General features: G+C 70.4%; 193 protein-coding genes, 1 tRNA gene, 8 pseudogenes, 1 CRISPR repeat array and 2 riboswitches (1 of these 205 cut by a window edge). Of the genes and pseudogenes, 92 read left to right on the plus strand and 110 right to left on the minus strand.

Features of this window, described 5'->3' with window-relative positions; all coding sequences use genetic code 11:
- Window positions 1-61: 61 nt before the first annotated feature.
- A CRISPR array of direct repeats spans window positions 62-1,113; the repeat unit is 36 nt; unit sequence GCCGCAGCTCCTCCGGGAGCTGCCCTTCATTGAGGC.
- Between the two features lie 90 nt (window positions 1,114-1,203).
- The 4 genes from AB0M79_RS09520 to AB0M79_RS09535 form a co-directional block, all read right to left on the minus strand.
- Window positions 1,204-2,664 carry a site-specific integrase gene (locus tag AB0M79_RS09520; protein ID WP_364210161.1) on the minus strand — a complete coding sequence of 487 codons (1,461 nt, stop codon included), beginning with the start codon at window positions 2,662-2,664 and terminating at the stop codon, window positions 1,204-1,206.
- 314 nt (window positions 2,665-2,978) lie between these two features.
- A complete protein-coding gene (locus AB0M79_RS09525) occupies window positions 2,979-3,269 on the minus strand; it encodes a DNA-binding protein (protein WP_364210164.1) in 291 nt (96 codons plus the stop codon).
- A 95-nt stretch (window positions 3,270-3,364) separates the two neighbouring features.
- Window positions 3,365-4,270 carry a replication-relaxation family protein gene (locus AB0M79_RS09530; RefSeq protein ID WP_364210167.1) on the minus strand — a complete coding sequence of 302 codons (906 nt, stop codon included), beginning with the start codon at window positions 4,268-4,270 and terminating at the stop codon, window positions 3,365-3,367.
- A gap of 1,789 nt (window positions 4,271-6,059) precedes the next feature.
- Window positions 6,060-7,082 (minus strand): hypothetical protein, encoded by a 1,023-nt coding sequence (locus AB0M79_RS09535; RefSeq protein WP_364210170.1) that lies wholly within the window; start codon window positions 7,080-7,082, stop codon window positions 6,060-6,062.
- 271 nt (window positions 7,083-7,353) lie between these two features.
- On the opposite strand from AB0M79_RS09535, the gene AB0M79_RS09540 reads away from it, so the two are divergent.
- On the plus strand, window positions 7,354-7,824 hold the full coding sequence (locus AB0M79_RS09540) for a hypothetical protein (RefSeq protein WP_364210173.1): 471 nt from the start codon (window positions 7,354-7,356) through the stop codon (window positions 7,822-7,824).
- 146 nt (window positions 7,825-7,970) lie between these two features.
- Here the strand turns inward: AB0M79_RS09540 and AB0M79_RS09545 are convergent, their stop codons facing one another.
- The gene (locus AB0M79_RS09545) at window positions 7,971-8,516 is read right to left on the minus strand and encodes a hypothetical protein (RefSeq protein WP_364210176.1); all 546 of its coding nucleotides are present in this window, start codon (window positions 8,514-8,516) and stop codon (window positions 7,971-7,973) included.
- Between the two features lie 35 nt (window positions 8,517-8,551).
- Window positions 8,552-8,983: a hypothetical protein gene (locus AB0M79_RS09550; RefSeq protein ID WP_364210179.1), complete on the minus strand. Its 432-nt coding sequence runs from the start codon at window positions 8,981-8,983 to the stop codon at window positions 8,552-8,554.
- Window positions 8,984-9,173: 190 nt separating this feature from the next.
- On the opposite strand from AB0M79_RS09550, the gene AB0M79_RS09555 reads away from it, so the two are divergent.
- The 4 genes from AB0M79_RS09555 to AB0M79_RS09570 all read left to right on the plus strand — a co-directional run bounded on the left by AB0M79_RS09555 (window position 9,174) and on the right by AB0M79_RS09570 (window position 12,165).
- The gene (locus AB0M79_RS09555; RefSeq protein WP_364210954.1) at window positions 9,174-9,482 is read left to right on the plus strand and encodes a transposase; all 309 of its coding nucleotides are present in this window, start codon (window positions 9,174-9,176) and stop codon (window positions 9,480-9,482) included.
- Between the two features lie 202 nt (window positions 9,483-9,684).
- Complete coding sequence (locus AB0M79_RS09560) at window positions 9,685-10,581, plus strand: hypothetical protein (protein ID WP_364210182.1); 897 nt, start codon at window positions 9,685-9,687, stop codon at window positions 10,579-10,581.
- 518 nt (window positions 10,582-11,099) lie between these two features.
- A complete protein-coding gene (locus AB0M79_RS09565; protein ID WP_364210185.1) occupies window positions 11,100-11,327 on the plus strand; it encodes a hypothetical protein in 228 nt (75 codons plus the stop codon).
- 364 nt (window positions 11,328-11,691) lie between these two features.
- The gene (locus AB0M79_RS09570) at window positions 11,692-12,165 is read left to right on the plus strand and encodes a GNAT family N-acetyltransferase (protein ID WP_364210188.1); all 474 of its coding nucleotides are present in this window, start codon (window positions 11,692-11,694) and stop codon (window positions 12,163-12,165) included.
- 35 nt (window positions 12,166-12,200) lie between these two features.
- On the opposite strand, the gene AB0M79_RS09575 is transcribed toward AB0M79_RS09570, so the two are convergent.
- A complete protein-coding gene (locus AB0M79_RS09575; protein ID WP_364210191.1) occupies window positions 12,201-12,761 on the minus strand; it encodes an NUDIX hydrolase in 561 nt (186 codons plus the stop codon).
- A gap of 161 nt (window positions 12,762-12,922) precedes the next feature.
- On the opposite strand from AB0M79_RS09575, the gene AB0M79_RS09580 reads away from it, so the two are divergent.
- On the plus strand, window positions 12,923-14,179 hold the full coding sequence (locus AB0M79_RS09580) for a helix-turn-helix transcriptional regulator (protein ID WP_364210194.1): 1,257 nt from the start codon (window positions 12,923-12,925) through the stop codon (window positions 14,177-14,179).
- Here the strand turns inward: AB0M79_RS09580 and AB0M79_RS09585 are convergent.
- Entirely contained in the window at window positions 14,169-14,816 is a 648-nt protein-coding gene (locus tag AB0M79_RS09585) for an HAD family hydrolase (RefSeq protein ID WP_364210197.1), read from the minus strand. The two genes, AB0M79_RS09580 and AB0M79_RS09585, sit on opposite strands and share 11 nt — an antisense overlap.
- Before the next feature lie 122 nt (window positions 14,817-14,938).
- On the opposite strand from AB0M79_RS09585, the gene AB0M79_RS09590 reads away from it, so the two are divergent.
- A complete protein-coding gene (locus tag AB0M79_RS09590) occupies window positions 14,939-16,327 on the plus strand; it encodes a helix-turn-helix transcriptional regulator (protein WP_364210200.1) in 1,389 nt (462 codons plus the stop codon).
- Here AB0M79_RS09590 and AB0M79_RS09595 read toward each other — a convergent pair.
- Window positions 16,296-18,071, minus strand: a complete 1,776-nt coding sequence (locus tag AB0M79_RS09595; RefSeq protein ID WP_364210203.1) for a prolyl oligopeptidase family serine peptidase — start codon at window positions 18,069-18,071, stop codon at window positions 16,296-16,298. The two genes, AB0M79_RS09590 and AB0M79_RS09595, sit on opposite strands and share 32 nt — an antisense overlap.
- 173 nt (window positions 18,072-18,244) lie before the next feature.
- Here AB0M79_RS09595 and AB0M79_RS09600 point away from each other — a divergent pair, with 173 nt between their 5' ends.
- Window positions 18,245-19,588 (plus strand): Scr1 family TA system antitoxin-like transcriptional regulator, encoded by a 1,344-nt coding sequence (locus tag AB0M79_RS09600; RefSeq protein WP_364210206.1) that lies wholly within the window; start codon window positions 18,245-18,247, stop codon window positions 19,586-19,588.
- A 202-nt stretch (window positions 19,589-19,790) separates the two neighbouring features.
- On the opposite strand, the gene AB0M79_RS09605 is transcribed toward AB0M79_RS09600, so the two are convergent.
- A complete protein-coding gene (locus AB0M79_RS09605) occupies window positions 19,791-20,177 on the minus strand; it encodes a hypothetical protein (RefSeq protein ID WP_364210209.1) in 387 nt (128 codons plus the stop codon).
- A 122-nt stretch (window positions 20,178-20,299) separates the two neighbouring features.
- Here AB0M79_RS09605 and AB0M79_RS09610 point away from each other — a divergent pair, with 122 nt between their 5' ends.
- The 5 genes and pseudogenes from AB0M79_RS09610 to AB0M79_RS09630 all read left to right on the plus strand — a co-directional run bounded on the left by AB0M79_RS09610 (window position 20,300) and on the right by AB0M79_RS09630 (window position 26,049).
- On the plus strand, window positions 20,300-20,479 hold the full coding sequence (locus AB0M79_RS09610; protein ID WP_364210212.1) for a hypothetical protein: 180 nt from the start codon (window positions 20,300-20,302) through the stop codon (window positions 20,477-20,479).
- Between the two features lie 530 nt (window positions 20,480-21,009).
- Window positions 21,010-21,336: pseudogene (locus AB0M79_RS09615) on the plus strand (HEAT repeat domain-containing protein); the annotation flags it as partial.
- Between the two features lie 191 nt (window positions 21,337-21,527).
- The gene (locus AB0M79_RS09620; RefSeq protein ID WP_364210215.1) at window positions 21,528-22,199 is read left to right on the plus strand and encodes a DUF6308 family protein; all 672 of its coding nucleotides are present in this window, start codon (window positions 21,528-21,530) and stop codon (window positions 22,197-22,199) included.
- 301 nt (window positions 22,200-22,500) lie between these two features.
- Window positions 22,501-25,299 carry a zinc-ribbon domain-containing protein gene (locus tag AB0M79_RS09625; protein ID WP_364210217.1) on the plus strand — a complete coding sequence of 933 codons (2,799 nt, stop codon included), beginning with the start codon at window positions 22,501-22,503 and terminating at the stop codon, window positions 25,297-25,299.
- Between the two features lie 674 nt (window positions 25,300-25,973).
- Window positions 25,974-26,049 (plus strand) — tRNA-Arg (locus AB0M79_RS09630).
- Between the two features lie 21 nt (window positions 26,050-26,070).
- Here the strand turns inward: AB0M79_RS09630 and AB0M79_RS09635 are convergent.
- The 15 genes from AB0M79_RS09635 to AB0M79_RS09705 all read right to left on the minus strand — a co-directional run bounded on the left by AB0M79_RS09635 (window position 26,071) and on the right by AB0M79_RS09705 (window position 36,037).
- Window positions 26,071-27,069 carry a tyrosine-type recombinase/integrase gene (locus AB0M79_RS09635; RefSeq protein WP_364210220.1) on the minus strand — a complete coding sequence of 333 codons (999 nt, stop codon included), beginning with the start codon at window positions 27,067-27,069 and terminating at the stop codon, window positions 26,071-26,073.
- A gap of 146 nt (window positions 27,070-27,215) precedes the next feature.
- The gene (locus AB0M79_RS09640; protein WP_364210223.1) at window positions 27,216-27,458 is read right to left on the minus strand and encodes an excisionase family DNA-binding protein; all 243 of its coding nucleotides are present in this window, start codon (window positions 27,456-27,458) and stop codon (window positions 27,216-27,218) included.
- Window positions 27,458-27,646 (minus strand): hypothetical protein, encoded by a 189-nt coding sequence (locus AB0M79_RS09645; protein WP_364210226.1) that lies wholly within the window; start codon window positions 27,644-27,646, stop codon window positions 27,458-27,460. Before AB0M79_RS09645 ends, AB0M79_RS09640 begins: the two co-directional genes overlap by 1 nt.
- 100 nt (window positions 27,647-27,746) lie before the next feature.
- Window positions 27,747-29,321, minus strand: a complete 1,575-nt coding sequence (locus AB0M79_RS09650) for a replication initiator (protein ID WP_364210229.1) — start codon at window positions 29,319-29,321, stop codon at window positions 27,747-27,749.
- The gene (locus AB0M79_RS09655) at window positions 29,318-30,211 is read right to left on the minus strand and encodes a hypothetical protein (protein ID WP_364210232.1); all 894 of its coding nucleotides are present in this window, start codon (window positions 30,209-30,211) and stop codon (window positions 29,318-29,320) included. The genes AB0M79_RS09650 and AB0M79_RS09655 overlap by 4 nt, the downstream gene beginning before the upstream one ends.
- Window positions 30,208-30,420: a hypothetical protein gene (locus AB0M79_RS09660; RefSeq protein WP_364210235.1), complete on the minus strand. Its 213-nt coding sequence runs from the start codon at window positions 30,418-30,420 to the stop codon at window positions 30,208-30,210. Before AB0M79_RS09660 ends, AB0M79_RS09655 begins: the two co-directional genes overlap by 4 nt.
- A gap of 11 nt (window positions 30,421-30,431) precedes the next feature.
- Window positions 30,432-30,860, minus strand: a complete 429-nt coding sequence (locus AB0M79_RS09665) for a DUF3307 domain-containing protein (RefSeq protein WP_364210238.1) — start codon at window positions 30,858-30,860, stop codon at window positions 30,432-30,434.
- Complete coding sequence (locus AB0M79_RS09670) at window positions 30,857-31,297, minus strand: hypothetical protein (protein WP_364210241.1); 441 nt, start codon at window positions 31,295-31,297, stop codon at window positions 30,857-30,859. The genes AB0M79_RS09665 and AB0M79_RS09670 overlap by 4 nt, the downstream gene beginning before the upstream one ends.
- A complete protein-coding gene (locus AB0M79_RS09675; protein ID WP_364210957.1) occupies window positions 31,294-31,641 on the minus strand; it encodes an RRQRL motif-containing zinc-binding protein in 348 nt (115 codons plus the stop codon). The genes AB0M79_RS09670 and AB0M79_RS09675 overlap by 4 nt, the downstream gene beginning before the upstream one ends.
- A 776-nt stretch (window positions 31,642-32,417) precedes the next feature.
- A complete protein-coding gene (locus tag AB0M79_RS09680; protein WP_364210244.1) occupies window positions 32,418-33,149 on the minus strand; it encodes a GGDEF domain-containing protein in 732 nt (243 codons plus the stop codon).
- Between the two features lie 84 nt (window positions 33,150-33,233).
- Complete coding sequence (locus tag AB0M79_RS09685) at window positions 33,234-33,419, minus strand: hypothetical protein (protein ID WP_364210247.1); 186 nt, start codon at window positions 33,417-33,419, stop codon at window positions 33,234-33,236.
- The gene (locus tag AB0M79_RS09690) at window positions 33,416-34,297 is read right to left on the minus strand and encodes an FtsK/SpoIIIE domain-containing protein (protein WP_364210250.1); all 882 of its coding nucleotides are present in this window, start codon (window positions 34,295-34,297) and stop codon (window positions 33,416-33,418) included. Before AB0M79_RS09690 ends, AB0M79_RS09685 begins: the two co-directional genes overlap by 4 nt.
- 123 nt (window positions 34,298-34,420) lie before the next feature.
- Window positions 34,421-35,236, minus strand: a complete 816-nt coding sequence (locus AB0M79_RS09695) for a hypothetical protein (RefSeq protein ID WP_364210253.1) — start codon at window positions 35,234-35,236, stop codon at window positions 34,421-34,423.
- A 116-nt stretch (window positions 35,237-35,352) separates the two neighbouring features.
- Window positions 35,353-35,583 (minus strand): hypothetical protein, encoded by a 231-nt coding sequence (locus AB0M79_RS09700; RefSeq protein WP_364210256.1) that lies wholly within the window; start codon window positions 35,581-35,583, stop codon window positions 35,353-35,355.
- Between the two features lie 124 nt (window positions 35,584-35,707).
- Window positions 35,708-36,037 (minus strand): hypothetical protein, encoded by a 330-nt coding sequence (locus AB0M79_RS09705; RefSeq protein WP_364210259.1) that lies wholly within the window; start codon window positions 36,035-36,037, stop codon window positions 35,708-35,710.
- A 196-nt stretch (window positions 36,038-36,233) separates the two neighbouring features.
- On the opposite strand from AB0M79_RS09705, the gene AB0M79_RS09710 reads away from it, so the two are divergent.
- A complete protein-coding gene (locus AB0M79_RS09710; protein WP_364210262.1) occupies window positions 36,234-36,983 on the plus strand; it encodes a helix-turn-helix transcriptional regulator in 750 nt (249 codons plus the stop codon).
- A 14-nt stretch (window positions 36,984-36,997) separates the two neighbouring features.
- Entirely contained in the window at window positions 36,998-37,468 is a 471-nt protein-coding gene (locus AB0M79_RS09715) for an NUDIX domain-containing protein (RefSeq protein ID WP_364210263.1), read from the plus strand.
- Here the strand turns inward: AB0M79_RS09715 and AB0M79_RS09720 are convergent.
- The 3 genes from AB0M79_RS09720 to AB0M79_RS09730 all read right to left on the minus strand — a co-directional run bounded on the left by AB0M79_RS09720 (window position 37,456) and on the right by AB0M79_RS09730 (window position 39,767).
- Window positions 37,456-38,010, minus strand: coding sequence for an HD domain-containing protein (locus AB0M79_RS09720; protein WP_364210265.1), 555 nt, complete (start codon window positions 38,008-38,010; stop codon window positions 37,456-37,458). The genes AB0M79_RS09715 and AB0M79_RS09720 overlap by 13 nt on opposite strands.
- 160 nt (window positions 38,011-38,170) lie before the next feature.
- The gene (locus AB0M79_RS09725; protein WP_364210268.1) at window positions 38,171-38,812 is read right to left on the minus strand and encodes a hypothetical protein; all 642 of its coding nucleotides are present in this window, start codon (window positions 38,810-38,812) and stop codon (window positions 38,171-38,173) included.
- A gap of 529 nt (window positions 38,813-39,341) precedes the next feature.
- Window positions 39,342-39,767 carry a hypothetical protein gene (locus AB0M79_RS09730; protein ID WP_364210271.1) on the minus strand — a complete coding sequence of 142 codons (426 nt, stop codon included), beginning with the start codon at window positions 39,765-39,767 and terminating at the stop codon, window positions 39,342-39,344.
- 1,090 nt (window positions 39,768-40,857) lie between these two features.
- Between AB0M79_RS09730 and AB0M79_RS09735 the strand changes: the two genes are divergently transcribed.
- Window positions 40,858-41,418, plus strand: coding sequence for a hypothetical protein (locus tag AB0M79_RS09735; RefSeq protein WP_364210274.1), 561 nt, complete (start codon window positions 40,858-40,860; stop codon window positions 41,416-41,418).
- Window positions 41,419-41,497: 79 nt separating this feature from the next.
- On the opposite strand, the gene AB0M79_RS09740 is transcribed toward AB0M79_RS09735, so the two are convergent.
- Together AB0M79_RS09740 and AB0M79_RS09745 are read right to left on the minus strand one after the other, a co-directional pair.
- Window positions 41,498-41,980 (minus strand): hypothetical protein, encoded by a 483-nt coding sequence (locus tag AB0M79_RS09740; protein ID WP_364210277.1) that lies wholly within the window; start codon window positions 41,978-41,980, stop codon window positions 41,498-41,500.
- Window positions 41,977-42,309, minus strand: coding sequence for a helix-turn-helix transcriptional regulator (locus AB0M79_RS09745; protein ID WP_364210280.1), 333 nt, complete (start codon window positions 42,307-42,309; stop codon window positions 41,977-41,979). The genes AB0M79_RS09740 and AB0M79_RS09745 overlap by 4 nt, the downstream gene beginning before the upstream one ends.
- 473 nt (window positions 42,310-42,782) lie before the next feature.
- Here AB0M79_RS09745 and AB0M79_RS09750 point away from each other — a divergent pair.
- Window positions 42,783-43,132, plus strand: a pseudogene (locus AB0M79_RS09750) (Lsr2 family protein).
- Between the two features lie 1,230 nt (window positions 43,133-44,362).
- On the opposite strand, the gene AB0M79_RS09755 reads toward AB0M79_RS09750, so the two are convergent.
- The 4 genes from AB0M79_RS09755 to AB0M79_RS09770 all read right to left on the minus strand — a co-directional run bounded on the left by AB0M79_RS09755 (window position 44,363) and on the right by AB0M79_RS09770 (window position 51,224).
- On the minus strand, window positions 44,363-45,274 hold the full coding sequence (locus AB0M79_RS09755; RefSeq protein ID WP_364210283.1) for a hypothetical protein: 912 nt from the start codon (window positions 45,272-45,274) through the stop codon (window positions 44,363-44,365).
- 508 nt (window positions 45,275-45,782) lie between these two features.
- Window positions 45,783-46,607, minus strand: coding sequence for a DUF4238 domain-containing protein (locus AB0M79_RS09760; RefSeq protein WP_364210285.1), 825 nt, complete (start codon window positions 46,605-46,607; stop codon window positions 45,783-45,785).
- Window positions 46,608-46,771: 164 nt separating this feature from the next.
- Entirely contained in the window at window positions 46,772-47,806 is a 1,035-nt protein-coding gene (locus AB0M79_RS09765) for a CHAT domain-containing protein (RefSeq protein ID WP_364210288.1), read from the minus strand.
- A 643-nt stretch (window positions 47,807-48,449) separates the two neighbouring features.
- A complete protein-coding gene (locus AB0M79_RS09770; protein WP_364210291.1) occupies window positions 48,450-51,224 on the minus strand; it encodes a hypothetical protein in 2,775 nt (924 codons plus the stop codon).
- 552 nt (window positions 51,225-51,776) lie between these two features.
- Between AB0M79_RS09770 and AB0M79_RS09775 the strand changes: the two genes are divergently transcribed.
- From AB0M79_RS09775 to AB0M79_RS09790, 4 genes and pseudogenes are all read left to right on the plus strand, one after another.
- Window positions 51,777-51,899, plus strand: a complete 123-nt coding sequence (locus AB0M79_RS09775; RefSeq protein ID WP_364210294.1) for a hypothetical protein — start codon at window positions 51,777-51,779, stop codon at window positions 51,897-51,899.
- Window positions 51,900-53,438: 1,539 nt separating this feature from the next.
- Window positions 53,439-54,383, plus strand: coding sequence for a hypothetical protein (locus AB0M79_RS09780; protein ID WP_364210297.1), 945 nt, complete (start codon window positions 53,439-53,441; stop codon window positions 54,381-54,383).
- 136 nt (window positions 54,384-54,519) lie between these two features.
- On the plus strand, window positions 54,520-55,524 hold the full coding sequence (locus AB0M79_RS09785; RefSeq protein WP_364210300.1) for a hypothetical protein: 1,005 nt from the start codon (window positions 54,520-54,522) through the stop codon (window positions 55,522-55,524).
- A gap of 899 nt (window positions 55,525-56,423) precedes the next feature.
- Window positions 56,424-56,707 (plus strand): annotated as a pseudogene (locus AB0M79_RS09790) (metalloregulator ArsR/SmtB family transcription factor).
- A gap of 111 nt (window positions 56,708-56,818) precedes the next feature.
- Here the strand turns inward: AB0M79_RS09790 and AB0M79_RS09795 are convergent.
- The 5 genes from AB0M79_RS09795 to AB0M79_RS09815 all read right to left on the minus strand — a co-directional run bounded on the left by AB0M79_RS09795 (window position 56,819) and on the right by AB0M79_RS09815 (window position 60,690).
- Window positions 56,819-57,220 (minus strand): hypothetical protein, encoded by a 402-nt coding sequence (locus tag AB0M79_RS09795; RefSeq protein WP_364210303.1) that lies wholly within the window; start codon window positions 57,218-57,220, stop codon window positions 56,819-56,821.
- 8 nt (window positions 57,221-57,228) lie between these two features.
- The gene (locus AB0M79_RS09800) at window positions 57,229-58,206 is read right to left on the minus strand and encodes a hypothetical protein (RefSeq protein WP_364210306.1); all 978 of its coding nucleotides are present in this window, start codon (window positions 58,204-58,206) and stop codon (window positions 57,229-57,231) included.
- Window positions 58,170-58,640: a hypothetical protein gene (locus AB0M79_RS09805; RefSeq protein ID WP_364210309.1), complete on the minus strand. Its 471-nt coding sequence runs from the start codon at window positions 58,638-58,640 to the stop codon at window positions 58,170-58,172. The genes AB0M79_RS09800 and AB0M79_RS09805 overlap by 37 nt, the downstream gene beginning before the upstream one ends.
- Window positions 58,641-60,142: 1,502 nt before the next feature.
- Window positions 60,143-60,460, minus strand: coding sequence for a helix-turn-helix domain-containing protein (locus AB0M79_RS09810; protein ID WP_364210312.1), 318 nt, complete (start codon window positions 60,458-60,460; stop codon window positions 60,143-60,145).
- A complete protein-coding gene (locus AB0M79_RS09815) occupies window positions 60,457-60,690 on the minus strand; it encodes a hypothetical protein (RefSeq protein WP_364210315.1) in 234 nt (77 codons plus the stop codon). The genes AB0M79_RS09810 and AB0M79_RS09815 overlap by 4 nt, the downstream gene beginning before the upstream one ends.
- A gap of 555 nt (window positions 60,691-61,245) precedes the next feature.
- Here AB0M79_RS09815 and AB0M79_RS09820 point away from each other — a divergent pair.
- Complete coding sequence (locus AB0M79_RS09820; RefSeq protein WP_364210318.1) at window positions 61,246-62,058, plus strand: hypothetical protein; 813 nt, start codon at window positions 61,246-61,248, stop codon at window positions 62,056-62,058.
- A gap of 254 nt (window positions 62,059-62,312) precedes the next feature.
- Here AB0M79_RS09820 and AB0M79_RS09825 read toward each other — a convergent pair whose 3' ends face one another.
- Genes AB0M79_RS09825 through AB0M79_RS09845 form a run of 5 tightly spaced genes read right to left on the minus strand, consistent with a single transcriptional unit; the run spans window position 62,313 to window position 66,252 of the window.
- On the minus strand, window positions 62,313-62,852 hold the full coding sequence (locus AB0M79_RS09825) for a DUF5680 domain-containing protein (protein ID WP_364210321.1): 540 nt from the start codon (window positions 62,850-62,852) through the stop codon (window positions 62,313-62,315).
- Window positions 62,849-63,766: a hypothetical protein gene (locus AB0M79_RS09830; RefSeq protein ID WP_364210324.1), complete on the minus strand. Its 918-nt coding sequence runs from the start codon at window positions 63,764-63,766 to the stop codon at window positions 62,849-62,851. The genes AB0M79_RS09825 and AB0M79_RS09830 overlap by 4 nt, the downstream gene beginning before the upstream one ends.
- A complete protein-coding gene (locus AB0M79_RS09835; RefSeq protein ID WP_364210327.1) occupies window positions 63,759-64,931 on the minus strand; it encodes a hypothetical protein in 1,173 nt (390 codons plus the stop codon). Before AB0M79_RS09835 ends, AB0M79_RS09830 begins: the two co-directional genes overlap by 8 nt.
- Window positions 64,924-65,595 (minus strand): MazG nucleotide pyrophosphohydrolase domain-containing protein, encoded by a 672-nt coding sequence (locus AB0M79_RS09840; RefSeq protein WP_364210330.1) that lies wholly within the window; start codon window positions 65,593-65,595, stop codon window positions 64,924-64,926. Before AB0M79_RS09840 ends, AB0M79_RS09835 begins: the two co-directional genes overlap by 8 nt.
- 45 nt (window positions 65,596-65,640) lie before the next feature.
- On the minus strand, window positions 65,641-66,252 hold the full coding sequence (locus AB0M79_RS09845; protein WP_364210333.1) for an AAA family ATPase: 612 nt from the start codon (window positions 66,250-66,252) through the stop codon (window positions 65,641-65,643).
- Window positions 66,253-66,289: 37 nt separating this feature from the next.
- On the opposite strand from AB0M79_RS09845, the gene AB0M79_RS09850 reads away from it, so the two are divergent.
- Window positions 66,290-67,435, plus strand: coding sequence for a hypothetical protein (locus AB0M79_RS09850; protein WP_364210336.1), 1,146 nt, complete (start codon window positions 66,290-66,292; stop codon window positions 67,433-67,435).
- A gap of 5 nt (window positions 67,436-67,440) precedes the next feature.
- On the opposite strand, the gene AB0M79_RS09855 is transcribed toward AB0M79_RS09850, so the two are convergent.
- The 5 genes from AB0M79_RS09855 to AB0M79_RS09875 all read right to left on the minus strand — a co-directional run bounded on the left by AB0M79_RS09855 (window position 67,441) and on the right by AB0M79_RS09875 (window position 75,989).
- Entirely contained in the window at window positions 67,441-68,376 is a 936-nt protein-coding gene (locus tag AB0M79_RS09855; RefSeq protein ID WP_364210339.1) for a radical SAM protein, read from the minus strand.
- A 1-nt stretch (window position 68,377) separates the two neighbouring features.
- Window positions 68,378-69,490 carry a hypothetical protein gene (locus AB0M79_RS09860; RefSeq protein ID WP_364210342.1) on the minus strand — a complete coding sequence of 371 codons (1,113 nt, stop codon included), beginning with the start codon at window positions 69,488-69,490 and terminating at the stop codon, window positions 68,378-68,380.
- Window positions 69,487-70,662 carry an SPASM domain-containing protein gene (locus tag AB0M79_RS09865; protein ID WP_364210344.1) on the minus strand — a complete coding sequence of 392 codons (1,176 nt, stop codon included), beginning with the start codon at window positions 70,660-70,662 and terminating at the stop codon, window positions 69,487-69,489. Before AB0M79_RS09865 ends, AB0M79_RS09860 begins: the two co-directional genes overlap by 4 nt.
- A gap of 1,144 nt (window positions 70,663-71,806) precedes the next feature.
- Window positions 71,807-75,160, minus strand: coding sequence for a hypothetical protein (locus AB0M79_RS09870; protein WP_364210347.1), 3,354 nt, complete (start codon window positions 75,158-75,160; stop codon window positions 71,807-71,809).
- Between the two features lie 148 nt (window positions 75,161-75,308).
- Complete coding sequence (locus tag AB0M79_RS09875; protein ID WP_364210350.1) at window positions 75,309-75,989, minus strand: DUF4238 domain-containing protein; 681 nt, start codon at window positions 75,987-75,989, stop codon at window positions 75,309-75,311.
- 144 nt (window positions 75,990-76,133) lie between these two features.
- On the opposite strand from AB0M79_RS09875, the gene AB0M79_RS09880 reads away from it, so the two are divergent.
- Window positions 76,134-76,907, plus strand: a complete 774-nt coding sequence (locus tag AB0M79_RS09880) for an MFS transporter (protein WP_364210960.1) — start codon at window positions 76,134-76,136, stop codon at window positions 76,905-76,907.
- Between the two features lie 31 nt (window positions 76,908-76,938).
- Window positions 76,939-77,514, plus strand: a complete 576-nt coding sequence (locus tag AB0M79_RS09885; RefSeq protein ID WP_364210353.1) for a TetR family transcriptional regulator — start codon at window positions 76,939-76,941, stop codon at window positions 77,512-77,514.
- A gap of 13 nt (window positions 77,515-77,527) precedes the next feature.
- On the opposite strand, the gene AB0M79_RS09890 is transcribed toward AB0M79_RS09885, so the two are convergent.
- Entirely contained in the window at window positions 77,528-78,355 is an 828-nt protein-coding gene (locus AB0M79_RS09890) for a DUF72 domain-containing protein (protein ID WP_364210963.1), read from the minus strand.
- A 453-nt stretch (window positions 78,356-78,808) separates the two neighbouring features.
- Here AB0M79_RS09890 and AB0M79_RS09895 point away from each other — a divergent pair, with 453 nt between their 5' ends.
- On the plus strand, window positions 78,809-80,395 hold the full coding sequence (locus tag AB0M79_RS09895; protein WP_364210356.1) for a TROVE domain-containing protein: 1,587 nt from the start codon (window positions 78,809-78,811) through the stop codon (window positions 80,393-80,395).
- A gap of 42 nt (window positions 80,396-80,437) precedes the next feature.
- Here the strand turns inward: AB0M79_RS09895 and AB0M79_RS09900 are convergent, their stop codons facing one another.
- The 6 genes and pseudogenes from AB0M79_RS09900 to AB0M79_RS09925 all read right to left on the minus strand — a co-directional run bounded on the left by AB0M79_RS09900 (window position 80,438) and on the right by AB0M79_RS09925 (window position 87,257).
- Window positions 80,438-81,061, minus strand: coding sequence for a hypothetical protein (locus tag AB0M79_RS09900; protein ID WP_364210359.1), 624 nt, complete (start codon window positions 81,059-81,061; stop codon window positions 80,438-80,440).
- A 1,116-nt stretch (window positions 81,062-82,177) separates the two neighbouring features.
- On the minus strand, window positions 82,178-82,387 hold the full coding sequence (locus tag AB0M79_RS09905; protein WP_364210966.1) for a hypothetical protein: 210 nt from the start codon (window positions 82,385-82,387) through the stop codon (window positions 82,178-82,180).
- A gap of 237 nt (window positions 82,388-82,624) precedes the next feature.
- A pseudogene (locus AB0M79_RS09910) lies at window positions 82,625-82,849 on the minus strand (tyrosine-protein phosphatase); the annotation flags it as partial.
- Window positions 82,850-83,565: 716 nt separating this feature from the next.
- Window positions 83,566-84,006: a hypothetical protein gene (locus AB0M79_RS09915; RefSeq protein WP_364210362.1), complete on the minus strand. Its 441-nt coding sequence runs from the start codon at window positions 84,004-84,006 to the stop codon at window positions 83,566-83,568.
- A 1,250-nt stretch (window positions 84,007-85,256) separates the two neighbouring features.
- Window positions 85,257-85,759, minus strand: a pseudogene (locus tag AB0M79_RS09920) (transposase); the annotation flags it as partial.
- A 277-nt stretch (window positions 85,760-86,036) separates the two neighbouring features.
- Entirely contained in the window at window positions 86,037-87,257 is a 1,221-nt protein-coding gene (locus tag AB0M79_RS09925; protein WP_364210364.1) for a DNA sulfur modification protein DndB, read from the minus strand.
- Window positions 87,258-88,718: 1,461 nt separating this feature from the next.
- On the opposite strand from AB0M79_RS09925, the gene AB0M79_RS09930 reads away from it, so the two are divergent.
- Window positions 88,719-88,874 carry a hypothetical protein gene (locus AB0M79_RS09930; RefSeq protein ID WP_364210367.1) on the plus strand — a complete coding sequence of 52 codons (156 nt, stop codon included), beginning with the start codon at window positions 88,719-88,721 and terminating at the stop codon, window positions 88,872-88,874.
- 194 nt (window positions 88,875-89,068) lie between these two features.
- Here AB0M79_RS09930 and AB0M79_RS09935 read toward each other — a convergent pair whose 3' ends face one another.
- The 3 genes and pseudogenes from AB0M79_RS09935 to AB0M79_RS09945 all read right to left on the minus strand — a co-directional run bounded on the left by AB0M79_RS09935 (window position 89,069) and on the right by AB0M79_RS09945 (window position 92,007).
- A complete protein-coding gene (locus tag AB0M79_RS09935) occupies window positions 89,069-90,328 on the minus strand; it encodes a hypothetical protein (protein ID WP_364210370.1) in 1,260 nt (419 codons plus the stop codon).
- 234 nt (window positions 90,329-90,562) lie between these two features.
- Window positions 90,563-91,180 (minus strand): annotated as a pseudogene (locus tag AB0M79_RS09940) (MFS transporter); the annotation flags it as partial.
- An 83-nt stretch (window positions 91,181-91,263) separates the two neighbouring features.
- Entirely contained in the window at window positions 91,264-92,007 is a 744-nt protein-coding gene (locus AB0M79_RS09945) for an isocitrate lyase/phosphoenolpyruvate mutase family protein (protein WP_364210373.1), read from the minus strand.
- 114 nt (window positions 92,008-92,121) lie between these two features.
- On the opposite strand from AB0M79_RS09945, the gene AB0M79_RS09950 reads away from it, so the two are divergent.
- Window positions 92,122-92,802 carry a helix-turn-helix domain-containing protein gene (locus AB0M79_RS09950; protein WP_364210376.1) on the plus strand — a complete coding sequence of 227 codons (681 nt, stop codon included), beginning with the start codon at window positions 92,122-92,124 and terminating at the stop codon, window positions 92,800-92,802.
- 8 nt (window positions 92,803-92,810) lie between these two features.
- Here AB0M79_RS09950 and AB0M79_RS09955 read toward each other — a convergent pair whose 3' ends face one another.
- The 9 genes from AB0M79_RS09955 to AB0M79_RS09995 form a co-directional block, all read right to left on the minus strand.
- Window positions 92,811-93,428, minus strand: a complete 618-nt coding sequence (locus tag AB0M79_RS09955) for a hypothetical protein (RefSeq protein WP_364210379.1) — start codon at window positions 93,426-93,428, stop codon at window positions 92,811-92,813.
- A complete protein-coding gene (locus AB0M79_RS09960) occupies window positions 93,425-94,687 on the minus strand; it encodes a hypothetical protein (RefSeq protein ID WP_364210382.1) in 1,263 nt (420 codons plus the stop codon). The genes AB0M79_RS09955 and AB0M79_RS09960 overlap by 4 nt, the downstream gene beginning before the upstream one ends.
- The gene (locus AB0M79_RS09965; protein WP_364210385.1) at window positions 94,684-95,436 is read right to left on the minus strand and encodes an ABC transporter ATP-binding protein; all 753 of its coding nucleotides are present in this window, start codon (window positions 95,434-95,436) and stop codon (window positions 94,684-94,686) included. The genes AB0M79_RS09960 and AB0M79_RS09965 overlap by 4 nt, the downstream gene beginning before the upstream one ends.
- On the minus strand, window positions 95,433-96,194 hold the full coding sequence (locus AB0M79_RS09970) for an anti-sigma factor (protein WP_364210388.1): 762 nt from the start codon (window positions 96,192-96,194) through the stop codon (window positions 95,433-95,435). The genes AB0M79_RS09965 and AB0M79_RS09970 overlap by 4 nt, the downstream gene beginning before the upstream one ends.
- A complete protein-coding gene (locus AB0M79_RS09975; RefSeq protein ID WP_364210391.1) occupies window positions 96,191-96,727 on the minus strand; it encodes an RNA polymerase sigma factor in 537 nt (178 codons plus the stop codon). Before AB0M79_RS09975 ends, AB0M79_RS09970 begins: the two co-directional genes overlap by 4 nt.
- A 70-nt stretch (window positions 96,728-96,797) precedes the next feature.
- Window positions 96,798-99,536, minus strand: coding sequence for an AAA family ATPase (locus AB0M79_RS09980; protein ID WP_364210394.1), 2,739 nt, complete (start codon window positions 99,534-99,536; stop codon window positions 96,798-96,800).
- Window positions 99,537-99,576: 40 nt separating this feature from the next.
- Complete coding sequence (locus AB0M79_RS09985; protein WP_364210397.1) at window positions 99,577-101,037, minus strand: hypothetical protein; 1,461 nt, start codon at window positions 101,035-101,037, stop codon at window positions 99,577-99,579.
- Complete coding sequence (locus AB0M79_RS09990) at window positions 101,034-101,561, minus strand: hypothetical protein (protein WP_364210400.1); 528 nt, start codon at window positions 101,559-101,561, stop codon at window positions 101,034-101,036. Before AB0M79_RS09990 ends, AB0M79_RS09985 begins: the two co-directional genes overlap by 4 nt.
- A gap of 20 nt (window positions 101,562-101,581) precedes the next feature.
- Window positions 101,582-101,833, minus strand: coding sequence for a hypothetical protein (locus tag AB0M79_RS09995; RefSeq protein WP_364210403.1), 252 nt, complete (start codon window positions 101,831-101,833; stop codon window positions 101,582-101,584).
- Between the two features lie 115 nt (window positions 101,834-101,948).
- Between AB0M79_RS09995 and AB0M79_RS10000 the strand changes: the two genes are divergently transcribed.
- Window positions 101,949-102,323 carry a VOC family protein gene (locus AB0M79_RS10000; protein WP_364210406.1) on the plus strand — a complete coding sequence of 125 codons (375 nt, stop codon included), beginning with the start codon at window positions 101,949-101,951 and terminating at the stop codon, window positions 102,321-102,323.
- Between the two features lie 4 nt (window positions 102,324-102,327).
- Here AB0M79_RS10000 and AB0M79_RS10005 read toward each other — a convergent pair whose 3' ends face one another.
- Window positions 102,328-102,963 carry a TetR/AcrR family transcriptional regulator gene (locus tag AB0M79_RS10005; protein ID WP_364210409.1) on the minus strand — a complete coding sequence of 212 codons (636 nt, stop codon included), beginning with the start codon at window positions 102,961-102,963 and terminating at the stop codon, window positions 102,328-102,330.
- Between the two features lie 172 nt (window positions 102,964-103,135).
- On the opposite strand from AB0M79_RS10005, the gene AB0M79_RS10010 reads away from it, so the two are divergent.
- Genes AB0M79_RS10010 through AB0M79_RS10025 form a run of 4 tightly spaced genes read left to right on the plus strand, consistent with a single transcriptional unit; the run spans window position 103,136 to window position 105,800 of the window.
- The gene (locus AB0M79_RS10010) at window positions 103,136-103,843 is read left to right on the plus strand and encodes an NAD(P)H-binding protein (protein WP_364210412.1); all 708 of its coding nucleotides are present in this window, start codon (window positions 103,136-103,138) and stop codon (window positions 103,841-103,843) included.
- Window positions 103,844-103,875: 32 nt separating this feature from the next.
- A complete protein-coding gene (locus AB0M79_RS10015; protein ID WP_364210415.1) occupies window positions 103,876-104,313 on the plus strand; it encodes a GNAT family N-acetyltransferase in 438 nt (145 codons plus the stop codon).
- Between the two features lie 40 nt (window positions 104,314-104,353).
- A complete protein-coding gene (locus tag AB0M79_RS10020; protein ID WP_364210418.1) occupies window positions 104,354-104,953 on the plus strand; it encodes a DUF4291 domain-containing protein in 600 nt (199 codons plus the stop codon).
- Window positions 104,954-104,963: 10 nt separating this feature from the next.
- Window positions 104,964-105,800, plus strand: a complete 837-nt coding sequence (locus AB0M79_RS10025) for an SMI1/KNR4 family protein (protein ID WP_364210421.1) — start codon at window positions 104,964-104,966, stop codon at window positions 105,798-105,800.
- Window positions 105,801-105,812: 12 nt separating this feature from the next.
- Here AB0M79_RS10025 and AB0M79_RS10030 read toward each other — a convergent pair whose 3' ends face one another.
- The 4 genes from AB0M79_RS10030 to AB0M79_RS10045 all read right to left on the minus strand — a co-directional run bounded on the left by AB0M79_RS10030 (window position 105,813) and on the right by AB0M79_RS10045 (window position 109,755).
- Complete coding sequence (locus AB0M79_RS10030) at window positions 105,813-106,043, minus strand: hypothetical protein (protein ID WP_364210424.1); 231 nt, start codon at window positions 106,041-106,043, stop codon at window positions 105,813-105,815.
- A 240-nt stretch (window positions 106,044-106,283) separates the two neighbouring features.
- Complete coding sequence (locus AB0M79_RS10035; RefSeq protein ID WP_364210427.1) at window positions 106,284-108,551, minus strand: FtsX-like permease family protein; 2,268 nt, start codon at window positions 108,549-108,551, stop codon at window positions 106,284-106,286.
- A complete protein-coding gene (locus tag AB0M79_RS10040) occupies window positions 108,548-109,204 on the minus strand; it encodes an ABC transporter ATP-binding protein (RefSeq protein WP_364210430.1) in 657 nt (218 codons plus the stop codon). Before AB0M79_RS10040 ends, AB0M79_RS10035 begins: the two co-directional genes overlap by 4 nt.
- Window positions 109,201-109,755, minus strand: a complete 555-nt coding sequence (locus AB0M79_RS10045; protein ID WP_357536701.1) for a PadR family transcriptional regulator — start codon at window positions 109,753-109,755, stop codon at window positions 109,201-109,203. Before AB0M79_RS10045 ends, AB0M79_RS10040 begins: the two co-directional genes overlap by 4 nt.
- Window positions 109,756-109,901: 146 nt before the next feature.
- Here AB0M79_RS10045 and AB0M79_RS10050 point away from each other — a divergent pair, with 146 nt between their 5' ends.
- A complete protein-coding gene (locus tag AB0M79_RS10050; RefSeq protein ID WP_364210433.1) occupies window positions 109,902-110,870 on the plus strand; it encodes a peptidoglycan DD-metalloendopeptidase family protein in 969 nt (322 codons plus the stop codon).
- Here the strand turns inward: AB0M79_RS10050 and AB0M79_RS10055 are convergent.
- Together AB0M79_RS10055 and AB0M79_RS10060 are read right to left on the minus strand one after the other, a co-directional pair.
- On the minus strand, window positions 110,848-111,777 hold the full coding sequence (locus tag AB0M79_RS10055) for a GNAT family N-acetyltransferase (protein ID WP_364210436.1): 930 nt from the start codon (window positions 111,775-111,777) through the stop codon (window positions 110,848-110,850). The genes AB0M79_RS10050 and AB0M79_RS10055 overlap by 23 nt on opposite strands.
- A gap of 33 nt (window positions 111,778-111,810) precedes the next feature.
- Window positions 111,811-113,301 carry an MFS transporter gene (locus tag AB0M79_RS10060; protein WP_364210439.1) on the minus strand — a complete coding sequence of 497 codons (1,491 nt, stop codon included), beginning with the start codon at window positions 113,299-113,301 and terminating at the stop codon, window positions 111,811-111,813.
- Between the two features lie 134 nt (window positions 113,302-113,435).
- Between AB0M79_RS10060 and AB0M79_RS10065 the strand changes: the two genes are divergently transcribed.
- Complete coding sequence (locus AB0M79_RS10065; RefSeq protein ID WP_357536694.1) at window positions 113,436-114,008, plus strand: TetR/AcrR family transcriptional regulator; 573 nt, start codon at window positions 113,436-113,438, stop codon at window positions 114,006-114,008.
- Between the two features lie 123 nt (window positions 114,009-114,131).
- Here AB0M79_RS10065 and AB0M79_RS10070 read toward each other — a convergent pair whose 3' ends face one another.
- Complete coding sequence (locus AB0M79_RS10070) at window positions 114,132-117,107, minus strand: glycine--tRNA ligase (protein ID WP_364210969.1); 2,976 nt, start codon at window positions 117,105-117,107, stop codon at window positions 114,132-114,134.
- Window positions 117,108-117,327: 220 nt separating this feature from the next.
- Here AB0M79_RS10070 and AB0M79_RS10075 point away from each other — a divergent pair.
- From AB0M79_RS10075 to AB0M79_RS10090, 4 genes and pseudogenes are all read left to right on the plus strand, one after another.
- Window positions 117,328-117,849 (plus strand): annotated as a pseudogene (locus tag AB0M79_RS10075) (DUF6244 family protein); the annotation flags it as partial.
- A 212-nt stretch (window positions 117,850-118,061) separates the two neighbouring features.
- Window positions 118,062-118,439, plus strand: coding sequence for a hypothetical protein (locus tag AB0M79_RS10080; protein ID WP_364210442.1), 378 nt, complete (start codon window positions 118,062-118,064; stop codon window positions 118,437-118,439).
- Between the two features lie 12 nt (window positions 118,440-118,451).
- The gene (locus AB0M79_RS10085; RefSeq protein WP_364210445.1) at window positions 118,452-118,898 is read left to right on the plus strand and encodes a SitI3 family protein; all 447 of its coding nucleotides are present in this window, start codon (window positions 118,452-118,454) and stop codon (window positions 118,896-118,898) included.
- 469 nt (window positions 118,899-119,367) lie between these two features.
- Window positions 119,368-119,655: a type II toxin-antitoxin system Y4mF family antitoxin gene (locus AB0M79_RS10090; protein WP_364210448.1), complete on the plus strand. Its 288-nt coding sequence runs from the start codon at window positions 119,368-119,370 to the stop codon at window positions 119,653-119,655.
- Between the two features lie 49 nt (window positions 119,656-119,704).
- Here AB0M79_RS10090 and AB0M79_RS10095 read toward each other — a convergent pair whose 3' ends face one another.
- From AB0M79_RS10095 to AB0M79_RS10115, 5 genes are all read right to left on the minus strand, one after another.
- Window positions 119,705-121,144 carry a DUF234 domain-containing protein gene (locus AB0M79_RS10095; RefSeq protein ID WP_364210451.1) on the minus strand — a complete coding sequence of 480 codons (1,440 nt, stop codon included), beginning with the start codon at window positions 121,142-121,144 and terminating at the stop codon, window positions 119,705-119,707.
- A gap of 89 nt (window positions 121,145-121,233) precedes the next feature.
- Complete coding sequence (locus AB0M79_RS10100; RefSeq protein WP_364210454.1) at window positions 121,234-122,619, minus strand: FAD-dependent oxidoreductase; 1,386 nt, start codon at window positions 122,617-122,619, stop codon at window positions 121,234-121,236.
- A 3-nt stretch (window positions 122,620-122,622) separates the two neighbouring features.
- A complete protein-coding gene (locus tag AB0M79_RS10105) occupies window positions 122,623-123,540 on the minus strand; it encodes a carbohydrate ABC transporter permease (RefSeq protein ID WP_364210457.1) in 918 nt (305 codons plus the stop codon).
- Window positions 123,537-124,448, minus strand: coding sequence for a sugar ABC transporter permease (locus AB0M79_RS10110; RefSeq protein ID WP_364210459.1), 912 nt, complete (start codon window positions 124,446-124,448; stop codon window positions 123,537-123,539). The genes AB0M79_RS10105 and AB0M79_RS10110 overlap by 4 nt, the downstream gene beginning before the upstream one ends.
- A gap of 18 nt (window positions 124,449-124,466) precedes the next feature.
- Window positions 124,467-125,837 (minus strand): sugar ABC transporter substrate-binding protein, encoded by a 1,371-nt coding sequence (locus AB0M79_RS10115; RefSeq protein ID WP_364210462.1) that lies wholly within the window; start codon window positions 125,835-125,837, stop codon window positions 124,467-124,469.
- Between the two features lie 202 nt (window positions 125,838-126,039).
- On the opposite strand from AB0M79_RS10115, the gene AB0M79_RS10120 reads away from it, so the two are divergent.
- The 5 genes from AB0M79_RS10120 to AB0M79_RS10140 all read left to right on the plus strand — a co-directional run bounded on the left by AB0M79_RS10120 (window position 126,040) and on the right by AB0M79_RS10140 (window position 131,188).
- Window positions 126,040-126,939 carry a dihydrodipicolinate synthase family protein gene (locus AB0M79_RS10120; protein ID WP_364210465.1) on the plus strand — a complete coding sequence of 300 codons (900 nt, stop codon included), beginning with the start codon at window positions 126,040-126,042 and terminating at the stop codon, window positions 126,937-126,939.
- A gap of 68 nt (window positions 126,940-127,007) precedes the next feature.
- Window positions 127,008-128,012 carry a LacI family DNA-binding transcriptional regulator gene (locus tag AB0M79_RS10125; RefSeq protein ID WP_364210468.1) on the plus strand — a complete coding sequence of 335 codons (1,005 nt, stop codon included), beginning with the start codon at window positions 127,008-127,010 and terminating at the stop codon, window positions 128,010-128,012.
- Window positions 128,013-128,033: 21 nt separating this feature from the next.
- Complete coding sequence (locus AB0M79_RS10130; protein ID WP_357536680.1) at window positions 128,034-129,026, plus strand: dihydroxyacetone kinase subunit DhaK; 993 nt, start codon at window positions 128,034-128,036, stop codon at window positions 129,024-129,026.
- 8 nt (window positions 129,027-129,034) lie between these two features.
- On the plus strand, window positions 129,035-129,658 hold the full coding sequence (locus AB0M79_RS10135; RefSeq protein WP_364210471.1) for a DAK2 domain-containing protein: 624 nt from the start codon (window positions 129,035-129,037) through the stop codon (window positions 129,656-129,658).
- A gap of 12 nt (window positions 129,659-129,670) precedes the next feature.
- A complete protein-coding gene (locus tag AB0M79_RS10140; RefSeq protein ID WP_364210474.1) occupies window positions 129,671-131,188 on the plus strand; it encodes an aldehyde dehydrogenase (NADP(+)) in 1,518 nt (505 codons plus the stop codon).
- Between the two features lie 39 nt (window positions 131,189-131,227).
- On the opposite strand, the gene AB0M79_RS10145 is transcribed toward AB0M79_RS10140, so the two are convergent.
- On the minus strand, window positions 131,228-131,818 hold the full coding sequence (locus tag AB0M79_RS10145) for a vitamin K epoxide reductase family protein (RefSeq protein WP_364210972.1): 591 nt from the start codon (window positions 131,816-131,818) through the stop codon (window positions 131,228-131,230).
- 107 nt (window positions 131,819-131,925) lie between these two features.
- Window positions 131,926-132,735, minus strand: a complete 810-nt coding sequence (locus AB0M79_RS10150; protein WP_364210477.1) for a thioredoxin domain-containing protein — start codon at window positions 132,733-132,735, stop codon at window positions 131,926-131,928.
- Window positions 132,736-132,922: 187 nt separating this feature from the next.
- Here AB0M79_RS10150 and AB0M79_RS10155 point away from each other — a divergent pair, with 187 nt between their 5' ends.
- Window positions 132,923-133,954, plus strand: coding sequence for a questin oxidase family protein (locus AB0M79_RS10155; RefSeq protein WP_364210480.1), 1,032 nt, complete (start codon window positions 132,923-132,925; stop codon window positions 133,952-133,954).
- Window positions 133,955-133,976: 22 nt separating this feature from the next.
- On the opposite strand, the gene AB0M79_RS10160 is transcribed toward AB0M79_RS10155, so the two are convergent.
- Window positions 133,977-134,210 (minus strand): hypothetical protein, encoded by a 234-nt coding sequence (locus tag AB0M79_RS10160; protein WP_357536671.1) that lies wholly within the window; start codon window positions 134,208-134,210, stop codon window positions 133,977-133,979.
- Between the two features lie 68 nt (window positions 134,211-134,278).
- Here AB0M79_RS10160 and AB0M79_RS10165 point away from each other — a divergent pair, with 68 nt between their 5' ends.
- A complete protein-coding gene (locus tag AB0M79_RS10165; RefSeq protein ID WP_364210483.1) occupies window positions 134,279-134,755 on the plus strand; it encodes a MarR family winged helix-turn-helix transcriptional regulator in 477 nt (158 codons plus the stop codon).
- Window positions 134,756-134,859: 104 nt separating this feature from the next.
- Here the strand turns inward: AB0M79_RS10165 and AB0M79_RS10170 are convergent, their stop codons facing one another.
- The 5 genes from AB0M79_RS10170 to AB0M79_RS10190 form a co-directional block, all read right to left on the minus strand.
- Window positions 134,860-136,629 (minus strand): ABC transporter ATP-binding protein, encoded by a 1,770-nt coding sequence (locus AB0M79_RS10170; protein WP_364210486.1) that lies wholly within the window; start codon window positions 136,627-136,629, stop codon window positions 134,860-134,862.
- 62 nt (window positions 136,630-136,691) lie between these two features.
- Window positions 136,692-138,398: an ABC transporter ATP-binding protein gene (locus AB0M79_RS10175; protein WP_364210489.1), complete on the minus strand. Its 1,707-nt coding sequence runs from the start codon at window positions 138,396-138,398 to the stop codon at window positions 136,692-136,694.
- Window positions 138,395-139,201, minus strand: coding sequence for an ABC transporter ATP-binding protein (locus AB0M79_RS10180; RefSeq protein WP_364210975.1), 807 nt, complete (start codon window positions 139,199-139,201; stop codon window positions 138,395-138,397). The genes AB0M79_RS10175 and AB0M79_RS10180 overlap by 4 nt, the downstream gene beginning before the upstream one ends.
- 56 nt (window positions 139,202-139,257) lie before the next feature.
- Window positions 139,258-140,325 (minus strand): iron chelate uptake ABC transporter family permease subunit, encoded by a 1,068-nt coding sequence (locus AB0M79_RS10185; RefSeq protein ID WP_364210492.1) that lies wholly within the window; start codon window positions 140,323-140,325, stop codon window positions 139,258-139,260.
- A gap of 3 nt (window positions 140,326-140,328) precedes the next feature.
- The gene (locus AB0M79_RS10190) at window positions 140,329-141,366 is read right to left on the minus strand and encodes an iron chelate uptake ABC transporter family permease subunit (protein WP_364210495.1); all 1,038 of its coding nucleotides are present in this window, start codon (window positions 141,364-141,366) and stop codon (window positions 140,329-140,331) included.
- A 190-nt stretch (window positions 141,367-141,556) separates the two neighbouring features.
- On the opposite strand from AB0M79_RS10190, the gene AB0M79_RS10195 reads away from it, so the two are divergent.
- Together AB0M79_RS10195 and AB0M79_RS10200 are read left to right on the plus strand one after the other, a co-directional pair.
- Window positions 141,557-142,591 (plus strand): iron-siderophore ABC transporter substrate-binding protein, encoded by a 1,035-nt coding sequence (locus tag AB0M79_RS10195; protein ID WP_364210498.1) that lies wholly within the window; start codon window positions 141,557-141,559, stop codon window positions 142,589-142,591.
- Between the two features lie 38 nt (window positions 142,592-142,629).
- Window positions 142,630-143,490: a siderophore-interacting protein gene (locus tag AB0M79_RS10200; RefSeq protein ID WP_364210501.1), complete on the plus strand. Its 861-nt coding sequence runs from the start codon at window positions 142,630-142,632 to the stop codon at window positions 143,488-143,490.
- Between the two features lie 61 nt (window positions 143,491-143,551).
- On the opposite strand, the gene AB0M79_RS10205 is transcribed toward AB0M79_RS10200, so the two are convergent.
- Window positions 143,552-144,031, minus strand: coding sequence for a MarR family transcriptional regulator (locus AB0M79_RS10205; protein WP_364210504.1), 480 nt, complete (start codon window positions 144,029-144,031; stop codon window positions 143,552-143,554).
- Between the two features lie 65 nt (window positions 144,032-144,096).
- On the opposite strand from AB0M79_RS10205, the gene AB0M79_RS10210 reads away from it, so the two are divergent.
- Complete coding sequence (locus tag AB0M79_RS10210) at window positions 144,097-145,296, plus strand: FAD-dependent monooxygenase (protein WP_364210507.1); 1,200 nt, start codon at window positions 144,097-144,099, stop codon at window positions 145,294-145,296.
- Window positions 145,297-145,321: 25 nt separating this feature from the next.
- Here AB0M79_RS10210 and AB0M79_RS10215 read toward each other — a convergent pair whose 3' ends face one another.
- The gene (locus AB0M79_RS10215; RefSeq protein WP_364210510.1) at window positions 145,322-146,266 is read right to left on the minus strand and encodes a methionyl-tRNA formyltransferase; all 945 of its coding nucleotides are present in this window, start codon (window positions 146,264-146,266) and stop codon (window positions 145,322-145,324) included.
- 142 nt (window positions 146,267-146,408) lie between these two features.
- Between AB0M79_RS10215 and AB0M79_RS10220 the strand changes: the two genes are divergently transcribed.
- The 3 genes from AB0M79_RS10220 (at window position 146,409) to AB0M79_RS10230 (ending at window position 167,042) form a co-directional block, all read left to right on the plus strand.
- Complete coding sequence (locus tag AB0M79_RS10220; protein WP_364210513.1) at window positions 146,409-147,722, plus strand: lysine N(6)-hydroxylase/L-ornithine N(5)-oxygenase family protein; 1,314 nt, start codon at window positions 146,409-146,411, stop codon at window positions 147,720-147,722.
- Between the two features lie 70 nt (window positions 147,723-147,792).
- Complete coding sequence (locus AB0M79_RS10225) at window positions 147,793-166,830, plus strand: amino acid adenylation domain-containing protein (protein WP_364210516.1); 19,038 nt, start codon at window positions 147,793-147,795, stop codon at window positions 166,828-166,830.
- Window positions 166,827-167,042 carry an MbtH family protein gene (locus AB0M79_RS10230; protein WP_357536646.1) on the plus strand — a complete coding sequence of 72 codons (216 nt, stop codon included), beginning with the start codon at window positions 166,827-166,829 and terminating at the stop codon, window positions 167,040-167,042. The genes AB0M79_RS10225 and AB0M79_RS10230 overlap by 4 nt, the downstream gene beginning before the upstream one ends.
- Window positions 167,043-167,089: 47 nt before the next feature.
- Here the strand turns inward: AB0M79_RS10230 and AB0M79_RS10235 are convergent, their stop codons facing one another.
- Complete coding sequence (locus AB0M79_RS10235) at window positions 167,090-167,986, minus strand: bile acid:sodium symporter family protein (RefSeq protein WP_364210978.1); 897 nt, start codon at window positions 167,984-167,986, stop codon at window positions 167,090-167,092.
- Window positions 167,987-168,244: 258 nt separating this feature from the next.
- Between AB0M79_RS10235 and AB0M79_RS10240 the strand changes: the two genes are divergently transcribed.
- Window positions 168,245-169,666 carry a condensation domain-containing protein gene (locus AB0M79_RS10240; protein ID WP_364210520.1) on the plus strand — a complete coding sequence of 474 codons (1,422 nt, stop codon included), beginning with the start codon at window positions 168,245-168,247 and terminating at the stop codon, window positions 169,664-169,666.
- A 224-nt stretch (window positions 169,667-169,890) separates the two neighbouring features.
- Entirely contained in the window at window positions 169,891-170,181 is a 291-nt protein-coding gene (locus tag AB0M79_RS10245; protein WP_364210523.1) for a DUF1540 domain-containing protein, read from the plus strand.
- A gap of 60 nt (window positions 170,182-170,241) precedes the next feature.
- Here AB0M79_RS10245 and AB0M79_RS10250 read toward each other — a convergent pair whose 3' ends face one another.
- The 3 genes from AB0M79_RS10250 to AB0M79_RS10260 all read right to left on the minus strand — a co-directional run bounded on the left by AB0M79_RS10250 (window position 170,242) and on the right by AB0M79_RS10260 (window position 173,251).
- Complete coding sequence (locus tag AB0M79_RS10250; protein WP_364210526.1) at window positions 170,242-171,345, minus strand: DNA alkylation repair protein; 1,104 nt, start codon at window positions 171,343-171,345, stop codon at window positions 170,242-170,244.
- A 110-nt stretch (window positions 171,346-171,455) separates the two neighbouring features.
- Window positions 171,456-172,838 (minus strand): hypothetical protein, encoded by a 1,383-nt coding sequence (locus tag AB0M79_RS10255; protein WP_364210529.1) that lies wholly within the window; start codon window positions 172,836-172,838, stop codon window positions 171,456-171,458.
- Window positions 172,835-173,251 (minus strand): hypothetical protein, encoded by a 417-nt coding sequence (locus AB0M79_RS10260; protein WP_364210532.1) that lies wholly within the window; start codon window positions 173,249-173,251, stop codon window positions 172,835-172,837. The genes AB0M79_RS10255 and AB0M79_RS10260 overlap by 4 nt, the downstream gene beginning before the upstream one ends.
- A 221-nt stretch (window positions 173,252-173,472) precedes the next feature.
- Window positions 173,473-173,596: riboswitch (cobalamin riboswitch) on the plus strand.
- Between the two features lie 89 nt (window positions 173,597-173,685).
- Between AB0M79_RS10260 and AB0M79_RS10265 the strand changes: the two genes are divergently transcribed.
- The 5 genes from AB0M79_RS10265 (at window position 173,686) to AB0M79_RS10285 (ending at window position 179,787) form a co-directional block, all read left to right on the plus strand.
- On the plus strand, window positions 173,686-175,119 hold the full coding sequence (locus tag AB0M79_RS10265) for an LPXTG cell wall anchor domain-containing protein (protein WP_364210535.1): 1,434 nt from the start codon (window positions 173,686-173,688) through the stop codon (window positions 175,117-175,119).
- 92 nt (window positions 175,120-175,211) lie between these two features.
- Complete coding sequence (locus AB0M79_RS10270; RefSeq protein ID WP_364210981.1) at window positions 175,212-176,096, plus strand: hypothetical protein; 885 nt, start codon at window positions 175,212-175,214, stop codon at window positions 176,094-176,096.
- 1 nt (window position 176,097) lies between these two features.
- Window positions 176,098-177,240, plus strand: a complete 1,143-nt coding sequence (locus AB0M79_RS10275; RefSeq protein ID WP_364210538.1) for a CbiQ family ECF transporter T component — start codon at window positions 176,098-176,100, stop codon at window positions 177,238-177,240.
- A complete protein-coding gene (locus AB0M79_RS10280) occupies window positions 177,237-178,859 on the plus strand; it encodes an ATP-binding cassette domain-containing protein (RefSeq protein WP_364210541.1) in 1,623 nt (540 codons plus the stop codon). The genes AB0M79_RS10275 and AB0M79_RS10280 overlap by 4 nt, the downstream gene beginning before the upstream one ends.
- Before the next feature lie 70 nt (window positions 178,860-178,929).
- Window positions 178,930-179,787, plus strand: coding sequence for an ECF transporter S component (locus tag AB0M79_RS10285; RefSeq protein ID WP_364210544.1), 858 nt, complete (start codon window positions 178,930-178,932; stop codon window positions 179,785-179,787).
- A gap of 10 nt (window positions 179,788-179,797) precedes the next feature.
- Here the strand turns inward: AB0M79_RS10285 and AB0M79_RS10290 are convergent, their stop codons facing one another.
- Entirely contained in the window at window positions 179,798-181,210 is a 1,413-nt protein-coding gene (locus AB0M79_RS10290) for a family 43 glycosylhydrolase (protein WP_364210984.1), read from the minus strand.
- A 357-nt stretch (window positions 181,211-181,567) separates the two neighbouring features.
- Between AB0M79_RS10290 and AB0M79_RS10295 the strand changes: the two genes are divergently transcribed.
- Window positions 181,568-183,028, plus strand: coding sequence for a family 43 glycosylhydrolase (locus tag AB0M79_RS10295; protein WP_364210547.1), 1,461 nt, complete (start codon window positions 181,568-181,570; stop codon window positions 183,026-183,028).
- A 16-nt stretch (window positions 183,029-183,044) separates the two neighbouring features.
- Here the strand turns inward: AB0M79_RS10295 and AB0M79_RS10300 are convergent, their stop codons facing one another.
- The 3 genes from AB0M79_RS10300 to AB0M79_RS10310 all read right to left on the minus strand — a co-directional run bounded on the left by AB0M79_RS10300 (window position 183,045) and on the right by AB0M79_RS10310 (window position 185,175).
- The gene (locus AB0M79_RS10300) at window positions 183,045-183,536 is read right to left on the minus strand and encodes a YfbM family protein (RefSeq protein ID WP_364210550.1); all 492 of its coding nucleotides are present in this window, start codon (window positions 183,534-183,536) and stop codon (window positions 183,045-183,047) included.
- A 110-nt stretch (window positions 183,537-183,646) separates the two neighbouring features.
- Complete coding sequence (locus AB0M79_RS10305) at window positions 183,647-184,078, minus strand: hypothetical protein (protein WP_364210987.1); 432 nt, start codon at window positions 184,076-184,078, stop codon at window positions 183,647-183,649.
- A gap of 50 nt (window positions 184,079-184,128) precedes the next feature.
- Window positions 184,129-185,175: a peptidase gene (locus tag AB0M79_RS10310; RefSeq protein WP_364210553.1), complete on the minus strand. Its 1,047-nt coding sequence runs from the start codon at window positions 185,173-185,175 to the stop codon at window positions 184,129-184,131.
- 108 nt (window positions 185,176-185,283) lie between these two features.
- A riboswitch (cobalamin riboswitch) is annotated at window positions 185,284-185,423 on the minus strand.
- Between the two features lie 383 nt (window positions 185,424-185,806).
- Here AB0M79_RS10310 and AB0M79_RS10315 point away from each other — a divergent pair.
- From AB0M79_RS10315 to AB0M79_RS10340, 6 genes are read left to right on the plus strand one after another with little or no spacing between them, the layout of a single operon-like run.
- A complete protein-coding gene (locus AB0M79_RS10315; RefSeq protein WP_364210556.1) occupies window positions 185,807-186,472 on the plus strand; it encodes a class I SAM-dependent methyltransferase in 666 nt (221 codons plus the stop codon).
- Window positions 186,469-187,944, plus strand: a complete 1,476-nt coding sequence (locus AB0M79_RS10320; protein WP_364210559.1) for an AMP-binding protein — start codon at window positions 186,469-186,471, stop codon at window positions 187,942-187,944. Before AB0M79_RS10315 ends, AB0M79_RS10320 begins: the two co-directional genes overlap by 4 nt.
- On the plus strand, window positions 187,941-188,762 hold the full coding sequence (locus tag AB0M79_RS10325; protein ID WP_364210562.1) for an alpha/beta hydrolase: 822 nt from the start codon (window positions 187,941-187,943) through the stop codon (window positions 188,760-188,762). Before AB0M79_RS10320 ends, AB0M79_RS10325 begins: the two co-directional genes overlap by 4 nt.
- Window positions 188,755-189,762, plus strand: a complete 1,008-nt coding sequence (locus tag AB0M79_RS10330; RefSeq protein WP_364210565.1) for a hypothetical protein — start codon at window positions 188,755-188,757, stop codon at window positions 189,760-189,762. The genes AB0M79_RS10325 and AB0M79_RS10330 overlap by 8 nt, the downstream gene beginning before the upstream one ends.
- Window positions 189,759-190,925 carry a hypothetical protein gene (locus AB0M79_RS10335; protein WP_364210568.1) on the plus strand — a complete coding sequence of 389 codons (1,167 nt, stop codon included), beginning with the start codon at window positions 189,759-189,761 and terminating at the stop codon, window positions 190,923-190,925. The genes AB0M79_RS10330 and AB0M79_RS10335 overlap by 4 nt, the downstream gene beginning before the upstream one ends.
- 34 nt (window positions 190,926-190,959) lie before the next feature.
- Window positions 190,960-192,405, plus strand: a complete 1,446-nt coding sequence (locus tag AB0M79_RS10340; protein ID WP_364210571.1) for a DHA2 family efflux MFS transporter permease subunit — start codon at window positions 190,960-190,962, stop codon at window positions 192,403-192,405.
- 2 nt (window positions 192,406-192,407) lie between these two features.
- Here AB0M79_RS10340 and AB0M79_RS10345 read toward each other — a convergent pair whose 3' ends face one another.
- Together AB0M79_RS10345 and AB0M79_RS10350 are read right to left on the minus strand one after the other, a co-directional pair.
- Window positions 192,408-194,729 carry a lantibiotic dehydratase gene (locus AB0M79_RS10345; protein ID WP_364210574.1) on the minus strand — a complete coding sequence of 774 codons (2,322 nt, stop codon included), beginning with the start codon at window positions 194,727-194,729 and terminating at the stop codon, window positions 192,408-192,410.
- A 155-nt stretch (window positions 194,730-194,884) separates the two neighbouring features.
- Window positions 194,885-195,778 carry a phosphotransferase gene (locus AB0M79_RS10350; RefSeq protein WP_364210577.1) on the minus strand — a complete coding sequence of 298 codons (894 nt, stop codon included), beginning with the start codon at window positions 195,776-195,778 and terminating at the stop codon, window positions 194,885-194,887.
- A gap of 264 nt (window positions 195,779-196,042) precedes the next feature.
- Between AB0M79_RS10350 and AB0M79_RS10355 the strand changes: the two genes are divergently transcribed.
- The 3 genes from AB0M79_RS10355 (at window position 196,043) to AB0M79_RS10365 (ending at window position 198,902) form a co-directional block, all read left to right on the plus strand.
- On the plus strand, window positions 196,043-196,870 hold the full coding sequence (locus tag AB0M79_RS10355) for an SAM-dependent methyltransferase (protein WP_364210580.1): 828 nt from the start codon (window positions 196,043-196,045) through the stop codon (window positions 196,868-196,870).
- An 87-nt stretch (window positions 196,871-196,957) separates the two neighbouring features.
- Entirely contained in the window at window positions 196,958-197,971 is a 1,014-nt protein-coding gene (locus tag AB0M79_RS10360; protein ID WP_364210583.1) for an ABC transporter substrate-binding protein, read from the plus strand.
- A 133-nt stretch (window positions 197,972-198,104) separates the two neighbouring features.
- A complete protein-coding gene (locus AB0M79_RS10365; protein WP_357536606.1) occupies window positions 198,105-198,902 on the plus strand; it encodes a methyltransferase in 798 nt (265 codons plus the stop codon).
- A gap of 18 nt (window positions 198,903-198,920) precedes the next feature.
- Here AB0M79_RS10365 and AB0M79_RS10370 read toward each other — a convergent pair whose 3' ends face one another.
- Window positions 198,921-199,058: a hypothetical protein gene (locus tag AB0M79_RS10370; protein WP_364210587.1), complete on the minus strand. Its 138-nt coding sequence runs from the start codon at window positions 199,056-199,058 to the stop codon at window positions 198,921-198,923.
- Window positions 199,059-199,134: 76 nt separating this feature from the next.
- On the opposite strand from AB0M79_RS10370, the gene AB0M79_RS10375 reads away from it, so the two are divergent.
- The 6 genes from AB0M79_RS10375 to AB0M79_RS10400 all read left to right on the plus strand — a co-directional run bounded on the left by AB0M79_RS10375 (window position 199,135) and on the right by AB0M79_RS10400 (window position 203,081).
- Window positions 199,135-199,527, plus strand: coding sequence for a TOBE domain-containing protein (locus AB0M79_RS10375; RefSeq protein WP_364210590.1), 393 nt, complete (start codon window positions 199,135-199,137; stop codon window positions 199,525-199,527).
- A gap of 36 nt (window positions 199,528-199,563) precedes the next feature.
- The gene (gene modA, locus AB0M79_RS10380; protein WP_364210593.1) at window positions 199,564-200,358 is read left to right on the plus strand and encodes a molybdate ABC transporter substrate-binding protein; all 795 of its coding nucleotides are present in this window, start codon (window positions 199,564-199,566) and stop codon (window positions 200,356-200,358) included.
- Between the two features lie 86 nt (window positions 200,359-200,444).
- Window positions 200,445-201,215, plus strand: a complete 771-nt coding sequence (locus AB0M79_RS10385) for an ABC transporter permease (RefSeq protein WP_364210990.1) — start codon at window positions 200,445-200,447, stop codon at window positions 201,213-201,215.
- On the plus strand, window positions 201,212-202,270 hold the full coding sequence (locus tag AB0M79_RS10390) for an ABC transporter ATP-binding protein (RefSeq protein WP_364210596.1): 1,059 nt from the start codon (window positions 201,212-201,214) through the stop codon (window positions 202,268-202,270). The genes AB0M79_RS10385 and AB0M79_RS10390 overlap by 4 nt, the downstream gene beginning before the upstream one ends.
- 130 nt (window positions 202,271-202,400) lie before the next feature.
- Window positions 202,401-202,619: a hypothetical protein gene (locus tag AB0M79_RS10395; RefSeq protein ID WP_357536600.1), complete on the plus strand. Its 219-nt coding sequence runs from the start codon at window positions 202,401-202,403 to the stop codon at window positions 202,617-202,619.
- A gap of 90 nt (window positions 202,620-202,709) precedes the next feature.
- Window positions 202,710-203,081 (plus strand): hypothetical protein, encoded by a 372-nt coding sequence (locus tag AB0M79_RS10400; protein WP_357536598.1) that lies wholly within the window; start codon window positions 202,710-202,712, stop codon window positions 203,079-203,081.
- A 2-nt stretch (window positions 203,082-203,083) separates the two neighbouring features.
- Here AB0M79_RS10400 and AB0M79_RS10405 read toward each other — a convergent pair whose 3' ends face one another.
- Genes AB0M79_RS10405 through AB0M79_RS10415 form a run of 3 tightly spaced genes read right to left on the minus strand, consistent with a single transcriptional unit; the run spans window position 203,084 to window position 205,551 of the window.
- The gene (locus AB0M79_RS10405) at window positions 203,084-203,554 is read right to left on the minus strand and encodes an OsmC family protein (RefSeq protein WP_364210600.1); all 471 of its coding nucleotides are present in this window, start codon (window positions 203,552-203,554) and stop codon (window positions 203,084-203,086) included.
- Window positions 203,555-203,567: 13 nt separating this feature from the next.
- Window positions 203,568-203,876, minus strand: a complete 309-nt coding sequence (locus AB0M79_RS10410; RefSeq protein WP_357536594.1) for a hypothetical protein — start codon at window positions 203,874-203,876, stop codon at window positions 203,568-203,570.
- A gap of 37 nt (window positions 203,877-203,913) precedes the next feature.
- Complete coding sequence (locus AB0M79_RS10415; protein ID WP_364210604.1) at window positions 203,914-205,551, minus strand: ABC-F family ATP-binding cassette domain-containing protein; 1,638 nt, start codon at window positions 205,549-205,551, stop codon at window positions 203,914-203,916.
- Between the two features lie 51 nt (window positions 205,552-205,602).
- Between AB0M79_RS10415 and AB0M79_RS10420 the strand changes: the two genes are divergently transcribed.
- The 3 genes from AB0M79_RS10420 (at window position 205,603) to AB0M79_RS10430 (ending at window position 207,343) form a co-directional block, all read left to right on the plus strand.
- Window positions 205,603-206,379: an ROK family protein gene (locus AB0M79_RS10420; RefSeq protein WP_364210607.1), complete on the plus strand. Its 777-nt coding sequence runs from the start codon at window positions 205,603-205,605 to the stop codon at window positions 206,377-206,379.
- Window positions 206,380-206,573: 194 nt separating this feature from the next.
- Window positions 206,574-206,939, plus strand: a complete 366-nt coding sequence (locus AB0M79_RS10425) for a tetratricopeptide repeat protein (RefSeq protein ID WP_357536588.1) — start codon at window positions 206,574-206,576, stop codon at window positions 206,937-206,939.
- Between the two features lie 137 nt (window positions 206,940-207,076).
- Complete coding sequence (locus AB0M79_RS10430) at window positions 207,077-207,343, plus strand: Smr/MutS family protein (protein ID WP_357513074.1); 267 nt, start codon at window positions 207,077-207,079, stop codon at window positions 207,341-207,343.
- 374 nt (window positions 207,344-207,717) lie between these two features.
- Here the strand turns inward: AB0M79_RS10430 and AB0M79_RS10435 are convergent, their stop codons facing one another.
- Window positions 207,718-210,108 (minus strand): M28 family peptidase, encoded by a 2,391-nt coding sequence (locus AB0M79_RS10435; protein WP_364210612.1) that lies wholly within the window; start codon window positions 210,106-210,108, stop codon window positions 207,718-207,720.
- A 193-nt stretch (window positions 210,109-210,301) separates the two neighbouring features.
- Between AB0M79_RS10435 and AB0M79_RS10440 the strand changes: the two genes are divergently transcribed.
- The 4 genes from AB0M79_RS10440 to AB0M79_RS10455 are packed head-to-tail and all read left to right on the plus strand — an operon-like array spanning window position 210,302 to window position 214,402.
- Window positions 210,302-211,516: a SpoIIE family protein phosphatase gene (locus AB0M79_RS10440; RefSeq protein WP_364210615.1), complete on the plus strand. Its 1,215-nt coding sequence runs from the start codon at window positions 210,302-210,304 to the stop codon at window positions 211,514-211,516.
- A complete protein-coding gene (locus AB0M79_RS10445; protein ID WP_364210618.1) occupies window positions 211,513-213,150 on the plus strand; it encodes an ATP-binding protein in 1,638 nt (545 codons plus the stop codon). The genes AB0M79_RS10440 and AB0M79_RS10445 overlap by 4 nt, the downstream gene beginning before the upstream one ends.
- On the plus strand, window positions 213,147-213,602 hold the full coding sequence (locus AB0M79_RS10450) for a response regulator (protein ID WP_357536579.1): 456 nt from the start codon (window positions 213,147-213,149) through the stop codon (window positions 213,600-213,602). Before AB0M79_RS10445 ends, AB0M79_RS10450 begins: the two co-directional genes overlap by 4 nt.
- The gene (locus AB0M79_RS10455) at window positions 213,599-214,402 is read left to right on the plus strand and encodes an inositol monophosphatase (RefSeq protein WP_364210621.1); all 804 of its coding nucleotides are present in this window, start codon (window positions 213,599-213,601) and stop codon (window positions 214,400-214,402) included. Before AB0M79_RS10450 ends, AB0M79_RS10455 begins: the two co-directional genes overlap by 4 nt.
- Window positions 214,403-214,432: 30 nt before the next feature.
- Here the strand turns inward: AB0M79_RS10455 and AB0M79_RS10460 are convergent, their stop codons facing one another.
- Window positions 214,433-214,726, minus strand: a complete 294-nt coding sequence (locus tag AB0M79_RS10460) for a DUF2218 domain-containing protein (RefSeq protein ID WP_364210624.1) — start codon at window positions 214,724-214,726, stop codon at window positions 214,433-214,435.
- A gap of 247 nt (window positions 214,727-214,973) precedes the next feature.
- Between AB0M79_RS10460 and AB0M79_RS10465 the strand changes: the two genes are divergently transcribed.
- The 3 genes from AB0M79_RS10465 to AB0M79_RS10475 all read left to right on the plus strand — a co-directional run bounded on the left by AB0M79_RS10465 (window position 214,974) and on the right by AB0M79_RS10475 (window position 219,402).
- Complete coding sequence (locus AB0M79_RS10465; RefSeq protein ID WP_364210627.1) at window positions 214,974-216,002, plus strand: hypothetical protein; 1,029 nt, start codon at window positions 214,974-214,976, stop codon at window positions 216,000-216,002.
- A gap of 50 nt (window positions 216,003-216,052) precedes the next feature.
- Window positions 216,053-217,588 (plus strand): fused MFS/spermidine synthase, encoded by a 1,536-nt coding sequence (locus AB0M79_RS10470; protein ID WP_364210630.1) that lies wholly within the window; start codon window positions 216,053-216,055, stop codon window positions 217,586-217,588.
- An 80-nt stretch (window positions 217,589-217,668) separates the two neighbouring features.
- Window positions 217,669-219,402 (plus strand): protein kinase, encoded by a 1,734-nt coding sequence (locus tag AB0M79_RS10475; RefSeq protein WP_364210633.1) that lies wholly within the window; start codon window positions 217,669-217,671, stop codon window positions 219,400-219,402.
- 14 nt (window positions 219,403-219,416) lie between these two features.
- Here AB0M79_RS10475 and AB0M79_RS10480 read toward each other — a convergent pair whose 3' ends face one another.
- Together AB0M79_RS10480 and AB0M79_RS10485 are read right to left on the minus strand one after the other, a co-directional pair.
- A complete protein-coding gene (locus AB0M79_RS10480; RefSeq protein WP_364210993.1) occupies window positions 219,417-220,103 on the minus strand; it encodes a TrkA family potassium uptake protein in 687 nt (228 codons plus the stop codon).
- 25 nt (window positions 220,104-220,128) lie between these two features.
- Window positions 220,129-221,460: a potassium transporter TrkG gene (locus AB0M79_RS10485; protein WP_364210636.1), complete on the minus strand. Its 1,332-nt coding sequence runs from the start codon at window positions 221,458-221,460 to the stop codon at window positions 220,129-220,131.
- Window positions 221,461-221,679: 219 nt separating this feature from the next.
- Here AB0M79_RS10485 and AB0M79_RS10490 point away from each other — a divergent pair, with 219 nt between their 5' ends.
- The 6 genes from AB0M79_RS10490 (at window position 221,680) to AB0M79_RS10515 (ending at window position 227,954) form a co-directional block, all read left to right on the plus strand.
- Window positions 221,680-222,816 (plus strand): glycerophosphodiester phosphodiesterase, encoded by a 1,137-nt coding sequence (locus AB0M79_RS10490; RefSeq protein WP_364210639.1) that lies wholly within the window; start codon window positions 221,680-221,682, stop codon window positions 222,814-222,816.
- A gap of 316 nt (window positions 222,817-223,132) precedes the next feature.
- Window positions 223,133-224,338 (plus strand): substrate-binding domain-containing protein, encoded by a 1,206-nt coding sequence (locus tag AB0M79_RS10495; RefSeq protein WP_364210642.1) that lies wholly within the window; start codon window positions 223,133-223,135, stop codon window positions 224,336-224,338.
- Between the two features lie 5 nt (window positions 224,339-224,343).
- Window positions 224,344-225,147, plus strand: coding sequence for an ABC transporter ATP-binding protein (locus AB0M79_RS10500; protein ID WP_364210645.1), 804 nt, complete (start codon window positions 224,344-224,346; stop codon window positions 225,145-225,147).
- On the plus strand, window positions 225,144-225,872 hold the full coding sequence (locus tag AB0M79_RS10505) for an ABC transporter ATP-binding protein (protein WP_364210648.1): 729 nt from the start codon (window positions 225,144-225,146) through the stop codon (window positions 225,870-225,872). The genes AB0M79_RS10500 and AB0M79_RS10505 overlap by 4 nt, the downstream gene beginning before the upstream one ends.
- A 70-nt stretch (window positions 225,873-225,942) precedes the next feature.
- A complete protein-coding gene (locus AB0M79_RS10510) occupies window positions 225,943-226,833 on the plus strand; it encodes a branched-chain amino acid ABC transporter permease (protein WP_364210651.1) in 891 nt (296 codons plus the stop codon).
- Window positions 226,830-227,954: a branched-chain amino acid ABC transporter permease gene (locus AB0M79_RS10515; protein WP_364210654.1), complete on the plus strand. Its 1,125-nt coding sequence runs from the start codon at window positions 226,830-226,832 to the stop codon at window positions 227,952-227,954. Before AB0M79_RS10510 ends, AB0M79_RS10515 begins: the two co-directional genes overlap by 4 nt.
- Window positions 227,955-228,332: 378 nt before the next feature.
- Here AB0M79_RS10515 and AB0M79_RS10520 read toward each other — a convergent pair.
- Window positions 228,333-229,643, minus strand: a pseudogene (locus tag AB0M79_RS10520) (hypothetical protein); the annotation flags it as partial.
- A gap of 427 nt (window positions 229,644-230,070) precedes the next feature.
- Here AB0M79_RS10520 and AB0M79_RS10525 point away from each other — a divergent pair.
- Window positions 230,071-230,686, plus strand: the 5' portion of a protein-coding gene (locus AB0M79_RS10525; protein ID WP_364210657.1) for a DUF305 domain-containing protein. The gene runs 92 nt beyond the window's last position; only the first 616 of its 708 coding nucleotides appear in the window; its start codon is at window positions 230,071-230,073; the stop codon falls past the right edge of the window.

Genomic DNA, 230,686 nt, shown 5'->3' on the forward strand with positions numbered 1-230,686 from the left:
CCTCCGGGAGCTGCCCTTCATTGAGGCGTGCCGGGGCTGGTGTCCCACTTGGGGGGCTCGGGCCGCAGCTCCTCCGGGAGCTGCCCTTCATTGAGGCGTGCCGGGGCTGGTGTCCCACTTGGGGGGCTCGGGCCGCAGCTCCTCCGGGAGCTGCCCTTCATTGAGGCGGGCTTGGTGCTGGTTTCGACGATCACTGTTCCTCCTGCCGCAGCTCCTCCGGGAGCTGCCCTTCATTGAGGCAGGCGGGACACGGAGCGGACGTCGAGGACGGTGCGGAGGCCGCAGCTCCTCCGGGAGCTGCCCTTCATTGAGGCGACGAGCGGACCATCCAGCGCGCCCAGGCGCGCGCCGCAGCTCCTCCGGGAGCTGCCCTTCATTGAGGCGGGCGCGCCGGCGCCGACCCCGACGATCACTGGGGGCCGCAGCTCCTCCGGGAGCTGCCCTTCATTGAGGCCAGTTGGCCATCGGCCCTCCAGGTGGGTGTGGTGCCCGGCCGCAGCTCCTCCGGGAGCTGCCCTTCATTGAGGCGGCGTGAGGTACCGGGGGGCGTTCAGCGCGGTACGCCGCAGCTCCTCCGGGAGCTGCCCTTCATTGAGGCGTTGTCATCACGCCCGGCCGCGAATCGGGGCTCTATTCGGCCGCAGCTCCTCCGGGAGCTGCCCTTCATTGAGGCGAGCGGATCGCCGCGTTCGCTGGTTGACGTTGTTGCTGGGCCGCAGCTCCTCCGGGAGCTGCCCTTCATTGAGGCAACGTGGTCCGCGAGGTGTCCAACGACGCGTTCAAGGCCGCAGCTCCTCCGGGAGCTGCCCTTCATTGAGGCCCGACCGCGATCGACGCGAAGGTGATCGCGATCGTGCCGCAGCTCCTCCGGGAGCTGCCCTTCATTGAGGCATTCGGCCGCCGAGGGACCGGCGGCCGAGACGGACGTCGCCGCAGCTCCTCCGGGAGCTGCCCTTCATTGAGGCTGCGCCCGCCAGGACGCGCGGAATCGTTCGACCGCCGGCCGCAGCTCCTCCGGGAGCTGCCCTTCATTGAGGCACGGACAGCGCGTCGTCGCGGCGTACGACGGTTTGCCGGGCCGCAGCTCCTCCGGGAGCTGTTCCTATGGAGGCTGGTGGCCGCTGGGGACGGTTCCGACCGGGCAGACACGGTCGCAGCTCTCGGGAGCTGTCCCCGGCTGCCCGGATATCGTCAAGGTTTCCTCTATGCGATTTTGCGGCGTTTTTGGTTGATTCGTTGGGCGACTTTGTCGGCGGCTTGGTGGTGGAGTTCTTTGGTGACGCTTTGGTAGGTGTCGCGGGTGAGTGTGGTGGTGGTGTGTCCGAGTTGTTCTGATACGACTTTGATGTCGATGCCGGCGTCGAGGGCGATGGTGGCGGCGCCGTGTCGGAGGTCGTGGAGGCGGATGGGTGGTAGTCCGGCTTTTCGGGTGAGTTTGCGGAAGCGTTGGGTGACGAGGTTGGGGTGCCAGGGGTGTCCGTTGGGGCGTACGAAGAATAGGCCGGTGTCGGGCCAGTCGGGTCCGGCTTTGAGGCGTTGGGTGTTGCGGCGGGCGCGGTAGGCGGTCATGACGGCGGTGGTGTCGGTGTCGAGGGTGAGGTCGCGGTTGCCGGCTTTGCTTTTGGGGGGTTTCTGTCGGGCGAGGTGGCCGTAGGTGGCGATCTGGTTGTTGATGGTGACCTCTCGTTTGTCGAGTCGGACTTCGGAGTCGCGTAGGCCGCAGGCTTCGCCGCGGCGGGGGCCGCGGTAGGCGAGGAAGTGGAACAGGGGGTGTAGGTCGGGGTCGTGTTCGGCGGCGTAGTCGAGGAACTGGACGAGGAGTTCGTCGGTCCAGACCATGACGGGGCCGGGGATGTGGCCGGTGGTTTGCCAGTGGGCGACGCGTTCGGGTTCCCAGACGATGGGGTGTGCGCGGTGGCCTCGGGTCTTGACGAGGGTGGCGGGGTTGGCGACGCCGACGATGATCTCTTCGGCGAGGGCGTCGTTGATGGCCTTGCGTAGGGAGGCGCGGATGCGTTGGCGGGTCGCGGGGCCGCAGGGGCGGATGCCCTTCACACTGGCCCGGATTTTCGGGTCGGGGCTGGTCTTGGCGGCGGTGATCTCGTTGGCGCGTTGTTCGATGGCGGTGAACATGTTCTTGATGTGGTGGGGTCGGAGCTTGTCGAGGGGGATGTGGCCGAGGTGGGGGATGAGGTGGTTGCGGGCGTGGGATTCGTAGCTGCGGACGGTGTTCTCGTCGACTTGTAGGCCGGTGAGCCATTGGGTGAGGTACTCGGCGACGGTGGGGGCGTCGGCGAGGGAGCCGCCGGCGCGGAGGCGTCTGCGGATCTCGTCGGGGTCGGGTAGGGCTTGGCGGTTGTGGGCGATGGTTTGGAGCATGTCGCCGATTTCGGTGCCGCGTTCGCGGTCGCGGTTGGCGAGGGAGATGAGGGTGCGGGCCTGGTCGAGTTCGTCGGCGGCGTCGGTGCGGGTGCGGAAGCCGCCTCGGCGCAGTTGCCGGCGGCGTTTGTCGGTGGTTGGTGGGAGTTCGATCTGGTAGTGCCAGTGGCCGTGGTCGGCGCTCCAGGTGCCGTTGGTGCGGCGGAGTTTGGGGCAGGTGACGCCGATGAGTTTGCCGTTGGTGTCGCGGCAGCTGCAGCGTTTGGTCAGTGAGCCGTCGGGCATCGGTCGGGTTTCTCCTCGTACGAGATTTGTTGGTGTGCTCGTGGTGGGCGGCGGATTTGTCGATCGATATGGACGCGTGCCTTCCGGTCAAGGTCAAGTCGTCGGCCGGTGCGCCCGCTGCCAGGCCGGGCGGCGCGCCTCGGCTACGGGCGCCGGGGCTGGGTGGTGGTCGGGGAGCCTGGCAGCGGCGTGCTGGCGCGACCCGGGCCGCATCGGCCGGTCCGGATAGGCCGGTGCCGCCGGGGGTGGAGACAGGACCGCCGCCCGGCGCGGGGCGCGGGCGGCGGTCGACGGGGTCCGGCGGGTCGGGGTTGTCAGGGGCTGGGTTCGGGTTGTGGGCCCTTTGTGGGCGGGTGTTGGGGTGTGGTGGGGGTGAGGCCGAGGGTGGTCAGGATCGGGGCGGTGGGGACGCGGTAGTGGGTGCCGGCGCGGATGACGGGTACGGGGAAGGTGTTGGTTTTGACGAGGCGGTAGGCGGTGGCGAGGGAGAGGTTGAAGATGTGGGCGGCGGTTGCCAGGTCGGTGCTGACGCCGAGGGCGTGGATCTTGTCGGCGGTCCAGACCTGGCCGGTGTCGCTGCTGGTACGTCGTCGTCGGGCGTTCATGAATCGGGCTCCAAGCTGTCTGAATGGGTATGCGTAGGCCGAGGGCCCGCCGTCCCCTGGGCGGGGACGGCGGGCCCTCGGCGGTGTGCTGGGGTTCAGGCGTTGGGGTCGGTGTCTTGGTCGGGTTCGTAGGCGGGGTCCTGTAGGTGGGGTAGGGCTTCGGCGAGTTCGGCGAGGGTGAGTAGGCCGTCGTGGCCGTGGAGCCACCACAGGCGGCCGGCGGGGTTGAGGCCGGCCTGGGTGGCGTGGTCGCGGCTGGCGGTGGCCACGGGTACGTAGCGGGTTTCGTCGCCGAGGTGTTGGTGGAGGTGGTGGGCGCGTTTGGCGGAGTGGAGCCAGAACAGGACGGGCCATCTGGGGCCGCGGTAGTCGACGAGGCGGAGGTAGCCGCGGAGTTTGCGGTGTAGTTCGGTCAGGGGTTCGGTGCCGGTGTCGTGTTCGAGGAAGAACGGGACGCGGTGGTTGCCGGCTCGCCAGATGCCGTGGCCGTCGGGGTGGATCGGGGCGGGGTAGGCGCGGAGGTCGAAGTTGGCGTGTGGGTTGGGGAAGCTGTCGGGTTCGCGGCATCTGGCCTCCGACCACCAGCGGGCGAGGGCGTGGTGGGGGTGGGTGCGGGCGTGGCCGGCGAGGTCGGTGAAGAACTGGTTGACGCCGAGCCGGTGGGCCAGGACGGGGGCGACGGTCCAGCGGCGGCGTCTGGCCCTGGTGTGGCTGGGGCGTGGTGCCGGTTGGTCGCGTTGGGCGGCGATGATCTCGGCGCCGAGTTGGTCGAGGACGTAGTGGTAGGGGTAGGTGCCGCCGTCGGTCTTCAACGGTCGGAAGCGGTCGATGACGCCGATGGTGCGTAGGCGGTGGAGGCGGCGTTGGGCGAAGTCCAGGGACGGGAACAGGGCGTGGGCGATCTGGGGTGTGGTCATGACGCCGTGGTCGGCGAGCCAGCCGAGCAGGGTGTGGTCGCGGGCGGTCAGGGTGGATTGCGCACGTAGGACGTGGTCGGACACGGGGTTCCTCTTCTTCTTCGTGTGTGGATGCGGGGGTAGGGGAGAGACCGGGAAGGTCTCTCTGAGCTGGGCGGGAATCTGCCGGCAGCGGCGTGTGCGGCACTGACAGAGACCGGACGGGTCCGTTTGCGGGTCGGTCTCAAGACCGACGCACACACGTGGGCGGACACCGACGACGACACCGACACCGCAACGGGAACCGCCGACATCTGTCACGAGCCGCCGGCCACGGACCCGGCCACCTATGGCCAGGACCAGCCGGTCAGCCGCGGCGCTGGCACCGCGGTGGTACGGGCACGCGGCGGAGCGCCGGCCATCGGGCCATCCGGCGGTGCCGTCCGTGCGGCGCCGGCTCGTAGCCAGTCCGCTGTCGCCGGCGTCGTGTGGAGGGGAGCCACTTGTCCGGCGGGGACCGTGCTCATCTACCAAACCGCAGTTTGTGAGCCCTGGCGAACACTTGCCGGACTCACAAGCGCTCACAACCGCAGACCGTCGGAGGACCGGCTGTCGTGGACGGTACCTCTCGGATCTGTCAGCGACCCGCCGCACCGCAACCACGGCCGGCACGACGAGCCTGCCGTCGGTGGCGAAGCCGTGACGTGGCCGCTGTCCGCCGGAACGAGACCGTGTTGACGGACATCGGTCGAGGCGGCGGCGGCATCGGCCCGGCGCCGTGCCTCGGACACCGGTGACAGGCACCTCTGACACGGGGCCTCGACCTCTGCCAAAAGCGGTCGGCGCCGTTGACACCGGATGTCCGGGGACCCGTGCCATCGGCGTCCGTCCCTTGACACGGCGTCCCGGGGACCGGAATGGCAGAGGGTGTGTCCGGGGTGCCGCCTGCCGTGTACGGCTCGCGCCCACGTCGACTGCCGCGCCCAAGGACACCACGCCCGCCGTGCGGTCCGACAGCGGCGCCGCCCTGGCGAAGGCCTGCTCACAGCCTTACCGAGGTCCGGCCTCGGACCGCCGCCACCGTCCGCCCTGCGCTACGCCAGGCGGTGGCAGAGGCACTGTGAAATGTCCAGGGGGCCGGGCGTGACCGCCCATGACAGCCGCCGTCGATGTCATGGGCGAGGTCGAGGCCGCTGGCATCGCCGGCCGCCTGTGACACGAACATGTCAACGGCGCCCCTGCCACCATGCCGATCAGGGACGCCGCTGACGCGGGACAGATCGGCGAACCGTGGACGATGACCGGTGCCGGGCGACGGTGTGGAACCCTCGACGGCCGGCCGCCGCGTCCGGCCGGACCCCGATGGCCCGGCGTCGATGCGGCCCGCTTGTCCCGCATCTACCAATCGGCGTTTGTCAGACGTAGCGAACGCCTGCCGATCTGACACGATCTGACAGCCCTCGGACTCTCAACGCCCCGCCACCCACTGACAGATGCGGAGCGTAACTGTCAGCGATCCAGTGAATCTGACAGAGCAGCTCACGTCGCTACCGTCAAGTTCGGATCTGCGCGTGACCGTTACTGATGGTAGTGCTCGCGGGTCCTGGTTCAGGATCGCGCGTACCCGCGGTCGTCGCGGCGACCGATCTGACAGAGCGCCGTCGACTCCCGCTGTCAGATCCGGCCGCCCCACCGCCCCGGGCGCCAGCAGGCGATGAGCGCGGCCAGACCTGCGCCGAGAATGCGAACAATCCGGACGAGATCGCGATCGAGCGGCCCTGACAGACGGTGTCAGATCGGCAGGCGTTCGCCACGTCTGACAAACGCCGATTGGTAGGTAGGAGACGACCGGCTACCAGCTGGGCATCCTGCTCGGTGTCGTCGGCTCGCGGTGTCAGAACGGAAAGCGGTACGGCCCGTGGCTCACGCGGTGGTAGATCTTGCGCAGCCACGGCTGGCGGACCTCGGGTAGTCGCGCCAACGTGTCGAGGAACGCGACCGCGTCCGGGTGGAACGCCTGACGTGGCAGCGGTGGTGGCGGGTCGTCTCGGCGGGCGTCGTCGGGCATCGTTCCGGCGCCGGGGACGGGTCTGCGGTCGTGGTGGAACGCCGTGTGGGCCCAGACGTCCCATTGCAGCGGCACCATGTCCGCCGAACCGGACGGTGTCCAGGGTTCGCCGGTCTGTGGGTGTTGTGGGACGAGGGCGATGTCGGCGGTGACGGCGGGCAGGCCCGGTCCGGCCAGGGTGAGCGTCCGGGCCGTCGGTCCGGGCGGGAGCAGGGCGTCGAGAGTCCGGCGGAAGGTCTCGGCGACCAGGCCGTCAGGGACCGTCACCCGGGCACCGGCTGAAACGACCAGCAGCCGGGCCATGGCCACCGCGACGGCGGCCTCCCACAACGGGTTCCACTGTCCGTCGGGCTCGACCGGCTGAACACCGGGACGTTCCGCGCGCAGTGCGTCCCAGCCGACCGTCCGGTGCGGGGAGGCGTCGCCGTCGACGCGGTGCACGGCGTCTGGGTCCAGCCACACCGCCTGCCACAGCGAGCAGTCGTCGACACGGGTCGCCACCGGCCGTCCACACCGCGTGCACGCCAGGTTGGGGCCGTCCCGGCCGTCCAACCCGCAGCAGTTACCGCCCGCCGGCCCCGGAATGAGGACGGTCCCGCGTACGTCGCCCGGCGCCACCACGACAGCCCCACGCGGCCCGCACGACAGCGCGAAAACCGGTGCGTACACCCCGTGGGCCTCCGCCTCGACCGCACCGAACTCGTCCCAGCGCCGCCACGGCGGTCCGAAAGGGTCGGGATCCACCGCGTACGTCCCAGGCTCCATCAGCACACCCAGCAACAACCCGTTGCCGACCTGCTGATGGGCCTGGACAGGAAACGCCACCCGCGACACCGGCACGGTCAGCACGGAACCGCACCCCGTACACGCGAACACCGCCATCCGACCTCCCGGCACCACACCGGAACCTACTCCGCGATACGCCCACGTCCGCAACGCGGGAACGGGAAAGCCAGGTACGCATCACGCCGAATCGAGCAGTGGTCAGGAACGGCCGGCCAGGACGACTTGATCTCCGGCAAAAGGTGAGCGTCCATCGTCCTGGTCGACGTCGAACCCGCCCGTACCCCGAGGGCTTCCGCGGCGACCGACCGCACCCGTCACCAGCCGGAGGTCGAACATGCCCACCACGCATCCCGCACACGACCAGGTCGAGGACGTACCAGCGGACGTCACCGATGTACTGCTCTGGCGCATGGCCGCCAAGGTCATCGCCGTCCACCAGCCCCAGCCCGAACGGCCGACCCGCTGTGCGAGCCTGCTCTGCACCGGACAGCACTACCCCTGCCTGCCCGTACGCGCCGCCCGCCGCGCCCAGCAGGTCGCCCGTCGCCGACCGGCGGGAGCATCTGAGACGCTGGCACGAGTCGGTGACGCCGGCGCGGCGACCAGAGGTTCCACCGCCCGCCCGGCGCGTCAGGGGTTCGCCGACTGGTACACCGCCACCCGAACCGCGATCAACTCCGGGCGGATGGTGTCGGCACCATGGGCACCGCGTACGCACCCGGTCGTGGACAGGCGGGCAGTCGGGCGGGCGCTGGTGTCGGGTCGTGGACGTCCGCCGTTGGTCGCGTCGGGCATCGGTACTTGAACGCAAACCCTCCTGGCCAGCGGAGAGTTGGCCGCTGGTTCGGCTGAGCTGGGCGGCATGACCTGCCGGGGATGTCCCGCATTGCCAGCGAGCCCCGAGGAGTCCACCCGGCGGGTGGCGCTGCCGAAGCGAGTTTCAGGAGGCGGTCACGCGTCGTGACAGCGTTGCCGTGCCGCGTCCAGATCGGCGTGGCCGTCGGGGAACGTCCTGCCGGCTCGGCACATGGCGGCCCAGAACCTCGGATTGTCCGCCCAGCGTATGGTGCCCAGACGCTCCAATCGAAGGAACGCCTCGGCCAGGCGTCCCGTCCGCAGGTCACGAAGGCAGCCGGCCGCGAAGCCGCTGGGAATTCCGCTGATCGTGGTGAGCACGGCGTTCAACTGCGCAACAATCTCTTGTTCGTCCTCGTCGAGGACCGCGTCGGGCTCGAAGTAGCCACCCACGGCCAGTAGATACGCGGTATCGCCCTCCTCACCAGGTTCGAGGATCTCCCACAAACCCTCGAACTGCTCAAGGCAGCTCTCGGCGTCCGCCCGCGACGAGCCGGCGGCGACGCACACCGCGATGGCCGCGTCCGGCGGCGCCGCCTCTTCGGCAACAAGCTCGAGGAAGACGGCGGGCGCATCGTCCCCTGCTGCCAGTCGGGCACGGGCGAACGCCACCAGCGACTCTTCGCCCGGCCGCGTCGTCACCTCACCATCATGTCCCGGCGCAGGCAGCCGCCCAATCATCGGGGGTCGTCGGTCTGCCAGGGATGGAGGAACTGTTCGGGCCGCAGACTCCATGCTTCGAGGGCCGCGACGAGTCGGGCTTCTCCGGCAACGGTCGTGGCCCGGACGAGGACCGCGCCGATGTCGTGGTCGAAGCCGTCGAGCTGGCCGGCGTCGTAGTCCCAGTGCTCCAGCCTGAACGTACGGTCACGATCGGACCGGGTCCAGCCCTGCCGCCGCGCGTCGGAGTCGGACTCGGCCATCACGGGCCGGATTTCGACGAATGCCCGCCGGCCTGGTCCGCCGCCGGGTACCTCGGCCACCAGACGTCGGCCGAGGCGCAACGCGGTCAGCTTCTCCGAGGGCCAACGTGGCCGCCCGCCATCCATGATCATACGAAAACCTTCCCCGGCAGGCGTCGACCGCGACAGCCCTGCGGCGTTCAGCATCCATGACGTCCACCAACGACCTCACCGGGCGACATCACCCGGAATGGCAGATGCGTAACCGCCTGACTCGCTCCGCCGCCCGCATGCCCGCCAAGCACGTCGACCGCCTCGTTGACACCATCCAAGCCCTGCCCGCCAAGCTCGCGCCCCGATCCTGACCGCGTGGAACGCGAAGGAAGACCTGCTCGACCTGCTCGCGACCGCCCGCACCCAGCCGAACCGGGAACACGCCCACCGGCTACTGCACCACTTCTACGCTCGCTGCGCCGCCTCCGACCTGTCCAAACTGCACCGGCTCGGTACCACGATCAAGACCTGGTGGCCGCAGATCCACGCGTTCCTGACCACCGGAATCACCAACGCCGGGTCGGAAGGCACCAACCGGGTCATCAAGACCGTCGCCCGCGACGCCTACGGATTCCGGAATCCCGAGAACCAGCGGCTACGTACCCGCACCGCCACCACCCGCCGCCACCGCGGACACCTCAACCCCGCTTAACTTCGGAGAGCCTCTATGCGCCAGTTGTACGGCGATTGTACGGGCCACACCGTACTGTTCTGCTGTCCAGACTGGCCCATCGGGGAGCACTCCGTGCGCCCTGGGTGCGCGGCAACGCACGACGCCCAAGCGGGACCGTGTATCCACACCCCGCGCGCGGCGACCCTCGCCCCACAGTCGTACTACTGGAGGACCTTGCCTCATGCGTAAAACCATCGTGGCCGCCGCGACGGCGCTGAGCGTTGTCGCGACCGGTCTCGCCGTGGCTGGAGTCGTCGTGCCCGCCGGGCCGGCGGCTGCCGCGCTCAGTGACGTTCCCGCGGACTGTAGCGTCTCCACGGCGGCGTACCGTTCCGATGGGCAGCGTCTCAGCTACGTGTACTCCGACAGGACGACCAGCACCAAGGCCTACGCCAACGACAACCTTGGCTGGGTGCCGTCGGCGCATCAGCAGATCGGTGCCTCTGGTGACGACACCAGCTTCCGTAGCACCGAGTACGCCGCCCATCCGACCGACGGCTGGCTCTACAAGGTGAGCCGCCAGGGCGAGTTGGTCGACGGCACCTGGAGAGTCACGGCGATCACCGCCAGCCGCTTCAAGAACGGGTTCGCCGATACCCGCATCCTCGCATCAGCGTCGCCGTACCTCTACCGCGTGGCGGGCACTTCGCTCTACCGCTACACCGAGACCTACGTGGACGACGTGTTCACGCTCTCCGCGCCGGTGAGGCTGACCACCACCGGCTGGGACGCGGTCAACACACTGACCTACGAGCGCAGCGGCGGAACGGGCAGCGCCGCCGTGGACGTGCTGATCGGTACCAAGGCCAACGGGGAGCTCAAGGAGTGGCGAGTCAACCGAGCCACCCCGACAACGATCACCTCGAAGGTACTGCGGGCGAGCGGCTGGGGACCCTTCACCAGCCTCAGCACGGGCTACTGTGACGCGCACCCCAACGGCCGGCCGCTGCTCGGGATCACCGCCGCCGGTTCGGCCTCCGTGCACTTCGACGCCCTGAAGACGGACGGAGTCGGCACGGACATCAAGGGTGGCTCCCTCGGCTCGCTCGGCTGGGCCGCGAAAGCCTACGGTCAGTAGCGGGAGGACCTCCGTGAGTCCGTCCGAGACTAGCTGTACTCGGACGGACTCGTCCGAACTCACGACGGCGCCGTGCCGACGATCCTGACCCGGGATTGTCGGCACGGCGCCGTTGTGAGTTCGAGTGAAACGCCGTCCAACACTTTCAGAACGCCGTCCAACACCTTCAGTCCGTGTGCCGCGACACGCTACGTAGCCACGGGTGATCAGCGACCGGAAGGCGGCCCGGACGTTGGCATCGGTCGCGGTGACGTACACCTCGGACGGCGGCCCGGCCATCCGACCTCCCGGCCCCACACCGGAACTTACTCCGCGAGACGCGCACGTCCGCAACGCGGGAGCGGGAAAGCCAGGTACGCGCCACACCGAATCGAGCAGTGGTCAGGAACGGCCGGCCAGGACGACTTGATCTCCCGGCAAAAGGTGAGCGTCGATCGTCGTGGTCGACGTCGAACCCGTCCGTGCGCCCAGGGCTTCTGCGGCGATCGATCGCACCCGTCACCAGCAGGAGGTCGAAAATGCCCGTCGCGCATCCCGCTCAAAATCAGGTCGAGGACGTACCAGCCGACGTCACCGACGTGCTGCTCTGGCGCATGGCCGCCAAGGTCATCGCCGCCCACCAACCCCAGCCCGAACGATCGACCCGCTGTACGAGCCTGCTCTGCATCGGACAGCACTACCCTGCCTACCCGTACGCACCGCACGCCGCGCCCAGCAGATCCCCCGCCGCCGTCCACCCGCAGTAGCGGAAACGCCGAATGCGGTGGCACGCCGCCGCGGCGCGGCGCCGGTAAGCAGCCGGCCCGATGGGCGCCCGCCGCGCCAGGGCTTCGCCGCCTGGTACGACGCCACCTGTATCGCTATCAGCTTGGGTCGGATCACACCGAGGCTGCGGAGCCCGCACCCGCCCACCCGCCGGTACGCGCAGGCGATGGGGCGGTCACCGGTGCCAGATCTGAGCCCTGCGCCGCCGGTCGTACCGGCGCTGGGTTTCGGTGCATGATGACCCGACCTACTCTCGGCGCTGCCCGACACGAGACGCTCATGGAAGTTTCGGTGGCGTAGCCGCTGTCGGCTTACCACCTGCGACCCCCTACAAGGAGCACCGGTTTGCAGATCAGGATGCTCGATACTGAGCTGATTCCACAGGTCATGGCTGTAATGGCGAAGGGCGTGCCATTCATTCGGGTACGAACCGAGTCCGATTACTGGCTTTACGCGACCCTGTTCGCTTCCACGTGCCCGGTAGCCCTGGCTGAAGGGGAGGTCGTCGGCGCGGTGATCGCGATGCGCAGTCAGGAGACGCCGCAGGACGTCTATATCCAGGACGTGATCACGCATCCACATCTCCGTCGTCAGGGGGTCGCCGGCATGCTCATCGCCAGCCTGACTGAGCGTGCGGCGGCGTGGGGATGCCAGCGCGTCTGGCTGACATCCGAACCCGACAACGATGCTGCGCACGCCTCCTGGATCGCACTCGGCTTTCGCAACCGTCCCGGCGACCGTACCGAGCACGGTGTCGAGGTCGTCAACGACTTCAAGGGTCCGGGCAAGGATCGAGCGGTCTACCAGCTCGACATCTAAACAGCTGTCCCTCGATCTTCGGTCTGGGATGAGTCCTAAAGACGTCCGGTCGCCTTCCGGAGCAGGACTGCCAGGAGGCCCGTCACTGAACCGGCACCGACGATCCGCCCTTCGTCGATGTGCCGGGGGATGTCGGTGAGCGGAATCCAATCGAGGCGTTCTGCCTCATTTGCATCCGGCGCCGATCCGGTTGGATCGGCGCCGCGCGAGAGGTAGACGGTGTTGGTCTGGTCGATGGTCCCAACCATGGGCTGGACGGTAATCAGTGGTTCGATGGTGCGTGGTCGCCAGCCCGTTTCCTCTTCGACCTCCCGAGCGGCGCAGACGGCTGGATCTTCGTCCGCGTCGAGGTAGCCGCCGGGCAGTTCCCATACCCAGCGGTCCAGGACGAACCGATGTCGCCACATCATCAGCACGTGATCGTCGTGGAGCACGACGACCATCGCGGCGGGTGGTACCCGGAAAACGTACTGCTCGAAGCGGACGCCGTCAGGTAGCTCCACGTCCGCGATGCTGAGCACGGCGCGGCGGCTGTCGTCGACCACGCGCTCGCTGTGGAGAATCCACTCGCTACCTCGCCGCGCATCGGTGCTCATGGGTACAACCCTAAGTGCTCTCGGAACTCTGCTGGCGGCGTTGGGCAGCGGAATGTGTGGAGTCCAGGCAATGGCGAATGGTAGTAGTGTCGAAACCGCCGTCCGGATCATGATGGGCTGGCGCGGACGTAGAAACAGAGTTAATCGGAATTGAGGCGACCGTGGGCCAGAAGCCTCGGCAACTGCAGCCGGCGCTGTCGGCGGGACACCTGTTCGGCGCCCGTCTGCGGCAACGCCGGGCCGATGCCGGGTTGTCGCAACAAAAGCTCGGACGCCTGGTCCATATCAGCGGCGACCTCATCGGCAAAATAGAAAAGGGTGAACGTAGGGCCAATCGAGATCTCGCCCGGCGCTGTGACAGCGCCCTCGGCTGTGCCGGCGCCCTCCTTCAGCTGTGGGACAGAGTCGAGGCGGAGGAACGGGGAGTACGGTCGCCTACCGGTGCGATCGAACGCGAGACGGTGCTGTCCTGTCTGCCGGCCCTGCGCCGGGTGCTGGACGCCTACGATCTGCCCGACGACGGTCCGGCACCCACTTCGGACGAAGTACGGCGAGGGGTGGGCCGGCTGGTCGCGATGCGGTTGTCCTCGCAGTACGTGGGGCTTGCCCAGGAACTTCCCGAGACGCTTCAGTCCTACCTGCGTGCCTACCATTCGGCCGTCGGTCAGTCCCGGGCCGAGCTGGCTCGCCATCTCACCCAGGCGTTCCGGGCCGCCGACGCGATAGCGGACAAGTTCGGGATGTACGACCTCTCCGCACGGATCATCGGGATGATCGGTCAGGTCGCGGCCGAGTCCGGTGACGAGCCGACCATCGCGGCGGCGGCATATGTCCGGGCGGAGGTCTTCTTCGCAAACCAGGATTGGCAGGTCGGCCGCCGGATGCTGGAGCAGGCAGCGGCATACCTGCCCTCAGGTGACGGCCCGATGGCGGCGTCCTACGGGGCCCTGCAGATGCGGGCGGCGGTGCTCGCGGCGCGTGCCGGTCGGCCGGACCAGGCCGGGGAGCACATCGCGGAAGCGACCGCCGCCGCCGCCGCGCGTACCGCGGAGGGGGTCTACGCCGGCACCGCCTTCGGACCGGACTCCGTACGGATTCACCACGTCACCCTTGCCGTGGACGCGGGCGACCCCGCGGAGGCACTGCGCCTGGCCGCCGGCTGGGTGCCCCCTCTGCACGTACCGCCGGAACGTCGCTCGCATTTCTTCGTGGATCTTGCCGATGCGCAGGTGCGCTGTGGCCGCCATGAGGAGGCCCTGACGACGTTGCAGACGGCACGGCGGGTCGCGCCCCAGCACGTGCGCTACCACCCACAGGTCCAGGCGACCGTGCGGACGCTCGTCCAGCAGGCAACGGTTTCGTCCGCGCTCGGTGAGCTGTCGCGGTGGACAGGCGTCGCATCTGGGATCAGGGCGTAGAGGCCAGTACGGCCGGCAGCTCCGTGAGCGAGTCCACCACCCAGTCCGCCGTCTGGCGTACCAGTGCATCGTCGGCCCACAGGTGGCCCCACGGCCCACGGCGGATCAAGACAGTGCGAAAGCCCGCCGCGTGCGCCGGGACTAGGTCGTTGTCGCGATGGTCGCCGACGTAGACGATCTCGTGCCGCTCGCCGGGGGCAAGTTCGGCGACCCGGTCGAAGAACAGTGGATCAGGTTTGGCCACGTTCCACTCGCCCGAGGTCGCGATCGCGTCGACCGGCAGGTTCAGCCGCCGCAGGAGAAGGGCGGCCCGCGCGGTCTGGTTGCCGGCGATGCCGACCCACAGGCCGGCAGCCCGGAGGGCGGACAGCGCCGGCAGCACATCGGGGTACAGGTCCGACACCTCGATCTGTTCGCCTCGCCCGGCGGCCTCCCGCCGCTCGCGTTCCACCGCGAGATCGAAACCTGGCCGGAAGTACGGGAACGTCTCGGCGTTGTTGCGCCCCTGGGCGGTGACGGCGCCCAGTACGGCCGAGAAGGTATGGCGAGGCACACCGATCCAGTCCGCCCAGGCGTGGAACTCCCGGGTGTCGTCGAGCAGCGTCTCGCCGACGTCGAAGACCACAGACCTGATCACCGGCCGTCCTTCCATCTACGCCAGACGGCACGGTAGCCCGTAACCATCGGCTTTGGATAGAAGGTTCCAACAGGACTCGAGATCGTTCGCGGCGCGAGCGACGAAGACCATCCCGGCGGCTGATGCGGACACCGACGCTGTCCGCATGGCAGATGCTCGACCCGTCCATAGGTTCGATGTTCGATCGAAATTGCATGTTGAAGCCAAGGTGCGATTTCGAGACGGTGGTAGTGGTGGGCCAGATGCCGAAGGAGTTGGAACCGGCCAGGTCTGTGCTGCACTTCTTCGGCGCGGAGGTTCGACGGCTGCGCCAGTCGGCCGGTATGTCGCAGGCCGACCTCGGGATGGCGCTGTTCGTGCACCGGGATCTGGTGCGCAAGATCGAGGGCGCGGAGCGGATGCCGTCGGAGGAACTGGTCGATCGTTGTGACCAGGTGCTCGGTGCCGGTGGTGCGCTGCGCGGCTTGTGGCCGTTGCTGAGCCGCGAGCATCGGCTGCGGCTGGCTCGCGGGCCTGCTTCAGGAGCGGAGTTTCGCTCGGAGTTGATGGACCGGCCGGTACTGGACTGGCTGCTGTCCGGCTGGCCGGACACCCGGCGTACCGGCGGGGGCGATGTCGAGGTCCGAGCGGCCGACAAGTTGCGGCATCTGCGTGGGGTCGACCATGTCCGAGGCGCGGGCGAGACCTATCCGCAGGTGGCCGACGTGCTCGGGCAGGACCTGGATGTGCTGGTCGCCGGGGCACCACTGGTTGCCGCCGGTTTTCTGGAGCTGGCCGGGTATGAGGCCGTCGACCTGGGCGCCGACGGTCTTGCGTTGCGGCACTACCTGCGGGCGTTGGAGATCGTGACCGGTTGCGGTGACCGTCTGTACGGCGGTTACCTGGTCGCCGTGAGCCTGGCTCATCTCGCGCTGCACTGCGGTGATGCCGGACAGGCCGCCCGGCTAGCGGCTGCCGGGCTGCACGGCGTAGCGGGGGAGGCCGGTCCCGGTGTCCGGGCCGCGTTCCGGACGGTTCTTGCCCGTGCGCATGCCCGCCGTGGTGACGGGGCTGCCTGCGCCGCCGCTCTGTTGCAGGTCGAGGCCGACCTGTCGCGTCGCGTTCCCGACGACGAGCCGGCGTGGATCTCCTACTTCGGCGAGGCCGACCTGGCTGATGAGAAGGCGCACTGCTTCTTCGACCTCGGCCTGCACGAGCTGGCGCAGCGGGAAGCCGGTCGGGCGGTGGCCCTACTGGGCCCGGGGCGGGCGCGGCGGCTGGCGATCGACACCGCGCTGCACGCCGCCTCGCTCGCCCGTGCCGGGCAGGTCGAGCAGGCCTGCGCCGTCGCCCGCGAAGCCGTCGACCACGCCGTCGGCGTGGCGTCGTTCCGCAGCTCGCAGCGGATCGTGCTGATGATGGCCGAACTACAGCCGTACGCGGGACTGCCCATGGTGCGGGACCTGATCGAGTACACACGGCTTCGGCTGCCGCCGCCGGTCAGCCTGGCGCGGGGAGCCCGGCCTGCCTGAGTACGGCGTGGTAGGCGTCGAGTTCGGCCTGTAACGCGGCGGCCAGCGCGGCCGGTGGCGACAGGTAGTGCCCGACGCCGTCGAGTCGGAGCATTCCGGCCAGCAGGTGCCGGCGTTCGAGGGCGGCGGCGAGGGTCGTGGCGTCGTCGACGGGGGCGACGTCGTCGCGGTCGCCGTGGATCAGCAGCACGGGCCGTCGTACCTGGTCGGAGGTGACGGCGGCGTGGTCGTGAGTCAGGATCGCCGCGTGCGGCTGCTGGAACCGTGGCGCGGTCGTCTTCCACCGATTCGGGTCCACGATCGCAGACCGGGCCACCGCCATGGTGAACGGCCCGTCCTCGCATGCGGCGCGCAGCGCGGTGTACCCGCCGGCACTGGCACCGGAGATGAACACCGCCTGCGGCAGGGCCCGGCCGGTGGCCAGCAGGTGTTCGGCGACGTTGCGGCAGTCCGCCACGTCGAGGCGTCCCCAGTTGCCGTCCAGGGCCTTGCGGAACTGGCGTCCGTAGCCGGTACTGCCGCGGTAGTCGACATCGGCAACCGCGAAGCCGCGGCTGGTGAAGAACTGCACCTCCCAGTCCAGCCGGAGATCGCTGTGGTGCGTCGGCCCGGAGTGCGGCCTGACGATCAACGGTGCCGGCCCGTGGCCGGTCGTCGGCGGGTAGAACAGCACGGTCACCTCGACACCGGCGGAGGCGACCCGCAGCACCTGCGGCACCGACACCTCCGCATGGCCGTCGAGGGGGCCGCGCCGGACCACCTCCAGGCGATCCGAGCCGTCGGTGGCGACCAGCGCCACCTCCTGCGGTCGCGTCGGCGACGCACCGATCAACGCGATCCGGTCACCGACGGCGGCGAGGTACGGCTTCACCGAGGTGTACGGCAGCGAGAGAATCCTGATACTCCCGTCCGGCTCCACCACGACCAGCCGGTGCTCTGGTCCATGCTGGACCGTCATCCCGATCCGGCCGGCGGGCAGCAGCACGTAGTTGGCGTAGCCGGACTCCCACGGTGCCGCCGCACACTCGGCCGGCATCGGCGCCACCGCCTCGGGCCGACCGCCGTACCAGCGGCAGAGGTTCCACCAGCCTGACCGGTCGGACAGGAAGAACAGCGACCCGTCGGCTGCCCACCGGGGCTGGACCGCCGACTCGGATGGCCCACCGGCGACCAGCACCGGCACACCGACCACCCCACCCGGTACGTGGTCGACGACCCAGATCTGGCTGGAGTCCCACGGCATCACGTCCCGGTCCCACGATGTCCAGGCCAGCCTGCCCGCCCCCGATTCCGGGGAGGCGAAGAACCCATCCGTCGCCCGCAACACCGTCGCCACGCCGGTGCCCGGGTCGATCGCGACCAGTTCGTCTCCGCCGTCGTCCTCGCGTACGCACAGCAACTCGCCACCGGACCAGGCCAGGTCACCGTAGATATGGGCGGTACGGGTCGCCGCCGTACCGGCCGTGACCTGCCCGGTCGCGGCATCGACCACCACGACCTCACCCGACGGCAGCACCACGTACGGCCGGCCGCCGTACGCGTGCAGGCCGCTGCCCACGCCGGCAGTGGTGACGCGACGCGTCTGGGGAACGGACGTACCTCGGGCCTGTTCCCAGCCCATGACCACGGCCCGGCCGACCTCGGCAGACGACTCCACCCAGTACAGGCCGTCACCAGCGGCCGTCAGCCAGTCGTACGACGCGCCCGCCCGAGCCGCCTCGTCCGCGGTAGGCGCCCAGCTCACACGGTCCCCATCGTTCACGCGCCGACCACCCCTCAACCGCCCGCCTCGATCAAAACACGCGGCGACCGCCAACCGCGACCAGCCGGCCGCCCCGGCGACGGATGCGGACAGCCGCCCTGTCCGCCCCGAACATCTGGCCTTCACCCCGTCACGGGGGCGTGAATGGAACCACGGTGAACGGCACCCGCTTCACCTCGACCATCGACCCGTCCGCTCTCGGGAGTGTCATGCCGTACAAGCAGCCGCCGACCAGCCTGCGGGCACTGTGGCTGGGCGAGCAGATGCGCCGCCTGCGCAAGGACCGGCGGATCACCCTCAAGGGCGCCGCCCGGCACCTGCGGCTCAACCACTCCGCCCTGGCCCGGTTCGAACGAGGCCAGTGGCCGTTCCTTGCCGGCCGGGTCGCGACCCTGCTCGACGTCTACCAGGTCACCGACCCCAAAGGCCGCACCGTGCTGCTGCGCCTCGACGCCGAGGTCGACCGCCGTAACGCGTGGGAGGCCGATCCCGACGACCTGCACCATCCCGAACCCGACCACGAACCAAAACCGGCCGATCAGGAGAACAACCGTATGCCGTTCCAGGAACGCCACCAGCCGACCGTGCGTGGCCAGTGGCTCGCCGAACAACTCCGCCAGCTACGCCTCGACCGCTCCCTGACCCTGCAGCAGGTCGCCGAACGCCTCCCACTCGACTGGAGCAGCCTGGGCCGGTTCGAACGCGGCGAGATCAAGCCCAAGTACGACGACGTCGCCGCGCTACTCGACGTCTACCACGTCTTCGACGACCGGCAGCGCGACGTACTGCTCTCCCTCGCCCTGGACGCCCGCCACGGCAGCCACTGGGACGTCGACTTCGGCGACGAACTGCCCTACCGCCCCTACGTCAACCTCGCCTGGCTCGAAACCCGCGCCACCGCCATCCGCTACTACGCCACCACCCGCATCCCCGACCTCCTCCAAACCCCCGAGTACGCCGCCCGCCTCATCCAAACCCAGATGGGCATCCACCAACCCACCCCCGAACACCGAGCCGCCGTCGCCGCCCTCAACACCCGGAAACAGGCGTTCCGCGACGGCACCAACCGCCTGTCCGCCGTGATCACCGAGACCGCACTACGAAACCAGGTCGGCGACAGCCACCTGATGGACCAGCAGATCAACCACCTGCACAAACTCGCCCGCCATCCCCGCTACACCATCAACGTCCTGCCCGACGGGCACGAGATCACCGCCCGCTACGACACCCCGTTCACCGTCTTCGACATGCCCGACCCCTACCCACCCGTCGCCGTCACCCAGAGCCTCGCCGGCCGCCTCTACCTCGAACACCCCCGCAGCCTGCGCTTCACCGTCGCCCACGACCACCTCCAAGCCGCGGCCCAAACCCACACCAGCCACCAACTTCACACCATCCAACAGCAGACGACGGCGGAAGCAGCCGCGTCCGGAAGCCGAACCGCCAGCGGCCACGAACCCGCCCCCACCGCCCGGCAATCCTTGAGCGTCAAGCCGTGAAGGGGTCCCGTCCAGTACGCCCAAGGCCGCCGACGTCTTCACGCCGATGATCGCGTCTGCGCCCGAGTCTGGGATCGCGACAAGGTTGGGGCGATAGCGATAGAGGCTAGCCGATATTGGCGTTTACCTTGGCTGGATCGACGGAGAGGTGGGACTCGTGCTCCCGGTCCGATCGGGGCAGGTTTCCGTGGCGAGGGGTGGTCTACGTGTCCGCCCACGGATCTCCGTTCAACGTCAGGTTGTCGCGCCATCCTCGATCGGACTCCGGATTGCCGCCGGGGGTGTCGGGCAGCCAGGTGTGGTCGTAGCCGATGCTGTCCCAGCAGCTACGCATCCACGCCCTGCGTGGCGCGGATGCCGTCCGCCACGCCGACTCCAGGCCCTCGTGGATGCGGGACCGGCGCGAGGGATCGAGCCACGCCGGGAGGTTGTGGCAAAGGTCGGACAGGATCCACGCCCGGTGCATCCGATGCCGTTCGGGCACGTCGTCGCGCAGCGGCGCGAGTTCGTGCCGGATCAGCAGCATGGCCTCCCGAAGCAGGCACGCCACCGCCTCCTCCGTCGCCTCCTGCGTCGGTCGATCCACCATCAGTCCTCCTGTATTGGTTCGGTTGACTCACGCACTCGTACGCGATCCGCCATGGCCTCCGGAGCCGATGGCGGGCAGGTGCGGCACCGGCATACCTACTCAGGACGCGGGGAGGCGATCGCATGAGGGTGACCTGGGCCTACGACTGTGGGGACCACCGGGACACCCGCGAGGTCGACATCACCGACCCGACAGCACTTGACCGTCTGCTCCGGCAGGTTCACGAGCGAGACGAACCCGTCGTGGTCACCATCTACGACGAGGCCGCCGACGACGCCGACGACCTGCCACCCGGCGTTTAGGTCGGCCTGGGTTTCGCCACCCACGCCTTCATCGTCCACATCACCGACGATGGCGGTTACGACACCGACCCCGACGTTCCCGCGCCAGCCACCGCGATCTCCTTCGACCTCGGCGGAGTGCCCACCGAGTACCCCGCAGAGTATCTCCGTCTCCGCCCCGAAACCGCGATCCAGAAGGCGGTCGCATTCTTGCGAGCCGGAGGTAGCCCGCCAGCGCCGGCACCCACCTGAGCCTGCCGACGCTCGAATCGACGATCACCTCCCCGTCACTGCCATGCCCCTGGATCTCCGGGCTCCGGACGAGATCGGAACTGGCTGGAGGCGGTGGCGGACATCGTGTGGTCGTGGATCAGTCAACTCGGTATCGTCCGCGAGTGTCCCGGACCCTGGACGAGCTGATGCACTCCCTGCGCCCCGCCGTGGATCGCGGCGGGGACGTGGTCGCTCTGATCGACGCGATCGAAGCGCTTGCCGAAGGTGCTCCAGAGGGCAGTCGGAGGGCCGCCTACGCCTACACCGGTGACGAGATGATGCGCCTCTGGGTGACGGGAATCGTCGGAGATCCGCGTGACTTCGATGTCCTCAGCGCTGGCCTCGCCGACCCGGAGTTGCGGTTCACGGCGCTGGAGGCCCTCGCGAACCAGCCGGATGCCGACCGGGTCGGCACGGTAGCTCGATCGCTTCTTGGCGATCCTGGCCCGAGGGTTCGGTCGAAGGCGGCCAGCATCGTCGCCTTTCGGGCGAAGCCTGGGGCACTTGCCGCACTCCTGCCGCTCGCCGAAGACCCGGACCCACACGTACGGATGGTTGCCGGCTGGCGCCTCGGTCGGCTGCGCGACCCGGGCGCCGAACCGCCCTTACGGATGCTGCTCGCCGACTCCGACGAGGGAGTCCGGAAGCTCGCCGCCCGCGGCTTGCGCGGAGTAGCCCCCATGCCCAACTTGGCATGTCCGCACGGCACGACATCGGATAGCCGTAACGGACTGCCCCGTCGCGCCCGGTCGGCGGCGGAATGCGGGTATCCACCGGTGGTCGGTAGCATCTGCCGATGCCTGAAAAGTTGGTCGACATTGTTCGTCGTGAAGGCGTGGGCCACCTCGGGGCCTACTTCACGCCGGGGGCATATACGGGGCAGTGGTTCGAGACCTTCGCAGGTGGCGGTGACCGCGTCGAGACCCGCGACCGGATCGCCGTGGACGATCTCTATGCGGTGGAGGCCCTCAACGTCCAGGTTCCGTTCGCCGTCGGCAAGGAGCTGCTTGACGGTCAGCTCGGCAGGGACATCAGCGCACGCTTGCGAGAGATCCCCACCGATGCAGAGCTGGGTACCCGCGGCGCCCGCGAACTGGTCGCCGACGGTGGGCACGCCGATCAGGCATGGCACCTGCTGAACAACCAGAACGAGAAGACCGGTATCGGCTGGGTGATCGCCGGCAAGCTGTTGGCTCGCAAGCGGCCCAAGCTCATCCCCGTATACGACTCGATCGTCAGCTGCCAGTTCGGAGCGCCGAAGCACGTATGGCTGAAGCTGCACGACCAGCTCACCGAAAACGACGGCGAACTGCTGGCCGCCCTCGCCGAAGTTCGCGCGACCGTGGGCGTGGGCGACAGGGTGAGCATCCTGCGGGTCCTCGACATCGTCCTGTGGAGACGGCACGTCAAGGAACACCGGCGGGACAAACCAACGACGTGTCCACAGCATCGTTGCGTGGCGCTCTGATCGGCACCGGCACGAACGGCACCGATCAGATGAGGGGCGAAGGCGGCACCCGCCGACTCGGCCGACACCACTCGGGTATCGCTGCACGCCGCGACGCTCGTCGACAGCCTACGAGCGCACTATTGGCGGCAGAAGAGGACACCTGATCTTGCGATTTTCGCACGACCTAACGGCACTGTCCAATGAGATCCCTGGCAGTCCAGAGTGCTTTCGCATGAATCCGTTCAGACTGCGGCAGCGAGGCGACTTCAGCCGCTAAAGCACTCGGAGAAGTGTCGTACTCAGCTGTGATGATGCGGGCGTGGCTGCCAAGACTCGGGAGACGGTGGCGAGCGCCCATCCGGATCTCCTGCTGGAACTGCTCGAGGTTGAGGGTTGGATGAGGGCTTTGGGCGACCTTTCCCGGGGTTCGAAGCGCAAGGCCCGGTGGAGGTGCGCGACCTGTGGGCTCGAATGGTGGCAGGCCGTCGCGGTGCGGGTGCGAGCGGCACCCGGCTGCAACGCTTGCCGGAGCCGTCTGCGGCGTAAGGCCGAGACGCCGGAGCCAGGCTGCAGCCTGGCGGAAGTCATGCCGGAGCTGGCCGCGGAGTGGCTGATGTGCGTCACCTACCCCACCGCCACACCCGAGACGATCAGTGCCCAGTCCCCGGCCGAGGCGCGGTGGCGCTGCTCGGCCTGCGGCCACTCGTGGGTGGGCCCGATCGTCCGACGGACCCGGTCCGGGGGCGGCGGTTGCAAGCCGTGCGCCAGCAAACGACGGTCCGACGCGAACTCTCGGCGGGTGGCCAACCGGGTCGGGGACGCGTGCCCGGAGATCGCCGAGTTTTTCGTGCGCTGGGAGGATCCCGCCGAGCAGGCGCTGGTGGCCGAGGTGAGCGTTCGCTCCGACAAGGTGGCCTGGTGGCGCTGCGCCTGCGGCAATACCTGGCACACGAGAGTTCGGCTCCGGGTCGCCGGAAGCGTCTGCCCGCGATGCCGGGCCGCGAACCGTCGGCCGAAGACCACCGCACCGCTGCGCACTACCCACCCTACGGTCGCCGACATGTTCGTCCGCAACCTCACCCATCCGCACCGCACCCCCGACTCCCTGCCGAAATCCGCGACTGACCGGTGCCGATGGCGGTGCGGCGCCTGCGACCACGAGTGGGAGCAGACGGTGCTCAACGTGGTCGGCGCCGGCCGGCCGTGCCCCCGGTGCGCCGAGTTGATGGGCGGCGCGCCGCAGCCCGGCCGCTCGCTCGCTGACCTGTATCCGGAGATCGCGGCCCAGTTTGTCGCCAACCAGCGGCGTCCCGAGCGTGGCCCCGCTCTCCTTCGGCCGAACTCGGTCGACCGATGCTCATGGCGCTGCGGTGACTGCGCGCACGAGTGGGTCTCCACCGTGACGAATCGAACCGCTGGCCGCGGCTGTCCACCCTGCGGGCGCCGGCGAACGGGCGAACTACTGCGGGACCCCGGCGAAGCCGCGTCGTTCAGCATCACGCATCCGGAGCAGGCCGCGACGTTCGTCGCCAATAGGTCCCACGCTGGCCGGGGTCCGCAGAGCTTCACTGCAGGGACCAACGACATCTGCGTCTGGCGCTGCCCGGAGTGTTCCCGGCATTTCGAACGCTCCGTCGCCTCCCATGCGGCCCGGCTACTCTGCGCAGCCTGCGCGTACGTTGCTCTGGGCGCTGCTAAACGGGTCGCCCCCGAAGAGAAGTCGCTTGCCACGCTCATGCCGGAGGTCGCTGCGTCCTTCGTGACGAACCTCTCCTGGCCCGGGCACGGCCCGGCGACGCTGTACCCGGGTGCCGGTTCCCTTTGCTCTTGGCGCTGTCGGTGCGGTGCGCTCTTCGAGGCACGCGTACGCGATCGCGCGAAATCACCGGACTACGGCTGCGGCCGGTGCCGCCGTCGTGGCCGCAGCCTCCTCGAGCTTGAGCTCGCCCACCTGCTTGCGGCCGCAACTGGCGACGAGGTGGAAGTCGACGTCCGCCTCGATGGCGGCAGGCGCTCGGCGGAGCGCCTGGACCTCTTCCTGCCCTCGGCCGGCCTCTACATCGACCTAGACCCGGCCCAGTGGCACACCGACGCCGCTGCCCACGCCCGGGACCTGCGCAAATCGGAGGTCATGGCCAAGCTGGGCGTGCGCTATGTGCGGGTTCGGCAGCCCGGCACGCCGCCAGTTCCGGGGGAGACCGTGGTCGCGGGCACCAAGGACGCGACGGAGTGGTTTCTGGTCCTCGCGGAATGGCTGCGGTCGCAGTCCGTGTCATGCCCGCCCCTGTCCGGCGGCCGGATCGCTGCCTGCCTCGGCGCCGCGCGCGAGGAGTGGAAGGCGTTCCAGAACACACCACCCGGCGAGAGCCTGGCCATCTTGTTCCCCGAGCTGGCGGGCGAACTGATCGAGAACCTGACACGTCCGGAGATGGGTGCGCAGTGGCTGCTTCCCGGCTCGGCGGACCGGTGCGTCTGGCAGTGCAGGACCTGTCAGCACGTCTGGCGTACCCGGGTGGTCAGCCGGACCCGGAGCAACACCGGCTGCCCGGTGTGCGCGCGCCGGGAACGCGCCTACCAGGCTCGTCTGAGCCAGGCCGAACTCCGGGTCCGTGACGTCGCTCCCGAGTTGCTCACCCAGGCCGTGCGCATCCTTGACGTCGACAAGGCCCGCGGCATCAAGCTGCTTGATCTGGCTCGGGGGTCGAATGTCCGGGTGCTCTGGCGATGCCCGGACTGTGCGCATGAATGGGTGGCGCCGGTCATTACCCGCACCTCCGGGCACGGTTGCCAGCCGTGCGGCATCCGCCGACGCAGCGCGTCCCGCCGAGAGCCTTCGCCCGGTCGATCGCTGGCCGACCTACATCCCGAGATCGCGGGCACCTTCCTAGCGAACCTGGACCAACCCGATCGGGGGCCTGATCGGCTCCGCCCGGGATCCCACGACCGCTGCCAGTGGCACTGCCCCTGCTGCGGGTCGAAGGAGTGGGAGACGACGGTCGAAGCCCGAACCCAACTGCAGGGCTGCGGAGGGTGCCGCCGGCTGAGGACCGGCAGGCCGCGGGGCGTCACCGCCAGCAAGGAGAAAGGGTCACAATTCGACGTACTCCCACTGTTCTGAGGGCGGCCGATAGCGCAAAATCGCCGCACCCGTGTGGTAGAAGGCGATGAGCAACGACCGATCTGACGGCCAGCGTGCTCAGTTTCATCTTCATCCGCATTCCAGAGAACGCTCTTGCATACTCTCATCAGCCAGAACAGGGCGCATCGTCGGCGAAAGTGTCGAAGATGTAACGGACTGGGTGGCCTGGCTCGTCGGGGGTGCGGCTGCCGTGGGCGGCAGACTGGTCATGGCCACGACCAGCCGGTGTACCTGTTCGCCCAGGATGGGCCGAACCGGCCTGTACGGATGCCACCGATATCGTGGCCGCCCCAGGAGTGTTGCTACATCGCTGTCGGCCGATCAAGCCCGCGCCGCCCGCGCCGCGAAGAGCTGGGACGGCGGGTAGGCAGACGCTTGCTCGGGCAACCCCGCATCCGGCGGGCTGCACCTCGGCAAAACTGACCGACATGAACGGACACCGATGGCCTTCGCGTGTGTGCCCGGTGTGTGCTCCGGCAACGGTGACCGGTCGTGACCGACGCTGACCGACCGTGCCCGGCGCTGAAGATCGCCCGTCCGGGCCGCGCGCGTGTGGTCGTTGTGCGATCCGCTGGTGGCGGTGCCGGCGTCGATCGCGCCTGCCGCTCCCTGCGGTACGCTGACAGCCGCTGCTAGCTAGTCTGGATCATCGCGCCCCCGTAGCTCAGGGGATAGAGCAACGGTTTCCTAAACCGTGTGTCGCAGGTTCGAATCCTGCCGGGGGCACCAGGTCAAAGCCTTGATCAGCGATCATTCCTCCACCTTCCGGGCCTTCCGTGCCCGTTGCGTGCCCGATCGTGCCCGGCCGATCTTGTCGAGGTGGCGGGCCACCTCAGCATCACGACCGTCGACCGGTCGGGCGTAGTGCCGGGTGGTGACGCTGGCGTTGGCGTGCCCGAGCCGGCGGGCGGCGAGCAGCACACCGTGGGTGTCTGCGACCCAGCTCGCATGGGTGGCGCGTAGATCGTGTGGGGTCACGCCGTCCAGCCCGGCCGCGGTGACGGCCCGGTTGAATCGGCGACGGAACCCGTGGTAGCTCTGCTGCCGCTCGGCGGTGTGCTTCCGGCGGCCCGGAAACGCGAACGCGTCCGGCTCGTCGGGCAGGGCGGCGAAGTGCTCCCTGACGAGCTGGAGCACGAACGCCGGCACCGCGAGTTCCCGCCGTTGGTGGCTCTTCGGCGTGTCGATGACCGGTCCGCCGGGTAGCTCGCTGACCGCCTCGGCGACGACGATGCGCCCTCCGCTGATGTCGATGTGCCGGCGGCGCAGGGGAAGGGCCTCCCCGATTCGCAGGCCGGCGTAGGCGAGCAGCAGCACGAGCACCCGGTCCCCGAGCGTGCAGTGGGCGGTGATCCGGCCGACCTGTTCGACGGTGAGGATGCGCGGGTCCGCCTCGGGTATCCGGGGCAGTCGCGGACGCCGGCACGGTGACGACGGGATCATCCCGTTGTCCACCGCTGCGGCCATGATCTGCGACAGGAGTCGGTACGCCTGCCGAACCTGCGACGGGCTCAGCCTCTCCGAGAGAGTGCCCACCCACTTGTTCACGGCGATGGGGCGTAACGCGGCGAGCTGGACCCGGCCGAGGTGCGCGAGGACCAGGCGGTCGAGGACGGACCGGTAGGTGTGTCTGGTCTTCGGCTTCCACCCCGACTCAGCGGCAGAGAACCACTGCTCTGCCCACTCTGCCACGGTGGTGCGTCCCGCCTCGGGCGAGATCCAGCGTCCCTGGGTTACGTCAGCCTCCACCAGACTCAGGAACCGCTCCGCCTCGGTCTTACTGCGAAACGTGGTCGGGGCGGGATGGTCCCGACCGTCCGGGCCGCGATAGCGCGCCTGATACCGACCGGACGGGAGTTTCCGCACCCGGCCGAAGCGACGCTTGCTGGTGGCCATCAAGCCACCTGCCCGTCACGCCACCGCACCGTCATCGGCTCGACGGTCGATTCGGCGATGTAGGCGTTCAGCACGCTTTCGCGAATCCGAACGTGCGTACCGAGCTTGACGAAGGCGATCCGCCGCTCGGCGATCAAGCGGCGGGGGAAGCGTTCGGTCGTACCGAGCAGCGCTGCCGCCTGTTCCACGGTCAGCAGTCGGTCGGTGCTTTGCCCCTCCGAAGGGGCTGCCAGTGCTGTCATCAGCTCTCCTTTGCGGTGACGGTGAGGTAGACGCGGGTGTAGCCGGTCCGGCGGGCGGACCGGGTCTGGACGCGGTACTCGGCGGTCGGGCCGAGCAGTGCGTGGGCCCGGTTGACGACGTCGGCGATGACGGCCTGGGCGTCGTCGGCGCGGGCGATCACGCGGACCTGTAGCAGCGGTGTGGGCACGGGTACCTCCGTGGTCGGTGGGTCAGCGGGCCGGGTGCGATCCGGTGTGGCGCTTGCTCACTGTGGAGTTGTCAAAGGACGGTGCGTTGACACGTACGTGTCAAGCGGGCACGAGGTGGCCGGCGGCGTGCTCGTCGGCCAGGGCGTCGATGCCGGCCTGGCGCCAGGCGCGGGCCTGGGCGGCGGCGGTGTTGGCCAGCAGCGCGTCTCCGGTGGTGATCCAGCCGGTGGCGTGGTAGCCGAGCTGGTAGATGACCCGGTCGGCCTGCTCGTCGTCCCAGGTGTGTGGGTGGCCCTCGGTACGCCGCCAGATGGTGCGCTGGTGGCGGATGAACCCGAACGTCACCGAGAAGGCGCGGCTCTTGGTGGTGATGTGGCCGCCGTAGCCGAACTGGTGGGCCCAGCGGCGCAGTCGGGCGTAGTCGGGGTGCTCGCCGAGGTCCCAGCAGGCGCGGATGAGCCGGCCGAGGTGGGTGCCGGGGTCGCCGTGGACCTGGACGCTGATGTCGTCGACGCGGCGCAGGTTCAGCCCGGTCACCTCGGTGCTCTTGGTGACGTACTTGGCGAGGTAGCCGGTGATCTGGGCGAGGTTGACCTCACCGCCGGGGGCGTTGACGTGCTTGACGTCCAGGCCCTTGTCTCCCCACGAGATCGGCCAGCCCTTGTCGTTGTTGTCCGGGTGCGGGGCGCTGGTGTAGGAGGTCTTGACGAACGAGGTCGTGACGGCGTCGGCGAACATCTGCCGGCTGATCACCGGCGGCGGCGGGACGATCGCGCCAGGACAGTCCGGGTTGTGGCCGTCGAGGCGGATCAGCGCGTGGTAATGGACGACGCCGCGTACCTGGAACTCGTAAATCTTGATGTAGCGGCGGCGCAGCTCGACACCGTGCGCGCGGCCGAGGCGGCGTAGCTCCCGGTCGACCTGTTGGATCGTACGACGCCACAGCTCCGGCGCCTCGTGGTTCCACACCACCTGTCCGGTGTGGTCGTAGCAGTCCAGGCACAGCGGCTGGCCGAGGCGGGAGTCGCCGACCCGGTGCCGGTCGACGCAGCGTAGGTCGACGCCGTGCGGGCAGGTGCGGCCGTACGGGTGGCAGACGTTGGCGCGGCAGGTGCAGCCGTCCTTGCTGCGGCAGTCCGCGGCGTGGACCTTCACCACCCGGTGGTGGACCTGACCGAACGACGGGGCGGTGGCGGTGACGAACAGGGCGATGTGCTGGTGCAGCGGTGGGAGTCCCCACCGGTCGCCCTGAAGCCCGGCTTTGATCAGGTGGAAGGTGTCGCGGCGGTAGACCTCGGCACAGGACGGGCAGACGGAGGCGCGGCGGTTGCCGCACGGGGTGTAGATGGCGCCGTCGGGCATGTCGTCGGTGTCGACGGTTGCCATCCGGTTGCCGTCGGTGTCGTTGACGTGGATCTGGCCGGTGAGCCGGATCGGGTGCTTGCAGGCGGCGGCGGCTCGGACGTGGCCCAGCCAGTCGGGGTAGTCGGGGTCCTGGGCGCGGGCGCGGCCGGTGGCGACGGTTCGCGGGTCGTGGCCCCGGACGTAGCCGTCGTCGGTGCGGGTGGGGCGGGTCGGAGTGGCCCAGGGCCAGTAGTCGTCTGAGGCGCAGGCTCCCGTGCCCGGAACCTTTTGAGGGGTTCCGGGTACGAGAGGCAGCGTCGAGCCGGTCACGCAGTGGCTCCGACAGGGGTGCCGTTGTTGCTGGTGTTGGTGTCGAGGGCGGTCAGGATTTCAGCCGCCGTGGCGGTGGGTACCCGCATCCGGACGGCCAGTTGGCCGGCGGTGATGGGTTCACCGTGTGCCTTGCGGTGTGCGTCGGCGATGATCCGCGCACCGGGCAGCAGGCCGGCGGGTGGGCCGGACTTGCTGGCGGCGGGTGCCGCAGGTGCCGGTTCCGGGTCGCTGTCGGCGATGTCCGGGAGGTCGTGCGGTGTCGTCTCGGTCGGGGTGCTCTCGTCGGTCTTCGGCGCGTCGATCGATTCGTGGACAGGTGCGGGTTCCGGGGCAGGGTTGGCGGCCGTGATGGTCGCGGCGGCCGGGCGGACCGTCGGCGAGGCGGGGATGTCAGGAGACGACGCCTCGGCGAGGGTGGCCGGCGCAGGTGCCGGGACAGGTTCAGCGGGCCGGTAGTGCTTCTTCTTTGCGGTGGCGAGCAGGGCACTGGTGGCCATGAGCATCAGGCCGTCGACGGCGAGGGGACCGAACCAGACGACGAGGGTTTCCTCGTTGTAGTGGGCGAGGAGTCCGGACAGGTGCCGGTAGGACACGAACGCGGCGACCAGGGCGACGGGCGGGAGCCCGACCCAGCGCAGCAGGTTCCAGCCCCAACCGGACGGCCAGGGCGTGCGGGCAAGGATCTCGATCGCGATGAACAGGAACACCGGCCAGACGATCGCGGAGACGACCTTGCCGGGTTCCGGTGACCAGTTCGCGGGTGCCCCGTCCGGGGCGATGAAGGAATGGGCGATGTTCGCGGCGACGGAGACGACGCCGCCGAGGATGGCGCCGGCGTAGGCCCAGCCACGTCCGGTGGGTGTGCGGGTTGTGGTGGATGCGTTCATCGCTGCCCCGGCTGGTTTGCGGCGGTGTTGGTCGCGAACGGGGAGAAGGCGATGACGAAGGGGTTGTTGTAGCCCTCCTTGCGAAGCCGCGAGGTAAGGGCTTCGATCTCTTCGACCGAGCTGATCGGGCGCTTGAAAGGCAGATCGAGGGCGACGAAGGTGGCACCGAATTCGGTGACGTGCGAGAACGTGATCATGTAGCGGTGCATGGTCTGTCCTTTCAGAGGCGGGCGAGGAGAAGGGCCGAGATCCAGAGGCAGGCGTAGTGCAGGGCCTGATCGGCGAGATACATGCCGTTGATGCCGTGTCCGGCGAGGCGGGAGAACGGAGTCGAGCCGGTGTGTTCGAGCAGCCAGCGCACAGGCCAGCGGCGGTCGATGAAGGCGTGGGTTATCGCGGAGAAGGCGAGGCCGGCAGCTATACCGGTAGCGGTGACCGGCACGTCGAGGGCGACGATGGTTACGGTCACCATGACGGCCATGACGAGGTGGTAGGCCAGGACGTGGCCGAGGATGTGCCGCCAGCCGGTCAGGCCGGGATCGGCCTTGTGGGATGCCTGGTTGTCGGTCTGCCCAAGGACGTGGTCGGCAATCTGGTGTGCCGCGAAGAGGGTCGCGGAAAAGACAGCGAAGGCCAGGGCGGGATTCATCGGGAACCTCCGACGAGCGAGAAGAGTGAGGAATGGGTGGCGGCGATGCGGGCCAGGTCGACGTGGTCCTTGGGTCGGTTGGTCAGCCATTTGGAAGCGACGACGTCACGCAGTGACGCGAACGGAATGCCGTCAACCAGGCGGGAATCGGCGATGAGCCGGTCCGTCTCAAACTCGGGACTGAGCCACTGGTTGACGACTTCGAGCGCCCCCTGGTGGAGGCGGATCATCTGGCCGAGCCCGGACGGTGCCGGACGGGGCGGCTGAACGGTGCAGCAGATGTTCCAGGCCCGGTTCCGGGCCACGATGTCGAGGTCCCCGATGCCGTCACGAAGGCCGTAGGCGAGCAGCGGCCCCGAGCCGAACACGACGTAGTCGGTCGTGGGGAGATCCAGGCGAAGCAGGAGGCGGAACAGAGGATGCCGTCGCAGGTTCATCGGGCACCGCCCGCCACGCAGTCGAGGCATTCGTCGTACCGGCGGGGGATGTAGTAGGGCTTGACCTGCCGGCAGGTGGGACAGGTACGGCGCGCGGTCAGTGCCTTGTCGATGGCGGCGAGCTGGGCCGGGGTGGCGGTGCGCTTGGGCACGGCCAGGTCGAGGCGGTAGAGGTAGGCGACCCGCTTCCCACGTCGCCACAGGATCTGCGCGGCGGGTTCCTGACCGCCGGGGCGCAGGTGACGGGCGCGGAGCTGACGGCGGGTCAGCAGCCCGTCCGGGGCGAACTTGAACGGGTACGTCGGCAGGCCGTAACGGTCGCCGGTCGGGTCGTAGAAGACCATCGGGTCGTCGTCCTCCGGGATGTCGTTGGCGGCCTGGTCATCGCCGGGCAGCGGGTTGCCGCCGACGGCGAAGGTCGGGTGTTCGTAGGTGTCGCGGTCGATGTCGTCGGGCAGGAACGCGGCACCGCAGGAGGCGCAGACGATCGGCCCCTGCTCGAACGCGGTTTGGGAGATGCGCAGCTTGCGCGGGCATTCGCACTCGGCGGTGACGCCGTTGTTGTTGTTCGTGCGGCCCTTGCCCTCCCCGATCGGTTCGGGGTGGCGGTATGCGCGTAGCGCGTCGGCGAGGCCGGCGATGACGGGCCGGTAGCGGACGCGGGTCAGGTCGGTCAGGGTGCAGGGGGAGTAGCCGAGCTTGTCGTCCTTGGTGGTCGACATGCCGAGTTCGGCGGCCAGGGTGGCGAAGTGCTTGTTGTGCCAACGGCCCTGGCGGGAGGTGTCCTTGATGCCACGGGCATCGGCCAGGCCGTGGGTGGCCTCGTGGAGCAGGGTGGTGAACACCAACTCCGGTTCGCGGGACAGTCCCTCACCGGAGACCAGGACCTCGGGTAGCTGCCGGTCGCCGGCCTGCCAGCGCAGCGCGGCGAAGTGGCCCCACTTCATGCCCTGGTTGGCCTTGGTGGGAGAGCCGGACCCGACGACGAGGACGACGGCGGGCACCTCGGGGTGCCGGTCACGGATGGCGGCCCAGGCGTGTTCGAGGGCGGCGACGAGTCCGGCGGTGCTGAAGTCGTTTTGACACGTACGTGTCAGGTCGGTGAGGTCGGGGGCGGTGGTCATGCGGCCCTCCAGGCGGTCGGGGCGGCAGTCAGCGGGCTGGTGGGGCGGGCCAGGTCACGGACCCGCTCGACGGGCCGCATATCGGCGGCGGCCTCGGTGTGGTCGGTGAAGACGGCGCTGGCCCGGCGTTCCGACCGGGCGGCGTACATGGCCAGATCGGCCCGGTACAGCCAGACAGCGACGGGTTGGCCGGGATCGGCCAGGACGGCGCCGACGGTGACGCCGACGGCCAGGTGCCGCCCGTGGTAGGTGACCGGTGCGGTCAGCCGGGCGTGCAGCGGCGACAGCCAGTCGGGCAGGCTGCCGGGGACCTCGGTGATGAGGGCGAACTCGTCGCCGCCGAGGCGGGCGGCGATGCCGTCCGGGCCGGCGATGTCGGTGAGCCGGTCGGCGGTCGCGGTGAGGATGTGGTCGCCCGCGTCGTGTCCGTAGGTGTCGTTGACCTTCTTGAAGCCGACCAGGTCGACCAGGGCGACGACGGTTCGGCCGGCGGCGATGGCGGAGTCCGCGGTGGCGGTCAGTCCGGCCCGGTTGCGGATGCCGGTCAGCGGGTCGTGGGTGGCGGCGTGCCGGGCGGCGGCCAGGTCGCCGAGCAGGGTGTGCCGGGCGGTCAGGTAGCCGGCGGTGGCGGCGATGCCGACAGCGGCGAGATAGCGCAGGGCACCGGCCAGGGTGTGGGCCGAGGAGTCGGCGGGCGCGGTGGTAGTCGGATTTTGGGTACGCTTCATGACGGCCACGTCCTTTCGTGGGCGTTGGTTGGGGTCGGCGGTCCGGGTTCGCTTTCTCAGGGCTCGATCCGGGCCGTCGGCCATCTATCGGTGGTGCATGTGGAGCCGGAATTGCACCCGCTGCCGATGGTCGCCAGGACCGGCGGGGCGGGGAGCGGAGCGGTAGACCAGAACGCCCGCCTGGCGGGCAATCTCGGTGAACACGGCGATGTCCTCGCCGGTAGCGGTGATCACCATGTCGGTGAAGCGGGCCGGGTCGGTGGCCTTCATGCCGCGTCCTTCACAGCGGTCGGGTAGGAGTCGGCGGGCGCTGACAGGCTGGCGCGGCGGCGGGTCCAGGCCGCGTAGTCGGCCACCCGGATGATGTCGGTGTCGCTCATGTAGGCGGCCTTGACCAGGGACGGGATACCGCCCTCAGCGATCAGGAAGCCGGCGCCCTGGTTGGTCGGATCGACGCTGTTGGCCGAAAAGCCGCGTGCGGCCCAGCCGTGCCCGAGCACGATGTCCGACGACGAGTCGGTGGTGCACCGACCCGCGAACCGCCAGGCGAACAGATCCCGCAACGACGTCGGGATGATGTCCGACGACGGACGCTGCGTCGCGGCGGCCACGATGATGCCGACTGCCCGACCACGGGCCACGATGTCGCGCAGCAGCGCGGCGAACAACTTCTGGGCCCGCTCGTCGCCGGCCGTCGCGGAGAAGTAGGCGATCTCATCGCAGGCGACGAGGATCTGACCGAACAGGTCGTTGGGGCCGATCTTGCGCCGGCGCCAGGACAACAGGAACGAGTAGCGGTTGTCCATCACCCGCTGCACCCTGTACAGGGTGCGGATGGCGTGGTCGATGTCCGGGCCGACGAACACGTCGGCGGCGTCCCTCCACAGGCCGAGTTCGACCTGCTTACCGTCGAGCAGGCACAGCCGGACATCCGGGCACAGGGCGGCGTGCCCGACGATCGTGTTCAACAGGCTCGACTTGCCGGCGCCCGGCTCACCGCCGATCAAGATGTTGCGGTAGATCATCGGCAGGTAGACCGGCTGGCCGAACTCGTCGACGCCGAGGAAGACCGGATCGAAGATGGACAGCAGCGGCCCGACCGGAACCGTGTCCGGACCGGCGGCCGGCGTGTCGGTGGTGAGGCTCATCGGAGACTCCCGAAGGGTCGTTGACGCGTACGTGTCAGAACGGGCACCAGGCCAGCCGGGCAGGAGGGCGCGGGCGTCGCATCCCGCAAGGGCACATGGCCCGCGCCGTTCCCGATCGGTTGGTCAGGCGTAGTCGGAAGGGTCGAACCCGTCAGGGCTCGTCGTGGAGGAGACGGGGTTGCGCGGTTTGCGCGGCCGGACAGTGTCGGCCGGTACGGTGACCGGCTCGTCCGGCACATCGGGCAGGTCCAAGCCGACAGGCGGCAGACCCGGCGAGGTAGGAGCGTTGGCCGGCATGTCCGTCGGGACGTAGTCCGGCAGCGGCGACACGATCGTGTCGGCCAGGGGTTCCCGGCGGGTGATGTCCAGCCGGATCAGCGCCGCGTACCGGCGCGAAGCCCGCATCACGCGGACCTCGTTGGCCCAGCACGCCACGGCCAGCTTCTGCACCTGGCCATCGGCTTCCAGGTCCTTCAGCGACAGGCCGGGGCGAAGCCACACCCACACCCGTTCACCGGCCGGGGTCGGCCGGGCCGGCAGGATCAGCGGCAGCGAGCCGTGCCGGTTCGTGGCGATGAACGCCGCGAAGCACAACCGCAGCCGGTGCCGCACGATCAGGCACCAGGTCCAGGCGAGAATCCGCCGACGGACCGGACCGACCGCAGCCGGCACGCCCACGACCAGGCCGACGACGAGCAGCGAACCCCACAACGGGGTCGACTGCATCAACGCCTGCCAGCCGTAGACCAGGACCAGGCCGAGCAGGATCTCCGGCAGCCAGTGCCAGAACACCCGCACGACCGGCCACGCCACGATCGACGCGAACACGGCCGCACCCACCAGGGCGCCGACCAGGACGCCGACGACGATGCCGACGATCGGGTGCAGGTAGTGCGAGGCGACAGTGGCGGACAGCAGGCCGACCACCCCGAGCGTCACCCAGAACGCGATGACAGCCCGCCGACGGTACGAGCGTGCAACCGGAGCTTCGATGACCGTCACGGTCCCGCCCCGGTTCGAGGAACCGAAGAACGACTTACCACCCGGCTTGTTCATCACGCACCACGCGTTTCCGCGCAGTCGGCGCACCAGATGTAGCCGTCAACGTCAATCAGGGCGGAAGCGCCCGCCATCGTCATGGTGCAGTGGGTGCAGGCAACGATCATCGGCAGGCCGGCGGCCTTGTGGTCGTCCCACTCGTAGGCGGACTTCTCGCCGACCTTGTCACGCAACAAGTCGATGCCGACGCGGTAAGCGGCCGGCAGGTCAGGGATAGAGTTGGACACGACGAGTCCTTCCCTCACGTAGGGCATGGGCTGGTTGGACAGGACGCGGGGTCGCAGACGACGCCAATCAACGGCGACCCCGTGTCCACCTCTCTCGCAGCGAAGAGAGTCGATCCGAGACGAACTACGCGGCGCTGTCCACCGACCGCAGGTCGGTAGCGCGGAACGCCACACCCGAACGGACCTTCCCGTCCCGGTCGTTGACCCAGGGCAGCGCCTCCAGGTTCACCGGCACGACCGGCTGTCGAACGGTCACCGGCGGCATCGTCGCGCTGACGACGGTCACGTTGATGACCTCGCCCGCGTTCTCCGACAGCGCGTACAGGTGCACCGTCCACATCGGGTTCTTCGTCTCCCGGTCGAACTTCTGCTGACCGTTCTGGTCCAGCTTCGGCACCGGGTTCACCGACACCTCGTACGACACCCGCGAGGTGTCCAGCAGCAGACGTCCCATGACTGACTCCTTTTCGTTGTGAGCAGGGCCCATATCGGCGGGCCATTCGCGTCCTTTCTGGACGGCAGCTCGTGTGGATACAGATTGCATCGATCGATGGTGACGAGTTCACCATCAGGATGGACGACTGGGGACGTCCTTGGTAAGGTAAGCCGTCCCTCTAGATGTCCCAAGATGCGCCGACGGGGAGAGTGCGATGCCGAACGACCGGCTGCGAGACGGACTGCTCAAGCGAGGGCTGACGCCGGCTGCACTCGCCGGCGAGTTGGGGGTTGACCCGAAGACCGTCGAGCGGTGGATCACGCAGGATCGGACGCCGTATCCGCGCTACCGGCACGCCATCGCGGCCCTGCTCAGGGAAGGCGAGTCGTACCTGTGGCCGTCGGCTCTTCCTGCCGAGCGTGCGGCGCAGGTCAGCCAGTCGGAGATCGTGCACGTCTACCCACGTCGCGGAGCTGTGCCGCAGGAGCTGTGGCAGCGCCTACTCGACGGCGCCAGCCGCCACATCGGCATCCTGGTCTACGCCGGACTGTTCCTGCCCGAGCAGAATCCGCGGTGGGTTCCGACGCTGCGCGCCAAGGCCGAGGCCGGCGCTCAGGTGGAGCTGCTGTTTGGCGACCCGGAGAGCCAGCACGTGGCCCAGCGGGGGGAGGACGAGGGCATCGGGTCCGCCATGGCCAGCAAGGTGCTCAACACCCTGGCCTTCTACAAGGACCTACGAGGGATGGACACCGTCGGGATCTACTTCCACGACACGATCCTCTACAACTCGATCTATCGCTTCGATGACGAGCTGTTGGTGAATACCCACCTCTACGGCACGCCGGCCGCCTACGCCCCTGTCCTGCACCTCCGGCGGCTTGGCGGCGGGGAGCTCTTTGACAACTACGTGTCAAGCTTCAACCGTACGATCTCGCAGGCCCGCGCGGTCTGGCCGGGGGACTGATGGGAAGCTGAGACATGGCACGGATCGAGCACTTCAACAACCCGCAGGCGCCCAAGCCGAACAGCATCGTCGTTGCTGTGACCGTCTTCGTTCAGGACGACGAGGGCCGCGTCCTACTCATCCAGCGGACCGACAACGGCCTGTGGGCGCTCCCCGGCGGAGCCCAGGACTTCGGTGAGTACATAGCCGAGGCGGCCGTCCGTGAGACGCGCGAAGAGACCGGCATCGAGGTCCAAGTTACCGATGTCGTCGGCATCTATACCAACCCAAACCACGTGGTCGAATACAGCGACGGTGAGGTCCGGCAGCAGTTTTCTATCTGCTTCCGAGCTAGGTATATCGGTGGTCGGCCTACGATAAGTGATGAGTCGTCCGTGGTCAGTTGGGTTCCGCAAGCCGAGCTAGATACACTGTCGATCCACCCATCAATGCGGCTCCGCATTGATCACGGTTTCGAGCGGCGACCCGCGCCCTACATCGGCTGATTGGCCAAACGAAGCTCTGTTCGCTGCACGGATTCAAACAGTGTTGTCTCGGCTCTTTCCCAGAATCGTGTAACTGGGTCGTTGGGGCCGTACCGTTCGCGGATTTCGGTCAACCGATCCTTGACGGTTAACTCTTGTCCGTCTGGTCCGGTTGTCATGTCCGCGTACCAGAGCGCATCTGCGGTAGCTGACACTTCGCGTGGGAACTCTGCCTCCAGAACCTTACCCAATTCTCTCTCGTCAGCCTCGAATTGTGCGCAGGAGTGGTGGGCGACCAGTGCCGCGAGCCGCATGTTGTAACCCTGCTTGGCCAGCCATCGTGCACCATCGAGTGCGTGTAGGCCCGTTTTGGCGAGGGATGGCGCGTAGCCGATATCGTGAAGCCAGGCGGCCGCTGTAAGTAGGTCTGCGTCGGGCCCGACGAGGGATCCCAGGCGTTCTGCCTTTAGTGCGACTGCTTGAACGTGTTGCCAGCGACGAGGAAGCGCAGCAGCGAGTTGAATCTCGGCATCCCGAGCTGCCCGATCCTTCAAATTGGTCACCCAATCAGCCTACGTGGGGCTTCGGTTGCATGCTAGAGCCCGTGCTTGGCCGGATCTGAACCCTTTGAGGGCTTTTAGGCGAATCAATCGCGACTGTCTGACAGGGGATGGTTTGCCGGTGTAGCGGTACGGCTGCTCGCTGCTGAGCGGTACCGAGCATCTACGGGATTTGCGCGAGTCGAGCAAGTAGTGCCTGCCGTGCTTCCTCGACCTGCTCGATTTCAAGACGCAGTTCGCCGCTAGCAACCTTCTGGAGAGTGTCCTTGTACCAGGTGTCGATGATCTCGGGTGTAACTCCCCATCCTTGCATCGACTTGGCGCCGAAGGTTGTGGTCAGCCTTCTGTCTACATCCGCGAAGGTGTTGCGTGCTTCGGTGAGGAATTCAATCATCTTTGCGCGACCTTCTTCGGTGCAGAAGTCCACCGCGCGCTCACGCCAGAATGCGTGTGCGAGATGATTGCGCAACTCCAGCGCCTTTACGAGATCTGCTCCCAGGTTTGGATCATCTTGTAGGTTGGGCGCAAGCTTCTTTATCAGAGTTCCCATTGTAGCTTTGAAGTTGCTGCTCCATGGATCTGAAAGTAGATTCTCGGCATCTCGCCGCGCGCTTACTAGTCGCATCATGGACAGGACGTTGACAATTTCGTGCTCAAGTGTCGATGCGCGGTAGAAGGCTAGGCCGAAGTAGGCGAAGGTCGTCTTCTCGTCAGCCTGCTCTTCTTCGTCAATCTCATCATCTCCGAGGGGGCCGATCGAAGGAGTGTCAGATGGTAGGAACCGCACTACGTATAGATTGTCCACACCTCGAGTATCGGGCCGGACGCAGTCGTTTTCCAGTCCGTTTCTGAGCCCATGCCGTCGGAGCGGGCCGTGTGAGAACTTTCTGTACGGGTTCAAGGCGGCCCGCTTCGCAGGCCGCGCGCGCCGCCGAACCTGGGCCGGGCCTTCGGCCCGCCGCCGCGCCTCTGGCCTTCGGCCGCCAGCGCGTCGGTTCCAGCCCGCCGGCGGCGCGACATACGAAGAAGCCCCGGGCCGCCATGGTCAATGGCAGGTCCGAGGCTGTAATAGTGATCGGCACACAGGCAGTGCCTCCGGCGGGGCGCTCAGGCGCTCCGGGATGGTGACGCCATCCCGACGACCTCCGTCCGGGCAAAGCCCAGCGGGTGGGGCCTGCCCGGTCAAGGTCGTTCAGACGGTGGTGTGCTCCACCTTGACCGGGCAGGCCCCACCCGCTCCACAGTGTGCGGACGAAGGCCGACGGGATGGCAGGGATGCGCAGCGACGCAAAGCCGGTACGGACCGCTGCAGCGCGGCTGACCCACGAGGTGCGTCACTTTCGGCGGCGACCCAGAGTTGGCAATCCACCGCTGAGGGTATGGAGGGATGTTCCCCTGTGCCGAGCACGGTCTTCCTGATCTGCCTTCTCCAGCGCTGCGGCTTCTGCTCGCCGCTGCGCGGGGCTGGGCTTGGAGCGATCAGGATGATAGCGCTTTAGCTGCGCCCGTAGCTTGGCGCGCCGTTTTTTTGCCTTAGCTTCCTCTTGTAGTTGCGTGGCGAGGCGTATGCATTCCTGGCAGTAGTCTGTTCCACGACGCAACTTGTCCCTGAGGAAGACCGCGTTCGTGATGTCTGAGCCGCACAACGCCGTGGAAGTGGGCGTCTTCTCTACAAAGCTGCGGTGAGCCATCATCCAGTAGCGTCCCGCGATTTCCGGCGGGAGGTCCACGACGGCGTAGCCGGGTCGAAGTCTGTCCATGTTACGACTTTACGTAGCCAGTTCACTGCTGGGAGTACGCCGATCGGATACTTCTCGGGAGTGTGGCGTGCAGGTCGGTGATCGGAGCGGGTCGGGTGCCGAGTTGGGTGGGTGACTGGCTGGAAGACGACCGAGGTGCTGGGTGCCCAAGGGGTCGCCCACGCGCGAGCCATCAAGATCATCGGGCACAGAATGGGCACAACTAAGCGTGACCAATGCTGAAAGGAGTTGGCAAGGGTTGGCGGTGTTTACCCTGCTCAGGGTGGCAGCGAGTCCGATCGGTGCCGGTTCGGCTGCTACCGTGGGTGTAAGGGGTTCGAATCTCCTCCGCGTGCCCGTTGCGTGCCCGATGGGGCGGTCATCAGGGGGCACCGACGGTCAACGAAAGCCGGGCGATCACGCTTGCGGTCAGCGGCGCCGCCAGATGGTCGAGCCGCCGAACCAGCACGTTCTAGATTTCCTAAACCGTGTGCCGCAGGTTCGAATCCTGCCGGGGGCACCAGTGTGAGGCCCTGACCAGCAACAAGCCGGTCAGGTGATCGGTGTTTGTCTATGCAATTTTGAACCGTCCCCCGAAAACCCCCCAGTAATACCTGTGGGCGATCAGGTTCTGACGGACCCGTGCTGTGGGTTCGGCGGCTGTCCCTGTGCGTCTATTGGGGTTAGAGGTGGGCCATGGGGGCGGTGGGTAAGTCCGCGAAGTCGGGCTCTCCCGTCGAAGAACGGCCATCAGGCCAGTGCTGTCGCAGTTGGGGCACTCAACGCCGCCGTCCCGCCGCATTCCTCGCAGCCGACGCCGTCGCACTCGACCTCGCCGTGGCCCTGGCAGGTCCCGCAGTCCGAGGTCGAAGCCGCAGCCCAGCGCAGGCTTGCCGAGCAGCCGGGAGAGTGGACGCTGAACGACTTCCTCGTGGCTTGCCTCGTCCTGCTCAACAAGAACCCCGCAGCGATGCTCGACCGCCTGGCGTAGTTCCGGCCGTCGCCGAAAAAAGGGGGCGATCCCGCAAACGGCCGGACGCCGAGTCGTAGTCCACTTCCTGACGCGTGGCGTATCCGTCAGCGGCAGCTCGCCGGCCTCACACTGGGCGCCGTGTCAACGATCAACTGGACCACGGTGATCACCGCTGCAACGACCGCCGGCCTCGTCACGATTGCCGTCGAATACGCGGCCAAGCCCAGGCTCGAGGCGCGCAAGGACCGAATCCTTGAAACCCTGCGAAACCGGCGGGAGCTGGTGGCGACCGCGCTCAGCGCTGCGCTTACTACCGAGTTTCTGCTTCACGACCTGCCGGCAGACGCGGATCGGGAGCTGCGGGACACGTTCAGGGCTGAGCGGAAGCGGCACTACGAGCGGGTGCAGCAGCAGGTCCAAACGCTGTATGACAGTATCGGCAAGTATGGGACGCTATATCGCAACCCTGTACGTGACCTGGTGATCCAGTACATCATGCAGATGTACGGAGTAATACTGTCTCGACGTACGCAGCGGCGGAAGGCCGAGATCATCAAAGGGCTGACCGCGCCGATGATCGTGCTCTTGGACGGCCCGAAGCACAAGCTCGTTGCGCGCGCTGTGGCGCTCAAAGAAATCCGGCGCCTCATGGACGAGATCGAAAACGATCCTCCTTCGGGCGAGAACGGGGCAACGTGAAGAAGCCCTCCGGAATCCGGGAGGGCTTCGCACTCGCTGTCCAACACCTGGTCGGGCGTGCCAGGCAGCAGCGTAACGCCTAACGCTCCAAAGCAGCCCGCCTAGCTGCCCGTCGGCGCACTAACTCCAAGGCATAAGGGGCTGTGGTGGAGACAGCAACCCCCGAAACAATGTAGCTGGCCGCAATGAGGTCCTGCTCCTTCGTCGACACTGCCAGAAGAATCAAGAGGCACGCAACGGAGGCCTGGATGGTGAAAAAAGTAACCTCGACTCGTTCTCTCCTGCTCATGCGGCGGTGCGCGGAAGTTAGACGGTATGACGCTGCCCGACAGGCCGCGCCGGCAGTAAACTGAACGGCGGTAACCAGCTTAAACAGTTTTCCCGGCCGGTCATCGATGACGGCTTTCCACTCCTCGGCGTAGCCTGCGGCCTCCTCGGGGTCCGTTGTCCAGCGGTAGGCGGCCCAGGAAACAAGTCGACGTGCCGCCCATGGGCAGATCTCGGTGAACTCGGCAAAGATCAGGCCGATGGTGGCGCCTGCGAGTAGTTCCCAGATGTTCACGCGTCCCACCCGAAGGCGAGCCGGAACCGCGGCGCAGCCTGCTTCTGCTGCTGCTTGGCGAGGATGGCGCGCGCGTTCTCGGCGCCGTGTGGGGTGAGCTTGTAGTAGCGGCGCCGAGGCTTGGCCGGGTCGGCGGTGGCGGCGTCTTCCCAACGCCAGGTGAGCCATTTGGCGTCGGTGAGCCGTTCGAGGATCTTGTATATGGTGGGGCCGGATTTGCCGGTCTGTTTCATGATCGCCCAGCCGTGCATTTCCCAGTCGTCGGCGCCGAGGAGGGCGGCGAGGACGGCTAGGAGTGGCCCGGTGATGCGTTCGGGTCCGTCGGTCACGGCTTAATGATGCTAGGTGAAATAAGGGTGCGTCAAGGTGGTGCCGCCCAACGACTAAGCCCTCCCGACGCTCAGGGAGGGCTTCGCTGCGGTGTCGGCTACCCGAGGCGTAGCCGGAAGTTTGCCCACGCATCGGCGGCGGTGTTCGCCAGTCCGAACGAGGTCGCGACCTGCCCTGCAAACCACAGGTCGTCCAGTGAGCCATTTTCATCGTGGGTAGCGGGCGTCCTCGGCGGCGTGGAGGACGAGGATGGCCTGCACGATCGCGGTGACAGCAGCGGAGCTTGGCAAGGATCTTCCCGGTCCCAGGGGGGTCACTTCAGCTTGCCCTGCCCGACCGGTTACAGGCCTGAGCGGATTAGCGCCGTACGGCACCGCGACCGAAGCGTAATCTGACGCGCGTACCTGGCGTTTGTCCTTCCAGGCCACGCCACGTGATACTTGATCATCGCGTTGACGTAACAGGAGATCCCATGGCCAGGCAGGTAATCACCACGCTCATCGACGATCTGGACGGGAAACCGGCCGACCGGACCGTCGAGTTCGGAATCGACGGCGTCAACTACACCATCGATCTGGCCGAGGCCAACGCCGGCAAGCTACGCACCACCCTCGACCCGTACATCGAAGCCGGCCGGCGACTCGGCCGCAGCGGACCGGCCTCTCCCACGAGCCGGCCGGCCAGCCGATCCGCGACGGCCCCAACAGGCGTCAGGAGAATCGTGGAATCCGTGGCTGGGCTGCCCAGAACGGTTTCGAGGTCTCCGAACGTGGCCGTATCCCACAAGAGGTAGTCGACGCGTACCGCGCGGCACACCGCTAGCCGTCTTCACCCTCAGGCGGCACCGTCAGAGCCGCCATGAAACACGAGGCGCTTCATCGTGAGCCTGTCTGGTCACCGAATGGACTGATTGACGGATTCTCGGCGTCTCCCAATGTCGTATTGTCATTTGCGCGCCCGACGCCAGTCTTCCCCCGTGGACTCGACGTCGGGCGCTCTAGCGACATGGTCGGCGGCAGCCTGCACCTGATGTCGGCGTACGGGGCAAGGCGGCCTGAAGCGGCTCGCCCCTGCCATGTCCGGACGTCCGTCCGCGATGCCGGGTGGGGCGCCGGACGCCGACACGCTGGCGGCGACGGTGCTGCTGCTGCGACTGCCGGCCACGGCGATCGGCGACATCGGTGTCGTCGACACCGGGTTGGAGGCGGTTGTCCTGGTCGCCTGTATCGCCGTCGACATCGGGCTACGTGCCGGCGACGAGCAAAACGCCTCTATCGGGCATGCGGGCGCTGGCTCAACAGCCGCGTGCCGCAGGTTCGATTCCTGCCAGGGGCACCAGCTTGAGGCCCTGACCAGCAACAAGCCGGTCAGGGCCTCAATGTTTATCTGTGCAATTTTGAATCGTCCCCCGAACCCCCCGGTAACATCTGCGGGCGATCAGGTTCTGACTGCCCGTGCTGTGGGGTTCGGCGGCTGTTCACCCTCACTCAGCGGTCGCCGGCGGCGATCGTGGCGATCCGGGGGATGCTCCGGCCTGGCCGACCACGCATCCTGTCCCGGCTCACTCCGGACACCCGGTTGGTCGTCACGACCTTCCCCTTCGCCAATCAGCTACTCGGCCCACTGCGCCTCACCGGACGGCATATCTGGAATCTCAACCGCATCGATCATCGACGATCAACTGTGCCGGGAATTCTCCGGCGTCAGGTGCGAACCGTCGAGGTTAGCGAGCCGCCGGACGACGACGCCGGAGAATTCCCGAGATTGCACTACCGATAGCTACGGCCAAGGCAGAGATGAGACCAATGCTCCATGGGAAGTCATCGCCACGGATCCAGAAGAAGCCAGCGGCCAATGCGATGCCTACCAGTCCAACAAGCAGGCCCACCAGGGCATCTTTGAGAAGTTGCACAGGTTCATCCTATTCTGGACGATTGATTGGTCGTCGGCCGCATGTGCGAAACGTGAGAGTCTTGCGATGCGTATTCTCAAGCCATCCTAGATCCGGACTTGTAGAGCCTAGCTAACTGCGGGGCGCCGGTCAAGTGGCGATTAGCAGTTGACTACGTTGATTTGCATGGCCGGATACACGGGCACTGGAAGTCGGACCTCCAAGCACCTATTGGTGTTCCACGCCTCGTTTACCTTCAGCGTCATCTCGGCGGCGCGGCCACCGAAATACCCGGTACATGCGGCCTTCGCGGCAATCAATATGGGCGAAGAAGTTGGAATAAGTCCGCACAGCGTAGCAATTGCGGCAGCGGCCCCAGCCGAAACGGGGAGCAGATCCTTCACGATCTTCACCTCTGACCGGTTGTATTTGACGCATACGGCGGGCCGCCAGCCTCCGACCAGGCAGGTAGAAACCGAGGGGTCCGCCACAATCGGATATACGGATCCGACGTGGTCGATGTGCTGGATGAGAACGTCGCCTTGGATTTCGTAGCCCGTGGGCACGGCTGCGCCGTTTGCATCTTTCGCCCACGCAGGAAGGATGACAGCCTGCAACTCGCCGGCGCCCTGCACTGCGACCGATCCGTCCTCCTGCATCGTCAGCGTGGTCGACGGGAATCGGTACCGGAACTCCGTCGGCGCATTCGCGTCCTTTAGTACAGACATGTAGCGGACACCTGAATGCAAATTCTGGACCACCGTCTCGGCAGAACCTCGGGTATCCGTAACGACGAGGAGACCCGCCTGATCTTGAACCTTCTGACCTGTTTCCTGTGGTTGCACCGCCAGTCCGTGAATCAGAGCGGAGCCGTCGTCATTGATCTGCGCCGGCCCATCCGCTGCAGTGTCCGCCAGGAGTCCGTGACGGTCAAGCTCCTGGATCGAAATTTCTGCGTTATCCGTCTGCGCTGGCCCGGCGGCGACAGCGTTGGGAGATAAGGCGCCAGCCCCGACCGCAAGGAGGAGCGCGAGCGCTGTTGTCGCCGCGCTAGTGATTCTCCGTTTGGTCATTCTTATAGCCTCCAACATGTGGTTGTGCGGTCCCGTGCACTTATTGCACGGGCACATCAATGAGATGTGTGTGGATATGTCTATCAGAAGGCTTCTTGCATTGATGACCCGTGACACATGACGGACAGATTTGAGTCAGAGGTAGAGGTCGATAGGGCTACTCGGCGTCAGTACTCGGCCGCCGGCGCGCACAGCATGTACCGCCGGGCCAGGACAAATGGGCATGACTGTGCGGATTGCCAGGTGTACGCACTGTGACTTAGTGAGATGGGTCACCAGGTGGCGAGTTAACAATAATTAGAAGTCTGTCGAATTGAAATGGTACTCTTCCGACTGAGAGAAGTGGACAAATGGGCAAAGTCGGGTGTGCGTGAGTGCCCTTCCCGCTGCGAAGGTCTCGCACGAGGCGGTGATCGTGTTGGTTGCTCTCGACGAGGCGCGACATGACAATAACTCGGCCGCAAGCTTTGTCTGCACGGCGGGGCGCTTGCCTAGCCTCCGTCTTTCGCTAACTGTTGATCACGGCGGTGGCCAGGGCAGTTGATCTGTCCGGTGGGCCGACGGGACGTGCGGGCATGCTGGTAAGCCGGCGCGGTGACCGGCGTCCTCCAGTGCTGCGCTCGTCGTGGTCGGGGGTGAGGGTCAGGTGACTGGCTGGGGTAGCGCGGTCAGCCGGGTGAATGCGTTGTACGAGCAGGGATACCGGCTCGTCTGAGGTCAGGAGGGCCCGTCGCTTGAACCGAATTACGCTCCATTGGGCTTCGTGCAAGTAGGCCGTCATGGGGTCGATGAGCGATGTCAACAGCTGCAAGTGTTCGTGGGTAGACGGGATGAGGTCCGGACCTTCCGGTTTTGTCAAATCAAGCCACTCCCAGTCAAGCTCACTGTCGGCAACGACTCGAGACTCCGCCTTCTGGATCACTTGGCGCAGCGCTTCCTTGCCCGACACGCCTACGATTAACCTGATCATCGTCGCGTTATGCGCATTCTGGTTGTAGCGGATGCCCTCGGTGCGGAGGTGTTGGAGAGCCATCCAGGCTGCCATTGCATGTCGATTTTGTCCTGTGAGGGGCCAAATGCCGGTGCTGATGTCTCGGAACGCGGCTGCCGCCGAGGTTTCCAGTTCGGCAAACGCGCGTTCGAACGCGTCGGACTTGGTGCCATCAGGAAGGGTGATGGTGTAAAAGTCCTTGTTGACGGTGGCATCCGCAGTAGCGAGTGTCGCCTCGTGCGTGCCGGGCAGAGTGGTTCGTCGAATCTGTCGAGCGTCGTTTGCGAAGCTCCTAAGGTAGAAGTGCGACACGACGTGCTGCCGGCGGACACGATTGGCCACGTCAACCCCCGTTCATGTGGATACATCCATTATGTCGACGCCCTAGTGTGCATGCAGCTTGCTGCCGGCTCGTTGCCTGCCTCCGGGGGCACTAATCTTGTTCTCCTTGCCTCATCGGGCGCGGGCGGTTCGACGAAGTGCAAACCGCCCCGGCTCTGGCGGTGTCATGCGGGCGGGGCGGTCACCAGGAGGACGTCCTCCGGGCGCAGACCCGGCTGTGTGAGCACCTCCGGAGTGTTCCCTTCGCCGGTCAGAAACTCGCTCGCGGCCTGACCTTGAGCGAGCGCCGAGGCGAGAGATTGGCCGCTCGCGATAGCGGCGTAGAACTTGATCGCGAACGCCTTCGCGGCGGCGTCGCTGATCTCATCAACCATCGCCACGACCACCGGCACGGCGTCCAGCAGTGTTTCCGCGCCTTCATACGAGTCGCATGCGTTGAGCACGAGCAGCGTCGGCGGGTGATCCGTACCCTTCAACAGCCGTCCCAATAGTGCGAATCCGACGTCCACGCCGTCAGGGTTGTCCGTGTCAGTGCCCTCGAAGAACAGCCCTGCGGCCGACCCGTGCCCCGAGAAGTGCATGACGTGCGGCCGCTGGTCGTTGAGGGAGTTGAACAGGTCGTCGAACGTTGCCGCAGGCCAGTGCTCAATCGTCACCTGGTCCCGGTGGATGGCCCGCTTGACCGCTTCCCTGACCTCGCGTACCTCCCGGTCGACCCGTAGCCGATCCTCGCCATCGGGGCTCGCGGTGAGGTACGCGACCCTCAGCGGTTCTTCCTTTGGCTGCGCGGGCTCCGAAGACCGCGGGCGAGATGCCGCCGCCACCTGACGAGCGTGCGCCAGTTCGCGACGCCGCCGACGCTGGTCGTCGCGGTCGCGCGCCTTCGTCGCGGTGGTCTCGGCCTGGGTGAGCGCCTTCGAGGTCGTCGCGATCTTCTTCGCCACGGCAGCCAACTTCCTGCCGTAGTCGGCAGCCTTGTCGTCGTGCTTCACGGCATCCTGTTCGGCCCGGTTGGCCTCTTTGAACAACCGCTGGATCGACGACGCGACCTTCGTCCGCTGCGCCTGGCCAGCCTTAGTAGCAACCTTCTCCCGAAGCCTGGCGGCGGCGGTGCGTTCCGCGCCCTGCTTCTTCGACAGGTCCGCTTCTTCCTTCTTCAGCTTCGCCAACTGATCCCTCAGGTAGTCAGGCGTCGGCACGCTGCCCTCCTCGTTACGGCGATCCGATATCCCCCACGGATAGCTCATTGAAGCGCCCACGCAGGCGAACGCGCGTACAACACGCCGACACATGTAGGGCAGCAGTGACGCCTCGCCCACAAGATCTTGTGGGCGAGGCTGCCGAGTCGGATCCGCTGCCCATGAGATCCGCATCCGCCTCGGCGGAGGCGGCCAACAGTTGGATCCGCGAACGCCGCCCCGAACCGCGCGTGCTGATCTGCCGCGATCGGAGCCCGTACATCGAGTTAACGGCGGATGCCCCGGCCGTTCGGCCGGGGCGCCCCTGATCGTCTACTCGAATGTGAAACTTGCTTCCACGATTGGTGATTGATCTGTCGCGTTGCGCCTTTGCAGTTCGGTGACGTGCCCCCGGCTAGAGACAAACCTGCACGCCTTGATCGCGAGGCGGCCGAGGTTGAGCTGGGAAGATGCGAGAGTTGACCAGGCATTTTCGCTGCCGGAGCGGTTGCAGATTGGTGGTTCGATCCCGGCTTCGCGCGCTGGCGATCGGCCTGTCCTCTGGCCTCGCGTCGTGGCCTCGTGGCGTCGGCACTACACACTCGTCTCGAACCGTCGTTCGTCCAGACCCGATGCAGGGGCTACTGCGAGACAGCGGCCGGTTTCAGTCGAGAAGCCCGTGGTGGTCCTTGATCCAGCCGACTCCGGCAAGGTCCTGGACGAGCCACCGGTAGGCCAGACTGGTTGCCGGGCACATGTGGCCGAGCGGCAGGTTCACATTCTGGAGCGGGCTCTGGCCGAACGTCGTGCGAATGGCGTGTCGACGTTCCTGGCTGAACGTCCAGAACTCATCACCCTCATCGGGTACGAGTCGCAGGTCGACTGACGGCTCGTCCGATCGTTGGGCATCGAGGTCGGGATCCAGGCTGACGATCATCTCGATCATGTAAGCGTTCTCGTCGTTGACCGGTCTGCGGACGAGTCCTTCGACGCGCACGGGCAGCATGCTGTAGAGCCCCAAGGCGTCACCGAAGGCCGGGAAGGAGGTTTCGGCGAGTTGCCGGTAGCCGACCAGGGCTTCTCGCACGATGTCCGTCGCCAGGGTCAAGGTCAGCTCCGGTGAGTACGTCTGCCAGATCCACCTGCCTATCCCTGGTTGATCGCCGTCTGGCCAGGGCGGCGGGAGCGTGTCGCCAGCCTCCATGTCTAGTTGGGCGGCGAGCCACCGGATGTCGTCCGAGTCGACGGTGCCGCCTGTGCCCTGCCACGTCGACCGCACAGACCCGTTCACCCGTTCCATCCACACGGTGATGGTGTCACGCAGTTCGGCGAGGTCGATGGTGTGGCGCCGTCGTGCGGCGCCGTAGTTGTAGACGAACTCGGCGAGTAGGTACAGCCGTTCACGTGCCAGCCAGGACGTGCGGGGAATGGGCAGTGTCCGTCTCCTGATCACGGTCCGGAGCTGTTCTCGCAGAGCCTTCTGGGCGCGCAGCCAGCGACCAAGGCCGGAGGTAGGAAAGCGAATTCCGTCGATGCGGTGCCATCGGCCGAGGCTCGGCCATATTTCGGGAAGCTTGATAATGTCCGGCGGCGGCAACTGGTCGCGTGAGCGGGCGAGCGTCAGATGGCCGTTCTGCAACCATGTGCCCCACTGGACGAGGCGACCGTCGCGGTGTCGGGCTAGTGACTCGGCCAGGGGGCCGAGTCCGGTCAGCAGGGCTTGTTCCGCGCCACGCAGCCACTGGCCTGCGCGGATGGCAAGGTCGGGCTCGGCGGTGAGTTCGCCGGTGGGGTCGCGGCGGCTGATGAGCGCCGCGATGGCCTCATCGGAGGGACCATCGTGGGTGCGGTCCACGTTGTCGTCGGCGATCTCGTCGAGGACCCAGAACGCTGCCGCCGGATTGACCATAGCGAGGCCGGCGACAAGGCGTTCTTGATCCTGGTCGAGGGCGGTGGACACGGCGAACGCAAGCGCGTACCGCCACTGCGGGAACGCACTGCCCGCGGCGATCGTCTCCACATCTGCCAGGCCCATACGGAGCGCTTCGGACCCGAAGAACTGCTCGAACACCGGCAACGCGAACGTCAACTCCGTGCTGTCGCCGACGACGAGGCCGGTCGCGGTGAGGCGACGCACGACCGGCAACGGCCCGAACGAGGCCGCAGCAACCGGCTGCGACTGTCCAAGGATCCGAACGGCCAATCGAGCCAGGTCCTGCCACGTTCCATCAGCGACCTCGTCGCTCTGCGAGTCGATGACCATCGTCGCGAGATCAGCCAGGAGCTGCGCTCGGGACACTTTAACGTCGCGGCCAGCGTGCACGCGAGCCGCCAGGCCAAGAGCAGTCAGCGGACTGGTGAGCAGGTCAGATGTCTCGGTGTTCCACAGACGCCAGGGGATCTCATCGCCGAGAGCCAGCTTCGCCAGCTCAGCGCCACGCTGGGCCGGCCACGGCTCAATTAGAATCCTCTCCTCGTCAGGTACGGGGATCCCCGGCCGCGCAGTCGCCAACACACTGACACCAGGCCACGTGTGGACGAGCTGGCGAGCTTCGGCAAGGAGACGGGCGGCTTCCCGTAACGGGACACTGTCCAGGTCATCGATGACTACCTGGCAGCGGCCGGAGGGGTCACCGCCAAGCTCGCTGGCGATCGCCGATTCCAAGCCGGCGGTGATATGCCGAGCGGGAAGAAACAGCGGAATCTCGGTGTCCGGGTCGTTGGCTGCCTCCTGGACTGCCTGCCCCCACCAGCGCAGCGCTTGTTCCGACTTGCCGGCTCCAAGCCGGCCAACCAGAACGCGGAGCTGCCCCGCTCGCACCTCAACGAGCGGGTCCTCGCGACCCGCCATCCACGCGAGAACCGCCGGGCGACGCTCCGCCTGTATGAGCGGTGTCAGCCGGGCCACTCGCATAGCGTGGCCTCGCCGAATGGCCAGTTGCCATGTCTCGATCCGGCTGCGCATCCGCGGGTTGAACGGCACGACCGCGCTGATCTTCTCGACGGCGGCGCCGAGGTCGAAGGGTGCGACCGCCTCGCGGGTCTCGTCGTCGCTGATCTGCCAGCTACGGTGCGCGTGTTCGCAGTTGGCCAACTGGTCCCGCTTCCAAGCCCGCAGCATCTCGGCGGGGTAATCGTCCGGCACTTGATCGATCTCCCACGCGTGGGGAAAGCACAGCAGGAGGAGGTTGTCGACATCGCGGTTGTCCGCTTCGCTCATGGCCGGGTTCCAGCGAGGGCCGCCTTCGCTGCGCGCGTGGATATGGGCCACGTGGCTGTTGAGAACGTGTTGACCGGTGTCCGTGTTCACCGCGTACAGTTCGGCACGGCACCCAGGCTTCGCGCATGCAAACGCGGTGCCGTAGAGCTGCCGCACGGTGCCAGGCGTGGGCACACGGTGCTCGATCGGCTTGTCCGATGCGGCGGAACGCTTGGCCACAGCGCCCATTCTCCCGGTCCACGGGCCTGCCCCGTCCCCGGGGCACGCAGCACGTCGGCGCTCGATGCTGCCCCCATTGCATTGGGCCGAACAGTGGCGCCCTACCGTTTCGGGCACTCGGCCGAGGGTCGGGTCTCGGATAGTGCTGTCCGGCCCGTATGGCGCGATGGCCGGTGCTTGATCGTACAAGTCGACGCCACCGCCCCATCACAGTGTGGCCCACCCGGGATCGACGTCATGGGCGAAAGCGAGGAGTCCGTCGACGTAGCAGAGCGTGAGGGTGGCGCCTGCCATTTGCTGACCGGAACTGTCGAGTGGAGGTCGAGTAATTTGGCGGAGGCTTCACGATCGTGCCGAACTGTTGCGGCTGCGTAAATTTGGCACGTCCAACTTTTCCAATGTTGGCTTGGTTTCTACCTCGAAGTCAAGTGGGCTATCCCATCGATTCGTTGGTCGGCATTCTAGGGCGGTTATCTCCCATTCTGGCGGCACTTCCGTCAGGACGATCGGTGAGTGACTTACAATAGCCACCTGTGCATGCTCCGCCGTTAGTTGGAGTCGTTCGAGTGCGGCAACCTGTGCGGCGGCATGATAGCCGTCGAGAAACTCGTCGAGAAGGAGAAAGGTTGGTTCAACCCGTGCGTGGTGCCGTGCGTGGAGGCCGGCCAACTCTAGGAGGATCATGGACTCGAGCCCTAAGCTAATTCCGCCGTGACCAGAGAATCTTTCGGTTCGCCCGTGGACGTCCAGAGTCCAATGTACTTGCCCGTTCGTGCACAGAACCTCTTTCACTAGGTTACTGTGGGAGGGAAGGAGTCCGAGGGTGGACATCATTGCCGATATGCTGAGATCGAACATTTGGGCCATTGCTGCAATGCTTTCGATGCTACCCCGACGTGGATTCTGAAGGAGTATCGTTTTGTAGGGGCGCGCGACGTAGGGCACAGGCTGGCCGTCCAGAACGTGTGTGACGACGCCCGCCCTACCCTTCGTGACGACATCGTGCGTCATGGGGTCGAACCAGCGCACCCCCATGTCAACCTCTCGATCTCGTGACAGGTCCGCTACGTGATCCGGGTAAGCGACGCTGGCAATGAGGCGTGTTAAAACGGACTTTCCGCTTGCGTTTGGGTCGGTGAATATGTTGCGCATTCCTAGTTCAAATGTTCGACCTTCCAGTGAGGCGACTGGAGAAGAGTTAATCGATATTGACTCTACAAGCCCTACGTGATTCAGTGCACCGCCGTTTACCTCTGCCGCCTTTCGCGCCTCATGGAGCCGTTTCCATGCTCTGAGCTGAACAGCTGAGAGAATTCGCCCGTCGTCGGAGTCGATAAACTTGCCATGGGTAGCGCAGCACCAGATTCCATTCTCGGGTTCACTGCTTTCGGCCTCCGACAGCCCCCCTGTTCCGCGCGGACCATTCGGCGATGCTGCGTAGATGTGTGCAGCGACACCTGTATGTACTGCGTGCCTCAGCCCTGTCCCCGGCCCGACGGTCAAGCGCCCGCAGTTCAGAACGGAGCACTGATACCCTGCTCTTTCCGCAATTAGCCTCCGAGTGGCTGCAGTGAACTCAGCTCGAGTGCCCACTCTCGCCCTCCCACGACTCGACCAGTCATCTCGAACTAAATATAAGGTCGAAAGGTAGATCACCGCACGTCCTCATTAGCCGCAATCCGCTCTCACGGACCTGCGGCAGGCGACGGACTCGTCGACTACGACGAGGGGCGCAAGTTGGTGCCTCCGGTGGAGAGTCGAACTGCGTCCTGGAGCGCGCATCCGTACGGCACTTGACCTGCCTGTAGGTGATCGAGGTGCAGGGCGATCTGCAGAGCAGGGCACCAACCTGCGCCGCCATTCCGTCCCCCGGCCCCACCATGGATCGGAATAGTCCCCCTGTTTACCCCCGAAAACCCCCGGTAAAACGTGACTGCTGGCGACAACTGATGATCGGTTACAGGCTGTGTTCATGCAGGTCAACGCTGCTTTTTGACGATCAACGACATGTTCGGCAGGGGCGGGCGTACACGATTGATCATCCCCTCGCCAGTACGGCGCATTCGATCCAACTCGAACCTGGAGTCGATCCAGCAGCGCTCCGTCCCGGGGGTGCCTTCCGGCTCGTCCCGGCGCCGACGACGGTGTGACGACAGCGAGGATCGTCGACTGGACCCCCGGGGAGCATCCAGTTCGGCTGATAGATTACGGATTGTGGCTGACGGAGATCAGGCCGAGCGGAACGCGCATGCCGCGCTGGCCGCGTTCGTGCCGCGGGCCCGCCGGGTCGAGGCGCACTCCCTCGCGGAGGACCGCGACGCCCTGCTGCGGCTGGCTAGCATGACCTTCTCGGCCGTGCTCGACCGGGTGACGGGCGTGACGACCATTATCCAACAGTTGCCGCCGGAGGAGGTGGTCGAGTCGGCAGCGGCCCGGGTGCGGCCGCTGATCCTCAATGAGGATCCGACCTTCCACACGAAGGTCACCGGCGCGCTTGGCTACCTCCTGCGCGGGGCGTCCGCGTCGCAGGATGTCATGGACGACCTGAAGGGCCTGCGGGCGGACTGGGCCAAGATCAAGCCCAAGGGGCAGGACGTGCGGGGCTACTCGCTGGAGCGATCGGCTGCGGGGTCAGGCGTGTCCGAACGGCTTGCCGACAACGTCCTCGGGTTCGCCTGGATCTACGGCGACGTGATCCACAACGACACCGAGCGGCTCGCGCCGACCCGCTCGTTCGGCGTCGTGGAGCGATTCCGGGCCGCGGTGCCGCTGATCGCGCAGATCATGATGCTGACCATCGCGACCCTGAACTTTACTCGTATCCAACACCACAACGGCCTTCTGCCCATCGACGAAAGTCTCCTCGAAGCGCCGGTCGTGGTCGCCGAGACGACGTTCCGCATGCAGGCGCAGGTCTTCGTGGCCGAGCTGCCGGCAGACGGCCAGACGCTGGAACCGCCGGCCCTCGGGCAGGAACTCGGCCCGGAGTGGATGCCGATCCACCAGGTCGTGGGACCACCGGTCGCGATGGCCGCGGACGTCGTCGCCTGTGCGCCCAATGGCGACGCCGCTAGCGACAGTGCCGGTGCCGATCTGCGTGCTGAGGAGGCGGCAACGGAGGCTGCTGCGATGGATCGCGGACCGGTGCCACCGCGCTGAACCCGTACGCTGCTGTCTTCATCGCGGCCTCCATGCGTCCGGCCGTTGCCGGCGATCGAGTACTGCGGCATCTGTCGCGCAACGACACATCTATTCGGCTTGGCATATGCGGCGGGTTCCCGGCACGATGTCGTGCGTGGTTGCCGCTGAAGTGCTGTTCGCCGTGTCCGACCTGGTGATCGTCCCGGAATCACTCGGCGCCGTCTTCGACGTGACACGTCCGGATGACGCATTCACGGTGACAGTCCAGCTGCCTTCGACCCCCAACTCGTTTCGCCCCCGGCAACACCAGGGACTCTGGTGGTCCTTCCTCGCACCGAGTGACGCCAGCAACCCCGAATGGGTCAAGATCTCTTACGTTCGCGTCGTACTCGTGTTTCCACGCCGTATCCAACCCGACGAAATCGATCCGACCCAGCTCGCCGCGTTCGATGCGGCAGTGGCGATGAGCGATACCGCGATCGAGGTCGGCGGTGAGCGCCTGGCCGGGTTCCTGGAGAGCGTCCGCGTCGATCGGCAGTTCTGGCTAGGACTGTCGTTGGAGCGCCCGCCGATCGTGGACGGCCCGCACCTGTTCGACGATGCCGATGGCCGACACGACCGGCTCCCTGTCGCCTCGAGGGGGACGACGGTCATGTACGGCCACGGCGAGGCAGACCGGGTCACTCCGCAGGCATTCGCGCGGGCGGCCGCAGCAGTCGTCGCAGGGACGCTGCCGTCGATCGAGGATCGTCTGCTGGCGGACGCTCGGGCGGTCCTGCGCCGGGGACCCCGAGCACTGCTGCCACAGGCGCTGGTCCTGGCCGCGATGTCCACCGAGATCCGCATCAAGAGCACCTTGGAGCAGCACGCGACGGACGCGCAACGCGATCTCGTCCAGATTATGCTGACAAGCCCACGAGACTACTCGCTGGCCGCCTGCAGTCTGTTCGACCGGCCGCTGAAGGCCGTCACCGGACGATCCCTGCGGCAAGACGACCCCAAACTGTGGAAAGCCGCCGACGCCCTGTTCCAGGACCGGAACAAGGTCGCTCACCGCGGCGCGACGCACGACGAGGCGAGCATCCGCGGCCATATCGCGACAGCCGTCCGCCTCAAGGATTACCTCGCCGATCTGGCAACTTCGCGCGCAGCGCAGTAAGGCTCCCGGGTGATTGGCCGCAGCCCGGCCGGACCTCACTGCACGCACATGTCGGGTCTGTCAATTACGAACGGCCCTGTCTCACATTCGGCGATACCGAGGCGGTTCCATGGAACCGTGATATGCCAATTCCTCCACCGACATTGCCGCCGTCCCGTAGATCCGCCCGGCCTCCTCGTCCAAGGTCGAGGAGGCGCAGGTAACCAGGAACCGACGAGACCAGCGACCTCATTAACGCACCGCGGTTGGCAACCAGACCGTTTCCTGCGGACACGCGTTGCCGGCAACATTTCGTCAAGATGCTGTAGACGTCCAAAACAGCGCCGCTTTCGCTCCTCCCAACCAGCGCCATCCCGCCTTCACCGACTCGCTCCTCGGAGTCCTGACTGGCGGCACCGAGGAGCAGACAGAAGGGACTCGGGTCGTCATCGGCCTGGCCGCTGCTGCGTACCCAAGCGCGAGGCCATCTGCCACGCGGACTGCTGGTGTCGCGACCAGGGAAGCTGATCTAGGGAAGTCGCAGGTCGGCAGCCACGCTGATCATGTACCTATGGTTCAACTCGGGCCCGACACTAACCCCTGCCTACGGTAGGCCACTCGCAATAGGGTAGGCGCGTGTTGTTCTTGTACCGATGGTGCCCGACGGGGGCGGTGGGACCCTGGCAACATGCTGTCGGCGTCCCCCCTTTACCCCCCGAAAACACCTGCCTGGGGTTGACAATCAGTGATAAGAGGCGATCACTGCTTGATCGCGTCTGTGCAGCCAGCGCCAGTTTTCGATAGTCAATGACAAGGTTGAGGTCGCTACTTTCGGTAAAGAAGGTCATCGGTTCAAGTTTCGCCCACGCTTGTTCGGGCGGAGGCATCCGCGCGAATGCTACGGCCTCCTTGGCATTCTCATGAGCCTATCTCGATCCAGGCAGTTGGCAGGCACACCTGACCCGATCCGGCTGCAGCTGATGTAGATGATCGCGTCCGCGCCGGGCGGGGAGATCTGCGACTGCGACCTGACGTCCGCGTTCACGATCTCCGAGACGATGGTCTCGCATCACCTGAAGTGTCGCGCGCGGCCGGCCTCGTTGACGCCGAACGCCGGGCGAGTTGGGTCTACTACCGCGCCCGGCCAGCGTTGATGGGCCAGCTGGCGATGCTGCTGGCCGTGAGCGAAACCGTCGCGACCTGATCAATTCCCCGCAGGTAGTACTTCGACTCGCAGCCGCGCGGCCAGGCCGGGAGCCGCGGCCAACTATTAGCTGCTCAACGTGACTGCGGGTGAAGTAGGGCGGGGATTGCTCTACGAGCGGTAGCGTTTGTCAGGGTTTTCCACCGTGAACCACCGCGTCACGCTCTCTGCCGGGTCGTACCTGTAGTGGCGGTCTTTGTACTGCTTGAGGGCGGCCCGCCACTGGCTGAGGATGAGGACCGCGTCGCTGTTCTGCGGGAGGGTCTCTTCGTCGAGCATGTCGACGAAGGCATGGCTGGGATCCTTCTCGATCACCTTGCTGAGTTCACCGAGGAGCCGGTTAAGCGTCTTGATCTTGAATGTGTTGACGACGCCGTCCTGCTTCTTCTTGGACAGCTCGGTCATCTCGCGGTGGGCGGCTTCCAGCATCGGGACGAGCCGGTCGTAGGTGGCGACCTGTTCCTCGGTCGGCGACGGTGAGGAGGTGTCGTTCGTGTCGGTGCGGCGGGGCATGCGGTCTCCTATTTCGGAAGCAGGCGGGTGAACTCGACGTACTTCTTGCGCAGGGCCTCGATGGGCCGGCGCCCGGAGTCGAGCAGGGCGACCATGAGGTCGAGGTCAGAGTCGTCCAGGCACAGGACGGCTCGGCGTTTGGATGAATGCAGGTCGATGATGTTGCGCTGGACGCTGGCCTTGGGCGGGTGGCGCGCGACGAGGATGCCGAGGCGGCCCATGTCCTCGTCGTCGAGGTAGCGGTGGAGCTGGTTGACGTGTTCGGTGTCGAGTTCGGCGACGTTCTTAAGTTCGAAGACGAGCTGACGGGCGCCGTAGAGGTCGCGTAGGTCGGTCAAGAACGGTGTTTTGCCGTCGTTGTGGAAGATGACGTCGCGAATGTGGGCGCCGCTGATGGTGCGCTCCTGCTGGCCGGCGAGGTCGAGTTCGGGGTAGAGCGCGGAGGACAGGACGTCGAAGGCGCGGTCTTCGAACTTCTTGTCCGCCCCGTCGGTCCGGCCGGTCGGCAGTGCCTTGATCTCCTTGACCTTCTTGGCGATGGTCGTGAGGCGCAGCGGGGTGAACAGCGGGTCGGGGGCGCACACGTCGGCGGCGGCCTCCCGCTCGGCGACGTAGCTGCGGACGGTGTCGAAGTGGGCCCGGTTGTAGGCGAGCACGTCCTGCTTGGCGACGGCCCGGCCCGAGCGTCCCGGAGGCAGCACGAGCGGCGCGTAGGCGGTCCGGTAGTAGTCGCTGTAGTTGATCCACGGCAGCCGGCGCAGCAGATTCAGAGGCGCGAGCAGGATGGGCGAGCCGTCGGAGGGGTTGTACGGAAGGTGCACGTCGAACGGCCGCCAGTCGAGCGCGGCCGGATCCCACCCGACGAGTCGGCGGCGGCTGGTCGGGATGCCCCACTGCTGGCAGTGACGCTCGGTGAACTCGGCCAGCCAGCGTTTGATGACCGAGGCGGTCAGGTCGCTGATGCGGTCCTCGGCGATACCCGGCACGAGTAGCGCGAGGATCTCCAGGTGGTCCAGCCCTCGGCCCGCAGCTGCGGGACCTGCTGGAACGTGCGGATGATGCCGTCGATGGTGCCCGGTCCCAGGGCCGAGCCGCGCTTGGTCCCGGCGGCGTAGCCCAGGCCGAGCTCGACCGGCTCACTGACCTCCGACAGGAGCACGGCCGCCCGGGTGGCCTGCCCGCCGACGGCGTGCCGGCGGACCTCTTCGACAAAGCCGAGCAGGTCGGCGTGAAGCCGTCGGTACTGGGGATCCTCGGACTTCCAGAGCAGGAACGGATCGAGGTAAAGCGGCAGGTCCTCGCGCAGGTGAGGGACGACGAAGTCCACCTCATCCTGCCGGATGACCAGCCCAAAGACGTCGCTGAGCCGCGGGTTGACAATGCCTGCGGCGGGATCAGCCTCGTTGTTACCCGTTGCCACGCCGCCCCGCCCTTCGTCGCTTTCCGCGAAGCCACGTTAACGGAGCGGTCCGACAGTTTTCGGCGACCCCACCCCACGCGGGCGCGGGCGCATCCGGCTCCCGCCTTGAGCCAGCGCCTACACGCTGGCCATCGGCAACGGACGCCCTCCGACATGGGCAGCTGCGCAACAGTCCGCAAATGCCGGCCATTGCCGTCATCGTCTTCCTGGAGCTGGTCATCATCGCCCATTTAGTGCTCTCCCTTGCCAGCTCCCCGCATTGACCACCACGGCGGCAAGCGGCAAGGCCGCATCGAGTAGGGCTCCCTAGGAGCTGGACGGCGTCGTGCGACGGATGATGCCGGGCGGGGATGCAGACGTCGCGGTGACGGCCAACGGCCCCCGTTTACCCCCCGAAAACCCGTGCCAAGAGGCGACAATGAGTGACGACTGTTGACAGATTGACGGCTACGTCCAAGCAGGTCAGCGGAAATTTGCAACAACCACTGACAGGTCAACGATGGTTACTGTCGGTAAGAGGGGGTCAGGGGTTGACAACGAATGACAAGGCGCGATGAAGTTCGAGAGTAGGAGGTCGTGGATTCAAGTCCCCTGGTTCGCGGCGAGCAGCTTCCCCGAACGCCGACGTGTCGTGAGGGAGACTTTGTCGAACTCCGAACGTACACGATGGACGCGCTCTCCACGCAGAAAGGACATCGATCCACGCCGACACGCGGAGCGGCGCTCTGATAGGATATTCCCCGTGCAGTCCCGAGCTGTCAGATCGGTACGGACGGCGTCGGAGCGCTGGAACTGGTTGTGCACCGCGTCGGCGGAGGTGTTGAGGTAGGTGGCCGCGTCACGGTCACTCGGCCGGGTGGCAGGGGCGGCTTCGCGGTGATGTCGATGGCCCGGGTGAGGTCGTCGTCGGGTCCGGCGCGGTCGGCCCGGAAACGCAGTGCCAGGTCGAGATTGGACAGGGGGTCTGCCCGGTCGGGATTCGCGTGACGGTGTGCTCGCCGGCCTGGCTGAGGACATCGATCGGGTCGTCAGAAGCGGTCTTCACAGCGGGTCAGAACGTCGCAGTCGGAATCGGCGGGTCACCGTCCCGCGCACCATCGCGTTCGTCTGCGGAGAGTCGCCTCCGGCGTACAACCGGCGGGCCTCGGCGATAGTCCGGGTGACGGTCCCTGTTGGGCCTTCGGGCACGATGGCACGAGCCGTGGTGCCGAAGGTCGGGCTTCAGAGCGCGAACGTGTCCTGCTGCCACGGTTGGAGCGATGAAGTCTTGGCGCTGGTGTGGACGCTTACCGCAATTGGCCCGCTCGCGACTCTTCGTACCCGGGTGTTGCGCGGCGTTTGAGATGAGGATGAAGGCGGCGTTGGAGGTGAGCATGAACGGCGTGGGCTGGTGTTTACACTGTCGCGGTGATGCTCACGGTGCCGGTGACGCTGGCCGATGTGTGCTGTTCGGGTTGTGGGCAGACTCGTCCCCCGCTCTGGCCGCGTTGATCAGAACGGAGTCAGTAGTCGTCCGCGAACGCGCCGATCAGTGTCCATGCCTCGGCGTGTCGGGCGTTGCGGCGGCGCCAAGCGGCCACTGCCGCGCCCAGCGCGGCTAACGCGTCGCCGAGTTCGGTGAGCTGCGCTGGCAGGTCGGCCAGGACCTCGCGGTCCAGCAACGCGGCGCACTGCTCGGCTTGGTGTCGCAGCCAGGCCAGGTGGCGGCCCCGGGCGGCGCGTAGCCAACGACGCACGGTGGCCGGCGGCCGGTCAAGGTCAGCGGCGATCCGCCGCCACCCGTGCCCGTGGGCCTTGGCCACAAGGGCGGTGCCGATCACCTGCGTGGCGTCGGCACGGCGAGCAGGGCACCGGGCAACAGCACCTGGGTGGCGCGGCAGCTGGTACAGCGGGCCCGGCGTGGTCGGACCAGGGTGGTGGATCCGTCGTGCTGGCGGACCCGGCGGCTGGCCGCGTAGGCCCAGGGGCGCAGCCGGCCGCCGCACCCAGGGCGAGGGCAGGGCAGCCGCCCGTCGGCCAAGTCGGCGTCGACCAGGCCAGGCTCGACCACGATGATCACGTTGCGGGACTCCCACCACGAGTAGGCAGCCTTGCCTACCACATCTGGGCCGGCGAAGGGGGCAACTCGTGTTGGCCACCATCGCCACTGTCCGTCTGCAAGGGATAGTCGAGGTGCTCCGCCGACCTCGTCACCGTGAGCAGCATCCGGACCAGACCGAACCATGGGCACCGCTCGTCGCACCTACTCGACCGGCCCGTTCGGCGGCGGGCCTCGTGCTCACCGCGGACGACGCCGCATGCTCACCTGCAGCGCCGTCCAACACCCGGGCATACTGCGGAGACGCTCTCCATCACGTCTTTGGTGGAGGGCAGGTCTGATTACTCCGGTTTGGTTCGGGCCAGACTACGTTAGGTCGTAGGCCCGTTACGCTGGGCATTGTCATCCGGTTCGCGCATCTTGGATCAGTTCACTATCAGTCGTACTGATGGTGGGATTCCCTTGCCATCGTGGCTGTAATCATCGAGTAGGTGGCGTTGGGATACTGTCATTCGCGGCTGCCTTCGAACTACAAGATTGCAGGGAGTGACCCTAATGGCCCCAAAAGTGGCAATCACTGACGAAACATGGAAGCAGCGGTACTCGACCGCCGTTTATCTTGTAGTAGGCCTCGTGGGCTTAGTGGCGGGAATAGTGTCGCTCGGTGGAAGCCAGCCGCAACCGTTGAGTGCGCTGCTGTTGGGCTTCGGTAGTAGCCTTCTCGCGGGCGCAGTGACTTTTTTGGTTCTCCGAGCCTTTTTGCTTGACAGGGACCTGACGAGCGACCGTAGGCTTGCCCGCATCGAACATCTCGTAGAAAACCGCCGTCGCACATTGCTCGTGGCGCGCCAGGATATTGGGCTCACTGAAATTGGCGGACGCGTAGCCCTGTCCCGGCGAATTGATGCTGTTGGATACGCGCTCGACAGATTTCTTGACGACGTCGAAGATGACCTAATCAAGACTCTTCGCGGCGGAGCCGACGTCCGCATACTGCTGGTCGCGCAGGATGGACCCGCGGGGGCTTTGGTTCAGACTTACTCGGAGAATCCGGCCTTTCTCGAGCGGACTGAGCGTGCGCTCGCGGTATTGGATCGAATTCATAAATTAGTGCCAAATGGAAAGCTGCGGGTTCGATGGCTGGACTGGGTTCCCAGCTGTGCAATTTATCTTGTAGACTGTTCGGACGGGCCGGTTCTGCAGGTGGAAATATATCCGCCAGCATACAATACCTCGCCTGGAAGTCGACCCGTCTTGATATTCAGAGATGGTGATCAAAAAGATTGGTACAACTTCTTCGTCGACCAATTTGAGCGGCTCTGGGCGACTGGTCGCGACGCTTCTAGGTTCGCCGCCATCACTGACATGGGGACGACCTGATCCGCAGCAGCTGAGTCGCTTATTTACGGCAACTGTTTCGCCTGGAAGCAGTAGCTCGCAGATCGGCATCGTCGAAGCTTCACCTGAACCGAAGAAATGCACCAGCGACTCGAGGGACAGTTTGCCTACGCAAACCTTTCATTGGCAACCAACCCGCCGCGCGACCCCGAGTCAAGTCACCCAGCACATGCAGCCGGCGGGCCAAGAAAGCCGGTTTGCCGCTGGCAGATAATAGCGTTGATGACGCGACGTGGTCACAGGGTGGTCGCGATATCGACCCACTGGAGGTAGCTGGCGTGGTCGCCCGTGGTCCCGCCGACGGTGATGCGTTCATAGAGCGGCGGGCCGTCTGCGAAGTACATGCGTTCCAGGGAGGTGAATCCGCCGAAGTCTCCGGTGATTTCGTGCCGGTACAGCCATGGGGAGTCCTCTTCCTGATATTCGCGAGGACCCCGGACCGGGAGGGCATCAGCGGGTCGCGCGCCGAGTGCGCGGCCGAGAAAGTCGTACGCGGCGGCGACATCTATCGCCGGGTCGCTCAGTCCGCCGCGGTAGCTGGCGCCCCACACGAGCCGGCCGCGGTACAGGACGACCTCGAAACCCACGTCGGTGCGGGCGCCACCGAAGAGGTCGACGAAGACGAAGTCCCCGATCTGCGCCGTGGACTCGAAGAACCCCGGGAGGTTTGGCGACAGGGCGTCGCCCACGTTGGCCGGCCATGCGAGCGGCGCCGCTTGGCGGACGAACGACTCGATCTCCGACAGCTCCGGCGTATCCCACTCTTCTTCAATCATCGGGCTTCCACTCCTTCGAATACCTGTCGTGACGCCGTCATCAGCAATGAGATGTGCTCGGGAGTGCTGGCGCCGACGACGACGGCCGCGGCTCGGTCCCGATGCAGTGCGTATTGAAGTGCGGGCGTGGGTTTGATGGAGCCGCCCGCGAGCACGTGCATCGCGACGACCGGCAGCCCGAGCCGCCGCAGGCTGTCGATGACCACATCGCGATCCGGCGGCATTGCCACGCCGATTTCGTTCAGGGGCGCCATGACCGCCGCGAATCCATCCGCGATCCGGAGCAGGTCGCGGCTCTCGGCAAGACCTGCGAGGTACGTGGTCAGCACGGGAATGCTCGCCGAGCTACGGCATTCCGCCAGGATGGGTTGGAGGGCCGCACGCGCCTCGTCGATCGCGCCGAGTGCGATGAGCGCGTCCAGGTAGTCACCGCCGATGGTGGTCATCGCGGGCTGGTACTTGTGAATGCGGTCCCTGACTCGCTTTGTCGCGGGGCTGTCTACAGCGAACACGGTGCGCGATCGGTACGGGGTATTTCGGGCGAAGCTTGCGACGAACTCGCCCATCAACTGGTCGGTTTGCGGGAATTCCGGTGCTCTTGCCTTCAGGAGTTCGTGCAGCGTCGCCATAGATCGACCGAAGTGAGCTTTCCTTCCGTCGGCTTGGAACGCCACATCGGTATGGTGCAGCACCCACGGCGCACGGGCGCGCCGGGCTGCCTCGAGAACGCGCTCGTCACCGGCACTGATGCCGATGTCGGCCCAGTCCAGGGCGTAGCGGATTCGCCTGGAGATCTCCGTGATCGTCAGGGTGCTCCCGTATCGGCGCAGGAATCCGTTGTCGCCGAGAATTATGGCGGGAACCTTGCCGCCCCCGGCCATCTCGCTTCGGGGCACCCGGATGATTTCAGCCATCGCTTGGCTCCACGACGCCCAACTCCTTCTCCAACGCCTCGACCGGACGGATGGCGCGCTCGAAGCTGCTAGAGGAGACACGATCGCCGTACGGGGGATGAAGGGCTAGGGCCTCCTCGTAACCCTGGCGTGCCTGGGTCAGTAAGCGCCTCGCGTCGTCGTCGGCGCCGCGCGCGTGCGCTTCCGTTGCGGCGAAGAACTGGGCGTCGCCACGGAGCCCGGCGGCTGAATGCAGGAGCAGGTGGTGTTCCTCTTCCGGGCTGACCTCGACCGTGTCCTGATAGGCGGCCGAACTGCGCCGGCTGACGCTGCTCGCCAGCCCGTGTTCTCCGGCGGCTGCGAGCGCCATGCCGATCGACTCGAGAGCGATCGCGGTGAGATATGCGGTGAACGACGACCTGTCCGGGCCGGCGAGTTCACGAGCGCGAAGGTAGTGGGACGCCGCTACCAGGTAGTCGCCGACGCTGTAGTAGAAGTGGTCGCCCAGCGCGTCTTGGAAGCGCGCCAGGTCCTCCCTCGACTCGTTGGCGACGAGGTAGTCGTGCGCGGCCGGCAGGTAGTCGTCGCGCGAGCCGAACGGATAGCTCGAGAAGTGCGCGTCGTCGGCTCTTGCGCGGGCCTCTTCGGCGGGTATTCCGCCCGCCCGCAAAATGGCTGCCAGCGCCTCCTGTGAGGTCTCGACCACCGGGAAGCGGGCGAGATCTCGCTCGTCGAGCGGCCGGTCCCGCACCCGTTCGGCGATGGCTGACGCTCCGCCGAGCAGGATCACAGGGGCGGAAGTTAGGTAGGCCATCGCGAGTTCTGCCAGGGTGCCCGCGCCGCCTCCGATAGCGATCGAGCCGCGGACCGAGCGGAAGATGGCGTCCGAGAACTGCACCCAGCCTAGCCCGGTGTCGACGACTGCGGTGAATAGCGACGGATCGCTGAGCCGCTTCTCACGCGGCAGGATCGCCACAACCTGGCCGCCGGCCGCTCGTACGGCACGCGCGGCCTCGCCCATCACGCCGTCGTCACCGGCCACTACGCAGGTGAGGCCGCGTTCGGCGATCGCGTGCCCGGCCTCGGCGGCCAGTTTGAGATCGGCGGCGGTCGCGATGTCGGCGGAGGCTCCCAGGATCGCCACCTGGGTGGCGATGTCCCGGGCCGATCGGGCTGATTCAGGCATGACGAACCTCCCGCATGCTGGTGGAGTGCCGGAATGGGGAAAAGGCGCTGATCGAGGCAGCAAGGGTCTCCGGCGTCGTTTTCGGACCACTGATATAGGCGTACGCCAGAGTTTTGGCATCGGGCATGGTCCAGACTGTCGTGAAACGCCCGTCGGCAGTGGTGTAGGTCGTCGGTTCTGGTCCGGCGGCGCCCTCGAAGGGAGCGAGTCCGGTCGCGATCGTCTGAGCGATTAGGTTGGCGGACACGTCGCTCGCTGTTGTCTGAATCGAGCCGCTGCCCACTACCGCATAACAGCTGTCGATACGCTCGGACTCCTCGGCCCTCTTCCGTTCGTTCCAGAGCAGAGGCGCCAACTCCGGCCCAGGATCGGCTGCATCACCGAACACGTATGGGTGTCGGTCGGTCATCTTGCGGGCCGCGTGGTGGTCAGCGGCATCGAGAGAGACTCCGTGTTCCTCCTCGAGAGTCGCAGCGAGGGAAAGTACGTTGAACAGCACGTCCGCAAACTCGTCCACGATCTGCCAGTCGGCGCCGCTCTCGATGGCTTCTCGCAGTTCGCCAATCTCATTGATGAGTGCGGCGATCAGGTCGTTCGATCGGCGGCTGGCGTTGAAGGCGCACCCACGGCGCAGGTCCTTCACCACGGCCTCGGTTCGATGCATCCTCAGTCCTCCTGGCTGCGCACTTGTCGTAGATCCCGGTCATGGTCAGCAGGGCGGCTGTGGATCGTGGCGAATCCATTGCGTGACTGCTTCGAGGATCTCGTCGGCGAGTTCGCCGACTGGCGTTTCGCCGCTTCGCAGAACCACGTCGGGGCGAGCCCGTAACTCCGCGTCCTGTCGATGTTCATCGGCCAACCATTGCAACTGGGCCTCAATTACGGCGGCTGGCTTCAGGCGCTCGGATTTGTCCCGGGCCCTCTTGCGTTCCGCCAGCACATCGAAGCTTGTGTCAAGGTAATACCTCAGGTCGAAGCAGTCGGCGATCTCGGCGATCCGAAAAATGGTCATCCCTTCAACGATGATCAGTGGTGCCGGTTGGAGTGTCAGAGTTCCCACCCGTGCGAAGCTCGCGAAGTCCACCGCGGGAACCGCTGCTGGGGAGCCCTTCTTCAGGTGCCGCAAATTCGTTACGAAAAGATCGATATCCAGCCACTTTGGGTCGCAGAAATTCGCATCGGGTGGACAGTCGGCCGAATTGATGAAGTACCAGTCCTGTTGTAGGATGACGCTATCGGTCAACCGTCTATGAATCTCGTTTGCCAGCGTCGACTTACCGCTCCCTGAGGGGCCAGAGAGCCCCAGGACCATGGATATCATCAGGTCAGCCCCGGATGAGACAGGGAAGGTGGTCTGGATGACAGATGCCGAGCGCCCGCCCTCGGCCGCAGCGATGCGAGCGATTCATAAGACGATGACCGACTTGGGGTTCTCGGGCCCAGCCATTTCGATCTACATACGGCTGCTCGTGCAAGGCAGTCGGACCTCCCGGCAGTTGCGTGAGGCCGCGGGCATTGGCGACGCGCAGTTGTTTGATGCAACTCAGGAGTTGAAAGCAGCGGGGCTGGCAAGCGGTTACCGCAACGGTGAGCGGACGGCATGGCACTGCGCGGATCCGGCGGTGGCTTGGCTGAGCCTGGCGGCCGACGTTACTTGGTCGGCGGTGGCCTCGATGTCGCCGATCGACCAACTGCCCAAAACGGGGATCGCGAACGTCGATCAGTATAGCGCGCTCTACCGCGCGGCAGCGCGACCGGCGATCCGCCTGTGGATGGGGCAGGGTCGGCCACCGAAGGAGTCCCGCGTCGCGCCCAATGTGAGCACGCTGGCCCAGCTTGCGGTGGAGACCGTCCTGCTGGCCAGGACGCGGATCCGTGGCATCAGCGCCTCCCCGAAGATCACCAACGCGGCGCGTTTCTGGCCGGCTCTCATGGCCCAGATAAAGGCTGGCGTCGCCTATGTGCGGCTGACCGACCTGACCGAGGTCTACGAGCACGGTCTCGACTTGGTCAAAAGGGACATCAGCCTGGGTGTCGACCTCCGGATCGGGCCGCTGGAGGATCTGACTGCGACACGCGGTTATCTCGCCGACCGGCGTGTGCTGGTACGGTACGATACCGCGCCGGTCGGTGAGCCACCCCGCAGCGGATACATGACCAGCGACAAGCACGCCATCGAAAGGTTCATCCGTAGGTTCGAGCGACTCGCGTCCTCCGCCGTCAAGGCGCAGGTGGCGGTCGCTCACCTGGAAAGCCTTGTGCCCACTTTCGACTCCGCTGCGGCATCGCTGAGTGATGATGCACAGGGCTGGCTCAAGGAACTCGTCCGTGTCGGCAGATATGCCAACCTGCCGATCCTGCGGCGCTGGACTTCGGAGCACCAGGCCCTGGTGGAACGGGAACTGCGCAATGCCGGACTCGTAGTTCGCACGGACGCCGGTTTCCTGCTGCCTCGCTGGCCGGATCCCCACGCGATGACCGAGGATTTGCAACACTCCACGTGACCGTCTCATGCCGGCTGCTCCCGCGGTCCCTTGTCCTTGAGCGGTGCGTCGGACCGGACCTCTGGAGGAGCAGTCTTCACCGCAGCCCGGGCCACGCCGGCCTCGTGATACAGAACCTCGTCTAGCCGCAGTCCGAGCCCGTACTTCGTTCGAAGACTCTCCACCATGACGGTCAGCGCGGTGCGATGGTCGTCTCGTCGCGCGGCGACGTAAGACTGCTGAACCTCAGGCGGCTCGTTCGCCAGTCTCGGCTCCAGACGCGACCGGATGTATGCCTTCAAGTTGATGTGCTCGACGTAGATATCGCGGACGCCTGCCTCGGCGATCTCTCGGAACAAGCTGTCCAGGAGCTCTGGCTGCCACCGGAAATGCGGCAGGAGCGGACCGACGAACGCGTATGTCGGCAGACCGGCGTCGGACAGTTGCCGTAGCGCCCGCAGTCGGGCTGTAGCTTTGGGCGCACGGACCTCAAGCCATCTGCTGATCTCGTCATCGGTGGTGGTGACGGTCATGCCGACCGAAGGGCGCGGTAGTCGGGAGATGACGTCGATGTCCCGCGTGACCAGAGGCGACTTTGTCAGTATTCCCACCGTCCCTGGCCATCGTGCGTCCGCTAGGACCTCGAGGATTCCCCGGGTGATCCGATATTTGGATTCCACTCCCTGATAGGGGTCGGTCACAGAGGACAGCAGGAGCGTGGCGTCCCCTTTGGCGGAGAGTTTGGATTCCACCTCTTGCCTCGCCAGTTCGACCGCGTTGGTCTTGACGTAGACGTACTCGCCCCAAGCCTCAACCGGCTCTCCCACGTACTTCCCCATGAAGCTCGCATAGCAGTAGGAGCATCCGAAAGCGCAGCCAGTATAGGGATTCAGGACAAAATCGGCATCGGGCAGCTTGCTTGCGACCATGATGCTCTTGGCTTCCGTCTCGATGACTCTCATGTCAGCTCGTGCGCCCTTCAATCGGAGGCAGGTGTCGCGGATGACGTACCAGTAGGAATGTTCCCGCGGCAGCACATGCCAGCAAAGCCGCAACGACCAGTGTCGCGGCCGCACCGTGAAAGGCGCTTCCGCCCGCGATGCCGGCTGTGGCGGCGGCGATCGCAGCACCGGCGACATGGCCGACATCCTCGTACCTCTCCCGGTTCCCATCCGGTTTCACGTTTCCGAGCATGTAGGCGGTTCCACCGCCGATGCCGGTTACGAACCATGCGGTCAACACCAGGAAGGCGGGCAGGTGCGGCATGGTGAGAACCATGACGGCGACGAGGAGGTGGCCGATCGCCATGATGCCGGGTGAGAAGGCGCGTCGGCGCGCACGCAGGGCGTATTCGGCCACGAAGTAGGCCAGCCATCCGATCAGGAACCAGACTCCGCTCATCGGCCCGATGAGCGAGGGCGCAACGAACCAGAATGTATAGACGTATGCGAAATAGTGCGCGTGGTGCAGCAGCTCTGCGACCAGAAGAGGCCGACTCCGGGGTGAACCACGGTCCGCCGGAGACGGCTCCGGGCGTGCGGCGGCGGGGTCCGGGCGCCTGGTCGCCCAAGCCGCCAGGACGCACATGGGGATCGCGCACACCAGCCATGCCGATGCCCAGGTCGACGAGCCGGCGACGCCGCCGAACACCATTCCGATCGCTTTGCTGAGGTTCTTGGCGAAGATAGAGACAGACGTTCGTCTCTTGAGGTGACGCCGGATCGCCTGGCAAACCGAGTTGAACACCATGCCCGTCGCGCCGAGGGCCGTCGCCGCCCCGAAGGCGGCCGATAGGTTAATCAGCGCTGCCGCCAGTGACGCGCAGGACAAGGCCAGGGCCAGCAGCAGCGACGGCATCCTGAACATCGCCCGCAGTTGGTCGGCGACCAAATATCCGACGTGGAAGGCGGCCAGCACTCCTGCGGTGGCGAACGGCGCGAGACCCGCCGTGAGGCAACGGACCAGGACGGTCAGCTCCACTGCGCAGACGAGTCCGGTTGCCACCACCAGGAGAAACCCATCCGTGTCGGAGACATGGTGACGGTGGAGACTGACGGGAGCGATCGGCCTCTTCACGCGGCATCCTTGAGCGCCTGGGTGCTGTTGTAAAGCGGGTCGCTGTTCTCGAACATCCGGTCCTCGGCGTTCTTGGAGCTGCCGTGGAACCAGGCGAACATCTTGCAGGAGCCGTGGTTCTCCGCAGCGCGCGAACGCAGACGCTCGACCTTCTCCGAGCCCAGAATCTCGGTGAGCGTGTTCTCAGCGAGGTTGCCGAGGACCCAGGCCTGGTCGACCGGGCGGCCGGATTTGTTGATCGCCCACGGTGAGCCGAGTAGCGTGCCGTCCCACATCAGGCCGAAGCTCTCGGTCATCGCGTCACACGGATTGACCACCGACGGGCCCTCCAACCAGCGGAGAGCGCACTGGAGTTTAACCTCCGGCCCGCCGTACTCCGCCTCGAGGCTGCGCAGCGTGGCAATGGCGCGCTTGTACTGCAGGTTGGTCGGAATCGCCTCGCGCACAAACTCGCCGCGCCCCGAGGGGAAGAGCCTCATCAGCAAGAACTTGTCAATGCCCGCATTGCGGAGCTGGAGGTAGATCCGCTCCAAGGCGGCCGGCTCCAGATTCTGCGCGCTGAGCGGGCACTCCGCGCGCGTGATGACCCCTTCGGCCGCGAACTGCTTGGCCTTCCGCAGGTTGGTGGCAGCGTACGTCGCTGGTCGAAGTGGATTGTCCGGGTCCGGCGTACCGTCGAAGGTGAAGTTAAGCTCCTTGATCTTCTTCGCGACGTCCTTGACGTCTGCGTGAGCGAGCCCCGAGCCGGTCGCGGTCAGCGTGAGGGCATGCCTGCCGAGTTTGCTCACCGCCGCGTCGAGTAGGCGCGTGCCCTCTTTTCGCGGGGAGAGGACGTCGCCACCGGACAGGTCCACCTGAACCCGGTGTCCAGCCAGGTTGTCGAGCACCTGGAGCTTCTGCTCAAAGGTCAGCTCCAGTCCACGGGCCTGGCGGTGCCGCAACGCCTGATCGAAGATGTTGCCGGCGCCGGGATCGGCGGGGATCTTCTCGTACCGGTCGAGTTCTGGAGTGCTGATAAACACCAGTCCGTTCTTCTGCTTCACGTGCGTCGCCGCGACGCAGCAGGCCGCACAGTTCCAGCCGCACACCATCGTGGTGTTCCAGATGATGTCGAGCTTCGGACTCGATGACGCACCGTCCACGAAGCTGGAAGTTGATGCCAGATCGTTCACGGAAAACCTCCCCGTCCAGAGATCTCGCTCGAAGTTGCCAGAAAGACAAAAAAGGTCCCACCACGGGGACTTGGCAGTCCTCGTGGTGAGACCTTGCGTGATCTTCGATGAAGATCACGATGAACCCCGTCCGGGGGCTCGACGTCTCGCCTTGCACGACCAACATAGGTCGCGGTGACCTTCACCGTCAACCCGAGCGTGGACGGTTAAACCCGATCAGGTGAGTGCGGCACGTTCCAGCCGGACGTCAGGATGCCGAAGACAGGAGCGCCGCCGGTCCAGCCGGTAGTTCGGCGAGGGCCGGTCCGGGTCGATGGCGTTGCGTGCGCTGCGGCGGCACACACGTCCATCGACGTGGGCCGACCTGCCCTGGTATGGTGCCCCCGCTTACCCCCCGAAAACCCCTTCCCAACATCGACAGCCAGTGACAAGCGTTGACGATCGGGCGGCGGTGTTTGTGCAGGTCAGCAACAAGTTTCGACAGTAAACGACAAGTTCATGATCGTCACGCACGGTAAGATGGGGAAGAGGAGTTGAGGCAGTCGCTGGCGGAGTCGCGCTCTGCCTGGTGCTGCAGGGAGCTACCGTCGGTGAACATTCGATGGCAGGCAGCCTGCCGGTTGAGCCACCAGCCGCAGCTGACAGCTTCCGGGCGGAAAGTTGGGTGCGACGGATGGGCTTGGTCATCTCCGGTCCGTGACTACTCGGACGGCGACCGAACGCGGGGACGGCTCGGCTTGTGTTGACCCGTCCTCGTACTTCACGAAATCATGAAGCTGGCATCCGCGATTAGTAGTTTGTTGGCTGCGGTGCGTCGTCGCAGTTCTGTGGCGTGTCCCGACAGGGCGTCAACCTGCGCCGTCATTCCGTTCCCTGCCCCCACCGTGGATCGGAATAATGCCCCCCGTTTACCCCCCGAAAACCCCAGCCAAGTCGTGACTGATGACGACAACTGATGATAGGTGGCTGACTGTGTTCGTGCAGGCCAACGCTGCTTTTTCGCAATCAACGACAAGCTCGTCAGGGCATTGGTCGACAACCGTGTGTTGTCGACTCTTGTCATCGTTACGCAGTGGTCGAGCGTGAAGGGCCGGCTGGCAATTCTTCCCGCCGATGCGCGCATCCGCAGCCCTGGGCACGTCCCTCAGCCAGTGGAGAGATCGGTCTCGGCGCTGGAACTGGCGTCGCCGTTGAGCGCCGAGCGGAAGTCGAAACCGTCGACCGCGAAGGCGCTGACCAGCCGGCTTGCTGCGCTCGCGGCGGCGTCATCCGCTGTGCACGTCGTCGCGATGATCTCGTCAATGAGCGCCCTGTGCCGAGAGGTTCTCCAATAGTGTCCGGGACGTCCGGGCACCCGGTCGAGAACACGGAGACACGCGTGCGGATGCGTGAGCGCGAGGGTGCGCAGGCGACGCAGGACGTGCACGCTGAGCCCCATATCCGGGGCGAGGCTGAGGATTTCGTACAACTGGTTCAGTGACCACGCGTCGTCGAATCGACCGTTGACGAACCAGTCGTCGAAGGCGGACAGCTCGTCTGGGTCGGCACCGCGTCGCACTGCGTCGATGCGATACTCCCACAGCCTCATGAGTCGCTCGCGGCGCTCGGGGTCGGTGGGCTCGTCGCGGTTGAAGCTGAGACCCACCGATTCGACGATGATACTGGCTGCCTCGGCGGGTGCCTGCTCGTAGAACCGCTGCAGGAGATGGTCCGGATCGTCGAGGTCGAGATGGCCGAACCAGAACCGGTTGCCCAGGTGAAACGCCAGCAGGTTGGCTCGTGCTTGTTCCCATTCGTTGTTCGGAGTGGGTGTGAGGATGTCTACCGCGCGCAGGTAGTGCGGGCGAAGCAGCCCCCACGCGGCGTCGGTCAGCACCCGGTTCTCAAGGTGCCCGTTCCAGGCGGCGCGCCACGCGCGGGTGTGTTCGGGCTCGATCGGCAGGATGTCGCAGAGGTGGCGGGAGGTCCAGTCGGGATCCAGTCTCAGCAGCGCTTGCAGGTGCTGGCCGAACATCGCGCGGACTGCCAATGCTGGGTCGGCGGCTGGGGTGACGTGCGCGTCGAGGACCTGCGTCACCTCAGGCACGCCGGTGTATCCGGGCCGCTGCTGGGCGCGCAGGCCCCAGAGGATCGCTGCACGCAGCGCCTCTGGGCGGACGGCGTCGAGTGAGGCCGACGACAACTCACCGTCGTCCGGCTCGTTTGGGGTGTCCTGTCGCTGAGGGTCGGGGTCGGCGCAGGCGGCGCTGATGATGGACCAGATGGCAGGTTCGGCGTCCGAGGGAATTCGGTCTGGGTCGGCTGTCGGGTCGACGGTCAACAGGCGCATCACGCTATAGCGGGCCGCGCGCCACTTCCGCTCACGACGCTGTACCACTTCGGCGGCGAGCTCGCTGGTGGCTTCGCCGTCGATCCAGGCCAGCAGGGTGGTCAGTGGCTTCCAGTCGAGGCGTTCCTTGGCCCTGGCTGCTTCCCAGAACCCATCCAGGATCGACGTAACATACTCCGGTGGTAGCTCGATGAAGGCGGCGGCGTCCGTCGACCACCGGGTGGCCTCACGCGCCACCGCAGCCGCGAGCGCGGGCCTGATCGCCGACCGGTCGAGCTCCCGCCGGTCTTGCGGTGGCTGCCACTCGTGCAGCAGTTGGGCCAGCGCGTCGGCCGTCAGCTGCTGCAGTTCGGCGGCCTCGATGACACCCTCGCCACCCCACACCGTGAACGCTGCAGGCGGGGGTACTGACCGGTCCGGGGCGGGACCGTACTGTGCGACGAGCGTCTCGTAGTGGGCGCGGCGGTCGCCGTGCAGCAGCGGTTCGAGAGCGGCGAACCGGTCGCGGCGCCACTGGTCGATTCGTTGGCGTAGAAGGTCCTCGGCCTCGACGGCGCCTACGCCTTCGCGGCGGATGCGCTGCTCCCACACCGTCGTGTCGGGTTGTTCGTCGAAGAAGTCGAGCAGGCTGCGGACTTTGGGCGGCTCTAGCCAGGCGTGTCCGGCGGCGGCGAGCAGAAGGTACTCCCGCTCGACGGCGTGGTCGACGGCCAGCGCCGGGTCCAGCAGACACTCCGCGACCAGGTCAGGCGCGTCGTAACCACGAAGGCGTAGTAGGTGCAGCCGGATCCGGCGCAGCACGTCTGGCCCGCCGACAGCAAGCGCAAGCGCGGTGTCCCGGACCGATAGGATGCTGTCGTCGTGCAACGCGGTGCCGATCTCGATGAGGACATCGACGAGGGCGTTGGAAACGTTTGTGTCACTGCGACGTTCGCGCAGCGGTTCGATCGCCGGGCGCCAGATCCGGGAACGCCCCTTCGCAGGGCTTGTGACAGCCCTGTTGAGCTCGTCGACCAGCAGCGCCAGCACCGGCCGGCCGACGATACGGGCCACCGGCGGCACGGACTCTCGCAGTACCTGGACGTAGTCGTAGCTGCGTCCACTGGTCGCGCCCGGGTTCGAAAACCCGCCGAGTACCGCGCGGAGCAGGTCCATTCCTGCGGCTGGGTGACCGCCTTCGACCAGGTGCACGGCCAGCTCACCGATCTGATCTGCGGCGATGACACCGTACGGTCCGGGAATCGCCGCTACGAGTTTCGGCGCCAGCGTCGCGGCCTCGTCCGGCGGGATGGCCAGGGCCAGCCGGGTTAGGTCCCACACGACACGGCTGTTCTCGGTCGGTGCCATCTCCAGGACTGCTCGTACTACGTCGCCGGGCACGTCGGCCGCTACCCGCGCCAGGTAGTCCGACTCCGGCCAGGCCGGGACTTCCACGCTGCCGTCCGTGGGATCGAGTCGCGGCTCAGGCGGGAACTTGAAGAATCCCTCCTCGGTCAGCGGGCCGATCCAGGCTGCGGCAGCCCGGCTGAAGAACCGCTGGCGGGTGACTGGGTTCGATGGAAGCCGCTGCCGCAGCTCCTTGGCCAGCTCAATGGTTGGCTCGCTGCCGAGCAGCGCGTCGAGCCGGTCGAAGACACGGACGTATTGTTCCTCGAACCGACCCAGCACGAGTTCGAACAGGTCCTCGAAGCGGGCGAAGTAGTTCCGGAACTCGCGGTCGAGCGGACGGGCACGTTCCAGGGCGTGTCGGTGGGCACGACCCGCGAGGTTCGTCGGTGAGTCGCGCTCGGCCTGTTCTAGCCAGAACACCGCAACGGGATGGTCGGTCGGCAGGTCCAGCGCCGCGCACACGGCGGTGATGCTTTGCAGATGTCCCCGTTTCTCCTCTTGCTGTTTCCGCTTTTTGCCGCGCTTGTCTGGACTGGGGGTGTTCGGGAACGTTCGGGGTTCAAGGATGTAGCGCAGGGCACTGTCAGCCTCCCGCAGGGCGTGGCTGATCAGGTGCGTGGCGCTACGGTGGGAGGGCGACTCCACCAACATCTCGCACGCGTCACGAAAGAAGTCCGCCGGACCGGACCCTACGAGACGCGAAAGCTGTGCCACGATCCGCGCTTGGCGTGGCGACAAGGAGCGAGCGCCGTTACCGTCCTGAACGTCGAGCATCGACAACCTGATCGCTCCCCTGCTATTCCCTGCTATCCGGTGCGACGCCCAATGTGGACGCGCCTGATGCTGGCTCGCGGCCCTGACTCGAAGTGAGCTCCGTGCCGGTTCCCGATGTGGCCGCCCAGCCCGGCTGGTGGCGCTTCGGCCAGCTTTACGGTCCCGCCTGATCAACGTGTGGCAACGTTCGCTGCAGTTGCAGCACCTGGTCCCGAGCTTCCTCGATCGACACCGGCCGCCGCCACGCCGTTCTGTGCTGTGCAACGAACGCATCGACGGGAGCGTGCGGCGCCGCGTACAGGAACCTGTAGGCGTTCACCAGTTGCCCCACGTTGAGCTGCTCGACCTGCGCTGTGTCGATATCGACATAGCCCTCGTTCCCGATCGAAAGCCGGGCCGCCAGGTGCGGCGTGAGCGGCATGAGGATCTCCTCAGCGTCGATCAGACCGAGCCCACCGGCGAGACCATGCCGGGTTCGACCGGCCGCAGCGAGCACCGTTGGCGCATCGCTGATATAGAGCTCCGATGGTGTCCGCAGCACTTCCACCGAGGCGGACGTGAGCCAGGCCCGCATTCGACCGTAGTTCTGCTCGACTCGCGAGCGAAAGGCCCACCCGTCCAAGAACTCGTCGATGCTCCCACGCGCGAGGTTATCGAAGGCGGCCTCCAACGCCCACCCGTCCACGGCGTGAAGGCCAGTGACGGCGAGGAAGTGCTCCCGGAGGCGGTCACCCGCGGTGGCGATCACCGCGCTGCGCAGCCGGTGCCAGGTGTTGGCTATGGCGTTGTAGTGGAGCAGCAGGGTATGCGTGCTGCGGATGAAGTGCAGAGCCACTGCGTCCCTAAGAACGAGTTGGTGCTCGGGGCTTGAGAACAGTCACTGGCCGCACTGCTGCCGCTCGTCTACGCGGTCAAGCACATCGCCGCGTACGGCATCGACGCGCACGCCGTCGCCGCACTCCCCGCGATCCTGGCCGCGATCGCGTTCGTCCGCCGGCAGCGGCGACTTCCGGCCCCGCTGCTGGACATGACGCTGTTCCGCAGCCGGGCCTTCTCTGCCGCGCTGGCGGTGCTGCTGATCGGCCTGGTCGGCGTCGGCGGAGCCATGTTCCTCGTCACGCAGTACCTGCAACTCGTCGACGGGCTCTCCCCCGCCGTCGCCGGCCTGTGGATGGGGCCACCCGCGCTGGCGATGTTCGCCGCCGCGATCGGTGCGCCGATCCTGGCCAGGCGGGTACGACCCGGCACCGTCATGGCCGCCACCCTCGGCGTCTCGCTGGCCGGATACGGACTCCTCGCCACCGCCGGCACCGACAGCAGAATCGCCGTCGTGACCGGGTTCGCCTTCGTCTACCTCGGCCTCGGCGCCATCGCGGCACTGGGCACCGACATCGTCGTCGGTGCCGCACCACCGGCGAACTCAGGCTCCGCGGCGGCCATGTCCAAAACCGTCCAGGAACTCGGCATCGCCGTCGGCGTGGCGGTGCTCGGCAGTCTCACCACCGCGGTCTACCGCGCCCGGGTCGACGTACCGCCTGGCACGGCCCCGGACGTCGCCGGGGCGGTGACGGACAGTCTGGCCGGCGCCCTGTCCGTCGCCGACCAGGTGCCCGCGGCGACCATCGCGCAGGCGCAGGCCGCGTTCACCGGTGGGCTGAACTCCGCCGCCCTCGTCGCCGGTCTGGCCATCGCCGTGGTCACCATCGTGTCCGCCGTCGTGCTGCGGCACATCCGCCCCATCGGCGAGCAGTAGCGGTGGGTAGCCTGAATGCCCGGGAGGGAGCATGGGCGACGAGGGATCCACCACGGACGGGCGCCGGGCCAGGGGCCAGAAGCGCCGGGCCGACATCATCGACGCGACCCTGACCGTGGTGCAGCGCGACGGCGCCGCCGGAGTGACCCACCGTACGGTCGCCCGGGAAGCCGGCATCCCCACGAGCCTGACCACCTACTACTTCGCCAGCCTCGACGACCTGCTGGTGGCGGCGCTGACCAGCGTGGCCGACGCGTACACCGAACGCATCCGGCACATCATCGACCACGACGGCGACAAGCTGCGCGGACTGGCCGAACTCATCGCCGAGACCGCCGGCCCGGGGCGGGAGCGCGCCCTCGCCGAACGGGAGCTGTCCACGCTGGCGGCGAGGCGACCGGCCCTGCGGCCGGCGGCCCGCCGGTGGCGGGACAACGTCGCCGAGCTGGCGAGGACCCGTACCAGTGATCCCGAGGCCGCGGAGGCACTCGTCGCGGTCGCCGACGGCCTGTGTGCCGCCATCCTGCTCGGCGACGACAAAGCCGATGCCGGCCACATCCACGCCCTGCTGATCCGGACCCTGGACGGCGCCCGACGCGCAACCTGACCGGCCGGCCGGCTCAGAAGAGGGTCAGCGGCTCGACCGGGATCGGCTCCGGCAGCGGCTCCAGTTCGGGCACCCGCGCCCGTACGTCGTCGTGGAAGCGGCGGGCCAGCACCGGCGCGTCGACGTTGTCCGGAGTGTGGACGAACATCGTCGGCGAGCGACCCTCGCGCAGCCATCCGGCGACAATGTCGATCCAGCGCTGCCAGCCCTCGACCGTCCGCGCGGAGTCGTCGCGGCCGATATACCGCACGATCGGCCGGTCGGTCAGCGCGGCGGTCCGCAGCGGCATTCTCGGTTTCCGGGTCCACGCCTCCCGCTCCGCGTCGGTGGTCGGCGGGCTCTGGAAGAACGCGGTGGTGTCGAACGGAACCCATTCGGCGGCTGCTGCGGTGAGCACTTCTTCGAGTGCGGCTATCGAGTGGAAATCGTCGAAGAACGCCGGGTGGCGGACCTCGACCGCATACCGGTGCGACGCCGGAAGCCGGCGCAGAAAGCGGCCGAGAGCGGGCACGTCGGCGGGGCCGAACGACCCCGGCAACTGGATCCAGAGGGCGTCGGCGCGCGGGCCGAGCGGCTCGATCGCGTGCAGGAACTCCCGGAGCGGCTCCTCGACATCACCGAGTCGGCGTTCGTGCGTGATCACCTTCGGTAGTTTGACGACGAACCGGAAGTCGGGGCCGGTCTGCCGCGCCCATGAGGCCACCGTCTCCCGGGTCGGGGTGGCATAGAACGTCGTGTTGCCCTCGACGGCGTTGCACCAGCCCGCATAGTGCCGCAGGCGCTCGTGCGACGGAAGCGGATGCGCCACCAGGCGCCCCTGCCACGACTTGTGGGTCCACATCGCACAGCCGACGTACAGACGCACTATCCCACTTCCTTCCGTGTGTGCCCCGCTTTCCTCACCCACCGTATACGTGCGGGCCTGAGGCGACAGATCGGTGCGGCCCCGGTCGCCTTAATCTCGTTGCCGCCCCTTGCGGACGGCGATTAGCGTCATGGACGCACCTCCTGTGCGAAGACCGGGGCTACTTCTTTTTGGTAAAGACCCGTCGCCTCGGTCGTTCAGTTCTCGGAGGGGCACGTACGGGGCGCGCTGGCGGCCAGCCTGTGCGCAGGGTGGGGTTACTTCCACTTGTAATGGGGATGTTGCGAGTTCGAGTCTCGTCGGCGGCTTCGGGCTGCCGTAGCTCAACTGGGTAGAGCGCCTAATGTCACCTCGCCCGCTTGGTTCTCGGCTGGCTCCCAGTGCGTCCCGTACAACGCCTCTCCCGCCCGAAGAGAAGGGGCGTTATCTATGGCGAAGTTCAACACCGCCGCCGCCCGTACCGCGGTCGGCCGGGGCCCGATCACCGCTTCGGTGACCGCCAACATCCGTACCCACGAGGGCGCTCCCGGCCACAGCCGTGACCTGAAGTCCGAACTCTTCCTGCTCGCGGTGGCAAACTTCGTCGGCGAGGACACCTTCTACGAGCAGGCCGGCGACCGGGACAACCGGTACGCCACCCTCGTCCGCCAGGTCGCCGTCACCGACGTCGAGTGGCTGACCAACTTCGTCCGCTGGCTGCGCCGCGACGCGAACATGCGGTCGGCGCCGCTCGTCGCCGCAGCCGAGGCGGTCAAGGCCCGGCTCGACGCCGGCCTGCACGGCGCCAACCGGCCCCTGGTCGACGCCGCCCTCAACCGGGCCGACGAGCCCGGCGAGTTCCTGGCCTACTGGCGGTCCCGGTTCGGCCGCCGGGTGCCGGGTCCGGTCAAGAACGGCCTCGCCGACGCCGTACGGCGCCTGTACAACCAGCGGTCAATGTTGAAGTACGACACCGACAGCAAGGGCTACCGGTTCGCCGACGTCATCGACACCGTCCACCCCACCCCGGCCGCGCCGTGGCAGTCGGCGCTGTTCCGGCACGCCCTCGACCGGCGCCACGACCACGTCGACGCCATCCCCGACGAGCTGGCGGTCATCCGCCGGCGGGCCGACCTGTGGGCGCTGCCGGTCGAGCAGCGTCGGGCCGTACTCGACGACCCGCAGCGACTCGCCGACGCCGGCATGACGTGGGAGGCGCTCGCGGGCTGGCTCGACGGACCCATGGACCGGCGGGCGTGGGAGGCGATGATTCCGTCGATGGGTGTCATGGCGCTGAGTCGCAACCTGCGGAACTTCGACGAGGCCGGCGTCAGCGACGAGGTGGCGGCACGGATCGCCGCCCGGTTCGCCGACCCCGCCGAGGTCGCCCGCTCGCGGATGTTCCCGTTCCGGTGGCTGTCCGCGTACGAGCAGGCGCCGTCGCTGCGGTGGGGACACGCCCTCGACCAGGCGCTCCAGGCGTCGCTGGCCAACCTGCCGGCGCTACCCGGCCGCTCGCTGGTGCTCGTCGACACGTCGGCCTCGATGACCAGCCGGGCGTTCTCGGCGAAGTCGACGATGACCCCGCTGAAGGCCGCCGCCGTGTTCGGGGTGGCGCTGGCTGCCAAGGGCGAGCAGGTGCACCTGTACGGCTTCGCCGACGGCGTGTTCCGGCACGAGGTCCGCAAGGGCGCGTCGGTGCTCCGCGAGGTCGACGCGTTCTGCCGCCGGGTCGGCGAGGTCGGTCACGGTACGCAGATCGCCGCCTCGCTGCAGGCCACGTACAAGCGGCACGACCGGGTGTTCCTGATCTCGGACATGCAGACAATGGACGGCACCTACGGCCAGGGTGTGGGTGAGCAGGTCCCGGCGACCGTGCCGCTGTACGGGTTCAACCTGAACGGATACAGGGCGGCGGCGTTCGCGGCCGGCAGCCCGAACCGGCTCGAGTTCGGTGGCCTGACCGACGCGACGTTCCGCATGATCCCGCTGATCGAGGCCGGCCGGGACGAGTCCTGGCCCTGGCTGGCGCGATAGCCGAGGTGGCGCCCTCCCGGGAGGGCGCCACCTCGCCTGCGGTCAGGCTGCCCGCCACCGGAGTTTCGGATCCTCCGCCGTTCTCTTGCACTGCATGAGCTTGCCGGTCTTGGTCTTCCCCATCGCGCCGGCCGTCTTGCAGAACGCGCCGGGATGGACGCCCTGCTGGACACTGTCGGTCGGCTTGGTCGTACGGGGTGCGGCGGTCGTCCGCTTCGGCTGTGCGGTGGTCCGCTTCGGCTGCGGCGTCGTCTTCGTCGGCCGTGGCGTGGTCTGGGTCGGCCGGGGTGTCGTCTTCACCTGGCCGGCTGCCGTGGTCGGTGCGGCCGTCGTCGGAGTGGCGCCGGCCGGGGCGGACGTGCCGTCCGTCGGGGTGGAGGAAGCGGCATCCGCCGCTGTCGGGGAGTCGGCCGGAGCCGCCGGTGCGCCGGTGCTGGCCGAAGCGAGCGGTTTCGGATCGTCGCCGGAATCGAGTGCGGCGCCGACCGCTCCGATACCGCAGCAACTGATCAGAAGGACGCCGAAGGTGATGCCGATGATGCCGGCGACGCCGAGCCGCCTCCGGCGCGGCGGTGGGCTTCCGTACATCGCGGGCTGAACGGGCGGCATGGGCTGGGTGTGGTGGGGGTACGGGGGCCGCTGCTGCCCCCACGGCTGGTTCGTCATCAGTGGCTACGGCGCGGGACCGACCGACGGTGGCCGGCTGAGAGCGCCGCTCCCCCTTTCTTGAAGACGTGCGGAACCGCGGGCGCGGCCGAATCCTCTGGTCCAGATAGGAGCGGCCGCCCGCCGAAGTGTGTCGTGGCGATGACGAGTTCGTTACCGGCCGGGCGGCTGATGTCATTGGTTTGATCGGCGACTCAGCGTCCGCTTACCGGCGGGTACGTCGGAAACACGATCGAGCAGACACGAAAGGGACCGGAACGGGGCCACGGAAATCACCCGCGACCTCTACCCTGCGCCGGCGGAAACCAGACGCGCCGGCTGGGCTGACATCGCCGTTGCCAACTGACCATGGCTGCTGGAACGCATACCCGCATCGAAGGACAACTGCGGCTCCGTCGCGCGGACCAGTCGATGTGGAGCTTCGGCCGGTTGCCTTCCTCCGGAAGCCCACTAGCCTCGACCCGCAACGGACGGCGTTGGGATGGAATCGAAATGCAACGAGGTCACTGGCGAGAGGACAACGGGGCACAGGTACCCCGAACCGAGGCATGGAACATCTGGGCCGACCATGCCTACCCGCTACTGGCGAAGGTGGCCGGCACCTACCAAGGCTTGATCGTGTACGGCGATCTCGCGGAAGAAGTCCAGCGGGCATCCGGCATCCGCACTTCGGCCCCCTTCCGCCACTGGATCGGCAAAGTCCTCTACCTCGTCGTACTGGAAGGGCACCGGCCGCGAACCGCCACTTACGGCTCTGGTGGTCCACCGCCACGACGGCATGGTCGGCGAGGGCTTCAAGTCCGTGCTCGAAGTTGCCGGCGAGCCCCCGATCGTGAACGACCTCGAGCGCGAGTATCACGCCGCCGCTGCCCGTCTCGACTGCTACCGGCACTTCGGCGCCGTGCTACCTCCTGATGGCGGCTCGTCGGCGCTTGCGCCCGCATTGCAGGAACGTGTCAACCGGCGGCGCACTCCAGCTCCGGCGGCTCGCCCGTCGTGCCCGAACTGCTTCGTGCAACTTCCCCTGACGGGTGTCTGCGACTCCTGCAGTTGACCGCCTGCCGGAACCGATTGTGCGCGTCGAGCGGCAATGCGCCGAAAGACCGACCCGAGGGGTTAACGGAGCAGGCGGTTACGGGTCGCCGCCAAGGTCTCGCTTCCCACGCCCACCGTGGCCAGATAGTCCGCGATCCCGCCGTAGCGACGATCGAGGTGCGCCAGCGTCTCACGCATCGTGCCCTCGAGGCACGAGTCCGATCGGGCGTAGTCCCGGGCTGTCACGGCAGCGTCCACCCCTGCCGCCGTCAGCAGCAGCGCCACCAGCACCCCGGTCCGATCCTTACCGGCCGGCAATGCACGAGAACACCGCCAGGCGGCGCTTCGGCCACAGCCCGGAAGGCAGCGCCGATCCGCTCCTGATTGTGGTCGAGTATCGGGCCGTACGAGTCCGGCGGCGGGGTGTAGGTCAGTACATCGTTCAGCAGCGGCATATGCCGGTAGATCTCGTCTTCGGCAAACGGGCTGGGGTGCGTTTGGCACTCCTTCGCCCAACAGGTCCACTATGCGACTTACCGTGTGACTGCCACGAATTGCCCGGATTGCCGCCGGGGTGGGCTGGCTGTGACAACCTGAGCGGAGCAGGGCACCGGCTTGGATCTCGCCGCCATCAACGGTGGGAAGACCGCCAAGATCACGGAAGTTGCTGAATTCCGACCAGTCCAGCGCCACGCCGTGATCTCCCCGTCCCAAGAACCACTTACCGTCGGCAAGGGCGTCGCTCTGCCCCATGACCAATCGATCATGCCAAGCGCCCTGTGGTTTTGTGACGTGCCCCGGCAGGATTCGAACCTGCGGCACACGGTTACTGAAAGTAGCGATTCAGATCGAATCATTGACTGTTAAAAATTAGCACAGAGCTGGACAGAAACGCCGATACAATCATCGTTTCTTGCCACTGCCCGTCATCCACGGAGGTGAGTTTTTGGGGGCAAACGGGGGCGCCGCCAGCACGTTGCCAGGGATCGACCGCACCCCGCTCAGCGTTCGGACACCATCGGCACGAGAACGGCGTGCGCCTGCCCCATCGCGGCCCGCCTACCGTCGGCAGGGTTCGCGTCAGTGGATTGATCAATACCGTAACCCACACGAAGCGATGCCAGCAGTGGCAGTCGTCCTTGACGCTGGATCGGCTGGGCAACTGCCTTGAACACAAACGTTGGCCGGGTTGGGTGACGCGCCGGGCGCGGGTCCACGGGGCGGACCCGGCGTGGGGCAAGGCTGTCGGGGTGGCAGAACCTGTTCGAATACGCCGATTAAGTGATCAAGAAGGCCAGAAGCTGCAAGGCCTGGTCCGTCGCGGGACCGGGTCAACGGTCCGGCTGCGCCGGGCGATGGTCGTACTGGCCTCGGCGGCGGCAACAGCGTGCCGGTGATCGCCCGCCTGGTCTAGGCCGACGAGGACTCCGTGCGGCAGGTCATACACCGGTCGCTGATACTCGCGAGTGCTATGCCGGGTCAGCCGTGGCGATGGCTTTAAGTGCGTCCACGAAGCCGATCGGTTCCAGCCCGAGTAGCCGCAACACATAGGGCGGGAGAAGGGCGAAAAACAGGTGGTAGAGCCCGTCGGGTTCAACACTCTGCAACCACGTCAACTGCCGTGCTTGCCAAAGCAGCATCACTGCGGTGCAGGCCGTCCCGTGCGGCGTGGGCTTTTCGTGAACGGCGCTCTGGATCTCCATGCGCATGACGCCGACGGCCGTCGCGATCATCCATTGCAGGACAGCGTCGCCCAGCGTGCCGGTCGCGAGTTCGACCTCGACCTCCTCGCAGAGGTTGAGCGCCCAACCGCGGCGTTCGACGGCTGCCATCCAACCGGCACGCAGCCGCTCCAGCGTCGACTCCTCGACGACACGGCGTAGCTCGGCTCGGACGTCTCCGGTCGGCAAGAGCGTGTTCCCGGCATCGTCGGCCAGCTCGGTGGCCTGTACCCCGTCGGAAACTCGAGCATCGAGGCGCCTGGCACGGCCGCGCCGGCAGGGCTCATCGACCGCACGAGCGCGGCCATGCCGGTTCCGTTCAGTTCGCAGCCGTCGAGTGCCACGGTCGTGGACATCAGCTGGAAGTCGGCCGGGGTGAAAGGCTCAGCGAGCCCGAGTCCTTTGTCGAAGGGCAGCAGCTCGGCGGGCGCGAAGGAGATCCCGGCGGCCTCGATTCGAGCGTCGATGCGGCGCATCCGCCGGGGAATCAGCGTGGTCGTGTCCCGGCCCGGAAGTCGCACCGCCGCGTCCTGCGCCAGATCACCGGCGTCCTCACCGCCCGCGACGGGATCCGGCAAGGCCAGGGCGACAGCGGAGAGGAAGGCGGCTCGGACGGTCGGCTCAGGCACCGCGTGCCCGTCGCCGAACGCACGCAGCGCTACGTCGTAAGTGCGCTGGCCCCGGCAAGCGTGGGAGCCGAGCCAGGTGACCAAGTCGGCCGCTCCGGGCGCGGGCTGCGAGGAACTCCCGCCGAAGCCCTGCCTTATGAGCGTGTTCGCGGGAAGCAGACCCACGCGACGCCAGTGCTCGAGCTGCGTATCGGTCACGACGACTTCCTGATTCCGAGCGTAGTCGATCAACGCCTGGTCTGCAGGGCTTGGCGGCTTCCGGGGCACGCCGTCGAAGATACGCGGCTGAGTGCACACAGCCCCGCAAACTCATCCGGTTTAGGGACCGGCGGCGGTGTTCTCCTGATCGTGCCGCGGCCACCAGGGTCGCGGTGATCCCGGACGAAGGAGAGCCCGAACCATGTCTCGCCGCGAAACGCCAACCCGCAGGAAGCCGCCCCGCCGGCGTCTGCCTTCTGCTACCCCGAGCACGCACCGGGCCGCAGGCCGCCGAACTACGGTCACCGGCGGCCTTGCCCTCGTGGCGGCCCTGGCCGGTCTACTCGCCGCTCACAGCTCGTCGTGGGCCACCGGCCTCGACATGGCGCTGACCGTCGCCGCCGCCTGCGCCGCGTTCGCCGCGCGCCCGCCCCGCTAACCTCGGTCTTTCATTTGGGCGGCTGTTCATAGCTGCTGTTCGATGAGGTTGGTTCGGGATTCGCGTGCCAGTTCGTTGGCATGCTGACGGCCGGCGCTGGGCCGGGTTCCTCCGTGCTGCTTGTCGGGGCGTGGGGCTGCGGGGTCAGCCGGCGGGTCGCGGCAGGACGGCGAGGTACGGGTCGCCGACTCCTTCTCCGAATGGCAGATCACCATCGTCGCGTCGATGTCCAGGACTAGACCGTCGACCTGCCGGCCGGCCGCCTTCACCACTGGCAGGTCACCGCGCGCGTCGGCGTGCTGAGCCCAGGCGACCTCGCGGGCTCGGGCCCGCGCGGCACGCAGTTCGGCCTGCATCGGCTCGTCCAGTTGGGACAACAGCCGCCATGCGGTCGGGCCGGAGGCCACCGGGCCGAACAGGGCGGACTGGTCACGCAGCACCGCCAGATCGGCGATCGCCTCACCACGTCGGCGAGCATCGCCGCCAGATCCACGGCGGTGCGGCCGGGGTCGTGGCCGCCGCGCCGTTGCCGCAACGTCGCCAACGCGGAGCTGAACGCGCTGGTCAACCCTGTTACATCGGCCAGGTCAGCGAGCAGGCGGGCGCCGACGTGCCCGACTACGCCCCGCCCGCCACCGGTCACCCTGATCTTCGGACGTGTTGCGGTAGCCTGCACCCAGCAAGTGTCTTCCGTGACAGGAACATCGGACCCTCAGCAAGTCCTATCTTGCCTGATCAGAAGGCACGTCTTTGCTTTCAGACCACCCCTTGGACAGCCCTTAACAAGGGCCGAGGCTAATGAACGAGCGCATCGAAACGGCCCTACACGGATGACGAGCGCGCCGCGGCGGTCGTCTTGAAGATGCCGCTGCCGGCTCCTGGAAGGTTGGTGATCGGAGCGGTGACTAGCATCGTTCGCTCCTTCCCAAAAGAGAAGGAGCGAACGCGGGTCGTTATGGCTGCCTGACGAGGCCGCGGATCTTCATGCCATTGTCGGAGTTCGGTTTGTTGATCGCCTCGTAGACCTTGTGGCCTGAGTCGCGGGCACCACCAGCCCAGCTGACACCTTTGCCAGTCTCCTTGGCTGCGATACCGCCCCAAAACGCCGACTCGCGTTCCCATCGGATGTAGGACAGGAGAGTATCCAGATCCTTGTCATCTGTGAACTTGTCCATCGTGCACCAAGACATGGATCGGTGCACCGTGGCCCCCAGACCTGCCAAGACTGCGGGCGAGGTGATCGCGGACTTAGCGTGGAACTGGTCCGCATACTCCTTGAGGAGGGCACCGAGCCGTTCGACGGTCTCCTGCTTCACCGCCTTCATATCGGTACCCTCGGGGAGGTCATCAGGCTCGACGTCGCCTGACGCAGCGTGGATGCCGGCCTTACCGAGGATCGTGGTTACAACCAGGGTTCGGAGTCCAGAGAGGGTCATCCACTCACGAGACTTCGGCCCTACCTGCCGCTTGCCAGTCAAGATCAGGTCGCCGAGAGCGGTGTCTTCCCCGTCCACGGTGACCGTGGCCGAGTCGACCAAGGTCTGGGCCACGCTGGTGGCGAAGTCGCGCATGTCCATGGACAGCGCGAGCGACTTGTCGACCGGGACGCCCTTCAGGTTGCGGTCATGGAAGATCTGCCGCGCAGAGAGCGTGGAGATGCCATGGTAGATCTCGAAGGCGATCGACGCACCGTCGAAGTCAAAGTCTTTAAGCCCGAATAAGGCCGGGTTCTTCTTGATCCGATGGAGCGCAGTGATCTGGGTCTCGCCGTCGATAGCAATCAGCCCGTCCCGGATCGGGAGGAAGGCCTTGCCATCGGGCTGAATGTCCAGGGGACGTTGGCACCACAGTGTGACAGGAGGGATTGACCAGGCATCGCCGTACCCTCCGATCAGGCCTTCCGCGATGTAGTCAGCGTAGCTGTTGATGTTCTTGGATTTAGGGCTTGCTGCCGTGCCAATGACACGCTGGACCTCGGCGCGCATACGGGCGTATCCGTCCGGCTCCTGCCGCGCCTTTGCGTCGCGAGCGGCTTCCTGCTCAACCTTCACTGGATCGTTAACCATGTGCAGGAGGTTCTCCATGTCGACTATGCCGATGGCGACGTGGTCCCGGACCCGCATGAGCATGATGGGGAAGCCTGTCGTAACGGGCTTGAGGATGTCGTTGGACACGCGGAACCTTCCGAGGCAGGCGGCATGAGCAAGCAAAAAGCCACAGTAGACACTGACCGCGGTTGCGTCAAACATCAAAAGAGATTGACCTCAGCACTGCACAGTGGAGCCTGCGGGACAAATCGAGGCCGGATGGATCATCTAGGGAGGCTTCCTGCCGGCACTTACTAGAGCCGCCGTGCGAGAGAGTATGTGCGTAGCTTTGACCGACCTGCGGTTATGTGTACGGGGATGGGCAGCTTGGAACTGCTGCCTTCGTCAAAAATGTGATGCTTTCGGATGAAAGAGAAGGCTGGGCTCGGTCTTCATCCCAGGTCGATGCCTGCTGGATCCAGGCGCTCCCTGTCGTGATGTGACCAGACCTGGTGCCACTGCGAACGGAGGTTGATCACGGGCTGAGTGCGAGAGGCCGTGGTTGGTGCTGCGACCTCTTCGCTTCTACGCCCTGTGGCCTGCACCAGCGATCGCCCAAAAGGGCTCAAGATCATTGAACGCATTTTGCACGGACGGCTGCAACCGGCGGCTGCGGGTGGCATCCGGCTACTCAGGCTGGCCGATCGACCCTGTGACGTATCCGCAGGTCAGGAAACGTTCTTTGCTGATCTTCGAGGTGCCCCCGGCAGGATTCGAACCTGCGACACACGGTTACCAACCGTCACTCCGCCGAGCTTGTCATCGCTAGTCAGGTTATGGCGTTGAGCTGTGCAAACGCCGTCTAGCGTTGATCGGGGCTTGTCACTGGTAGTCAACTCTTGGGAAGGGTTTTCGGGGGGTAAACGGGGGCACCTTGCACGGTGCCATCAGCCAACGGATGCTGGCGCAGGTTGGTGCCCTGGGAGAGGCAGCAAGGGGCGAGCGCGCCGACGGCCAGGGCGAGCACGGGTAAATCGTCCCGTCTGCGATGGCGAACTACCACGGTCAGCAGCAGAAGAAAAAGAGGGCGCCGGCTGGGCCAGATCCCAACCTTCCTGATCGGAGCAGGCGACGACCCGCCGGTCGGCGGACAGCGTACGCGGCCCGGGTGCCTGCGGTGGCCGACGGCGTTCGTGCCCGATACGTGCGCATCCAACTCGCCATCGCTCACCCTGGCCAGCTCGCGCACGCCTCGCTCAGCCATCTTGGGATCATGGGCGCCGCTCACCTGGACCAGGGTAGACCGGCGGTAATACGACCAGGCCGTCCCGTCGTGATGTTGGTTGCCTTGCCCTGCGGTCGGCGTACCCTGGACAGCAGTGAAGGGACCGGCATTCCTCAGCCGGAACCGTGGGGGCGAGTACCTCCGGCAGATCCCGTCGGACACCTCACACGCGGCGTTCATTGGGCAGCCCGGACGACGCGGGCGAGGCGCCGACGTAGCCCAGGGATCATCCCAGTCGCGTGGGCGGCCTGGGCGCGTGGTCCCGTGACGTCAACGGGACACCGAGCCGACGAGTAGGAACCGTCATGGCCCGACACACACCAATGGACTGCGAGGCCGCCGATCGCATCTGCGCGGCGGCCGACCGCGACCCGACGTTGCCGACCGCGACCAGCGGCTGGGATGATCGGGCGTGCGAAGCGGCGGATCGCAACGAACCGCGAGATCCGTACGACTACGACGACTACGGCATCGAGTAGCCCACCGGTGCCAGCAGCGATCGCCTACGCGGGCGTGACTGGCAGGGAGATGTCGTCGACCCAGGTCAGTGTCGGTGGCCCGCCTGGACCATCGGTGGGCGGGCGGCCGTCCCCACATGATCACGCCATCCCTGGCTGGCCGATTTGCTTCGCTTCCGCGCCGTCTCGCTCTTCGTGACCGGGGTCGTAAGCACCTATTGTGCGGCGGTCGTCATCTGGGCAAGGTGCTGTGGCATCTGGTGGTGACCGTCAGGGTTCGGACGTGCGGTGGCGTTGAACGGCGGCTGGTTGTGTAGCCATAGCAGGCCGGCGAGGTTGGTCGGCATCGTCCACTGGGTAGGCCGTGCCGGGTTGACCGTCTTGGTACCGATGTATGTGTCTCCGACGTTGAAATGGAAGCCGATCGTGGAGGCACCGGCGAGTAGGTCGTCGAGATCTGCCAGGTCGACGCTTGTGAAGCGGTGCGATCCGACGGCGATGACCAGGGGCACGTTGTGATGGTTGGCGACGTCTGCGTACTTGCTGACCTTCTCGTCGACGGCTTTGGCTAGCCGACTGGCGTCGACTGGTCCAGCGACACCGCTTGGTGCGGCGAACTGCGCGCGGATCCCGTTCGCTGACTGTAGGGGTCGTCCGAACCTGTCAGCGAGCACGACAAGGGTGTAGCCGTGTGCGTGGATCTTCGCGGTGCCGGGTCCGTCCAGCAGTCGGGCGCGGACTTCGCGGGCAATCTTCTTGGCGGTTCCTGCGTCGGGTGGCTTCGGCGCGAGATGCCGGGTGCTCTGGAGTACGAGCACGACGCCAACGGGGATCTCCGCTATGCGCCTTTCGAGCGCTTTCCACGCGCGGATGCGCCCGAAGGTTTCCTTGGCAGGCTGGTCGGTATGGACCTCGACGAGGAAGGCCAGCTCTCCGCTGGGGGTGTGCGCGGTCCAGTCGGGGGTCAGGCCGCCGTGGTCGTGTTCATACACGGCGGTGTAGCCGGCTGATCGGATCGCGGCGCCGGCCGCCAGCTCGAAGGTGACGGGCCAGAAGTGCTCGTCCAGCCAGAGGCGCCGGGCGAGCGCGTCGGCCTGCGGGCTGGGCAGCAACGCCAGTTGCGCGCCGTACCAGCGCCGCCAGTGCTCGAAGCCGGGGTCGACCGCGATGTCGTAAGTCAGCTGCCGCTGCTCCGGGGTGCGCGCGCCGTGTATCGCCCGGTGTGCTGTCACGAAGTCTGGGCCGAACCGGCCGTGGCCTTCCACAACTCCATCCTCCGTGACGCCGCAACCGGATTCCCGGCCGTAGCACGGGTGTGGCGGTCGAAACTGACTGGTCGAGCATCTGGCCGCTGCCGGATACTCATGCTCATGTTGTCGCAGCAGCCATTTCCTCTTGGGCTCGGCCCCGAGGGATTTCTGCGCCACATGGCTGGCCTGCGGACCGAACCACCGGTCCGGGTTAGACACCAGCATGTGGTCTCGCGGGTGGTACTGCGCCGCTTCGGCGCCGCGAACCACAACGGTGGCCTAGAGGTTCGAGCGGTGGCGCTGAGGTACGGCCGCTCGACGCGCCGTGGGGTTGGTGGCTGCGGCGCCGTCGCTGACTTCGTACCAGTTGCCTCCAGCTCTGCCGAGCGGTTGTGGCAGGAGGTCGAGACCCGCCTCGGCGACGCCATCGACGCGGCCGAAGCTGGGACATTGTTCCACGCTGGGCAGGTCGAGCCGCCCCCGGTGCGGGGCGGTGTATTCCGGTAGGAGAATCGGGGCGCCGGCCAGCACGACGACGGCGATCGGTACGGCGAGGAGGAAGGCCGCTCCCCACCAGAAGTGGGCGACGAGGGCTCCGCCGACGACGGGGCCGGCGGCCATGCCGAGCGCGAACATCGTCGCCCAGACGCCGATCGCTACCGCCCGCTGGCGTACGTCGGCGAACATGTTGCTGATCAGCGACAGCGTGGACGGCATGAGGGTGGCTCCGGCGATTCCCAGCAGTGCACGGGCGATGACGAGCAGGGTGGGGCCGGGGGCGAATGCCGCGAACACCGAGACCGCGCCGAACGCCGCGACGCCGATCATCAGCAGGCGTCGCCGGCCGATCCGGTCGCCGAGGGTGCCCATCGTGATCAGGAACCCGGCGATGAAGAAGCCGTAGGCATCCATGATCCACAGCGTCTGGGTGGCGGAGGGGTGCAGGTCGGCGGCCAGGCTCGGCAGTACGAGGTACAGCACGGTGACGTCCAGCCCGAGCAGGACGGTCGGCAGGGCCAGCAGGCCCAGGCCGGCCCATTCCCGCGCTCCGGCGCATGGTTTCCCGGTCGTGTACATCCGTCCTCCCGCCACAGGCAAACTACTTGCACGATCGTACAACTAGAACGATCGTGCAAGTATCCTCCTGTGGGGAAGGGCGGCTACAGGCGCGCCACCTCGGCGTAGCCGAGCAGGTCGGCGGGGAGCGGCCCGGCCGAGGCGACGGCGCCGAGCACACCGACCGCCGCCGTCAGCGCCGCCCGGTAGAGCAGCGACCCGCAACTGATCCGGGCGACGCCGAGCCCGGCCAGTTCGGTGACCGTCGGCCCGTCCGACGCGATCAGCACGTTGAGCGGGGCGTCGACCGCACCGACCAGGGCCCGGATCGTGTCCGGCGTCCGCAGACCGGGCACGAACACCCCGTCGGCACCCGCCGCCACGTACGCGTCGAGCCGCCGCACCGTCTCGTCGTACGAGCCCCGTCCCAGCCAGTACGTGTCGGTGCGGGCGTTGACGAACAGCCCCGGCGCCACCTCCTTGATCGCGGCGATCTTCGCGACCTGCACGTTCGGCGGGCCGCCGGCATCCTCGACGTTGATTCCGGCGATCCCGTAGCCGGCCAGCGTCGCCGCGACCCCGGCGACCTCCGTCAGGTCGTCGCTGAACCCGGTCTCGATGTCGACCGTGACCGGGCAGGGCAGTGCCGCCAGCAACCGGGCGAGCGCGAGTGTCTCCGCCCGGGTCGCGCCGACCCCGTCCGGCCGCCCGGCTGCGGCCGCCACGCCGAGGCTGGTCGTGCCGACCGCCGGATGACCGGCCGCCGCGAACAGCTTCGCCGACGCGACGTCCCAGGCGTTCGGCAGCAGCAGCGGCGCACCGGGCCGATGCAGTTCGTGGAAGTTCATCCGCGCACCCCTTCCGGCACGCCGGCCGCACCGGCCGGCCGAGGACCCACGCGCCGAGGCTAGAACCGGGACGGTTCGGTGCCGGCCGAAACGTCGTACCCGCAGGATGGGGTGATGACCACGGACCCGCCGCTGGCCGCGCTGGCCGGCCTGCTCGCCGACGCGACCCGGGCGACCTTCTGCCTGGCGCTGCTCGACGGCCGGGCCTGGACCGCCGGCGAACTCGCCCGCCACGCCGGCGTGGCCCCGTCCACGGCGAGCGCGCACCTGACCCTGCTCGTCGACGGCGGGCTACTGTTGCAGGAGCGGCAGGGCCGGCACCGCTACGTATGGCTCGCCGACCCGGCGGCCGCCCAGTTGATCGAGGACCTGGCCGCGTACGCCGCCCCGGCCTTGCCGCCCCGCACCCTCAAGGCGGCGGCCCGCGAGCGGGCCAGTGCGAAGGCCCGCACCTGCTACGACCACCTCGCCGGCCGGCTCGGGGTGGCGGTCACCGACGCGCTGCTCGACGCCGGCTGGTTGCAGCAGCGGACCGGGTTCGCACTGACCGACGCCGGGCTGCGCCAGCTGACCGACCTGGTCGGCGAACTGCCGGCCGGCCGACGCCCGCTGGTCCGGGCCTGCCTCGACCACACCGAGCGTCGGCCGCACCTGGGCGGGGTGGCCGGCGCGGCCCTGTGCCGGCACGTGCTCGACCAGGGCTGGGCGGTACGGATCGGCACCGGCCGGGCGCTGCGGGTCACCGACCCCGGCCGGGTGGCACTGCGCGACCTTTTCGGCGTCGAAGCACCCTGACCGAGAGGTCAGTCGCCGCCGAACCGGGGCCGGGCCCCGTACCACAGGTAGCTCGCGGCGCCGGCGACGAACAGGGCGACGGCGACCGCCCAGGACGCCTCGACGCCGGACGGCTGCACCGGCCAGGCCCAGATTCCGGCCGCCCCGCCGACCTGGCGCGGCACCGCCCCGTAGACCGCGCAGACGTATCCGAATGCCGGCAGCCAGGCCAGCCTGGCCCCGAGCAGCACGGCGGCCCCGGCGACCAGCCCGACACAGCCGAGGGTGTTGCGCAGCAGCGCGTACGCGCCGAACACCTCGGGCGCGTGCAGCCCGGTCAGCGCCAGCGGGGTGCCGATCGCGGCGACGGCCGCCAGCACGTGGCCGGCCCGCCAGTGCCGCCACGGTGCCGGGGTGCCGCGTTCGAGTTCGTCGCCGGCACCGGCGAGGGTCGGGGCGAGCAGCAGCGCGCCGAGCAGCGGGGTGAGGGCGACCACCGGTATCCGGGCGGCCGGCCCGTCGAAGTACGGCCGGCTGATCAGCCAGCTGCCGCCGGCCCAGGCCAGTGCCGTGACGACGACCAGGCCGGCGGCGAACGCCGGGCCGCCGCGGGCCCGCAGGTGCAGCAGGAGCAGCCGGCCGGTCACGGCACCCGCGCCAGTTCGCTCAACCGGGTGGAATCGCAGGCCCGGCTGGCGGCGAGGTAGTCGGCGAACCAGGCCCGCTGCTGCGGCAACGGCCGGGCCAGCAGCCGGTCGACGGGGATGTCGCCGTACGGGGGCTCCTGGTGCAGCCACGCGCGGGCCAGCACGGTCGCGTCGTACGCGCCCTCGTCGCGGCGGCCGTCGTAGCACCCCCAGCGGGCGAGGAAGCTGTCGGTGCTGGCCCGCAGCCAGTCCAGGCGTTCGAGTCCGCCGAGCGCCTTCGACTGGCCGAGCAGGCTGAACCAGATCGTGCCGTCGTCGTCGATCATCGAGTATCCGGGTGGTGCCGTCGCCTCGTCGGCGGCCCGCGCCGGCACGCCCGGGATGCCGTCGATCCGATGCAGCACCGGCTGCAACACCACCGCCACGTCATCGAGCAGGTAGGCGTTCATCCGGGCCACGCACACCTGCGGACCCTCTACAGTGCACACCGGCTCGACCGCCGCCGGATCGGCCGGCAGACGCCGGGGGAGCGGCCCGGTGACGATCGGTACGACGGACGCGGCGGCCAGCGCCCCGCAGACCAGCGCCACCCGGATCCGCCGCGCGGCGACCGCCAGCAGCAGCGCGGTCAGGGCCACGAACCAGGCCGCCTGCCGCAGATGCGTCCCGGCGGGCACCAGCCGCTCCGCGCCCCAACCGGCATGGACCGGCGACAGCCAGGTGACCGTGCCGAGCGGCGCGTAGGTGGCGACGGCGAGCCCGAGATAGGTGGCCAGGCCGGCGATCGGGGCGGCCACCCGCAGCGGCACGAGCCGGCCGACGACGACCCCGAGCGCGCTCGCCGTCCACAGCGCCAGCACACCGACGGCGAGCGTCCACCACCAGTCCCCGCCGGCATAGGTGGCCAGCCGGCCGACCAGCACCGCCGCACCGGCCAGCGCGACGAGCAGGCCGGCGGTGCCGGCGAGCGACACCGCCAGCCAGGCGACCAGCATCGGCTGCCAGGCCGGGCGCGCGGTCGAGGCAAGCAGGTCGCCGATCTGCCGCCGCCGCTCCCGGCCGGCCTGCCAGGCACCGGCCGCCACCATCAGGGCGGCGAGGATCAGCATCGACTGCCGGACCCACGACGCCAGCCCGGCCCAGCGCCCGGCCCAGTCGTCCTGGTGCACGGCGAGCATCCAGACGCTCGCGCCGAACATCACCAGCGCCGCCGCCGGCGCCGTACCGCGCAGCAGTTCGAGCCGCAGCTGCCGCCTCACCGGCGTACCCCCCGGGCGTCGCGCAGCGCGGCGCTGTAGCCGCGCTCGATGGGCGAGTCGCCGCTGCCGGGGTCGGTGCCGAGCGCGGCGAGTTCGTCGGGTGTGCCGGTGAAGACGAGCCGGCCGCCGTCGACGAGGCTGACCGTCGTGCACGCCGACGCGACGTCCTCGACCAGGTGGGTGCTGACCAGTACGCAGGCGTCGACACCGATCTCGCGCAGCAGCGCCCGGAAGTCGACCCGCTGTTCCGGGTCGAGGCCGGCGGTGGGTTCGTCGAGCAGCAGCAGCCGCGGGTCGTTGACGATGCCCTGGGCGATCCCGGCGCGGCGCAGCATGCCGCCGGAGAGGTGTTTCATCCGGTCGTCGGCCCGGTCGAGCAGCCCGACCCGCTCCAGTGCCCGGTCGACCGCGAGCGGTACCCCGGCCGGCGGCATCTCCTTGAGCCAGGCGAAGTACTCGACGAACTCGCGGACGGTGAAGCGGGGGTAGTAGCCGAACGTCTGCGGCAGGTAGCCGATCTGGCGGCGGACCTGACGCAGCACGGCCGGGTCGGCGACGTCCCGGCCGAGGAGGCGGATCCGGCCGGCGTCGGGGCGGGCCACGGTGGCCAGCACCCGCATCAGCGTGGTCTTCCCGGCACCGTTCGGGCCGAGCAGCCCGTGTACGCCGGTGCCGAGGTGCAGGTCGAGGCCGTCGAGCACCACCCGGTTGCGGTAGCCGATCCGTACCCCTTCGACGGTGACCGTCATCGAAACGCCTCTCTGCGTGTCGTCCGTACGAGAAAGAGCCCGGTGGCCGCCGCCAGCACGGCCAGCCAGGGCGGGCCGGCGGCCGGGACGACCAGCCACGCCGGCCCGGAGGCGGCGAGCACCAACAACGCCCAGCCGCCCGCCACCAGCGTCGCCGCCCGGACCGGGGCGATCAGCGACCCCAGCCCGAGCGCCAGCCCGGTCAACGCGAGACACGGCAGCAGCCACATCGCCGGTACACCGATGCCCGACGCGGCGCCCGCAACGACCGCGACGGGAACGGTGACGGCGAGCACCGACAGGGTGCGCCACAGGACGATCCGCAACCCGCCGTACGGGCTGGCCGCCACCATCTCGTGCAGCGGATCGGTGTGCGGCCCGTAGGAGGCGGCGACACCGAGCACCGGCAGCACCGGTGCGATGAGCAGCAGCAGCCACGGCCGGATCAGCAGCGGGTCGAACGCCGCCCCGACCGCCAGCCCGAGGGTGGCGGCGACCGAGACGAACCAGGCGACCCGGGCCGCCGGTGCCGCGTTCAGCAGCATCATGCTCCGGCGCCACCTGGTGCCGGGGCGGACCCGGCCCTGATCGGGCAGCACCGCCAGCAGGTCGGCGGCCGCCGGGACGTCGAACGGGAGCCGGGACCGGCACGTCGCGCACCGGTCGAGGTGCGCCTCGACCGACCAGGCGTCGGTGTCGGCCAGCCGCTCCCGCGCGTACGCCCGCAGCACCGCGTCGTCGAGGTGGAAGCCGCTCACGACAGCGCCGCCCGCAGCGCCCGCCGGGCCCGCAGCGCCCGCGTCTTCACCGTGCCCTCCGGCAGGCCGAGCACGACGGCGGCCTCCCGGACCGTCAGGCCGTCGAGGACGGTCGCCTGCAGCACCGCCCGCAGCTCCGGTGCCAGGCCGCGTAACGCGACCTCCAGCCGGGCGTCGTACGTGTCGGTCATGGCTTCCTCCTCGGCGGACGGTGACCAGGTCAGCAGGGTCTCGTCAGGCAGCTCGACGGTCTGCGGGCGGACCTGCTCGCGGCGGCCGGCGTCGATCAGCCGCCGGACGGCGATCGACCACACCCAGCCGACGACCTCGCCGTCCCCGCGATAGCTGCCACCCGCCCGCCAGACCGCCAGGAACGTCTCCTGGAGCAGTTCACGGGCGAGTTCGGGGTCGCGGCAGCGCCGCCGCAGGCGCAGCGACAGCCACGGCGCGTGCCGCGCGTAGAACGCCTCGAACGCCCGGCGGTCGCCCCGGCCGACACGGCGCAGCAGCTCCCCGTCGCCGATCTCGGTCACACCAGGTAAGGACGTATGGCCAGCGGAAACGGTTCTCGGCATCCCCCGGTCAAGGGATCCGGGACGTCGGCTAACCCTCCGGCAGTCGGGCCATCGCCGCCCCGAGCTGCGCCCGGCTGGAGATACCGAGCTTGCGGTACGCCCGGGCCAGATTCGCCTCCACCGTCTTCGGACTGATGAACAACGTGTCGGCGATGACGCGGTTGGTCCGCCCCGACGCCGCCAACCGGGCCACCCGCAACTCGGTCGCCGTCAACTCGGTCGGCGCCGCCACCCGCTCACCGACCCGGGCCAGCTCGGCCCGGGCCCGCTCGGCGAACGCCCCGGCACCCATCGCGACGAACTCGGTCACGGCCGACTCCAGCGCCTCCCGGGCCTCCCGCTTACGTCGTGCCCGCCGGTGTGCCAGGCCGGCGACCAGCAGGCACCGGGCCCGGTCCAGCGGCAGGACGTCGGCCGGCACCCCGTCCCGTGCCGCCTGGAGGTCGGCCAGCGCGGCGGCGACGTCGCCACCGGTGGCACCGGCCAGCAGCACCCGGCTGCGGGCCAGCCCCAACGACGTCCACGGCCGGGGCAGCCGGGAGTGCCGCCCGGCCAGCCGGTCCAGTGCCACCCGTGCCTCGTCGAGAGCACCGGCACCGACACACGCCTCGATCCAGTCCGGCTCGAACCGCAACGCGATCGGCTCGGCGATTCCCTCGCCGGCCAGCATCCGCGCCAGGTCGCCGTACGCGGCGGCGGCGTCGGCCATGCGTCCGGTCGACAGGGCGACGAACGCCCGCAGCTGCGTGTGGATCCGCCGCGCCCACGGGTCGTCGAGCCGGTCCGCGTGCCGCAGCCCGGCCTCGGCCACCAGCCGGGCCCCGTCCAGCTCACCCCGGCAGGCGGCCAGCGTCGCGGCGAGCCACGTCTCACCGACCAGCCCGGACCCGACCTGGTCACCGAGGTCACGGGCGGCCGCGATGTGCTCGGCGGCGGCCGCGAACCGGCCGGCGAACAGCTCCGTCTCACCCAGGTGGCAGAGCACCTCGTGCAGCAGCGGCTCGTCGCCGCGCGCCGACGCGTACCGGCGCATGTCGTGCAGCCGCGCCCGCGCCCGCGTGTGGTCGTCGACCGCCTTCCACCAGATCGCCGGAATCGTCCCGCTGAGCCGCGACGGGTGACCGTCCTCCAGCTCCAGCGCCCGGTCCACCAACTCGGGCCGGGGCGGCAGTCCGGCCCGTACCTCGTGGAAGAACAGTTGCAGCAGGGCGGCACAGACCAGCTCACGGTCACCGCCGGCGGACAGGATCGACAGCGCCGCCCGGGCGTGCCGCCGCCCGCCCTGCGGGGCGTCGTTGAACAGGCTCAGGTGGGCGTGCAGTTGCCCGGCGGTCCGGCTGTCCGCCGGCACGGCCGAAAGCCCTCGCCCCGCGTACGTCACCGCCCCGGCCAGGTCGTCGGACGACCAGGCGACCACGGCCCGCAACAGCAGCGCCTCCGCCCGCAGCTCACCCGTCCCGGCCGCCGCGACCGTCGCCGCCGCCGTGTCCGCCGTGGCGTAGTCCCCGCTGTCGAAAAGGCAGTGCGCGGCCGCGAGCCGCCGCCCGTCACGGTCCACCGGCGCCTCCGGCGGGGTGAGCCGGGCGGCCTGCTCGTACAGCCCGGCCGCGAGGTCCGGCGCACCCCGTGCCCGCTGCCGCCCCGCGGCGGCCGCCAGCTCGGCCGCGACCGCCGCGTCGGTGGCGTCAGTGCACCGGGCCAACTGCCTGGCCCGCTCGTCGGGGTCGGTGACGGCGGCGGCCAGCCGCCGGTGCAGCCGGCGCCGGATTCCGGCCGGGATGCCGGCCCGCACCGCCGCCGCGTACGCCGGGTGGGCGAAGACCAGCCCGGTCGCGTCGACGGTCAGCAGACCCGCCTCCTCGGCCGGGTCGAACGCCGCCGCCGACGTCCCGGCCGCGACGAGGTCGTCGAGCGTCGGTACGGCGAGCAGCGAGGCCAGCCGTACCGCGTCGCGGCTGTCGGCCGGAAGTGACCGCAGCAGGTCGGCCAGCAACTGCTGGATGGACGCCACGACCGGCAGGTCGTCGCCCGGTCGCGGCGGCTCCGGCAGCCGCAGCACCGCCCGCGCCAACTCGATCGCCAGCAGCGGGTTGCCGCCCGCGTCGCCGGCGATCCGGGCCAGCAGCGGCCGGCTGAGCGTACGGCCCAGCCGCTGCCGCAGCGTGTGGTGCAGTGCGCCGACGCCCAGCGGCGCCAGCGTGACCCGTTCCAGGTCGTCGCCGGCCGGGCCGGTGTCGAGGCCGAGCGGGGTGGCCGCCGGCCCGCCGCCGTCGGTGCGGCTGCACGCCAGCAGCGCCGGCCGGGGCACCAGCCGGCGCAACGCGAACCGCAGCGCCCGGGCACTCGGCGGATCCAGCCACGGCGCGTCGTCGACCGCGACCAGCACCTTCGCCGGCCCGGCCAGCGCGCCGGCCAGCAGCGACCGGGTCGCGGCACCGACCGCGCGTTCGTCGATGGCCTCCCCGGTGGCCGCCGCCAGCAGGATCACCTCGGCCGCGACCCGCTGCGGCGGCGGCAGCCCGGCCACCAGGTGCGCGCACGGGCGCAGCAGGTCGGCGAGCGCGGCGTACGGCAGTGCCCGCTCCGTCTCGGTCGGCGCGCACGCCAGCACCAGCCAGCCTTCGGCCCGGGCCCGCCCGGCCAGCGCCCGCCAGACCGCGGTCTTGCCGATCCCGGCCGGACCCTCGACCAGGACGGGTGTGCCGGCCGCCAGCCGCCGCCACGCCTCGTCGAGGGTCGCGTCCCGGCCGAACACCGCGGTCGCCATGGCGCGATGATGGCACGGCCGCGCCCGGGCGGGCGATGGGTCAGACCGGCGGTTTGCCGCAGACCGGACTGTCGGGGATGGTCTCGCTGGCGGTGTAGACCTCCTTGCTCGACCTGATCCCGGATTCGGCCTTGATGGGCGGGATCTTCAGCGACGTGACGGGCTCCAGCAGGCTCAGGAACTTGTTGATCACTTTGACGACCGGTTCCAGGATCGAATACCCCACGCCGAAGACCGCGTGCACACCGATCCCGACCCCACGGCACTGCGCGTACGGGGCCCCGAGCGCCGAACCCAGCGTCTGCCCGTACTTGACCTGCAGTTCGAAGTAGATCCCGGCCTTGAACAGGTAGGCGTTGATGCCGATCGTGAACCGGATACCGTGTTCGATCACCAGGCCCATGACGCCGACCGGAATCCCGGTCAGCGAGTTGATCAGGCTCGACTTCCGCTGGAAGTTGTGCGACACGCGTGGCCCGAACGACCCGTCGCGGTAGCCGAAACCGAGCGACCCGGCCAGCGAGAACTCACCCGAACCCTTGATCGTGCCCGACTTCGCGCCGAACGCGGTCCGGACCCCGAGCGTCTGGCTGACCGTGAACGACAGCGGAACGCCGGCCACCTGCCCGATCGGGAACGAGAAGTCGGCGGCGATCGGGAACTCCTTGCGGTGGTTCTGCCCGTCCTGGATGCCCGCCTCGAACTCCACCTTGATCCCGAACCCGCCGCTGACCTCCAACTCGGCCCGGCTGACCCGCCCGGCACCGATGCTGAGGTGGAACGTCGCGTCCGGCCGCCGCGAGGTGAGCGTCACCGTGCCGACCAGCCGCACCCCGCCGTCGTCGTATTTGAAGTGGGCGCCGACGCCGTCGGTACAGCACGACGAGAACACCGAATACCCGTGTGACTTCGTGTCCGCCCCGCCACCGCGTTTCGGCGGCGGCGCGACCGGCCGTTGCGCCAGCACCGGGGCCCGCAACGGCCGTACGGCGACGCTGCGGCCGAACGTGCTCGGCGCGGCCGGCTCCTCCTCGGACCAGAACGGCTCACCGGCCGAATAGACCACCGGGTCGGACAGGGTGACGTCCCGCTGCTCGAACGTGCCGTCGCGGATCACCTCGGTGATGTCCACCGGACCGACCGTCACCAGCAGGTCGTCGCCCTCCGGGGCGATGTCGAGCACCCGGCCGACGCCCCGCCCGGTGACGAACATGACCTCACCGGGATCCAGGTCGGCCGCGTTGCGCGCCTTCGCGTCGATCCGCCAGGTCAGCCCGTCGTCGGTGACCGACCGCACCGACCGGCCACCGTCACCGACGACGACCACGTCCGGCTGGAACGTCACGTCGGCGTCGCGGGCCGGCGCACCCCCGTACCGCAGGTCGTCCTCGCCACCGGGTGCGCCCCCGGAACCGCCGCCGGAACAGCCCGACACGGCGAGCAGCACGGTGACGGCGGCGGCGAGTACCGTACGGCCGCGCCGGGCCCGCGACGCGCTCACAGCCGGCCGGCGGCCGACCGGGCCGCCTGCTCCAGCCGCTTGTTGTTCTCGGCGTCGTCGGTCAGCCGGACCAGCCGGATCGCGACCCACACCCCGCCCTTGCTGAAGAACACCACGCCGTTCTCCAGGTGCGCCTCGTCGCCGATGCCCGACAGCGCGGTGAACTCGTGGCCGAGTTCGCGGTCGATGTCCAGCATCTTCTTCGCCCCGTCGCCGACGAAGACCTCCACCTGCGCCGTCGGCCCGGTCGGCGCCCCGGTGTACGTGCACGTCTCCCGGATCGGCACCGGGTCCTCGAGCTTGGCGTCGGCGAGCGTCTCCGCCTCGGGCTTCGGCAGCAGCGCGCACGGGTCCGGCAGTTCCGCCGCCGGCGGCTCCCCGGAGGTCTCCTCGACGGTCGGCTCGTCCAGCGGCGACGTCACCGACGGTTCGGCGACCGGCACCTGTGGCGCCGAACTTCCGCAGCCGAGCGTGCCGGCGAGCACGAGCGCGGTCAGGCCGAGCAGGGAGAGGGTCTTGCGCATCGTGGCTCCAAAGTGGTTCGTCAGGCACAGTCCCGCGGCACGATCCAGATGGCCGACGTGACCCGGTCCACCTGCCACCCGGCCCCCACCGCCGCCGCCTCGGCGGCGGCGACGTCGTCCGCCTCGACCAACGCGATCACCACCTCGTCGGCCGGCAGGTGGACGGCCACCACCAGCCGTACGCCGGAATCGGCCGGCAGCGACGGCAGGGACGGCGTTCGCTGGTCGCCCCGACGCTCGTAGCGCTCGACCGCGAACAGGGAACCGGGCACGCCACCGACGCTAGGCCGCGACCCGCGCCGACGAATCGGGTGTTTCCCTACGCCCGCCGGGCGGCGTGCCGCCGTACGCCCTGCGCGCGGGTCCGACGGCCGCTATCGTCGGGGCATGCTGGGCGAATCGAAGGCGTTCTCCGGGTTCTCCGTCGACGACGTACCCGCCGCGAAACGCTTCTACGGGGAGACCCTCGGCCTGCGCGTCACCGAGGCCGACGGCATGCTCGAACTGCACCTCGCCACCGGCGCGCGGGTCTTCGTCTACCCCAAACGCGACCACCGGCCGGCGCCCTTCACCATCCTCAACTTCCCGGTCGCCGACGTCGGGCAGACCGTCGCCGACCTCAAGGCCCGCGGCGTCCCGTTCGAGAGCTACGACATGCCCGGCCTGAAGACCGACGAAGACGACATCTTCCGTGGCGGCGGCCCGCACATCGCCTGGTTCACCGACCCGGCCGGCAACATCCTCTCCGTCCTGGCCGAGTAGGGCCTCAGCCCTGGCGGGGTGATCCACCCGCTTCGGTGAAGGCCCGTTCGAGGCCGTCGAGGACCAGTTCGAGACCGAACGCGAACTCCTCGGCATAGGAGTATCCGGGCCGCAGGGCGTGTTCGAACATCTCGGCGAGATGCGGATACCCGGCTGCCGGCAGCTGTTCGACGATCCCGGCCGACACGTCCTCGAGCTCCTCGGTCGTGCTGAACGGCAGCGTCGACTCCTGGAGCACGAACCCGTAGACGTACGCGTCGATGGCCGAGATCGCGTGCGCGACCAACCGGATCGAGAACCCCGCGGTCCGCAGGCGCCCGATCATCCAGTCGTGGTGCCGCAGGGTCGCCGGACCCGGGTTGCGGCGGGACTCCATCAGGCCGAGCGCCCAGGGGTGGCGCGAGAGCACCGCCCGGGCGGAGGCGGCCCGCCGGTACATGGCGTTCTTCCAGTCGGACCCGTCGTCGGGCAGCTCGATCTGCGCGAAGACCAGGTCGACGATCCCATCGAGGATCTTGTCCTTGTTCGCCACGTGGTGGTAGAGCGACATCGCCTCGATTCCGAGCTGCTCGGCCACGTTTCGCATGGTCACGGCGGCGACCCCGCGCGCGTCGGCCACGCTCACGGCGGCCTCGAACACGCGCTCCCTGGTCAGTCGCGGGCGTTGCCGCTTGGGGCTCGGAACCACCGGGCACTCCAGTTCCTGATTGACGACCTTACGGGCGTAAGGATAACCTGCAGTCAACCTTACGTACGTAAGGTTGACTGCGGTTGCGGGCGCTGCGCCGGCATCCGCCTCTCGAGGAGGAAAGATGAGCACGCAGGAGAGCCTCGGGCGGGGCAAGCGGGTCTGCGTCGTCGGCGGATCGGGCAAACTCGGGCAGTACATGATTCGGCACCTGCTGGACCGCGGCTACCAGGTCGTGGCCGTCTGCCGCGAGCGGAGCGTCGGGAAGCTGGCCGATTTCGGCGACCGCATCACCGTCGTACCCGGACCCACCAACGACCGGCAGGTGATCGCGAAGGCGGTCGCCGGCTGCGACGCCGTACTGACCGTGCTGGTCCCCTGGGGCGTCAAGAACTACTCGAGCGGCACCGCCCAGGCGGTGATGGACCACGCCCGGGACGACGCCCGCCTGGTCTTCTCCTGCGGCTGGCACATCACCCGCGACGGCAAGGACGTCTACCCGCTCAGCGTCCGCGCCGCCGTCAAGTTCTTCGCGGTGGTCGGCCGGCTGGCCCGGGCCATCGACATCAACGACCAGGTCGAGGCCTGCCGGCGGATCTTCGCCAGCGACACCCGCTGGACCGTCGTACGCGGCAGCGACCTCGAAGAAGGCGACAGCCAGGGACTGCCGGTGTGGCGGCGACACGTCGGCGACCCGGCCCTGCGCAGCAACATCACGCGGCGTACCGACTTCGCCCTGTTCATGGTCAACGCCATCGTCGACGACGAACTCATCCATGAGGCCCCGGCCATCGTCGGCTGCCGGACGCCCTCGGCGCTCGCCGCACGCTGACCGCTGACCGCGGCAAGTCATACCATCGGCGGATGGAACCGCTGACCGTCGACTACCGGGTCCTCGGACCGGGTGACGTCGACCTCGTCCTCACCGCCGCCGACCTCTTCGACGACCCGCCCCGACGGGAGTGGACCGAGCGGTTCCTCACCACCCCCGGCCACCACCTCGTCTTCGCCGACACCCCGGACGGGCCGGTCGGCTTCGTCACCGGCGTCGAGATGATCCACCCCGACAAGGGCGTCGAGATGTTCATCTACGAACTCGGCGTCGCCGAACACGCCCGCGACCGGGGCATCGGCCGCGGCCTCGTCCGAGCCCTCGCAGACATCGCCCGCGCCGCCGGCTGTTACGGAATGTGGACCGGCACCGAACACGACAACGAGCCGGCACTGCGCATGTACGCCGCCGCCGGCGCCACCCTCGAACCCGGCACCACCATCGTCGTCTACGACTGGTCCGACCGATAACCGCTGGCGACCCGCCGCGACACCGCCGACGATCAACGACGTGTCAGTTCCCGTACGTCAGATCCGCGCCGTCCACACCGACGACACGATCACCGTCTACCAGGCGTACCCGGCCCGGATCGCCCGCCCGGCGCTGGCCGCCGGACGGTTCGTGGACCCGTTCGAACGCGACCGCATGACCTGGATCAAGCCTTCGTTCCCCTGGATGATGTACCGCTGCGGCTACGCCACCAAGCCCGACCAGGAACACGTCCTCGCCGTCGAGATCACCCGCGCCGCCTTCGAGTGGGCACTGGCCAACTCCTGCCTGAGCCACTACAGCCGCGATCATTACCAAGGCCGCGAGGACTGGTCGGCGCGGCTGCGGGCCAGTCCGGTCCGGGTGCAGTGGGACCCGGAGCGCTCGCCCCACCTGGCCGCGTTGCCGCACCGGTCGCTGCAGGTCGGGCTCAGCGGCGACGCGGTCCACCGCTACGTCGACGACTGGATCGTCCGGCTCACCGACGTCACCGACACCGCGCACGCCGTCCGGGACCGGCTGCGGGCCGGCGACGAGACCGGCGCCGCCGCACTGCTGCCGCGTGAGCGGCCGTACCCGCTGCCCGCCGGCCTCGCCGCCACGATCGGTGCCAGCGGATAGCCTGGCCGCCGTGACGATCGACGACCTGGTCCGGCGGGTGCCGCCACCGCCGGCACCGGTGGACGGCGACGGCGACTGGACGGCCGTCGACCGCACCCTCGGCCGGTCCCTGCCGGCCGACTTCAAAGACCTCGTACGCCGCTACGGCCGCGGCGAGTTCCTCGACTTCCTCTTCCCGCACACCCCGTTCGGCCTCGGCAACCTTCTCGACGAGGCGGACGGACTCCTCGAACTCGAAGGGCCACTGCGCGACGAGTTCCCGGAGAACTACCCGTACCCGCTGCATCCGGAACCGGGCGGCCTGCTGGTGTGGGCCGCCACCGTCAACGGCGACCGGCTGTGCTGGCTGACCGGGGGAGAGCCGCACCGGTGGCCGGTGGTCGTCTGGGACCCGCGCGGATCCCGGTACGAGCGCCACGACGTCACCGCGACCGGGTTTCTGTCCGCGTGGATCGACGGTCGCCTCACCTGCGGGCTCTTCCCGCCGATGCCGCAGGTGGCGCCCTGGTTCGAACCGGTACGCGACCTCACCCGGATCTACGTCCGGCTGGCCGGAGACGAACACCCGTACGCCGAACGGCTGCGCATCCTGCGCGCCGCCCTGGCCCCCACCACGGACCGGGGTGGCGTCGAATCCGCCGACGGGCTGCGCCAGGACCGGTTCGTCGCGACGGCGGCCCGGTGGCGGGTCACCTACGAGACGATGTACGGCCACCAGGTCAGGATCGCGTTCCCGCCCGGCGACGCCGACCGGGTCCGTGCCGCGCTGTCGGCCGCGGTGGCGTCGATGGGCTGCCGGGTGCTGTCGGCGATGACCGGCGACGGAACACCGACCTGGACCCGTTGACCCTGGTCAGGGTCAGCTCTCGCGGGCGATGCGTCGCGCGCCGCGCCGCCGGGCGACGTACGGCAGCACGAACAGGTACAGGCCGGTGAGCAGGAGCAGGGCGAGCGGGAGCGGCGGCAGTAGGAACACCCAGACGGCGGGCTCCTCCACTGCCAGGGCGGCGACGGTGGCGATGACGACGGTCACCGTGAAGGCGATCGACAGCCAGCGGTGGCTCTGCCGAACCAACCTGTTCCAGTTCATCGGGGTCTCCTCGGTAAGACGAGCGATCCCATGGCCCGGCGACCCGCCGGGGAAGGACGTTCAGCCGCTCGTAAACGTGTGATCGACGGCGAACGTGCCTCGCCGTCCCGGCCAGCCGCAGGGGCGATGCCGATGACAGTCACGTTAGGGTGCGGCCCGGCTGCTCACGCTTCTCGAATCCTGACCGGTCTGCTCACCGACGGTCGCCGTCCGGCCGAGCCCGGTCGGAAGGCGACCCGGTCACGGCCGTCGCAACTGTTCGGCGGTGATGCGTTGGGTGAACCACGCTGGTACGGCGATCAGGATCAACCCGACAACGGTCGCCCCGGCCCCCAGCAACAGGATCGGGGCGATCCGGCCGAAGACCGCGGCCGTCGGGGTGTCGAGGACGGCGGCGAGGCTGGCGCCGACGACGATCGTGGCGGCAGCGGCGGCGCCGACCCCGACCACCAGCGGCAGTCCGCCGAACCCGGTCTCGCCACCGGCGATGACGGCCGGCCGGACGCCGACGACGGCCAGGGTCGCGTTGTCGCGGCGGCGCTCGACGGCCCGGTCGACGGCGGCCGCCGCGAACGAACCCATGCCGAGCAAGAGGCTGATGCTCAACCCGGCGACCAGGAGCGTGAAGAGCAGGTCGCTGTCGATGCCCGTGTGGATGCCGAGGTCGCCGTTGAGGTATCCGGCCGGTGCCCGCGCCGAGACGATCCGGGCCGCCCGGTCGAGGGATTCCCGGTCGGGCGCGAAGAGCCACGGAATGCCCGGCCGGACCGGGAGGTCGGCGGCGATCGGTGCCTGTGAAGTGACCAGCAGTACGTTGCCGTATTCGACGCCGTAGCGGCTGGTCAGTTCCAGGGCGTGCCGCGGCACCGGGATGCGGACGCCGTTCTCGGCCGTCACCTCGGCATCCGGCCGCAGGGGCACGCTGCCGGGACGGAGCAGTTGATACGTCTCGCCGTCCACACACGTCTGGCCCGCGCCGAGGGTGTGCATGGCGATGACGTCGGCGCAGTCGGTGATCAGCACCGAGTCGTGTCGGCCGTCCAGCGTCACCGGGGTGAAGCCGTCCTCGATGAGCGTCGTGCCGGGCACCGCACGCAGTGCGTCCACGACGCCAGGATCGTTGCTGACGACCTGGTAGAGCGGGCTGAGCCGCTCGTCGCCGAGGTTCCGGTCGGTGAACAGCGCCGCTCCGAGCGACCCCATTCCGATGACGAAGAGCGTCACCGCCAGCGAGGCGACCAGCCGGGGTGCCACGCCGGGAGTGTGCCGTACCCGGGCGGCGGCCAACCCGAGCCAGACCGGCGCGTTCGGGATACGGCCGACCGCGACAGCCAGCCAGTACGCGAGCAACGGGAGCACGAGTGGCAGCGCCAGGCCGGTGACCAGCAGCCCGACTATGAAGACCGTGCCGCGGCCGCTCGGGGTCAGTGGGGCGGCGTCCGTGGCGGCGAACACGACCGCGCCGAGCCCGCACACCAGTGGCAGCGACCGCCACCAGGCCGGCCGCCGCGCCGACCCGCCACGGCGTACCGAAAGCGGCCTCGACCTGGCCGGCCGGGCGGCGAGCACCCCGACCAGGACCGCGAAGAGCACGGTTCCGGCGAGCACCGCGGCGATCCAGCCCGCCGGCAACGCGATGTCGGCGACATACCAGTGCAGGCGGCCGATCCGCCAGCCCTGCGACAGCGGGGCCAGGACCGCGAACACCGCCGCGCCGAGCAGGGCGCCACCGGCGGCGACCACACCGGTCTCCACGACGTTGACCAGCGTCGCCTGCCGGGCCGAGACGCCGAGCAGCCGCAGCGCGGCGATGCGGCGGTCGCGGGTGGTGGCCGACAGGCGGGCACAGGTGGCCAGGAACGCGCCGAACGGCACCAGCACGAACAGCGCGAACGCGGCCGCCAACCACCGTCCCGGCGTGAACACGTCGGCGCCGGTGCCGTACGCCGAACCGTGGGCGAAGGTCGGTGGGGCGCCGAAGCCGACCACGACACTGTCCCGGAAGAACGGCTCGTCACCGTCGAGCATCGGATCGCCCGCCGGTACGCCCACGTAGGCGCGTAGCTCGTCCGGCGCGACCAGGCCGGCCGGTCCGATGACCCCCACGACCCGCTGCGGGAAGCGGTCGGCGGCGCGTTCGTCGACCCGGATCAGGTCCGCCAGCGCGGGGGAGAGCACCACCTCGCCGGGACCGGGATAGGCGTCGACGCCCGGTGGGCGGGGACTGTCGGCGGTCGCGCCGGTGAGCGCCGTACGGCGCAGCACCCGGGTGCCGATCCCGTCCTCGATCTCGATCATCCGTAGCTGGCCGGGGCCGTTCTCCACCCGCACCGGCGTGCGCGCCCCGGTCCGCTCCTGCTGGCTGACGGCGACCGTGGCGCCGGCCAGACCGGCCAGCACGGTGAACACCCCGATCGCCGCGCCACTGGCCATCAGCACCGTACGCAGCATGCCGGCGCGGCCCGAGCCGACCGACAGCCGCAGGCCCAGCCACAGCCAGCGGCTCATGCGGCGACCCGCCCGTCGCGTAGGAAGACGGTCCGGTCGGCGTACGCGGCGACCCGCGCCTCGTGGGTCACCATCACCACCGCGCTGCCCTGCTGGCGGGCCAGCCCGGTGAGCGCGTCGAGCACCAGTTCACCGGCGACGCTGTCCAGCGCCCCGGTCGGCTCGTCGGCGAAGACGATGGCCGGGCGGTGCACCAGGGCGCGGGCGACCGCGGCCCGCTGGGCCTGACCGCCGGAAACCTCGCCGGGGCGGCGGTCGGCGAACTCCTCGACCTCCAGTTCGCGCAGCAGTGCGGCGGCCCGGGCCCGGGTCTCCGACCGGCGTACCTTGAGCAGCCGCAGCGGCAGCTCCACGTTCTCCCGCAGCGACAGTTCCGGAACCAGGTCGCCGAACTGGAGGACGAACCCGAACGAGGTCAGGCGCAGGGCGCTGCGGGCGCCGTCGGCGAGGTTGTCGATGCGCCGGTCGCCGAGCCGGATCTCGCCCCGGTCGGGGCGCAGGATGCCGGCGAGCACGTGCAGCAGGGTGGACTTGCCGGAGCCGGACGGGCCCATCACCGCGACGAGTTCCCCTTCGCCGATCTCGATGTCCGCGCCCCGTAGCGCGTCGGTCGCCCCGAACCGGATGCCGACCTCGCGGGCGGTCAGGGTCACGGCTGTCCCTCCGCCGGATCGCCGGTCTCGCCGAGCAGGGTGGCGAGCCGGTCCAGGCGGGCCTGGGCGCCGTCGATCCATTTGAGGTCGGCGTCGAGGTGGTACATCTCGAAGTCGGCGTCGAGTTGGGTGATCAGGTCGCCGCGCTGGCGCTGCGCCCGCATGTCGCGCATCCGGGCGAGGTGGGCCTGCCGCTGGCGGTCCAGCAGTTGGTTCGCGGAGCGGCCGCTGGACAGTGCGATGACCATCTTCGAGAACAGCACCCGGCGGGTGGCCGTCACGTCGGGCACCTCGGGCTCCTCGAGCCACCGCTCCAGCTCGGACACTCCGGCGTCGGTGATGGCGTACATCCGGCGGTCGGGGCCTTCGCCGGCGGTCACTCCCGCCAGTTCGATCAGGCCGTCGCGGTCGAGTCGTTGCAGGGTGGCGTAGACCTGGGCCGACTTCAGGGGGCGGGACGACCCGAACCAGCCGTCGTAGCGGCGGCGCAGTGTGTAGCCGTGCTGTGCTTTCGGCTCGAGCAGGCCGAGCAGGGTGCGGGAGACCGACATGGCGGAGACCGTAGCAACCCGGTTGCTAATTAGCAACCGAGTTGCTACTTGTCGACCTTCCCGATGGGGCATCGATCATCTACGATCAATCGCCACGGTGATCAACCCCGGATGTCGGGGCGTACGGACGCTGGAGGACCGAACGGATGAACGATCAGAGTCGATCGCGCCGGCTGGGTGACGTGGCGGCGAGTCGCCGTACCCTGTTCGTGGCTCTCGGTGCCGGGATCGGCGCCGGCGCGCTTGGGCTGCCCGGCGCGGCCGTCGCGGCCGGCCCGAGCACCTGGACCAACCCGACCCGCGGCACGCTGACCTCCGGGTACAAGACCCCGAGCCGGCCCGGCCACCTCGGCTGGGACGTCGCCGCCGCCCAGGGCACCCCGGTCTACGCGGCCGCCGCCGGCACCGTCCGCGACATCCGCACCGGCTCCTATCCGGGTGACCAGACCAGTGGCCCGCTGCCCGGCCGCACCGGCAACAGCGTCCACCTCAACCACGTCGACAGCTACTTCACCTATTACGGCCACCTGCACCGGGTCCTGGTCAGCCCCGGACAGCAGATCAGCTGCGGGCAGTTGATCGGGCTGATGGGCACCACCGGCAACTCCACCGGTCCGCACCTGCACTTCGAGATCCACCGGCCCCGGCTCACCTCGACCGACCCCCGGGTGTTCCTGGCCAACCGGGGGATCAGTCTCGGCTCGACCGCCCCGCTCGGCAGCACCGGCTGGCCCTCGGTGTCCGGCGGCACCGGCTGGGTCCAGCGGACCATCCAGTACCTGCTGCGCGGGCGGGGCGTCTCCGTCGTCGTCGACGGCTACTTCGGGCCGGGCACCGCGTCGGCGGTCCGTACGTTCCAGAGTGGACGCGGCCTCTACGCCGACGGGCTCGTCGGGCCGATCACCTGGACCGCGCTGATCCTGCCGGTGCAGCAGGGAAGCTCCGGCGACGTCGTCCGGGCCGCCCAGACGGCGCTGAACGCCCGGGGCGCCTCGCTCCTGGTCGACGGTGGGTTCGGCGCGGTCACCGCCGCCGCGGCCCGCGCCTTCCAGAGCGCGAACGGGCTGGTCGCCGACGGGCAGGTCGGCCCGCTCACCTGGAGCGTGCTGGTCTGACGGTGTCGATCGCCCGCCGGTAGCCGTACGTCTCGTGGCGCTTCTGGAAGCCGAGCGACGCGTAGAGCCGGCGGGCGGCCACGTTCTCGGCGTCGTGGTTGACGGTGACCCGGGTCATGCCGAGTCCCGCCATCCACCGCATCGCGTGCCGCATCGCCGCCCCGGCCAGCCCGCGACGCTGGAAGTCGCGGTGCGTGCCAACCGGCTCGAAGTGGCCGATCCGGTTGCGCCGGTCGAGCCAGCAGACGGCGAACGCGGCGATCCGGCCGTCCGGCGCCTCGACCACGATCTCGTGCGCCGGGTCGTAGCCCGGTTCGGTCATCACCGCCGACCGGTAGAGGTCACCTGTCCAGGAGGTGCCGAACGAGTGGTTCCGGACGGCCGCGAGCTGGTCGGCGTCGACCAACCGCGCGGAACGTACGGCGAAGCCGTCGGGGAGCCGGGACTCCTCGACGGCTTCGCGCAGATCACGCTCGTTGACGTGGTCCCAGGTGCGGAAGCGGGCGAATCCGAGCCGTTCCAGCAGTTCGATCCTGGTCGTGTCGCAATCGAAGACGTCGGTCAGGACCGCCCCCTCGTCGGTCTGACCGGCGGTCGTGTCGGCCGCCGACCGCAGCATCGCCAGCTCCGCCCCACCACCCCGCAGACCGGGGGCGGTGAAGACGTCGAAGGCGTTGCCGAACCGGCCGTTGACGGCCAACCCGACGATCCCACCGTCCCGCTCCCACAGTTGCACGAGTTCGCCGACCGGACGGCCGCGCAGGTTCTCGTAGATCCGGTGCGGCACCTCGCCGACGTGGTCGTACCCGCAGCTTCCGGCCTGCGCGATCCAGCCGGCGAAGGTGTCCGTCAGGCGGGGCAGGTCGGCATCGCGGTAGCCGCGCATCCGCAGGTCGGTCGCTGTCACGCCCCGTTTTATAGCCGGCTGCCGGCCGTCGGCTCAATGGGATACCGGCTGGTCGAGACGTACCCGACGCAGGCGGACACCGACCACGACGGCGGTGGTGAACAGCAGGGCGGCACCCACGACCGTGGCCAGCTTGAAGCCGTCGGTGAAGGCGACGTTCGCCGCCTGCATCAGCGGGCCGGCGAGTTCCGGCGGGAGCGCGCCGGCGGCGGCGACCGCACCGCCGAGGGTGCCGGTCGCGGCGTCGGCGGCCTCGGCCGGCACCCCGGCGGGCAGTGAATCACCGATCCCGTCCCGGTAGGCGACGATGGCGACACTGCCCAGGACGGCGATGCCGAGCGCGCCGCCGAACTCGGCACCGGTCTCGCCGAGCGCCGCCGCGGTGCCGGCCCGGGACGGCGGGGCCGTGGAGACGATCAGGTCGATGGCGAGCGGGGCGACCATCCCGATCCCGAGCGTCAGCACGGTGTAGCCGGCGATGACCACGATCTCGGACGAGTCGACGTCGATCCGATTGACCAGCAGGAATCCGCAGCCGGCGACGGCGAGGCCGGCACCCGCCACGAGCGCGGGCCGGACGACTCGGACCAGCGCGGTGGCCAGCGCGATGCCGACCATGGTCCCGGCCACGGTCGGGAGCATCCACAGGGCGGCGGTGAAGGGCCGGAGCCCGAGCACGACCTGCATGTACTGCACGGCGAGGTAGCCGGTACCCGCGCTGGCGAAAACCATGATCGCGTACGCGCCGATGGCGGCGCTGAACGCCCCGTTGCGGAAGAGGCCGACGTCGATCAGCGGGTCGGCCATGGTCGACTGGCGGCGGACGAACAGCACCCCGACCGCGAGCCCGACCACGATCGCCAGCACCGCCGGCCAGTGCAGGCCGGCCTCGGCCAGCTCCTTGATCCCGTAGATGACCGGCAGTACGGCCGCTATCGACAGCAGCGCGCTGAGCAGGTCGAACCGGCCACCGGCCGGGTCCCGGTGCTCGGGCAGCAGGATCGGGGCCAGGACCAGCAGCAGCACCATCACCGGCACGTTGATCAGGAAGACCGATCCCCACCAGAAGTGTTCGAGCAGCAGCCCGCCGATGATCGGGCCGAGCGCGACGCCGCCGGTGAACGCGCCGGTCCAGATGCCGATCGCGGCGCGGCGCTGGTCAGGGTCGTGGAACATGTTGCGGATCAGGGCCAGCGTCGACGGGGCGAGGGTGGCGCCGCCGATGCCGAGCAGGGCGCGGGCGGCGATGAGCAGTTCGGTGCTGTTCGCGTACGCGGCGAGCAGGGAGGCCGCGCCGAAGGCGACGGCACCGATCAGCAGGAGTTTCCGCCGGCCGATGCGGTCGCCGAGCGAGCCCATGGTCAGCAGCAGACCGGCCATCAGGAAGCCGTAGACATCCATCACCCAGAGCAGTTGGGTGCCGCTGGGTTGCAGGTCGGCGCTGATCCAGGGCGTGGCCATGAAGAGCACGGAGAGGTCCATCGAGGCGAGCAGGGCGGGCAGGACGAGCACGGCGAGGCCCACCCATTCCCGCCCCCCGCCTTGGCGGTGTGGTCAGTCATGCCCGGAACTATACGAGCGTCTTATACATACGTCTAGTACAGTGTCTAATACGTCCGTCTAGAACGAGCGTATAAATCTTGGCGTAGGATGGCGCGATGGGACATCGGGAGGACCTTCTCGCCGGCGCGAAGCGCCTGGTCAAGGAGAAGAGCTTCGGGCAGATCACCGCCCGGGACCTGGTCGCCGAATCCGGCACCAACCTCGCCTCGATCGGCTACCACTTCGGCTCGAAGGAAGCCCTGCTCAACGCGGCGATCCTGGCCACGTTCGACGAGTGGGGCGACGCGATCAGCCTCACTGTGGAGGTGGTCGGCGACGGGGAACCGGTGGACCGGTTGGAAGCGTTCCTCGACGGCATCGTCGCCGCGGTCCACGCCGACCGGACGGTGGCGGCGGGCAGCGCCCAGGCGCTCGCCGTCGCGTTGCACGCGGCCGAGGTCCGCGAGCAGGTCGCGGAAACCTTCAAGGTCGCCCGCCGCGACATGGCGGCCCTGCTGCTGCTGGTCGACCCGACCGAGGTCACCGAGGAGCAGGCGCGGACGGTCGGCTCACTCGCCATGACGATGATCAACGGCATGGTGCTGCAGTGGCTCATCGACCCCGACAACGCACCGACCGGCCGCGACCTGGCCGTAGCCCTGCGCACGGTGGCCGGCCGGACGACCTGACCGGCCTCGGCCCCCGGGGTTGATCAAGGAGTAGTTGCGCGACAAACCGTGGCACAGCAGGCACGCTTTGTCCTTGATCAGCGCCGAACCCGGGCGCGTATCCCGCGCGCCCGGGTAGCGGGGTCACATCCGCAGGTGCTCCCAGGCCAGCACCGGGGCACCCAGATCGGCGACCGACGCCAGCAGACCCAGCCGGGCCTGCCGCAGCCGCTCGTCGTCGACCATCACGAACACGTCGTCGAAGAACGTGTTCACCGGCCGTACGATCCCACCGGTCGCCTCGACGAACCGGTCCAGGTCCGGCGCGTCGCCGAGCCCGGCCCGCGCCCACACCAGCGCGTCGTGCAGGGCGACCTCCGCCGGCTCGACCAGCACCGACGGGTCGTACTGCGCCGGCGTGCCGGCCGGCACGATCCGCCGCGCCCGCTGCAACGCCTCGGTGAGCTGCTGGAACCCGGCCTGGTCGACCAGCTTGTCGAGCTGCGCCAGCGTCCGGTCCAAGAAGTGCGGCCGGTCGGCGTGCGGCAGCACCGCCCGGATCCGGTCGACCGGCTGCTCCTCCTCGGTGAGCTGCTGCTCGAACCGGCGGGTGACGAACTCGGCGACGGCCTCCAGCACCTCGTCGGAGACCGGCACCGGCTGCAGGTCGGCCGCCAGCCGCAACGCCTCGCGCAGCGACACCGGCGCCAGCACCGGCCGCCGCCGGAACACCCCGAGCAGCCCGAGCGCGGCCCGGCGCAGCGCGAACTGGTCGCTGCTCCCGGTCGGCAGCCCCACCGTCGCGGCCAGCCCGGTCAGCAGGTCGAGCCGGTCCGCGACCGACAGCAGTTCACCCGCGACGCCACGCGGAAGGGCGTCCTCGGTGTTGCGCGGCCGCTCCGCCTCGAACAACGCCTCGGCGACCGCCGCCGGCTCCCCGGCATGCGCCGCGTAGTCCCGGGCCATCGTCCCCGCGAGACTGGTCATCTCCGTCACCAGCTGGCTGCCCAGGTCGAACTTGACCAGCTCCGCGGCCCGGTCCAGCACCGCCCGGTCGGCCCCGTCCAGCCCGACCTCGTCCGCGAGCCGGCGGGCCAGCGTGCCGATCCGGTCCGCCCGCTCCGCGACCGAGCCGAGCCGGTCGGTGAACGTCAACCGGGCCAGCTTTGCCCGCATCTGCGCGAGCGGCGTCTCCCGGTCGGTGCGGTAGAAGAACAGCGCGTCCTCGTACCGCGCCCGCAGCACCGCCTCGTTCCCGGCCCGAACCAGGTCGGCGTCGACCGGCCCGTTCGCGACCGCGACGAAGTACGGCAGCAGCCGGCCGTCGGCGCCCCGGACCGGCAGGTAACGCTGGTGCTTGCGCATCACCGTCGCCAGCACCGCCTCCGGCAGCGACAGGTAGCTGTCGTCGAACCTGCCGAGCAGCGGCGCCGGCTGCTCCACCAGGAACGCGACCTGCTCGATCAGCCCGCGCTCACCGTCGACGTCGACATGACCGGCCACCCCGGCGGCCAGCGTCCGCGACCCTTCGATGATCCGGGCCCGCCGGTCCGCGTGGTCGAGCACGATCCCGGCGGCCTCCACAGTCTCCACATAGGACTCCGCCGATTCGACGGCGATCTCCGGGGTGGGCGCCGTCCGCAACACCCGGGTCCGCCGGTCGGCGACCAGCGCCGACACCCGGGCCGGCACTACCTGGTCGCCCCACAACGCCAGCAGCCACCGGATCGGCCGGGTGAACGCCAGCTTCGGATCGTTCCACCGCATGTTCCGGCCCGACCGCAGCGCCCCGACCACGCCCTCGACGACACCGGCCAGCACCTCGGGCGCACCCCGCCCGATCTCACGCCGCACCAACACCATGTGCTCGGCGTTGCCGACCTGTTGCCGTACCAGGTCGGCGACCTCGACCCCCTGCGCCCGCGCGAACCCCCGCACCGCCGGGGTAGGCTCGCCGGCCGCGTCGAACGCCGCCGCCACCTTCGGCCCCTTCACGACCCGGTCCTGGTCCTCCTCACGGGCCGCTACCCCGTCGACCAGGGCGACCAGCCGCCGCGGCGTCGCCCGCACCGTGATCCGGCCGTGCGCCAGCCGGGTGTTCGCCAGCCGCGCCGTCAGCTCCTGCGCCAGCTGGCCGGCGGCGGCCCGCCCCTCGACCGGCGGCATCTCCTCGGTGCCGACCTCGCAGACGAACGCGCGCGGCTCCGGCCCACGCGGCACAAGGTCGACATCAACAGCCTCCGGTACGGCGACCGGCGCGCAGACCCCCAACGGATGATCCAGCTCGGCCCGGCGCTCCATCCACAACCGCGCCACGTCACCGGCCAACTTGCGCATCCGGGCGAACTCGGTCGCCCGCTCCGCCGTCGACACCGCACCCCGCGCGTCGAGCACGTTGAACGCGTGCGAACACTTCAGCACGTACGTGTGCGCCGGCACCGGCAGCCCGGCGTCGATCATCCGCTGCGCCTCGGACGCGTAGAGCTGCAACAGGCTGCGGTTCGCCGCGATGTCCGCGTCGTCGAGGTAGTAGCGCGACATCTCGTACTCGCCCTGCCCGAACAGTTCCCCGTACGAGACGGTGTCGGTGTAGGCGATCTCCTTGAAGTGCCGCACCCCCTGAAGCGCCATCAGGATGCGCTCGATCCCGTACGTGATCTCCACCGCCGGCGGGTCGAGGTTGATCCCGCCCGCCTGCTGGAAGTACGTGAACTGGGTGATCTCCAGCCCGTCGAGCCAGACCTCCCAGCCCAGCCCCCAGGCGCCCAGGGCCGGCGACGCCCAGTTGTCCTCGACGAACCGTACGTCGTGCGCGGCGACGTCGATGCCGAGCGCCGCCAGGCTGCCCAGGTACAACTCCTGGCTGTTGCCCGGCTCCGGCTTCAGGATCACCTGGAACTGGGTGTGCGTCTGGATGCGGTTCGGGTTCTCCCCGTACCGGGCGTCGTCGGGGCGCACCGACGGCTCGACGTACGCGACCCGCCACGGCTCCGGACCGAGCACCCGCAGGAACGTCGCCGGGTTGAGCGTGCCCGCTCCCACCTCGGTGTTCATCGGCTGGACCGTCAGGCAACCCTGCTCGCCCCAGTAGGCGGCGAGTCGGGCCAGCGCATCCTGCATCGTCAACACGTCGGGTAACTCCATCCGGTCGGGAGGCGGTCGCACCTCCCCGGCGATCGTCGTACGTCCGCAGGCGACTCTACTTCCCACCCCGCCCTGGGGTTCCCGGTCGGCTGGCGACCCCATCGGCTGATCGAGGTGCGAGACCTGTGACAGGGCGTCGGCAGCCGGTAGGTTGCAGATTCCGGAACCGTCCGTTCTCGGTTGAGGTAGCTGACAGATGTCGAACATCGAGGAGATCTCCGGTGAACTCCGCACATTGACAGCCGGTGTCGAGCGTGCGCGGAGCCTGACCGCTGCGGCCGACAACCAGGCGCAGGAGGTTGCCGTACGGGCTGCGGTCGCCGGGTTCGCCGCCGTCGCTTCCGGCATCCTCCGGGTACGCGCCGCCATCTCCGCAGTCCAGGCCGAACTGGCCAGCATCGCCACGTCGATCGATGGCACCATGAACACCGCCGCGGCTGTCCCCCTTGAAGCCAGCCCGCACGAGACCATCGCAAAACTGGCGACGGTCCAGCAGGGCATCGCCAGCGTTTGCGAGACCTGCACCGCGACCATCACCCATGTCGAGGACGCCCAAAGACTCGTCAATGCGATCCTGCATAGCGGTCAACCCGACTCGCTCCTCCAAGCCTTGGACAGCGTCAAACAGGTGCTGGTGCTTATGGTGCAGCGCAGCGGTACCGCCCGCCAGGCCGTCGAAGCGGCGATCAACCAGGCACGGCAGGTCGGTTTGTCGGGAAAACGGTCGGGGCTGGCGGTTCTGCGCCGACCAGCCCCACCTCGAGCGATAGCGGTGGCTCGACGCGCACGGTCACTGACCTGGGCGGCACGGGAGCCAACGGCCGTGACGTGGGTATGCCGTGGACGAGAAGTCCTACCGGATCGCCCGGCGGGTTGCCGACGGGGCCGCGTACCAAGACGCAGGACCACGACGATGCCACCCGGCGGGCGTTGACCCTCGAAAATGAATGTGCCGACCTGCTTGCTGACAGGGGCTATCGGGTGCACCAGAACCCGACCAGGCAGGAGGTCGCGGATGCACGGCTACGTACCGGCGACATCGGAAACCTTCGCAAGACCCCCGACTATGTGATCGAGGGGCATGTCTTCGATTGCTATTCTCCGACTCCGCCCAAGCCCGTCCGGGGTATATGGACCGAGGTAGTCGGAAAGGTCACCGACCTACAGACCCAACGTGTGGTGCTCAACCTTGAGGACTGGCGTGGCGACCTGGCAGCCCTGCAAAAGCAATTTGATGACTGGCCCATCACCGGACTGAAGGAACTGGCTGCGGTAACGCGGAAGGGTGCGATCGTGCCACGGCAGTAGGAAGGGTGCGAGATGGGGATCAGCTACCGACTGACGCTGGGTGGCGACATTCCGTTGCGTGATGTAGTTGAGATCGCCGCTCCGGACGCTATCGAGACGCGTACTCCGGCCGGCGGGCAACTGTTCAGCTCCGCACTATACGAGGAGCGTGGATATCTGATCAGCCTCAGTTCAGGACGTAACGGCTACTACGACGCCGAGGATGACGACGGCTACTGGGAGTGGGAGCCCGCTGAGTTCGTCAACATCAGCTTCGATATGGCCAAAGACGACCAGGTTGTCGAGGGGGTGTCCAACATGGTGGTAACGGTGGCCCGGGTGCTTGCCGGCCGGCCCGAGGACGCCGCCCTCGTGCTCAACGGAAACTGGCTGTTGCTTACCCGCGTAGCCGGGGCGTTGCGCAAGCACCGGTCCCAGTGGTGGGCCCACTACGGCGTGGACGCTCTCATGCTCTGGTAGGTGCGGTATGCCAGGCGCGAGTAGTTCCTCGGGCCGTACGGCGCGTCGAGGCCGGAGCAGGGCGAGCCGCGGTGGGAGGCCGCGACGAGGGGGAGTGGTTCGGTGGTGAGCCGGTTGTGCAGAGGTTGCAGCGCGGTTGGTCGCGTGTCGCGGCTTTGCCACTTGACCGAACCGACGAACAGTAGTCTCGCGCGCTACCGGGCTACGGCCGGTATTTGTCGGGTAACTCCATCCGGTGGGGAGGCGATCCCGCTTTCGACGGTGAGCGATAGGCGGCCCGGGCGTCGAAGCAGAGCGACTACGGCTGGGTCGCCGCCTTTCCGGCTGCCTTCGGAGGAGTTGCGTCGGATACCTCGAAACCGATCCTGGATCCCGCACGTTCGTGCGGATTCTGCTGGTGAGCGCCGGTCTTCTGGCCTAGCTTGCCCACTACCCGCACGTACGTGCGGGTAGTGGGACAGGAGGTCGCATGACGGAGCTTGGGAGCGGGACGATGGGCGATGCCCTGGCAAGCGCCGTTCGGTTGCGTCGGCGGCACCTGAGCCTGAGCCAGGGCGAACTGGCGGACCTTGCCGGAGTGTCCGAACGATTCGTGAACGCGTTGGAAAACGGCAAGCGAACCGTCCAGTTGGACAAGCTTCTGGCGGTCCTTTTCACCCTCGGACTTCATCTCGAACTCCGTCGGGGCGGCGCGCGCGGGATCAGATCCGCTGTCGGCGGAGACGCGACTACCCGGTCCGAGAACCAACCCCGGTGATGCTCCGAGCCTGGTAGGTGCGGGGGCGGGGTGCGCCGGCCGCGCGGGGCTAGGCGGCGCTGCTGGTGGGGCGCCAGGCGGCGATCAGTTGCTCGGGGCCGTACGACGCGTCGACGCCGGGGCAGGACACGCCGCTGCGGGAGACCGCCACGAGGGGGAGTGGTTCGCTGGTCAGCCGGTCCCGCTGGCGTTGCAGCGCGGTGAGGTCGCGTACGTCGAACGTGTCGCGGTCGAGCCATTTGATCGATCCCACGAAGAGCAGTTCGCGGGCGACCGGACCACGGTCGGCGCCGACGATGTCGATCTCGACGTCGTTGGTGCGGGTCCAGTAGCCGCCGACGGTCCCGGCCACGGGCAGTTGGCCGTCCGGCAGGATCCGGGCGAGCGCGTCGCGGATCAGTGGTTCGACGGCCCGGCCACGCCAACTGGTCCAGCCGCGGCGGATCCGTTCGAGCGTCAGGTCACCGCGGCCGCGTTCGATCTCCGGCATGTTCGGGGCGATGAACTGGAGCCAGAACCGCAGGTAGGGGTCGGTGATCCGGTAACGCCGTTCCTTCGACGGGGCGGTCGACAGGGGTAGTTCGCCGACGACGAGCCGCTTGTCGGTGAGGGCCGTCAGCGACCGTTGCAGCGAGGTGGCGGCGAGTTCACCGGAGGCGCGGGCGATGTTGCCGAACGTACGCTCGCCGGACCCGATGGCGGACAGGACGGTGCGGGCCTGGACCTGGGACGGGAACTCGGCGGCCAGTGACCGTTCGGCGGAGACGATCAGCGCCGAGGTCGGGTCGGCCGTCGCGGCGGCGAGGAAGTCCCACAGGTCGGTGCCGGGCGGCCACTCGGTGCAGATCAGCGGAAGCCCACCGGTCACCAGGGCGGCATCGATGGCGTCGGCGGCCGGCAGGTTCATCATCACCGCCAGGTCCGCCGGGTTGAGCGGCCCGACGACCATCTCGCGACCCCGCTGGTGGAACGGGCGGCGGTAGTCGTTCAGCGCTTCCATCATCGACAGGTCCGAGCCGATCAGGATCAGCAGCACCGGCTTTCGGGAGAGTTGGCGGTCCCAGGCCCGTTGCAACAGCCCTTCGAAGACCCGCTCGGAGTCCATCAGGTACGGGACCTCGTCGATCACCACGACGCTCGGTGCCTCGTCGGACAGCGTGGTCGCCAGAAGCCGGAAAGCGGCGTCCCAGTCGCGCGGGTTCGCCGTCGCCAGCAGTTCGCGGTCCGGCAGCGTCGACTCGGCGGCGTCGGCGCAGAACCGCCGGATCTCCTCGCCGGGAGACGAGCCCGCGGCGGTGAAGAAGAAGTTGGCGACGGCCGCGTCTTCGACGAACTTCTCCACCAGCCGGGACTTGCCGACCCGGCGGCGCCCACGGATCAGCAGGCAGCGTCCCGGCCGGTCGGTGCCGGGCAGGACCCGGCCCAATTCGGTCAAGAGGAGCGCGAGTTCGGCGTCGCGGCCGACGAAGGCGGTCAAGGTATCACCCACGTTACTATCGTTCAGGATACTATCTCTAATGATAGTAACTCGGATGTGAGCGTGGCCCGCCCCGGTTCCGGGGCGGGCCACAACCTGATTCAGCGGGCGCCGATCACGCCCCGCTGGCGCAGCCGGGCCTGCAACTCCCCGACGTCCAGCAGTCGCGGGCTGACCCCCTCCCGCACCGCCAGCGCCGCCGCCGTACCCGCCGCCTCACCGGTGGCGAAACAGGTGGCGGTGATCCGGGCCGAGCCGTTCGCCTCGTGCGTACTGGAGACACACCGGCCGGCGGCGAGCAGGTTGTCGTGTTCGGCGCCGACGAGGATGCCGTACGGGATGTCGTAGGCGGACGCCAGCCCGTCGGTGTGCGACAGGCCGGGCGCGTTGGCGTCGTGTACGTCGATCGGGAAGGCTCCCTGCCCGACACTCTGCGCCGACCGGCGCCCCTGCTTCACGTCGTCCTCGGTGAGCGTGACGAGGCCCGTGATCCGGCGGGACTCGCGTACCCCGACCCGGTCGGCGACCTCGGCCAGGTAGGCGAGCCGGCCGCCGGGCACGTACTCGCGGAACCAGGCCACCGTCTCCATGACCTGCTGGGCGAGCTTGAGATAGGCGTCGCCGTTGCTCGACCCGGGCTCGACCGGGGTGCGGGTCAGGTTGAGCACCGCCTCGCCGCGGCTCGGCCAGGCGGCCAGGTGCATCTCGGTACGCCGCCACGACAGCCGGCCGTCGGCGTGGCCCTTCGCCAGCAGTTTGCCGAATCCCCACAGGTTGGCGTGGTCGTCGACGGCGTCCCCGATCCGGCTGCCCGGCCGCAGGTCGTCGGGGTTGTCGGCGGCGTACTTCAGCAGCGGCTCGTAGTCGACGCCGCCGAGCTTGAGCAGCAGCGACCCGGGCTGGGTCGCGTCGGCCCGGTCGGTCTGGAAAGACGCGCCGGCGAGGGCGAAGACGACCGCGTCGCCGGAGCAGTCCACGACGATCCCCGGGCGGATGATGGTGCGCCCCCGCCCGGGGATCTCGGCGACGACGGCGGTGACCGTGGTGCCGGTCCCACCGTCGTCGTTCCCGCCGGTCCCGGCGGCGGTCTCCACGTCGACGACGACGGTGTTGAGCAGCAGGCGTACGCCGGCCCGGCGGAGCAGCACGGCCTCGCACATGGAGAGTTCGGAGTGGTTCACCGGGGTTCGGGTCGCCGTGTACGACACGTCGTCCGGGATGTGGCCGGGCGAGCCGCCGTACTCCTGGAGCAGGGTGACGATGCGCTGGCCGACGCCGCCGGTGACCTGGTTGCCGGTGGCGTCGTGGAAGCCGGCGCTGTGCTCCAGCAGCTGGCGGGCGAGCGTACCGCCGACGTGGCCGCTGGCCTCGACCAGCAGGGTGTCGGCCCCGGTCTCCGCCGCCGCGATCGCGGCGGCGGTGCCGGCCGATCCGGCGCCGACGACGAGCACCTGGGGGGTGAGTACGGGGGGTTCGGTACGCGACACGCGTCAGCCTTTCACGCTGCCCGCGGTCAGACCCTTTTCGTAGTAGCGCTGGAGCACGAAGAAGAGCCCGACGACGGGGATGGTTACCAGGGTGCTCAGGGCCATGATCGCGCCCCAGCGGATGTCGAACGAGGTGACGAAACCGGCCATCGCCACCGGTGCGGTGACGTTCTGGCCCTGTGCGATGACACTGGCGAAGAGGTATTCGTCCCAGGAGAGGATGAAGGAGAACATGGCGGTCGTCGCCAGCCCGGTCCGCAGCAGCGGCAGGGTGACCGTGAGGAAGGACCGGAAGTAGCCGAGGCCGTCGACCCAGGCGGCTTCCTCCAGTTCCTTCGGTACGGCCTCGACGAACGACTTCATCAGCCAGGTGGTCAGCGGCAGGGTGATGGTCAGGTGGGCGATGATGATGCCGAAGAGGCCACCGACCAGCCCGAGCGCCGACAGTGCCAGGTAGAGCGGCACCAGCAGCAGGATCGCCGGGAAGAGGTACGACACGCTCAGGCAGGCGAGCAGCACCTTGCGGCCGGGGAACTCGAAGCGGCTGACCGCGTATCCGGCGGTGGTGCCGACGGTCACCGAGACGAGCGTGGTGACGACGGCGACGATGAAGCTGTTGACGAACCAGCGCACCGCCTCGCTGCCCTCGAAGACCTCCCGGTACCAGTCACCGGTCAGCCGGGACGGGATCAGCGACGGGTCGGACTGGAAGAGTTCGTCGGCGGGCCGGAACGAACTCAGCGCCATCCACAGGATCGGCCCGACCGCGAAGAACACGATCAGTGCCAGGGCGACGATCCGGCCGATGACCGCGGCGACCTTCTTCCCCGACGTTTTCGGCGGTGCCTTCGCCGGGGTGCGGGTCGGCCCGCCGTCGGCCCGCGCCGTGGGGGGCCGCTTGGCTTCGCTTGTCACGCTCACTTGGACCGCCTTCCCCGGGTCCGCACCACGAGCCAGCCGGCCACGCCGACCGCGGCGAGGAAGAGCCCGACGGCCGAGGCGATGGCGGCGGCGTAGCCGATCCGGAACTCACCCATCACGACCTTGTAGATGTAGGTGGAGAGAACCTCGCTCGACCCGGCCGGCCCGCCGCGGCTGAGCAGCCAGACCAGCTCGAAGTACATCAGCGTCCAGATGCCGCGCAGGGCCAGTAGCGCGATGGTCGCCGACTTCAGGTTGGGCAGGGTGATGTGGACGAACTCGCGCCAGGCACCGGCGCCGTCGACCCGGGCCGCCTCGTACTGTGCCTTGTCGATGCTCTGCATCCGGGCCCAGTAGACGAGCATCGCGAAGGGGAAGCCCCGCCAGATGTTCACCAGGATGACGGTGAACAGCGCCGTACCCTCCAGGCCGAGCGGGGTGGCGCCGGCCGGCAGGAATCCCCACGATTGCAGGTTGCTGCTGATGATTCCGTAGTGGCCGTCGAGCATCCACTGCCACACCAGGGCGGTCGCGATGACCGGTACGACGTACGGGATCAGCAGCAGCTGCCGGATCCAGCGCATGCCGCGCCAGTTGGTGTCGATGAGCAGCGCCGCGATCAGCCCCAGGACGAGCTGGCCGGCCAGTGACACCACCGTCCACAGCAGGGTGTTGCCGATGGTCGACAGCAGGTTGCGGTCACTGCCCAGTGCCGTGTAGTTGTCCAGCCCCACGTAGGAGGCGTCGCCGGTCAGCAGGTCGATGGAGAACAGCGACGTACGGAAACTCTCGAAGATCGGGTACGCCAGGATTATCGCGAAGAGCAGTGCCGCGGGCACGGCGAACGCCATGCCCGCGCGCTGCTGCCGTCCGGTCAGGGTCCGGGACAGGAAGGCAGGTTGCGTCATTGCCATCAGGGGAACCAATCAGCTGACTTTGGCGAGACGCTTCATCTCGGCGTTGATGTTGTTGAAGGCCTGCTCCGCGGTGATGCTGCCGGCCGCGGCCGACTGGAGCTGGTCACCGACGAACGTGGTCGCCTCGATCTGGCCGGCGAGCTGGTTGAGACCGGCCTCCATCCCGTAGCGGTACCACTCGGGCAGGATGTTCTCCCGGATGGTCTGGATCTCCGGGGCGAAACGCCGCACGGTCTCGTTGCCGGTGTAGGTGGCGGACTCCGCGGCGCTGTTGGTCGCCGGCAGCGCGAACACCGGCCGGGTGTTGGTGCGGGCGGCGGCCAGGTCGGGCTGCATCATGCATTCGACCAGGGTCTTCGCGGCCTTCTCACGCCGCTCGTTGCTCTTGCCGACCATGAAGAAGTAGCCGCCGCCGATCGAGCCCTGCGGCTTGGTTTCCGCGGTCGGGCCGGGCAGCGGGAAGACGCCCATGTTGTCGATCATGCTCGGGTTCTGCTCGGCGGCCAGGCCGACGACGGCACCGAAGTCGAGCACCATGGCGAGCTTGCCCTGCGCGTATCCGGTCCGGAAGTCGTTCCACGACCAGGTGCGCGACTCCGGCGGGGACGCCGCCTTGTAGAGGTCGAGCATGAACTGGGTGGCCTCGATCGCCTTGGCCGGGTCGCGGTCGAGCGCGTATTCGCCGGTCCGCGGGTCGAAGGTGTGTACGCCGTTGGCGTACAGGAACTGGTAGTAGGTCTGCGGGGCGACCAGTGCCGAACCCATCGGTACGGCGAAGCCGCGTACGCCGTTCGCCGGGTCGTCGAGCTGCTTGGCGGCGGCCAGCAGTTCGGGCCACGACTTCGGGATCTCGATGCCCTTGGCCTGGAAGAGGTCCTTGCGGTACCAGACCTCCTGGTGCAGGGCCCAGTCCGGCACCGCCCAGGTCTGGTCGTCCTTGCCGACCGCGTGCAGGAAGGACGGGATGAAGTCGTCCTTGCCGTGGCTGTCGATGACGTCGTCGACGGGGACGATGAAGCCGCCGGCCTCGGCGGCGGCGACACCACCCTCGATGGTGTTCATGATGTCGGGGCCGTTGCCCGCCTTGAACGCGGTCACCATCTTCGGGTACATGCTGTCGAACGGGACGGCCTCGAACGTCACGCTGACGTCCTGCTGCTGGGTGGCGCACTGCTCGGCCTGCTGCTGGATCGCCCCGGCCTGAGTACTCACCGTGAGGTTGGTCCAGAAGGTCAGATTGATGGGTCCGCCGTCGTCCGCGCGGCCGGCCGAACTGCCCGTTCCGGCGCCGGGCGGGCTGCACGCGGCGAGCAGCGCGACGGTCCCGGCCACCGCGGCGGCGGTGACTGCGAGCCTCGCTCTGGGGTGGTTGCGGATCATGGTTCGTCCTCTGGTAGCGGTGCGGTGTGTGGTCTGTGTTATCGGTTACACGATCACGTGGCCGTCGCGTACCTGTCAAGAGCAGGCTCGAAACAAGCCTGTCATGCAGCGCAAATCCACGGTTGACATCCGCCAAGTGATGCGAAATATTCGATCGTAGTTGTAACCGGTAACATCGAGCCCTGTCGAGAGAGGTCGTCACATGGCTTCAGCAGCACCCGAGTTCGCGGGGATCATTCCGCCGCTCGTGACTCCGTTCGACGCGGAGGAGAACATCGACACCGAAGCCCTGCGTGCGGAGATCCGCTTCCACCTCGCGGTGGGCGTGCACGGGCTGTGCGTCACCGGCTCGACCGGCGATGGACAGATGCTCTCTCTTGAACAGTCCGTAACCGTCGCCAAGATCGCGGTCGAGGAGGTCAAGGGCGCCGTACCGGTGATCGCCGGCATCATCCGCGACTCGACCGCCGAGGTCATCCGCTACGGGCTCGCGCTCAAGGAGGTCGGCGTCGACGCCCTCCAGGTCACCCCCGTGCACTACCTCTTCCAGCCGGACGAGGAGACCACCCTCGACTACTACCGGCGGATCTGCGACGCCACCGACCTGCCGGTCCTGATCTACAACGTGATCCCGTACGCGCTGATCCCGGCGACCACCGTCTACCGGGCCATCCAGGAGATCCCCGGCGTCGTCGGCGTCAAGCAGTCCGGCGGCAACATCCACCAGCTCGCCGACCTGCTCAAGGCCGCCCCCACCGAGGGCGTCGTCTTCACCGCCGTCGACGACCTGCTCTACCCGGCCTACCTGCTCGGCGCCGGCGGGGCCATCAGCGCCACCCTCACCGTCGTGCCGCAGCTCTGCGTCGACCAGTGGGACGCCGTCCAGAAGGGCGACCACAAGACCGCCCTGGAGATCCACAACAAGCTGCTGCCGGTGTGGCGTGCGATCGACGGTTCCAACATGACCGTACGCATCAAGACCGCGCTGAAGCTCCAGGGCCGCACCGGCGGGCTCGGCGCCCACCCGCTCACCCCGGTCAGCGAGCAGGAGGAGGCGGTGATCCGGGCCGCCCTCGTGGAGGCCGGCGCGATCACCGCGTGATTGACTCACCGACGCCGAAGGCTGTACCTCTGGTGGACATCCCTCGGCCTGGAACAAGGAGTCGTCTGGTGGCAGGAATCCGGGACGTGGCCAAACTGGCCGGCGTGTCGACCGCGACCGTGACGCGCGCACTGCGGGACGAAGCCTCGGTGACGGCGGCGACCAAGGCCAGGGTCAGGGCCGCCGCCCTCCGGCTGGACTACGTCCCCAGCGCCGCGGCACGTGCCCTGTCCCGCGGCCGGTCCAACCTGCTCGGCCTGTTCGTACCGGACATCACGAATCCGTTCTACGCACAGGTCGCGCAGGGGCTGGAGGACCGGGCCGCGGAGGCGCGCTACCACTGCGTCATCGCCAGCTCACACCTCAACCCGGAGCGTGAGCGCCACCTGCTCACCTCGTTCCAGGACGGCACCCTCGCCGGCCTCGCCGCCACCACGGTCGGCACCGACGAGGGATTCACCACCGCACTCGGTGCCACCCGGGGCCCGCTGGTCCTCGTCGACCGGCGGCCCCGGGGCATCAAGGCGCCACTCGTACGCACCGACAACCGCAAGGTGACCCGCGGCGCGATCAGCCAGCTCTTCGAGATGGGGCACACCCGGATCGCGATGATTTCCGGGCCGCGCGACTTCGACACCGCCTGCCAGCGGCTCTCCGGATTCCGGCTCGCCTACAAGGCGGCCGGGACCGCCCTGCCCGACGAACTCATCCGGCACGGCCACCTCGGCGAGGCCGGCGGCTACAAGGCGATGAACGAGCTGCTCGAACTCGACCCCCGGCCGACCGCGGTGTTCTGCTTCAACAACCTCGTCACCGTCGGCGCGCTCAAGGCGATCCGGGAGGCCAAACTGCGCATCCCCACCGACATCAGCATCCTGGCCTTCGACGACATGAACCTCTTCCCGCTCGTCGACCCGCCGATCAGTGCGATCGACCAGCCCGCGTACGAGATGGGCCGGGCCGCCGCCGACCTGCTGCTGCGCCAGCTCGACGGCGAACGCGGCCTCGGTGACGTCGTACTGCCGGCAACGATGATCATGCGGGAGTCACTGGCCCCGCCCAGCACCCGCTGAACCGAATCGAGAGACCACGACATGGCCGAAGCCTTCTTCTCGTCCGGGGCCGACTACGTCGACCGGGCCCTGCTCGGATTCGCCCGCGACCACGCCGACATCGTCGAACTCAACCAGAACCCGGTGTACGTCAAGGCGGTCAACCGCGACCCGCGCCGCCGGGTCGGGATCGTCTCCGGCGGCGGCTCCGGCCACGAACCCATGCACATCGGGCTCGTCGGCGCCGGCATGCTCGACGCCGCCGTACCGGGCAAGGTCTTCGCCTCGCCGCACAACCGGCAGATCTACGAGGCCAGCCGGGCGGTCGCCGGACCCGACGGCGTACTGCACGTGGTCAAGAACTACACCGGTGACCGGATCAACTTCGGCATCGCCGCCGAGCGGCTGCGCCACGACGGCATCCGGGTCGAACGCGTACTCGTCGACGACGACGTCGCCACCGAGAGCGAGCAGACCGCGACCGGGCGCCGGGGCACCGGCGCCACCGTGATCGTCGAGAAGATCCTCGGCGCCGCCGCCGACCAGGGCCTCGACCTCGACGGCCTCACCGAACTCGGCCGCGCCGTGACCGCCCGCTCGCGCAGCGTCGCCGTCGCGTCCGTCGCCCACACCTCGCACGTCACCGGCGAACCCGGCTTCGTCCTCGACCCCGGACAGATCGAGTACGGCGTCGGCATCCACGGCGAACGCGCCCAGCGCAGCATCCCCCGACCCCCGCTGGAGGAACTCGTCGACCGGATGGTCGCCGACGTACTCGCCAGGACCCCTGCCGGCGACTCGGCGATCGTCCTGGTCAACGGCCTCGGCGGCACCACCGGAATCGAGCTCTACAACGTCTTCGCGCGCACCGCCGACAACCTCGCCGACCGGGGCATCAGCCTCGCCGGCAGCCTCGTCGGCACCTGGTCGCCCGCGCTGGACATGAAGGGCTTCTCGATCACCGTCACCATGCTCGACGACGGCTGGGCCGGACTGTGGCACGCGCCCGCGTGGACCGCCGTCCTCAGGAAGTGAGACCGCCAATGCTGATGAAGACCTACCTCGACGCGGCCGAGGCCGCCCACGCCGAACTGACCCGGATCGACCAGGTCGCCGGCGACGGCGACTTCGGCGACAACCTCCGCGACGGCCTGCGCGGCGTGGTGTCCCGGCTGCCGGCCGGCGCCGACCTCGCCACCGAGTTCGACGTGGCCGCCACCTGGTTCCTCGACGAGGTCGGCGGCACCAGCGGACCCCTGATCGGGCTCCTGCTGCGCGAGACCGCCGCCGAACTGGCGAAGCGGGGCGACGAGGACGCCGCGCTCGTCGCCGGCCTCGCCGGTGGCCTCGCCGCCATCCAGCGGGTCGGCGAGGCGAAGGTCGGCGACCGCACCATGGTCGACTGCCTCGCCCCGACCATCGACGGCCTCAACGACGCGACCGGGCCGGTCGACTGGACCGCGACCGCCACCGCCGCACTCGCCAACGCCCGGGCCACCGCCGACCTGCGGGCCCGGATGGGCCGCGCCAGCTACGTCGGCGAACGGGTGCTCGGCACCCCGGACGCCGGGGCGATGGGGATCGCCCTGCTCTTCTGGGCGCTCGCCGTGCACCGCGACCCGGCCGCCCGCGACCGGCTCACCGACCCCGCCCACCTCGACGGCTGACCGGAGGCGACCATGCAGCTCACCGGAGAGATGTTCATCGGCACCGACCGGATCCGCGGCACCGCGGGCGTTCGGCGACCCGTCGACCCGGCCACCGGCGAGGAACTGGAGCCGGCGTACGGGATGGACGACGGCACCGCCGTCGCCGAGGCGTGCCGCCGCGCCGACGCCGCATTCGACGCGTACCGGTCCCTGCCGGACCAGGCCCGTGCCGGGTTCCTGCGGCAGATCGCCGACAACCTCGAAGCGGCCGGCGAGCAGCTCGTCGCCGCCGTACAGGCCGAGACCGGACTCGCCGAAGGCCGGGCCCGCACCGAACTCGGCCGGACCGCCAACCAGCTCCGGATGTTCGCCGACCTGCTGGCGAAGCCGGACTGGTGCGATCCCCGGCACGTGCCGGCCCAGCCGGACCGGACCCCGCTGCCCCGGCCCGACCTGCGGTCGCGTTACATCCCGCTCGGCCCGGTCGCGGTCTTCGGCGCCTCGAACTTCCCGCTGGCGTTCTCGGTCGCCGGCGGCGACACCGCCTCGGCGCTGGCCGCCGGCTGCCCGGTCGTCGTCAAGGGCCACCTCGCCCACCTGCGCACCGGCGAACTCGCCGGGGCCTGCGTCGCCGACGCCGCCCGGACCACCGGGATGCCCGACGGCGTCTTCTCGCTGGTCTTCGGCGCCGGCAACGAGACCGGCGGACAACTCGTCGCCGACCCCCGGATCGCCGCCGTCGGCTTCACCGGCTCCCGGGCCGGCGGCACCGCGCTGATGGCCATCGCGCAGCGCCGCCCGGTCCCGATCCCGGTCTACGCCGAGATGTCCGCCATCAACCCGGTGTTCCTCCTGCCCGGCAAGCTCGCCGCCGCGGCGGCCGAGACCGCCACCGGCTACGTCAACTCGCTCACGATGGGCGCCGGCCAGTTCTGCACCAACCCCGGCCTGCTCCTCGCCGTCGAAGGCCCGGACCTGGATACCTTCCGCGAGACGGTCGCCGGGCTGCTCGGCGGGCAGGCCGCACAGACCATGCTGACCGCCGGCATCGCGTCGGCATACCGGGCCGGCAACGCCGAACTGGCCGGCCTTCCGTCGGTGAGCCTGGTCGCCCGGGGCGCCGCCAGCAACGCCCCGAACGCCTGCGTGCCCGCCGTCTACCAGACCGACGCCAAGACCCTGCTGGCCGAGCCGCGGTTGCAGGAGGAGGTCTTCGGCGCCACCTCGGTCCTGGTCTCCTGCGCCACGCCCGAGGAACTGGTCGAGACCGCCGGCCACCTGGCCGGACAGCTCACCGCCACCCTGCACGCCGACCCGGCCGACCACGACCTGGCCGCGAAACTGCTGCCGGTGCTGGAGCGCCGGGCCGGCCGGATCATCTACAACGGCTGGCCGACCGGTGTCGAGGTCGGCCCGGCGATGGTCCACGGTGGACCGTACCCGGCCACCTCGGACGCCCGGACCACCTCGGTCGGCACCATGGCGATCAACCGGTTCCTGCGTCCGGTCGCCTACCAGGACCTGCCGGAGGACCTGCTGCCGGCGTGACCCGCATCCGGCCGGCGGCACATGCCGTCGGCCGGCCGGTCACAGCAACGTGCGCCAGTACGTCCAGAACGCCTCGCCGATCAGCCCGACCAGGACCAGGAACCAGACGGTCAGCCCGACGGTGTGCAGGCGGACCAGCGTGTCGGCGCCCCGGCCGGCCGCACCGGGCACCGGCAGGTGCCGGTGGTGCAGGTTGTGCAGCGTGACGTACCAGAAGATGGCGATCATGACGACCCAGACCACCATGCAGTACGGACACAGCGCGCCGATCCGGTAGAGGCTCTGGTAGACCAGCCAGTGCACGAAGACCACGCCGAACGTCGCCCCGGCCTGCAACCCCAGCCAGACCCATCTCGGCAGCCGGGCACCGGCCAGCACCAGGACACCGATCGTGGTGACCACGCTGAACCCGGCGATACCGACCAGCGGGTTCGGAAAGCCGAACACCTCGGCCTGCGGCGTCGTCATCACCGAACCGCAGGACAGGATCGGGTTGATGCTGCACGTCGGCCGGTAGCTCGGGTCCTCGATCAGGTTGATCTTCTCGACGGTGAGCACGAACGCGGCCAGGGCGCCGATCCCGCCACCGAGCGCGAGCACCCAACCGACGATCCGGGCCGCGAACGGCACCGGCCCGACCGGCCGTACCGGTTCGGTTCCCTCCGCCGCCGGCTCTACCCGGGTCGACCTGGGCGACGGACGGGTACGGCGGGCGGCCGGCACCGCCGGACGCGCGCTCACTCGGCCAGCGCCGCGTCGACCGCGGCCTTGAGGCCGGCGTACGTCGGCTGCCCGTCGAACCGCTCGCCGTTGACGAAGAACGTCGGCGTGCCGGTCACCCCGGCCGCGCTGCCGTCCTCGCGGTCGGTGTCGACCCGGGCCGCGGTCGCCGGATCGGCCACGTCGGCGCGGTAGCGGTCGACGTCCAGCCCGAGTTCGCGGGCGTACCCCTCGAACGTCGCGGCCTGGTCCTGCGACTGGTTGCCCCAGGTCCGTTGCGTCTCGAACAGCTTCTGGTACATCCCCTCGAACGCGTCCTGCCTGGCGGCGGCCTCCACGGCGAGCGCGGCGTTCATCGCGTTGGCGTGCATCGGCAGCGGATAGTTGCGTACCACGTAGTCGATCCGGCCGTCGTATTCGGCGCGCAGCTGCTCGACCGCCGGATACACCGCCGCGCACGACGGGCACTCGAAGTCGAGGAACTCCACGACGGTGACCCTGCCGTCGGCGGCGACCGACAGCCGGTGACTGTCGTCGCGGACCACCCGCTCGGCGGCGGCCGCCCGGGCGTCGTCACTGCCCCGCTGGACCACCACGAACAACGCGCCCAACCCGACCAGCACCACCCCGAGCAGGGCCAGGGTCACCTTCATGTTGGTGCTCATGCCCTGGTTGCGGATCGCCTTCGCGGCCTTGCCGCCGGCCTTGCGGCTCCGGGCGGCGGCGGTCGCGTTCCGGGCGTTCGCGGAGCCGCTACGCTTCGGCCCGCCGGCCGGGCGGGCGGTGCCCTCGGACGGCTTCGGGCGGCGGCTGGTCTTGTTTGACATCAGGTGCCTTCCAGGCTGGCGTCGTTCAGCGATGGCGGGTGGCCCGACCCACGGTCGCGCGACCCCCACAGCGGGTAGTCGGACGCAGCCCTCCCACGGTTCCCGGAAGCGGCCTTCGTCGCACCGTCCGCCCTGGTCCGGGCCGGTGGTTGACTTGAAGCGGACTACAGGTGTGACCGTCGTACGCATGACCACCCCGATCCTCGACGAGGCGTACGACCGGCTCCGGCACACCGGGCCGGAACGCTCCGGCTGGCTGTCCAACCACGCCCCGATGGCGGTCGAGTGCCTGATCCGGCACGGCCACGGTGACGACGTCCACCGCTGGCTCGACGGCTACGCCGACCGGCTCGAAGAGCGGCCCCGTGGCATCGACCCGATCACCGCCGACGAGTGGCGCGACCCGCTCGGCGACCCGGTACGCACCGGCGACTGGCTCGACCACTTCGAGCGCGAACTGGCCGGCGAACCGTGGCGCGACGTGCTCGCCCGGTGGTGGCCCCGCCTGCTGCCCGGCATCGCCGCCGGCGCCACGCACGGCGTGATCCGGGTCGGGCACGCCGTCCGGGCCCTGCTCGACGCCGAGACGGCCCCGCGCGTCACCGAACTCGGCCACGGGCTGGCCTACTGGGCGGCCCGGTGGCAGCCGCTGGCGGCGCCCGGCGCCGGGCGGTACCCGTCGACCGACCCGAGATCGGCGCTCGACGCCGTACCCCGGGTGCCGGACCAGCGCCACGGCATCCGGGCCCGGCTCGCCCAGCTGGCCGACCTGCCCGGCTGGCCGGCCGCCGCCGGTGCGGTGCCGGGCGACCCGGCCGGGCCGGTACCGGAGCGGCTCGCCGCCGTCGTGGACGCGGCGGTCGTCCGGTTCGGCGGTCACGGGTACGCCGAACCGGTCATGCTCGTGCACGGCGCGACCGCGCCGAACGCGGTGCTACGTACTCTGCCGGCCCTGCCCGCCGCGCTCTGGGCGCCGAGCCTCGCCGCGGCCTGGGCCGCGACGGCCGCCGTCACCGCCGCGTACGCGCCGGCCGACGCCCGCCCCGCCCCGGCACCGCGGGCCGGGACCGGGGTCCATGACCTGGTCGACCGGGCAGCCGCTGGCGGCGACCCGCACGCGATCAAGTTCGTCGACACCGCGATCGACACCCACGGCCGGGGTGGCGGGACGGCGGTGCTCGCCGTCGCGGACCGGGCGATCGACGACATCACCGGCTGACCGGCGGCCGCGTGCCGGGCGGTCAGCGGACGTCGAACGTCCGGTTGTCGCGGGCGGCCTGCTCGGCGGCGCGCTTTTTCTCGCGCTGCTCCCGGCTGTAGCGCTTGCGTGCCTCGAGGTCCTTCTTCCACAGTTCGTGGGCCTGGCTCGAGCAGCCCTGGAGGGCGTTGTCGACCGTCGGCGGGCCGAGGATCTTGAAGAGGAAGTTGAACATCCGGTCGCCCTTTTCCGGCTTCCGTGCCGGTGACTCGGTCATGTCACGTTCTCCTCGCCTCGATTGTGGCGCCAATGATTGGTGCACAAACTGTTGGTACGCTAGCAGCCGTGGCCGAGCCTGTCAGTGACCAGGACGACCTGCTCGCCCTGGAGCGGCAGGTGTGTTTCGCGCTGTCCGTCGCCGCCCGGGGCGTGGTGGCCGTCTACCGCCCGCTGCTGGAGCCGATGGGCCTGACCCACCCGCAATACCTGGTCATGCTCGCCCTGTGGCAATACGCGCCACTGTCCGTCAAGGCCCTCAGCGGGCTGCTCCAGTTGGACCCCGGCACGCTGTCACCCCTGCTCAAGCGCCTGGAGGCGATCGGCTACGTACGCCGCGAGCGCGACCCCCGCGACGAGCGCAGCCTGGCGGTGACGCTGACCACCACCGGTCGCGACCTGCGCGCGCAGGCGGAGCGCATCCCGCCGGCGGTCGTCGAACGGCTCGGCCTGCCCCTGACCGAGCTGCAGAGCCTGCACGAGGCCCTGACCCGCGTGATCGCCGCCGCCCACCCCGCCCCACCCGCCGCGTCGCGTCCTGCCTAGGCGCGCCCGCCTCGTCGCGCCGCGCCCGCCCCGTCGCGCCCGCAGCGCTGATCAAGGGCTAGTCGTGGGTGTTTTGCCGGTTTCCGGCCACGACTTCTCCTTTATCAGCGCGGCTCAGCGGGGCGGGAGCGGGAGCCGGACCAGGCCTGCCACAGGGTGGCGTAGCGGCCGTCGGGTAGCGCGGTCAGCTCGTCGTGGGTGCCGGTCTCGACGATCCGGCCGGCGTCGAGCACCACGATCCGGTCCGCCGCCGCGGCCTGGGTGAGACGGTGCGCGACCACCAGCGCCGTACGGCCGGCCAGCGCCCGGTCGGCGGCCCGCTCCAGCACCTTCGCGCCCGCGCTGCCGGCGTCGGCGGTCGCCTCGTCGAGGACCACCACCTTCGGGTCGGCGAGCACCAGCCGGGCCAGCGCGAGTTGCTGGGCCTGCGTCACCGAGAGCTGGTGGCCGCCGTCGCCGACCACGGTGTCCAGCCCGTCGGGTAGGGCCAGCGCCCAGTCCAGGGCACCGACCCCGGCGAGCGCCGCCCGCAGCTCGTCGTCCGTAGCGTCCACCTTGGACAGCCGCAGGTCGTCGGCGAGCGGGCCGGCGAACACGTGCACCTCCTGGGTGACCACGGCGACCGTACGGCGACGCTCCGCCGCGCTCAGCCCGGCCAGGTCGAGCCCGCCGAGCATGATCGTGCCGTGGTCCGGTTGGTGGATGCCGGCGACGAGCTGCGCCAGCGTGGTCTTGCCGGCGCCGCTCGCCCCGACCAGCGCCACCCGCTGCCCGGGGCTGATCTCCAGCGTCACGCCCCTGATCACCGGGTGGCCGGCCTGGTAGGCGTACCCGACCTCGGCGATCTTCAGGGAACCGTCGACCGGGGCGGGCCGGGCCGGTCCGTCCGCGGGCGACGGCAGCTCCGCCACCCCGACCAGCCGGGTCAGGCTGGCCGCCGCCACCTGCGCGTCGTCGACCAGCCGCAGGGCGGCGTTGACCGGACCGAAGAGGTTGTGGAAGTACAGCGCCGCGGCGGTCGCCGTGCCGATCGAGACCTCACCGGAGCGGACCAGCAGGAACCCCGCCACGAGCACGGCGGCCAGCCCGACGTACTCGGCCAGGTTGAGCCGCCCGTAGAACCGGGTGATCAGGCGGATCGCCCGCAGCGCCAGGTCCACCGCCGACCACGAGCGCCGGGTGACCCGGTCGACGTGCTGGTCACCCAGCCGCAGCGCCCGTACGGTCGCGGCCCCGCCGACGGTCTCCAGCAGTTGCTGCTGCTGGGCGCCGACCGCCAGACGGTGGGCGGCGTACAGGGGGCCGCTGTGCCGCAGATACCACCGGACGGTCAGCGCCTGGATCGGGGCGGCGAGCAGGGCGGCGACGAAGAAGCGGTAGTCCAGCACGGCGAGGCTGACCAGGGTCAGCCCGATGGCCAGCACCGAACGCACCAGTTCGGGAAGGGCCGCCCGGACCGCTTCGGCGATCACCTCGACGTCACCGGTGACACGCGACGTCAGATCGCCCGACCCGGCCTGCTCCACCCGGTTCAGCGGCAGCGCCAAAGCCCGTTCGACGAACCGTTCGCGCAGCTCGGCGAGCATGCCCTCGCCGAGCCGGGCGAGCATCCCGATGCCGATCGCGGTGCTGACCCCCTGCACCACGGCCACCACGACGAGCAGCACCGCCGGCAGGGTGAGGGCGTCGACCGGCCGGCCCCGCGTGACCAGGTCGACGAGGTGGCCCAGGATCGGCGGGGTGAGCATCCCGACGGCGGTCGCGGCGGTGAGCACAGCCAGCGAGCCGGCGGCCAGCGCCCGGCGGGGCCGCAGCAGCCGGCGTACCGCCGCGACGGCCTGCGCCCGGCTGGCGATGGGCAGTACGTTCGGCATCGTGCCTCCCGTCGGTGGTGAAGACAGCGGATCGGGACAGCGGTGGTCGAGACAGCGGCCGGTCAGGCCAGGACCGTCGCGGCGTAGCGCTTGTCGGCGGCGACGAGTTCCCCGTGCCGGCCCGAGACGGTGCCTCCCTCGGCGTCGAGGAGCACCACCCGGTCGGTGACGGCGAGCAGGGTGGGGCTGGTCGTCACGACGACCGTCGTCCGGCCGGCACGCAGCCGGCGCAGGTGGGCGGCGATGTGGTTCTCGGTCGCGGCGTCGACGGCGGTGGTCGGGTCGTGCACGACCAGCACCGGCGGGTCGGCGGCCAGGGCCCGGGCCAGCGCGACCCGCTGCCGCTGGCCACCGGAGAGCGACCGGCCGCGTTCCCCGACGGCGGTGTCCAGCCCGGCCGGCAGCCCCCGGGCCACCTCGTCGACGCGGGTGGCGGCGAGCACGGCGTCGACCGGGGCGGTCGGGCCGCCGACGGCGGTGACGTTGTCGCGTACGGTGCCGTCGAAGAGCACCGCGTCGTGCGCGGCGGTGACGACCACCGCCCGGACCCGGTCCGGTTCGAGTCCGGCCAGGGCGACACCGTCCAATGTGATCGTCCCTTGTGCGGGATCGGTCTCCCGGGCCAGGCAGCGCACCAGCAGGCCGGCCGCCGCGGGGTCGGCGGTCACCACGCCGAGCAGTTCGCCCGGCGCGACCCGCAGGTCACCGATCCGCAGCGGCCCGTGCTCCACAGCGTCGAACCGCAGCTCGCCACGGACCGGGGTGTCCGGTGCGGCAGGGCCGGCCGGGACCGCCGGTGGCGCCGACAGCACCGCCGCCACCCGGGCCGCCGAGGCCCGGGCCAGCGCCAGCTGCCCATTGACCCAGGCGACCACCGACAGCGGGTTGAACAGGAAGAGCGCCAGCCCGACGGCGGCGACCAGGTCGCCGACGCTGATCGCGCCCTGGCTGGCCAGCCGCGCGCCGACCAGCGCGACAGCCGCGATGAACACGCCGGTGATGCCGAGCAGGGCGCCGTCGTGCCAGCCCTGGGCGTTCGCGGCCCGCAGGGTGGCGGCCAGCGACCGCCGGTTGATCACCCGGTAGCGGGCCAGGGCCGCTGGCTCGGCACCGATCCCCTTGAGTACCCGCAGGCCGGCCACGAGGTCGGCGGCGACACCGGAGGCCAGGGCCGCGTTCTCCTGCTCGACCGCGCTGCGCTTCTGCAACGGCCGGCCGAGCAGGTGGGCGGCGACCAGCACCGGCGGGGCGCCGAGCAGGATCAGCAGACCGAGCGGCACCGACATGGTCAGCAGCGCCACGACGGTGGTCACCAACGCGGCCAGGGCGGCGATGCCGGCGGTGACGGCCATGTTGACCGCGCCGACCCGGCCCGCGTCGCTGGTGGCGACGCTGACCAGCGCGCCGGGCAACTGCCCGGTCTCGGCACCGCCGTACGGGGCGAGGACGCGGCCGGTCAACTCCCGGCGGATCTCGTGGGCGGCCTGCTCGGCGGCGCGTTCGCCGGCCCGGGCGGCGAACCGGTAGCTCGTCGACAGCCCGAGGAAGACCGCGCCGAGCACGCCGAGCCAGCCGAACAGCGCACCGGTCGAGCCGGTGGAGACCGCCTCGTCGACGACGACGCCGATCAGGACCGGCACCAGCGCCTCGCCGGCCTGGTGACCGGTGGCGAGCAGGCCGGCGGGAACGACGTACCTGGTCTGGCCGGTGACCGCGCGGCGCAGCACCCGGCCGCCGGTGACCGGCCCGGCGGCGGTCGCGACGATCACCGGACCGCCAGGTTGGGCGTACGGGCCCCGTGGTGCCGCCCCATCGGAATGATCATCGGGGCGTCGCTGACCGGGCAGACGCCGACCTGGCAGTCCAGGTCGAACACCTCCTCGATCAGTTCCGCGGTGACCACCTCGGCCGGGTGTCCCTGCCGGACGATCCGGCCGGCCTTCATCGCGATCAGATGGTCGGCGTAGCGGGCGGCCTGGTTGATGTCGTGCAGCACCATCACGACGGTCCGGCCGTCGCGGCGGTTGAGGTCGACCACCAGATCGAGTACGTCGATCTGGTGCGCCAGGTCGAGATAGGTGGTCGGCTCGTCGAGCAGCAGCACCGGGGTGCCCTGCGCGATCGCCATGGCGATCCAGGCCCGCTGTCGCTGCCCGCCGGAGAGCGCGTCGATCGGCCGGTTGGCGTGTTCGAGCATCCCGGTGGCGGTGAGCGCTCCGGTGACCGCCCGCTCGTCCTCGACCGACCACTGCCGCCACCACGTCTGGTACGGCGACCGGCCGCGGGTCACCAGGTCGATCACGGTGAGCCCGGCGGGCGCGACCGGCGACTGCGGCAGGATGCCGATCCGGCGGGCCACCTGCCGGGTCGGCATGCCGTGGATCGACCGGCCGTCGAGGTGCACCGCCCCGCCGCGCGGGGTGAGCAGCCGGGCCAGCGACTGGAGCAGGGTCGACTTGCCGCACGCGTTGCCGCCGATGATCACGGTGATCCGGCCGGTCGGGACGGCGAGGTCGAGCCCGTCGACGACGATGGTGCCGTCGTAGCCCAGCCGCAGTCCGGTGGCGTGCAGTTCCGGCGGGTGCGGCAGGTCGGGTTCGGGCGTGCCGGACAGGTCACGTTTCACGGTCATCCTCCTGAACCGGTGCGGTTGGCGCGGACGAGGAGCCAGAGCAGGACGGGAGCGCCGAGCACCCCGGTCACCACCCCGATCGGCAGGCGCGCGTCGGCCAGCACGATCCGGCTGACCAGGTCGCCGGCCAGCACGATGAGGGCGCCGGTGACGGCGGAGATCAGCGGCGGCGGGGTGGCCCGGCCGGCCAGCCGCTGGGCGATCTGGGGCGAGACCAGCGCGACGAACAGGATCGGGCCGGCGGCGGCGGTGCCGAAGGCGGCCAGCCCGACGCCGGTCACCAGCAGCGCGATCCGGGCGTAGCTGACCGGGGTGCCCAGGGCGGTCGCGACCGGGTCGCCCAGGTGCAGGGTGCCCAGCCAGCGGCCGAGCAGCAGGACGGCCGGCACCAGCACGGCCATCGCCAGGGCCAGCGGGCGTACGTGGTGCCAGCCGCGTTCGTTGAGGCTGCCGACCAGCCAGCCGACCGCCGCCCGGGCCTCGTACGGCATCGCCCGGGCCACCAGGTAGTCGGTGGCGCTGGTGCACATCCAGGCGACCCCGACGCCGACCAGCACGAGCCGGTATCCGGTGGTGCCGCGTCCCCAGGCGAGCAGGTACACGACGAGTGCGGCGATCAGCGCGCCGACCACGCCGAGCGTCTGGGTGCCGAGGCCGGCGCCGAAGCCGAGCACGATGCCGGCGACGACGGCGGTCTGCGCCCCGGCGATCACCCCGATCATGTCGGGGCTGGCCAGCGGGTTGCCGGTCATCGCCTGGAACACCGCCCCGGACAGCCCGAACGCGGCGCCGACCAGCAGTCCGGTCAGGGCGCGGGGCAGCCGCAACTCCCGTACGACGAGCAGCGTGCCCGGGTCGCCGTGGCCGAAGAGGGCGGGGACCACGTCGGTGAGCGGGATCTGGATCCGGCCGTCCGCGACGCTGACGCAGAACGCCGCGAAGGTGACGGCGGCGAGCAGGGTGCCGACCGCGATCGGGCGCAGCGCGAGCACGCCGGAGACGGCCGGCCGGGCCAACCGGAACGTGGTCCGGCCGGCGGCGGTCGAGGTTTCCAGGAAGGTCACCGGCTACAGCTCCGCGAGTCGGCGCCGGCGGACCAGCGCGATGAAGAAGGGGCCGCCGATGAAGGCGACGATGACCCCGACCTGGATTTCGCCGGGGCGGGCCACGATCCGGCCGGCGACATCGGCGGCGAGCAGCAGGACGGGGGAGTAGACGATCGTGTACGGCAGCAGCCAGCGGTAGTCCGGGCCGGTGACCATCCGGACCAGGTGCGGGACGACGAGGCCGACGAAGACGATCGGGCCGGTGACGGCGACGGCGCCGGCGGCCAGCAGGGTGACGGCGAGCGCGCCCTGCAATCTGATCCAGCCGATCCGCTGGCCGAGTGCCCGGGCGACCTGGTCGCCGAGGGCGAGGCTGTTCAGGGCCGGCGCGGTGCCGAGCGCGAGGACTACGCCGGCGGCCAGGAACGGCAGGATGCGCAGCACCACGCCGGCGTCCTGGCCGGCGATCGAACCGGCGGTCCAGAACCGGAAGCGGTCCAGGGCCAGCGGGCTGGAGAGCACGATGGCGCTGGTCAGCGATCCGATCAGGAGGGTCACGCCGACGCCGGCCAGGGCGAGCTTGACCGGGGTGGCGCCGCCGCGGCCGAGACCGCCGAGCACATACACGACGGCGCTGGCCAGCAGCGCGCCGGTCAGCGCGAACCAGATGTAGCCGTAGACGCCGGTGACGTTCAGCAGCGCCATCGCGACGACGATGCCGAACGCGGCTCCGGCGCTGACCCCGAGCAGGCCCGGGTCGGCGAGCGGGTTGCGGGTCAGGCCCTGCATCACCGCGCCGGCCAGTCCGATCGAGGCGCCGGCCAGCAACCCCAGGGCGGTACGCGGGATGCGTACGCCACGCACGATGGCGAGTACGTCGGCGGGCACCCGGCCGGGGTCCACAAAGGAGTCGACGACCTGTCCGACGGGGAGCTGTCGCGTTCCGAACGCGATCGAGAGCAGGCACACCACGGCCAGCAGGGCCAGCCCGGCGGCCAGCCCGAGCAGGCGGATGCCGGCGGTCCGCCGTACGGGCGCGAAGAGCGGGGTGGCGGTCACGCGGGCCTCTCTGGCGGGTGGGGCGCTGCGGCGTGCTCCTTGCGGGAGCGGCTCGTGGGTGAGAGCATCTTACGGCTTGAGGTTAGGTTAGCCGACCCTTAGCGTTGTCGGTGTCGATTCGGCTGTCCAGAACGCCTCGATCGGACAGTGCTGTCGACTTTCGATTCCCCATGTTCCGGAAAGCGGACCGATGAACAGCTCATACGAGATCGGCACTGGTCGGCGGTCGGGCCGGCTGGCCCGGTCGGCGGTCGCCGTCGCGCTGGTCGGCGTACTGGCCGCCTGCGGCGGGGACACCGCCGAGCCCGACGGCGCCCCGGCCTCCGCAGGCGACGGCGCCTGGCCGGTGGTGATCGACCACAAATACGGCTCCACCTCGATTCCCGCCGCACCGACCCGGGTGGTGACCCTCGGCCTCAGCGACCAGGACACCGTGCTGGCGCTGGGCATCAAGCCGGTCGGCGCGGTCGACTGGTTCGGCGAGCGCCCGTTCGGCAACTGGGCCTGGGTGAAGGACCGGTGGGGCGGCACCCAGCCGGAGATCGTCGGCGAGCGCGACGAGTACGACGTCGAGAAGATCATCGAACTGGCTCCCGACCTGATCATCGCCCAGTACTCGGGCATGAAGAAGGAGCAGTACGACACCCTGTCCAAGGTCGCCCCGGTCGTCGCCCAGTCGGCGAAGTACGAGGACTACTCGACCCCGTGGGACGAGATGACCCGGACCATCGGGCAGGCCCTCGGCAAGACCGAGCAGGTCGAGCAGTTGCTCGGCGACATCGACAAGCGGTTCGCGGACATCCGCCAGCAGCACCCGGAGTTCGCCCAGCAGACCATCGTGGTCGCCGACCCCAGCGAGCCCGGCATGTACGCCGCCTTCGCCAAGTCCGACCCGAAGGCGCAACTGCTCGCCGAGATGGGCTTCAAGCTCTCCGACCAGGTCGAGCAGGCCGCCGGCCAGGACACCGCCGCGGTGGTCAGCTCCGAGCGGCTGGACATCCTCGACGTCGACCGGCTGCTGCTGCTCGCCACCGACGAGTCGGTCGAGCCCCGGGTCCGCGCCGACCCGGTCTTCGCCACGCTCAAGGTGGTGACCGGCGGCAAGGCCGTGTTCGTGCCGTACATGGAGCCGCCGATCGGTGCGGCCCTGTCGTTCGTCACGGTGCTCAGCGTGCCGTACGCGATCGACCAACTGCTGCCGTCGCTGACCAAGACCGGCTCGTAGTGGCGTCGTACCAGCCCTTTCTGACCAGGGTGACCCGGGTGCGGCGGCTCAGCCCGACGTTCACCCGGGTCACCCTGGCCGGCGAATCCCTCGCGGACTTCGCCGGCCACGGCTTCGACCAGCGGATCAACCTGCTCTTCTTGCCCGACGAGGCGGAACACCTCGGCTACGTCGGCGAGCCGGACTGGTTCGGGCGGTGGCGGGACACGCCGACGGGGCGCCGGGCGCCGCTGCGGACGTACACGGTGCGGTCCTTCCGGCCGGCGGACCGCGAGCTGGACATCGACTTCGTCGTGCACGGCGACACCGGCCCCGCCACCAGGTTCGCCACCACCGCCCGGCCCGGTGATCCGCTGACCGTCATCGGGCCGGTGGTCGGGCCCCCGGCGACCGACGTCGCCTGGGCGCCCCCGCCGCTGGCCGCCCGCCTGCTGCTCGCCGCCGACGCCGCCGCGCTGCCGGCCGCGGCGGCGATCGCGGAATCGATCCCGCCCGGCATCACCACGACCGTGGTGCTGGAGGTGCCCGAGCCGGCCGACGTCATCGAGCTGGACGTGGCTCCCGACGTCGACCTGGTGTGGCTGGTCGGCAGCCGGGGCGAGCGGCTGGAGCAGGTGGTCCGCGAGCTGGCCCCCGGCCTGGCGCTGCCGGCCGCCGGACCTGGCGGCGACGCGCCGGCCCCCGCGTCCGGCGGCGCAGCCGACGACGAGCTGGACGACCCGTGGCAGGTGCCCGACTCCGACGACGACCGCCGGATCGACGGCGGTTACGCCTGGCTCGCCGGTGAGGCCGGCACCGTGGTGGCGCTGCGCCGGTTCCTGGTGGGGGAGTGCGGCGTCGACCGGCGGTCGGTGGCGTTCATGGGCTACTGGCGCCGGGGCCGGGCCCAGCCGAACTGACGCCGGGCCGGCCGGCACCGGGCCCGTCCGGTCAGGGCCGGACGTGCGCGGAGCGCACGGCTCAGCCGGCGGCCAGCCGCCGGGCCTCGTCCTCCTGGATCTCGGCCGCCCGGCGCTGGTATTCCGCGACCACCCGCAGCTCCTCGGGGGAGAACGCGGCGTTGAGGTCGGCGAGTCGCCCCATCAGGCCGGCGAAGTGCGCCGCGATCCGGGCGATGCCCTCGTCGGCCGCCACGACGATCACCTTGCGGCCGTCGGCCGGGTCGGGCTGCCGCGTCACGAAGCCGCGCCGGGCCAGCCGGTCGAGTACGTCGGTGATCGAGTTCTTGGCCAGTCCGGTCAGTTCGGCGAGCTGCCGTGGGGACACGTTGCGATGCCGCTGGACGAGTTCGAGCACCTTCTCGTCGGTCGGCCCCAGGCCGACCTTCTTCGACAGGCTGGTGTGGAACAGGATCATCGCCGTGCTCAGCAGGCGGCCGGAGTCGGCGACCGCCGTCTCGGCGGCCGCCCGGTCCGCGTCCCGTTCCGTTGACGACGCCATGAGACCGCTGCTACCTTTCAATCGTTCGGACGAACGAACTATCTTCTCTTCTCTGGACGTGACCCATGAAGACTCTCATCATCGGTGGCGGCATCGCCGGGTCGGCACTCGCCCTGGCACTGCACAAGGCCGGGCTCGCCAGCGAGGTCGCCGAGGCCCGTCCGGACGTCGAGGACAGCGGCGGCGCCTTCCTCACCCTCGCCCCCAACGGCGTCAAAGCCCTGCGCACGCTCGGCCTCGGTGACGTACCGGCGGCGGCCGGTGGCTTCGAACTGTCCGGGATCGACTTCCGCAACTCGCGCGGCCGGCGGATCGGCGAGCTGCCCGGCGAGGCCGACCAGGAGCGGTACGGGGCACGTGGCGTCGTCCTGCGCCGGGCGCGGTTGCAGGCCGCCCTCGCCGAGCGCGCCCGGGCGGCCGGCGTCCCGTACACCTTCGACGCCAGGCTGGAGCGTCTCGTCGAGCACACCGACGGGGTGCGGGCAGTCTTCGCCGGCGGTCGTACCGTCGACGCCGACATCGTGATCGGCGCCGACGGGGTGTGGTCGACCGTACGGCGACTCACCTGGCCCGACGCGCCGACCCCGGCGTACACCGGGATCGTCGACTGCGGCGGCTGGACGGCCGTGCCGCTGCCCGACACCGCCCGCCAGCAGATGATCTTCGGTCGGCGGGCGTTCTTCGGCTACTCGGCCCACGGTGGGCTCGTCTACTGGTTCACCAACGTGCCGCACCGGCGGGAACCCCGGCGCGGCGAACTGGACCGGCTGGACCAGGGCCGGTGGATGGCCGACATCCGGGCGCTGCACGACGGTGACCCCGATCCGGTGCCGGCGATCCTGGCCGCCGCGGAGAGTTCGCTCGGCGCGTGGCCGATCTACGACCTGCGGTCGCTGGCGACCTGGCACACGTCCAGGATCTGCCTGATCGGCGACGCCGCGCACGCCACCAGCCCGTCCAGTGGCCAGGGGGCCAGTCTCGCCGTCGAGGACGCCGCCGTACTGGCCCGGTGCCTGCGGGACCGGGCCAGCGCGGTCGCGGCGTTCGACGACTTCGTGGCGCGGCGTCGGGACCGGGCCGAGGCGATCGTCCGGATGGGACGCCGGATCGGCGACCGGAAGGTCACCTCGGCCGTGGGCAGCCTCTTCCGCGACCTGATGCTGCCCACCTTCCTGCGGTTGGGCGCCAGGGCGGGGCAGGAGCAGTACCGCTACCGCGTCGACTGGGACGGCGCCGACGCGGTGGTGGACGGCGGCAGGCCGTGACCCGGGGCCGGCCGGCGTCGTCCGGTCAGGGACGGTCGGTCAGGTAACCGCCCATGGTGCGGAAGTACTCGGTGGCCGGCAGTTCGGTGCCGTCGTCGGTGCGTACCCGCTTGACGACCAGGCCGTGGCTGCGGCCGCGACGGGCCTCCGCACCGGCGACGATCACGATGCCGTCGCCCTCCCGGATGAAGATCCGGCCCGGCGTGCCGCCGTAGAAGCCCTCGGAGATCCCGGCCGACAGGATCCGGATCCGCTCGCCGCGGTGGTAGGTGAAGGCGTTCGGGTACGGGTCGGGCAGCGCCCGGACCAGCCGCTCCAGGTCCTGCGCCGGCCAGGTCCAGTCGATCCGACTGTCCTCGATGGACCGCTTGTGGAAGAAGCTGGCCCGGCCGCGGTCCTGCCTGACCCAGTCGGTCCGGCCGGACGCGATGAGCGCCAGTCCGTCCAGGGTGATCGGCCCGAAGAGGGCCAGCGTGCGGTGGAACAGGTCGGTCGTGGTGTCGGTCGGCCCGACCGGTACGGCGCGTTGCAGGACGATGTCGCCGGCGTCCAGTTCCTCGTCCATCATGTGCGCGGTGACGCCGACCTCCGGCTCGCCGTTGATCACCGCCCAGATCAGCGGCGAGAAGCCGGCGTACGCCGGCAGCAGCGAGTCGTGCACGTTCAGGGTGCCGTACCGGGGCTGGTTGAAGATCGCCGGCGGGATCCAGGTGCGCCAGTTGGTCGCCACGATGATGTCGGCGTCGGCCCGCTTGACCTCCTCGGCCAGGTCGTCGTCGGGGCGCTGGCGCAGCAGCACCGGTACGCCGTTGTCGCGGGCCAGGTCGGCGACCGAGTCGTCCCACATCTGCTCGTACGCGTGGTCGCTCTTCGGATGCGTCACGACCAGCGCGACCTCGTGTTCGGAGTCCAGCAGCGCTTGCAGGGTCCGGTGTCCCCAGGTCTGGTAACCGAACATGACGACTCGCATCTTGACGCCTCCAGGCATTGACGACGATAGGTGGGTCAGGCAAGGCTTACCTGTCTGCGCGCTTGCGTGTCGATCCCGTGACGCATTGACCGGCATTCTAGCAAAGGGTAGCCTACCCTAAATAACGATCTAGGGGTGGTCTATGCCGCGCTCTTCGCCCGATGTGCCCGTCTACGACGTCGTAGGGGTGGGATTCGGACCGTCCAACCTGGCCCTGGCCATCGCGCTGACCGAGCAGAGCGGCCCGGGCCGGCCCACCGCGGTCTTCCTCGAGCGCCAGGAGCGTTTCGGCTGGCACCGGGGGATGCTCCTGGACGACGCCACCATGCAGGTCTCGTTCCTCAAGGACCTGGTCACCCTGCGCGACCCCACCAGCCGGTTCAGCTTCCTGTGCTACCTCAAGGAGAAGGGCCGCCTGGTCGACTTCATCAACCACAAGACGCTCAACCCGCTGCGGGTCGAATACCACGACTACCTCGAATGGGCCGCCGCCCAGGTCGACGACTCGGTCCGCTACGGCCACGAGGTGATCGCCGTACGCCCGGCCGGAACCGATACCGACGGCGGTGTCGACCTGGTCGACGTGCTGGTCGACACCGGCGCCGGCACCACCGTCTACCGGGCCCGCAACCTCGTCTTCGCCACCGGTCTGCGCCCCCGCCTGCCCGGCGGCGTCGTCGCCGGCGACCGGATCTGGCACAGCGGCGAGCTGCTGCACAACCTCGGCCGGCTCACCGGCGCCACCCCGGCCCGGTTCGTCGTCGTCGGCGCCGGCCAGAGTGCCGCCGAGGTCACCGCCCGGCTGCACGAGCAGTTCACCGACGCCGAGGTCTGCGCGGTCTTCGCCCGCTACGGATACACCCCCGCCGACGACAGCTCGTTCGCCAACCGCATCTTCGACCCGGCCGCCGTCGACGACTTCTACGACGCCCCCGCCGAGGTCAAGAACCAGCTCATGGGCTACCACGGCAACACCAACTACGCGGTGGTCGACGGCGACCTCATCGCCGAGCTGTACCGCCGCAGCTACCAGGAACAGGTGCTCGGCCGCAGGCGGCTGCACATGCTCAACGTCACCCGGCTGGCCGCCGCCACCGCGCACGACGCCGGCGTACGGGTGGTCGTCGAAACCCTGACCACCGGCGAGCGGCGCACGCTCGACGCCGACATCCTGGTCTGCGCCACCGGCTACGACCCGGTCGACCCGACGATGCTGCTCGGCGAACTCGGCGACCACTGCGAACGCGACGGCCACGGCCGGCTCCGGGTGCACCGCGACTACCGGGTGGCCACCCGCGACACCCTGCGCTGCGGCGTCTACCTCCAGGGCGGCACCGAACACAGCCACGGGATCAGCTCGTCGCTGCTGTCCAACGGCGCGATCCGGGCCGCCGAGATCGTCACGTCGATCGCCGCCCGCCGCGCCGTCCAGACTCCCGCCGCCGCCCGCGTCTGACCGCTCGACGCGTTCCCGTCCCGGGGCCGGTCGGCCCCGCGTGCCTTCCGCCGGAAAGGTGTGATCCTTCTTGTCCGCCAGCGAAACGACCACTGTGGAGTCCGCCCTGCGGTACTGGCGGGACCGGCTCGCCGGGGCCGCCCCGGAGATCCCGCTCCCGGTGGACGGCACCCGTACGCCGCAGGTCCCCGCCCCCCGCACCGGCTCCCGGCCGCGGGTCGGGCACCGCCGTACGCTGCCCGCCGGCCCGCTGGCCGACCTCGCCCGCCGGACCGGGACCGGCACCGACGACGTCGTACTCGCCGGGCTCGCCGCCCTGCTGCACCGCTACACCGGCGGAACCGACCTGCTGATCGGCTCCGAACTGCCGCTGCGCCTGGACCTCGCCGGTGCGCCTGGGCTCGCCGAACTCGCCGGGCGGGTCGCCGCCACCCGGGCCGCGGCGGCGGCCCACACCCTGCCGCTGGACGCGATCGTCGACCCGGCCACCGCCGCGCCCTACAACGTCGGATACGGCACCGTCCCCGACGACCGCCTCGACCTGTGGCTCGGCGCCACCACCGGCGCCGACGCCGTCGAACTCGACCTGCGCTCCGCCACCGGCCGGCTGGCCCCGACGGCGGCCGCACGCCTGCTCGACCACCTCGACAACCTCCTCACCGACGGGGCGCGGCGGCCCGACCGGCCCGTCGCCGAACTGGACCTGCTCACCCCCGCCGAACGGCACCGGATCCTGGTCGGCTGGAACGACACCGCCTGCGCGGTGCCGCCCGACACCGTCCCCGACCTCTTCCAGACCTGGGTACGCCGCACCCCCGACGCGATCGCACTCGTGCTGGAGGAGACCGAGCTGACGTACCGGCAGCTCAACGAGCGCGCCAACCGGATCGCCCACCTGCTGATCGCCGCCGGCGCCGGCCCGGAGCGGCTGGTCGCGCTCGCCCTGCCCCGGTCGGTGGACCTGATCGTCGCCGAACTGGCCGTCCTCAAGGCCGGTGCCGCCTACCTGCCGCTCGACGTCGACTACCCGGCCGACCGGATCGCCTACATGCTGGCCGACGCCGCACCCGTCTGCCTGCTCACCACCACCGACCTCACCGACCGGATACCGCACCGCGCCGGCACCGACCGGTTGCTGCTCGACACCCCGGACCTCGCCGCGGACCTGGCCGGGCAGCCGGTCACCGACCCGACCGACGCCGACCGGTCCGCCCCGCTGACCGTCCACGGTGCCGCGTACGTCATCTACACCTCCGGCTCCACCGGCCACCCGAAGGGCGTCGTGCTGTCGCACACCGGGGTCGCCAAGCTCATCGCCACCCAGACCGAGCGGTTCGGCATCGGCCCGCACAGCCGCGTCCTCCAGTTCGCGTCCCCGAGCTTCGACGTCGCGTTCTGGGACCTGTGCCTGGCCCTGCTGTCCGGCGGCCGGATGGTGCTGGTCCCCGCCGACCGGCGGGTGCCGACCGACGCGCTCGCCGGGTACGCCCGCGACCACGGCGCCACCTTCATGATCCTGCCGCCGGCACTGCTCGCCGTCCTGCCCGCCGACGCCGAACTGCCCGAGGGCGCCACCCTGCTCGCCGGCACCGAACGGGTCTCGTCCGAACTCGTCGCCCGCTACGCCCGCCGGCTGAAGATGTACAACGCGTACGGGCCGACCGAGGCGACCGTCAACTCGACCCTGGGCCGCTGCGACCCCGACCTGCCGCCCGGCTCCCCGGTGCCGATCGGCCGCCCCGACCCCGGCACCCGCGCCTACGTCCTCGACGACACGCTGCGACCGGTGCCGGTCGGCGTGATCGGCGAGCTGTACCTCGGTGGCCCCGGCCTCGCCCGCGGCTACCTGAACCGGGCCGGGCTGACCGCGCAGCGGTTCGTCGCCGACCCGTACGGGCCGGCCGGGGAACGCCTCTACCGCACCGGCGACCTGGTGCGGTGGCGGGCCGACGGGCAGCTCGACTTCGTCGGCCGGGCCGACGACCAGGTGAAGATCCGCGGATACCGGATCGAGTTGGGCGAGGTCGAGTCGGCGATCGCCGGTGACCCCGAGGTGGCCCAGGTCGTCGCGACCGTACGCGAGGACCGGCCCGGCGACCGGCGGCTGGTCGCGTACGTCGTACCGGCGACCGGGGGGAGAACCGCCGCGGCCGACGGTGCCGCCGGACGGGGTGACGGGCAGGTAGCGCAGTGGAAGGAGCTGCACGAGCTGCTCTACCGGGCCGGCACCGCCGAACCCGCCGCCGACAACTTCACCGGCTGGAACAGCACGTACGACGGCCAGCCGATCCCGCTGCCCGAGATGCGGGCCTGGCGGGACGCCACCGTCGCCCGGATCGGGGCGCTGCGGCCCCGACGCATCCTGGAGATCGGGGTCGGCAGCGGTCTGATCCTGTCCAGGCTCGCCCCGCACACCGAGGCGTACTGGGGCACCGACCTGTCCGAGCAGGCGATCGAGACGCTGCGCGGCCACGTCGCGGGCAACCCGGACCTGGCCGGGCGGGTCACCCTGCGGGCCCGGCCGGCACACCGGTTCGACGGGCTGCCGGCCGGCTTCTTCGACACCGTGGTGGTCAACTCGGTCGTCCAGTACTTCCCGGACGCCGGCTACCTCGCCGACGTGCTGCGGCGCGCCGTCGAACTGGTCGTCCCCGGCGGGCGGGTCTTCGTCGGGGACGTACGCAACCTGCGGCTGCTGCCGGTGCTGCGGGCCGCCGTACAGGTCGGCCGGCACACCGCCGGACGGCGGCCGCTGGACGTCGCGGCGGCCCGCACCGGCGTCGAGCAGGACCTCGCCTGGGAGGGCGAGCTGCTGCTCGACCCGGACTTCTTCCCGACCCTGGCCGCCGGGCTGCCGGACGTCGCCAGCGTCGACCTGTGGGTCAGGCGCGGCACCGACCACAACGAGCTGAGCCGCTACCGCTACGACGTGGTCCTGCACCGCCGCGCGGACGGCACGGCCGCCGGGGTGCCGGTGGCGGCCGCACCGGCCCGGGTCTGGGGTACGGAACTGTCTACCCTGGACGCCATCGGTGCGGTGCTGGCCGGCGAGCGCCCGGCCGAGCTGCGGGTGACCGGGCTGCCGAACGCCCGCCTGGTCGCCGACCTGGCGGCACACCGGCAACTGGCGCCGGACGTGGCGGGGGAGACGCCCGACCCGGTCGACCCGGAGGCGCTGCACGACCTCGCCACCCGGCACGGCTACACGGTCGCGGTCACCTGGGCGCCGGACGGCACCGACGGCCACCTGGAGGCGGTCTTCCGCACCGGTCAGGCGCCGGACGGCGCCGCCACCACCGGAGCCGACCGGCCCCCGGCACCCGCCTACCGGCCCGGCGGCACCGGGCGGCCGCTCGCCGAGCTGGCGAACCGGCCGGTCGCCTTCCGCGACGTGACCGCCCTGCTGCGCCGGCTGCGTGAGCAGGCCCGCACCTGGCTGCCCGAGCACATGGTGCCGGCGGCGTTCGTCGCCCTGCACCGCATCCCGGTCACCGGCAGCGGCAAGGTCGACCGGGCCGCGCTGCCGGCGCCCGACCTCGGCGCGCTCAGCACCGGCGTACGTCCGCGCGGCGCCCGCGAGGAACTGCTCTGCACCCTCTACGCCGAGGTGCTCGACCTGCCCTCGGTCGGCATCGACGACGACTTCTTCGCCCTCGGCGGCGACAGCATCGTCGCGATCCAACTGGTGATCAGGGCCCGGCAGGCCGGACTCGCGATCACCCTGCGCCAGGTCTTCGTCCGGCGTACCGTCGCCGCGCTGGCCCCGGACGCCGTGCCGGTGGCCGACCCCGTGGCCGACCCGGCGCCGGTCACGGTGGACGCGACCACCGCCGCCCAGCTCGCCGCCGAACTGCCGGGCCTGGTCGAGGTCCTGCCGGTCACCCCGTTGCAGGAGGGGTTCTACTTCCACGCCCTGCTCGACGGGGTCGGCACCGACGCGTACGTGGTCCAGCTTGTCATCGACCTGACCGGGCCGCTGGACGCCGGCGCGCTACGCGCCGCGACCCAGTCGGTGCTGGACCGGCACGCCCCGCTGCGGGCCGCCTTCCGCACCGGCCCGCACGGCGACCTCGTCCAGGCCGTCATGGCCGGTGTCGAACTGCCCTGGCGGACCGTCGACCTGTCGGGACTCGACGCCGACGCGCAGCGGGACCGGCTGACCGCTGAGATTGACGCCGAACGCGGCCGACCGTTCGACCTCGGCCGGGCACCGCTGCTGCGCGCACTGCTGGCCCGGCGGTCCCCGGACCGGCACTGGCTGATCCTGCAATTCCCGCACATCGTCGCCGACGGCTGGTCGGTCTCGGTGCTGCTGCGCGACCTGCTCGCCGGCTACGGCCCGGCCGCCACCCCGCTGCCGGCCGTCACCCCGTACCGGACCTACCTCGGCTGGCTCGGCCGGCAGGACCGGGACGCCGCCCGGACCGCCTGGGCCGCGGCACTGTCCGGAGTGGACGAGCCGACCCGGCTGGTGCCGGTGCCGGCACGACCGCTGCCGGCCCGCAACGCCGAACTGCGGATCACCCTGCCCGAGCCGGTCACCGCCGCGCTGACCGCCCAGGCCCGCGAGTACGGCCTCACCCTTGGCGCCGTGCTCCAGGGCGCCTGGGGGCTGCTCCTCGGCCAGCTCACCGGCCGCCGCGACGTGCTCTTCGGGACCACCGTCTCCGGCCGGGCCGCCGACGTCGACGGGATCGCCGACATCGTCGGCCTGTTCATCAACACGCTGCCGGTACGGCTGCGCTGGCACCCCGACCGGTCGCTGCTCGACGTACTCGCCGGCCTGCACACCGAACAGTCCGACCTGCTCGACCACCAGCACCTCGGCCTCGCCGAACTGCACCGCCTCACCGGCCTCGACGAACTCTTCGACACCCTCGTGGTGCTGGAGAACTATCCGGAACAGGACGGGCTGCGCGACCCGTCCGGCACCATCGGGGTCGCCGGCCTCGACTACCGCGACGCCGGCCACTATCCGCTCGCCCTGATCGCCCTGCCCGGCGACCGGCTCGACCTGCGCTTCAAGCACGACCTGTCCAGGGTCGACGCACCCACCGCGCGACGGATCGCCGACCGGCTCGGCCGGCTGCTCGAACAGATCGCCACCGACCCGCACCTGCCGTGCGGGCGGCTCGGCCTGCTCACCGACGCCGAACGCGACCACGCCCTCGCCCTGCTCGCCGGCCCGCACCGCGCGGGCGGCCCGGCGACCCTGCTCGACGCGATCGAGGCGCAGGTCGCCCGCACCCCGCACGCGCCGGCGATCATCGCCGGCGACGCGACGGTGACGTACCGGCAGCTCGACGAACGGGCCGCCGCACTGGCCGCCCGCCTGGTCGCCGCCGGTGCCGGCCCGGAACGGTTCGTCGCCGTCGCCGTACCCCGGTCGGTCGAACTCGTCGTCGGGCTGCTCGGCGTGCTCAAGGCCGGCGCCGCCTACCTGCCGCTCGACGCCGACCAGCCCGCCGACCGGCTGGCCGACCTGCTCGCCGACGCGGGCGTACGCACCGTCGTGACGGTGCCGGCGGCGCGGGCCGCACTGCCGGCCGGGCTCGACCTGCACCCGGTCGACGGCCCGGCGGCGCCCGAACCGGCCCCGGCCACCCGGCCGCGCCCGGACCAGCCCGCCTACCTGCTCTTCACCTCCGGCTCCACCGGCCGGCCCAAGGGCGTCGTCGTCCCGCACGCCGCGATCACCAACCAGCTCACCTGGGTCCAGGACCGGTTCCGGCTCACCGCCGACGACCGGGTGCTGCACCAGCTGTCGGCCACCTTCGACCCCGCCGCGCTGGAGATCTTCTGGCCGCTGACCGCCGGCGCCGCCATCGTGCTGACCCGCCCGGACGGCACCGGCGACCCGGCCCACCTGGCCGAGGTGATCCACCGGCACCGGGCGACCACGCTGGTGACCGTCTCGTCGGTGCTCACCGCCTTCGCCGACGCCCTCGCCGTCGCCGTCGCCGGCACGTCGGTTGCCAGCCTCACCCGGGTGCTGGCCGGCGGCGACGCGCTGCCGGCCACGACCGCCGCCCGCTGGCGGGAGCTGACCGGGACACCGGTCCACAACGTCTACGGCCCGACCGAGACCGCCATCCAGGTCACCTGGCACCCCGCCGACACCGGTCCGGCCGGCCCGACCGTGCCGATCGGACGACCGGTCGCCGACACCCGCCTGTACGTCCTCGACGGCGCCCTGCGCCCGGTCCCGCCAGGCGTACCCGGCGAGCTGTACGTCGCCGGCGCCCAACTCGCCCGGGGCTACCACCGCCGGCCGGCACTGACCGCCGACCGGTTCGTCGCCGACCCGTACGGGCCGGCGGGGGAGCGCATGTACCGCACCGGTGACCTGGTCCGGTACGGCGCCGACGGGGTGCTCGAATACCTCGGCCGCACCGACCGGCAGGTCAAGGTACGCGGCCACCGCATCGAGCCGGGCGAGGTGGAGGCCCACCTCGCCGGCCGGCCCGGGGTCGCGGCGGCGGCCGTCGCCGTACGGCCCGGTCCCGGCGGCGCCACCCGCCTGGTCGGGTACGTCGTACCCCGCCCCGGCGCCGACGTCGACCCCGACGCGCTACGGGCCGACCTCGCCGCGACCCTGCCCGGCCCGCTGGTGCCGGCGGTCGTGGTCGCCGTCGACGCCCTGCCCCGCACCGCCAGCGGCAAGCTCGACCTGGCCGCGCTGCCCGACCCGCAACCGGACCGGGCCGCCTCCCGCGCCCCGGCGACCGACGGCGAGCGGCTCTTCTGCGACATCTTCGCGGCCGTGCTCGACCTGCCCGGCGTCGGCGCCGACGACGACTTCTTCGCCCTCGGCGGCGACAGCATCCGGTCGATCGCGGTGTCCAGCCGGGCGTACGCCCGCGACCTGCCGGTCAGCCCGCGCGACGTCTTCACCCTGCGGACCCCCGCCGAACTGGCCGCGTCCGCCGTCCCGTCGGCCGGGACCGGCGCCGGGCCGGACGGCGCCCCGGCCGTCGAGGTGCTGGCAGCCGCCGACCTGGAACTGGTACGGGAGCGCAGCCCGTGGCCGGTCGAGGAGGTGTGGCCGCTGTCGCCGCTCCAGGAGGGGCTGTACTTCCACGCCAGCTACGACAGCGGCGAACTCGACGTATACACCGCCCAGGTCGCCTTCGACGTGGCCCGGCCGATGGACGCCGACCGGCTGGCCCGTGCCTGCCGTACGCTGCTGGCCCGCAACCCCGGCCTGCGGGCCGGGTTCACCGGCGACGGGCTGCCCGCCCCGGTGCAGTTCGTCACCGCCGACCCGCCACCGGCGCTGACCACCGCCGACCTGTCCACGATGGACGGAGACGCGCGGGCGGCGGAACTCGACCGGCTGCTGACCGCCGACCGGACCCGCCGCTTCGACCTGGCCCGGCCGCCGCTCTTCCGGCTGCTGCTGATCCGGCTCGGCGACACCGACCGGCTCGTCATCACCCACCACGTGCTGCTCTGGGACGGCTGGTCGGCCCGGATCGTCCTCGACCAGCTCCTCGCCCTCTACGCCGCCGACGGCGACGACCGCGACCTGCCGCCCGCCGGCTCCTACCGCTCCTACCTGGACTGGCTCGCCGGCCAGGACCGCGACGCGGCGGCCACCGCCTGGCGGGCCGCGTTCGACGGGCTGGCCGAACCGACCCTGGTCGCCCCGGCCGAGAAGGCCCGCCGCCCGGTGCTGCCGCGCCGCCGCGGCGTCGAGCTGTCCACGGCGGCGACCGACCGGCTGCGCGCCGCCGCCCGCGACCACGGCGTCACCCTCAACACCATGCTCAACGCCGCCTGGGCACTCGTGCTCTCGACCGCGGTCGGCCGTACCGACGTCGTCTTCGGCACCACCGTCGCCGGCCGGCCCGCGCAGATCCCGTACGTCGACGACACCATCGGCCTGTTCCTCAACACCGTTCCGGTCCGGGTCGCCCTCGACGCGGCCGAGCCGGTCGGTGACCTGCTGCGCCGTATGCAGGCCGAACGGGCCGCGCTGATGCCGCACGAATACCTCGGCCTCGGCGAGGTACAGCGGGAGAGCGGCCACACCCAGCTCTTCGACACCCTCTTCGCCCTGCAGCAGGTCGGCGGCGACGACGAGATCACGCGGCTCCGCGACCGGTACGGCGTCACCGAGGCCGGCAGCGTCGACGCCACCCACTACCCGCTCACCCTGGTCGTCGCGCCCGGACAGCGGCTGCGGGCGACGCTGGCGTACCGGGCCGACACGGTGGGGGCGCCGACGGCGGCGAGCCTGCTCGACCGGTTCGTCACCGTCCTCTCCCGGCTGGCCGCCACCCCGACCGGCCCGGTCGGCCGGCTCGACGTGTTGCCGCCGGCCGAACGCGCCGCGCTGGCCGCCCGCGCCGGGGCGACCGTACGGCCGCTGCCCGGCGACACGATCGCCGACCTGCTCGGCGCGCAGGCCCGCCGGACGCCGGACGAGAGCGCACTGGTGTTCGGGGCACGACGGTGGACGTACGCCGAACTGGACGCCCGGGTGAACCGGATCGCCCGCCTGCTGATGGCCAGGGGCGCCGGCCCGGAGAAGGTGGTGGCGCTGGCCCTGCCCCGCTCGGCGGACATGGTGGCCGCGCTGTTCGCGGTGCTGCGCACCGGGGCCGCCTACCTCCCGCTGGAACTGGACCACCCCGCCGACCGGCTGGCCCACATGATCGACGACGCCGGGCCGGTCTGTGTGCTGACCACGACGGCCGTCGCCGCCCGGCTGCCCGACCGTGGCCTGCTGCGGCTCGACGCCCCGGAGACCGTCGCCGAACTCGCCGCGACCCCGGCCGAACCAGCCGAGCACCCGGCCTTCGCCCGCACCCGCCCCGAACGGCTCGAACACCCCGCGTACGTCATCTACACGTCCGGCTCGACCGGCCGGCCCAAGGGCGTCGTCACCCCGTACCGGGGGCTGACGAACATGCAGCTCAACCACCAGGAGGCGATCTTCGGCCCGGTCGTCGAGGCCGCCGGTCGGCGGCTGCGGATCGCGCACACCGTCTCGTTCGCCTTCGACATGTCGTGGGAGGAACTGCTCTGGCTGGTCGAGGGCCACGAGGTGCACGTCTGCGACGAGGAACTGCGCCGCGACGCCGAGGCGCTGGTGGCGTACTGCGACCGGCACCGCATCGACGTCGTCAACGTGACCCCGACGTACGCCGACCACCTGATCGCGCAGGGGCTGCTGGCGGGCGACGAGGCGGCCGGCCGGCATCGGCCGGTGCTGGTGCTGCTCGGCGGCGAGGCCGTCTCCGACCAGGTCTGGAACCGGCTGCGGGACACCGACGGCACGCTTGGCTACAACCTGTACGGCCCGACCGAATACACCATCAACACCCTCGGCGGCGGCACCCTCGACAGTGCCACCCCGACCGTCGGCCGGGAGATCTGGAACACCCGGGCCCACCTGCTCGACCCGTGGCTGCGCCCGGTGCCGGACGGCTGCGCCGGTGAGCTCTACATCGGCGGCGCCGGCCTGGCCCGCGGCTATCTCGGCAGCCCCGGCCTGACCGCGCACCGGTTCGTCGCCGACCCGTTCGGGGCACCGGGGCAGCGGCTCTACCGTACCGGTGACCTGGTCCGCCGCCGCCCGGACGGCAACCTCGACTTCCTCGGCCGCACCGACGACCAGGTGAAGATCCGTGGGTACCGGGTGGAACTGGGCGAGATCGAATCGGTGCTCACCGAGCACCCCGACGTCGCCCGGGCCGCCGTCGTCGCCCGCGACACCGGCACCGGTCGCCGCCTGGTCGGCTACGTCGTGCCGGCCGACGGCGTCGCCGCCGGTGACGAGGACGAGCAGATCGCCGAGTGGCACCAGATCTACCACGACGAGTACGCCGAGGTTGGCACCGCCGTCGGGACCGAGGAGTTCGCCGGCTGGGACTCCAGCTACGACGGCCGCCCGATCCCGCTCGCCGACATGCGCGAGTGGCGGGACACGACCGTCGCCCGGATCCGCGAACTGCGCCCACGCCGGGTGTTGGAGATCGGTTGCGGCACCGGGCTGCTGCTGACCCGGCTCGCCCCGGACTGCGAGTCGTACTGGGGCACCGACTTCGCCGCACCCGTCATCGACAAGCTGCGGGTCGACGTGGCCGGCGTACCGGAACTCGCCGGCCGGGTCGAGCTGCGGCACCGGCGCGCCGACGACCTGTCCGGGCTGCCCCGCGACCACTTCGACACCATCGTGATCAACTCGGTGGTCCAGTACTTCCCGAGCGTCGAATACCTGGTCCAGGTGCTGACCGGCGCGCTGGACCTGGTGGTGCCCGGCGGTGCCGTCTTCGTCGGCGACGTACGCAACCTGCGGCTGGCCCGTACCTTCCACGCCGCCGTCCAGGCGGCCCGGTCCGGCGCCGACCCCGATCCCGACCGGCTGCGGCGCGCCGTCGAGCGCGGCGTGCTGATGGAAAAGGAACTGCTGGTCGACCCCGACCTGTTCGCGGTCCTGCCGGGCGTGACCGGCACCGTGCTCACCAAACGGGGGCGGCACCACAACGAGCTGACCCGGCACCGCTACGACGTGGTGCTGCGGGCGGCATCCGGCACCGCGCCACCCGCGGCCGACCTGCCGGTACGACGCTTCGACGGCGACCTCGCCGGGCTCGGGGCGTACCTGGAATCGGCCCGGCCCGAACGGGTACGCGTCGAGCGGGTGCCCAACGCCCGCCTCGCCGGCGAACTCGCGACCGTCCGCGCCCTCGACGACCAGCCATCCGATGTGGATGGTGCGGCCGGAGTGGAGCCGGAGGCGTTGCGCGAACTCGGGGAACGGCTCGGCTACCGGGCGCTGGTCACCTGGTCACCGGCCCACGACGGCAGCCTCGACCTGGTGCTGACCCCGCCGGACGAGGAGCCGCCGGCCGGGCTGTGCCGGCCGCTGCGGACCGCCGCCACCCCCACCGACTGCGCCAACCGGCCCGCCGCCGCCCGGGGCACCGCGGCCCTCACCGCCCGGCTGCGCGACCATCTCAAGCGCCGACTGCCCGACTACATGGTCCCGGCCGCCCTGGTGCTGCTCGCCGACCTGCCACTGACCGTCAACGGCAAGCTCAACACCCGGGCGCTGCCGGACGCCGACCCCGCACCGACGGCCACCCCCGACCAGGCGCCGGCCAACGACCGCGAACGGGCACTGTGCGAACTCTTCGCCGACGTGCTCGGCCTGCCGGCGGTCGGCGTACGGGACAACTTCTTCGACCTCGGCGGACACTCGCTGCTCGCCACCCGGCTGGTCGGCCGGGCCCGTGGCGTCCTCGGCGCCGACCTGTCGATCCGCGACCTGTTCGAGGCGCCCACCGTCGCCGAACTGTGCGCCCGGGTCGCCCCGGACCCCGGCGGCGACCGGCCGGCCCTGGAACCGGTGCCCCGCCCCGACCCGCTACCGGCGTCGTACGCCCAGCAGCGGCTGTGGGTGCTGCACCAGCTCGACCCGGACTCCGCGGCGTACAACTTCCCGCTGGTCGCCCGGCTGCGCGGCACCCTGGACACCGACGCGTTCACCGCCGCCGTGCGGGACGTGGTGGCGCGGCACGAGGCGCTGCGGACCCTCGTCGTCACCCACGACGGCCGCCCGGTGCAGCGCGTCGTCCCGGCCGCCGACGCGGTACCCGCCGTCGACCTGCGCGACGTCACCGCCGCCGAACTGCCCACGGTGGTCCGGGCCGCCGCGTCCCGGCCGTTCGACCTCGCCACCGAACTGCCGGTCCGGCTCACCATCGCCCGACTCGCACCCGACGAGCACGTGGTAGTGATCCTGCTGCACCACGTCACCACCGACGAGTGGTCGGACGGGCCGTTCCTGCGCGACCTCGGCGTGGCGTACGCGGCCCGGCTGGGCGGGACCGCACCGGACCGGCCGCCGCTGCCGGTGCAGTACGCCGACTACACCCTGTGGCAACGGGAACTGCTCGGCGACCCGGCCGACCCGGCCAGCCGCGCCGCCCGGCAACTCGCCTTCTGGCGGGAGACGCTGGCCGGCGCCCCGCAACGGCTCGAACTGCCCGCCGACCGCACCCCTGCCCCGGGCACCGCCGGCGCCGCCGGCGGCGAAACGTCCGTCGAGCTGGATCCGGCCGCCGTACGGGTCCTGCGCCGCCTCGCCCAGCAGACCGGCGCCAGCATGTTCATGGTCGGGCACGCCCTGGTCGCCGCCCTGCTGCACCGGCTCGGCGCCGGCACCGACATCCCGCTCGGCGCCCCCATCGCCGGCCGCACCGACGAAGCCCTCGACGACCTGGTCGGCTTCTTCGTCAACACGCTGGTGCTGCGCACCGACGTCGGCGGCGACCCCGGCTTCACCGAACTGCTCACCCGGGTCCGGGCCGCCGACCTGGCCGCGTTCGCCAACCAGGACGTGCCGTTCGAGGCCGTCGTCCGCGACCTCAACCCCGAACGCACGGCCGGCGACAACCCGCTCTTCCAGGTCATGGTCGTGCACCGCAACCGCGGCGGCGACCGGCTCGACCTGCCCGGCCTGACCGCCACCCCGGAGCCGTACGCCACCGGCACCGCCCGGTTCGACCTGGTCTTCAGCTTCGTCGAGCAGGCCGACGGCGAATCCCTGGCCGTGACCCTCGGCTACCGGACCGACGTCTTCGACGCCGGCACCGTCGAGGCGATCGGCCGCCGGCTGGCCCGGCTGGTCGACGCGGTCGCCACCGACCCGTCCGCCCCGCTGCACACCGCCGACCTGCTCGACGACGCCGAACGGCGACACGTCCTGCACGACCTCAACGCCACCGGCCGGCCCGTCACCGAGGCCACCCTGCCGGACCTGTTCGCCGCCCGGGTCGCCGAACGCCCTGACGCGGTCGCCGTGGTCGACGCGGCCGGCGAGCTGACGTACGCCGGACTCGACGCCGCCGCGAACCGGATCGCCCGGCTGCTGCTGCGCAGCGGCGTACGGGCCGGGGACGTCGTCGGGCTCGCCGTGCCCCGGTCCACCCCGATGGTCGCGGCGATCCTGGGCACGCTCAAGCTCGGCGCCGCCTACCTGCCCCTCGACCTGACCCACCCGGCCGACCGGCTGGCCTACATGCTGACCGACAGCGGCGCCCGGACCGTCCTGTCCACCATGGACGCGCCGCTGCCGGACGCGGCCGTACGCCGGATCGTGCTGGACGACCCCGCGACCGCCGCCGAACTCGCCGGCCTCGACGGCGGTCCGGTCACCGGGGCACGACCACCGGCCGGCCTCGACCACGCCGCCTACGTCATCTACACCTCCGGCTCCACCGGCCGGCCGAAGGGCGTCGTGGTCAGCCACGAGGGCATCGCCAGCCTGGCCGCGACCGCCGTCGACCGGATGGGCGTCACCGCTGACAGCCGCGTCCTCCAGTTCGCCTCGGTCGGCTTCGACGTCACCGTCTTCGACCTGGTCATGTCGCTGTGCGTCGGCGGCCGGCTGGTGCTGATCTCCGACGAGGCCCGGGTCGCCGACCACGCACTCACCGACTTCCTGGCCGCCCACGCGGTCACCCACATGATCCTGCCGCCGTCGTTGCTGTCGGCCCTGCCCGAGGAGTGCGAGCTGCCCGACGGCGGGGTGGTGCTGGTCGGCACCGAGACCGTGCCGCCGGACCTGGTCCGCCGGCTCACCCGCCGGCAGCGGGTCTTCGGCGCGTACGGCCTGACCGAGGCGACCGTCAACTCGACCCTGTGGGCCGCCGAACCGGGCTGGGCCGCCGCCGTCCCGATCGGCCGCCCCGACCCCAACACCCGGGTGTACGTCCTCGACCCCCACCTGCGCCCGGTCCCGTCCGGCGTCGTCGGCGAGTTGTACGTCGCCGGCCGGGGCCTCGCCACCGGCTACCTCGGCCAGCACGGGCTGACCGCACAGCGGTTCGTCGCCGACCCGTACGGCCCGGCCGGCGCCCGCATGTACCGCACCGGCGACCGGGCCCGCTGGCGGACCGACGGCAACCTCGACTTCCTCGGCCGCACGGACGACCAGGTGAAGATCCGTGGCTTCCGGATCGAACCCGGCGAGATCGAGGCGGCCCTCGCCGGCCACCCCGACGTGGCACAGGCCGTCGTCGCCGACCGGTCGGGTCCGGTGACCCGGCTCGCCGCGTACGTCGTACCGGCCGGCACCGCCGCCCCCGACCCGGCCGCCCTGCGCGACCACGTCGCGGCGCGGCTGCCGGAATACATGGTCCCGGCCGCGGTGGTGGTGCTGCCCGGCCCGCTGCCGCTGACCCCGAACGGCAAGCTGGACCGCAGGGCGCTGCCGGCACCGGACTTCGGCGCGGCGACCGGCGGCCGGGCCCCGGCGACCGCCCGCGAGGAACTGCTCTGCCGGCTCGTCGCCGACCTGCTCCACCTGCCCGCCGTCGGCGCCGACGACGACTTCTTCGCCCTCGGCGGCGACAGCATCGTGGCGATCCAACTCGTCGGCCGGGCCCGCCGGGAAGGACTTACCATCCGGCCGGCGGCGGTCTTCACCGCGCGTACCCCGGCCGGCCTGGCCGCCGTGGCCCGCGACGCCGAACCAGCGGCCACGCCCGGCGCCGCCCCGGTGTCCACCGGGCTCGTCCTCGACCCCGCCGAGGCGGCCGAGATCGCCGCGCTCGACCCGGCACCGGTCGAGGTGCTGCCACTCACCCCGCTACAGGCGGGCCTGCTCTTCCACGCCGCGCTCGACTCCGACGGCCCGGACGTCTACACCGTGCAGACCTGGTTCGACCTGGCCGGACCGGTCGACGCCGACCGGCTGCGCCGCAGCGGACAGGCCCTGCTGGACCGGCACGCCAACCTGCGCGCCGGCTTCCGGCACCTGTCGTCCGGCCGGCCGGTCGCGCTCGTCCCGGCCACCGCCGAACTGCCCTGGTCGGAGCAGGACGGTGCCGGCACGTCCTGGCCGGATCTGCTCGACGCCCAGGCCGCCCGCTTCGACCCGGCCGCCCCGCCACTGCTGCGCCTCGCCCTGGTCCACCTCGGACCGGACCGGCACCGGCTGATCCTCACCCACCAGCACCTGCTGCTCGACGGCTGGTCCGGCCCGCCACTGATCGACGAACTCGCCCGCCTCTACGCCGCCGACGCCGACCCGGCCGCACTGCCCCCGGTCGTGCCGTTCCGCGACTACCTCGGCTGGCTCGCCGCCCAGGACCGCGCCGCCGCCCGCGAGGCGTGGGCGACCGAACTCGCCGACGTGACCGAACCGACCCGGCTGGTGCCCGCCGACCCGGCCCGCCCGCCGATCGCGCCCCGGCTGCACGAGACGGAACTGTCCACGGAGGTGACGGCCGCGCTCTCCGCCCTCGCCCGGCGGACCGGCGTGACCGTCGGCACGGCCGTGCACGCCGCCTGGGGCGTCGTGCTCAGCCGCCTGCTCGGCCGCGACGACGTCGTCTTCGGCGCCACCGTCTCCGGCCGCCCCGCCGACCTGCCCGGCATGGAGTCGATGATCGGCCTGTTCATCACCACCATCCCGGTCCGGGTCCGCTGCCGGCCCGCCGATCCGCTGCGCGACGTGCTGGACCGGGTGTGGGCCGCCCAGTCCCGGCTGGTCGACCACCAGCACCTCGGGCTCGCCGAGATCCAGCGGGCGGCCGGCGCCGGCGAACTCTTCGACAGCCTCGTGGTCTTCGAGAACTTCCCGGTGACCGACGGGCCGGCCGACCCGGTGGCCGGGCTCGACATCCGGCCGGCCGGCGGCCGCGACGCCACCCACTACCCGCTGACCTGGTCGGTCGAGCCCGGCGACCGGCTTCGGCTGGTCGCCGAGTACCGGCCGGACGTGCTCGACCCGGCGACCGTCGAACGGATCACCGACGCGCTCGCCCGCACCCTGACCGCGCTGGCCACCGACCCGGACCGCCCGGCCGGCACGGTCGACCTGCTCACCGAACCGGCCCGCGACCGGGTGCTCGCCGCCGGCAACGGGCCCGTCGTCGACGTGCCGGCCGCCACCATGCCGGACCTGTTCGCCGCCCAGGTCGCCGAAACCCCGGACGCCACCGCCCTCGTCGGCACCGACACCGATGCCATGGGCTGGTCGTTCGCCGAGGTCGACCGCTACACCAACCGGCTCGCCCGGCTGCTGGTCGCCGACGGCGCCGGCCCGGAACGGCTGGTCGCGCTGGCGCTGCCCCGCAAGGCGATCACGGTCGCCGCGATCCTCGCCGTACACAAGGCCGGTGCCGGCTACCTGCCGGTCGACGCCGACCTGCCGCCCGACCGGATCGCCGGCATGCTCGCCGACGCCGCCCCGGTGCTGCTGATCACCACCGCCGACGTCGCCGCCGACCTGCCCGCCGGCGGCCCGCCGCGACTGCTGCTGGACAGCGCCGAAACCGCCGAACGGCTGCGCGGCCAGCCGGCCACCGCCGTCACCGACACCGACCGCCGCCGAATGCTGCGGCCGGACCACCCGGCATACGTCATCTACACCTCCGGCTCCACCGGCCGGCCCAAGGGCGTCGTGGTCACCCACCGCAACCTCGTCAACCTCTTCCACAGCCACCGCGCCACCCTGCACCAACCGGCGGTCGCCGCCACCGGCCGCCGCCACCTGCGGGTCGGCCACGCCTGGTCGTTCTCCTTCGACGCCTCCTGGCAGCCGCAGCTGTGGCTCTACGACGGCCACGCCGTGCACGTGGTCGACGACGAGACCCGCCGCGACCCCGGCCGGCTGGCCGCCGCGGTGACCGCCGCCCGGCTCGACTTCATCGAGGTCACCCCGGGGCAGTTCGCCGCGATGGCCGACGCCGGCCTGGTCCGTGACGGCCGCTGTGGGCTCGCGGTGGTCGGTGTCGGCGGCGAGGCCGTCCCGCCCGACCTCTGGACCGCCCTGTCCGGGTTGTCCGGCACCACGGGCTTCAACCTGTACGGCCCGACGGAGTGCACGGTCGACGCCCTGGTCGCCCGGATCGGCGACAGCGTTCGGCCGGTCGTCGGTCGGCCGGTCGCCAACCTGCGGGCGTACGTGCTCGACCCGGCCATGCGACCCGTCGCCCCCGGCGTCACCGGCGAGCTGTACCTGGCCGGCGCCGGACTCGCCCGCGGCTATCTGGGGCGGCCGGACCTGACCGCGCAGCGGTTCGTCGCCGACCCGTTCGGCCCGCCCGGCACCCGGATGTACCGCACCGGCGACCTGGCCAGGTGGACCGCGGACGGGCAGATCGACTACGCCGGCCGGGCCGACGACCAGGTCAAGATCCGCGGCTACCGGATCGAGCCCGGCGAGATCGAGGCGGCGCTGACCGGCCATCCGGCGGTGTCGCGGGCCAGCGTGGTCGTACGCGACGACCACGGCCGCCACCTCGTCGCGTACGTCGTCGCCACCCCCGGCGCCGACCCGGACCCGGCGGTGCTGCGTGAACACGCGGCCGGGCTGCTGCCGGAGTACATGGTGCCGGCCGCCTTCGTCGTGCTGCCCCGGCTGCCGGTGCTGCCCAACGGCAAGCTCGACCGGGCCGCGCTGCCCGCCCCCGACCACCGGCCGTCGGCCGGCCGGGCGGCCCGCACCCCGCTGGAACGTACGCTGCGCGACCTCGTCGCCGACGTGCTCGCCCGACCGGACATCGGCGTCGACGACGACTTCTTCGCCGCCGGGGCGGACAGCGCCAGCTCGATCGAACTCGTCGCCCGGGCCCGCCGCGCCGGGCTGACCCTGCGCACCCGGGACGTGTTCCGGCTACGCACCGTCGCCGCGCTCGCCCCGGTCGTGACCGTCGGGGAGACCACCGTCCCGCTGACGCCGATCATGCACTGGCTGCGTGGGCTGCCCGGACCGATCGACGGTTTCAACCAGTCGGCGGTGCTGCGTACGCCCGCCGAACCGGACCACGACCGGATCGTCCGGGCCCTGTGCTCCCTTGTGGACACCCATGACCTGCTCCGGGCCCGCCTCGACCGGACGGACGGGCGGCCGTGGACGCTGCGTGTGCCGCCACCGGGGCTGACCGACGTACGGCCGCTGGTCCACCGGGTGGACGCCGCCGGACTCGACGACGACGGCCTGCGGGCCGAAGTCGCCGCACAGGCCCGGGCCGCCCGCGACCGGCTGGACCCGGACGGTGGCGTGCTGCTCCAGGCGGTCTGGTTCGACGCCGGACCGCGACCGGGCCGGCTGCTGCTGACGATCCACCACCTCGCCGTCGACGGGGTGTCCTGGCGCATCCTGGTACCGGACCTGGCCGCCGCGTGGGTGGCGGCCGGCGAGCCGGAGCGTCCGGGCGGCGGGCCGGCGCCGGTCGGCACCTCCTTCGCCGACTGGGCGGCCGGGCTGGTCCGGGCCTCGGCCGACCCGGCCCGGGAAGTAGAGCTGGCGTACTGGACGGACGCGCTGGCCGGTCCCGACGACGGCGCGCGGCGGGCCGCCAGCGATCTGCCACTGCACCGCCCGCTCGACCCGGCGCGGGACACCGCCGCCACCTGTCGCGAGGTCCACACCACGCTGGCCACCGCCGAGACGGCCGTCCTGCTCACCCGGCTACCGGCCGCCCTCGACGCGACGGTCAACGACATCCTGCTGGCCACCGTCGCGGCGGCGGTCGCCGGGACCCGCCGCCGCACCGGAATGGAAGGCAGCAGCGTCCGGATCGCCCTCGAAGGACACGGGCGTGAGGAGTCGACGGTCGCCGGCCCGGTCGACCTGTCCCGCACGGTCGGCTGGTTCACCAGCGTCTACCCGGTGCGCCTAGATCCCGGCACCGTCGACCCGGACCGGGCCGACACGTTGCGGGCGGCGGTGACCCGGGTCCGCGACACGCTGCGCGCCGTACCCGACAACGGCATCGGCTTCGGCCTGCTCCGGCACCTCGACAGCCGGACCGGCGCCAGCCTGGCCGCCCTCGGCGACCCCGACATCCAGGTCAACTACCTGGGCCGGTTCAGCCTGCCGGAGGCCGCGGACTGGTCGTTCGCGCCGGAGATGGCCGTCGCCGCGCCGCACGCCGCCGACCCGGACATGCCCCAGTCGTACGCGCTCGGCGTCACGATCCAGGTCGAGGACCGTGCCGACGGACCCCACCTGACGGCCACCTGGACCTGGCCGGGCGCGGTGCTGGCCGAGGAAACCGTCCGGGAGACGGCTGCCGACTGGACCCGGATCCTGCATAGTCTCGTCAAGTCCGTGGAACCGCCACCGAGGAGAGCCCGATGACCAACCCCTTCGACGACCCCGACGGCACCTTCCTGGTCCTGGTCAACGCCGAGAACCAGCACAGCCTGTGGCCGGCGTTCGCCGACGTGCCGGCCGGTTGGACCACGGTGTTCGGTCCCGGGCCCCGACAGGAGGCGCTCGACTACGTCGAGGCCAACTGGACCGACCTGCGCCCGCAGAGCCTCATCGACGCCATGAAGTCCGAGGGCTAGCCACCGGCCGGCCGGCCTCACCGAAGAGGCCGGCCCGGCCGCCGGGCTCAGCGGGTCGGGTCGAGGTCGGGCTGGGTCTGCGCCGTGCTGCGGCGCCGGCTGACCAGATAGCCGAAGGCGGCGGCGGTGAAGAACATGACGATGCCGTAGACGGCGGCCGGGACCGCGATCGTCGTGCTGTTCAACAGCGCCGGGCTGACCGCGATGGTGATCGCCAGGGTGCTGTTGTGGATGCCGATCTCCATGCCGGCCGCGATCGACTCCGGCCGGCCGACCCCGGCCAGCCGGGGCAGCCCGTACCCGACGGCGAGGCTGAGCACGTTGAACACCAGCACGATCAGCCCCACCGCGAGGAAGTAGTCGGCGATGTTGTCCCGCTCGTTGACTATCGCGCCGACGACGACCGCGACCAGCACGATGACCGAGAAGATCTTCACCGGCCGGGCCAGCCGGTCGGCCAGGCCGGGGAAGCGCGACCGCAGGGCCATGCCGATCGCCACCGGAATGAGCACGATCGCGAAGACCTGCACCACCTTGTCGAACTGCAACCCGATCGAGGCGCCGTCGCCGAGGAAGTATCCCGACGACAGGTTGACCACCACCGGCAGGGTGAGGACGGCGAGCACCGAGTTGACGGCGGTCAGCGTCACGTTGAGTGCGACGTGGCCGCCGAAGAGATGGCTGTAGAGGTTGGCGGTGGTCCCGCCGGGCGACGCCGCGAGCAGCATCATGCCGAGCGCGAGCTCCGGCCGCAGGCCGAACGCGATCACCAGGCCGAAGCACAACGCCGGGAGCAGCACGATCTGGCAGCCCAGGGCGATCAGTACCAGTTTCGGATAGGTCGCCACCCGGCGGAAGTCGCCGATGGTGAGCCCGAGGCCGAGGCCGAGCATGACGATGCCGAGCGCGATCGGCAGACCGACGGTGGTGAGCCAGGAGTCCATCTCCGGATCCTGCCCGCCGCGGCCCGCATCCGGCATCGTCTATCCCGCTGATTTCGCGGCCGCCCGCAGGCGAAACCCGGCGCCGGGCTGACCCGCCGCACAGTGGGCGGCGGCCGGTGGATCGGCCGAACGGCCGGAGCAATGCGCTGTCCCGTGGAGTTAGAAGCCCCGCCCGGAACAGATACTGGTCGAAGTGGCCCGGCCGGTAGCCGGTGGCCACGATCGCCCACAGTGGATCATGCGCAGCGGAGGTGCGGGGTGTCCGGGCTCGAAGGTACGGTCCAGCCGGTCGAGCCGGTGGCCGAGAAGTGGACAGCCGCCGACTTCACCGGGACGGAATCCCCGTCGGCACCCTTCACCTGGGGGCAGCGGATGCTGTGGCGGGCGTTCGAGATGTATCCGCCGAACCGGACGATGGTCAACATCTCGCGGGTGGTCCCGGTGCCGCGCCGGGCCCGGACCGGCGTGCCGGACGTGCTGCGGGTCGTCGGTGCCCTCGTCGGCCGGCACAGCTCGCTGCGCACCCGGCTGCGAACCGTCGACGGGGAACTGCTCCAGGTCGTGTCGGGCCACGGCGAGCAGCCGGTGCTGCTGGTGCACGCCGGCCCGGCGGACGACGACGGCACCGCCACGGCGCAGGCGCTGGCCACCCGGCTCGCCTCGACCGCGTTCGACCTCGCCGAGGAACTGCCGCAACGGGTGGCACTGGTGGTCGCCGGCGACCGGGTATGTCAGGTCGTCCTCGTCTTCAGCCACACCACCGTCGACTTCGGCGCCGTCGAGATCGTGCTGCGCGACCTGCGGGTGCTCCTGCTGCGGGGCAGCATCGCCGCGCCACCCGGACTCCAGTCGGTCGACATCGCCCGGCGCGAGCAGGAGGAACGCCACCGGCGCCGGGCGCAACGCGCCATCGCCCGCTGGGTCGACTGGTTCGGCCAGTTGCCCAAGGAGACGCTGCCGGAGCTGGGGCCACCGCTGACCCCGCTGTTCCGGCAGGGCACCCTGGTCTCGGCGGCGGCGGACACCGCCGTACGGCTGGTCGCCAACCGGCACGGGGTGACCACCTCGACGGTGCTGCTGACGGCGATCGCCGCGGTGCACGCCGGCTGGTCCGGCCGGGACACCGTCGGCATCTTCATGATGGTCAACAACCGTTCGCTGCCCGGTTACGACACCGCGATCGCCAAGCTCAACCAACTCGGCATGATCGTGGTCGACCTGGCCGACCGTCCGGACTTCGCCAAACTGCTGCCCCGGGTGTGGGCGGCGGCGCTCGAGGCGTACCGCTCGGCCTACTACGAGCAGGCGGAACTGCTGCGGGCGTACGAGGCGGCCGGTCACAAGATCAATACTGGTGAGAGCGCGCACTGCTATTTCAACGACATCCGGCTGAGCACCGACGCGAGCGTGTTCGGCCGGGAGACCGGCGAGGACGAGGTCCGTGCCGCGATGTCGAGGTCGTCGTTCTCCTGGGGCGAGAGCTACGACAGCTTCGTCTACCGGACCCGGGTGGAGGTCGTCGACAAGCCGGGCGGCATCGGTCTGACGCTCACCGCCAACACCGCCTACCTGCCGCCCGAGCAGGCCGAGCGGTTCCTGCGTGACCTGGAGCGGCTGCTGGTCGACGCGGCCTTCCACGACGTGCCGGCACCCTGGGTACGGCCGCACGTCACCGCCTGACCCGACCGGCCGGACCATCGCGCGGCAATACGGATCCGTGGCCCCGCGGAATTGTGCCCAGGCCTGTTCCGCCCGTACCGGAATGAACGTTGCCGGTCGAATTAAGGAAAGCCTCACCTGCGCGTATTAGGTAAGGCTCTGCTCCTCTGAGCTGGGCAAACTCTTTTCCTGTTCGAAGTGCCGAAAGTGCCGTACCGGTTTACGGTCGAACGGAGGAGGTAGTCATGACACAGATGCTGGAAATGCCGCGGGTACAGGAATGCACGGTAACCGACTGCGGCTACAACCATGACGGATGCCGGGCCTTCGCCATCACCATCGGCGAGACGACCGCCAGTTGCGACACGTTCATCGACACCTCGGCCAAGGGCGGGCTCGACATGGTGATCGCCCAGGTCGGCGCCTGCAAGCGCGCCGAATGCCGGTTCAACGCCGAACTCGAGTGCCGGGCACCGTCGATCCGGGTCGCGCCGGGCCAGGACCTCGCCGACTGCATGACCTTCCAGCCGCGCTGACCCGGCCCGCTGCCGTCCGGGCCCGTACCCCGGGCGGCAGCCGCCACCCCGCACCGCCGCTCAGGGGGAGCCGAGCCGGAAGGTGCGCAGCCCGTGCCGCACACCGTTCACCTGGACCTCGACCGCGTGCTCACCCGGGTGGTAGGTGCGGGTGCTGATCGGCGCGAACGAGTGCCGCCGACTGATCGTCAGGCTGGCGCCGGCGTCGAGACGGCGCGTGGTGAGCTTGAAGACCTTCGGGCTCAGCGTCCCGTTGGCCCGCCGGTGGTGGACGACGTAGTCGATCGCCACCGCCGCGAGATCCGGCCCCCGGTTCTCGAGCGTGACCTCGAAGAGCAGGTCGCCGCCGGACGCCACCACAGCCGCGCCGAGCACCGGTCCGGTGACGACGATGTCGGGCGCCGGACCGAACCCGAGCAGCCCGAGCGCCGCCGGATCACCCTTCTTAACCAGCGTACGCAGCCCGTGCCGGACCACCTTCGCGGTGTGCTCGTCCGCCTGATCGAGCCAGCGGGCCGCGGTCGCCGTGGCCAACTCCGGATCGATGCGGCTCAGGTCGTTGAGATGGTTGGCGACCGAGCGGCGGACGTACTCCGAATCGTCGCGGTAGAGCGCGTCGAGCACGGTGGCGGTGGCCGCCGGGCGGTCGAACAGCGCCCGCACCCGCCGCGCCCAGGGCAGGTAGGGGCGGGTGCCCTCGCTGGCCAGGCGCCGCACGTGCGGGTCCGGGTGCCGGGTCCACTCCTGTGCCACGGCCAGCGTGCGGTCGAGGTCGGCGGCGAGGAACGACCGGACCGCGAACTCGGCGGTCAGCCGCGGGGTCAGGTCGGCGAGCAGGGCGAGTCCGGCGTCGAAACGGTCGGCCGGCCCGGCGTCGAGCGCGCGCCGCGCGACGGCCTCGGTGACCGGCCAGATCATCCACCCGGTGAATTCGGGCCGCTCCAGGGCGGCACGTACGACCGCCGCGAACCCGTCGTAGTCGTCCGGCAGATCGGTCAGCAGCGCGTCGCGTACGTCGTGGCACCGCTCGCTGAGCGTCCGCCCCTCCAGTGCCGCCGCCGTGCGACGCAACGCCGGCAGCGGATGCCCCGGTGCCACGTCGAGCAGGCAGCGCGCCAGCCCGTCGACGGCGGTCGCGTTGAGAAGTTCGTCGGCGGTGGGCATCGGCTGACCTTTCGTGCTCGCCGCGGTCGCCGGCTTCCGGCGGCGCCGGCCGGCACCGGCGAGGCTCTCCGCCGCCAGCGGCCGGTCCGATCCTCGCACGGCGGGCGTGCTCAGGTCGCCAGCGGTCCGGAGGGAGGCGGGGAAACTTCCGGGCGCGCCGGCCGTGGTGCCTTCGGCGGGCGCGGGTGTGCCGGCGGGAAGTCGTCCGGAACCTTCAGCAGCGCCGCCGGTCCGGCCACCACCGCCGACGGCCCGGTCCCGGCGACGGTGCCGACGTCCGGCCCGGCGGTCCGTGGCCGCCACACCTGTTCGGCGGGCAGCAGCGAGCGGAAGTCGAACTGGCACTTCGGGCACGCGCGCAGTGCCGTCTCGGCCCGCCGGTCGCCGCAGCGCTGGCAGTACGTCACCACGGTCTCGTCGGCGTCCAGACCCTGGCAGCGCGGGCAGGCGAACTCCGGGCCCTTGCTGTTCAACTGCACCAGCCGGCCGGCCAGCACGTACGGGGTCACCACCGCGCTGATGCCGGTCGCCAGGTCGCGGGTGCGTCGGGTCCGCTCCTGGAGCCGTTCGAGTTCGGGGTTGGTCACCTTCTCCAGCCGGCAGGTGGTGCAGGTCCGCAGCGTGCGGACCGGCAGCAGGCCACGCAGCCGGGCCTGCTGGTGCAGGAAGGTCACCACAGGCACATCCTCAGGGGTGGCGGGAAACAGCGAAGCCCGGCCGTCGGCGGCGAGGTGTTCCTCGACCCGGAAGACCAGCGACTGCACCTGTGCGACGAGTGCCGGTGGCATCGCGCCGGGCCGGCTGGTGACCAGCGTGCCCACCATCAGCATGCCGTCGGCCAGCTCGGTCGGCACCTCGGCGACCGCATCCGCCGTCTCGAAGACGAAAGTGTCCACACCGGACCGGCTGACCGACGCCCCACGGGGCGGTGCCGAACCACCGTCGAGCAGCCGCGACGTGTGCCGCGACAGGGCCGCCTGCGCCTGGGCGGCGCGGCTGGCGGCGTTCTGCATGATGGCGACGTCGCCGGTGCCGGTGTCGCGCCACCACGAGGTGAACGAGCCCGCCGCCGCCGGATCGAGCCGGGTCAGCGCGCCGTCGACGGCGGCCAGCACGGAGCCGAAGAGTTCGACGTACGCGCTGGTCGCACCCCAGGTGCGGCCGACCTTGCCGGGCCAGCGGTCGGCGAGCAGGACGACGATGCGGCAGCCGGTGTCGGCCGCCTCCAGCCCGATCCGCAGGCTCACCGGCAGCTTGCCCGGTGCCAGCGTGACCCCGCCGAGCTTCGAGCCGCGCACCGCCTCCAGCACGCTGAGCTGCTCGGTCCGCAGCTCGAACGACAGTTCCCGGATGGTGCGCAGCAGGTGCTGACGGGCGACGCTGGGCGGTACGGCGACCCGCCGCTCCGCCCCGGCGGCCAACCGCCCCGGTTCGAGGCCGGGCGTGCCGGCAGCCGGGCCGGCGCTGGCCTCCCCGGCTTCCGCCCAGGTCATTCCGTGGCGGAGCCGAGGCCGGCGTCGTACGGGGCCAGTTCGGTGGCGGCCGTCTCGACGTGGGTGTTCGCCGCGGCCTGGTAGTCGATCGAGGTGTCCAGGTTGGCGCCGGCGATCGAGGCGTGGTTGGCGGCGGTGTCCATCGCGCTGTCGGCGGCGTCGAAGTAGCCCTGCGCGGCGCTCTGCTGGGCGTAGTCGACGTAGCTCTGCGCCGAGTCGGCCCACGAGGCGCTGCTGTCCGCGTGCCAGTCCGACCACTGCTGGTCGCTGGTGGCGCCGCTCAGCTCACTTTGCACGATCGTCACGGCGGGTTCCGGCACGGCGACGGGTTCGACGGTCGGGGTGACCGGTGTGACGTCCACGGCGGGTGTGTCGGTGGACAGGTAGTCGTTCCAGCCCGAATCAGTGCTCACTGCCGATCTCCAGATCTGCCGACGGACGCGACCCCGTTCGGCAACATCGTCGCAACGGCGCGCCACCGTCCTCCATCGTCCGACCGGGTGCCACCGGCGGGACCGCCGGTCGCATGGACCGGACGTACCGTCGGTGGCCATCGATGCGAGGTCGTGACCTGTGCCTCATGTACGCGGCGTGGGTGGCTGGATACCGTAAGGTTCGCTACCAGCCAGAATGGCTTACCCACAACTGAATGAGTTTCCGCGTGGGGGAAGCCGGTGTGAAGCCGGCGCTGACCCGCAACCGTATGTGGTGGACTTCCACCACGAGCCGGAATGCCCGCACGGAGACGAGCGGCCTCAACTGTCGTGGTCTACAGGTTGAGCCCGGATCGACGGACCCCTGCGGGCCGGGATGCGGTGCTCACCACCGCTCCCGAAAGGCATGTCCCATGCTCCGTCGCCTTCTCGCGGCCCTCACCCCGGCCCTCGCCGGGAGCGCGGTGCTGCTCGTCGCGCTTGCGACGACACCCACCCCCGCACCGGTCGCCGCCGTACACGCCGACAACCCGCACTCGGCGCAGAGCGCCGCCGCCGCCAGGTGGCTGGCCGGCCAACTGGCCGACGGACGCCTGCCGAGTCCGGTCGGCGGCACCGACTGGGGCCTGACCATCGACGCGCTGATCGCGCTGGAGGCCACCGGCACCGAGCCGGCCGCCGCCGACGCGGTCGCCGACGCGGTCGAGGCGAACGTCGACTCGTACGCGACCGGCGGCGACTGGGCCCCCGACTACCTCATCAGCGGCTCGATGGCCAAGGTTCTCGTCGCCGCCGTGGTCGCCGGCCGGGACCCGACCTCGTTCGGCAGCCACGACATGCGCGCCCGCACCCTCGACCTGATCCGTGGCGCGGACGCCGGAGCCGTGCAGGGCTGGATCTTCGACCGGTACGGCGACCAGCCGACGCAGGGCGGCAATCTCTTCGCGCAGAGCCTCGCGGTGCTCGGCCTGGCCCGATCCGGCGGCGTCCCGCAGCCGGCGGTCGACTTCCTCATCAAGCAGCAGTGCGTCGCCGGCGGCTTCCGGCTCAATCCGGCGACCGACGGCGCGGCCTGCACCAGCGCACCGGTGGCCAGCCAGGTCCAGGACGTCGACACGACCGCGATGGCCGTACAGGCGCTGCTCGCGGCCGACGCCGCAGGGGCCACCGGCGCGAAGGCCGCCGCCGACGCCGGCATCGGGTGGCTGCTGACCCAGCAGAAGGCCGACGGCTCGTTCCAGGGCTCGATGGGCACCGATTACTCCAACACCAACAGCACCGGCCTGGGTGGCCAGGCGCTGGCCGCCGCCGGACACATCGCCGAGGCCGACCGGGCCGCCGACTTCGTCGCCGCGCAGCAGTTGACGGCGGCCGGTGGCGGGGCCGCGGCCGCGCACGCCGGGGCGATCGCGTACACCCCGGGCTCGCTCGCGGACGCGATCTCGGGCGGCATCGCCGAGAACGAGACGGATCAGTGGCGGCGGGCCACCGGGCAGGCCGCGCTGGGCCTGGCGAAGGTGTCGCTGGCCGAGATCGGGACCGGCGGCACCGAACCGACCCCGACGTCCACGGCCACCCCGACCCCGACCGGATCGGCGTCCCCGACGACCTCCCCGACCGCGTCGCCGTCCCCGACCGCGACCGCCACCCCGACCGGTACCGCCACCCCGTCGCCGACCGGCCCGACCAGCCCGGCGCCGACGACCTGGGCGCCACCGCCGTCCGGTGGCGGACGGCTGCCGACGACCGGCGTCGACGTCACCTCGATCGGCGCGTTCGGCGCGGTCGTCATGCTCGCCGGGGCCGGGCTGGTCGTGGCCGGCCGGCGCCGCCGGGAGGGGGCGTGACCGCACGGACGGACCGGTTCCCGCCGACACCGGCCGGGCGCGACCCGGCGGCGGCCGGGATCCGGGTCGGGCTGCGGACGGCCGGCGCGGCCCTGGCCGCGCTGCTGCTCGCCGCTGCCGGCGCCACCGCACCCGCCTACGCGGCCGGGACCGCCGGCTACTGCCCCGACGCCAACGGCGTCACGGTGATCGTCGACTTCCGGGAACTCGGCGGCGCCACGATCATCAGGTGTGCCCCCGGCAACCAGGCCACCGGCCTGGCGGCGTTGAAGAACGCCGGCATCCAGATCACCGGCACCGCCCGGTGGGGCGAGGGATTCATCTGCCGGATCGAGGGCAAGCCCGGCCCGCAGAACGAACCGTGCATCGACACACCGCCGGCCAGCGCCTACTGGTCCTACTGGCACGCGACGAACGGTGGCACCTGGAGCTACAGCCAGTTCGGGGTGCTGAACCGGACCCCGCCACCGGGCAGCTTCGAGGGCTGGTCGTTCTCGAAGGACCGGACCTCGTCCAGCAGCCCGCCGCCGCGCGTGGCGCCCCGCCGGCCGGCGGCACCGGCACCGACGCGTACCACCGCCGGCCCGCCACCGGGCGGTCAGCCCGGCGCCCCGCCACCGGCCGCCAGCCGCCCGGCCGATCCGCCGCCCGGCGGCGCGCCCGCCCCGTCGCGACCCGCGCCGCCGCCCGCCGCCCCGACCGGTCCCGCGACCACCCAGGCCACCACGCCGCCCACACCCGCCGGACCGACGTCGGGCGCCGCACCGGCCACCACCGACCCGGGTCCGTCACCGACCCCGACCGGTACGGATCTCGCGCTGCCGCCCGAGCCCGCCGCGCGGAACGGCGACGGCGGGGGAGTGCCGTTCGCGACGCTGGCCGGCGGCGTACTGCTGGTGGCACTCGCCGGCGGTGCGGTGTGGACGGCCCGGCGCCGGCGGGCCGCCACCGGCACCGAACCACCGGACCAGGTCTGAGGTGACCGCCCCGGTACGGGTGCCGCGAAACCTGCACCCCGGCGCCTGGTGGCTGTGGGCGCTGGGCCTCGCGGTCGCGGCCAGCCGCACGACGAACCCGCTGCTGCTGGCGCTGATCCTGGCGGTCGCGGCGTACGTCGTCGCGGCCCGCCGCGGCACCGCGCCGTGGGCCCTCGGCTTCCGCCTCTACCTGTGGCTGGGCGGCATCATCGTCGTCTCCCGGGTGCTCTTCCGGGTCGTCTTCGGCGGCGGGCAGGGCGACACCGTGCTGTTCACGCTGCCGCAGATCCCGCTACCGGAGTGGGCGGCCGGCATCCGCCTCTTCGGGCCGGTCGCGGTCGAGCAACTGCTCGGCGGCTTCTACGACGGGCTGCGACTGGCCACCATGCTGATCTGCCTCGGCGCGGCGAACGCCCTGGCCAACCCGAAACGGATGCTGCGGGCGCTGCCCGGCGCCCTGTACGAGGTCGGCGCGGCCGTCGTCGTCGCTCTCTCGGTCGCCCCGCAACTCGTCGAGAGCGTGCTGCGGGTACGCCGGGCCCGGCGGCTGCGCGGCGGCACCGGGCGCGGCCTGCGCGCGTTGCGCGGCATCGTCATCCCGGTGCTGGAGGACGCCCTCGACCGGTCACTGGCCCTGGCGGCGGCGATGGACTCCCGCGGCTACGGCCGCCGGGGCGCCGTACCGCGGGGGTTCCGGCTGCTCACCGGCGTCCTGGTCGTCGCCGGCCTGGTCGGGGTGTGTGTCGGCGTCTACGGGCTGCTCGACGCCAGCACCCCGCGCTATCTCGGCCTGCCGATGCTCGGTGCCGGGCTGGCCCTGGCCGTCGGCGGATTCGTGCTCGGCGGCCGGCGGGTCGTCCGCTCGGTCTACCGGCCGGACCGCTGGCGTCCGGCCGAGGTGGCCGTCGCGCTGTGCGGGCTGGCCGCCGCCGGCGGCCTCTATGCCACCACCCGGGTCGACGCGGCCAACCTGTACCCGTCGCTGAGCCCGCTGTCGTGGCCGGAGATCTCCGCGCTGCCGGCGGCGGCGGTGCTGGTGGCCGTACTGCCGGCCTGGCTGGCGCCACCACCGCCGGCCGACACCCCGGCCGGCACGGCCGCCGGTCGGCCACCGGTCGGCGTGGCCGGACGGGAGCGGGTATGACGATCCAGTTCACCGACGTCACGGTCACCTACGCCGACGCGCCCGCCCCGGCGCTGCGCGCCGTCACCCTGTCCATAGAGGAGGGTGAGCTGTGCCTGGTCGCCGGCAGGACCGGCGCCGGTAAATCGACCCTGCTGCGGGCCGTCAACGGCCTCGTGCCGCATTTCACCGGCGGTCGGCTCGCCGGCCGGGTCACCGTCGCCGGCCTCGACACCCGCGAGCACCCGCCCCGCGAGTTCGCCCACCTCGTCGGTGTCGTCGGCCAGGACCCCCTCGCAGGGTTCACCACCGACACCGTCGAGGAAGAACTCGCGTACGGCATGGAACAGCTCGCAGTACCACCGCCGGTGATGCGCAAGCGGGTGGAGGAGACCCTCGACCTGCTCGGCATCGCCGAACTCCGCAACCGTCCACTGCGGACGTTGTCCGGCGGCCAGCAGCAGCGGGTCGCGATCGGCGCGGTGCTGACCGCCCAGCCCCGGGTCCTCGTGCTCGACGAGCCCACCTCCGCCCTCGACCCGACCGCCGCCGAGGACGTGCTCGCCGCGATCACCCGGCTGGTGCACGACCTCGGCGTCACCGTCGTCGTCGCCGAACACCGGCTCGAACGCGTCGTCCAGTACGCCGACCGGATGCTCTACCTGCCCGGCGACGGCACCGTCGTCTCCGGTACGCCCGCCGACGTGCTCGCCACCGCCGACGTCGCCCCGCCGGTGGTCGAACTGGGCCGGCTCGCCGGCTGGCAGCCGCTGCCGCTGTCGGTCCGCGACGCCCGCCGGCGGGCACCCGCCCTGCGCGAGCGGCTGCGCGACCGGCCGCCACCACCATCCCGGACCACCGCCGCCGGCCCGGTGGCCCTGACCGCGCGCCGGATCGTGGTCCGCTACGGCGAGGTGTACGCCGTACGTGGCGTCGACCTCGACCTGCGGGCCGGCGAGATCACCGCCCTGATGGGCCGCAACGGCTCCGGCAAGTCGTCGCTGCTGTGGGCGGTGCAGGGCTCCGGCCCGCGCCAGGGCGGCCGGGTCGACGTCGGCGGCACCGACCCGAAACAGGTGTCCGCCGGGAAGGCCCGCCGCCTCGTCGGCCTCGTCCCGCAGACCCCCGCCGACCTGCTCTACCTCGACACGGTCGACGCCGAGTGCGCCCAGGCCGACCAGGAGTCGGGGTCGCCGGCCGGCACCTGCCGGGCCCTGCTCGACCGGCTGGTGCCCGGCCTGCCCGGCGACAGCCATCCCCGCGACCTGTCCGAGGGGCAGCGGCTCGCGCTCGTACTCGCCGTGCAACTGGTCGCCGCGCCGCCGGTGGTGCTGCTCGACGAGCCGACCCGGGGCCTGGACTATCCGGCGAAGCGGCACTTCGCGGCCGTCGTACGCGAACTCGCCGAGGCCGGCCGGGCGGTCGTCTTCGCCACCCACGACGTCGAGTTCGTGGCGGCGGCCGCCGACCGGGTCGTGGTGATGGCCGAGGGGGAGATCGTCGCCGACGGTCCGACACCGGACGTCGTCGTCGCGTCACCGGCCTTCGCGCCGCAGGTCGCCAAGGTCCTCGACCCGCTGCCCTGGCTGACCGTCGCCCAGGTCGCCGCCAGCCTCGCCGGACAGGATGTGCCGGCATGACCGAGCGGAGCGAGGGAATCGGTTGGCTCAGGCCCCGGTCATGCGGTGCCGAACGAAGCGAGGGGCCGACATGACACCTTCTGTCGTGCCCCGTACCAGGGTGATCCGGGTGGCGCCGCGTAGTGCGCTGGTCCTGGTCCTGGCGTCGGCCGCCGGGCTGGCGATGTTCTTCTGGCCGCTGTTCCACGCACCCGGACCCGAGGCGATCGCGCACACCGCCGACGCTCCGCTGATCTTCGTGGTGATCCTGCCGGTGCTGGTCGCCGTCGTACTCGCCGAACTCTCCTCCGGCGGGATCGACGCCAAGGGGCTCGCCATGCTCGGCGTACTGTCGGCGATCAACGCCGCGCTGCGCCCGCTCGGCGCCGGGACCGCGGGCATCGAGACGGTCTTCTTCATGCTGGTTCTCGCCGGCCGGGTCTTCGGCCCGGGCTTCGGCTTCGTGCTCGGCTGTACGTCGCTGTTCACGTCGGCGCTGCTGACCGCCGGGGTCGGGCCGTGGCTGCCGTTCCAGATGCTCGCCTCGGCCTGGGTGGGGCTGGGCGCCGGACTGCTGCCGGCCCGTCCGCGCGGCAGGGTCGAGATCGCCATGCTCGCCGGGTACGGCCTGCTCGCCGCGTACGGGTTCGGCTTCCTGATGAACATGTGGTTCTGGCCGTACACGACCGGGATCGACACCCAACTGTCGTACGTGGCCGGGGCGCCGCTGCTGGAGAACCTGCACCGGTTCGCGTTCTTCACCGGGGTCACGTCGACGTTCGGCTGGGACACCGGCCGGGCGATCACCAACGTGGTCGCGATCGTGCTCGCCGGGCCGGCGGTGCTGGCCGCCCTGCGTCGGGCCGCCCGTCGCGCGGCCTTCGACGCCCCGGTCGTGTTCGACTCCGCCCCGGCCGGTCCCGGCCGGGGCGTGCCGGCCGGGAAGTGAGGTCGGGCGGCTATTCGCCGGACGGGGCGGGGAGCTGGACGCCGAGCCGGACGGGCGTGCCGAAGTTGGGTGTCCCGTCGGCGTTCCAGGTGAACTTCTGGGCGCGGGTGGAGCGGTTCATGTCGCAGCCGCCGCCGGCCGAGTCGTTGGCGTGATAGACGATCCAGTCCTCGGTGCCGTCGGGTGACTTGAAGAAGCCGTTGTGGCCGGGGGCGTAGACGCCGTTGGCGTCGCTGCGCTGGAACACCGGGGTCGGGTGCTTGGTCCACGACGACGGGTTCAGCGGATTGCTGCCGGTCAGGGTGAGCAGGCCGAGTTTGTAGTCGGGGCCCCAGCAGGCGCTGGCCGAGTAGACGATCATGGTCCGGCCGTTGTGGTAGAGCGGCTCGGGTCCTTCGGCGACCGGGTGGGTCTGCCGCTCCCAGCTCAGCGTCGGCGAGCTGAGCCGGACCCGGGAGCCGCTGATCGTCCACGGGTTGCTGAGCGGGGTGATGAACAGGCTCTGGCCGTTGCTGCCGCCGTTGTAGGTGCCCAGCAGGTAGAGGTTGCCGTTGACCTTCAGGACGCTGGCGTCCAGTTGCCAGTCGCTGCCGAGGTCGGCCTTGAAGGTGTATGGACCCATCGGGTCGGTGCCGGCGCTCTCCAGCACGTGCAGCCGCTGGGTCGGGTTGAAGTCGCTGACGTTCTGACCGGCGACGTAGTAGAGGTACCAGCGGCGGCCGTTGGGTCCGTCGAGCAGGTGGAACTCGGGGGCCCACATGTTGCAGCAGCCGTTCGGGCGCCCGGAGAGATCGAAGACGACCTGCTCGGGGGCGCCGAAGATGCCGCTGAGTGTGCTCGACCGGCGCATCGTGATCGTGGAGTTCCAGGTGGTCGTGGCCAGGTAGTAGAAACCGTTGTGGTGTTGCAGCCACGGGTCCGGGCCGTTGCGCTTGATCGGGTTGGTGAAGGTCCCCGGGGTGCCGACCACCGGTCCCAGGTTGACCATCCGCCACTGCTGGTTGTTTCCGTCCAGGTCCTGGTACTGCGAGACCATCGCGCCGTCTGCCGTCGACCATTCCCACACGTCGAGGGCCTTGCCGCTGTGCCGGTTGATCAGCCGTACGTGGCCGCCGGCGGAGTCGGCCAGCCGGAAGTGCTGCCGGGTGCTGCCGTTGTCGGCGTTCTGGACCAGTTGGACACCGTCGTTGGCGTTGGGCAGTTCGAGCACCTTGCCGCTGTGCCGGGACTGCACCCGGAAGAAGCCGTTGCCGGCGTCCAGGAACCGCCACTGCTGCCACGCGCCGTCGTTGCGGGCGTACTGGTTGATCGGGGCGCCGTCGTTGGTGGCCAGGTTGTAGACGTCGAGCGCCTTGCCGCTGTGCCGGTTGACGAGCACGTAGTAGGCGTTGGTGTCGACCGTGGCGGCAGAGGCCGCCGGCATGGCGACGGCCGCGGCGGTGCCCGTGACGACGAGGACGAGGCCGGCGGCGAGGCCCGCGCGCCAGCGCGGCCGCGTGCGGTGGGGTTGCTTCTCACGGATGGGTGGCATCGGCCCGCTCCCTGCCGTCGACGGAATGCATCGATGATGGTCGCGTTAACAATATGGCTTGTCAAGCTGACGCTCGGCGTTGGTCGAGCGGGATCGCTGTTTGATCTACCTGCTCGGACATGGGATGGAGTAGCAACTAAATAAGCTCAAACGCTTGATAAGCGTCGATGTTAGCCTTCACAATGCAGGCGGCTACCAGTGACCGGCGGGCCGCGTCCGCCGCCGACCGGACCGTACGAGGAGACGCCGATGACCAGCCCCGCCGCGCCGCGCCCCGCCGGCCTCGTCCGCCGGGTCGCCACCGCGACAGTGCTCGCCGTGCTGGCGAGCCTGCTGCCGGCGGCACCGGCCCCCGCCGCCCCGGCGGTCAACCACACCAACCCGCTGGTCACCCAGCGGGCCGACCCGCACATCGTCAGGCACACCGACGGCTACTACTACCTGACCGCCACGGTGCCCGAGTACGACCGCATCGTGCTGCGCCGCGCCACCACCCTGCAGGGGCTCTCCACCGCCCCGGAGACTACGATCTGGCGCCGGCACACCAGCGGCGAGATGAGCGCCCACATCTGGGCACCGGAGATCCACTTCATCAACGGCCGGTGGTACGTCTACTTCGCCGCCGGCCGGGCCGACGACATCTGGCGGATCCGGATGTACGTGCTGGAGAACTCCGCCGCGAACCCGCTCGGCGGCTCGTGGACCGAACGCGGCCGGATCACCACGCCGTGGGACACCTTCGCCCTGGACGCCTCGACGTTCGTCGCCGGCGGGGTGCGCTACCTGACCTGGGCGCAGCAGGAGCCGGGGATCGCCACCAACTCCAACCTCTACCTGGCGCGGATGGGCGCCGACCCGTGGACGATCACCGGCCCGGTGACCCGGCTGACCGTGCCGACGTACGACTGGGAGACCCGGGGCTTCCGGGTGGCCGAGGGGCCGGCGGTGATCCAGCGCAACGGCCGGATCTTCCTGACCTACTCGGCCAGCGCGACGGACGCCAACTACTGCCTCGGCCTGCTGACCGCCGCCGCGACGGCGGACCTGCTCAACCCGGCGTCCTGGACGAAGAGCCCGACCCCGGTCTTCGCCAGCAACGCCGCCACCGGCCAGTACGGTCCCGGCCACAACTCGTTCACCACGTCCGACGACGGGCAGAGCGACATCCTCGTCTACCACGACCGCAACTACCGGGACATCAGCGGCGACCCGCTCAACGACCCGAACCGGCGGACCCGTATCCAGAAGCTGTACTGGAACGCCGACGGCACGCCCAACTTCGGCATCCCGGTCCCCGACGGCGCGACCCCGGTACGGCTGCGTTCGCACGACCTCGCCGCCAACTTCGTCCGCCACTTCGCCTACCGGGGCCGGGTCGAGCCGAACGTGACGAACCTGGCCGACTCCCAGTTCCGGATCGTCACCGGCCTGGCCGGCGCCGGGTCGGTGTCGTTGGAGTCGACCAACTTCCCCGGCCACTACCTGCGGCACCGCAACTACGAGATCCACCTGGAGCGCGACGACGGCTCGGCCCTGTTCCGGGCCGACGCGAGCTTCGTACGCCGGCCCGGACTGGCCGACGGTGCCGGGATCTCGCTCGAATCGGGGAACTTCCCCGGCCGGTACGTCCGCCACCGCACCGGGCTGCTGTTCATCGAGCCGGTGGGCACGGCCGCCGAACGGGGGTCGGCAACGTTCCACCTGGAGTGACAGCGGTCGCCGACGCTCACTGGTCGACGGTGAAGATCACGTGCTTGCCGTCGCGGGCGGCGCGCTGGAAGAAGGCCACGAGATCGGTGAAGTTCGCCCAGGTGTATTCGAAGTCCTCGGCGCCGTGGTTCACGCCGTAGTCCTCGACGTCGATCGCCCGGTAGCCGGCGAGCAGCCGGTCGCGGTCGACCGGGACGAGCGCTTCGGCGACGTCGCGTACCCGGTCCGGGGTGAGGAGGCTGACGATGTAGTCGTCGTCCTCGTGGACCTGGAGACCGCCGAGGACCGCCGCGTTGAGGGGATAGTCGCCGTTGTCGTAGCCGAGCAGGCCGTCGGTGAGGCAGCGGTGGATCGCGTCCCAGGCCTTGTCGGTCTCGCAGTGGTCGACCTTGTCCCAGGCCTCCTCGATCCCGGTGACGATCGCCATCACCGCCGCGTCGTCGTCGGCCGACAGCAGCCGGGCCGCCGCCTCCTCGTCGATCGCGAAGTGCACACCGAGACTGCTCATGACCCGTTCTCCTCCACCGGAACCCGAAATGCCTGGCGGGAGGGTACGGGAGCGGGCCGACGCATCCGGGCCGGGCGGGGGGAAGCCGCCCGGCCCGGATCGTCAGCGGATCACGGGGGCGAGATGCCCGGGGCCGCGCCGGACCCGAACGACCATCCCTCCACAGTGCCCGGTGCCGGGTTGTAGCTGCTGGCGCCGAGCGTGCTGTACGACCAGCTGCCGCCGGCCGGGGCGTGCCAGTACGACCAGTACGCGCTGGCCGGCGGGGTGTTGACGCACGGTTCGGTGGCAGCGGTCGGCAGCCCGTCGAGGCGGCAGACGAACGCCAGCCCCCACCGGGCCGTCCCGGTGACGGCGAAGCCGGCGCCCTGGAGGGCGGCCAGCCCGGTGGCCGGGTCGCCGGGCGCGCACCGTACCTCGATCGACCCGCCGAAGGCGGTGAAGTCGACGACGACCGTGACGCCGGTCGTCCCGACGCAGGCCGCGGCGTGCGCGGCCCGGGGTGCCGGCTCGGCGACGGTGAGGCCGGCGGTCAGCAACAGGAGCGCGGCGAGGGTCGCGGCCCAGCGTCGGGTTCGCGCGATCGCCGTACTCACCGGCACGCCAGGGTGGGCGCGGCGCCGCGGGCGCCGGTGGCGGAGAGCTTCGCGAAGCCGACCGCCGCCAGCCCCGGGACGGCCTGGGCGGTGGCCCGGGGCGCGGTGGCCGGGTCGAAGCCGGCGCCGGTGTACGCGACCGCGCCACGGTCGGCCACCGGGCCGGAGCAGCCGACCTGGAGGCCGAGCAGGAAGATGTTCGCCCTGGCGGCGGCGATCAGCCGCCCGCCGGCCCACAGCGCCTGGGCGGCGAGACCGGTGCTGTTGGCGTTCGGCTCGCCGGCCGCGTTGCCGAACGAGCCGTTCGCGGCCTGTACGCCGGTCAGCCAGGCGAGCCCGGCCGCCGCGTCGGCGTACCGGTCGACGGCCAGCAGGGCCTGCACGGCCAGCGCCGTCGCGTCGACGTCGCTGACGCAGGTGGCCTGGGCGAACAGCAGCGGGTAGCCGCCGTCGGCGCAGCGGCTGCCGGCCAGGAACGCGGCGGCGGTGGCGGGGGCGCCGGCCGGGGTGCGGTCGAGGGCGAGCAGGGCGAAGGACTGGCTGAAGGCGTTGCTGTAGTCGCCCCACGCGGACCGGTCGGAGAACCGGCCGGACGGGTCTTCCAGGCCGCGCAGTCGGGCGACCAGGTCGACGTCGCCGAACGCGGTCGGGTCGGCACCCCGGACCTGGGCGGCGAGGGTGAGCTTGGCGGTGGCGCCGGCGTACGCCTCGGTGCCGCCGTCGCCGACGTAGCCGGTGAGGATCTCCGGCCGGGCGAGCCAGGTGAGCGCCTTGGCGCCGTTCTCGTCGGCGACCTTGGCGGCGGCGAACGCGAAGATGGCGTCGATGGTGAGGCCCTGGTCGGGGTAGCTGACGCCGCCGAACTCGGTCTCGAAGCGCTCGCCGTCGACCATCTGCCGGGCCAACCAGCCGGCGGCGGCGTCGGAGCGGCTCAGGGTCGGCGGGGCGGCGGCCGCGGCGGCCGGTGTCGCGACGGTGAGGGCGGCGGCGAATATGCCGCACAGCAGGGCGGGGAGTTTGTGCCGGGATAGCGAGCGGACCATGTGTGGGCACGCCTTTCCGGCCCGAAGGTAACGAGGCCGGAGGTCCCTGCGCTCACGGTGCGCGGTGGGGATTTATCCGGACTCCGTCCCGTGGGCCACGACGGGTGAGGAGCGGGTTTGCGCGCAGGTGGGCATTCGGGCTCACCGCCGGGCACAATGCAGTGCTCGACGGCCTACCGTTGCGGGCCAGCGCCGGACTTCGACCGGACTTCCCCCACGGTGCACGCATCTTCTGTTGTGGACGGTAAGTCTTTCCGAGTCGCCCGCCCGGTGTCAATCCGCTGGTGGGTGGCATGTGCCACCCCGGATGTCACCCTCCCGACAGTCACTCTCCGCAATGTGGCAACGGTGCGACGGACGTGAATTCGAAGGGCCCGTATCCGCCGGGTTCGTCAGATGATCTACCCGTTTCTAACTGAATGATCATCGTCTATAGTGATGCTCGGCGACGTGGCCAGGTGGCATTGCTGCCGGGTGCATTCTTTCTGGATCTCGGCAAGCAGGGGAGACCGGGTGAAACCACTGCACCACGGTCAATGTCTGGCGCGAATCCGGCCGCCCATTGTGGCGTAGCTCGGCCACCGCCCAGCCCTGACCGATCCATTGCCGTAAGGCTGATGGGGGGAGACCTGTGACCACCGAACTCTGGAATCCGGCGACCTTCGACGCGCTGCGGCGGCAACTGATCCCGTCGTTCGACCTCCTCTACGGCAGCGCGGTCAGCGTGGTCGCCATGTCGGTGCCCCGCCGGCCCCGCATCCTCGACCTGGGCGCCGGCACCGGCCTGCTCAGCGCGGCGCTGCTGGAGCGGCTGCCCGACGCCGAACTGCTCCTCGTCGACCGGTCGCAGCCGATGCTGGCCAAGGCCGTGCGGCGCTTCGAGACCGTCGAGCACGTCCGCACGCTGGTCGCCGACCTCACCGACCCGCTGCCGGTCGGCCCGTTCGACGCCGTCGTCTCCGGTCTGGCGATCCACCACCTGCCGCACGAGGGCAAGCGCGACCTGTTCGCCCGCATCCGCGACGTACTGCGCCCGGGCGGCCTGTTCGTCAACGTCGAGCAGGTGCTCGCGCCCACCCCGGCGATCGAGGCGCTCTACGACCGCCAGCACGAGAAGCACGTGCACGACTCCGAGACACCGGCCGACGAGTGGGCCGCCGGCCGCGAGCGGATGAAGCACGACATCTGCATCGACGTCGACACCCAACTCGACTGGCTGCGGCAGGCCGGCTACGCGCAGGTCGACTGCCTGGCCAAGGACTGGCGGTTCGCCACGTACGCCGGGTGGACGGCATGACCACCGAAGACCCGGACACGCTCTACACGGCCGTACGCGCGGTCGCCGCGGCCCGCCCCGACGCACCCGCCGTCGAGACCACGGGAGGAGACGCGGTCAGCTACACCGAACTGGTCGCGCTGGTCGACCGCCTGGCCGGCGGCCTGGCCGCCCGGGGCGTACGCGCCGACGACAGCGTCGCCTTCGCCATGCGCAACAGCATCGGATACGTCGCACTGATCATCGCCGTGGCCCGGCTCGGCGCCCGCTACGTACCGCTGATGGGCAACTTCGACGCGGCCGACCTGCGCACCGCGCTGGACCGTACCGAGCCGGTCCTGGTGGTGACCGACGGTCACCGCGAGCTGCCGCCCGGGCCGCCCACCGTGGGCCTCGACGAGCTGGGCGCCGCCGACCCGCTCGCGGAGCCCGCCACCGAGGTGCACCACCGGATCTTCCGCACCCTGTGGACCTCCGGGTCCACCGGCTTCCCGAAGCTGATGGCCTGGCGGCAGGACAAGTTCGTGCGGGAGCGCCGTCGCTGGATCGCCGACGTCGACATCCGCGACACCGACGCGTTCCTGTGCCGGCACACCCTCGACGTCGCGCACGCCACCGACCTGCACGTCTTCGCCGCGCTGCTGTCCGGGGCCCGCCTGGTGCTGGCCGACCCGGCCGCCCCGGCGGACGTACTGCTGCGCCAGCTCGCCACGTACGGGATCACGGTGATGAGCGCGCTGCCGAAACACTACGAGGACCTGGTGGCGGCGGCGGACGGCGAGGTGGACCTGTCCCGGCTGCGCCGGCCGCTGTGCGGTGGCGCCTACCTGCCCCCGGCCGTCATCCGGCGGGCCGACGAGGTGCTCGGCATCCGGATCCGGCAGATCTACGGCTCCACCGAGTTCGGTCTCGCGCTGGGCAACATGACCGACGAGGTTCAGGCCGACGCCGGCATGATCCCCGTACGCGGTGTCGGCACCCGCCTGGAACCCTTCGTCGAGACGGTCGGCACCGAGCCGGACATCGGCGAGCTGGTCCTGAAGTCGGACTGCACCAGCGAGGGCTACCTCGGCAACGACGAGGCCAACGCCCGCACCTTCCGCACCCCCGAGTTCTGGACCGGTGACGTGGCCCGCCGCGGACCCGACGGCTCCTACCGCATCCTGGGCCGGGTCTCCGAGGCGCTGGCCACCCCGGCCGGGCCGGTGCTCGCCCCGATGCTCGACGACGAGATCGCCGGAACCGGCGCCGTCGACACCGCGGTCTGCCTCGCCGTCCACCCCGGACGGTACGCCGCCCAGGTCGCCGTCGCGGTCCGGCCCGCCACCGGCCGGTCCACCGACGAGGTCGGCAAGATCGTGGAGGACGTCCTGCGCGCCCACGGGCTGGACGGCACCGTCCGGTTCGTCGACGAGATACCCCGCACCCCGGTCGGCAAGATCGACAAACCGCTGCTGCGGCACCGCCTCGGCCTTTCCGGAGGATCCCGATGAGCATCCACCACGACCGCGGCGCCGGCCCGACCCTGCTGGTCGTACCGGGGCTGGCCGCCACCGCCGGCTTCCTCGCCGAGGCCGTCGCCGACCTCGCCGCCGACCACCGGGTGGTCACCGTCGAACTGCCCGGCCACGGCCGCAACACCGGCGGTACGGCGTCGCTGGCCGCCGCCGCCGAGGACGTGCACCGCACCGTCGAGGCGCTCGACCTGCGCGACGTGACGCTGCTCGGCTGGTCGCTCGGCGCCACCGTCGCGTACGGCTACCTCGAACGCTTCGGTGCCGCCCGGACCGCCGGGCTGGTCTCCGTCGAGCAGACCCCGTGCCTCGTCGGCGACGACGGCTGGCCCTTCCCGGCCTTCGGCAACCTGACCACCGCCGCCGCCGCGCAGTTCGGACAGGCCATCGCCGCCGACTACGGCGCGTTCGCCGACAACCTGGTCCGCGGCTCGTTCGCCGCCGGCGCCGACCCCGATCCGGCGGTCGTCGCCGACCTGGTCGCGCAGGCCGGCCGGTGCGACCCGGCCGCGGTCGGCGCGCTGCTCGCCGACGCGGTCGCCGCCGACTGGCGGCAACGGGTCTCCCGGCTGGGCGTCCCGACCCTGCTCGTCCACGGCGCCCGCAGCCAGGTCTATCCCGGTGCCGTCGGCGGCTGGCTCGCCGACGCGATCCCGGGCGCCCGGCTGGAAACCTTCGCCCACAGTGGACATCTGCCGTTCGTCGAGGAGCGCGACAGGTTCACCCGTACGGTCCGCGAGTTCGTCGCCCGGGTCGCCGAGCCGGCCCGCACCCATGGGAGTGAAGCCGATGGCTGAAACCACCGCCGCGTCCCCCGCCCGCCGGCTGAGCTGGATCTACCCCGACCGGGGTACGGCCTGGCAGCGCCGCGCCGAGGACGAGGCCGTCTGGGAGCCCTACCGGAAGGTGGCCGCCGACCTCGGCCTGGAGATGACGCTCAACAAGCCGGAGGAGATCGCGGTCGACACCACCGACGCGACCCGGCCCAGGCTCTACCTCAACGGCGACCCGGTCACGCCCGCCGACACCATCTTCGTCACCTCGCTCTACTCGCTGCCGCACCAGAGCCAGGACGTGGAGAACCAGCTCTTCCTCTTCACCATCCTGGAGCGGGCCGGCTTCTACCTGCCGATCCCGCCGGCCCTGTCCTACATCGGCGAGGACAAGACCGCCACGATGCTGCACCTGCGGGACAGCCCGGTGCCGCTGCTGCCGACCGTACGCGTGATCGGCGGCCGGGAGGCGATGAGCGGGCACTTCGACCCCGCCTTCGCCAACCTCGACTACCCGATGATCGTCAAGCCGGCCTACTGGGGGATGGGGCTCGGCATCTCGGTCGTGCACAACGTGCACGACCTGCGCGGCGTCATCGGCCTGGCCGGCGGCTCCGACACCGCGCTCGTCGCCCAGCCCTACCTGCCCGGCGTGCACGAGAAGCGGGTCTACTGCGTCGACGGCCGGGCACACACCGTGCTGGAGGGCGTCAAGGACGGCTACTGCCTGATGGTCACCAAGGCGGTCGGCGGCCGCCACGAGCGCGGCTACGCCAGCCTGCCCGCCGACCTGGAGGACGCGATCGCCTACGCGGCCTCCCGGCTGCCCACCCCGTACTTCTGCGTCGACTTCCTCATCGACGGCGACCGGTACTGGATCTCCGAGATCGAGCTCGACGGCGCGGTCGCCTTCAACGGCGACCCCGAGCAGGACCGCATCGCCGGATCCATCGTCCGGTCCCGCTTCCAGGCATACCAGGCCGGCCACGCCGCCTTCCTGGCCGGCGGGGGAGGCCCGGCGTGACCATCGGCCGCCTGCCCTGGCACGACATCCTCGCCCAGGCCCGGTGGCTGGCCGACCACGGCGGCGCGCCGGTCCCCGACGACGCCGCCGGCCTGGAAGGGTTGGCGGTGACCGGCCCGGCCGAGATCCTCGCGATCTCCCGGCACATGTCGCGCGACGGGGGCGGCATCCTGATGTCCAGCGGCGGCACCACCGGGCGGCCGAAGCTGACCTTCGTCAGCTACCACCAGGCACACGACCGGCTGCTGCGCCAGTGGCGGCCGCTCGCCCCCGGCAACCTGATGCTCAACCTGTTCACCCCCGGCCGGATGTGGGCCTCGCACTACTACATGCAGGCGCTGGCCGAGCACAGCCGCTGCGACATCATCCCGGCCGGCCCGCACTCGCCGGCCGAGATCGCCGACTGGATCCCGATGTGGAACGACGTCGGCGTCGACGCGGTCTGCGGCACCCCGACCGCCCTGGCCGACCTCGCCCGCGGCGTACTCGACTCCGGCCTCGTCCTGCCGCTGAGGAAGCTGATCTGGATGGCCGAACCGTGGACCGACGACAAGGAGAAGACGGTCCGCGCCGCCTTCCCCGACATCGGCTTCTGGGGCAACTACGGCTCCGTCGAGACGTACGTGATGGCCACCAACACCCCGGCCTGCGACCTGTCGGTGCTGCACCTGATGCCCGACCAGGTCATCGAACCCGACGACGCCGGCGCACTGCTCTCCCGGCGCGGCACCGGATGGACGGTGCCGACGGTCCGCTACCGCCTCGGCGACCGGGTCGCACCCGCCGAATGCCGCTGCGGCCGCCCGGACGCGCTGCGCGTACTCGGCCGCGCCGACGACGCGATCAAGCTGCACGGCGCCCTCGTCGGGATCGGCGAGGCCCTTTCGGTCGTACGCGCCCAACCCGGCGTCCGTGACGCCCAACTGGTGCTCACCCGCGGCACCGAGTCCCGCCACTCCGTACGGCAACTCACCGTCCACTTCACCGGCGACGCCGACCCCGGCGCGGTCCACGAGCGGCTGCTCCGCGAGTTCTACGACCTGGGCGTCATCGCCCAACACCACCCGGACGCGATCACCACCGAACGGGTCACCGCCCTCGGCCGGGTCGAACGCACCAACAAGATCCCACCCATGCTGTGGCGGGAAGCGGCCCAGCCCTGACCACGACCGACGAGCACCCACGGAGCGGACCGACATGACGAAGATGCGGGGCAACCCGTGGGCGATCCTGGCCGTGCTGGCGCTGGCCTACTTCCTGACCCAACTGGACGTGGCGGTCCTGGCCGTCGCCATCCCCAGCGTGATGGCCGACCTCGACGCCACCACCGACCAGGTCGTCTGGTCGATCAGTGCGTACATCTTCGTGCTGGCGGTCGTGCTGATCACCGCCGGGCGGCTCGGCGACCTCTACGGCCGGCGCCGGCTGTTCGTGATCGGCGTCGCCCTCTTCACCCTCTTCAGCCTCACCGCCGGGCTGGCCGAGACCCCGGGGCAGCTCATCGCCTCCCGGGCCGCGCAGGGGCTCGGCGCCGCCCTGCTCACCCCGCAGACCCTCGCGCTGCTGGTCGAGTTCTTCCCGGCCGACCGGCGCGGCATGGCGCTGGGCATCCGGGGCGCGGTCGGCGGCGTCGCCGCCGTCACCGGCCCGGTCGTCGGCGGGGTGCTGGTCAGCGCACTCGACTGGCGGTGGGTCTTCCTGGTCAACGCCCCGCTCGGCGTCGCCATGCTGGTGCTCGCCTGGCTGGTCATCCCGGAGACCCGCCCGGAGCGCCGACACCGCCTCGACCTGCTCGGCGTACTCATCGCCTCGGCCGCCCTTTTCTGCCTCACGTTCGCGATCAGCCAGGGCGAGCGATACGCCTGGAACGGCTGGATCTGGGCGCTGCTCGCCGGCTCCGGGGTCCTCTTCGCCGCCTTCGTCGTGCAGCAGCGCGGCCGGCAGGACAGCGAACCGCTGGTCCCGTTCGGCCTCTTCCGCGACCGCAACTACACGCTGATGAACGCCTTCTCGCTGACCACCTCGGGCACCGTCATCGGCCTGGTCCTGGTGCTGTCGCTCTTCCTCCAGTCGGTGCTGGGCATGGACCCGCTCGCCGCCGGCCTGGTGATCGTGCCGGCCTCGCTGTTCTCGACTCTGTTCGACCCGGTCGCGGGCAAGCTCTCCGAACGCGTCGAGGGCAAGCACCTGCTGCTGGTCGGCGCGGTGCTGACCGCCGGCGGCATGCTGTGGGCGATGACCGCGATGTACGAGGGCGCCGACTGGCAGTCCTTCGTCGCGCCGATGAGCGTCATCGGGATCGGTAACGCCTTCCTGTTCACGCCGCTGGCCGTCGTCGCGCTCGGTGGCGTGCAGCCGAAACTGGCCGGCGCGGCGTCCGGCGTACTGGTCACCGCGCTCCAGATCGGCTCGATGATCGGCTCGGCCGCGGTCGGCGCCGTGCTCCAGGGCACCGGTGTCTCGGTCACCGCCGAAACGGCCCGTACGGCGATGCTGCTGCTCGTCGTGGTCGCCGCCCTCGGCGCACTGGCCTGCCTGGCGGCCCGCCCCAACCTGCGTACGGCGACCGACGGTCCGAAGCCGCCGCCGGAGAGCGACCCGGACCGGCCGGTGGCCGCCACCGCCGACCCCGTCGACCGGTAGCGCTAGCGGGACGGCGCCGCGACGAACCGCAGTTCGGCGCTGTAGCGGCGGCCGTCGGCGTCGGCGAGCCACATCTGGTCCGGCGCCGGCAGCATCTCGGTCACCGTCACCCGGGCCTCGGACCCGGCCGTACGGTCGGCCCGGCGCACCATCCGCGCCAGCACCTCGACCGAAGCCAGGCTGGTGAGGTCGACGTGCACCGGCTTCTTCTCACCGGTGGCGCGGACGAACACGTGCCGGGGCAGCCCGTGCCCGACCGCGAAGCGGCGGGCGGCCAGGAACCGCCGCGCCTCGTCGGCGTCCCCGGCGAACCCGAGCGCGGCCGCCGGGAACGTCCACGTCTCCCGGTTGACCACCAGCCGGTCGATGGTGACCCGGGGCCGGTGCAGCGCCGGCGACAGCAGCCGGAAGTGCGGCATCAGGTTGCCGGCGATCAGGTCGGCGAACACCTCGACCAGGTCGAAGCCGGGGTCGTCGGCGTGCCGGCGGACGGTCAGCCGGCCCCCGACGTCGACGACGTCGCAGGCGCCGACCACCAGGTCGCGTTCCGGGTCGGCGTCACAGGTGTCCGGCGCGAAGACCAGCCGCCGGTCGGCCGGGCCGAGCAGCCGCCGCGAGAACCTGGTCGCGGTGCCGCCCTGCGCCCCGGTCGCACCGATCCGGACCACGCCGCCGGGCAGGTCGGCCGCCATCGCCGCGGCCAGCGCCTCCGGCTCCGGATGGCAGTCGACCCAGCTCGCGTAGCGCATCGTGTGGTAGCTCGGGTGCAACTCGCCGAGGACCCAGTCGAAGTCGCCGGCGCGTACGGCGTCGAGGTCCGGTGCGGCGATCATCAGGTCGGGACTGTGCTGGACGGCGGCGGCCCAGCCCGGCGGGCCGGCCGGGAAGACCTCGGCGAAGCCGGCGCGCAGATCGGCCGACGTACGCGCCACCCGCCGTACCCCCTCGGGCACGGCGAGCAGCCGCTCCCACCGCTGGTGCAGCGCCCTGGTCAACGGGCGGACCAGGGCGTCCGGGGCGTCGAGCAGCGGGCCACGGGCGGTGAGCCACAACTCGGCGAGCGGCACCACCCCGTCCGCCCGGCCGTCCGCCAGCCGGTCGAAGACCGTCCGCAGGGTGCGCCGGTAGAGGGCCGCCCCGGCCGCCGTGTACCAGCGGGCACTGTCGAGCAGCAGCGCCAGCGGCCCACGCAGCGGATCGAGCGCGGCCCGGCCGAGCACGACCGAGTCGGGCCGGCGGCACTCCTCGAAGACCAGGGTGCGACCGGCGTAGAGCGCGCCGGCCTCCCGTACCGACGCCTCGCCGGTGAGTTCGGTGAAGACGGTGCCGAGCGTGCCCAGCGCGGCGACCACCTTGTCCGGGGCGCCGCGGGCCGCCTCCACCCCGCCGGCCGCGGCGGCCAGCCGGTCGAAGGCGCGCAACGCCGGCTCGCGTACGGCCGGGTCGTCGACCCCGGCCACGACGGCCCGCATCGTCTCGGCGGCCCGCAGGTCGTCGGCCGGCGCCTCCAGGGTCCATTCGATCCGCCGGGCCCGGTGCAGGCCGGTCAGCGCCGCCCACACCCGGTCCGGGTCACCGGTCGGGGCATCCGGGGCGGCCACCACGGCCGCCACCACCTCGCGGGCGGTCCGGCCGGGTCGCAGCGCGGCCAGCACCGCCGCCGACACCGGATCGAGCGGTACGTCGGCGGCCAGCGGTATCCGCAGCGACGACCCGTCGGCGCGCAGCAGCGGCAGCAGCCGCGGGACCAGCCACGGCCGCAGCGGCGGGGCCAGCGCCCGGCCCAGCGCGGCGAGCGCCCAGCCTTCGAGGTAGAGGGTGCGCGAGCCGGGAGTGTCGTCGTCCGTGGGCCCGACCGGCAGCGGCTGGTCGGGGTCGATCCGGCCCCAGCGCAGCGGGCCGAAGAAGCCGATCGTGTCGTTCTTGGCGCAGTAGCGGTGCAGGTAGCTGGTCACCAGCGTCTCGGTCTTGCGGTGCCGGCCGGTGCGCGAAACCGTGCCCGGGTCGCGGCGCAGCAGCGTGTCGAAGCCGGTGGTCAGCGCCTGCGGGTTCTGCCAGGCGACCGCCTCGCGCACCAGCGGATCGCTCGCGGCCCGGTGCAGCGCCCTGCCGAGGGCCACCCCGGCGCTGTCGAACCGCGTCCGGTAGGCCGCCTCGCGCTCGGCTTCCGGCGCGGTGCCGAGGTCGTCGGCGAGCGCGGCCAGTCGCGGGTCGGCCAGCGGTTCGAGCAGGTCGACGGGAAAGCCGGCGGCCCGTAGGCAGAACCACGGCCACAGGCTCCAACCGCCACCCAGTTCGACGAGGTCGCCCGACTGACGGTCCACACCCATCCTCCGCGAACTCGGCGTACGCGACCCATCCGGCACCGTCCACTGTATCGACGGCGGCACCGGCGCTCCCTCGCCGACTCGGCGCCACCGGCGCACGTTTCGTGCACACAACCCTGTGCGGACGGGCATCCGGTCCGGGGCCGACCGCCTCAGTCGCCGCCGGGTGCCGGGAACAGCCAGTGCAGCGCGGCGAGGCTCTTGTCGACGTACGCCGACCGGTCCGGTGCCTCGAAGCCGTAGACGAGGTCCTCGAACACACCGCACCGGGCGTAGAAGAGGGCCCGGTCACGCAGCCCGTCGCGGTCCGGGCCGGTGCGGCCGGCGGCGTCCAGGGCCGTCTCGAGCGCGGCCGGGCCGAGGTCGCGCAACAGCAGGCCGAAGTCGTACGCCGGGTCGACGATCGCGGCGTCGCTCCAGTCGACGACGCCGGTCACCGTCCGGATGGCCGGGTCGACGAGGACGTGTTCGACGCCGAGGTCGTTGTGCGAGAACACCGGGACGTACCCGCCGTCCGGCGGCGGCGCGGCGAGGAACGCCCCGATCGCCGCACCGTGCTCCGCCGGCAGCCGGCCGGCCAGGGCGGCGTGGTTCTCCACGGCCTCGGCGAGCCAGTCGGGCAGCGGCTGGTGGTCCGGTTCGGCCACCTCGGCCATCCGCTCGACCGGTACGGCGTGCAGCGCCCCGAGCAGCCGGCCGATCGCGGCGGCCACCGGTGCGGCGTACGCCAGGCGGTCGGGCAGGTCCAGCAGCGGCACCCCCGGCACCTTCCGGTACGCCAGGCAGCCCAGCTCCGGCGCGGCGAACAGCGGCGTCGGCACCGGCAGCGGCGACAGGTCGGCGACGGTGGCGAGCAGGCGGGCCTCCCGTTCGGTCGCGGGTGCCGGGTCGGCCTCCTTGCGGACGCGCAGGATCAGTTCGCCGTCGACCTCGTACGCGACGTTGTCCTCGCCCTCGCCCAGCGGCTCCAGCCTGCCGAGGTGCGTTCCGGGCAGGTGTGCCGCCAGGGCCGTCCGCGCGATGTTCTCCAGATCCCGGTTCAGCATCCGACGACCCTACCGATCCGCGCCGCCGGCCCGGCGGGCCCATGCGGTGCCCGGCCGATGTGTGCACCGGCGCCAATGTCGCCATTTGTCATAAGAATGTCGTGACCCGGCCCGCGCTGTCATTCCCCGCGTACGGGGCTCCACGACATCGGCGACGGCGGCTTGAGTGGGGACATCGCCGGGCGGAAGCGCCGCCCGGAACCCACCACCGGGGAGGCACACCACCATGGGTTGCTGGTCGGCACTGCACGGGCCGGTGTCCGGATGAGCGGCGACGTCGCCGACGGCCGGCATCCGTCCGGTGTGGACATCGACCGGCCGAGCGCGGCCCGCGTCTACGACGCGCTGCTGGGCGGCTCGGCGAACTTCGCGGCCGACCGGGCGCTCGCCCGGCAGATGCTCACCGCCGAACCGCACGCCGGCCGCTGGGCCCAGGCCAACCGGGCGTTCCTGCGCCGCGCCGTCGACTTCCTGCTCGACGAGGGCGTACGGCAGTTCGTCGACCTCGGTTCCGGGCTGCCGACCGTCGGCAACGTCCACGAGATCGTGCACGCCGCTGACCCCGACGGCCGGGTCGTCTACGTCGACATCGACCCGGTCGCCGTCGCCCACGGCCAGTCCCTGCTGGCCGGTGACGACCGCGCGGCGATGGTGCAGGCCGACATCCGCGACGTGAACGCGATCCTGGCCGACCCGGCGACCCAGGACCTGATCGACCCCGACCAGCCGGTCGGTGTTCTCGCCGTCGCGGTCCTCCACTTCGTCGCCGACGACCCGGCCCGGATTCTCGCCGGGTTCCGGTCGGTCGCCGCACCCGGCAGTCACCTCGTCGTCTCCCACCTGACCACGCCGGACGAGATGTCGGCGGCCACGGTCGGCGTGGTGGCGCAGTACAACACCCGCACCGGTACGCCGTTGACGTTCCGTAGCCGGGCCCAGGTCGCCGACCTTTTCGCCGGCTGGCGGCTCCTCGAACCCGGGGTCGTACCGGTCGACGCCTGGTGGCCCGAGCCCGGCGACCTCGAAGCGCCCGGCGCCCACCCCCGGGTGCCGATCTGGGCCGGCGTCGGCCGGCTGCCGTACACCCGATGACCTCGCCGGTGCCTCGCCCGGCCGATCCGGGCGGGGCGCCGGCGTGTCCATGCCTCGCCAACCCTGTCCTGTTTGGAGTGAACAGAGATGCGCAACAGACCCGCCCGCCGCGCCGGTACGGCGATCCTGGCCGGGCTGCTCGCGGTCACCGCCGCCTGCACCGCCGCGCCGGCCCGGCAGCCGGACGGGGTGGACCGGGTGGTCTACCTGACCGCGTTCGCGAGCTTCGGCCGGGAGGCGTACGCCTGGGTGGCCCTGGAGAAGGGCTTCTTCCGCGACCGGAACATCGAGGTGGAGATCAAACCCGGGCAGGGATCGGCCGACAACCTCAAACTCCTCGCGGCCGGGCAGGCACAGTTCTCCGCCAACGACCTGTCCGGCGTCATGATCACGCTGGGGCAGGGTGACTACCAGGGCGACGTCCGCGCGGTCGCGGCGATCCAGCAACGCACGCTGAACTCGATCACGGTCCTGGAGTCGTCCGGCATCACCACCCCGGCCGACCTGGTCGGCAAGCGGGTCGGCGGGGTGCCCGGTGGGGCGCCGATGCTGCTGTGGCCGGCGTACGCCAGGCTCGCCGGCATCGACCCGGCAAGTGTGCAGTGGGTCAACGCCCCGGCGCAGCAGACGCCGGGGCTGCTGGCCGCCGGCCGGGTCGACGGTATCGGCCAGTTCACCGTGGCCCGGGGCACGGTGGAGAAGGCCGCCCAGGGCCGACCCGTGCACCTGCTGCCGTATTCGGACGTCATCGCCGACCTGTACGGCAACGCCCTCATCGCACCCATGACCCTGATCAAGGACGACCCCGACCTGGTACGCCGGTTCAGCGAGGCGATCCTCGAAGGACTCGTCTACTCCATCGACCACCCCGACGAGGCCGGCCAGATCCTGCACAAGCACGTACCGTCCGCCGACCCGGCCGCCGCCGCACAGGAGGTCGCCCTGATGCAGCCGTACGTGCTGTCGAGCGCCCGCGCCGGCGTACTCGACCCGGAACGGATCGCCCGCGCCATCGCCGTCCTTCAGGGCGCCGGCACGATCCCCGCCGGACTCGCCCCGGACCGGGTCGCCGCCTTCGACCTGGCACCCGCCCCCGCCTGAGTCCCGTCCGGCGGGGAGCCGCACCACCCCGCGGCCGGGGGCACGTCACGCCCAGCGCGATCGGGGGCGTGCCCCCGGCCACCCTCGTACCCACGCATCGCCGGCCACCGGCCCTATCCTGGAGCACCCACCCTTGACCAGGCACGACCACTACGCCTACGACAACGACCACCCCGCCGCACCGAACCAGCTCGCCAGCCTCGCCGCTCTCCTCGACGACGTCACCATCGGCCGGCTCGCCCACCTCGACCTGCGCGGCCGGCGCTGCCTCGAAATCGGCGCCGGCGGCAGCGCCGTACCCGCCTGGCTCGCCGAGGAGGTCGGACCGGGCGGACACGTCTTCGCCACCGACATCCGTCCCGCCTTCATTCCCCGCCACCCACGCCTGACCGCCCTCGCCCACGACATCGCCACCGACCCCGTCCCGAAACCGCCGTACGACCTCATCCACGCCCGCCTCGTCCTCATGCACCTGCCACAGCGCGAACGGATCCTCGCCCGCCTCGCCGACGCCCTCACCCCCGGCGGCGTCCTCTGCGTCGAAGACTGGGCCATCCAGCCCGACACCGCCGTCATCGACGCCCCCACCACCGGCGCCCGCACCCTGTTCGCCGTCTACCAGCACGCCGTCGCCCGCGACATCCTCGCCGCCGCCGGCACCGACCTCACCTGGGCCGTCCGCATCCACCCCGCCATGCGCGCCGCCGGCCTGCGCGACCTGGACACCGCGATCCACACACCCGTCTGGTACGCCGGCAGCCCGGGCCTCGCCCTGGTCAGCGTCAACATCGCCCAACACCGCGACCGCCTCACCACCGGCGCCCTCACCGACACCGACCTCGACGAGATCGGCCGCCTCGCCACCGACCCGGCCTCCGGCCTCGTCGTACGCGGCCACCTGCTCTATTCCACGATCGGCCGCCGGGACTGACCCCGTCGCCGGTCCGGGTCACGGCCCGGCCCGGGCCGGCGACGGGGTGTGCCGGACGACGTACGTCGTGCCCTCGCGGACAGCGTCCGGCACCGGCCCCGCCGGCCGGTGGGTTCCCCAGCCCCGCCGGCCGGCGGCGTGCCGCATCAGCGACACTCCCGCGACTATTGGCCCGGCATCTGCCGGGGTATCAGAGCTTTTCAACTCGCAGATGCGGCCATAGGGTGGCGGGGTGACCACCTATCGGATCGGCGAGGCGGCCGAACTCCTCGGTGTCAGCGTCGACACCGTCCGCCGCTGGATCGACGGGGGCCGGCTCGCCGCCGAACGCGACGACCACGGCCACCGCACGATCTCCGGCGTCGACCTGGCCCGGTTCGCCAAGTCGCTGGCCGACGACCCCGACGAGGATGCCGGCCGTTCGTCGGCCCGCAACCGGCTGCGCGGGATCGTCACCGCGGTCACCCGCGACTCGGTGATGGCCCAGGTCGACATTCAGGCCGGACCGTTCCGGGTGGTGTCGCTGATGAGCCGGGAAGCCGTCGACGACCTCGGCCTGGAGGTCGGCTCGACCGCCGTCGCGGTGATCAAGTCGACCACCGTCGTGGTGGAACGGGCCCGCTGACCGGTGGCCCGGTCGAAACGGGGAAGGGGAGCGCGGATGCGCGGTCGGAGATGGACGCTGAGTGTGGCGGTCGGAGCCCTGCTGCTGGCCACGGCCGGCTGCGGCGGCGGTGACGACGACCCACGGCCGGGCGCGGACGGCTCGCCGGGCGCGGTGACCGGCAGCGTCACCGTGCTCGCCGCCGCCTCGCTGACCGAGTCGTTCACCCGGATCGGCGCGGACTTCGAGGCGGCCAACCCGGGCGTCACGGTCACCTTCAGCTTCGCCGGCAGCTCCCAGCTCGCCCAGCAGATCACCGCCGGCGCGCCCGCCGACGTCTTCGCCGCCGCCAGCCCGGCCACCATGAAGACCGTCACCGACGCCGGCGACAACGCCGCCGAGCCGCAGGTCTTCGTAAGCAACCAGCTCGTCATCGCGGTGGCCAAGGGCGACCCGAAGGGCATCACCGGCCTGGCCGACCTGACCAAGCCCGACACCAAGGTCGCGCTCTGCGCCGAGCAGGTGCCGTGCGGAGCGGCGGCGAAGACGGCGCTGGACGCCGCCGGCAGCGCGCTGACCCCGGTCACCCTCGAACAGGACGTCAAGCAGGCACTGTCGAAGGTCAGGCTCGGCGAGGTCGACGCGGCGCTGGTCTACCGCACCGACGCCCGGGCCGCGGCCGCCGACGTCGACGGCATCGAGTTCCCCGAGTCCGCCGGCGCGGTCAACGACTATCCGATCGTCGCGCTGAAGCAGGCCCCCAACAGCGCCGGGGCGGCGGCGTTCGTCGCGTACGTGCTCGGCGACAAGGCCCGCGCCGTCCTGGTCGAAGCCGGGTTCCAGGCGCCCTGACCGTGCCGCCGACCAGCACCAAGACCGCCGGAGCCGGGCCGGTCGCCCACCTCAGGCGCGGCCGGCCCCGGCGCGGTTCCGCGCGGGTGCCGGTCGTGCTCGCCGTGCCCGCCCTGCTCGGCCTCGGCTTCCTCGTGCTGCCGCTGGCCGGGCTGCTGATCAGGACACCGTGGAGCAGCCTCCCGCAGCGGCTCACCGCGCCCGGCGTGCTGGAGGCGCTGCGGCTCTCGCTGGTCACCGCGACCGCCGCGACCCTGCTCTGCCTGCTGCTCGGCGTACCGCTGGCCTGGCTGCTGGCCCGCACCACCTTTCCCGGCCGGCGGCTCGTACGGGCCCTGGTCACCGTCCCGCTGGTCCTGCCGCCGGTCGTCGGCGGGGTGGCGCTGCTGCTGGTGTTCGGCCGGCGCGGCCTGATCGGCGGCTGGCTCGACGAGACGTTCGGGATCACGCTGCCGTTCACCACCACCGGCGTCGTGCTGGCCGAGGCGTTCGTGGCCATGCCGTTCCTCGTCATCGCCGTCGAGGGCGCGCTGCGCGGCGCCGACGCCCGCTACGAGGAGGCCGCCGCGACCCTCGGCGCCGGCCGATGGACCGCCTTCCGGCGGGTCACCCTGCCGCTGGTCGCCCCGGGCATCGCCGCCGGGGCGGTCCTGTGCTGGGCCCGCGCCCTCGGCGAGTTCGGCGCGACCATCACCTTCGCCGGCAACTTCCCGGGTCGCACCCAGACCATGCCACTGGCCGTCTATCTCGCCCTCGAACAGGACCTGGAGGCGGCCATCGTGCTCAGCCTCGTCCTGCTCGTCGTCTCGGTCGCCATCCTCGCCAGCCTCCGCGACCGCTGGATCACCACCCCATGACCGAACTGCTGGACGCGCACCTGGTCGTCGAACGGCCCGGCTTCACCCTCGACCTGCCGCTGACCGCCGCGCCGGGGGAGGTGGTGGCGCTGCTCGGCCCGAACGGCGCCGGGAAGACGACCGCCCTGCGCGCCCTCGCCGGCCTGCTGCCGCTGCACGGCGGGCACGTCACGATCGGTGGCCGGCGGCTCGACGATCCCGACACCGGGCGGTTCGTCGCCGCCGAGAAGCGTTCGATCGGCGTCGTCTTCCAGGACTACCTGCTCTTTCCACACCTGACCGCCCTCGACAACGTCGCGTTCGGCCCGCGCTGTCGCGGCGTGTCCCGCCAGCGGGCCCGCGCCGACGCCGCCGGCTGGCTCGACCGGGTCGGATTGGCCGAGCACGCGCGGCGCCGGCCCCGGCAGCTCTCCGGCGGGCAGGCCCAGCGGGTCGCCCTCGCCCGCGCCCTGGCCGTACGACCCGACCTGCTCCTGCTCGACGAACCGCTCGCCGCCCTCGACGCGCGTACCCGGCTCGACACCCGGGTCCACCTGCACCGGCATCTCGCCGAGCACCCGGGCGCGACGGTGCTGATCACCCATGACCCGCTCGACGCGATGGTCCTCGCCGACCGGCTCGTCATCGTCGAGCAGGGCCGGGTGGTGCAGTCCGGCGACGCGGCCACCGTCACGACCCGACCGCGGACCGACTACGTGGCCCGGCTGGTCGGCCTCAACCTCTATCGGGGCCGGGCCGACGGCACCACGGTGGAGTTGGCCGGCGGCTTCCGGCTGGCCACCGCCGAGCCGCAGCACGGCGAGGTGTTCGTGGCGTTCCGCCCGTCGGCCGTCGCGCTGTATCCGCGCCAGCCCGACGGCAGCCCGCGCAACACCTGGCCGGCCACGATCGTGGCGGTGGCTCCGAGCGGCGACAACCTGCGGATCGAACTCGCCGGCCCGATCCCCCTGGCCGCCGACGTCACCCCCGCGGCCGCCGCCCACCTGAACCTGACCCCAGGCGCCCGCGTCTGGGCGGCCTTGAAGGCAACCGAGACCACCACCTACCCCGCCTAGATCCCCGTGATCAGGGAGTATTTCCCGCGTGTCGGCGGCGCGCCGCCCGGCAAACTCCCTGATCACGCGGATCTTGTGCATGCGGAAAATCGATGGGCCCGACACGGTGGTGCTGGCAGGATCGCGAGGCATGGGACGGGCGGAGGGATTCGACTACATCACACGGGCCGACGGGTCGGTCGTCATCACGCACCACGGGCGAAGCGCCACCACCCTGCGCGGCGGCCGGGCGGCCGAGTTCCTGGCCGAGGTCGACGACGACCCACAGCAGGTGATGGCCCGCTGGACCGGCAACTACCGGCGTGGCAACGAGCGGACCGCCAGGCAGCACCCGCGCAACCGGGGCTGACCTGCCGACACGAACCCGGTCCGGGTGTTGCATCGATAGGTCACTGTGGTCGATGGCCGACGCCGCCACCCAGATCCGAAAGAGGTCCGCATGCGACTGTCCACACTCGCCTCGACCGTGGCACTCGCGGCCACCCTCGTGTTCGTCACCGGCTGCGGTGGCGACCCGGCACCGCAGACGCCGCCCGGCGGATCGGGCGTCGAGGTCGAGGACTGCGACGCCGAGGACCGCCGCAAGTCGGAGGTGCCGGACTGCGGCCGCATGGTGAACGGCAGGTTCGTCGCCTGGTCATGGGTGTCGGCCGGCCGCAACACACCGCCCGCCGGCTGGACCCCGGCCAAGGAGCCCAGCCCGACGCCGACCCCGACCGCGTCACCGACCTCGGCCGACAACTCCAACAGCGGCACCAACAACAACCCGAAGACCCGCAAGACCACCTCGAAGGGTGGCAAGAGGCGCTGACCTCAGGCGGTCTCGACCACCGGGCGGTGGGTCACCGGGAAGTTGACCGACCGGGCGATGAAGCACAGCTTGTGCGCCGCCGTGTGCAGTTCGGTCGCCCGTTCCACCATCCCGGCCTCGGTGACGGTGACGCGCGGCCGCAGCTCGACCCCGGTGAACTGCCCGCCGGCCCCGGTCTCTTCGACCATCGTGCCGACCGGCTGGTCGGTGTAGCCGGTGACGACCACGCCCGCGTCGGCACACAGGTGCAGGTACCACAGCATGTGGCACTGGGACAGCGACGCGACGAGCAACTGCTCCGGGTTCCACCGGTCGGCCTGGCCCCGGAACGCCGGGTCCGACGAGCCGGGCAGCGTAGGCCGACCCGGCGCGTCGATCTCGTGGGTCCGGTCGTAGGCCAGGAACGCGCTGGTGCCGGTGCCCCGGTCCCCGGTCCAGTTCACCGACAGCTCGTAGGTGTGGGTCCTGGCCATGGTGCCGCTCCCGTCAGTTGCGCCGAACCGCCCGCGTTGAGCTGCGGATACGCTGCCGCGGCGGCCCCGTCGTCCTGGACCGTTTCATGTGGTAGCGGTGCAACTCGCTGGAGCCCTGCATGGATGTGTCCTCAGTCACAGACGCCAGCTCCCAGCCCTGCGACCCGGCCCGGTTGAGATGCGCCAGAGCCGTGTCGCCGTACGGGGTGACGTCCAGCACCTGGCCGTCCGGCCCGTACCAGGTGTAGGTCAGCTCCCACCCGGTGTCGTGCATCCGGGGTACCCGCCGTCGCACGAGAAGTGCGTACTCCCATGTGATCACCCGTTGATTGTCGCCCGGAACCGGCGCCGCACAAGGGCTAGCGGGCGACGACCCGGCCCGACTCGACCTCGATGCGCCGGGTGGTCCGTACGGCGTCGAGCATCCGCCGGTCGTGGGTCACCAGCAGCAGCGTGCCCGGATAGTTCGCCAGCGCCGACTCGAGCTGCTCGATCGCGGGCAGGTCGAGGTGGTTGGTCGGCTCGTCGAGGACCAGCAGGTTGACCCCGCGCGCCTGCAACAGGGCCAACGCGGCCCGAGTCCGCTCACCCGGCGACAGCGTCGCCGCCCGGCGCAGCACGTGTGCCGCCCGCAGCCCGAACTTGGCCAGCAGCGTCCGTACGTCCGCCGGCACCATCCCGGGTACGGCCGCACCGAACGCGTCCAGCAGGGATTCGTCGCCGAGGAACAGTCCCCGCGCCTGGTCGACCTCGCCGACGACCACCCCGGGCCCGAGCGCCGAGCTGCCGGAGTCCAGTGGCAGCCGGCCGAGCAGCGCCCCGAGCAGTGTCGACTTGCCGGACCCGTTGGCGCCGGTGATCGCCACCCGGTCGGCCCAGTCGATCTGGAGGTCGACCGGCCCGAGGGTGAACCCGCCACGGCGTACGACCGCACCGCGCAGCGCCGCGACGACCGCGCCGGCGCGCGGCGCCACGGCGATCTCCATCCGCAGCTCCCACTCCTTGCGCGGCTCCTCGACCACCTCCAGGCGCTCGATCAGCCGCTCGGTCTGCCGGGCCTTCGCCGCCTGCTTCTCGGTCGCCTCGGACCGGAACTTGCGACCGATCTTGTCGTTGTCGGTCGCCTTGCGGCGGGCGTTCTTCACGCCTTTTTCCATCCACGACCGCTGGGTGCGGGCCCGGGCCTCCAGCGTCGCGCGGGTGTCGGCGTACTCCTCGTACTCCTCGCGGGCGTGCCGGCGGGCCACCTCGCGCTCCTCCAGGTAGGCGGCGTACCCGCCGCCGTAGTGCCGGACCTGCTGCTGGGCCAGGTCGAGTTCGACGATCCGGGTCACCGTACGGGTCAGGAACTCGCGGTCGTGGCTGACCAGTACGGTGCCGGCCCGCAGCCCGGTGACGAACTCCTCCAGCCGGCGCAGCCCGTCGAGGTCGAGGTCGTTGGTCGGCTCGTCGAGCAGGAACACGTCGTAGCGGCTGAGCAGCAGCGACGCCATCGACGCCCGGGCCGCCTGCCCACCGGAGAGCGTGGTCATCGGCTGGTCGAGGTCGACGGCGAGGCCGAGTTCGTCGGCGACCGTCTCGGCCCGTTCGGCCAGGTCGGCGCCGCCCAGGTCGAGCCACCGCTCCAGTGCGGCGGCGTACCGGTCGTCGGCACCGGCCGTGCCGGCCGCCAGCGCCTCGGCGGCCCCGTCCATGTCCCGCTGCGCGTCGGCGACCCCGGTGCGCCGGGACAGGAACTCGCGGACCGTTTCGTCGGCCCGCCGCTCCGGCTCCTGCGGCAGGTGGCCGACCGTGGCCGACGGAGGGTTGAGCTGCACCGAACCCTGTTCGGCCGGCTGCCGGCCGGCGAGGATGCGCAGCAGGGTCGACTTGCCGGCCCCGTTGACCCCGACCAGCCCGACCACGTCGCCGGGCGCGACGACGAGATCGAGGTCGGAAAAGAGGATCTTGTCGCCGTGGCCGGCGGCGAGCCCGCGTGCGATCAGGGTGGCAGCCATCAGGGGGAGATGCTATCCCGCGCACCCGTACCCGCCGTGCAGACTGTGCCTGTGGTGACGACCTTGGCGATCGACTGCGGCGGCGGGGGCATCAAGGGATCGGTGCTCGACGAGCAGGGCACGATGCGGGCCCGCCCGCTGCGGGTGCCGACCCCCTACCCGTTGCCCCCGTCGCTGTTCGTGAAGACCCTGCTCGACCTGGCCGCGGAGCTGCCGGCCGCCGACCGGGTGACCGTCGGCATGCCCGGCATGCTGCGGCACGGCGTGGTGGTGGCCACCCCGCACTACATCACCCGGGCCGGTCCGCGCACCAAGGTCGACCAGGATCTGGTCGCCCAGTGGTTCGGGTTCGACGCCCAGACCGGGCTGACCGAGGCGTTCGGGGTGCCCGTACTCGTGCTCAACGACGCCGAGGTACACGGCGCCGGCGTCGTCGCCGGCACCGGCCTGGAACTCGTGCTCACCCTCGGCACCGGCCTGGGCAGCGCACTGTTCGACGGTGGCGTGCTGGCCCCACACCTGGAGCTGTCGCAGGCGCCGGTCCGCTGGGGGCAGAGCTACGACACGTACGTCGGCGAGCACGAACGCCGCCGGCTCGGCGACACGTTCTGGTCCCGCCGGGTACGCGGCGTCGTCGAGGGCCTGCGCCCGGTGTTCCTGTGGGACCGGCTCTACCTCGGCGGCGGCAACTCCCGGCTGATCCGCCCGGAGCAGTTGGCCCGGATGGGTGACGACGTGGTGGTGGTCCCCAACACCGCCGGCATCCTCGGCGGGGTCCGCGCCTGGTCGGTCCGCCCGCACCGGCCGGTCCGCAGCGACCGGCCCTGACCCGGCCCGGCGTCACCGCCGGCCCGCAGATGGCGGCGTCGCCGCCGGCCTGCAGGTGGGGAAGTGGCGGCGTCGCCGCCGGCCTGCAGGTGGGGAAGTGGCGGCGTCGCCGCCGGCCTGCAGGTGGGGAAGAGGAACGCCCGTCCCGTTGTTGTGCCACCCGCACGGGTACGACCGAACCGGGAGGCGGAAACATGGATCTTCTGCAGGAGTACCGGCGGGCGGAGCTGTTCTTCGAGGCCGGCGACCCGGCGTACGCGGCAAAACTGCTCGAGCCGATCGTCGCCGCCGAGCCCGGCAACACCGCGGTACGGCAGTTGCTGGCGCGCGCGTACTTCGGTGCGGCCCAGCTCAACCGGGCCGAGGAGCAGTTGCGGGCGATGCTGGTCAGCGACCCCAGCGACCACTACGCGCACCACGTGCTCGGTCGTACCCTCGAACGTCTCGGCCGGCCGGCCGAGGCACTCGGACACCTGCGCCTCGCCGTGGCGATGCGCGCCGAGGAGAACGCCGAATACTCGGCCGCGCTGCGCCGGGTCGAGAACCGGGTCAACCGCTGAACCGCCGGCCGGCCGCCGTGAGCAGGTTTCCCGCTCCCGGCGGCCGGCCTACCATCTGCTGTCATGAGCAAGCACGCGAGCGGACCGATCATGCCGACGGCAGCCGTCATGGATTCTGAGCAGCCGGGGGCCGCGCGATGAAGCTCAAGCTCGACCTGCACGACATCTTCAACCGGAACCAGGACATCGACCGGGCGCTGCGCGGGATCATCAACGAGGCGGTGGCCAAGAAGGCCACCCTGGTGGAGATCATTCCCGGTAAGGGGTCGGGCCAGTTGAAGAAGCGGGTGCTGCGCTTCCTCGACCAGAAGGAGATCAAGCAGCTCTACCACCGGGTGGAGAAGGACTCCGACAACTTCGGCCGCCTCTTCGTCCACTTCCGCTGGAAGTCGTCCGGCCGCTGATCCGCCGGATCAGGCCACGCCGGCCCCGCGCACGGAGCGCATGAACCCGTCGAGGGTCCCGGTCGACACGCGCATCAACTCCTCGTGTTCCGGGCTCGCGATCCGGGTGTACATCCTCCGACTCGGGGACGTCCTCGACGTGGGTCTGGACCCACCAGAGGTTGCCGAACGGGTCCTTCAGGCGGCATCCCTGGTCACCCCACGCGTTGGTGCCGAGCGGGGTGACGACGGCGGCTCCGTACCTTGTCGTCGCCCACCTGCTCCATTCCGGTCCTCCTCGTCGGTCCGCGACCGCCACGGCGGCCTCCGGCACCAACGTAGGAGCTGTTCCGGTCAGATCCTGTCCGCTATGACCGCGCCGTGTCAGCCCCGTCCTAGGCCGGAGGCAGGCGGTAGGTCCGGGCCACCATCAGCATCTCCGAACTGTGCGAGCCGACGATCCCGACATCGGCCGGCCGGGGCCGGAAGCCCGGCAGCCCGGACAGGCCGTCGCTGGCGTCCGCCGCCCGCAGCGCCACCGGTTGTCCGGTCGCCGCCAGGGTCAGTTCGATCTCCACTCCCTCCGGCGGCGGGGCGTGGAAGACGATGCCGAAGCTCCACCGGTCGTCGTCGGTGGGTTCGACCGGCACCGGCACCCCGGCCACCGTCGCGGACCGCACCGTCGCGGTGGTCTGGTCGACGTGCAGCGCGGCGAGCCGTACCTGACGTTGCGGCACCAGCCTGACCCGCAGCGTGCGGACCCCGGCCGTGGTGGTGTCGCTGACCGTCTGCACGGCCGGTGCCGGCAGGTTGGCCGCCTGCGCCGGGCCGGCCAGCAGCTCGTGGGCGGCCAGGGCCGGGAACTCGTCGGCGATCGAGGCCGGCCCGTCGACGTATCCGGCGGTCCACGGCTGCGGGTCGGTCTCCCGGCTGAGCCACCGGGCGGTGCCGGTGTCGGCGTCGAGGGCGTACATGAGGTGGGTCTGGGTGGGATGGTCGGCGTCGAACCGGTCGACGGCCAGCCCGACCCCGGCGAACACCAGCGTGGCCAGGCCGGCGGCGAGCGCCGGAACGGCGGCCGCCCGCCGGGCCTCCAGGGCCGCCATTCCGCGCTGCCCGCCGGCCTCCGGATGCAGCAGGTCGACGACCGGCAGCACCGCGATGCCGAGCAGCACGGTGAAGACGGCGGCGGCGCCGCCCATCGCCATGCCGAGTGCCGGGAAGAGCAGCACCACGGTCGGCAGCAGGACGAGTACGCCCACCGCCGCGCCGGCGGTGACCGCGACCACCGCCCAGACGCTGCCCGGGCGGACCAGCAGCGCGATGATTCCGCCGATCGCCGTCGCCAGCGCAGGCAGCGTCGCCAGATACGAGCCGCCCGGCGCGAGCGCGGCGAGGACCGCGCCGAGCGCCACCAGCCAGCCGAGGCCGCTGATCGCCAGCGCGGCCGGTCCGGTCCGCCGGCGGATCAGCGCGTACCAGGCGAGGACGATCGTGGCGGTCAGGGCGAGGACGGCCAGCCGATACCACTGTGGACGGTACGGGTCGAGCAGTTCGGCGTATCCCGGCCGGATCGCGGTGAGCCCCGCCCACAGCAGTTGGGCGGCGACCGGGGCGACCACGATCGGCACCACCCAGAGTTCGAAGCCGAAGCCCAACCGCGACCACGTCGTACGCCCGCGCCGGCGGGCCAGCCAGGCCAGCACGCCGACCGCGGCGCCGGCCAGCAGCACCAGTGGCCAGGTCAACCAGCCCGGGTAGCGGACCAGGCCGCCCGGTACGGGGAAGTACGTCGCGTCCCCGCCGGCGGTCAGGCCGGCGATGTCGACCGACCCGAACTCGCGTACCAGGGCCAGGGTGTTGTCGCCGTGGTGCTGGATGCTGGCCAGATCGACCGATTCGACCGTGTCCTGCGGGGTGTGGTAGTTGGCGCCGCCGTCGAGATAGGCGGAGTTGAGCCCGACGAAGTCCTCGGCGAGGAACGCGGTGAAGTCGGTGTCGTTGGGCAGCAGCCGGTAGACCTCGACGGCGAACGAGGTGCCGACCGGGTGCGGCGCGGCCCGCCCGTACGCGCCGACCAGCGCGGCGTTGTCACGCGACGTCTCGAACATGATGACCGGACCGGTGCTGCCCCGGGCCTCCAGGTTGAGCACCACCCCGCCGCCCTGGGCCAGCGGGTGGCTCGACGCGAACGCCGAGGCCCCGCACAGGCACGCCTCCTCGGCGTCGGTGAGCACGAAGACCACGTCGTTGCGGGGGCGTGCCCCGTCCGTCATCGCGCGGGCGACCTCCAGGATCGTCGACGTGCCGGCCCCGTCGTCGTTGCCACCGGGCGCGAGCTGCACCGAGTCGTAGTGCGCGACGACGAAGACCCGGCCGGTCGGGGCGGTGCCGGGCAGCACGGCGACCACGTTGCGGACCCGGGCCAGGGTCGCGCCGCCGGCGGCACCGCTGAGCTGGCCGGCCTCGGGCGCCACGGTGTCCTGCACCTCGGTCGCGAGGCCCAGCCCGCGCAGCGTGCCGACGAGGTGCTCGCGTACCCGGTCGTTCGCCGCACTGCCGGCCGGGTGCGGTTCGGCCGCCACCACCCGCAGGTGCTCCTCCGCCCGGTCGGCACTGAACTGCGCGGCCGGCGCGTCGGCGGGACGCGGCCGCGGCGGGCGGATCTCCAGCAGGCCGACGGCGCCGACCACCACGAGCGCGGCCAGGGCGGCGGCCGCGGCGGTGACCCGCCGTGACGGGCGGGCGAGCGCCCGGTCGGCCGGGGGGAGCAGCGGTGCGGCCACGTTGCCTCCTGCGAACGGCGGGCTGTCATCATCCGTCAGAGCGGGCGCCGGGGCCAGCGGGACCGGACCGGGTGGCCGCCCGGCCCGGCGGTCGCATAGCGTGGGCGCACGCGACCCCTTCCGGGTCGCCGCGACCGACGATCAGTGACCGTCCGGGAAGAGTGGCGCAGATGCGATCCGAAGGGGTGCCGTGGTGACCGGTTCCTCCGTCGTCCCGCCGCGGGCCCGGCTCGGTGCGGGACTACCGGTTCCGCAGGTCGAGCGGCTGCGCGTGCTGCTCGTCGAGGACGACGAGGGCGACGCGTTCCTGGTCGGCGAACTGCTGGCCGAGGCCGACGCGGCGATGGACCTGGTCGTCGCCACCAGCATCACCCAGGCCCGCCAGCAGATCGGCGCGGTCGACTGCGTACTGCTCGACCTCGGACTGCCCGACTCGCAGGGACTCGACGGGCTGCGCCAGGTGCTCGCGATGAGTTCCGGCGCGGCGGTCTGCGTGCTCACCGGCCGCCAGGACGAGCACCTCGGCGTCGGGGCGGTCGCCGAAGGCGCCCAGGACTACCTGGTCAAGGGCCAGGTCGACGGGGTGCTGCTGACCCGGGCGCTGCGCTACGCGGTCGAGCGCAAGCGGGCCGACGAGAACGCCCGCCGGCTGCGCGAGGCCGAGCTGCGTCAGGCCGAGTCGGCCCGCCTCGAACGCGGCCTGCTGCCCCAGCCGCTGATGACGACCCGCGAGGTCGAGGTCCACACCTTCTACCGGCCGGGCCGGCACGCGGCGCTGATCGGCGGCGACTTCTACGACGTGGTGCAGACCTCGCCCGACCGGGTCGACCTCATCGTCGGTGACGTGTGCGGGCACGGGGTCGACGAGGCCGCGCTCGGCGTCGAACTGCGGGTGGCCTGGCGGGCACTGGTGCTCGCCGGGGTGCCCGACGACGCCGTGCTGCCCGCGCTGGAGCAGGTCCTGATGAGCGAGCGCCGGCTCCGCGAGATCTTCGCGACGGTCGCCGCGGTCCGCCTCGACCTTTCCCGCAACCGGGCCACCGTACGGCTGGCCGGCCATCCGCCGCCGCTGCTGCTCTCCGGCGGCCGGGTCGCGCCCGTACCCGCCCCCGGCGGACTCCTGCTCGGTGTCCGGCCGCGGCCCCCACGCGCCTTCGAACTGGAGTTCGACAGCGATGACTGGTCCCTGTTGATGTACACCGACGGCCTGATCGAGGGGCGGGTGGGTGGCGGCAGCGAGCGACTCGACGTCCCGGGGCTGACCGAACTGGTCGGCCATCCGGACACCGCGCGGGTGCCGCTCGACGAACTGCCCGGCTGGCTGGTCGGGCGGGCCGAGCTGGCCAACGGCGGCCCGCTCGCCGACGACGTCGCCATGCTGCTGGTGAGCCGGGGCGGCGGGCGGTGAACGGCCGGAAGTGGACGCTGCGCCGGCGGGTCACCACGATGTGCGTGCTGGTCGGGGTCCTGCTGGCCGCGCTGGCCGCGATCGGGGTGGTGCAGGCCGCGCAGAACCGGACGCACCTCGACACCCTGCTCGACAAGAGCGGCCCGCTGCGCACCGGTAGTGAGGCGCTGCTCGGCACGCTGCTCGACCAGGAGACCGGCATCCGGGGCTACGCGGTCAGCGGCGACCCGGTCGACCTGGTGCCGTACGAGCGCGGCGTCGAGCAGGAGCGTGACCTGCTGACCCAGATGGACGGCCTGCTGACCGACGAGCCGGAAATCCGGCGGCGGGTGGGGCAGATCCGCGACCAGGCCGAGCAGTGGCGGCTGGAGATCGCCGTACCGGTGATCGAGGCGGTCGACAGCAGGGGCACGGAGGCGGCCCAGTCGCTGCTGGACGAGCGGGCCCGGGTGCGCTTCGACGTGCTGCGCTCGGAGGTGCAGCAGCTCCAGGCGGAGATCCTGGCGCTGCGTAACCAGATCGCGGCCGACGCCCGGCAGACCGGTAACACCCTGGTCGTCCTGTTGGTGACCGCGGCCGCCGTGGTCCTGATCGCCGCCGCGGCGCTGATCCTGTTGATCAACCGGCTGGTGATCGACCCGGTGACCCACCTGGCCGGCCAGGTACGCCTGGTCGCGGAGGGCGACTACCAGCGCGACATCCAGGGTGTCGGCCCGCCCGAGCTGGCCGCGCTGGCCGGGGACGTCGACGGCATGCGCCGCCGGATCGCCGCCGAGCTGGCCGAGGTGCGTGAGGCCCGGACCCGCATCGAGTGGATCAACAGTCAGCTCCAGAAGCAGGCCGAGGAACTGGTGCGGTCCAACCGCGACCTGGAGCAGTTCGCGTACGTGGCCTCGCACGACCTGCAGGAGCCGCTGCGCAAGGTCGCCAGCTTCTGCCAGTTGCTGCAGCGCCGCTACGCCGGGCAGCTCGACGAGCGGGCCGACCAGTACATCGCGTTCGCGGTCGACGGCGCGCAGCGGATGCAGCGCCTGATCAACGACCTGCTGGCGTTCTCCCGGATCGGCCGGCTCACCACCGGCTTCACCGACGTCGACCTGGACGAGGTGATGACCCAGGTGGCCGGGCAGACCGAGGCGGCCCGGCAGTACGCCGGCGGCGAGGTGACCTGGTCGGACCTGCCGGTGGTGCACGGCGAGGAGCCGCTGCTGACCAACCTCCTGGTCAACCTGGTCAGCAACTCGATCAAGTTCCGGCGGCCGGACGAACCGGTGCGGGTCCGCGTCTCGGCCCGTCGGGTCGGCGACGAGTGGGAGATCACCTGCCAGGACAACGGCATCGGGATCGAGCCGGAGTTCGCCGACAAGATCTTTGTGATCTTCCAGCGCCTGCACTCCAAGGACGCCTATCCGGGCACCGGCATCGGGTTGGCGATCGGCAAGAAGATCGTGGAGTATCACGGTGGCCGGATCTGGGTGGACCCGGAGGTCACCGGGGGGACCGCCATCCGCTTTACTCTTCCCGTGGTCGCCGACGAGCCGGCGCCCGACGAGCCGGACGGGTCCGACGTGGCCGACACCGGGGACGGCGAGCCGGCGGACCGGCCGGACGGTGTGAAGGAGGCTGTGGCGTGACCGCACCCGCCGATGGCAGGAGCCCGATCGAGGTGCTCCTGGTCGAGGACGACCCGGGCGATGTCCTGATGACCCAGGAGGCGTTCGAGGAGCACAAACTGCGCAACCGGCTCCAGGTCGTCTCCGATGGCGCCGAGGCGCTGGCCTACCTGCGCCGTGAGGGCAAGTACGCCGACGCGGTCGTCCCCGACCTGATCCTGCTCGACCTCAACCTGCCGCGCCGGGACGGCCGCGAGGTGCTGGCCGAGATCAAGAAGGACGAACAGCTCTGCCGGATTCCGGTGGTGGTGCTGACCACGTCGCAGGCCGACGAGGACATCCTGCGCAGCTACCAGCTGCACGCCAATGCCTACGTGACCAAGCCGGTCGACTTCGAGCGGTTCATCGCGGTCGTACGCCAGATCGACGAGTTCTTCGTCAGCGTGGTCAAGCTGCCCCCGCGCAACGGATGATCGAGCAGGTTTCGGCGCTGATCCGGGAGGCGGCCACCGAGGTCGTGCTGCCGATGTTCCGGCGGCTGTCCGCCACCGACGTCACCGAGAAGGCGCCCGGCGAGGTGGTGACCGTCGCCGACCAGCGCACCGAGGAGGTGCTCAGCGCCGGGCTGACCGCCCTGCTGCCCGGTTCGGTGGTCGTCGGCGAGGAGGGGGTGGCGGCCGATCCGGCGCTGCTCGCCCGGCTGCGGGGGAGCGACCCGGTCTGGGTCGTCGACCCGATCGACGGCACCGCCAACTACGCCGCCGGCCGTACGCCGTTCGCGATCATGGTGGCGCTGGTGCGGGACGGTACGACCGTCGCCGGCTGGATCCACGACCCGGTGGGCGACAGCCTGACCGTCGCCGAGGCCGGCTCCGGCGCGTACGTGGACGGGGTGCGGATGCGGATCAGCGCCGACCCGCCCCCGCCGGGTGGTCTGCGTGGGCCGATCATGACCCGGTTCTTCCCGCCCGGGGTGCGCGAGGCGTTCCGGGAGCGGGCGAGCGTGCTCGGTGAGGTGCTGCCCGGGGTGCACTGCGCCGGCCGGGAGTACGCCGATTTGGTCGCCGGGGTGCAGCATTTCGCCGTCTTCTGGCGGACTCTGCCGTGGGACCACGTCGCGGGCTCGTTCCTGGTCCGGGAGGCGGGCGGGGTGGCGTGCCGCCTCGACGGCAGCCCGTACGAGGCGAGCGGTGAGGGGAGTGGCCTGGTGGCGGCCGCCAGTGAGCAGATCTGGCACGAGGTGCGCGAGGTGCTGCGTACGGCCGGCGTGTGACCCCCGCGGCCGATGGCCGTCGTGGGGTGGTCAGGCCGGTGCGGGGCGGCTCCAGTGGGCGGTGAGGCCGTCGTGGGCGGCGAAGCGTTCGAGGTGGTCGCCGACGACGTATTCGACGCGGGACAGGCCGGGCTCGTCGGCGCCCTCGGCGCGCAGGACCAGGGTGCCGTCCTCGGCGAGGAGGGTGCAGGTGCCGAAGCCGAAGTCGGCGAAACCGCGCTCGTCGGTCCACTCCGTGGTGATTTTGTGAGCGAAGTGCCGGCAGAGCTGGGTCAGGTATCGGCCGGGCCGGTCGGTGACGATCCGGGCTTCGGAGCTGAGCATCCGCTCTCCTCGCGCACAGTCAGTTAGGCAAGGCTAGCCTACTTTCGAATGCGTGGATCTTCCACTGTGGATCGCACGTCGCCCTTGCGTCGTCCGGTATGCTGGCCGGCGGTCTCCGCCCGGTGGCGTCGCCGACCGACGCCAGAAGTACCGGTGCGCGGGGTCGCCGCCGTAAGTGACAGGGGCGCCACGCATGGTGTGCGACCCGGCCGGGGGGCTCAGGCGGCCGACGGAAGGATCCACTTTCGTGCCCAGGACGGCCCTGCTCCGGCGCCGCGCGGTGGCGCTGTTCGCCGCAGTCCTCACCGCTACGGCGGTCCTCGTCGGCTCCCCGGGCGGCGCCGTCCTCGCCGCACCCGGCTCGCCGCCCAACGAGGGCGGCAGCAAGAACCTGCGCGACGCGCTCGAAGCGGCGTCCAAGGGGCACGTCGAGGCCAAGGCGGCCCTGGAAAACTCCCAGAAGCGCCAGCTCGAACTGACCCTGGAGCTCCAGAAGGTCGAGGCCAACCTCGCCGCGCTGACCGAAGAGGTGGCCCTGGTCGCCGCCGAGTCCTACCGCCGGGGCCGGCTGTCGGCGGTCATGATCATGGTCAACAGCGCGTCGCCCGAGGCGTTCCTGCAACGGGCCGCCGGCCTGGAGGCGATCGCGCGGCACGAGAACCGGCAGCTGGTCGCCCTGACCCAGGCCCGCGAGCAGGCCGACCGGGCCAAGGCCGCGATGGACAACGAGGTCAAGGAGCAGGAAAAGCAGCTCGCCATCATGGCCAAGAAGAAGAAGGACGCCGAGCGCGCACTGGCCGCGGTCGGCGGCGGGGCCAGCGGCGGCTACGTCAACGCGAACTCGCCGGCGGCCAAGCCCGCGCCACGCAACTCCAACGGCTCCTGGCCGAAGGAGTCGTGCACGGTCGACGACCCCACCACCTCCGGATGCATCACCCCGCGCACCCTGCACGCGATGAACGAGGCCAAGGTGGCCGGCTTCAAGCGCTACGTCTCCTGCTACCGCAGCGGCGGCAGCGGCGAGCACCCCAAGGGGCGGGCCTGTGACTTCTCCGCCGCGACCAGCGGCTTCCAGAACGTGCACGCCACCGGGGGCGACCGCACCTACGGCAACAACCTCGCCGCGTTCTACATCAAGAACGCCAGCCGGCTCGGCGTGCTCTACGTGATCTGGTACCGCCAGATCTGGATGCCCGGCACCGGCTGGAGCAACTACAACGGCGGCGGCAGTCCGGCCGGCGACCACACCAACCACGTCCATCTATCGATGATCTGACCTTCCGGTCTGACCGGAAGCGCTCAGCCGGGCTGCGTACCATCGCAGCGATGGACACCGCGACCACGGAGGCGGCCGACGAGCTGCGCCGCCCGCTCCCGAACGGCCTCGCCGCCGCGCTCGTCTTCCTGTCCAGCGGCGCCGTGCTGGTCCTGGAGACCGCCGCGCTGCGCCTGGTCGGGCCGTACGTCGGGGTGACCCTCCAGGTCACCAGCTCGGTCATCGGCATCGCGCTGGCCGCGATCGCGTACGGCACCTGGTTCGGCGGGTGGCTCGCCGACCGCCGCGACCCGCGTACCCTGCTCGCCCCCGCCCTGGTGATCTCCGCGATCACCACCGCGGTCACCCTCCCGGTCGTCCGCTACGCCGGTGAGCTGCTGCGCGGCGGCGCGGCGCCCGGGATGCTGCTGCTCGTCGCGCTGGCCGTCGTGGTGCCCGCCGCGCTGCTCTCCGCGGTCACCCCGCTGGTGGTCAAGCTGCAACTCGGCGACCTGCGGCACACCGGCCAGGTGGTCGGCAAGCTGTCCAGCATCGGCACCCTCGGCGCGATCACCGCCACCCTGGGCACCGGCTTCGTGCTGGTCGCCGTCTTCAGCAGCACCGTGATCATCCTCGGGCTCGCCGTGGTGCTCGGCGTCACCGGCCTCGTCGTCGGTGGCTACCTGCGCCGGCAGGGCGGCGTGCCGATCCCCGGCCGGACCGGCACCAAGGTGCTCGTCGCGATCGTCGGTCTGGGCGCGGTGACCGTCTCCACCGTCGCCCCCGACCCGTGCGACGTGGAGACCGAATACCACTGCGCGTCCGTCGAGGTCGACCCGGACAACTCCACCGGCCGGCTGCTGGTGCTCAACTCGGCCCACCACTCGTACGTCGACCTCGCCGACCCGACCCACCTGGAGTTCGCCTACACCCAGTGGATCGGAGCGGTCGCCGACGTGATGGCACCGCCCGGCCAGCCGCTCGACGCCGTACACCTCGGCGGCGGCGGGTTCACCGTGCCCCGCTACCTGACCGCGACCCGGCCCGGCACCGACAACATCGTCTTCGAGATCGACGGCGGGCTGGTCGAACTCGGCGAACGCGAACTCGACGTACGCCCCGGCCCCGACCTCGAACCGGTCGTCGGTGACGCCCGGATGCTGGTCACCGAGCGCCCCACCGACAGCGCCGACCTCGTCGTCGGCGACGCCTTCGGCCACCTGACCGTGCCCTGGCATTTGGCGACCCGGGAGATGGCCGCCGAGGTGCACCGGATCACCCGGCCCGGCGGCATCTACGTGATGAACGTGATCGACTACCCGCCGCTGCGCTTCATCCGCGCCCAGCTCGCCACCGTCGCCGCCGTCTTCCCGAACATCGCCGTCGTCGCCCCGCCGGCCGGGCTCGCCGGCGAAGAGGGCGCCAACTTCCTCATCGTCGCCTCCGACACCCCGCTCGACCTCGACGCCCTGCGGCACGGGCTCGACACCTCCATCGACGAGCCGGCCACCCTGCTCGCCGGCGCCGAACTCGACCGCTTCGTCGACGGCGCCCGCGTCCTCACCGACGAGTACGCCCCGGTCGACCAGCTCCTGACCGTCGGCTGACCGGGCGGCGCCGGCCGGTGCCGCTGACCGATTTCGGTTGTCGCGATTGAAATCCCTGATCCGGGGGCATCCATCCGATCATGCATGGGGTGGGGAACGAGCTGCTGGGCGGCCGCTACCGGCTGGTGGAGGAACTCGGCGCCGGCGGCATGTCGGTGGTCTGGCGCGGCTACGACGAGGTGCTCGGCCGGCAGGTGGCGATCAAGGTGCTCGCCGCCAAACTCGCCTCCGAGCGGTCGTTCCGGCACCGGCTGCGGGTGGAGGCCAAGGCCGCGGCCCGGCTGATCCACCCACACATCACCAACGTCTACGACTTCGGCGAGAACTGGACCGGCGGCGTACCCGTCCCGTACGTGGTCATGGAACTGGTCGACGGGCAGTCCCTGGAAGCCCGGCTGGGCCGGTACGGCGCGCTGCCCTGGCGGCACGCGGTCGCCGTCTGCGCCGAGGTCGCGTCCGCGCTGGCCGCGGCACACGCCCGTGGCGTCGTGCACCGCGACGTGACCCCGGGCAACGTCATGCTGACCGCCACCGGCGCCAAGGTGGTCGACTTCGGCATCTCCGCCCTCGCCGGCGAGAGCGACACCGACCCGGACGGCAAGCTGCTCGGCACCCCCGCCTACCTGGCGCCGGAGCGGCTCGACGCCGGGCAGGTCTCGACGGCCACCGACGTGTACGCCCTGGGCCTGCTGCTCTACCGCTGCCTGGCCGGCCGGCTGCCCTGGGAGGCGGACACGACCACCCAGATGCTGCGTAACCACCGGCACGCCGATCCGGCGCCGCTGCCACCCGTCGACGGGCTGCCCGACGAGGTCGCCGACCTGGTCCGGCGCTGCCTCGCCAAGACACCGGCCGACCGGCCGACCAGCGCCGAGGTCGCCCGTACGCTGGCGACCACGGTCGGGCTGGCCGGGATCGTACCGGTGTCACCGGCCCCCGTCGGGGCGGCCGGCGACGCGGACGGCAGCCTGGCCCTCGCCGGTACGACGATCCTGCCGGGCGCTGCGGCGACCGGGGTGCTGCCGGCGTCGACCGGCACGCCGGCTCCCGGTCCGGTGCGGCGCTGGTGGTCCGGGCGTACGCCGGGCGTCCGCCGTCGGGTCGGTGCCGCGATGGCCGGTGCCGCCATGCTCGCGGTCACCGGTGTCGGCTGGGCGGCCAGCACCGGCAGCCCGGCCACCGGCGACGAGCCGACGAGCCTGGCCATGGGCAACCAGCCGGCCGCGGCCTGCCAGGTCGACTACGCGCTGCGCTCGGACTCGGGCCGGGCGTTCGACGCCGAGTTGACCCTCACCAACGACGGGCGCGTCCGGCAGGGCTGGACGCTGACCTTCGCGTTGCCCGGCGACCAGACGATGGTCCACGGCGAGCCGGTGGCGTGGCGGCAGGCCGGGCAGGACGTGGTCGTCCGGCCCCCCGCCGGCACCGACGCGCTCGCGGCCGGCGCGGCGGTCAGGATCACGCTGACCGGGACGTACGCGACGGCCAACGCGCTTCCGGTGCGGTTCCACCTCGACGGCGAGCCGTGCGAGGTACGGGTCAGCGGGGTCGCCGGCCAGCAGGAGCAGGTGGGCGGTGCCGTCGCGGGCGCCAACCCGCAGGGCGCCGCCCCGCCACCGGCCACCGCCGACAGCGGCCGCACCGAGAAGGTCAGCGACCGCGGGTCCGGCAACCGCGGCAACGGAAACAACGGCAACGGCAACGGGAACGGGAACGGGAACGGGAACGGGAACGGGAACAACGGCAACAACAAGAACAAGAACAACAGCGGCCACGGTCATGACGACAGCGACGACGATGACGATGACGACTGAGCGGCGGGTGCCCGTCAGGTGGTGGCGGCGAACTGCTGGACCTGCTCGGTGGTGCCGGCCACGATGAGCACACTGCCCTCCGGGATCACGGTACTCGCCTGCGCGTAGTCGAACTCCTGTCCCGGCGTCTTGACCCCGACCACCGTCACGCCCCATCTCGTCCGTAGCCCGAGGTCCGCCAGGTTGCGCCCCACCATGTCCTCGGGGGCGCGGATCTTCGCGATCGCGAACCCGTCGTCGAACTCGATGAAGTCGAGCATCCGGCTCGTGATCAGGTGTGCCACCCGGTCGCCCATCGCCGCCTCGGGGTAGATCACGTACTGGGCGCCGACCGCTGACAGGATCTTGCCGTGCTTGGTGGAGACGGCCTTCGCCCAGATCTCCTGGACCCCGATCTCGGTCAGCGCGAGTACGGTCAGCACGCTGGCCTCGATGTCGGTGCCGATGCCGACCACGGCCCGCCCGAAATCAGGCACACCGAGCTGGCGTAGCGCCTCGTTGTCCGTCGTGTCGGCCTGCGCCACGTGCGTCAGCCGATCGGACCACTGCTGCACCAGCTTGGGGTCGTCGTCGACGCCGAGCACCTCGTGTCCGAGCCGCAGCAGGGACGCGGCGACCTGCCCGCCGAACCTGCCCAGACCCAGGACCGCGACGCCCTCCGCGGCGGTCGGCGCCCGGCCGGCGCCCTGTGCCGGGCCCAACGGCCCCTGCGGTACGCCCTGCTCGTCATCCAACAATCGGACGGTCCTCCGGGTATCGGTAGAGCCGGGTGCGGGCGTTGAGTGCGATCGCAGAGGCGACCGCGATCGTGCCGACCCGGCCGATGAACATCAGGACGATCAGGACGATTTGCGCGCTGTGCGGCAAGTTCGACGTCAGCCCGGTGGACAGCCCCACGGTAGCGAAGGCCGAGGTGACCTCGAACAGGGCTCGGTCCAGTTGCACGCCGTCGGTGAGCGCGATCAGCAGCAGCGTGCCGCCGGTGACCACGGCGACGCCGAGCAGCGCGATCGTGATCGCCTGCCGCTGGGTGGTCTCGGCGATCCGGCGCCGGCCGATCACGACGTCGGGCTCACCCCGCACCTCGGCCCAGATCACGTACGCCAGCAGGAAGAACGTGGTGATCTTGATGCCACCGGCGGTGCTGGCGCTGCCCCCGCCGATGAACATCAGCACGATCGCGACCACGGTCGTCTCCGTGTTCATCGCGTTGAAGTCCAGGCTGTTGAAGCCGCCCGCCCGGGTCGACATGTCCTGGAAGATCGCGGCGATCAGCTTCTCGTCGACGCCGAGCGGGCCCAGCGTGAGCGGATTGCTCCACTCGAAGGTGAGGAAGACCAGCAGGCCGACGACGGCGAGCACCAGCCCGCCCCACACCGTGAGCCGGGTGTGTGTCGACCAGTTGGCCGGGCGGCCGAGCCGCCGGGCGAGTTCGAACAGCACCGGAAAGCCGAGACCGCCGGCGGCCATGCCCGCGGCGAGCGGCAGGCAGATCCACCAGTCGCCGACGAAGCGGACGAAGCTGTCGCTGTAGAGGGCGAAACCAGCGTTGTTGAACGCCTGCACGGCGTGGAAGACGCCGTACCAGACGGCCCGGCCGAACGGGTAGTCGTAGTGGATCCACAGGCGTCCGGCGACGAAGACGGCGATGACCGATTCGCATACGAGCATGGTCAGCGCGATCCGGCCGAGCACCCGCCCCACGTCGCCGAGCGCGAGGCTGCTCTCCGCCCGGGCCACCAACCGGCTGCGCAACCCGAGCCGCTGCGAGACCAGCAGGCTGACCAGGGTGGCCACGGCCAGGATGCCGAAGCCGCCGAGTTGTGCCAGGACCAGGATCAGCACATGGCCGGTGTCGGACCAGTAGGTGGCCGTGTCCACGACGGTCAGGCCGGTGACCGAAACCGCCGAGGTGGCGGTGAACAGCGCGGTGACGAAGCTCGGCCCGCCCGGCCCCTCCCTGGTCACCGGCAGCAGCATCAGGACCGTACCCACGGCGATCGCGCACAGGAACGCCAGCGGCACGATCCGGGCGGGGTGCTGCAGCGGCCGGCGCATCGTGGCTGTTCATATCACGCTGAGTGGTTGGCTGATGGCGGTTCCGCGAGGCTGATCGCCAGGCGGGCCCGGACCGGGCTCCGGCCGCGGCCGGGTGAACGGTGGTGGCCGGTCCACCAGTCCCACCCGCGAGGTTCACCGGATGGACAGGTGCGGATCAATCGATGGTCGCGGCGCGCCGTTTGACTCGGGCCGCGAGTGCGCCGTACCCGCGCGCACGTGATCGCACCCGACGACGAGGAGACGGCGTTGCGACGTACCCTTTCCGCCCTTGGCCTGGCCGGCGCGCTGCTGGTGGTCGGTTCCGTGGCGGTCCCGAGTGCCCCGGCCGTGGCCGACAAGGGGACCAGGGCATCCGACCGCCCGACGGTGATCGCGCACCGGGGCGCCAGCGGCTACCGGCCGGAGCACACCCTGGAGGCCTACCGGCTGGCGATCCGGCAGGGCGCCGACTTCATCGAGCCGGACCTGGTGCCGACCAGGGACGGCGAGCTGGTCGCCCGGCACGAGAACGAGATCTCCGGTACGACCGACGTGTCGACCCGCCCCGAGTTCGCCGACCGGCGGGCCACCAAGACCATCGACGGGGTGACCGTCACCGGCTGGTTCACCGAGGACTTCACGCTGGCCGAGCTGAAGACGCTGCGGGCCAAGGAGCGGCTGCCGCTGGTCCGCCCGACGAACACCGCCTTCGACGGCCAGTTCCAGGTGCCGACCCTCCAGGAGGTCATCGACCTGGCCAAGCGGGAGGGCCGCGCCCGCAACCGCACGATCAGCATCTACCCCGAGACCAAGCACCCCACCTACTTCCAGTCGATCGGGCTGGCGCTGGAGGAACCGCTGGTCAAGGTGCTCAAGCGCAACGGGATGACCAAGCGCAAGGACCCGGTGATCATCCAGTCCTTCGAGACCGCCAACCTGCGCAAGCTCGCCCGGCTGACCGACGTACGGCTGGCCCAGCTTGTCGACGCGTCCGGTCGCCCGTACGACTTCACCGTCGCCGGTGACCCCCGCACCTACGCCGACCTGGTGACCCCGGCCGGCCTGCGCTGGATCGCGGGCTACGCCGACGGCATCGGCGCGCAGAAGAACCTGGTCCTGCCACGCGACGCCGCCGGCCGGCTGCTGCCGGCGACCAAGCTGGTCCGCGACGCGCACCGGCACGACCTGGTCGTGCACACCTGGACGTCGCGGGCGGAGAACCAGTTCCTCCCCGTCGACCTGCGCATCGGCACCGACCCGAACGCCCGGGGCGACATCTACGCCGAGTACGAACTGCTCTTCGCGGCCGGCGTCGACGGCGTCTTCACCGACCACCCGGACACCGCGGTCGCGGCCCGCGCGGCGCTGAGCTGACCCGGGCGCCACCGAGCGTCATCCACGGCCGCCGTCGGGCGGGAGCGGAAACCTCCCACCCGACGGCGGTCCGCGTTATCGTGTCGTGACCTCCAGCCCGGTTCGGTGGTGCGGATCGACACAGTACGGCCGGCCGGCGTGGCCCCGGCTGCCATCGATGGCCGTTCCGGCCGATGTCGGCCGGTCCGACCTGTCCGGGGCAGATACCTCCGTGCCGTTACTTGTGGGTTTCCGCCACATAGATCGTGGGTGACGTCACTCCCTAGCGTGGGCCGACAACGAGATTTCCCTCCGAGTCTCTTCACGTGGAGTGACAATGACCGTTAGGACGACGCGGCGGGTGTTCACCGCCGCTGCCACTGTGATGGCCGCGGCCCTGGTCGTGGCGGCGTGCGGCAGCCCTCAGGAAAGCGCGACCGGTGGCGGTGACAGCGCCGCACCCGTCAAGGTCGGCCTGGTCTACTCGCAGTCCGGTGCGCTGGCCACGTACGGCAAGCAGTACATCGAGGGCTTCCGCGCCGGCCTCGCCCACGCCACCGGCGGCACCAACAAGATCGGCGACCGGCCGGTCGAGGTCACCGAGGTCGACGACGCCGGCGACCCGACCAAGGCGGTCTCGGCCGCCAAGGACCTGATCGGCAAGGGCTACAAGATCCTCGCCGGATCGACCGCCTCCGGTGTGGCGTTGCAGGTCGCGCCGCTCGCCGCGCAGAACAAGGTGCTGTTCATCTCCGGCCCGGCCGCGACCGACGGCGCCACCGCCGTCAACAAGTACACCTTCCGGTCCGGTCGGCAGTCCTATCAGGACGTACTGACCGCCAAGTCGTTCATCGGCGACGCCGCCGGCAAGAAGGTCGTCGTCTTTGCCCAGGACAGCGCCTTCGGCAAGAGCAACGAGGAGGCCGTCAAGGCCGTCATCGGCGGTGCCGGCGCGACCGTCACCAGCGTGCTCGCCCCGGCCAGCGCCACCGACTTCACCCCGTTCGCCAGCCAGCTCACCGCGGCAAAGCCCGACCTGCTCTTCGTCGCCTGGGCCGGCACCACCGCCCCCGCCATGTGGCAGACCCTCGACCAGCAGGGCGTGCTCACCGCCACCACGGTCGTCACCGGCCTGGACATCCGGGCCTCCTGGCCGACCTTCGGCGCCGCCGGCAGCAAGATCTCGTTCCTCTCCCACTTCTTCGACGGCGCCGCCGACAACGAGGCGGCCAGGGCCGCGAAGGCCGCCGTACCCGGCGGGGTTCTCGACCTCTTCCACCCCGACGGCTTCGCCGCCGCCCAGATGATCGTCCGGGCCGTCGAGGAAGGTGGCGACGACGTCGACAAGATGGTCGCCGGCCTGGAGGGCTGGACCTTCGACAGCGTCAAGGGCAAGACGACCGTACGCGCCGAGGACCACGCCCTGCTGCAGCCGATGTTCCAGGCCACGCTCTCCGGCAGCGGCACCGACTTCACCGCGCAACTGACCAAGACCCTGGCCCCCGAAGAGGCCGCGCCGCCGGCCGTGCCGATGAAGGGCTGAGGACGGTGCCCCCCTCCGTCACACCGGCGACGCGCCAGAGCGAGGAGGGCCCCGCCACCGGGGCACTCCTCGCCACCCGGCAACTGACCTGGCGGATCGGCGAGGTAGCCATCGTCGACAACGTCGAGATCGACCTGCGGCCGGGCGAGTTCCTGGGGGTCATCGGCCCCAACGGCGCGGGCAAGACCTCGCTGTTCAACCTGATCTCCGGCCTGCGTCCGCCGACCACCGGCCAGGTGCTGCTCGGCGGGCAGGACGTCACCGCGCTGCCCCCGCACCGGCGGGCCCGCAGGGGACTCGGCCGCACCTTCCAGTCCTCGTCGGTGTTCGGGTCGCTGAGCGTACGGGAGAACGTGCGGCTCGCCGTACAGGCGCAACGGGGCGGCTCGTTCAAGCTGTGGCGGCGGGCGGCCCGGGACACCGCGGTCGCCGAGGCCGCCGACCGGGCGCTGGACCGGGTCGGGCTGGCCCACCGGGGCGAGGCGCTGGCCGGCACCCTCGCCCACGGCGAGAAACGCAAGCTGGAAATCGCCCTGCTGCTCGCCGGCGAACCGACCGTCATGCTGCTCGACGAGCCGATGGCCGGGGTCAGCGCGGAGGACGTACCGGAGCTGGTCGCGGTGATCCGCTCGCTGACCGGCGACAGCAATCGGTCCGTACTCATGGTGGAACACCACATGGACGTGATCCTCGAACTCGCCGACCGGATCGCGGTGATGCACCACGGGGCGCTGCTCGCCTGCGACACCCCCGACACCGTGATGGCAAACGCGACTGTCCAGGAGGCGTACTTGGGGGAGGCGCTATGACTCAGCCGATCCTTTCGATCAAGGACCTGTCGGTACGGATCGCCGGGCTGCACATCCTCCAAGGGGTTTCGTTCGACGTCGCCGGCAGCGGGGTGACCGTCCTGCTCGGGCGCAACGGGGTCGGCAAGACGACCACGTTGCGGGCCGTGCTCGGGCTCACCCCGCGCGGTGGCGAGGTGCGGGGCACCGTGACCATCGGCGGGCGGGACATCACCGACCAGGCCACCTACCGGGTGGTCCGGGACGGGCTCGGTTACGTGCCGGAGGACCGTGGTGTCTTCGCCGGCCTCACGATCGCCGAGAACCTGCGACTCGCCGAACGGCGGGGCAGCGCCCCCGCGTACGGCCGGGTCTTCGAACTCTTCCCCGAGCTGGACCGGCGGGCGAAGCAGCGGGCCGGATCGCTGTCCGGCGGGCAGCAGCAGATGCTGGCCATCGGCCGGATCCTGCTCAACGACAACCGGTTGTTGCTCATCGACGAGCCGACCAAGGGGCTCGCGCCGAAGGTGGTGACGGAGGTGGCCGAGGTGTTGGAACGGGTCGCCGTCGAGGTGCCGGTGCTGCTGGTGGAGCAGAACCTGGCCGTCGTACGGCGGCTCGCCCGGGACGCGGTCGTGCTGGACGCCGGCCGGGTCGCCTGGACCGGTGACGCCGGCCGGCTGCTGTCGGAGGCCGAGCTGACCAGGTCGCTGCTCGGCGTCGGGTCGTCGGGGGTGCACGCATGAGCGAGCGGAGCGAGCGAATCGGTTGGCTCAGGTTTGGTCACGGCGCCGCCGAGCGAAGCGAGGTGGCGGCGTGAGTACGGTGATCCTGCTGGCCCTGACCGGGCTGGGGCTGTCCGCCCTCTACTTCCTGGTCGCCTCCGGCCTGTCCCTGGTTTTCGGCCTGGCCGACGTGCTCAACTTCGCGCACGGGCTGTTCCTGTCCGTCGGGGCGTACGCGACCTGGTGGGCGGCCGGCAATCTGCCGGGCGCGGGTGCCGACGGCTTCGGCTTCGTGCTCGCGGTCGCGTTCGGGGTGGCGGCCGGCGTGCTGGTCGCCATGCTCGTCGAGCTGATCATGATCCGGCCGCTCTACTCCCGCACCATCGAGCAGGTGCTGGTCACCGTCGGCCTGTCACTGGCCGGCGTGGCGCTGCTCCAGGCGACCTGGGGTGCCGACCCGCGGCCGTTCCCGCGTCCGCAGTGGACGCAGGGGGTGACCTCGGTCTTCGGTGCCAAGGTGCCCAACTCCGGGCTGTTGCTGATCGTCGCCGCCGCCGTGGTGCTGGCGGCGCTGCTCGGATTCCTCCGTTACACCCGGTACGGCCTGGTCATCCGGGCCGGGGTGGAGAACCGGGAAATGGTCACCGCGCTGGGCATCGACGTGCGCAAGGCGTTCACCCTGGTCTTCGCGATCGGTGGCGCGGCGGCGGCGCTGGCCGGGGCACTCGGCGGCGTCTACTTCGGATCCGTCTCGCCCAGCCAGGGCGGGTCGCTGCTCATCTTCGCCTTCATCGTCGTGGTCATCGGTGGGATGGGCTCGGTCGTCGGCTCCGCGTACGCGGCGGTCGCCGTCGGCCTGCTCCAGCAGTTCGTCAACTACTACGGCACCTCCGGGCTCGGGGACATCTGCGTGGTCGCGCTGCTGGCGATCGTGCTGCTGCTGCGCCCGCAGGGCATCGCCGGGAAGGCGGCAACGGCGTGACGGACCTCGACACCCCCTCCAAGACGGAGTCACCGGCCACCGCCGCACCGGCCGAGCCGTCGCCGGCCCGGCGGTGGTGGACCCTGCTGCGCCCCTGGCTACCGCTCGTGGCGCTGGTCGTCTTCGTCTTCGTGCCGTACGTGACGGTCGAGATCCCGGGCGTCTTCGACGGGGCGCTGAACTCGCCCGGCACCCTGCAGCTGCTCGCCCTCTGCCTGGTGTACGGCGGGCTCGCCGCCGGCTACGACCTGCTCTACGGCCGTACCGGCATGCTGTCGTTCGGCCACGCGCTCTACTTCGCCGCCGGCGTCTACGGGACCGACATCCTGATCACCAAGGCCGGGTTGCCGCTGTGGCAGGCCGCCCCGTTCGCCCTGGTCGGCGGTGCGATCCTGGCCGCTCTGATCGGCGCGATCGCGCTGCGTACGGCCGGTATCGCCTTCGCCATGGTCACGCTCGCCTTCGCGCAGGTCGGCGCGATCCTGGTGGCCCGTGACTTCGGCGGGCTCACCGGCGGCGAGGAGGGGCTGCCGCTCGACGTCTCCGGGCTGCCGGCGTTCTTCGTCGGGGTCGCCAACACCTACACCCTCTACTGGCTGGCGCTGGCGTACCTGGCCCTGGTGGTGTTCGTCGTGCACCGGGTGGCGTCGTCGCCGACCGGGCGGGTCCTCGCCGGGTTGCGCGACGACGAGCGCCGGATCGGGGTGCTCGGGCTCGATCCCTACCGGTTCAAGCTCGTCGCCTTCACCCTGTCCGGCACCCTCGCCGCGGCCGGCGGGATCGTCTACACCCTGCTGGTCAGCGGCGCGTCACCGCACATCACCTCGTCGGAACTGACGCTGTCGCTGCTGGTCATGGTGGTGCTCGGTGGTCCGGGCACCCGGTGGGGACCGGTGATCGGCGGGATGCTCTACATGTATCTCGACCACCGGTTGACCGCGTTCGGCACCTCGTCGGCGGTCGAGGCGCTGCCCGGCTTCCTCAGCGCCCCGCTGTCGCAGCCGCTGTTCGTGCTCGGCACGGTGTTCATCCTGGCCGTCTACTTCTTCCCCGGCGGGCTGGCCAGCCTCGCCGGCCGGCTCGGCCCGCTGCGGCAGTTGGTTCCCAACCGCAAACGCTGACCTGTCGTACCGGCGTCCCGTACGGGGCGCGGTAACCACAAGTGCTGAAAAGGCTCCGGCCCGGCGGATCCCGCCGGGCCGGAGCTTTCGTGCCGTGGATCAGATCTTCACGGATCCGTTGACCTTGCTGTCCCGGATGACGGCGCCGGGCGCCTTCACCGAGCCGTTGACCTTGCTCTCCACGATCGACACCACGGTGGCGTCGGTCGCGGTGATCGAGCCGTTGAGGCTCGAGTCGAAGATGATCAGGCCGGCACCCGGAGCGACCTTGGTCGCGCCGTTGACGCTCGCACCGTCGAGGCAGGTGACGCCGGACTTGACGTCCAGGCCGCCGTTGATGCGGTTGGTGATGACCGTGGTGCAGGCCGGGTAGCTGGGCTGCGTCTGCACGTTCAGCTCTTCGAAGGCCACGACCGCCCGCGCGTTGTTCGTACGCGGGTCGTCCAGCTTGAGGACGTCGAAGCCCTTCTGGATGTCGTTCGAGTAGATGTAGCCGTTGTGGTAGTACGTCGACCAGGCCCCACCCAGGATGCGGCGGGTGTCCGAGAGCGGGCCCCGCTCCCAGTAGGCGATCTCGACCGGGTTGGCCGAGTCGGTGAAGTCGATCACCGAGATGCCGCCCTGGTACCACGCCTGGACCATGATGTCGCGACCCATCGCCGGGATCAGCGAGCCGTTGTGGGCCACGCAGTTCTCCAGCGTGCTGTTCAGCCGCGGGATCTTGTAGTAGCTCTTGAAGACCAGTTCGCGGTCGGCGCCGGAGCCGACGATGTCGTAGATCGCGTTCGCGCCCTGGTTGGTCCGGTAGCTGCTGGTGCAGATCGCGCCGCTGCCGCCGCCGAGCTCGTCGGTGAAGACCACCTTGGTGCCGGCGTTGTTGAACGTCGCCGAGTGCCAGAACGCGAAGTTCGTGTCCCGGACCTGGCTGATGATCACCGGGTTCTCCCGGTCGGAGATGTCCATGAGGACGCCGTCACCCATGCAGGCGCCGGCGGCCAGGTCCAGCTCCGGGTAGGTGGTGATGTCGTGGCAGCCGCTGGTGGAGGTGTTGCCGGCGGTGCCCGGGAACAGGACCGGGGCGGCCACGACGGAGGCGCTGGTCGGGTTGTCCAGCGGAACCTTGATGATCGAGATCTTGTCGTGCGGCGGCTTGCAGTAGAAGGCGCCGTTCGACGGGCCGTACGACTGGACGTAGACGTAGACGTCGGTTCCGGCCTTGTCCGGCGCCAGCGTCAGGGTGTGGGAGCCGCAGTCGGTCCGGACCGACTTGATGTACTGCGGGTTCGCCTTGTCGCTGATGTCGAAGATCCGGACGCCCTCCCAGGAGGTCTGCTGGGCCGCCGATCCGCTCGCGCTGTTGCAGGAGTCGTCGCTGCGCGGCGCGTCCACGGCGAGGAACAGCAGGTCGCCGAAGACCGACGGGTCGCCCTGCGATCCGGGGCAGACCACCTGGCTGACCACCTGGGGCGAGCCGGGGGTGCTCACGTCGAGGATGTTGAAGCCCTGGTAGTTGCCGGCGATGACGTAGTTGCCCTGGAAGGCCAGGTCGGTGTTGTACGCGCTCTCGGTGGCGAACCCGCCGAACTTGGGGATGTTGGCGATCAGTTCGAGGTTGGGGCTGCTGGAGATCTCGTCGACACCCGGGATGGCGTACGTGGCGGCGGCGTCGTTGACCGCCTCCTCGGTGATGCAGTACTCGGCGAAGTTGTCGCCGGCGCCCTGGAACGAGTCGCAGGCGTCCGTGCCTTCGGCCGAGTCGGTGAACCCGCTGGCGGGCGCCGCCACGACTGCGGTGAGGACGAGGGCACCCGCGGCGGCCAGGCTGACCGCCAGCCTCCGGTACCTTCGGGGGGACGTTTCTAACATGTGACACCCTTCGTCGGGGGTGAGTAGGGTGTCGGCACAATAACCTGGCCCCTGACCTGGCGATTGTGACGTGGATCACACTGGGAGTTCGATGTTGATCACGGTTTCGCAACTGTGGTGGCGGTGCGCCGGTACGAATAGCCGCAGGCCGGACCAAATGGATCATCTTCGCTGCCGCTGACCCCTCCCGTAGCAGGTCAGGAGCGCGTTACGATCCCGGCCAACCTCGGGCGGACGGCGGGAGTCAGTTGTGCTGGGTGGCGTACGGATCCGGGCGTTCGTGCTGATCGAGTTGGCCGTGCTCGCGGTGGTTGCCGCGGTGGCCGGGGTGGTCCTCTGGCTGCCCGACGACGGCCCGCGACCGGCGGCCCAGCCGAGCCCGCCGGCACCGCTCGACCTGCCCGGTCTGCCGGACGCCACCGCCCCGGTGCTGATGCCCGGGCGCCCCGGTGAGCCGGCGAAGACGGCACCGGCGAACGAGGTGACGCCGCTGGCGGCACCGTCCTACAACAACGCCGACGTGCGGTTCGTCGCGATGATGATCCCGCACCACGAGCAGGCGCTCGTGATGGCGCGGCTGGTGGCCGACCGGGGCGAGAACCCGGGGCTGAAGAGCATCGCCGAGCGGATCCTGGCCGCCCAGGATCCGGAGATCAAGACACTGGAGACCTGGCTGGCCGACCGTGGCCTGGGCCGCGACGCGGGTGGGCGGCACCGGCACAGCATGTCCGGCATGCAGTCGGCGGAGGCGCTCAGTCGCCTCACCGCCGCCCGCGGCGCCGAGTTCGACCGGCTGTTCGTCGACATGATGGCCGAACACCACCAGGGCGCGATCGACATGGCGGGCGAGGTACTGGTGCTCGGCG

It is taken from the genome of Polymorphospora sp. NPDC051019, from assembly GCF_040683055.1.
Classification (GTDB): domain Bacteria; phylum Actinomycetota; class Actinomycetes; order Mycobacteriales; family Micromonosporaceae; genus Polymorphospora; species Polymorphospora lycopeni.

Coding starts and splice junctions, on each gene's coding strand:
- AB0M79_RS09520 (WP_364210161.1), bottom strand. CDS start 2,664: ATGCCCGACGGCTCACTGACCAAACGCTGCAGCTGCCGCGACACCAAC.
- AB0M79_RS09525 (WP_364210164.1), bottom strand. CDS start 3,269: ATGAACGCCCGACGACGACGTACCAGCAGCGACACCGGCCAGGTCTGG.
- AB0M79_RS09540 (WP_364210173.1), top strand. CDS start 7,354: ATGCCCACCACGCATCCCGCACACGACCAGGTCGAGGACGTACCAGCG.
- AB0M79_RS09550 (WP_364210179.1), bottom strand. CDS start 8,983: ATGCTGAACGCCGCAGGGCTGTCGCGGTCGACGCCTGCCGGGGAAGGT.
- AB0M79_RS09560 (WP_364210182.1), top strand. CDS start 9,685: ATGCGTAAAACCATCGTGGCCGCCGCGACGGCGCTGAGCGTTGTCGCG.
- AB0M79_RS09565 (WP_364210185.1), top strand. CDS start 11,100: ATGCCCGTCGCGCATCCCGCTCAAAATCAGGTCGAGGACGTACCAGCC.
- AB0M79_RS09575 (WP_364210191.1), bottom strand. CDS start 12,761: ATGAGCACCGATGCGCGGCGAGGTAGCGAGTGGATTCTCCACAGCGAG.
- AB0M79_RS09590 (WP_364210200.1), top strand. CDS start 14,939: ATGCGGACACCGACGCTGTCCGCATGGCAGATGCTCGACCCGTCCATA.
- AB0M79_RS09605 (WP_364210209.1), bottom strand. CDS start 20,177: ATGGTGGATCGACCGACGCAGGAGGCGACGGAGGAGGCGGTGGCGTGC.
- AB0M79_RS09610 (WP_364210212.1), top strand. CDS start 20,300: ATGAGGGTGACCTGGGCCTACGACTGTGGGGACCACCGGGACACCCGC.
- AB0M79_RS09620 (WP_364210215.1), top strand. CDS start 21,528: ATGCCTGAAAAGTTGGTCGACATTGTTCGTCGTGAAGGCGTGGGCCAC.
- AB0M79_RS09640 (WP_364210223.1), bottom strand. CDS start 27,458: ATGACAGCACTGGCAGCCCCTTCGGAGGGGCAAAGCACCGACCGACTG.
- AB0M79_RS09655 (WP_364210232.1), bottom strand. CDS start 30,211: ATGAACGCATCCACCACAACCCGCACACCCACCGGACGTGGCTGGGCC.
- AB0M79_RS09660 (WP_364210235.1), bottom strand. CDS start 30,420: ATGCACCGCTACATGATCACGTTCTCGCACGTCACCGAATTCGGTGCC.
- AB0M79_RS09665 (WP_364210238.1), bottom strand. CDS start 30,860: ATGAATCCCGCCCTGGCCTTCGCTGTCTTTTCCGCGACCCTCTTCGCG.
- AB0M79_RS09670 (WP_364210241.1), bottom strand. CDS start 31,297: ATGAACCTGCGACGGCATCCTCTGTTCCGCCTCCTGCTTCGCCTGGAT.
- AB0M79_RS09675 (WP_364210957.1), bottom strand. CDS start 31,641: ATGGTCTTCTACGACCCGACCGGCGACCGTTACGGCCTGCCGACGTAC.
- AB0M79_RS09680 (WP_364210244.1), bottom strand. CDS start 33,149: ATGAAGCGTACCCAAAATCCGACTACCACCGCGCCCGCCGACTCCTCG.
- AB0M79_RS09685 (WP_364210247.1), bottom strand. CDS start 33,419: ATGAAGGCCACCGACCCGGCCCGCTTCACCGACATGGTGATCACCGCT.
- AB0M79_RS09690 (WP_364210250.1), bottom strand. CDS start 34,297: ATGAGCCTCACCACCGACACGCCGGCCGCCGGTCCGGACACGGTTCCG.
- AB0M79_RS09705 (WP_364210259.1), bottom strand. CDS start 36,037: ATGGGACGTCTGCTGCTGGACACCTCGCGGGTGTCGTACGAGGTGTCG.
- AB0M79_RS09710 (WP_364210262.1), top strand. CDS start 36,234: ATGCCGAACGACCGGCTGCGAGACGGACTGCTCAAGCGAGGGCTGACG.
- AB0M79_RS09715 (WP_364210263.1), top strand. CDS start 36,998: ATGGCACGGATCGAGCACTTCAACAACCCGCAGGCGCCCAAGCCGAAC.
- AB0M79_RS09730 (WP_364210271.1), bottom strand. CDS start 39,767: ATGGACAGACTTCGACCCGGCTACGCCGTCGTGGACCTCCCGCCGGAA.
- AB0M79_RS09755 (WP_364210283.1), bottom strand. CDS start 45,274: ATGACCAAACGGAGAATCACTAGCGCGGCGACAACAGCGCTCGCGCTC.
- AB0M79_RS09795 (WP_364210303.1), bottom strand. CDS start 57,220: ATGCCCCGCCGCACCGACACGAACGACACCTCCTCACCGTCGCCGACC.
- AB0M79_RS09825 (WP_364210321.1), bottom strand. CDS start 62,852: ATGATTGAAGAAGAGTGGGATACGCCGGAGCTGTCGGAGATCGAGTCG.
- AB0M79_RS09830 (WP_364210324.1), bottom strand. CDS start 63,766: ATGGCTGAAATCATCCGGGTGCCCCGAAGCGAGATGGCCGGGGGCGGC.
- AB0M79_RS09835 (WP_364210327.1), bottom strand. CDS start 64,931: ATGCCTGAATCAGCCCGATCGGCCCGGGACATCGCCACCCAGGTGGCG.
- AB0M79_RS09840 (WP_364210330.1), bottom strand. CDS start 65,595: ATGCATCGAACCGAGGCCGTGGTGAAGGACCTGCGCCGTGGGTGCGCC.
- AB0M79_RS09845 (WP_364210333.1), bottom strand. CDS start 66,252: ATGATATCCATGGTCCTGGGGCTCTCTGGCCCCTCAGGGAGCGGTAAG.
- AB0M79_RS09850 (WP_364210336.1), top strand. CDS start 66,290: ATGACAGATGCCGAGCGCCCGCCCTCGGCCGCAGCGATGCGAGCGATT.
- AB0M79_RS09855 (WP_364210339.1), bottom strand. CDS start 68,376: ATGAGAGTCATCGAGACGGAAGCCAAGAGCATCATGGTCGCAAGCAAG.
- AB0M79_RS09885 (WP_364210353.1), top strand. CDS start 76,939: ATGGGCGACGAGGGATCCACCACGGACGGGCGCCGGGCCAGGGGCCAG.
- AB0M79_RS09890 (WP_364210963.1), bottom strand. CDS start 78,355: ATGTGGACCCACAAGTCGTGGCAGGGGCGCCTGGTGGCGCATCCGCTT.
- AB0M79_RS09895 (WP_364210356.1), top strand. CDS start 78,809: ATGGCGAAGTTCAACACCGCCGCCGCCCGTACCGCGGTCGGCCGGGGC.
- AB0M79_RS09900 (WP_364210359.1), bottom strand. CDS start 81,061: ATGACGAACCAGCCGTGGGGGCAGCAGCGGCCCCCGTACCCCCACCAC.
- AB0M79_RS09930 (WP_364210367.1), top strand. CDS start 88,719: ATGGACTGCGAGGCCGCCGATCGCATCTGCGCGGCGGCCGACCGCGAC.
- AB0M79_RS09935 (WP_364210370.1), bottom strand. CDS start 90,328: ATGCTGGTGTCTAACCCGGACCGGTGGTTCGGTCCGCAGGCCAGCCAT.
- AB0M79_RS09945 (WP_364210373.1), bottom strand. CDS start 92,007: ATGAACTTCCACGAACTGCATCGGCCCGGTGCGCCGCTGCTGCTGCCG.
- AB0M79_RS09950 (WP_364210376.1), top strand. CDS start 92,122: ATGACCACGGACCCGCCGCTGGCCGCGCTGGCCGGCCTGCTCGCCGAC.
- AB0M79_RS09965 (WP_364210385.1), bottom strand. CDS start 95,436: ATGACGGTCACCGTCGAAGGGGTACGGATCGGCTACCGCAACCGGGTG.
- AB0M79_RS09980 (WP_364210394.1), bottom strand. CDS start 99,536: ATGGCGACCGCGGTGTTCGGCCGGGACGCGACCCTCGACGAGGCGTGG.
- AB0M79_RS09990 (WP_364210400.1), bottom strand. CDS start 101,561: ATGCGCAAGACCCTCTCCCTGCTCGGCCTGACCGCGCTCGTGCTCGCC.
- AB0M79_RS10000 (WP_364210406.1), top strand. CDS start 101,949: ATGCTGGGCGAATCGAAGGCGTTCTCCGGGTTCTCCGTCGACGACGTA.
- AB0M79_RS10010 (WP_364210412.1), top strand. CDS start 103,136: ATGAGCACGCAGGAGAGCCTCGGGCGGGGCAAGCGGGTCTGCGTCGTC.
- AB0M79_RS10015 (WP_364210415.1), top strand. CDS start 103,876: ATGGAACCGCTGACCGTCGACTACCGGGTCCTCGGACCGGGTGACGTC.
- AB0M79_RS10030 (WP_364210424.1), bottom strand. CDS start 106,043: ATGAACTGGAACAGGTTGGTTCGGCAGAGCCACCGCTGGCTGTCGATC.
- AB0M79_RS10035 (WP_364210427.1), bottom strand. CDS start 108,551: ATGAGCCGCTGGCTGTGGCTGGGCCTGCGGCTGTCGGTCGGCTCGGGC.
- AB0M79_RS10045 (WP_357536701.1), bottom strand. CDS start 109,755: ATGTCGGTCTCCCGCACCCTGCTCGGCCTGCTCGAGCCGAAAGCACAG.
- AB0M79_RS10050 (WP_364210433.1), top strand. CDS start 109,902: ATGAACGATCAGAGTCGATCGCGCCGGCTGGGTGACGTGGCGGCGAGT.
- AB0M79_RS10065 (WP_357536694.1), top strand. CDS start 113,436: ATGGGACATCGGGAGGACCTTCTCGCCGGCGCGAAGCGCCTGGTCAAG.
- AB0M79_RS10070 (WP_364210969.1), bottom strand. CDS start 117,107: ATGCAGGATGCGCTGGCCCGACTCGCCGCCTACTGGGGCGAGCAGGGT.
- AB0M79_RS10085 (WP_364210445.1), top strand. CDS start 118,452: ATGGGGATCAGCTACCGACTGACGCTGGGTGGCGACATTCCGTTGCGT.
- AB0M79_RS10090 (WP_364210448.1), top strand. CDS start 119,368: ATGACGGAGCTTGGGAGCGGGACGATGGGCGATGCCCTGGCAAGCGCC.
- AB0M79_RS10110 (WP_364210459.1), bottom strand. CDS start 124,448: ATGACGCAACCTGCCTTCCTGTCCCGGACCCTGACCGGACGGCAGCAG.
- AB0M79_RS10115 (WP_364210462.1), bottom strand. CDS start 125,837: ATGATCCGCAACCACCCCAGAGCGAGGCTCGCAGTCACCGCCGCCGCG.
- AB0M79_RS10120 (WP_364210465.1), top strand. CDS start 126,040: ATGGCTTCAGCAGCACCCGAGTTCGCGGGGATCATTCCGCCGCTCGTG.
- AB0M79_RS10130 (WP_357536680.1), top strand. CDS start 128,034: ATGGCCGAAGCCTTCTTCTCGTCCGGGGCCGACTACGTCGACCGGGCC.
- AB0M79_RS10135 (WP_364210471.1), top strand. CDS start 129,035: ATGCTGATGAAGACCTACCTCGACGCGGCCGAGGCCGCCCACGCCGAA.
- AB0M79_RS10140 (WP_364210474.1), top strand. CDS start 129,671: ATGCAGCTCACCGGAGAGATGTTCATCGGCACCGACCGGATCCGCGGC.
- AB0M79_RS10150 (WP_364210477.1), bottom strand. CDS start 132,735: ATGTCAAACAAGACCAGCCGCCGCCCGAAGCCGTCCGAGGGCACCGCC.
- AB0M79_RS10155 (WP_364210480.1), top strand. CDS start 132,923: ATGACCACCCCGATCCTCGACGAGGCGTACGACCGGCTCCGGCACACC.
- AB0M79_RS10160 (WP_357536671.1), bottom strand. CDS start 134,210: ATGACCGAGTCACCGGCACGGAAGCCGGAAAAGGGCGACCGGATGTTC.
- AB0M79_RS10170 (WP_364210486.1), bottom strand. CDS start 136,629: ATGCCGAACGTACTGCCCATCGCCAGCCGGGCGCAGGCCGTCGCGGCG.
- AB0M79_RS10195 (WP_364210498.1), top strand. CDS start 141,557: ATGAACAGCTCATACGAGATCGGCACTGGTCGGCGGTCGGGCCGGCTG.
- AB0M79_RS10205 (WP_364210504.1), bottom strand. CDS start 144,031: ATGGCGTCGTCAACGGAACGGGACGCGGACCGGGCGGCCGCCGAGACG.
- AB0M79_RS10210 (WP_364210507.1), top strand. CDS start 144,097: ATGAAGACTCTCATCATCGGTGGCGGCATCGCCGGGTCGGCACTCGCC.
- AB0M79_RS10215 (WP_364210510.1), bottom strand. CDS start 146,266: ATGCGAGTCGTCATGTTCGGTTACCAGACCTGGGGACACCGGACCCTG.
- AB0M79_RS10220 (WP_364210513.1), top strand. CDS start 146,409: ATGCCGCGCTCTTCGCCCGATGTGCCCGTCTACGACGTCGTAGGGGTG.
- AB0M79_RS10230 (WP_357536646.1), top strand. CDS start 166,827: ATGACCAACCCCTTCGACGACCCCGACGGCACCTTCCTGGTCCTGGTC.
- AB0M79_RS10235 (WP_364210978.1), bottom strand. CDS start 167,986: ATGGACTCCTGGCTCACCACCGTCGGTCTGCCGATCGCGCTCGGCATC.
- AB0M79_RS10245 (WP_364210523.1), top strand. CDS start 169,891: ATGACACAGATGCTGGAAATGCCGCGGGTACAGGAATGCACGGTAACC.
- AB0M79_RS10250 (WP_364210526.1), bottom strand. CDS start 171,345: ATGCCCACCGCCGACGAACTTCTCAACGCGACCGCCGTCGACGGGCTG.
- AB0M79_RS10255 (WP_364210529.1), bottom strand. CDS start 172,838: ATGACCTGGGCGGAAGCCGGGGAGGCCAGCGCCGGCCCGGCTGCCGGC.
- AB0M79_RS10265 (WP_364210535.1), top strand. CDS start 173,686: ATGCTCCGTCGCCTTCTCGCGGCCCTCACCCCGGCCCTCGCCGGGAGC.
- AB0M79_RS10280 (WP_364210541.1), top strand. CDS start 177,237: ATGACGATCCAGTTCACCGACGTCACGGTCACCTACGCCGACGCGCCC.
- AB0M79_RS10285 (WP_364210544.1), top strand. CDS start 178,930: ATGACACCTTCTGTCGTGCCCCGTACCAGGGTGATCCGGGTGGCGCCG.
- AB0M79_RS10290 (WP_364210984.1), bottom strand. CDS start 181,210: ATGCCGGCGGCCTCTGCCGCCACGGTCGACACCAACGCCTACTACGTG.
- AB0M79_RS10295 (WP_364210547.1), top strand. CDS start 181,568: ATGACCAGCCCCGCCGCGCCGCGCCCCGCCGGCCTCGTCCGCCGGGTC.
- AB0M79_RS10300 (WP_364210550.1), bottom strand. CDS start 183,536: ATGAGCAGTCTCGGTGTGCACTTCGCGATCGACGAGGAGGCGGCGGCC.
- AB0M79_RS10310 (WP_364210553.1), bottom strand. CDS start 185,175: ATGGTCCGCTCGCTATCCCGGCACAAACTCCCCGCCCTGCTGTGCGGC.
- AB0M79_RS10320 (WP_364210559.1), top strand. CDS start 186,469: ATGACCACCGAAGACCCGGACACGCTCTACACGGCCGTACGCGCGGTC.
- AB0M79_RS10325 (WP_364210562.1), top strand. CDS start 187,941: ATGAGCATCCACCACGACCGCGGCGCCGGCCCGACCCTGCTGGTCGTA.
- AB0M79_RS10330 (WP_364210565.1), top strand. CDS start 188,755: ATGGCTGAAACCACCGCCGCGTCCCCCGCCCGCCGGCTGAGCTGGATC.
- AB0M79_RS10340 (WP_364210571.1), top strand. CDS start 190,960: ATGACGAAGATGCGGGGCAACCCGTGGGCGATCCTGGCCGTGCTGGCG.
- AB0M79_RS10350 (WP_364210577.1), bottom strand. CDS start 195,778: ATGCTGAACCGGGATCTGGAGAACATCGCGCGGACGGCCCTGGCGGCA.
- AB0M79_RS10355 (WP_364210580.1), top strand. CDS start 196,043: ATGAGCGGCGACGTCGCCGACGGCCGGCATCCGTCCGGTGTGGACATC.
- AB0M79_RS10360 (WP_364210583.1), top strand. CDS start 196,958: ATGCGCAACAGACCCGCCCGCCGCGCCGGTACGGCGATCCTGGCCGGG.
- modA (WP_364210593.1), top strand. CDS start 199,564: ATGCGCGGTCGGAGATGGACGCTGAGTGTGGCGGTCGGAGCCCTGCTG.
- AB0M79_RS10390 (WP_364210596.1), top strand. CDS start 201,212: ATGACCGAACTGCTGGACGCGCACCTGGTCGTCGAACGGCCCGGCTTC.
- AB0M79_RS10395 (WP_357536600.1), top strand. CDS start 202,401: ATGGGACGGGCGGAGGGATTCGACTACATCACACGGGCCGACGGGTCG.
- AB0M79_RS10400 (WP_357536598.1), top strand. CDS start 202,710: ATGCGACTGTCCACACTCGCCTCGACCGTGGCACTCGCGGCCACCCTC.
- AB0M79_RS10405 (WP_364210600.1), bottom strand. CDS start 203,554: ATGGCCAGGACCCACACCTACGAGCTGTCGGTGAACTGGACCGGGGAC.
- AB0M79_RS10415 (WP_364210604.1), bottom strand. CDS start 205,551: ATGGCTGCCACCCTGATCGCACGCGGGCTCGCCGCCGGCCACGGCGAC.
- AB0M79_RS10425 (WP_357536588.1), top strand. CDS start 206,574: ATGGATCTTCTGCAGGAGTACCGGCGGGCGGAGCTGTTCTTCGAGGCC.
- AB0M79_RS10430 (WP_357513074.1), top strand. CDS start 207,077: ATGAAGCTCAAGCTCGACCTGCACGACATCTTCAACCGGAACCAGGAC.
- AB0M79_RS10455 (WP_364210621.1), top strand. CDS start 213,599: ATGATCGAGCAGGTTTCGGCGCTGATCCGGGAGGCGGCCACCGAGGTC.
- AB0M79_RS10460 (WP_364210624.1), bottom strand. CDS start 214,726: ATGCTCAGCTCCGAAGCCCGGATCGTCACCGACCGGCCCGGCCGATAC.
- AB0M79_RS10470 (WP_364210630.1), top strand. CDS start 216,053: ATGGACACCGCGACCACGGAGGCGGCCGACGAGCTGCGCCGCCCGCTC.
- AB0M79_RS10475 (WP_364210633.1), top strand. CDS start 217,669: ATGCATGGGGTGGGGAACGAGCTGCTGGGCGGCCGCTACCGGCTGGTG.
- AB0M79_RS10485 (WP_364210636.1), bottom strand. CDS start 221,460: ATGCGCCGGCCGCTGCAGCACCCCGCCCGGATCGTGCCGCTGGCGTTC.
- AB0M79_RS10495 (WP_364210642.1), top strand. CDS start 223,133: ATGACCGTTAGGACGACGCGGCGGGTGTTCACCGCCGCTGCCACTGTG.
- AB0M79_RS10505 (WP_364210648.1), top strand. CDS start 225,144: ATGACTCAGCCGATCCTTTCGATCAAGGACCTGTCGGTACGGATCGCC.